This window comes from Bradyrhizobium sp. 21 (assembly GCF_023073335.1).
In the GTDB taxonomy this organism is placed as follows: Bacteria; Pseudomonadota; Alphaproteobacteria; order Rhizobiales; family Xanthobacteraceae; genus Bradyrhizobium.
Genome location: NZ_JADPJG010000002.1, coordinates 529,714 through 731,484 on the forward strand (window position 1 = coordinate 529,714; position 201,771 = coordinate 731,484).

184 protein-coding genes, 1 pseudogene and 3 riboswitches (1 of these 188 only partly in view) are annotated in these 201,771 nt (G+C 64.9%); of the genes and pseudogenes, 113 read left to right on the top strand and 72 right to left on the bottom strand.

Translation table 11 applies throughout. The annotated features are described in order from the left end of the window. The 9 genes from IVB31_RS02405 to IVB31_RS02445 all read left to right on the top strand — a co-directional run. Positions 1 to 144 carry the final stretch of an HAD family hydrolase gene (locus IVB31_RS02405; RefSeq protein WP_247318081.1) on the top strand. Its footprint begins 516 nt before the window's first position, so the window shows 144 of its 660 coding nt (coding positions 517–660); its start codon lies beyond the left edge, outside the window; its stop codon occupies positions 142 to 144. 8 nt (positions 145 to 152) lie between these two features. Beyond that, positions 153 to 1,103 carry a sugar-binding domain-containing protein gene (locus IVB31_RS02410; RefSeq protein WP_247319377.1) on the top strand — a complete coding sequence of 317 codons (951 nt, stop codon included), beginning with the start codon at positions 153 to 155 and terminating at the stop codon, positions 1,101 to 1,103. 278 nt (positions 1,104 to 1,381) lie between these two features. Further along, positions 1,382 to 2,695: a sugar ABC transporter substrate-binding protein gene (locus IVB31_RS02415; RefSeq protein ID WP_247318083.1), complete on the top strand. Its 1,314-nt coding sequence runs from the start codon at positions 1,382 to 1,384 to the stop codon at positions 2,693 to 2,695. 89 nt (positions 2,696 to 2,784) lie between these two features. Then, positions 2,785 to 3,657 carry a sugar ABC transporter permease gene (locus tag IVB31_RS02420; protein WP_247318087.1) on the top strand — a complete coding sequence of 291 codons (873 nt, stop codon included), beginning with the start codon at positions 2,785 to 2,787 and terminating at the stop codon, positions 3,655 to 3,657. Between the two features lie 3 nt (positions 3,658 to 3,660). Continuing rightward, entirely contained in the window at positions 3,661 to 4,491 is an 831-nt protein-coding gene (locus tag IVB31_RS02425) for a carbohydrate ABC transporter permease (protein WP_247318089.1), read from the top strand. A gap of 15 nt (positions 4,492 to 4,506) precedes the next feature. Continuing rightward, entirely contained in the window at positions 4,507 to 5,514 is a 1,008-nt protein-coding gene (locus IVB31_RS02430) for an ABC transporter ATP-binding protein (RefSeq protein WP_247318092.1), read from the top strand. Positions 5,515 to 5,554: 40 nt separating this feature from the next. Further along, complete coding sequence (locus IVB31_RS02435) at positions 5,555 to 6,328, top strand: SDR family oxidoreductase (protein WP_247318095.1); 774 nt, start codon at positions 5,555 to 5,557, stop codon at positions 6,326 to 6,328. Positions 6,329 to 6,366: 38 nt separating this feature from the next. Continuing rightward, entirely contained in the window at positions 6,367 to 8,007 is a 1,641-nt protein-coding gene (locus tag IVB31_RS02440; RefSeq protein ID WP_247318098.1) for an FGGY-family carbohydrate kinase, read from the top strand. 5 nt (positions 8,008 to 8,012) lie between these two features. Further along, positions 8,013 to 8,948: a carbohydrate kinase gene (locus IVB31_RS02445; RefSeq protein WP_247318101.1), complete on the top strand. Its 936-nt coding sequence runs from the start codon at positions 8,013 to 8,015 to the stop codon at positions 8,946 to 8,948. A gap of 13 nt (positions 8,949 to 8,961) precedes the next feature. Here the strand turns inward: IVB31_RS02445 and IVB31_RS02450 are convergent, their stop codons facing one another. Then, positions 8,962 to 9,849, bottom strand: a complete 888-nt coding sequence (locus tag IVB31_RS02450; RefSeq protein ID WP_247318104.1) for a LysR substrate-binding domain-containing protein — start codon at positions 9,847 to 9,849, stop codon at positions 8,962 to 8,964. Between the two features lie 135 nt (positions 9,850 to 9,984). Here IVB31_RS02450 and IVB31_RS02455 point away from each other — a divergent pair, with 135 nt between their 5' ends. The 7 genes from IVB31_RS02455 (at position 9,985) to IVB31_RS02485 (ending at position 18,479) form a co-directional block, all read left to right on the top strand. Then, a complete protein-coding gene (locus IVB31_RS02455; protein ID WP_247319380.1) occupies positions 9,985 to 11,406 on the top strand; it encodes an amidase family protein in 1,422 nt (473 codons plus the stop codon). Between the two features lie 323 nt (positions 11,407 to 11,729). After that, complete coding sequence (locus IVB31_RS02460) at positions 11,730 to 12,680, top strand: ABC transporter permease (protein WP_247318108.1); 951 nt, start codon at positions 11,730 to 11,732, stop codon at positions 12,678 to 12,680. Further along, positions 12,677 to 13,570, top strand: a complete 894-nt coding sequence (locus IVB31_RS02465) for an ABC transporter permease (protein WP_247318111.1) — start codon at positions 12,677 to 12,679, stop codon at positions 13,568 to 13,570. The genes IVB31_RS02460 and IVB31_RS02465 overlap by 4 nt, the downstream gene beginning before the upstream one ends. 2 nt (positions 13,571 to 13,572) lie before the next feature. Beyond that, positions 13,573 to 14,586: an ABC transporter ATP-binding protein gene (locus IVB31_RS02470; protein WP_247318114.1), complete on the top strand. Its 1,014-nt coding sequence runs from the start codon at positions 13,573 to 13,575 to the stop codon at positions 14,584 to 14,586. Continuing rightward, the gene (locus IVB31_RS02475) at positions 14,583 to 15,587 is read left to right on the top strand and encodes an oligopeptide/dipeptide ABC transporter ATP-binding protein (protein WP_247318117.1); all 1,005 of its coding nucleotides are present in this window, start codon (positions 14,583 to 14,585) and stop codon (positions 15,585 to 15,587) included. Before IVB31_RS02470 ends, IVB31_RS02475 begins: the two co-directional genes overlap by 4 nt. 54 nt (positions 15,588 to 15,641) lie before the next feature. Further along, positions 15,642 to 17,135 (top strand): ABC transporter substrate-binding protein, encoded by a 1,494-nt coding sequence (locus tag IVB31_RS02480; protein WP_247318120.1) that lies wholly within the window; start codon positions 15,642 to 15,644, stop codon positions 17,133 to 17,135. A 369-nt stretch (positions 17,136 to 17,504) separates the two neighbouring features. Continuing rightward, positions 17,505 to 18,479, top strand: a complete 975-nt coding sequence (locus tag IVB31_RS02485) for a magnesium transporter CorA family protein (RefSeq protein WP_247318123.1) — start codon at positions 17,505 to 17,507, stop codon at positions 18,477 to 18,479. A 136-nt stretch (positions 18,480 to 18,615) separates the two neighbouring features. Here IVB31_RS02485 and IVB31_RS02490 read toward each other — a convergent pair whose 3' ends face one another. The 10 genes from IVB31_RS02490 to IVB31_RS02535 form a co-directional block, all read right to left on the bottom strand. Beyond that, positions 18,616 to 20,169, bottom strand: coding sequence for a hydantoinase/oxoprolinase family protein (locus tag IVB31_RS02490; protein WP_247318127.1), 1,554 nt, complete (start codon positions 20,167 to 20,169; stop codon positions 18,616 to 18,618). 9 nt (positions 20,170 to 20,178) lie between these two features. Next, entirely contained in the window at positions 20,179 to 21,285 is a 1,107-nt protein-coding gene (locus tag IVB31_RS02495; protein WP_247318128.1) for a DUF917 domain-containing protein, read from the bottom strand. Then, complete coding sequence (locus tag IVB31_RS02500; protein ID WP_247318131.1) at positions 21,282 to 21,968, bottom strand: AroM family protein; 687 nt, start codon at positions 21,966 to 21,968, stop codon at positions 21,282 to 21,284. The genes IVB31_RS02495 and IVB31_RS02500 overlap by 4 nt, the downstream gene beginning before the upstream one ends. A 7-nt stretch (positions 21,969 to 21,975) precedes the next feature. After that, positions 21,976 to 23,076: an ABC transporter ATP-binding protein gene (locus IVB31_RS02505; protein ID WP_247318134.1), complete on the bottom strand. Its 1,101-nt coding sequence runs from the start codon at positions 23,074 to 23,076 to the stop codon at positions 21,976 to 21,978. Beyond that, positions 23,073 to 24,131, bottom strand: coding sequence for an extracellular solute-binding protein (locus IVB31_RS02510; protein ID WP_247318137.1), 1,059 nt, complete (start codon positions 24,129 to 24,131; stop codon positions 23,073 to 23,075). The genes IVB31_RS02505 and IVB31_RS02510 overlap by 4 nt, the downstream gene beginning before the upstream one ends. Before the next feature lie 29 nt (positions 24,132 to 24,160). Further along, a complete protein-coding gene (locus IVB31_RS02515) occupies positions 24,161 to 25,030 on the bottom strand; it encodes an ABC transporter permease (protein WP_247318140.1) in 870 nt (289 codons plus the stop codon). 5 nt (positions 25,031 to 25,035) lie between these two features. Continuing rightward, positions 25,036 to 25,911, bottom strand: a complete 876-nt coding sequence (locus IVB31_RS02520) for an ABC transporter permease (RefSeq protein WP_247318142.1) — start codon at positions 25,909 to 25,911, stop codon at positions 25,036 to 25,038. After that, the gene (locus IVB31_RS02525; RefSeq protein ID WP_247318144.1) at positions 25,908 to 26,690 is read right to left on the bottom strand and encodes an IclR family transcriptional regulator; all 783 of its coding nucleotides are present in this window, start codon (positions 26,688 to 26,690) and stop codon (positions 25,908 to 25,910) included. Before IVB31_RS02525 ends, IVB31_RS02520 begins: the two co-directional genes overlap by 4 nt. Before the next feature lie 195 nt (positions 26,691 to 26,885). Further along, positions 26,886 to 27,512, bottom strand: coding sequence for an alpha/beta hydrolase (locus IVB31_RS02530; protein ID WP_247318146.1), 627 nt, complete (start codon positions 27,510 to 27,512; stop codon positions 26,886 to 26,888). Further along, positions 27,509 to 28,447, bottom strand: coding sequence for a ring-cleaving dioxygenase (locus IVB31_RS02535; protein WP_247318148.1), 939 nt, complete (start codon positions 28,445 to 28,447; stop codon positions 27,509 to 27,511). Before IVB31_RS02535 ends, IVB31_RS02530 begins: the two co-directional genes overlap by 4 nt. A 129-nt stretch (positions 28,448 to 28,576) precedes the next feature. On the opposite strand from IVB31_RS02535, the gene IVB31_RS02540 reads away from it, so the two are divergent. Continuing rightward, complete coding sequence (locus tag IVB31_RS02540; RefSeq protein ID WP_247318151.1) at positions 28,577 to 29,458, top strand: LysR family transcriptional regulator; 882 nt, start codon at positions 28,577 to 28,579, stop codon at positions 29,456 to 29,458. 398 nt (positions 29,459 to 29,856) lie between these two features. Here IVB31_RS02540 and IVB31_RS02545 read toward each other — a convergent pair whose 3' ends face one another. Both IVB31_RS02545 and IVB31_RS02550 read right to left on the bottom strand, forming a co-directional pair. Beyond that, positions 29,857 to 32,553, bottom strand: coding sequence for a hybrid sensor histidine kinase/response regulator (locus IVB31_RS02545; protein WP_247318153.1), 2,697 nt, complete (start codon positions 32,551 to 32,553; stop codon positions 29,857 to 29,859). Beyond that, a complete protein-coding gene (locus IVB31_RS02550; RefSeq protein WP_247318155.1) occupies positions 32,550 to 33,581 on the bottom strand; it encodes an ABC transporter substrate-binding protein in 1,032 nt (343 codons plus the stop codon). Before IVB31_RS02550 ends, IVB31_RS02545 begins: the two co-directional genes overlap by 4 nt. Before the next feature lie 62 nt (positions 33,582 to 33,643). Here IVB31_RS02550 and IVB31_RS02555 point away from each other — a divergent pair, with 62 nt between their 5' ends. Beyond that, positions 33,644 to 33,841 carry a hypothetical protein gene (locus tag IVB31_RS02555; protein ID WP_247318157.1) on the top strand — a complete coding sequence of 66 codons (198 nt, stop codon included), beginning with the start codon at positions 33,644 to 33,646 and terminating at the stop codon, positions 33,839 to 33,841. Between the two features lie 58 nt (positions 33,842 to 33,899). Further along, the gene (locus tag IVB31_RS02560; RefSeq protein ID WP_247318160.1) at positions 33,900 to 35,033 is read left to right on the top strand and encodes a hypothetical protein; all 1,134 of its coding nucleotides are present in this window, start codon (positions 33,900 to 33,902) and stop codon (positions 35,031 to 35,033) included. Between the two features lie 23 nt (positions 35,034 to 35,056). Here the strand turns inward: IVB31_RS02560 and bluB are convergent, their stop codons facing one another. From bluB to cobU, 3 genes are read right to left on the bottom strand one after another with little or no spacing between them, the layout of a single operon-like run. Further along, positions 35,057 to 35,689, bottom strand: coding sequence for a 5,6-dimethylbenzimidazole synthase (bluB, locus tag IVB31_RS02565; protein WP_247318162.1), 633 nt, complete (start codon positions 35,687 to 35,689; stop codon positions 35,057 to 35,059). 4 nt (positions 35,690 to 35,693) lie between these two features. Then, complete coding sequence (cobS, locus tag IVB31_RS02570; RefSeq protein ID WP_247318165.1) at positions 35,694 to 36,476, bottom strand: adenosylcobinamide-GDP ribazoletransferase; 783 nt, start codon at positions 36,474 to 36,476, stop codon at positions 35,694 to 35,696. Next, positions 36,473 to 36,976 (bottom strand): bifunctional adenosylcobinamide kinase/adenosylcobinamide-phosphate guanylyltransferase, encoded by a 504-nt coding sequence (gene cobU / locus IVB31_RS02575; RefSeq protein ID WP_247318168.1) that lies wholly within the window; start codon positions 36,974 to 36,976, stop codon positions 36,473 to 36,475. Before cobU ends, cobS begins: the two co-directional genes overlap by 4 nt. A gap of 121 nt (positions 36,977 to 37,097) precedes the next feature. On the opposite strand from cobU, the gene cbiB reads away from it, so the two are divergent. Together cbiB and cobD are read left to right on the top strand one after the other, a co-directional pair. Next, positions 37,098 to 38,039: an adenosylcobinamide-phosphate synthase CbiB gene (cbiB, locus tag IVB31_RS02580; RefSeq protein ID WP_247318170.1), complete on the top strand. Its 942-nt coding sequence runs from the start codon at positions 37,098 to 37,100 to the stop codon at positions 38,037 to 38,039. Between the two features lie 11 nt (positions 38,040 to 38,050). Then, on the top strand, positions 38,051 to 39,016 hold the full coding sequence (gene cobD, locus IVB31_RS02585) for a threonine-phosphate decarboxylase CobD (RefSeq protein WP_247318172.1): 966 nt from the start codon (positions 38,051 to 38,053) through the stop codon (positions 39,014 to 39,016). Here the strand turns inward: cobD and IVB31_RS02590 are convergent. Both IVB31_RS02590 and cobO read right to left on the bottom strand, forming a co-directional pair. Next, complete coding sequence (locus IVB31_RS02590; RefSeq protein WP_247318174.1) at positions 39,005 to 40,453, bottom strand: cobyric acid synthase; 1,449 nt, start codon at positions 40,451 to 40,453, stop codon at positions 39,005 to 39,007. The genes cobD and IVB31_RS02590 overlap by 12 nt on opposite strands. Before the next feature lie 11 nt (positions 40,454 to 40,464). Then, complete coding sequence (gene cobO / locus IVB31_RS02595; protein WP_247318176.1) at positions 40,465 to 41,100, bottom strand: cob(I)yrinic acid a,c-diamide adenosyltransferase; 636 nt, start codon at positions 41,098 to 41,100, stop codon at positions 40,465 to 40,467. Between the two features lie 40 nt (positions 41,101 to 41,140). Next, a riboswitch (cobalamin riboswitch) is annotated at positions 41,141 to 41,360 on the top strand. Between the two features lie 95 nt (positions 41,361 to 41,455). Between cobO and IVB31_RS02600 the strand changes: the two genes are divergently transcribed. The 7 genes from IVB31_RS02600 to cobJ are packed head-to-tail and all read left to right on the top strand — an operon-like array spanning position 41,456 to position 49,375. Continuing rightward, positions 41,456 to 41,842: a DUF1636 domain-containing protein gene (locus tag IVB31_RS02600; protein ID WP_247318178.1), complete on the top strand. Its 387-nt coding sequence runs from the start codon at positions 41,456 to 41,458 to the stop codon at positions 41,840 to 41,842. Beyond that, positions 41,839 to 42,873: a cobalamin biosynthesis protein CobW gene (cobW, locus tag IVB31_RS02605; protein ID WP_247318180.1), complete on the top strand. Its 1,035-nt coding sequence runs from the start codon at positions 41,839 to 41,841 to the stop codon at positions 42,871 to 42,873. Before IVB31_RS02600 ends, cobW begins: the two co-directional genes overlap by 4 nt. Beyond that, positions 42,873 to 46,121 (top strand): cobaltochelatase subunit CobN, encoded by a 3,249-nt coding sequence (gene cobN / locus IVB31_RS02610; RefSeq protein WP_247318184.1) that lies wholly within the window; start codon positions 42,873 to 42,875, stop codon positions 46,119 to 46,121. Before cobW ends, cobN begins: the two co-directional genes overlap by 1 nt. Beyond that, positions 46,118 to 47,281, top strand: coding sequence for a precorrin-3B synthase (gene cobG, locus IVB31_RS02615; protein WP_247318187.1), 1,164 nt, complete (start codon positions 46,118 to 46,120; stop codon positions 47,279 to 47,281). The genes cobN and cobG overlap by 4 nt, the downstream gene beginning before the upstream one ends. Further along, positions 47,281 to 47,910: a precorrin-8X methylmutase gene (locus tag IVB31_RS02620; RefSeq protein ID WP_247318191.1), complete on the top strand. Its 630-nt coding sequence runs from the start codon at positions 47,281 to 47,283 to the stop codon at positions 47,908 to 47,910. The genes cobG and IVB31_RS02620 overlap by 1 nt, the downstream gene beginning before the upstream one ends. Before the next feature lie 2 nt (positions 47,911 to 47,912). After that, the gene (locus IVB31_RS02625) at positions 47,913 to 48,644 is read left to right on the top strand and encodes a precorrin-2 C(20)-methyltransferase (RefSeq protein WP_247318193.1); all 732 of its coding nucleotides are present in this window, start codon (positions 47,913 to 47,915) and stop codon (positions 48,642 to 48,644) included. Next, positions 48,641 to 49,375 carry a precorrin-3B C(17)-methyltransferase gene (cobJ, locus tag IVB31_RS02630; RefSeq protein WP_247318195.1) on the top strand — a complete coding sequence of 245 codons (735 nt, stop codon included), beginning with the start codon at positions 48,641 to 48,643 and terminating at the stop codon, positions 49,373 to 49,375. The genes IVB31_RS02625 and cobJ overlap by 4 nt, the downstream gene beginning before the upstream one ends. On the opposite strand, the gene IVB31_RS02635 is transcribed toward cobJ, so the two are convergent. Next, positions 49,351 to 50,097, bottom strand: coding sequence for a cobalt-precorrin-6A reductase (locus IVB31_RS02635; RefSeq protein ID WP_247319383.1), 747 nt, complete (start codon positions 50,095 to 50,097; stop codon positions 49,351 to 49,353). The genes cobJ and IVB31_RS02635 overlap by 25 nt on opposite strands. On the opposite strand from IVB31_RS02635, the gene cbiE reads away from it, so the two are divergent. The 8 genes from cbiE to cobT all read left to right on the top strand — a co-directional run bounded on the left by cbiE (position 50,096) and on the right by cobT (position 57,303). Beyond that, complete coding sequence (gene cbiE, locus IVB31_RS02640) at positions 50,096 to 51,277, top strand: precorrin-6y C5,15-methyltransferase (decarboxylating) subunit CbiE (protein WP_247318197.1); 1,182 nt, start codon at positions 50,096 to 50,098, stop codon at positions 51,275 to 51,277. The two genes, IVB31_RS02635 and cbiE, sit on opposite strands and share 2 nt — an antisense overlap. After that, positions 51,274 to 51,642: a cobalamin biosynthesis protein gene (locus IVB31_RS02645; RefSeq protein ID WP_247318199.1), complete on the top strand. Its 369-nt coding sequence runs from the start codon at positions 51,274 to 51,276 to the stop codon at positions 51,640 to 51,642. Before cbiE ends, IVB31_RS02645 begins: the two co-directional genes overlap by 4 nt. Further along, positions 51,639 to 52,421 carry a precorrin-4 C(11)-methyltransferase gene (cobM, locus tag IVB31_RS02650; protein WP_247318201.1) on the top strand — a complete coding sequence of 261 codons (783 nt, stop codon included), beginning with the start codon at positions 51,639 to 51,641 and terminating at the stop codon, positions 52,419 to 52,421. The genes IVB31_RS02645 and cobM overlap by 4 nt, the downstream gene beginning before the upstream one ends. Further along, positions 52,421 to 53,731, top strand: a complete 1,311-nt coding sequence (locus IVB31_RS02655; RefSeq protein ID WP_247318204.1) for a cobyrinate a,c-diamide synthase — start codon at positions 52,421 to 52,423, stop codon at positions 53,729 to 53,731. The genes cobM and IVB31_RS02655 overlap by 1 nt, the downstream gene beginning before the upstream one ends. Further along, positions 53,728 to 54,459 (top strand): uroporphyrinogen-III C-methyltransferase, encoded by a 732-nt coding sequence (gene cobA / locus IVB31_RS02660; protein ID WP_247318207.1) that lies wholly within the window; start codon positions 53,728 to 53,730, stop codon positions 54,457 to 54,459. The genes IVB31_RS02655 and cobA overlap by 4 nt, the downstream gene beginning before the upstream one ends. A gap of 57 nt (positions 54,460 to 54,516) precedes the next feature. Further along, positions 54,517 to 54,725: riboswitch (cobalamin riboswitch) on the top strand. 36 nt (positions 54,726 to 54,761) lie between these two features. Beyond that, the gene (locus tag IVB31_RS02665) at positions 54,762 to 55,439 is read left to right on the top strand and encodes an energy-coupling factor ABC transporter permease (RefSeq protein WP_247318209.1); all 678 of its coding nucleotides are present in this window, start codon (positions 54,762 to 54,764) and stop codon (positions 55,437 to 55,439) included. Positions 55,440 to 55,485: 46 nt separating this feature from the next. After that, positions 55,486 to 56,235 (top strand): precorrin-6A synthase (deacetylating), encoded by a 750-nt coding sequence (gene cobF, locus IVB31_RS02670; RefSeq protein ID WP_247318211.1) that lies wholly within the window; start codon positions 55,486 to 55,488, stop codon positions 56,233 to 56,235. Positions 56,236 to 56,250: 15 nt separating this feature from the next. Continuing rightward, positions 56,251 to 57,303, top strand: coding sequence for a nicotinate-nucleotide--dimethylbenzimidazole phosphoribosyltransferase (gene cobT, locus IVB31_RS02675; RefSeq protein ID WP_247318214.1), 1,053 nt, complete (start codon positions 56,251 to 56,253; stop codon positions 57,301 to 57,303). On the opposite strand, the gene IVB31_RS02680 is transcribed toward cobT, so the two are convergent. Then, a complete protein-coding gene (locus tag IVB31_RS02680; protein WP_247318216.1) occupies positions 57,296 to 57,868 on the bottom strand; it encodes a histidine phosphatase family protein in 573 nt (190 codons plus the stop codon). The genes cobT and IVB31_RS02680 overlap by 8 nt on opposite strands. Before the next feature lie 72 nt (positions 57,869 to 57,940). After that, a riboswitch (cobalamin riboswitch) is annotated at positions 57,941 to 58,143 on the top strand. A gap of 116 nt (positions 58,144 to 58,259) precedes the next feature. On the opposite strand from IVB31_RS02680, the gene IVB31_RS02685 reads away from it, so the two are divergent. The 7 genes from IVB31_RS02685 (at position 58,260) to IVB31_RS02715 (ending at position 69,188) form a co-directional block, all read left to right on the top strand. Continuing rightward, positions 58,260 to 60,617: a TonB-dependent receptor gene (locus IVB31_RS02685; protein WP_247318218.1), complete on the top strand. Its 2,358-nt coding sequence runs from the start codon at positions 58,260 to 58,262 to the stop codon at positions 60,615 to 60,617. 11 nt (positions 60,618 to 60,628) lie between these two features. Continuing rightward, positions 60,629 to 62,062 (top strand): PepSY domain-containing protein, encoded by a 1,434-nt coding sequence (locus tag IVB31_RS02690; protein ID WP_247318220.1) that lies wholly within the window; start codon positions 60,629 to 60,631, stop codon positions 62,060 to 62,062. A gap of 490 nt (positions 62,063 to 62,552) precedes the next feature. After that, positions 62,553 to 64,562, top strand: coding sequence for a hydantoinase/oxoprolinase family protein (locus tag IVB31_RS02695; RefSeq protein WP_247318222.1), 2,010 nt, complete (start codon positions 62,553 to 62,555; stop codon positions 64,560 to 64,562). Then, complete coding sequence (locus tag IVB31_RS02700) at positions 64,559 to 66,139, top strand: hydantoinase B/oxoprolinase family protein (protein ID WP_247318224.1); 1,581 nt, start codon at positions 64,559 to 64,561, stop codon at positions 66,137 to 66,139. Before IVB31_RS02695 ends, IVB31_RS02700 begins: the two co-directional genes overlap by 4 nt. A 10-nt stretch (positions 66,140 to 66,149) precedes the next feature. Further along, positions 66,150 to 67,445, top strand: coding sequence for an aspartate aminotransferase family protein (locus tag IVB31_RS02705; protein WP_247318226.1), 1,296 nt, complete (start codon positions 66,150 to 66,152; stop codon positions 67,443 to 67,445). A gap of 136 nt (positions 67,446 to 67,581) precedes the next feature. Then, the gene (locus IVB31_RS02710) at positions 67,582 to 68,514 is read left to right on the top strand and encodes an N-carbamoyl-D-amino-acid hydrolase (protein ID WP_247318229.1); all 933 of its coding nucleotides are present in this window, start codon (positions 67,582 to 67,584) and stop codon (positions 68,512 to 68,514) included. Between the two features lie 5 nt (positions 68,515 to 68,519). After that, entirely contained in the window at positions 68,520 to 69,188 is a 669-nt protein-coding gene (locus IVB31_RS02715) for a flavin reductase family protein (RefSeq protein ID WP_247318230.1), read from the top strand. On the opposite strand, the gene IVB31_RS02720 is transcribed toward IVB31_RS02715, so the two are convergent. Further along, positions 69,185 to 69,847 carry an aspartate/glutamate racemase family protein gene (locus IVB31_RS02720; RefSeq protein WP_247318232.1) on the bottom strand — a complete coding sequence of 221 codons (663 nt, stop codon included), beginning with the start codon at positions 69,845 to 69,847 and terminating at the stop codon, positions 69,185 to 69,187. The two genes, IVB31_RS02715 and IVB31_RS02720, sit on opposite strands and share 4 nt — an antisense overlap. A 56-nt stretch (positions 69,848 to 69,903) precedes the next feature. Here IVB31_RS02720 and hydA (IVB31_RS02725) point away from each other — a divergent pair, with 56 nt between their 5' ends. From hydA (IVB31_RS02725) to IVB31_RS02785, 13 genes are all read left to right on the top strand, one after another. Then, positions 69,904 to 71,373 carry a dihydropyrimidinase gene (hydA, locus tag IVB31_RS02725; RefSeq protein WP_247318234.1) on the top strand — a complete coding sequence of 490 codons (1,470 nt, stop codon included), beginning with the start codon at positions 69,904 to 69,906 and terminating at the stop codon, positions 71,371 to 71,373. Positions 71,374 to 71,389: 16 nt separating this feature from the next. Then, positions 71,390 to 72,364, top strand: a complete 975-nt coding sequence (locus tag IVB31_RS02730) for an NAD(P)-dependent oxidoreductase (RefSeq protein WP_247318236.1) — start codon at positions 71,390 to 71,392, stop codon at positions 72,362 to 72,364. Between the two features lies 1 nt (position 72,365). Next, the gene (locus tag IVB31_RS02735; RefSeq protein ID WP_247318238.1) at positions 72,366 to 73,115 is read left to right on the top strand and encodes an SDR family oxidoreductase; all 750 of its coding nucleotides are present in this window, start codon (positions 72,366 to 72,368) and stop codon (positions 73,113 to 73,115) included. Further along, on the top strand, positions 73,112 to 74,548 hold the full coding sequence (locus IVB31_RS02740; RefSeq protein ID WP_247318240.1) for an NAD(P)/FAD-dependent oxidoreductase: 1,437 nt from the start codon (positions 73,112 to 73,114) through the stop codon (positions 74,546 to 74,548). The genes IVB31_RS02735 and IVB31_RS02740 overlap by 4 nt, the downstream gene beginning before the upstream one ends. Before the next feature lie 119 nt (positions 74,549 to 74,667). Continuing rightward, positions 74,668 to 76,287, top strand: coding sequence for an ABC transporter substrate-binding protein (locus tag IVB31_RS02745; protein ID WP_247318243.1), 1,620 nt, complete (start codon positions 74,668 to 74,670; stop codon positions 76,285 to 76,287). Positions 76,288 to 76,318: 31 nt separating this feature from the next. Then, positions 76,319 to 77,350 carry an ABC transporter permease gene (locus IVB31_RS02750; RefSeq protein WP_247318244.1) on the top strand — a complete coding sequence of 344 codons (1,032 nt, stop codon included), beginning with the start codon at positions 76,319 to 76,321 and terminating at the stop codon, positions 77,348 to 77,350. Beyond that, positions 77,347 to 78,195, top strand: coding sequence for an ABC transporter permease (locus tag IVB31_RS02755; protein WP_247318246.1), 849 nt, complete (start codon positions 77,347 to 77,349; stop codon positions 78,193 to 78,195). Before IVB31_RS02750 ends, IVB31_RS02755 begins: the two co-directional genes overlap by 4 nt. Further along, positions 78,192 to 79,862, top strand: coding sequence for an ABC transporter ATP-binding protein (locus tag IVB31_RS02760; protein ID WP_247318248.1), 1,671 nt, complete (start codon positions 78,192 to 78,194; stop codon positions 79,860 to 79,862). The genes IVB31_RS02755 and IVB31_RS02760 overlap by 4 nt, the downstream gene beginning before the upstream one ends. Positions 79,863 to 80,003: 141 nt before the next feature. Next, positions 80,004 to 81,605 (top strand): ABC transporter substrate-binding protein, encoded by a 1,602-nt coding sequence (locus IVB31_RS02765; protein WP_247318250.1) that lies wholly within the window; start codon positions 80,004 to 80,006, stop codon positions 81,603 to 81,605. Between the two features lie 17 nt (positions 81,606 to 81,622). Next, a complete protein-coding gene (locus tag IVB31_RS02770; protein WP_247318252.1) occupies positions 81,623 to 82,564 on the top strand; it encodes an ABC transporter permease in 942 nt (313 codons plus the stop codon). Then, on the top strand, positions 82,561 to 83,484 hold the full coding sequence (locus IVB31_RS02775; protein ID WP_247318254.1) for an ABC transporter permease: 924 nt from the start codon (positions 82,561 to 82,563) through the stop codon (positions 83,482 to 83,484). The genes IVB31_RS02770 and IVB31_RS02775 overlap by 4 nt, the downstream gene beginning before the upstream one ends. Before the next feature lie 22 nt (positions 83,485 to 83,506). Then, positions 83,507 to 84,496 (top strand): ABC transporter ATP-binding protein, encoded by a 990-nt coding sequence (locus IVB31_RS02780; protein WP_247318256.1) that lies wholly within the window; start codon positions 83,507 to 83,509, stop codon positions 84,494 to 84,496. Then, the gene (locus IVB31_RS02785; protein WP_247318258.1) at positions 84,493 to 85,485 is read left to right on the top strand and encodes an oligopeptide/dipeptide ABC transporter ATP-binding protein; all 993 of its coding nucleotides are present in this window, start codon (positions 84,493 to 84,495) and stop codon (positions 85,483 to 85,485) included. The genes IVB31_RS02780 and IVB31_RS02785 overlap by 4 nt, the downstream gene beginning before the upstream one ends. A gap of 174 nt (positions 85,486 to 85,659) precedes the next feature. Here the strand turns inward: IVB31_RS02785 and IVB31_RS02790 are convergent, their stop codons facing one another. The 11 genes and pseudogenes from IVB31_RS02790 to IVB31_RS02840 all read right to left on the bottom strand — a co-directional run bounded on the left by IVB31_RS02790 (position 85,660) and on the right by IVB31_RS02840 (position 96,529). Then, complete coding sequence (locus tag IVB31_RS02790) at positions 85,660 to 85,947, bottom strand: YciI family protein (protein WP_247318260.1); 288 nt, start codon at positions 85,945 to 85,947, stop codon at positions 85,660 to 85,662. Between the two features lie 71 nt (positions 85,948 to 86,018). Next, the gene (locus tag IVB31_RS02795) at positions 86,019 to 86,993 is read right to left on the bottom strand and encodes a sugar ABC transporter substrate-binding protein (RefSeq protein ID WP_247318262.1); all 975 of its coding nucleotides are present in this window, start codon (positions 86,991 to 86,993) and stop codon (positions 86,019 to 86,021) included. A gap of 41 nt (positions 86,994 to 87,034) precedes the next feature. After that, positions 87,035 to 88,012 (bottom strand): ABC transporter permease, encoded by a 978-nt coding sequence (locus tag IVB31_RS02800; protein WP_247318263.1) that lies wholly within the window; start codon positions 88,010 to 88,012, stop codon positions 87,035 to 87,037. Then, the gene (locus IVB31_RS02805) at positions 88,009 to 88,959 is read right to left on the bottom strand and encodes an ABC transporter permease (protein WP_247318266.1); all 951 of its coding nucleotides are present in this window, start codon (positions 88,957 to 88,959) and stop codon (positions 88,009 to 88,011) included. The genes IVB31_RS02800 and IVB31_RS02805 overlap by 4 nt, the downstream gene beginning before the upstream one ends. Then, on the bottom strand, positions 88,952 to 90,478 hold the full coding sequence (locus IVB31_RS02810) for a sugar ABC transporter ATP-binding protein (protein ID WP_247318268.1): 1,527 nt from the start codon (positions 90,476 to 90,478) through the stop codon (positions 88,952 to 88,954). The genes IVB31_RS02805 and IVB31_RS02810 overlap by 8 nt, the downstream gene beginning before the upstream one ends. Next, positions 90,475 to 91,869, bottom strand: coding sequence for an FAD-linked oxidase C-terminal domain-containing protein (locus IVB31_RS02815; RefSeq protein ID WP_247318270.1), 1,395 nt, complete (start codon positions 91,867 to 91,869; stop codon positions 90,475 to 90,477). Before IVB31_RS02815 ends, IVB31_RS02810 begins: the two co-directional genes overlap by 4 nt. A gap of 60 nt (positions 91,870 to 91,929) precedes the next feature. Next, entirely contained in the window at positions 91,930 to 92,814 is an 885-nt protein-coding gene (locus IVB31_RS02820; protein ID WP_247318272.1) for an intradiol ring-cleavage dioxygenase, read from the bottom strand. 15 nt (positions 92,815 to 92,829) lie between these two features. Then, on the bottom strand, positions 92,830 to 93,732 hold the full coding sequence (locus tag IVB31_RS02825; RefSeq protein ID WP_247318274.1) for an NAD(P)-dependent oxidoreductase: 903 nt from the start codon (positions 93,730 to 93,732) through the stop codon (positions 92,830 to 92,832). Continuing rightward, a pseudogene (locus IVB31_RS02830) lies at positions 93,732 to 95,125 on the bottom strand (amidohydrolase family protein). Before IVB31_RS02830 ends, IVB31_RS02825 begins: the two are co-directional and overlap by 1 nt. A 4-nt stretch (positions 95,126 to 95,129) precedes the next feature. Continuing rightward, positions 95,130 to 96,209 (bottom strand): maleylacetate reductase, encoded by a 1,080-nt coding sequence (locus IVB31_RS02835; RefSeq protein WP_247318276.1) that lies wholly within the window; start codon positions 96,207 to 96,209, stop codon positions 95,130 to 95,132. After that, entirely contained in the window at positions 96,206 to 96,529 is a 324-nt protein-coding gene (locus IVB31_RS02840) for a Dabb family protein (RefSeq protein WP_247318278.1), read from the bottom strand. The genes IVB31_RS02835 and IVB31_RS02840 overlap by 4 nt, the downstream gene beginning before the upstream one ends. A gap of 108 nt (positions 96,530 to 96,637) precedes the next feature. On the opposite strand from IVB31_RS02840, the gene IVB31_RS02845 reads away from it, so the two are divergent. Then, the gene (locus IVB31_RS02845; protein ID WP_247318280.1) at positions 96,638 to 97,561 is read left to right on the top strand and encodes a LysR family transcriptional regulator; all 924 of its coding nucleotides are present in this window, start codon (positions 96,638 to 96,640) and stop codon (positions 97,559 to 97,561) included. 20 nt (positions 97,562 to 97,581) lie between these two features. On the opposite strand, the gene IVB31_RS02850 is transcribed toward IVB31_RS02845, so the two are convergent. Together IVB31_RS02850 and IVB31_RS02855 are read right to left on the bottom strand one after the other, a co-directional pair. Further along, on the bottom strand, positions 97,582 to 99,117 hold the full coding sequence (locus tag IVB31_RS02850) for a hypothetical protein (RefSeq protein ID WP_247318282.1): 1,536 nt from the start codon (positions 99,115 to 99,117) through the stop codon (positions 97,582 to 97,584). A 30-nt stretch (positions 99,118 to 99,147) separates the two neighbouring features. Next, positions 99,148 to 100,323: a glycosyltransferase family 4 protein gene (locus IVB31_RS02855; protein WP_247319386.1), complete on the bottom strand. Its 1,176-nt coding sequence runs from the start codon at positions 100,321 to 100,323 to the stop codon at positions 99,148 to 99,150. Positions 100,324 to 100,606: 283 nt separating this feature from the next. On the opposite strand from IVB31_RS02855, the gene IVB31_RS02860 reads away from it, so the two are divergent. Continuing rightward, entirely contained in the window at positions 100,607 to 102,694 is a 2,088-nt protein-coding gene (locus tag IVB31_RS02860) for an exopolysaccharide transport family protein (protein ID WP_247318284.1), read from the top strand. A gap of 15 nt (positions 102,695 to 102,709) precedes the next feature. Here the strand turns inward: IVB31_RS02860 and IVB31_RS02865 are convergent, their stop codons facing one another. Further along, complete coding sequence (locus tag IVB31_RS02865; RefSeq protein ID WP_247318288.1) at positions 102,710 to 104,056, bottom strand: lipopolysaccharide biosynthesis protein; 1,347 nt, start codon at positions 104,054 to 104,056, stop codon at positions 102,710 to 102,712. 391 nt (positions 104,057 to 104,447) lie between these two features. Between IVB31_RS02865 and IVB31_RS02870 the strand changes: the two genes are divergently transcribed. Further along, the gene (locus IVB31_RS02870; RefSeq protein WP_247318290.1) at positions 104,448 to 105,671 is read left to right on the top strand and encodes an NAD(P)/FAD-dependent oxidoreductase; all 1,224 of its coding nucleotides are present in this window, start codon (positions 104,448 to 104,450) and stop codon (positions 105,669 to 105,671) included. A gap of 29 nt (positions 105,672 to 105,700) precedes the next feature. Here IVB31_RS02870 and IVB31_RS02875 read toward each other — a convergent pair whose 3' ends face one another. Further along, positions 105,701 to 106,837, bottom strand: a complete 1,137-nt coding sequence (locus tag IVB31_RS02875; protein ID WP_247318292.1) for a GNAT family N-acetyltransferase — start codon at positions 106,835 to 106,837, stop codon at positions 105,701 to 105,703. 241 nt (positions 106,838 to 107,078) lie between these two features. Between IVB31_RS02875 and IVB31_RS02880 the strand changes: the two genes are divergently transcribed. The 4 genes from IVB31_RS02880 to IVB31_RS02895 all read left to right on the top strand — a co-directional run bounded on the left by IVB31_RS02880 (position 107,079) and on the right by IVB31_RS02895 (position 111,077). Further along, complete coding sequence (locus IVB31_RS02880) at positions 107,079 to 108,389, top strand: O-antigen ligase family protein (RefSeq protein WP_247318294.1); 1,311 nt, start codon at positions 107,079 to 107,081, stop codon at positions 108,387 to 108,389. Continuing rightward, entirely contained in the window at positions 108,386 to 109,411 is a 1,026-nt protein-coding gene (locus IVB31_RS02885; RefSeq protein WP_247319389.1) for a cellulase family glycosylhydrolase, read from the top strand. Before IVB31_RS02880 ends, IVB31_RS02885 begins: the two co-directional genes overlap by 4 nt. 98 nt (positions 109,412 to 109,509) lie before the next feature. After that, complete coding sequence (locus IVB31_RS02890; RefSeq protein WP_247319392.1) at positions 109,510 to 110,616, top strand: AI-2E family transporter; 1,107 nt, start codon at positions 109,510 to 109,512, stop codon at positions 110,614 to 110,616. 5 nt (positions 110,617 to 110,621) lie between these two features. Beyond that, the gene (locus tag IVB31_RS02895; protein WP_247319395.1) at positions 110,622 to 111,077 is read left to right on the top strand and encodes a potassium channel family protein; all 456 of its coding nucleotides are present in this window, start codon (positions 110,622 to 110,624) and stop codon (positions 111,075 to 111,077) included. A 47-nt stretch (positions 111,078 to 111,124) separates the two neighbouring features. On the opposite strand, the gene IVB31_RS02900 is transcribed toward IVB31_RS02895, so the two are convergent. Beyond that, the gene (locus tag IVB31_RS02900) at positions 111,125 to 111,808 is read right to left on the bottom strand and encodes a helix-turn-helix domain-containing protein (RefSeq protein ID WP_247318296.1); all 684 of its coding nucleotides are present in this window, start codon (positions 111,806 to 111,808) and stop codon (positions 111,125 to 111,127) included. A gap of 304 nt (positions 111,809 to 112,112) precedes the next feature. On the opposite strand from IVB31_RS02900, the gene IVB31_RS02905 reads away from it, so the two are divergent. Both IVB31_RS02905 and IVB31_RS02910 read left to right on the top strand, forming a co-directional pair. Continuing rightward, positions 112,113 to 112,736 carry a response regulator gene (locus tag IVB31_RS02905; RefSeq protein ID WP_247318299.1) on the top strand — a complete coding sequence of 208 codons (624 nt, stop codon included), beginning with the start codon at positions 112,113 to 112,115 and terminating at the stop codon, positions 112,734 to 112,736. Positions 112,737 to 112,923: 187 nt separating this feature from the next. Further along, positions 112,924 to 113,292, top strand: a complete 369-nt coding sequence (locus IVB31_RS02910) for a response regulator (RefSeq protein WP_346730845.1) — start codon at positions 112,924 to 112,926, stop codon at positions 113,290 to 113,292. Between the two features lie 6 nt (positions 113,293 to 113,298). Here IVB31_RS02910 and IVB31_RS02915 read toward each other — a convergent pair whose 3' ends face one another. The 3 genes from IVB31_RS02915 to IVB31_RS02925 are packed head-to-tail and all read right to left on the bottom strand — an operon-like array spanning position 113,299 to position 116,496. Further along, on the bottom strand, positions 113,299 to 113,883 hold the full coding sequence (locus IVB31_RS02915; RefSeq protein ID WP_247318305.1) for an invasion associated locus B family protein: 585 nt from the start codon (positions 113,881 to 113,883) through the stop codon (positions 113,299 to 113,301). Between the two features lie 24 nt (positions 113,884 to 113,907). Continuing rightward, positions 113,908 to 114,795, bottom strand: coding sequence for a dienelactone hydrolase family protein (locus IVB31_RS02920; protein ID WP_247318307.1), 888 nt, complete (start codon positions 114,793 to 114,795; stop codon positions 113,908 to 113,910). Positions 114,796 to 114,807: 12 nt separating this feature from the next. Next, on the bottom strand, positions 114,808 to 116,496 hold the full coding sequence (locus tag IVB31_RS02925) for a transporter (RefSeq protein ID WP_247318310.1): 1,689 nt from the start codon (positions 116,494 to 116,496) through the stop codon (positions 114,808 to 114,810). A gap of 138 nt (positions 116,497 to 116,634) precedes the next feature. On the opposite strand from IVB31_RS02925, the gene IVB31_RS02930 reads away from it, so the two are divergent. The 5 genes from IVB31_RS02930 (at position 116,635) to IVB31_RS02950 (ending at position 124,111) form a co-directional block, all read left to right on the top strand. Further along, a complete protein-coding gene (locus IVB31_RS02930) occupies positions 116,635 to 117,315 on the top strand; it encodes a YoaK family protein (protein WP_247318313.1) in 681 nt (226 codons plus the stop codon). Continuing rightward, the gene (locus IVB31_RS02935; protein WP_247318315.1) at positions 117,312 to 119,015 is read left to right on the top strand and encodes a SulP family inorganic anion transporter; all 1,704 of its coding nucleotides are present in this window, start codon (positions 117,312 to 117,314) and stop codon (positions 119,013 to 119,015) included. Before IVB31_RS02930 ends, IVB31_RS02935 begins: the two co-directional genes overlap by 4 nt. A 165-nt stretch (positions 119,016 to 119,180) precedes the next feature. Then, positions 119,181 to 121,931, top strand: coding sequence for a decarboxylase (locus IVB31_RS02940; protein WP_247318316.1), 2,751 nt, complete (start codon positions 119,181 to 119,183; stop codon positions 121,929 to 121,931). Between the two features lie 13 nt (positions 121,932 to 121,944). Beyond that, positions 121,945 to 123,645 (top strand): transporter, encoded by a 1,701-nt coding sequence (locus IVB31_RS02945; protein ID WP_247318319.1) that lies wholly within the window; start codon positions 121,945 to 121,947, stop codon positions 123,643 to 123,645. 31 nt (positions 123,646 to 123,676) lie between these two features. Next, positions 123,677 to 124,111: a hypothetical protein gene (locus IVB31_RS02950; protein ID WP_247318321.1), complete on the top strand. Its 435-nt coding sequence runs from the start codon at positions 123,677 to 123,679 to the stop codon at positions 124,109 to 124,111. Positions 124,112 to 124,155: 44 nt separating this feature from the next. Here the strand turns inward: IVB31_RS02950 and ppk2 are convergent, their stop codons facing one another. Together ppk2 and IVB31_RS02960 are read right to left on the bottom strand one after the other, a co-directional pair. Further along, on the bottom strand, positions 124,156 to 124,956 hold the full coding sequence (ppk2, locus tag IVB31_RS02955) for a polyphosphate kinase 2 (protein WP_247318323.1): 801 nt from the start codon (positions 124,954 to 124,956) through the stop codon (positions 124,156 to 124,158). Between the two features lie 56 nt (positions 124,957 to 125,012). Further along, the gene (locus tag IVB31_RS02960) at positions 125,013 to 125,468 is read right to left on the bottom strand and encodes a hypothetical protein (RefSeq protein ID WP_247318325.1); all 456 of its coding nucleotides are present in this window, start codon (positions 125,466 to 125,468) and stop codon (positions 125,013 to 125,015) included. A 156-nt stretch (positions 125,469 to 125,624) separates the two neighbouring features. Between IVB31_RS02960 and IVB31_RS02965 the strand changes: the two genes are divergently transcribed. The 7 genes from IVB31_RS02965 (at position 125,625) to IVB31_RS02995 (ending at position 133,596) form a co-directional block, all read left to right on the top strand. Further along, on the top strand, positions 125,625 to 126,068 hold the full coding sequence (locus IVB31_RS02965; protein ID WP_247318327.1) for a hypothetical protein: 444 nt from the start codon (positions 125,625 to 125,627) through the stop codon (positions 126,066 to 126,068). Further along, positions 126,061 to 127,296 carry a biotin/lipoyl-binding protein gene (locus tag IVB31_RS02970; protein WP_247318330.1) on the top strand — a complete coding sequence of 412 codons (1,236 nt, stop codon included), beginning with the start codon at positions 126,061 to 126,063 and terminating at the stop codon, positions 127,294 to 127,296. The genes IVB31_RS02965 and IVB31_RS02970 overlap by 8 nt, the downstream gene beginning before the upstream one ends. Before the next feature lie 107 nt (positions 127,297 to 127,403). Further along, positions 127,404 to 129,293: a HAMP domain-containing sensor histidine kinase gene (locus tag IVB31_RS02975; RefSeq protein WP_247318333.1), complete on the top strand. Its 1,890-nt coding sequence runs from the start codon at positions 127,404 to 127,406 to the stop codon at positions 129,291 to 129,293. A 104-nt stretch (positions 129,294 to 129,397) separates the two neighbouring features. After that, on the top strand, positions 129,398 to 130,378 hold the full coding sequence (locus IVB31_RS02980; RefSeq protein ID WP_247319398.1) for an ABC transporter substrate-binding protein: 981 nt from the start codon (positions 129,398 to 129,400) through the stop codon (positions 130,376 to 130,378). A gap of 113 nt (positions 130,379 to 130,491) precedes the next feature. Further along, complete coding sequence (locus tag IVB31_RS02985; protein ID WP_247318335.1) at positions 130,492 to 132,207, top strand: DUF3300 domain-containing protein; 1,716 nt, start codon at positions 130,492 to 130,494, stop codon at positions 132,205 to 132,207. Next, entirely contained in the window at positions 132,204 to 133,121 is a 918-nt protein-coding gene (locus tag IVB31_RS02990) for a DUF2950 domain-containing protein (protein ID WP_247318338.1), read from the top strand. Before IVB31_RS02985 ends, IVB31_RS02990 begins: the two co-directional genes overlap by 4 nt. A 7-nt stretch (positions 133,122 to 133,128) precedes the next feature. After that, positions 133,129 to 133,596: a hypothetical protein gene (locus tag IVB31_RS02995; RefSeq protein ID WP_247318340.1), complete on the top strand. Its 468-nt coding sequence runs from the start codon at positions 133,129 to 133,131 to the stop codon at positions 133,594 to 133,596. A gap of 44 nt (positions 133,597 to 133,640) precedes the next feature. Here IVB31_RS02995 and IVB31_RS33510 read toward each other — a convergent pair whose 3' ends face one another. Further along, positions 133,641 to 133,772, bottom strand: a complete 132-nt coding sequence (locus tag IVB31_RS33510) for a hypothetical protein (RefSeq protein ID WP_256464291.1) — start codon at positions 133,770 to 133,772, stop codon at positions 133,641 to 133,643. Between the two features lie 14 nt (positions 133,773 to 133,786). Next, positions 133,787 to 134,974, bottom strand: coding sequence for an MFS transporter (locus tag IVB31_RS03000; protein WP_247318343.1), 1,188 nt, complete (start codon positions 134,972 to 134,974; stop codon positions 133,787 to 133,789). A gap of 26 nt (positions 134,975 to 135,000) precedes the next feature. Here IVB31_RS03000 and IVB31_RS03005 point away from each other — a divergent pair, with 26 nt between their 5' ends. Then, complete coding sequence (locus IVB31_RS03005) at positions 135,001 to 135,336, top strand: hydroxyisourate hydrolase (RefSeq protein WP_247318344.1); 336 nt, start codon at positions 135,001 to 135,003, stop codon at positions 135,334 to 135,336. On the opposite strand, the gene IVB31_RS03010 is transcribed toward IVB31_RS03005, so the two are convergent. The 6 genes from IVB31_RS03010 to IVB31_RS03035 all read right to left on the bottom strand — a co-directional run bounded on the left by IVB31_RS03010 (position 135,337) and on the right by IVB31_RS03035 (position 140,778). Further along, on the bottom strand, positions 135,337 to 136,152 hold the full coding sequence (locus tag IVB31_RS03010) for an ABC transporter permease (RefSeq protein WP_247318346.1): 816 nt from the start codon (positions 136,150 to 136,152) through the stop codon (positions 135,337 to 135,339). It lies immediately after the preceding gene. Next, complete coding sequence (locus IVB31_RS03015) at positions 136,152 to 137,015, bottom strand: ABC transporter permease (protein WP_247318348.1); 864 nt, start codon at positions 137,013 to 137,015, stop codon at positions 136,152 to 136,154. Before IVB31_RS03015 ends, IVB31_RS03010 begins: the two co-directional genes overlap by 1 nt. Positions 137,016 to 137,034: 19 nt before the next feature. Next, entirely contained in the window at positions 137,035 to 138,081 is a 1,047-nt protein-coding gene (locus tag IVB31_RS03020; protein ID WP_247318350.1) for an ABC transporter substrate-binding protein, read from the bottom strand. A 28-nt stretch (positions 138,082 to 138,109) separates the two neighbouring features. Further along, positions 138,110 to 139,204 (bottom strand): ABC transporter ATP-binding protein, encoded by a 1,095-nt coding sequence (locus IVB31_RS03025; RefSeq protein WP_247318351.1) that lies wholly within the window; start codon positions 139,202 to 139,204, stop codon positions 138,110 to 138,112. A gap of 111 nt (positions 139,205 to 139,315) precedes the next feature. Further along, positions 139,316 to 140,065 carry an aspartate/glutamate racemase family protein gene (locus IVB31_RS03030; protein WP_247319401.1) on the bottom strand — a complete coding sequence of 250 codons (750 nt, stop codon included), beginning with the start codon at positions 140,063 to 140,065 and terminating at the stop codon, positions 139,316 to 139,318. A 2-nt stretch (positions 140,066 to 140,067) separates the two neighbouring features. After that, complete coding sequence (locus IVB31_RS03035) at positions 140,068 to 140,778, bottom strand: GntR family transcriptional regulator (protein WP_247318354.1); 711 nt, start codon at positions 140,776 to 140,778, stop codon at positions 140,068 to 140,070. Between the two features lie 198 nt (positions 140,779 to 140,976). Here IVB31_RS03035 and IVB31_RS03040 point away from each other — a divergent pair, with 198 nt between their 5' ends. The 5 genes from IVB31_RS03040 to hydA (IVB31_RS03060) are packed head-to-tail and all read left to right on the top strand — an operon-like array spanning position 140,977 to position 145,754. After that, entirely contained in the window at positions 140,977 to 141,981 is a 1,005-nt protein-coding gene (locus IVB31_RS03040) for an ABC transporter substrate-binding protein (protein ID WP_247318357.1), read from the top strand. Then, positions 141,965 to 142,816: an ABC transporter permease gene (locus IVB31_RS03045; protein ID WP_247318361.1), complete on the top strand. Its 852-nt coding sequence runs from the start codon at positions 141,965 to 141,967 to the stop codon at positions 142,814 to 142,816. The genes IVB31_RS03040 and IVB31_RS03045 overlap by 17 nt, the downstream gene beginning before the upstream one ends. Next, positions 142,816 to 143,592 (top strand): ABC transporter ATP-binding protein, encoded by a 777-nt coding sequence (locus IVB31_RS03050; RefSeq protein ID WP_247318364.1) that lies wholly within the window; start codon positions 142,816 to 142,818, stop codon positions 143,590 to 143,592. Before IVB31_RS03045 ends, IVB31_RS03050 begins: the two co-directional genes overlap by 1 nt. Positions 143,593 to 143,601: 9 nt before the next feature. Beyond that, positions 143,602 to 144,333, top strand: a complete 732-nt coding sequence (locus IVB31_RS03055) for an aspartate/glutamate racemase family protein (RefSeq protein ID WP_247318367.1) — start codon at positions 143,602 to 143,604, stop codon at positions 144,331 to 144,333. Between the two features lie 11 nt (positions 144,334 to 144,344). Further along, a complete protein-coding gene (hydA, locus tag IVB31_RS03060; RefSeq protein WP_247318370.1) occupies positions 144,345 to 145,754 on the top strand; it encodes a dihydropyrimidinase in 1,410 nt (469 codons plus the stop codon). A gap of 48 nt (positions 145,755 to 145,802) precedes the next feature. On the opposite strand, the gene IVB31_RS03065 is transcribed toward hydA (IVB31_RS03060), so the two are convergent. The 6 genes from IVB31_RS03065 to IVB31_RS03090 form a co-directional block, all read right to left on the bottom strand. Then, entirely contained in the window at positions 145,803 to 146,639 is an 837-nt protein-coding gene (locus tag IVB31_RS03065) for an ABC transporter substrate-binding protein (RefSeq protein ID WP_247318372.1), read from the bottom strand. 71 nt (positions 146,640 to 146,710) lie between these two features. Further along, positions 146,711 to 147,199 carry a MaoC family dehydratase gene (locus IVB31_RS03070; RefSeq protein WP_247318374.1) on the bottom strand — a complete coding sequence of 163 codons (489 nt, stop codon included), beginning with the start codon at positions 147,197 to 147,199 and terminating at the stop codon, positions 146,711 to 146,713. A 9-nt stretch (positions 147,200 to 147,208) separates the two neighbouring features. Next, positions 147,209 to 148,792 (bottom strand): CoA-transferase, encoded by a 1,584-nt coding sequence (locus IVB31_RS03075; RefSeq protein ID WP_247318376.1) that lies wholly within the window; start codon positions 148,790 to 148,792, stop codon positions 147,209 to 147,211. A gap of 16 nt (positions 148,793 to 148,808) precedes the next feature. After that, the gene (locus IVB31_RS03080; protein WP_247318378.1) at positions 148,809 to 149,951 is read right to left on the bottom strand and encodes an acyl-CoA dehydrogenase family protein; all 1,143 of its coding nucleotides are present in this window, start codon (positions 149,949 to 149,951) and stop codon (positions 148,809 to 148,811) included. A gap of 15 nt (positions 149,952 to 149,966) precedes the next feature. Continuing rightward, a complete protein-coding gene (locus IVB31_RS03085; RefSeq protein ID WP_247318380.1) occupies positions 149,967 to 150,335 on the bottom strand; it encodes a hypothetical protein in 369 nt (122 codons plus the stop codon). Between the two features lie 3 nt (positions 150,336 to 150,338). Next, positions 150,339 to 151,421, bottom strand: coding sequence for a LacI family DNA-binding transcriptional regulator (locus tag IVB31_RS03090; RefSeq protein WP_249802916.1), 1,083 nt, complete (start codon positions 151,419 to 151,421; stop codon positions 150,339 to 150,341). A 185-nt stretch (positions 151,422 to 151,606) separates the two neighbouring features. Here IVB31_RS03090 and dapA point away from each other — a divergent pair, with 185 nt between their 5' ends. The 19 genes from dapA to IVB31_RS03185 all read left to right on the top strand — a co-directional run bounded on the left by dapA (position 151,607) and on the right by IVB31_RS03185 (position 170,272). After that, positions 151,607 to 152,512 carry a 4-hydroxy-tetrahydrodipicolinate synthase gene (dapA, locus tag IVB31_RS03095; protein ID WP_247318383.1) on the top strand — a complete coding sequence of 302 codons (906 nt, stop codon included), beginning with the start codon at positions 151,607 to 151,609 and terminating at the stop codon, positions 152,510 to 152,512. A gap of 15 nt (positions 152,513 to 152,527) precedes the next feature. Beyond that, a complete protein-coding gene (locus IVB31_RS03100) occupies positions 152,528 to 153,718 on the top strand; it encodes a CoA transferase (protein ID WP_247318385.1) in 1,191 nt (396 codons plus the stop codon). Continuing rightward, positions 153,715 to 154,878 carry an acyl-CoA dehydrogenase family protein gene (locus IVB31_RS03105; protein WP_247318386.1) on the top strand — a complete coding sequence of 388 codons (1,164 nt, stop codon included), beginning with the start codon at positions 153,715 to 153,717 and terminating at the stop codon, positions 154,876 to 154,878. Before IVB31_RS03100 ends, IVB31_RS03105 begins: the two co-directional genes overlap by 4 nt. A gap of 10 nt (positions 154,879 to 154,888) precedes the next feature. After that, positions 154,889 to 155,296 carry a MaoC/PaaZ C-terminal domain-containing protein gene (locus tag IVB31_RS03110; RefSeq protein WP_247318389.1) on the top strand — a complete coding sequence of 136 codons (408 nt, stop codon included), beginning with the start codon at positions 154,889 to 154,891 and terminating at the stop codon, positions 155,294 to 155,296. 3 nt (positions 155,297 to 155,299) lie between these two features. Then, positions 155,300 to 155,731 carry a MaoC/PaaZ C-terminal domain-containing protein gene (locus IVB31_RS03115; RefSeq protein ID WP_211383233.1) on the top strand — a complete coding sequence of 144 codons (432 nt, stop codon included), beginning with the start codon at positions 155,300 to 155,302 and terminating at the stop codon, positions 155,729 to 155,731. Then, on the top strand, positions 155,728 to 156,678 hold the full coding sequence (locus IVB31_RS03120; protein WP_247318391.1) for a dihydrodipicolinate synthase family protein: 951 nt from the start codon (positions 155,728 to 155,730) through the stop codon (positions 156,676 to 156,678). The genes IVB31_RS03115 and IVB31_RS03120 overlap by 4 nt, the downstream gene beginning before the upstream one ends. A 15-nt stretch (positions 156,679 to 156,693) precedes the next feature. Next, positions 156,694 to 157,011: a DUF4286 family protein gene (locus tag IVB31_RS03125; RefSeq protein WP_247318394.1), complete on the top strand. Its 318-nt coding sequence runs from the start codon at positions 156,694 to 156,696 to the stop codon at positions 157,009 to 157,011. A 106-nt stretch (positions 157,012 to 157,117) separates the two neighbouring features. Beyond that, a complete protein-coding gene (locus IVB31_RS03130) occupies positions 157,118 to 157,954 on the top strand; it encodes an ABC transporter substrate-binding protein (RefSeq protein WP_247318397.1) in 837 nt (278 codons plus the stop codon). 17 nt (positions 157,955 to 157,971) lie between these two features. Next, a complete protein-coding gene (locus tag IVB31_RS03135) occupies positions 157,972 to 158,703 on the top strand; it encodes an amino acid ABC transporter permease (protein ID WP_247318398.1) in 732 nt (243 codons plus the stop codon). After that, the gene (locus IVB31_RS03140) at positions 158,700 to 159,506 is read left to right on the top strand and encodes an amino acid ABC transporter ATP-binding protein (protein WP_276576601.1); all 807 of its coding nucleotides are present in this window, start codon (positions 158,700 to 158,702) and stop codon (positions 159,504 to 159,506) included. The genes IVB31_RS03135 and IVB31_RS03140 overlap by 4 nt, the downstream gene beginning before the upstream one ends. Positions 159,507 to 159,512: 6 nt before the next feature. Continuing rightward, a complete protein-coding gene (locus IVB31_RS03145) occupies positions 159,513 to 160,463 on the top strand; it encodes a dihydrodipicolinate synthase family protein (RefSeq protein ID WP_247318400.1) in 951 nt (316 codons plus the stop codon). Between the two features lie 249 nt (positions 160,464 to 160,712). Next, positions 160,713 to 162,074 (top strand): extracellular solute-binding protein, encoded by a 1,362-nt coding sequence (locus tag IVB31_RS03150; RefSeq protein WP_247318402.1) that lies wholly within the window; start codon positions 160,713 to 160,715, stop codon positions 162,072 to 162,074. Positions 162,075 to 162,156: 82 nt separating this feature from the next. Beyond that, positions 162,157 to 163,035: an ABC transporter permease gene (locus tag IVB31_RS03155; protein ID WP_247318404.1), complete on the top strand. Its 879-nt coding sequence runs from the start codon at positions 162,157 to 162,159 to the stop codon at positions 163,033 to 163,035. Next, the gene (locus IVB31_RS03160; RefSeq protein WP_247318406.1) at positions 163,032 to 163,937 is read left to right on the top strand and encodes an ABC transporter permease; all 906 of its coding nucleotides are present in this window, start codon (positions 163,032 to 163,034) and stop codon (positions 163,935 to 163,937) included. Before IVB31_RS03155 ends, IVB31_RS03160 begins: the two co-directional genes overlap by 4 nt. A 7-nt stretch (positions 163,938 to 163,944) precedes the next feature. Next, entirely contained in the window at positions 163,945 to 165,078 is a 1,134-nt protein-coding gene (locus IVB31_RS03165; RefSeq protein WP_247318408.1) for an ABC transporter ATP-binding protein, read from the top strand. Positions 165,079 to 165,080: 2 nt separating this feature from the next. Beyond that, positions 165,081 to 165,566, top strand: a complete 486-nt coding sequence (locus tag IVB31_RS03170) for a (2Fe-2S)-binding protein (protein ID WP_247318410.1) — start codon at positions 165,081 to 165,083, stop codon at positions 165,564 to 165,566. Positions 165,567 to 165,568: 2 nt separating this feature from the next. After that, positions 165,569 to 167,956 carry a xanthine dehydrogenase family protein molybdopterin-binding subunit gene (locus tag IVB31_RS03175; RefSeq protein ID WP_247318411.1) on the top strand — a complete coding sequence of 796 codons (2,388 nt, stop codon included), beginning with the start codon at positions 165,569 to 165,571 and terminating at the stop codon, positions 167,954 to 167,956. An 11-nt stretch (positions 167,957 to 167,967) separates the two neighbouring features. After that, positions 167,968 to 168,765, top strand: a complete 798-nt coding sequence (locus IVB31_RS03180; RefSeq protein ID WP_247318414.1) for a xanthine dehydrogenase family protein subunit M — start codon at positions 167,968 to 167,970, stop codon at positions 168,763 to 168,765. Positions 168,766 to 168,781: 16 nt separating this feature from the next. Then, positions 168,782 to 170,272, top strand: a complete 1,491-nt coding sequence (locus IVB31_RS03185; RefSeq protein ID WP_247318418.1) for an amidase — start codon at positions 168,782 to 168,784, stop codon at positions 170,270 to 170,272. A gap of 55 nt (positions 170,273 to 170,327) precedes the next feature. Here IVB31_RS03185 and IVB31_RS03190 read toward each other — a convergent pair whose 3' ends face one another. From IVB31_RS03190 to IVB31_RS03210, 5 genes are all read right to left on the bottom strand, one after another. After that, positions 170,328 to 171,227 carry a LysR substrate-binding domain-containing protein gene (locus IVB31_RS03190; protein WP_247318420.1) on the bottom strand — a complete coding sequence of 300 codons (900 nt, stop codon included), beginning with the start codon at positions 171,225 to 171,227 and terminating at the stop codon, positions 170,328 to 170,330. Between the two features lie 877 nt (positions 171,228 to 172,104). After that, a complete protein-coding gene (locus IVB31_RS03195) occupies positions 172,105 to 172,722 on the bottom strand; it encodes a HupE/UreJ family protein (protein ID WP_247318423.1) in 618 nt (205 codons plus the stop codon). Next, positions 172,719 to 173,324: a HupE/UreJ family protein gene (locus IVB31_RS03200; RefSeq protein ID WP_247318426.1), complete on the bottom strand. Its 606-nt coding sequence runs from the start codon at positions 173,322 to 173,324 to the stop codon at positions 172,719 to 172,721. Before IVB31_RS03200 ends, IVB31_RS03195 begins: the two co-directional genes overlap by 4 nt. 15 nt (positions 173,325 to 173,339) lie before the next feature. Continuing rightward, complete coding sequence (locus tag IVB31_RS03205; protein WP_247318429.1) at positions 173,340 to 174,320, bottom strand: HupE/UreJ family protein; 981 nt, start codon at positions 174,318 to 174,320, stop codon at positions 173,340 to 173,342. Continuing rightward, positions 174,317 to 175,198: a peptidylprolyl isomerase gene (locus IVB31_RS03210; protein WP_247318432.1), complete on the bottom strand. Its 882-nt coding sequence runs from the start codon at positions 175,196 to 175,198 to the stop codon at positions 174,317 to 174,319. The genes IVB31_RS03205 and IVB31_RS03210 overlap by 4 nt, the downstream gene beginning before the upstream one ends. A gap of 298 nt (positions 175,199 to 175,496) precedes the next feature. Here IVB31_RS03210 and IVB31_RS03215 point away from each other — a divergent pair, with 298 nt between their 5' ends. The 3 genes from IVB31_RS03215 to IVB31_RS03225 all read left to right on the top strand — a co-directional run bounded on the left by IVB31_RS03215 (position 175,497) and on the right by IVB31_RS03225 (position 178,652). Beyond that, positions 175,497 to 177,503 carry a hypothetical protein gene (locus IVB31_RS03215; RefSeq protein WP_247318435.1) on the top strand — a complete coding sequence of 669 codons (2,007 nt, stop codon included), beginning with the start codon at positions 175,497 to 175,499 and terminating at the stop codon, positions 177,501 to 177,503. 120 nt (positions 177,504 to 177,623) lie between these two features. Continuing rightward, on the top strand, positions 177,624 to 177,923 hold the full coding sequence (locus tag IVB31_RS03220) for a hypothetical protein (RefSeq protein WP_247318437.1): 300 nt from the start codon (positions 177,624 to 177,626) through the stop codon (positions 177,921 to 177,923). 105 nt (positions 177,924 to 178,028) lie between these two features. Beyond that, complete coding sequence (locus IVB31_RS03225) at positions 178,029 to 178,652, top strand: 2OG-Fe(II) oxygenase family protein (protein WP_247318440.1); 624 nt, start codon at positions 178,029 to 178,031, stop codon at positions 178,650 to 178,652. Positions 178,653 to 178,666: 14 nt separating this feature from the next. On the opposite strand, the gene IVB31_RS03230 is transcribed toward IVB31_RS03225, so the two are convergent. Both IVB31_RS03230 and IVB31_RS03235 read right to left on the bottom strand, forming a co-directional pair. Then, a complete protein-coding gene (locus tag IVB31_RS03230) occupies positions 178,667 to 181,303 on the bottom strand; it encodes a spermidine synthase (RefSeq protein ID WP_247318443.1) in 2,637 nt (878 codons plus the stop codon). A 183-nt stretch (positions 181,304 to 181,486) separates the two neighbouring features. Further along, positions 181,487 to 183,499, bottom strand: coding sequence for a TonB-dependent receptor (locus IVB31_RS03235; RefSeq protein WP_247318446.1), 2,013 nt, complete (start codon positions 183,497 to 183,499; stop codon positions 181,487 to 181,489). Between the two features lie 755 nt (positions 183,500 to 184,254). Here IVB31_RS03235 and IVB31_RS03240 point away from each other — a divergent pair. Further along, entirely contained in the window at positions 184,255 to 184,689 is a 435-nt protein-coding gene (locus tag IVB31_RS03240) for a hypothetical protein (RefSeq protein WP_247318449.1), read from the top strand. A gap of 68 nt (positions 184,690 to 184,757) precedes the next feature. Here IVB31_RS03240 and IVB31_RS03245 read toward each other — a convergent pair whose 3' ends face one another. The 6 genes from IVB31_RS03245 to IVB31_RS03270 are packed head-to-tail and all read right to left on the bottom strand — an operon-like array spanning position 184,758 to position 190,336. Continuing rightward, positions 184,758 to 186,062, bottom strand: coding sequence for an LLM class flavin-dependent oxidoreductase (locus IVB31_RS03245; RefSeq protein WP_247318451.1), 1,305 nt, complete (start codon positions 186,060 to 186,062; stop codon positions 184,758 to 184,760). Positions 186,063 to 186,078: 16 nt separating this feature from the next. Next, a complete protein-coding gene (locus IVB31_RS03250; protein WP_247318454.1) occupies positions 186,079 to 186,837 on the bottom strand; it encodes an ABC transporter permease in 759 nt (252 codons plus the stop codon). After that, positions 186,834 to 187,649, bottom strand: a complete 816-nt coding sequence (locus tag IVB31_RS03255) for an ABC transporter permease subunit (protein WP_247318457.1) — start codon at positions 187,647 to 187,649, stop codon at positions 186,834 to 186,836. Before IVB31_RS03255 ends, IVB31_RS03250 begins: the two co-directional genes overlap by 4 nt. After that, positions 187,646 to 188,662: an ABC transporter substrate-binding protein gene (locus IVB31_RS03260; RefSeq protein ID WP_247318459.1), complete on the bottom strand. Its 1,017-nt coding sequence runs from the start codon at positions 188,660 to 188,662 to the stop codon at positions 187,646 to 187,648. Before IVB31_RS03260 ends, IVB31_RS03255 begins: the two co-directional genes overlap by 4 nt. Positions 188,663 to 188,684: 22 nt before the next feature. Continuing rightward, positions 188,685 to 189,476: a class II aldolase/adducin family protein gene (locus tag IVB31_RS03265; RefSeq protein WP_247318462.1), complete on the bottom strand. Its 792-nt coding sequence runs from the start codon at positions 189,474 to 189,476 to the stop codon at positions 188,685 to 188,687. After that, positions 189,473 to 190,336 (bottom strand): ABC transporter ATP-binding protein, encoded by an 864-nt coding sequence (locus tag IVB31_RS03270; RefSeq protein ID WP_247318464.1) that lies wholly within the window; start codon positions 190,334 to 190,336, stop codon positions 189,473 to 189,475. The genes IVB31_RS03265 and IVB31_RS03270 overlap by 4 nt, the downstream gene beginning before the upstream one ends. Positions 190,337 to 190,561: 225 nt before the next feature. On the opposite strand from IVB31_RS03270, the gene IVB31_RS03275 reads away from it, so the two are divergent. The 5 genes from IVB31_RS03275 to IVB31_RS03295 all read left to right on the top strand — a co-directional run bounded on the left by IVB31_RS03275 (position 190,562) and on the right by IVB31_RS03295 (position 195,436). Further along, the gene (locus IVB31_RS03275; RefSeq protein ID WP_247318466.1) at positions 190,562 to 191,278 is read left to right on the top strand and encodes a GntR family transcriptional regulator; all 717 of its coding nucleotides are present in this window, start codon (positions 190,562 to 190,564) and stop codon (positions 191,276 to 191,278) included. A 65-nt stretch (positions 191,279 to 191,343) separates the two neighbouring features. Beyond that, the gene (locus tag IVB31_RS03280) at positions 191,344 to 192,123 is read left to right on the top strand and encodes an SDR family oxidoreductase (protein ID WP_247318468.1); all 780 of its coding nucleotides are present in this window, start codon (positions 191,344 to 191,346) and stop codon (positions 192,121 to 192,123) included. Positions 192,124 to 192,130: 7 nt separating this feature from the next. Beyond that, positions 192,131 to 193,276, top strand: a complete 1,146-nt coding sequence (locus IVB31_RS03285) for a pyridoxal phosphate-dependent aminotransferase (RefSeq protein WP_247318469.1) — start codon at positions 192,131 to 192,133, stop codon at positions 193,274 to 193,276. A gap of 11 nt (positions 193,277 to 193,287) precedes the next feature. Next, entirely contained in the window at positions 193,288 to 194,169 is an 882-nt protein-coding gene (locus IVB31_RS03290; RefSeq protein WP_247318473.1) for an alpha/beta hydrolase, read from the top strand. Between the two features lie 4 nt (positions 194,170 to 194,173). After that, positions 194,174 to 195,436: a Zn-dependent hydrolase gene (locus tag IVB31_RS03295; protein WP_247318475.1), complete on the top strand. Its 1,263-nt coding sequence runs from the start codon at positions 194,174 to 194,176 to the stop codon at positions 195,434 to 195,436. 43 nt (positions 195,437 to 195,479) lie between these two features. On the opposite strand, the gene IVB31_RS03300 is transcribed toward IVB31_RS03295, so the two are convergent. The 3 genes from IVB31_RS03300 to IVB31_RS03310 all read right to left on the bottom strand — a co-directional run bounded on the left by IVB31_RS03300 (position 195,480) and on the right by IVB31_RS03310 (position 198,621). Beyond that, the gene (locus IVB31_RS03300; RefSeq protein WP_247318478.1) at positions 195,480 to 196,418 is read right to left on the bottom strand and encodes an acetamidase/formamidase family protein; all 939 of its coding nucleotides are present in this window, start codon (positions 196,416 to 196,418) and stop codon (positions 195,480 to 195,482) included. A gap of 9 nt (positions 196,419 to 196,427) precedes the next feature. Continuing rightward, positions 196,428 to 197,846: a cytosine permease gene (locus IVB31_RS03305; protein ID WP_247318480.1), complete on the bottom strand. Its 1,419-nt coding sequence runs from the start codon at positions 197,844 to 197,846 to the stop codon at positions 196,428 to 196,430. Between the two features lie 280 nt (positions 197,847 to 198,126). After that, a complete protein-coding gene (locus tag IVB31_RS03310; RefSeq protein ID WP_247318482.1) occupies positions 198,127 to 198,621 on the bottom strand; it encodes a MarR family transcriptional regulator in 495 nt (164 codons plus the stop codon). A 155-nt stretch (positions 198,622 to 198,776) separates the two neighbouring features. Here IVB31_RS03310 and IVB31_RS03315 point away from each other — a divergent pair, with 155 nt between their 5' ends. Both IVB31_RS03315 and IVB31_RS03320 read left to right on the top strand, forming a co-directional pair. Continuing rightward, positions 198,777 to 200,054: an amidohydrolase/deacetylase family metallohydrolase gene (locus IVB31_RS03315; protein WP_247318483.1), complete on the top strand. Its 1,278-nt coding sequence runs from the start codon at positions 198,777 to 198,779 to the stop codon at positions 200,052 to 200,054. 9 nt (positions 200,055 to 200,063) lie between these two features. Further along, positions 200,064 to 201,771, top strand: a 1,708-nt coding sequence (locus IVB31_RS03320; protein ID WP_247318485.1) for a xanthine dehydrogenase family protein molybdopterin-binding subunit, incomplete at its 3' end; no start/stop codon positions are given.

The window sequence follows — 201,771 nt, forward strand, 5'->3', positions numbered from 1 at the left end:
CAGGCCGCGAAGGCCGCCGGCATGACCGTCTGGGGATTTGTCGGCGGCAGCCATTATCGCGGGCGCGACGGCCGGGCTATATTGTCCGCCGCCGGGGCCGATCGGGTCTTCGCGCATATGGACGATTTCTGGAAGGAGGCGTGAAGCCTGCCATGGCCGCCGAGAACGAAAAGTCCAGGCTCGATGACGCCGCCCGCGCCGGCTGGCTCTATTTCATTGCCGGCCATACCCAGGACGAGATCGCAAAGATGCTCCAGGTCTCGCGCGCATCGGCGCAGCGGCTGGTCTCGCTGTGTCTCGCCGAACGGCTCATCACCTTCCGGCTCGAACATCCCATCGCCGCCTGCATGGAGTTGGCGGCACGCCTGAAGGAGCGTTTCGATCTCGCCCATTGCGAGGTGGTGCCGGCCGATCCTGCGGCGCCGCAGGCCACAGCGGGGATTGCCGAACGCTGCGCCAATCTGCTGGATGCGACGCTGCGCTCGGAGACGCCCGTGATCGTCGCGCTTGGCACGGGCCGGGCAGTGCGCGCCGCGGTCGAGCGCGTCACGCCGATCGACCGGCCCAATCACCAGATCGTCTCGCTGGTCGGCAACATCTCCGCCGACGGCTCGGCGAGCTTCTACGACACCGTGGGCCGACTCGCCGACCGGACCGGCGCGCGGCACTATCCGATGCCGCTGCCGTTCCTGATGTCGTCTGAGGACGAGCGCAACAAGATGGTGCGGATCGAGCCGATTGCGAAGGTGAAGGCCGTTGCCGCCAAGGCTGACTTACGCCTCGTCGGCATCGGCCAGATGGACCAGAAGGCGCAGGTCCATGTCGACGGCTTCGTCACCCGCGACGAACTGTTCGAGATGATGCGGCAGGGCGCCATCGGCGAGATCACCGGCTGGGCCTATGATGCCAAGGGCCGCCTGCTCAAGGCCGGCACCAACAAACGCCTCACCAGCATCCCGCCGGAAGTGCCTGCGAAGACCACGACCATCGGCGCCGCAATCGGCGCGGCCAAGGTGTCGGCGATTGCCGCGGCGCTGAATGGGCGGCTGATCAACGGGCTGATCACGGATGAGACGACGGCAAGGGCGATTCTGGAGCGGTAGGCGCTGGTGAGATGACCGATCTCGCCTCGCACAACACTGTCATCGTGCGCGAAGGCGGACGATCCAGGACGCCCCGGCCCAACTTAGAGCAAACCAACTCACGGTAGGGAGTACTGGATGCACCGCCTTCGCGGGGCATGATGGGGACGGTTGTCGCACCGCAACACTCATAAGTTGCGTGAACACCCTCCCGCCTGCTTGACAATCCTTCGCCGCCAGTCGAACATACGCCCAACGCGTGGGCATATGCTCAAAAACGCGATCCTAGGGAGGTCACCGTGAAACAATTCCTCGGCGCCGTCTGCGGCGCGTCTTGCCTGCTGCTGGTCGTCCCTGCGATGGCCGAAACGACCCTGACGATCGCCACCGTGAACAATGGCGACATGATCCGCATGCAGGGTCTGACAGCTGAATTCACCAAGAAGAACCCTGATATCGCCGTGAAATGGGTGACGCTTGAGGAGAATGTGCTGCGCCAGCGCGTCACCACCGACATTGCCACCAAGGGCGGCCAGTTCGACGTTCTCACCATCGGCACCTACGAGGTGCCGATCTGGGCCAAGAAGGGCTGGCTGGTGCCGCTCGCCAATCTCGGCGCCGACTACGATGTGGCCGACCTCCTGCCCAGGATCAAGGATGCAGTCTCCGTCGACGGCAAGCTCTACGCCGCGCCGTTCTACGGCGAGAGCTCGATGGTGATGTACCGGACCGACCTGTTCGACAAGGCCGGCCTCAAGATGCCGGAGAAGCCGGCTTGGGATTTCGTCGTCGATGCGGCCAAGAAGCTCACCGACAAAAGCGCCGGCGTTTACGGCATTTGCCTGCGCGGCAAGGCCGGCTGGGGCGAGAACATGGCGTTTCTCTCGGCCATGGCCAATTCCTACGGCGCGCGCTGGTTCGACGAGAATTGGCAGCCGCAGTTCAACACGCCGGAATGGAAGGCGACGCTGTCGACCTATGTCGACCTGATGAAGCAGGCCGGCCCTCCCGGTGCGAGCTCCAACGGCTTCAACGAGAACCTCGCGCTGTTCAACGCCGGCAAGTGCGCGATGTGGATCGACGCGACGGTGGCGGCATCGTTCGTCACCAACCCGAAGGACTCCAAGGTCGCCGACAAGGTCGGCTTCGCGCTTGCGCCCAACACGGGCCTGGGCAAGAACGCCAACTGGCTATGGGCCTGGAATCTGGCGATCCCAGCCGGCTCCAAGAAGGCCGAAGCGGCCGAGAAGTTCATCGCCTGGGCCACCAGCAAGGACTACACCAAAGTCGTGGCGGCGAAGGACGGCTGGGCCAACGTGCCGCCGGGCACGCGGACCTCGCTCTACCAAAACCCTGAATATCTGAAGGTCGCCCCGTTCGCCAAGCTGACGCTGGCCTCGATCGATGCCGCCGACCCGAACAAGCCGACGGTGAAGCCGGTTCCTTACGTCGGCGTGCAATATGCCGCGATTCCCGAATTCCAGGGCATCGGCACGCAGGTCGGCCAGCAATTCTCGGCCGCGCTCGCTGGCTCGATGACGGTCGATGCCGCGCTCACCGCCGCGCAATCCGCGACCGAGCGCGAGATGAAGCGCGCCGGCTACATCAAGTGAACCCGAGCTCTCCTTCCTGAGCTCAAACTTGCGGCCATCCACCACACCGGATGGATGGCCGCCTTCTTGCCGCAAGCGGAGAAGCGTGAATGGCAACCCGGCAGACGCAGATCCTCGCGCGCGCGCTCCTCACGCCCGCGGTGGGGCTGCTGTTCATCTGGATGATCGTCCCGCTCGCGCTTACGATCTATTTCTCGACGCTGCATTACAGCCTGCTCGATCCCGGCTCGGAATCGTTCGTCGGGCTGGAAAACTTCCGCTACTTCCTCACCGATCCAGCGTTCCTTGCCTCGCTCCAGAACACGCTGGTGCTGGTCGGCTCGGTGCTGGCGCTGACCATCCTGCTCGGCATTCCCCTGGCGCTGCTGATGGACCAGCCCGTGATCGGACGCAATTTCGTCCGGCTGATGGTGATCGCACCGTTCTTCGTGATGCCGACCGTGAGCGCGCTGGTCTGGAAGAACCTGCTGATGCATCCGGTGTCCGGGCTGTTCGCCTGGATCGCCTCGGTGTTCGGGCTGACGCCGATCGACTGGTTCAACGACATGCCGCTGTTTGCGGTGATCCTGATCGTGACGTGGCAATGGCTGCCATTCGCGACGCTGATCTTGTTGACCGCGCTGCAGTCGCTCGACGAGGAGCAGAAGGAGGCAGCCGAGATGGACGGCGCCAGCGCGGTCTCGACCTTCATCTACATCACGCTGCCGCACCTCGCGCGGCCCATCACCGTGGTGATCCTGATCGAGACCATCTTCCTGCTGACGGTGTTCGCCGAGATCTTCGTCACGACCGGAGGCGGGCCCGGCCTGCAGACCACCAACATCGCCTTCCTGATCTATTCGCAGGCGCTGATCCAGTTTGATGTCGGCAGCGCCTCCGCAGGTGGTCTCGTCGCGGTGGTGATCGCCAATGTCGTCGCCTTCTTCCTGGTCCGCATCGTCGGCCGCAATCTGGAGGCGTGAGACATGGCGCGGATGGCGACGACGAAGCAGGTGGTGGTCTCGACGATCGGGGCGTGGTTCTTCGGCTTCCTGATCTTCTTCCCCATCCTCTGGATGGTGCTGGCGAGCTTCAAGACCGAGCTCGAGGCCTTCGCCATCCCGCCGTCCTTCCTGTTCTTCCACTGGACCACCGAGAACTACGCGACCGTGCAGGAGCGCAGTGACTATTTCCAACACGCGCTGAACTCGGTCATCATCGCCGGCGGCTCGACGCTGATTGCGCTTCTGATCGCGATCCCTGCGGCCTGGTCGATGGCGTTCTCGCCGACCAAGCGCACCAAGGACATCCTGCTCTGGATGCTCTCGACCAAGATGATGCCGCCGGTCGGCGTGCTGGTGCCGATCTACCTGATCTACAAGACGTTTGGCCTGCTCGATTCCCGCATCGGCCTGATCTTCATCCTGTGCCTCGGAAACCTGCCGATCGTCATCTGGATGCTCTTCACCTATTTCAAGGAGATCCCACGCGACATCCTCGAAGCCGCGCGCATGGACGGCGCTACCATCGGCCGCGAGCTCATCTATGTCCTGACGCCGATGGCGATCCCGGGGCTGGCGTCGACCATGCTGCTCAATTTGATCCTGGCCTGGAACGAGGCGTTCTGGACGCTCAATCTGTCGACCTCGAACGCCGCGCCGCTCACCACGTTCATCGCGTCTTATTCGAGCCCGGAAGGGCTGTTCTGGGCAAAGCTGTCGGCGGCCTCGACGCTGGCGATTGCCCCCATTCTCGTCCTCGGTTGGTTCAGCCAGAAGCAGCTCGTGCGCGGGCTCACCTTCGGCGCTGTGAAGTAAAGGGGCTGCCGGATCATGGGTCAGATCACACTTCAGGACGTGCAGAAATCCTTCGGCCCCGTGCACATCATCAAGGGCGCCGACCTGGAGATCGCCGACGGCTCCTTCGTGGTGTTCGTCGGCCCCTCGGGCTGCGGCAAAACCACGCTGTTGCGGTTGATCGCCGGGCTCGAGGACGTCTCAGGGGGCAAGATCCTGATCGACGGCAAGAACGTCGTCGACACGCCGCCCGCCAAGCGCGGGCTCTCCATGGTGTTCCAGTCCTACGCGCTCTATCCGCATATGAGCGTGCGCGGCAATATCGGCTTCGGGCTGAAGATGGCGGGCCTCTCCAAGGACGAAACCAACCGCAAGGTCGAGGCTGCCGCTGCAACGCTGAACCTCACGCCCTATCTCGATCGCAAGCCGCGCGAGCTCTCCGGCGGCCAGCGCCAGCGCGTCGCGATCGGGCGGGCCATCGTCCGCGAACCCAAGGCGTTCCTGTTCGACGAGCCGCTCTCCAATCTCGACGCGGCATTGCGCGTGCAGATGCGCATCGAGGTGACGCGGCTCCAGAAGCAGCTCGGCACCACCGCGATCTACGTCACCCACGACCAGGTCGAGGCCATGACCATGGCCGACAAGATCGTCGTGCTCAACGGCGGCAAGATCGAGCAATATGGCTCGCCGCTGGATCTCTACGAGAAACCGGCCAACCTCTTCGTCGCCGGCTTCATCGGCTCGCCCAAGATGAATCTGGTGACCGGCGAGCACGCTTTGCAGAAGGGCGCAGCAACGATCGGCGTACGCCCGGAGCATCTCAAGATCGAGCGCGACGGCACTGGCGGCTGGCAGGGCACGATCGCGGTCGCCGAGCATCTCGGCAGCGACACCTTCCTCTATGTCGACGCCGGTCCGCTCGGGATGCTGACGGCGCGCTACATCGGCGAGTTGAGCCTGCATGCCGGCGACCACGTGTCGTTGGTGCCGGACCCCGCGCGCATCCATCGCTTCGATGCGAGCGGCAACGCGCTTCGAGGCTGACAAGAAACGGCACAAATCGACAAGAAACGGAAAGACCAAAATGTATCTGGAGAAATTCAAGCTGACCGGCAAGACCGCGTTCATCACCGGTGGCGGGCAGGGCATTGGCCTCGGCTGTGCCGAGGCGTTGGCCGAAGCCGGCGCCAAGGTGATCATCGGCGACCGGGACAGCAAGGTCGCCGACAGCGCGAAAGCCGAGCTGAAGGCCAAGGGCTACGACATCGAAACCGCGATCATGGACGTCACCGACACAAGACGCGTGGCGGAGGTCGCCAACGACCTCGTGGCCCGCCACGGCAAAGTCGATATCCTCGTCAACAATGCCGGCATTGCCCGCAGCGAGACGCCGGCGGAGACCGTGACGGATGAGCACTGGCTCAACGTCATCGACGTCAATCTCAACGGCACCTTCTGGTGCTGCCGCGAATTCGGCAAGCACATGCTCAACGCCAAGAGCGGCGCCATCGTCAATGTCGGCTCGATGTCGGGTTTCATCGTCAACAAGCCGCAGGAGCAGTGCTTTTACAACGCTTCCAAGGCTGCCGTGCACCATCTCACAAAATCGCTGGCCGCCGAGTGGGGCGCACGCGGCATCCGCGTCAACGCGGTGGCACCGACCTATATCGAGACGCCGCTCAACGCCTTCGTCAAGAGCAATCCAAAAATGTACGACGCCTGGATCGGTGGAACCCCGATGGCGCGGATGGGGCAGATCGATGAGATCGCCTCCGTCGTGCTGTTCCTCTCCTCGGAGGCCGCGAGCCTGATGACCGGCAGCATCGTGCTGGTGGATGGCGGTTACACTTGCTGGTAGGCTTGCGTCAAAACTGACGAGAGCTTCCGGGAGCGACAATGCCGCGAGCGTATATCGGCGTCGATGTAGGGACCACGAGCACGCGGGCAGGGGTGTTTGACGAGGCCGGCACCCTTCTGGCGGCGGCCCGGCATCCGTTCAGGACCTGGCACGAGGCCGGTGACATCGTCGAGCAGTCGTCCCAGGACATCTGGGAGGCCTGCGTCAAGTCGGTTCGTGCCGCGGTGGCGGAAGCCGACATCGCGCCGGACAGCGTCGGCGGTATCGGTTTCGACGCGACCTGTTCCCTCGTGGTGCTCGACCGCCAGGGCGAGCCGGTCACCGTCAGTGCGTCCGGCGACAGGCAACGCAACGTCATCGTCTGGATGGACCATCGCGCCACCGCCGAGGCGCGGCTGATCAACGAGACCGGGGACGCGGTGCTGCGCTATGTCGGCGGCTCGATCTCGCCCGAGATGGAGATGCCGAAGCTGCTGTGGCTGAAGCGGCATCTTCGCGCCAGCTTCGACGCCGCCGGTCACTTCTTCGATCTGGCGGATTATCTGACCTGGCGTGCAACCGGCTCGCTTCAACGCTCCACCTGCACGGTCACCTGCAAGTGGAACTATCTCGCGCATGACGGCGGCGGCTGGAGCGCGCCGTTCTTCCAGCGCATCGGCCTGTCGGATTTCGTCGCAGAGAAATACGCCCGCATCGGCACCGAGATCGTCGCCCCCGGTACGCGGCTCGGCGCGGGTCTTACCCGTACGGCCGCCGCCGATCTCGGCCTGTCGGCGGGCATACCGGTCGGTGCGTCCCTGATCGACGCGCATGCCGGCGGCATCGGCGCGATCGGCGGCCGCGATGAAACGGACGGCGCGACAGATGTCTGCGACCGCCTTGCCTACATCATGGGAACGTCGGCCTGCATCATGGCGACGACGAAAGAGCCGTGCTTCGTGCCGGGCGTGTGGGGGCCTTATTACTCCGGCATGGTGCCGAATTTCTGGCTCAACGAGGGCGGGCAGTCGGCCGCGGGCGCCGCGATCGACCATCTGCTCAAGTCGCATCCCGGCTTTGGCGAGGCGAGCGCAGCGGCGCGCAGCGAGGGCCTCGACCTCATCGAGTTCCTCGAGCGCCGCATCATCGCCCGCGCCGGCGATGCCAGCCGTGCCGCGCTGCTGGCGCGCGACGTCCATGTCCTCCCTGAGTTCATCGGCAACCGTTCGCCTTACGCCGACCCTGACACGCGCGCGGTGATCGCGGGACTCGATCTCGACACCGATGTCGCTTCGATGGAGCGGCTGTTCGTTGCCGGCCTGTGCGGGCTCGCTTATGGTCTTGCCGAGGTGATCGGGGCCTTTGCCGCGCATGGCGTCCATTCCAGCATCATGATCATGGGCGGCGGCGCCAGCCGCAGCCCGCTGGTGCGGCAGATCATGGCTGATACCACCGGCCTCACGGTCGCGCTGCCGCAGACGAAAGAGCCGGTGCTGCTCGGCGCCGCGATGTTAGGTGCGGTCGCAGGCGGCGCCTATGCCTCGATCGGCGAGACCATGGCAAAAATGTCGGCGCTGGGACGGAAGAGCGAGCCGACCGCGCCCGACATCGCCGCCTTTCACGCCCGCAAACGCGGGGTCTACAAGCTGCTGCGCGAGGTCGATCGCGGCAGCCGCGCGGCGATGCGAATGGGAGTCTGAAACGGATGCTGATTGCCTGCGGCGATGCGCTGATCGATTTCGTCCCGACGCGAAACACCGAGGGGCGCGAGGCGGTGATGCCGGCCGTCGGCGGCTCCTGCCTCAACGTCGCGATCGGCATGGCGCGGCTGGGCGCGCCGACCGGCTTTGTCGGCGGCATCTCGACCGACCTGTTCGGGCGCATGATCGCCGATCACGCCGCTGCCTCCAACGTCGAACTCGATCTCGCCACCAGTAGCGATCATCAGACCACACTCGCCTTCGTGCGCATCGTCGCGGGCGAATCGCATTATGCCTTCTACGACGCCGAGACCGCGACGCGAAACTGGACGTATCGGCGCGGGATCATTCCATTCGCGACCGTCGAGGCCCTCCACGTCGGCTCGACCACGCTGGTCAACGACCAGGGCGCCGCCGAGACCAAAGCCCTGATCGCGGACGCACGGTCCTCATCGACGATCTCCTTCGATCCGAACTGCCGGCCCAACCTCGTCAAGGACAAGCCGGCCTATCTCGCGCGCATGGCTGAGTTCGCTGACAGCGCCGATCTCATCAAGATGTCGGACGTCGACTTCGCCTATCTCTTTGGCGACGAGCCGTATCAGCAGCGCGCGCGCGCACTGCTCGCACGGGGCACGAGCCTCGTCGTGATCACCCGCGGCAACAACGGCGCCGTCGCATGGCATGCCGGGGCGGGGCAGATCGAGGTCGCCGCACCCGAGGTCGAGGTCGCCGACACCATCGGCGCCGGCGACAGTTTTCAGGCGGCACTGTTGTTTGCCCTGCACAAGCAGGGGCGCCTCGCCCGGGAGAAACTGACGAGCATCGGCGCGGACGAGCTTCGCCGCGCGCTATCCTTCGCCGCCAATTGCGCTGGGCTGACCTGCACCCGTCCCGGTGCCGATCCGCCCTGGAGTCATGAGATCGCGTGGAGCCCTTAAGCCCAGCGCCGCGTCACAGCCGCGCCACGACCTTCTCGGCGCATTTGAGGAAGGTGCGGATCAGCGGGCTGTGCGAGTCCCGCCGCCAGCAGACCGCAACGTCGATGGAGTCGGTCGCATCCCGCAGCCGCCGGAACACGATGCCGCGCGGCGCCCCGAGCTGGGCGCAGGCGGGCAGGATGGCCAGGCCTTCACCGGCCAGCACCAGGCTCATCGCCGAATGCACGGTCTCGACCCGGCCGGCGACCGGCATCACGATCTGGTGCCGCCGCAGCAAGGCCGTGACCGCGGAGGAGGCGGGGTCCTGGTCCGGACGGGGCAGCGCGATCAGCGGGCGGCCCTGCAACCGCGCCATCGGCACCGAGCCCAGGCGAGCGAGCGGCGAGCGGATCGGCATCGCCAGCATGAACAGTTGCGCGCCGATCCGCGCCACCTGGATCTCGGGATGGTGGATCGCCGGCATGCACAGCGCAACCGTGACGCTGCGGTCGAGCAGCCGCGCCTCGCGCGTCGAGGCGCTGAGCTCGGCGAAATCGAGATCGACGCCGGGAATGGACCGCCGCAGTTCGGGGATCAGGCGCGGCAGCACCGCATTCGCCAGCACGAACATGTAGCCGACCGAGATCCGCCCGCGACGACCGGCTGCGACCGCGCGCGCGGCTTCGGCGCCGTCGGCCGCCAGCGCCAGCGCCTCGCCGGCGCGCGCGAACAGCGCCTGGCCCGCCTCGGTCAGGTCCATGCCGCGCGTGCCGCGCCGGAACAGCGGCGCGCCGATTTCGGCCTCCAGCTTGCGGATCTGGACCGAGAGGGGCGGTTGCGCCATGCGAAGCCGCTCGGCGGCCTTGCCGACGCTGCGCGCCTCGGCGACGGCGACGAAATAGCGGAGCCGGCGAAGATCCATTGGCATACCGAAAGAATATGGGTTGGCGACCAAAATCGTATTGGACGGCGAGTTAACAAAACTGTCATTCTCGCTGTCAATGCCTTGTCAATGTCTTTGGGCCAACGGCGGCCCGCTTCGGAGCGTCATGTGACGATGAACGGCGATCCCTGCCTGCTGTCCGCAACCGAACTGCGCGGCCTGATTGCGACAAAGCAGATATCCCCCGTCGAGCTCACCCGCGCCGTGCTCGCCCGCGCCGATGCGCTCCAGCCCGAGCTGAACTGCTTCATTACCCTGTGCGGCGACGAGGCGCTTGCCGAGGCCCGCGCCGCCGAGCGCAGCATGATGGCCGGCGAGCCGCTCGGCCTGCTCCATGGCATCCCCGTCACCGTCAAGGACATCGTCAACACCAGGGGCGTCAAGACCACCTTCGGCGCCGTTCCCTACAAGGACAACGTGCCCACCGAGGACGCGGTGGCGGTGGCGCGGCTGCGCAGCGCGGGCGCAATCCTGATCGGCAAGACCACGACGCCGGAATTCGGCAGCAAGTGCCTGACGGATTCGCCCCTGTTCGGCCGCACTCGCAATGCGTGGGACGCCTGCCGCTCCTCCGGCGGCTCCAGCGGCGGCGCGGCGGTGGCGGTGGCGAGCGGCATCGCACCGCTGGCGATCGCGACCGACGGCGGCGGTTCGACCAGAATTCCCGCCGCCTGCAACGGCGTGGTCGGCCTCAAGCAGAGCAACGGAATCATCCCGCATAGTCAGGCTCTCGACGTGTTCGGCAACCAGACCTATGTCACGCCGATGACGCGCACCGTCGCCGACACCGCGCTGATGATGCAGGCCATGGCAGGCGAGGACCCTGTCGATCCGTGGTCGATCGGCTTTCCCGTGCCCGATTTCATCGGCACCGCCGCCCCGCGAGGCGATCTGCGCGGGCAGCGGATCCTGTACTGCCTGACGCCGCCCGGACGTCCGGTGTCCGCGGAAGTCGAAGCCAGCTTCAAGGCGAGCCTCGACCGGCTGGCGGGCCTTGGCGCCGAGCTCGAGGAATTCTCCGGCGAGGGCTTTGACATCGAGCCGATCTGGCGCGCCATCAACCACACGGTCTGGCGCACGCGCTTTGCCAAGCTCGCGGCCGAGCACGGGGAGGCGCTGAGCGAGGCCTTCCTGAAGCAGCTTGCGCTCGCCACCGACGTCAGCGGCGTCGCCTATCAGGAGGCGATGTTCGCGCGCACCGCGCTGTTCCGCCGGGTGCAATCCTTGCTTGCGCGCGGGCACTTCCTGGCGATGCCGACCCTCACCCGCACCGCGCTGCCGATCAAGCAGGATCTGTTCGGCACCATCGAGATCGACGGCCAGCATTTCGACAGCGTCCGGCCGCACTGGTTCCCCTGGACCATGCCGTTCAACATGACCGGGCATCCCGCGATCAGCCTGCCCTGCGGCTTCGGCCGCGACGGCCTGCCGATCGGCCTGCAGCTCGTCGGCCGCTTCCGCGCTGATGCGGATTTGCTGCGCGTGAGTGCGCTGTTCGAGGCCTCGCACGACCTTCTGTCCCGCTGGCCGGCCTGAGCAGATGGGCATGCAGCAAAGGACTTGTTTGCAAAGGACTTGTCTGCACAGGGCTTGCCTGCAAAGGACTTGCCTCCGGCGCCCGGACATGTTGATCGTGCCGCGGATGAGCCCTGAAGCCGAGCACGCATGAGCGTATTTGTCCTGATGCGGCATGGCGCCCGCAATCTCCTCGGTGTCGTCCTGGCGAAAGCCAGGACCCATACCGCGGAATTTATCGATGCCGAGCGGTGCCAGTACCGAACGAACAGTCTTCGCCAAACCGCTCCCTGGGGTTATGGGTCTTGGCCTTCGCCAGGACGACGTCGAGAGCTCGTGAGCGCATGAGCGTATTTGTCCTCCGACGTCTGCTTACCTTGCTGGCGACGCTGGTCGGCGCCTCCGTGATCATCTTCCTGGTGCTGGACGCGCTTCCCGGCAACGCCGCGCAGATGCTGATGGGTGCCGATGCGTCAGTGGATGCGGTGCGGGCGCTCACCGTCAAGCTCGGGCTCGACCAGCCGCTGGCGGTTCGCTATTTGCAGTGGATCAAAGGGCTCCTGATCGGCGATCTCGGCAACTCCTATGTCTACGGTACGCCGGTCGGCAGCCTGATCGCGGAGCGGCTGGTGCTGACCATTCCGCTCGCGATCATGTCCATGCTGATCACGGTCACGCTGGCGCTCTCGGCCGGCATCTACACCGCCGCCAACCACAACAAGCTCGGCGATGTCGGCGTGATGTCGTTGACGCAGGTGGGCATCGCGCTGCCGAATTTCTGGTTCGCGATCCTCCTGGTGCTGTTGTTCTCGGTGCGGCTGCAATGGCTTTCTGCCGGCGGCTTTCCGGGCTGGGAAGACGGCATCTGGCTGGGGATCAAGTCGCTGCTGCTGCCGGCGGTCTCGCTCGCGGTGGTGCAAGCCGCGATCCTCGCGCGTGTCACGCGCTCGGCGGTGCTGGAAGTGCTGCGCGAAGACTTCGTCCGCACCGCGCGCGCGAAGGGCCTCGGCAAGCGCGAGGTGCTGTGGAGCCACGTGCTGCGCAACGCCATGATCCCGGTGATGACGGTGATGGGGCTGCAATTCGCCAATCTGCTCGCCGGCACCATCGTGATCGAGAATGTGTTCTACCTGCCGGGCCTGGGACGGCTGATCTTCCAGTCGATCGCCAACCGCGATTTGATCGTGGTGCGCAACTGCGTGATGCTGCTCGCGACCATGGTCGTCATCGTCAATTTCGTGGTCGACGTGCTCTATGCCTTCATCGATCCCCGCATCAAGGTCCACGATCTGTGAGCGCGCCCTTGACCAGTTCGATTGACGCGCCGGTCGCAACGCGTCCGCTGCCGGCCCGGACATTCTGGCGCCGCGCCCTGCGCCACCGCAGCTTCGTGCTCGGCGGTGCGCTGAGCCTCGTGGTGATCGCTTCGGCGCTGTTGTCGCTGGTGTGGACGCCCTGGTCGCCCTACGAGATCGACATCGCCGCAAAGCTCCGGCCACCCTCGGCGGCGCACTGGCTCGGCACCGACTCCTTCGGCCGCGACATTGTCTCGCTGCTGCTTGCGGGCGCCCGCTCCACCATCATGGTCGGCATCATCGCGGTGAGCATCGGCCTCACCTTCGGCGTCTGCCTCGGCCTGATCGCTTCCGCCAGGCGCGGCTGGACCGAAGAGATCATCATGCGCTTCTCCGATTTCACGTTTGCCTTCCCGGCCGTGCTCTCCGCGATCATGCTCTCTGCGGTCGTCGGGCCCGGCATGGTGACCTCGATCGTCGCGATCGGCATTTTCCAGATCCCGACGCTGACCCGGCTGACGCGCGGCTCCGCCAACGCGATCTGGGCGCGCGAGTTCGTGCTGGCCGCGCGTGCTTCGGGGAAGGGGCGCTTCCGCATCACCATCGAGCATGTGCTTCCCAACATCCTGTCGATCCTGATCGTGCAGGCGACCATCCAGTTCGCCCTCGCGATCCTTGCGGAGGCCGCATTGTCCTATCTCGGGCTCGGCACGCAGCCGCCGCAGCCTTCCTGGGGACGGATGCTGAACGACGCGCAGACATTGCTATTCCAGTCGCCGATGCTCGCGGTGTATCCCGGTGCCGCGATCGCAATCGCGGTGCTCGGCCTCAATCTTCTCGGCGACGGGCTGCGCGACCTGCTCGATCCACGCCTGGCGCGGGAGCGGTGACGATGGGTGAGCGCTCAACCATGCCGCTGATCGAGGTTGCCAATCTCGGCGTGCGCCTCAACACCAGTCGCGGGCCGGCACAGGCCGTGCGCGGCGTCAGTTTTGCGCTGAAGCGCGGCGAGACGCTTGGGCTTGTCGGCGAATCCGGTTGCGGCAAGTCAGTCACCGCATTGTCGCTGATGGGGCTGCTGCCGGACAGCGCTGTCGTCACCGGCAGCATCAAGCTTGATGGCAGCGAGCTCTCTGGGCTTTCGGACGCCGATTATTGCAGGCTCCGCGGCAATCGCATCAGCATGATCTTCCAGGAGCCGATGACCGCGCTCAACCCGATGCACACGATCGGCCATCAGGTCGCCGAGCCGCTGCGTCGCCACAGGAAATTGTCGGCATCGCAGGCGCGCAAGGAGACGATCGCCTTGCTCGATCGTGTCGGGCTGCCAGATCCGGCGAGGCGCGTCGATGCCTATCCGCACCAGTTTTCCGGCGGCCAGCGCCAGCGCGTCACGATTGCGATGGCCCTCGCCTGCGAGCCGGACCTCCTGATTGCCGACGAGCCGACCACGGCGCTCGACGTCACCATCCAGGGCCAGATCCTCGACCTCATCGCCGATCTCGTCGAGGAGCGGGGCATGTCGATGATCCTGATCTCGCACGATCTCGGCGTCATCGCCGAGAACGTGCAACGCATGATGGTGATGTATGGCGGCACGGTCGTCGAGAGCGGGCCGACCGACGAGGTGTTCCGGCGGATGGGGCATCCCTACACGCAGGGCCTGTTCCGCGCCCGGCCGAAGCTCGGCGCACGCAAGGGGACGCGGCTGACGACGATCTCGGGCACGGTGCCGGAGCTCGCCGATCTGCCCTCCGGCTGTGCCTTCGCCGATCGGTGCCCGCTCGTGATCGAGCCGTGTCGGGTCGCGCTTCCGCCGATGGTGGACGTCGGACCCGGCCACTTCGTGCGCTGCATCCGGACGGACGTCTCCATGGCCGCGAATGTCGGAGCGCTGTCCGCATGAGCACCGCGCCTCTTCTCGACGTCAAGGATCTCGAGCAACGCTACACGCTGCCGCGCGAAAGCCTGTTCCGCCCGCCGGGGCAAGTTCGCGCGCTCAATGGCGTCAGCGTGCGGGTCGAAGCCGGCAAGAGCCTCGGCATCGTCGGCGAGTCCGGTTCGGGCAAGTCGACCTTCGCGCGGGTGGTGATGGCGCTGGAGCGGCCCACATCGGGGCAGGTCGCGCTGCTCGGCCGCGATCTCAACCGCATCTCGGCGGACGAGCTGCGCCGTGCCCGCCGCGATTTCCAGATGGTGTTCCAGGATCCTTACGGCTCGCTCGACCCGCGTCAGACCATCGCCCGCATCGTCGCCGAACCGCTCACCGTGCTGGAAGAAGCCGATCGCACCACGTTCCGCGCGCGCGTCTCCGCGGTGCTGCGACAGGTCGGCCTGCGCGATGCCGACATGGACAAATATCCGCACGAGTTCTCAGGCGGCCAGCGCCAACGCATTGCCATCGCGCGCGCCCTGATCACGCAGCCGAAGCTGATCGTCGCCGACGAGCCGGTCTCGGCACTCGACGTCTCCGTGCAGGCGCAGGTCTTGAACCTGATGCAGGACCTCCAGGAACAGTTCGGCCTCAGCTACGTCCTGATCAGCCACGATCTCGCGGTCGTCGACTATCTCTGCGACGAGGTCGCGGTGATGTATCTCGGCCGGATCGTCGAGCAGGGGCGGCCGGAGGATCTGTTCGAGCGCTGTGCCCATCCCTATACGCGGGCGTTATTGGACGCCGTGCCACGGGCACGTGCTGGAGGCGGCCGGCGGCGACGCGGCGCCCAGGCGATCGCCTCGCAATCGGCGGCTGCGACCGGATGCCCCTATGTCGCGCGCTGCCCGCTCGCCGACCAGCATTGCCGCGAGGTTTTGCCTGAGCTACGCAAGGTCGGGGAAACGCATCTCGCCGCCTGTCACAAGGCCGAGGCCGTGATGGCGTTGCCGCAAGCGGCCTTGGAAGGTTAGTGTCCAGGGCGGAATTGGCGTAGTCTGGGAAGACAGAAGGCCGGAGAGTTACGCATGTTCAGGACACTATCGATCGTCGCATTCGCCGCCGCGCTGGTCGCGGCGCCGTTGCCGGTGTTGGCGCAGAGCAAGAAGGACAGCGTCGTCATGGGCATGACGCTGGAGCCGCCGGGCCTCGATCCAACCACCGCGGCCGCCGCCGCGGTCGCGGAGGTCACGCTCTACAACATCTACGAGACGCTGACCAAGATCAACGAGGATGGCTCCGTCTCGCCCCTGCTGGCTGAGAGCTGGACCGCCTCGCCGGACCTGAAGTCCTATCATTTCAAGCTGCGCAAGGGCGTCAAATTCCACAACGGCGAGCCGTTCGATTCCGCGGCGGTGAAGTTCTCGTTCGAGCGTAACGCTGTCGCCACCAGCACCAACAAGGACAAGAGCCTGTACCAGGCCTTCGAGAAGGTCGATGCGCCCGACGCCGACTCGGTCGTGATCACCCTGAAATACGGCGAGCCGAACCTTCCGTTCCTGCTGGGGCAGGCGAGCGGCTCGATCGTCGAGCCGAAGAGCGCGGCGACGAACGTCACGCAGCCGGTCGGGACCGGGCCTTACCAGCTCGGCGCCTGGGCCAAGGGCTCATCGATCACCCTGAACAAATGGGCGGACTATCGCAACGCATCGGCGATCAAGCTCTCGAAGGTCACGATCCGCTTCATCTCCGATCCGGCCGCGCAAGCCGCGGCGCTGCTCTCGGGGGACGTGGACGCGTTTCCGCGCATCGCGACCCGCGTCGTTGCTCAATTCAAGGCTGATCCGCGCTTCACGGTCCTGATTGGCGGTTCCAAGGCGAAGACCATCGTCGCGATCAATGAGCGGAAGAAGCCGCTGGATGACGTCCGCGTTCGCCGCGCCATCCTCGCTGCGATCGACCGCAAGGCATTGATCGACGGTGCCGTCGAAGGTTTCGGCACGCCGATCGGAAGCTTCTACACGCCCGGATCGCTCGGCTATGTCGATACCACCGGCATCAACCCCTATGATCCCGAGAAGGCCAAGAAGCTGCTTGCAGAGGCCGGCGTCACCACGCCGCTCGAGCTGTCGCTGAAGCTGCCGCCGCCGCCCTATGCCCGGCAGGGCGGCGAAATCGTCGCGGCCCAGCTCGCCAAGGTCGGCATCGTCGCCAAGATTGAGAACGTCGAATGGGCGCAGTGGCTGTCGCAGGTGTTCGGGCCCACTGGTCCGCACAATTTCGATCTCACCATCGTCAGCCATGTCGAGCCGTTCGATCTCGTCAAGATCACCGAGCCCGACTACTATCTCGGCTACAACAACGAGACCTACAACGCGCTCTACAAGCAGATCGTGTCGACGCCCGACGAGGCCTCCCGCGCAAAACTTCTCGGCGACGCCCAGCGCATGCTGGCCACCGATGCCGTCTCCGCCTATCTGTTCCAGCCGCAATGGCCCACCGTCATCAGCAAGAAGCTGAAGGGCGTCTGGAAGGAAGTCCCGCAGTTCGAGAACGATTTCTCGGCGTGGGCGTGGGAGTAGCCGCTCGGTCAGGTCGAACCTGTCGCCTCAACGTTGACCTCTCCCCATCAGGGAGGGGATTTTTATCTGGCGGGACCAAAACAAAAACCTGAAAAACAACCCCATGCACAGTAGCCGGGGATAATCATTTCAATGGTTTGCGCGTTGCGCCATTTAACGGCTTGCGCGCTGCGCATTCCGCGATGCCATTGACCCGTCGGGCAAAACACCGGCATGATGGCATCATCGAAGGAGGCCGCATCCGCTCGGTTGGATTTCGCCGCCTCTGGTGCTCCCCTGCATCGAACGTTTGGAACCCTCATGCGTTGGCTCAGCGCAGGATGGCCGCATGCCGTGCGATCCGGCGCGAGGGTATGCGGAGTCCGGTCATTGCTCAAACTGTACAGATGGCCGTCCGATGACTGGCGAGGCATCGGGGCGAAAATGCCCTCCGAGATCATTTGGGCCGATCTCGTCAACGCGACGGCGGAGGAAAAGCAGTTTGTCGAACGACTGCTCGGGATCCGCATCCCTTCGGAGGAGTCCCTCAACGAGATCGAAGCGTCGAGCCGCCTGATCCTCGACCACGGCACGCTCTATCTCAGCTCGCCGGCGGTTCGGCTCAACGAGGACAACGAGGCCGAGATCACGCCGGTGGGCTTCGTTATTGGCCCGCACGTCCTGGTGACGGTGCGCTTCGCGCAGCTGCCGATCTTCGACGACATCGGCAAGCGCATCGGTTCCGACGACAGCCTGGAGAACGGCATGTGCGTGTTTACCAGCCTGATCGAGGCCATGGTCGACCGCGGGGCCGATGTTTTGGAGCATCTCGGCGCGAAGGTCGACAGGCTTTCGCGGGGGGTCTTCAAGGGCGGGCTCGTTCGCACCAAGCGGCCGGTCCGCTCCAGCCGCAGAATGCGCGAGGCGCTGGAGAACATCGGGGAGTTGGCCGATCGGCTGGCCAAGGCGCGCGATGTCCTGCTTGGCGTCGGCCGCATCGCGTCATTTGCCGGCGATGTCGGGAGTGAATGGATCACCGCCGCGTCGAAAAAGCGCCTCGAGGCCGTCTCGAAGGACGTCGTTTCGCTGGGCGATTACGAGACGCGATTGTCGGACAAGATCCAGCTTCTGCTCGATGCCGTGCTCGGCTTCATCAACATTCAGCAGAACGAGCTGTTCAAGATCCTGACGATCGTCTCGATCGTCGGCGTGCCGCCGACGATCCTGGTCGGCATCTGGGGCATGAACTTCAAGCACATGCCGGAGCTGGACTGGACGTTCGGTTATCCGCTGGCGTGGCTCGCCATCATTGCCAGCGGCGTGCTGCCGCTGATCTGGTTCAAGCGGCGCGGCTGGTTCGATTGAAGCAAGCAGTCCAGCCAGCGGCGCCCAGCTCTTGAGCGACGCGTCGCTTGCCGGATCATGCCGCCTCCGCGGTAAGATAGCCGATCCAGTCGCAGGTCGTTCTCGTCGCGGCCCGACCGGGATGGTCAGGCGCCGGCTACGCGGCCGCCGGAAAATCCGGATCGGCAATCGCGCCGGCGACGCGGACGCGGACGCGCAGCGCGTTGCCGGGCAGATAGGCGATCGGCATGTCCTCGACATCGACGGTCTTCAGGCTGTCGCGCGCTGCCCCGGCCTGGACGGCACGGTCGGCCGCGATGTCGCGCGCCGCCGCGATCGCATCCTCGCGACTGAGGTCGCGGAACACTTGGTCGGCTTCGCCGCTGACCTGGGCGATCGCAGCACCCACCGCATTGGCGCAGTCGCCATGCGGCACGCGCACGATCTCGGAAATGCCGGGCAGGCGATCCGGCACCAGGAAGGCGCCGCCGCCGACTGCGAGCAGCGGCACCTCGCCGGCTTCGGTCTTCATGCGATCGATGTCCTCTTCGAGCTTGCGCCAGGCATCGCGCAGCGCGGCGTCGATCAGACGCTTGGGCAATTTGGCGACGCGAGAGCTGTCGCCGATGTCGGTGAGACCCGCGGCGACCGCGATGTCGGTGGCGGTGAGGCGCGAGCCGCCGAACACCAGCGCGTCCGTTGTCAACCGGTAGCCGACGCTGAGCGGACCGACGCGAACCGGATCTTCGTCGACATGGCTGCCGCCGCCGAGCCCGATCGACAACAGATCTGGCATGCGGAACAGCGTGCGGACGCCGCCGACCTCGACCACGGCATTGGCCTCGCGCGGAAAGCCGTGACGAAGCTGGCCGATGTCGCTTGTCGTGCCGCCGACATCGACGACCATGGCGTCGTCGAGACCGGAGAGGTGCGCGGCGCCGCGCATGGAATTGGTGGCGCCGGAGGCGAAGCTCATCACCGGGAAGGCGGTAGCGATCTCGGCCTGCATCACCGTGCCGTCGTTCTGGGTCAGGAACAGCGGCGCATCGATGCCGCTGTCGGAAATTGCCTTGCGGAAGGCCGCGACCGTGGTGATGGCGAGATCGTGCAGGGAGGCGTTGAGCAGCGCGGCATTCTCGCGTTCGAGCAGGCCGATGCGGCCGAGATCGTGCGACAGCGTCACCGCGACGTCAGGGCAGATGTCTCCGAGAATCTCGCGCGCGGTCGTCTCGCAGGAGGAATCGAGCGGGGAGAAACTCGAGCACACCGCGACCGAGTGCAGGCCCTTGTCTCTGATTTTTCGCGCGGCGTCCTTCAGGCCGGCGACGTCGAGCGGCATGAACGGGCGGCCGTCGTAGTCGTGACCGCCCTCCAGCATGAAGATCTCGCCGTTGACGAGCGCGGCGAGGTCCGCGGGCCAGTCGCAGAACGGCGGCAACGAGGCGCTCGCGGGCATGCCGATGCGGATCGCGGCGATCTTCTGGACGTGGCGGCGCTGCACCACCGCGTTGATGAAATGCGTGGTGCCGATCACGACCGCATCGACCTTCACCGCGGCGGCCGGCTCGGCGCGCAACGCCCTCAGCGCGTCCAGGATGCCCGAGGTCACGTCGGCCGTGGTCGGGCGCTTGACGGAATGGACGACCTTCTCGTCGACGATCAGCACGGCGTCCGTGTTGGTGCCGCCGACATCGATGCCAATGCGTTTCATGGGGGGATCTTAAGCTCCAGCCGCAGCGGGCGCGAAGAGGGAACGGAAGTCGAGGTCGTAGCCGAAGGCGCGGGGGCCGACGAATTCGAGGCCGCGCGGGCTGGTCAGCACCGGCGGCGCGGGTAGCGCCACCACGGTGACGCGCTGGCCATAGCGTACGGTCTCGGTGCCGACGCCGTGGCCGTTGACGCTGTCGAGCACGCAGATCAGGTCGGGCGACGTCGCGATCGCCTCCTCGCCCCGCCAGGCCACGATCCATTCGTTCTGGAACGAGAGCTTGAGCCGATTGCCGCGATCGGCGTCGCTGCCTTCGATCATCGCCGAGCCGCGCAAAAATCCTTCCGTCGTGCGCCGGGCCACGTCGACGATCTTGCCGGTAAACAGCTTCTTGCCACCTTCGGTCGAAAGCAGTGCGGCGATCGGATCCTCGTGACGACGATTGGCCTCCTGCACGGCGCGTCCGATGCAGATGGCTTTTGTGGTGGTGAAGTGTATGCCCCAGTCCTTTACCTCGCGTCCTGTGCGCGGCGCCTTGCTGGTGGAGGCGATCGAGCCCATCTCGACGCAGATCTTGCGGCTCGCCCGCTCCATCCACTTCCAGCTCGGCACCTTCGTCACCACCGCCTCGATGCCGCGGGGATCGTACAGCGTGCAGGGATAGGGCCGCAGGTCCCCGATCGCGACCGACGTCATCTGCGCCTCGGGGAAGGCGCGGCCCATACAGTCCGCGTCGACAACGGGGATGCCGAGATGAGCGGCCGCCATCAGCGCCTGAACGCCGTTGCCGCCGCCGATCTCTACCGACATCACGGCGCGAAACTTGATCCCGTTGATCTCCTCCTGCATGCGAACTGCGCGCGCGATGTTACGGCTGTCGGCGAGACGTTCCTGTCCGACCAGCGGCGCGCCCATGTTGGAGACCACCGCGACCCAGTCGTCGTCGTCGAGGTCGAGCGGCGACATCAAGTGCACGCGGTGGCCCTCGGCATAGAGCCGGCGCAGATTGAGCAGGCCGAGATAGGGACTGCCGCCGCCGCCGGTGCCGAGGATCCAGGCGCCGACCGCGAGCGCTTCGATCTCCTCGAGGCTGATCGTCTTCAATTCCGCCTTGCTCACGACACCAACTCCTCGACGATGCGGGCCGCGGCGGCAATGCCGAGGATCACCGGGCCGGGAAAGGCCGTGCGCACGCGCGCCTTGTTGGCGCTGGTGTAGCTGATGCAATCCATCACCACGAGATCGGGTTCGAGGTCGGCCATCGTGCGCGCGGCCTCGTCGACCGCGGCCTCGTTCGAGCCGGGTCGGAGCGTGATGCCGACCACCTCGACGCCCTCGCGCTGCCACTTCTTGTCGATCAGCGCGGTCTGCTCGGCGAGGGGCGAGAACACGCCGAGCCGGCCCCTCGGCAGCACGGCCTCTACGAGATTGTGCAGGATGGCGGAAGGCAGGATGACGAGGCCATCGGCGGCGAGATTGGGAAATCTGCCCGTGCAGGCCATCAGCGTCACGCCGACGCCCTCGTGCTTGAAGCGAATGATCTGCTGGCTCGCCCGGCGCTCCACTTCCTTCTTGCTGATGGTGACGCCGTCGCCGTTCGGCAGCAGCGTGAACAGCGTGTCGTATCCGTCCATCGGGGGAATGGCGTCGATCTCGGCGCGGCTCATGCCGTCGAGCGCGCCGCGCAGCTCGATCTGGATGCCCGGCGACAACACGGTCGCGATCTCGGTCACAACGCCGGGGCGCGGGCTCTGGCCGATCACGACGACCCCGATGCGCTGGTGCTTCAATGGCATGTTCATGTCTGGTCTAGTCCTTCAAGACGACGAGGTCGGCCGGCGTCCAGTCGAGCGTGACATCGTTGCCGGGAACGAACAGGCGGCTCGTGCCTGCATTGGGCTGTTGCACGAGGACGCGATGGCCCCCCTCGAGGGTGATGCGGTAGAGCACCGCGCCGCCGAGGAAGTTGGTGTTCTCGACGATGCCGTGCGCGCAGCTGCCGGTTGCGGTGGCGGTTGCCGTGGCGGCATCGGCGCGCGGCGAGAGGCAGATCTTTTCGGGTCGCAGCGCCACCGAGAGAATGCCGGTGCCTTGGATGTCCGGGGAGCGCGGCAGCGCCAGGATCAGATCTTTGCCGACGTCGATAGCGGAAGCCATCGTGTTCGTCGTCGTGCGCTCGCCGCGAAAGATGTTGGTGTCGCCGATGAAGTCGGCGACGAAGCGCGTCGTCGGCTGGTTGTAGATCTCGGCGGGCGTTCCGATCTGCTCGACGCGACCGCCGTTCATCACGGCGATGCGGTCGGACATCGCGAGCGCCTCTTCCTGGTCGTGGGTGACGAACACCAGGGTCAGGCCGAGCTTCTTCTGGAGCTGCTTGAGCTCGAACTGCATCTGCTGGCGCAGCTTCTTGTCCAGTGCGCCGAGCGGCTCGTCGCAGAGCAGGACGCGCGGGGCGATGACGATGGCCCGCGCGAGCGCCACGCGCTGCTGCTGGCCGCCGGAGAGGTGGGCGGGGCGGCGCTCTTCGAGGCCGGACAGCTCGACCATCGCCAGCGCCGCCTTCACCTTCGTCGCTATGGTGGCCTTGTCCAATCCGCGCATGCGCAGGCCGAAGGCGACGTTCTCGGCGACGGTCCGATGCGGGAACAGCGCGTAGTTCTGGAACACCATGCCCATGTCGCGCTTGTGCGCGGGAACATGGGTGATGTCGGCGCCGTCGACGCGGATCGCCCCCGCGCTCGGAATCTCGAAGCCGGCGATCATGCGCAGCGTCGTTGTCTTGCCGCAGCCGGACGGGCCGAGCAGGGAGAAGAATTCGCCCTGCCTGATGTCCATGGCGACCGCGTCGACCGCGCGCACGCCCCCGTCATAGACCTTGCTGACGCCGGCGATCTCGATCGATGCGCTCATGCGCGGAAGATCCGATTGACGCGCTGGTCGATCTCGTCCTTGCGCTCGTTGTACCACTTCCAGTCGACCTGGATCAGCTTCGAGACCTTCTCGGGCGTGGTGAGCAGCTTGGCGTCATACTTGGCGTCGAGCTTCACCTTTTTGTTGGCCGGCGAGTACCACACGGTTTCGGCAAGGCGCTTCTGCACGTCCGGCCGCAGCATGTAGTTCACATAGGCGTTGGCGAGCTCCTTCATCTTGCTGCCGGGCGTGATGGTCAGGACCTGCTCCAGCGACAGCACGCCTTCGCTCGGCGAGACGAAGTCGGTCGGCTGGTTCTGGCCGTCATAGCGGTAGATGCCGGAATCGTGGATGACGCAGAGGCCGACTTCGCCCGACAGCAGCATCTTCTCCATCGCGCCGGTGAAATCGACGATCTTGATCGGCTTCAGCTTCTCCAGCGCCATATAGGCTGCATCGAGATCGGTCTGGCCCTTGCCGAACAGCGTGCCGCACATCATCAGGAACGCCTGGCCGAGGCTGTTGACCGGGATGACATAGCCACCGCGGACACCGTTGTATTTCGCGTCCCACAGCTCCTTCCAGGAACTGATGCCGCCATAGCCCTTGTCGGTGCGCATGCCGAGGCCGATGGCGCTGGTGAAGATCGAGACGCCGACGATCTTGTCGCTGATGGCGTAGGGATAGACGTCGGCGAGGTTGGGCACCAGCTTTGGATCGATCTTGGGCTCGATCAGGCCCATTTCGGCCGCGGCCCACTGCTCGTTGGAGTTGGTGTGCATCACGTCGTAGATCGGTGCGGAGCGCGAGCTCGCCTGGAGCTTCGGCAGATAAGGGAAGGCGGAATCAATCTGGAGCTTGCACTTGAACTCACTCTCGAAGGCGGGGCCGATCTCGGCCTTCATGATCTCGCCCCACTTGCCGCCCCAGCCGGTGATGCGCAGCGTCGGATCGTCGGCGCGGGCGACGTAGGGCGCGGCGATCGTGCCGATGCCGAGCGAGGCGCTCGCGGTCAGAAAGCGGCGGCGGCTGAGCGATCCCAGAGCTTTCATCATGTCTCGAATCCTTAGGTTACAATGAGCGTTTACAATTTGACGTAGGAGCGTAAGCCCACCGTGCGGTCGAGCCCGATGACCACGACAAAGGCGAGCACGATCGAGACGACGGACGCAGCACCGATGGTGCCGTCCAGATCGAACTTGAGATAGTTGAACAGCGTGACCGGCAGCGTCTCGTTGCCCGGGCTGACCAGGAACAGCGAGACGGGGAACTGGTCGAAGGAGACGATGAAGGCAAAGATCGCGCCCGCGAGCACGCCGGGCTTGATCAGCGGCAGCGTCACCTCGAAGAAGGTGCGCAACGGGCTGGCGCCGAGATTCTGTGCGGCTTCTTCCAGCCGCGTGTCGAAATTATGCAGCACCGCGAGCGTCGTGCGCACCACATAAGGCAGCGTCACCAGCGTGTGGCCGGCAACCAGGCCCCAGGTCGGCCGTCCCACGTCGAGCAGCACATAGGTCTGGAACAGTGCAAGCCCGGTCAGGATCGCCGGCAGCATCAAAGGCGAAAGCATGGTCGCCACGATCAGGCGTGTACCCGGCAGGTTGCCGCGCGCCAGCGCCAGCGCCGCGGAGGCACCGAGCAGCGTTGCCGACACCGTGGTGAGCACCGCGACCTCCAGGCTGAACCAGAGCGCCTGCATGAAGTCGCGCGAGGCGAAGAACTTTTCGAACCAGCGCAAGGACACGCCGACCGGCGGAAACTGGATGAAGGGCGTCGGATTGAGGGCGAACACGACGACGACCGCGATCGGCGCCAGCAGGAAGACAAGGATGGCGATGTTGATCGCGAGATAGAGGTAACGGCCGTAGTGCCTGACGCGTCCGCTGGTGCGCGCGGGCGCCGCCTGCCGGACCGTGGCGTGCAATGGGCTGTGCGAGGCGGTGGTTTGCATCATCGGCCTCACTGCAAATCGTGCTGGCCGGAGACGAGGCCGAGCGCGCGGTTGTAGGCGACGACGAGCAGAAGCGAGATCATCAGCAGGACGATGCCGAGCGCGGCCGCGAAGCCGACATTGAAGTTCGCCGAGATCTGCTGATAGATCAGGATCGGCAGCGTCATGATCTGGAAGCCGCCGAGCAGGATCGGCGTGACATAGGCGCTGATCGCGAGCGCAAACACCAGAAGCGAGCCGGCGAGGATGCCGGGCAGGCTGAGCGGCAGCGTCACCTCGAGGAAGGCGCGCAAGGGGCTGGCGCCGAGATTTTCCGCAGCCTGCTCCAGCCGCTCGTCGATGCGGCCGATCACGCCTGTCAGCGTCAGCACCATGAAGGGAACGTAGATGTGCACGAGCCCGACCACGATGCCGGTCTCGGTGTACATCAGCTTCAGGGGCTGGCTGATGAGGCCGAGTGAGATCAGCGTCTGATTGATCACGCCCCTGTCGGAGAGCAACGTCATCCACGCGAAGGTACGTACCACGATGCCGGTCAGCATCGGCGCCAGCACCGCCATCAGCAGCAGCGCGTGCCCGGCGCGGCTTTTGATGCGCGCCATCCAATGCGCCAGCGGATAGCCGATCGCGAGCGCAACCAGTGTGGTGACGAGCCCGATCCGGATCGTGGTCCAGATCACCTCGAGATAAAAGGGATCGCCGATCATGCGGGCGTAGTGACGCGTGGTGAACGCGACCTTCGGCGCCACCACCGGATTGCCGGTGAGAATGCTCATCAGCGCCATCAGCCCGATCGGCAGGAAGAAGAACAAGGCAAACAGCAGCGCGCCCGGCAGAATGAACAGCGCAAGGCCATTGGGACGCTGGGCGGCTGCGCTGCTCATCGCGTCCCGGTCTGAACGCGGGTTGCGGGCTGGTCGATCGGATCGCCGGTCATCCGCCTGAGCTTTGTGGCCATCGCCACCAACTCGCGGCGGACATTGGCGCGCTCGGCTGCGGTGGTTGCCTGCACCGAATAGGATACCGCGATCCCGATCATCTCACCGGTTTCGCCGCTCTTCAGTGCAAAGCCTTGCGAGCCCACGCCCTCGATCGATTCGTCGGCCGCCTCGGACACGCCGGTGCGGCGAATCTCGTCGAGGCGCGCCATCAGCTGCTTGAAGCTTTGCGGCGAGTTGCGCGGCAACTTTGGATAGGTCGCGGGTAGCCGCGCGCGAACGTCCTCGTCGGACAGGCGCGCGAGCATGGCGCGGCCGTTCGAGGTGGCGGGCGCCGGCGTCCGCTGGCCCGGCGGATTGACGACGCGCAAGGGATTCGAGCCCGGAACGATCCTGAGCACGACCTGCTCGTAGCCGTCGAGCACGGCGATGTAGCCGGTGTGACCGGTGCGCGCGCAGACCTCGCGCAGCTCGCGCTCGGCCGTGCTGATGAGATCGTCATGGGCGCGGTGCAGGCGGCCGAGCTCGAAGGTGAGGAGACCCGGCCGGTAGCGGCGGGTGTGCGGATCCTGCTCAAGCAGGCCGCAATCGCGCAAAGAGCGCAGCAGGCGCGAGGTCGAGCTCTTCGGCTTGCCCGTCAGCGCCATCACGTCCGCGAACGACAGGTCGGGCCGCGCGCTGGAAAAGCAGTGCAGGATCTCGATGGCGTTGGTGAGTGCACTCATGAAGGCCGCTCTGGGCGTTGGTCCAAGGAAGTTCCAAATTTCGGAACCTTGTCCCAAATTCTAAGCCTGGCGCGGAAACGGGCAAGCGGAAATTTCGCGCAGGCTGGCGCCCGATTGCGCAGCTGCGACGGAAGGTCGCTTGCCATGTTTTTTAAGAACGGCGCACCGCGGTTGGGCGGTGCGCCGCTTCAGGGATCAGGCCGCCTCGGCGGCGACGTTGCCAATCCAGTCGCGGGCGAGCGTCACATCGGCTTGCGACAATTGATGGCCCGCCGGCAGGACCTTGTGGTCGACACGTGCACCCGCTTTGGACAGCAGCGCCGCAAGTTGCGACGAGTTGCTTGCCGGCACGATCGGGTCGGCTTGCCCGGACAGCAGCAGAACCGGTTTGCCGCCAAGCTCCGCCTTGGGAGGATCCGACAGCGGCACCATTGCGCGCAGCAGGATTGCGCCTGCAAGTACGTCTGGCCTAAGCAGCAACAGCGCGGCTGCAATGTTGGCGCCGTTGGAAAAGCCGACCGCAACGGGCGCGGCGATGCCGTATCGCTGCCGCGCCTCCGCGACGAAGTCGCCGAGCTCGAGCGCGCGGCGGCGAACGTCCTCCTCGTCGAACACGCCCTCGGCGAGACGGCGGAAGAAACGCGGCATGCCGTGTTCGAGCACGCGTCCGCGCGGCGAGAGCAGGGCGGAGCCCGGCGAGATCATCTTGCCGAGCCCGAGCAGGTCGTTCTCGTCGCCGCCGGTGCCGTGCAGCAAAAGCAGTGGAGCCGAGCCCGCATCGCGCGCGGGCTCGAAACGATGGATGAATGCGCTCTCGGTCACGACACCCTCTCTTCCAAATTAGGCAAAACGCCCTCGATCTGCTTGCGCTGTGCTTCGAGAAAGCTCGGCAGCTTCAGGTCACGCCCCAGCGTCGCAACGGGCTCGTCGACGGCGAAGCCGGGAATATCGGTCGCGATTTCGAACAGCACACCGCCGGGCTCGCGGAAGTAGATCGAGCGGAAGTAATTGCGGTCGCGCTGCTCGGTCGGGTGCAGACCGTGATTGCTCACGAGCTTTTGCGCCATCTTGCCCTGCTCGGCATCGTCGGCCGCGCGGAAGGCGATGTGATGGACCGAGCCTCCGCCCTGATGTCCGCGCAAAAAGCCCTTGGCTTCGTAGATGTCGACGACGCTGCCCTCGGCATCGCCCGGTGCCTTGAAGCGGATCACTGATCCCTCGCGTCCGGTCTCCTCGAAGCCGAACACGTCGGTGAGGACGGCCGCCGTCTTCGCTGCGCTGTCGAGCAGGAGCGTCACGCCATGGAAACCGCGGATCGCGTGCTCGGCGGGCACGTCGCCATTGCTCCAGCCGGGCTCGTTCTCGGCGCCGGATATCCCAACCAGCGCCAGCGCCATGCCATCAGGATCGGTGAACGGCAGCACCGACTCGCCGAAGCGCTTTTCCAGCGCCTCGTAGGCGATCCCCTTCTCGGTAAAGCGCTGGGTCCAGTAGCCGAGCGAGCGCTGCGGCACGCGGAACGCGGTCTGATGGGTCTCGCCGACGCCGCGGCGCCCGGCCGGCACACCGGCCCACGGGAAGAAGGTCAGGATGGTGCCTGGGCGGCCGGTCTCGTCGCCATAATAGAAGTGGTAGGTGCCCGGATCGTCGAAATTGACCGTCTTCTTGACGAAGCGCAGGCCGAGATCGCGGGTGTAGAAGCCGAAATTGCGGATGGGGTCGCCGGCGATCGCGGTGACATGGTGCAGTCCAGACATTGTCGTCCTCCAAAATTCGGGGAGCGGTCTTGCTCTGGACGGAAATATCGTTCCGCTTTGGATTGGAGACAATCCATGCAAATATGACGTCTATGTCTACGATTTGGAAACAATCGCCGGGAACTGGCCTTGGATAAGGTCGCCAGCCTCCGGGCCTTCGTGAAGGTGGTCGAGAGCGGCAGCTTTGCGGAAGCCGGCCGCCAGCTGCGGCTGTCGCGCTCGGCGATCAGCAAATACATCGCCGATCTCGAGGAGAGCCTCGGCGTCCAGCTCCTGAACCGGACCACCCGCCACGCGAGCCCGACCGAGAACGGCCAGCGCTATTTTGAGCGCACGGTGGTGATCCTCTCGGAGATCGAGGCCGCCGACCAGGCGGTGACGCAAGCCCAGTCGGCGCCGCGGGGACTGCTGCGCGTCAACGCGCCGATGTCGTTCGGCACGATGCGACTCGGGCCGGTGCTGGCCGACTTCATGGCGCGATATCCCGAGCTGCAGCTCCAGCTCGTACTCAGCGACGATCTGCTCGATCCGGTGCAGGATGGTTTTGACGTGACGTTGCGGATCGCGGAGCTGGAGTCCTCGAGCCTGATCGCGCGAAAAATCATGCCGGTAGCGCGCATGATCTGCGCTTCGCCCGATTATCTCGCACGTCACGGCACGCCAAAACATCCGCAGGATCTTCGCGAGCACACTTCGCTGACCTACGGCTTCCTGCTCACCGGCAACCAGTGGAAGCTCACCGGCGCGGACGGCGATCACTGGATCCAGCCGGCCTGGTCGCTCTGCGTCAACAATGCCGAAGTGCTGCGCGACGTCGCGATCAAGGGCAGGGGGCTCGCGCTGCTGCCGGAGTTCATCGCAGCCGACGCTTTAAGGAACGGCGAGCTGCGGACGGTGCTGAATGATTATTCCGCACCACCGCTCGCCCTCTACGCGGTCTATCCGCCGACGCGGCATCTGTCGGTGAAGGTGCGGCTGTTTATCGATTTTCTTGTCGAACGGTTTGGCTAGGGTATGAAAAAGGCCGCAACCGAGGAAGGCTGCAGACTGTATGGCAACGCTGATTCATGAGGTTTGGATAGACGCGAACGGTTTGTCGAGTGTGTGCTTGGCAGGGCCGCACGGCGCGAACTGTCGCAATCTGCTGGATCAACCGGCGCGGCTGATTCATACGTTCGAGGCCGGAAGTCACTATGAGGCTATGACAACTTATTTTCGTTTTCAGGGCTGGGATGTCTATACGACTGACTTTGCGATAGATCACGAGCCGTATCCGGACAAATTGTCAGACTCTTAATTGGCCGAATACGGGCTTAATTCCACGAGCGTAGGATGGGTAGAGCCCTTGCGAAACCCATCATGCTTCCGAGCGCACGAAAGCGATGGGTTTCGCTGACGCTCTACCCATCCTACGAACCGATCAACCGCTGCTCGGCCGGCCGAAGCAATTCGTCCAGCGCGCTCATCGAGGCCTCTCGAAGCGCGGTGAGATCGCGCGCGGCATTCTGGCATTCAGGCGGGGACATCGAGGCCGCTGCCAGCTCGATCTCGCGGCAGCGCTCGAACAGGCGGACGAGGCCGAGCGCGCTCGCGGCGCTGCCGAGTTGATGCGCAAGCCGCGCGAGCTGTGTGGGATCGCCAAGCTCCGCGGCCTTGGCGATGTCCGCGATCAGCCTTTCGCTGGTCTCCTCCAGCAGATGTTGGAGTTTTGCGATCTGCATGGTGCCCAGCAATTCCTTCTGGTCGTCGAGAAAATGCCTGTCGATCAGCGCGCCTTCGGCGAGTTGCACTGCTGCCGGCTCGTGCTGCGGATCGTCCTCGATCGCCTCGCGCAGCGCATTGATCAGGATCGGCTTGCTGACGATCTTGGCGATGCCGGCGCCTGCGAGCCGTTCGCGGGCGCTGGTGGACACATCGGCGGTCACGGCGATGATGCGCGGCATCCGCGGTAAATCGAGCTTGCCGATCCGCGACGCCGCCTCCACCCCGTCCATGTCGGGCATGTGCAGATCCATCAGGATGATGTCGAACGCCTGGTCGCGGGCGAGCTCTACGGCCGGCGCGCCGCTCGTGGCGATCGTGACGTCGTGGCCGAGCCTCTTCAGGATTGCTTCGCCGACCTCGCAATTGACGGGGTCGTCGTCGACCAGCAGCACGCGGAGTCGCCGTGACGGCGGCGGAAGCGCGCTTTGCGCGATGCCGCCCGTGGCGAGGCCGAGCGGCACTTCGAGCATGAACGAGCTGCCCGCACCCGGCGTGCTCTCGACCGTCAGCTCGCCCCGCATCAGGCGGGTGAGGCGGCGCGCGATCGCCAGCCCCAGGCCGGTGCCGCCAAATCTCCTGGCGATGCTGTCGTCGGCCTGGACGAAATCCTCAAAGATCCGCTCGTGCATGTCGGGCGCGATGCCGATGCCGGTATCGCGAACGGTGATGCGCAGCACGACATGATCGTCATGTCGCTCCGCGGCCGCGTTCAAGGCGATGCCGCCGCGTGGAGTGAACTTGATCGCGTTGCCGATCAAATTGAGCAGGATGCGATTGAGCCTGACAGGGTCGCCGTGCACGGAGATGCCAACCGTCGCATCGCAGGCGAGGTCGAAGGTCAGTCCCTTGCGGGAGGCCTGCGGCCGCATCAGATCGGCGGCGGTCTCGATCAGCTGGTCGAGGCGGAAATCGCGGGTCTCCAGAGTCTCGGCGCTGGCCTCCAGGCGCGCATATTCCAGGATGGCGTCGACCAGCGCGATCAGCGTTTCACCCGACGCGGCCGCGGTCGCGAGGCGGCGCCGCTGCGCTTCGCCGAGGCTGCCGTCGTCGAGCAATTGCAGCACGCCCATGACGCCGTTGAGCGGCGTGCGTAGCTCGTGGCTGACGACCGCGAGGAAGCGTGATTTTGTTTCGTTGGCCGCTACCGCCGCACTGCGCGCGCGCTCGGCGGCGTCGTGCTCGGCAAGGGCCTGGTCGCGGGCCTTCTCCAGCTCGGAGGTGCGCTCGATCACCTTGCGCTCGAGCGTGGCATACGACTCGCGCAAGTGAGCGGCCATCCGGTTGAACTGGTCGCCGAGCGCTTCCAGCTCGTCACCGGTCTTGATCGCGAGCCGCAGGCCGAGGTCGCCGCTCCCGATCCGCCGCGCGCCCTGCGTCAGGATCTGGATCGGCACGGCCATGCGCCGGCTGAGAAACAAGGAGACCAGCACCGCACAGGCCAGCAGAATGACCAGGAGAAACGTCGAGCGGCCGATCGATGCATAGATCGGCGCGTAGGCTTCGCTGAGCGGCAGCTCGACGAACACCAGCCAGCCCAGCGAGGGGACCGTGGCATAGGTCGACAGCACGCGTTGTCCGGACAGGTCTTCCTTGACCAGGCCACCCGAAGGCGGGCCCACGCCATCGAGCGCGGCGCGGACGTCCGCATGGCCGGAGAGATCGCTGCGGCGTAGCGCCCGCCACAAATCGGGATGCGCGATCAGGATTCCCATGCGGTCGACCACATAGGCTTTGCCGGTGTTGCCGACCCTGATCCCGGCGACCAGGTCCCAGATGAAGCGAAGATTGACCTCGGCAATGATCACATCCGGCGTGCGGCCAGTTCCGCGCGTGGCAAGCGTCATGAATGGCTCAGTGTCGCCGAAGAAGTAGACCGGCCCGTAATAGGCCCGGCTTTCATTGGCGCCGCGAAAGGCCGGCGAGGCGGAGAGGTCGGCCTTGCTGCCGATCCTGTCCGCGACACGGCGCGACACGCGCACGTGCTCGCGGCCCTGCGCGTCGAGCTCGGCGATTTCCGCGATCGCGGGCGAGAGGCGCAAGAGGCGAATGGCATTCAGTCGCTCGTCCTCGTTCGTGGACAGTTCGGGGGGCAGGCGCGAGAGCCATCGGATCTGGTTTTCGATCTGGCCAATGAACTGGCCGATCTGAATGGCGGCGCTTGCTGCCTGCTCGCGCTGGGTTGCCGCCAGCAACTGCTTCTGCTCGCGATAGGAGAACCAGACGTCGAAGCCGGTGTTGATCGCAAGCGCCGCAAAGGCGAGGGCGACGATCGAGTAGAGATATTTGCGGAACAGCCGGCCGGGAGGCGTACGCAAAGATCCCTGGTCCACCGTCTCGTTCACTCGCGGATCTCGTCGGCGCGTGCGAGCAGCGTGAATGGAATGGTCAATCCGAGCGAGCGGGCGACCGTACGGTTGATCAAGAGCTCGTATTTCCGCGGCGATTGCACCGGCAGATCGCCGGCCTTGGTGCCGCGCAGGATGAGATCGACATAATCGGCCGAGCGCACTTCAAGTGTTGGCCCGTAGCTCATCAGCCCGCCCGCATCCATGAAATAATGGAACGGATAAATCGTGGGCACGCGATATTTGGCCGCCGCCGCCACGACCGCCTGCCGATTGACCACGAGGAAGCTGTCGACCAGCGCGATCATCGCCGCCTTGGGCGGTTCGGAGAAGCGCCTGACGGCTTCGTCGATGTCCGTTGGTGCGTTGACGGGCGCGGCGACCACGGGCACGCCGGACATAGCGGCCTCCTGCTCGATGGAGTCGAGGAAGAAGCGGCCGGCGCGCGGTGTGGTCGCCGGATTGAACAGGATACCGACGCGCGCAAGATCAGGCACGGCTTCCCGGATCAGTTGAAGCCATTTGCCGCCCATCTCGGCGGTGCTGTTGGTAAAGCCGGTGACGTTGCCGCCGGGATGCGCGAGGCTCTGAACGAAGCCATTGCCGACGGGATCGTTGGCGGTCGCGAACACGATCGGGATGGTTTTGGTCGCCTCCAGGACGGCTGCGGTTTCGACCGTCGAGCCGGTCAGGATCACGTCCGGCTTGAGCTCCAGCAATTCCTTGACCGCGGTCTTCAGTCGGTCCGATGCGCCGAAAGTCGAACGGAGTTCGAAGCGGTAGTTGACGCCTTCGACCCAGCCTCGCTGCCTCAAGCCGACGATGAGGCCACCGAGGCGCGAGGTCGGGCTGTCGATCATGCTCCTTCTGGTCAATTCGTCGTCGAGCGGTAACGCCGTCAGCGATGCCACGACCCGCATGCGATCGGATGTTGCGCCGAGCGCCAACCATCCCGCAGCGGTTGTGCCCGCAAGGCGAATGAACCCACGGCGATCGACCGCGAGCGCGGAAGGCCGTTCGGTCATGATTCTTTGCATGATGGTTTGCCCTGGAACGGATGCTTAGCGCGAACGGCCGGCATCCACAATTGACGAAAAAACGCACTTATGAACGTTCATTCGCAGCGTTGCAGCCCGATACCGCAGGTTTCGGCACCTACGGCTTCGCCGATTGGGGCGCGGTGTATTCGACGTTCCCCGGGATCATCGAGCTTGGCGAGGTCGACGCCGCTCAAGGCGAGCGGTCCGGCAGCACCTCGCCGCCCCGTCGGCATTCCGGGGGTTGATTAAATCGACGCCTTGCGGTTGCATGCGCCAGTTGCGCTACTGGACGGGCGAACGCAGATGGCTGCCACAGATCCGAATGCCGAGCCGGTCGTGCAGAGCCTCGAGCGCTATCGCCTGCGCCTCGGCTTCTGGCAGGCCATATGGGGCACGCTGATCAGCGGAGGCGTGGCGGTCGCGATCCCGGCTGCGGTCGAAGCCTATAAAGCACAGCTCGATCTCAGGAAGGCGGAGCAGGAGGTCGCTCTCAAGCAAAAGGAAATCGAGAGCAAGGCCCAGGACCTGCACCAGACCTACATTTCGAAGTTCATCGACACGGCCCTGAATCAGGACATCGAGCTGCGTCTGCGCTTCTCGGAATACTTCTCCTATGTCTCGGACAAGGAAAGCAGGGATCAATGGAGACTGTATCACGACGGGCTGGAGAAGCGGCGCGATATCACCAAGCAAGACATCAACGACAAGGAGACACGTGTCGCACACCTCAGTGCGCTTCCCAAGCAAACCGAAGCAGAGCAAATCGAGCTTCAGAAACTGAAACGAGAGCTCGAGTGGAACTATGCAGAGGTCGGATACGCAAGACAGGACAGCAACATCACCGTGCCGAGCTCAGCGGCTCCTGGTTCGCGGTTTGATTCCAAGGCCATCCAATCGGAGGCTGAGCAACTCTTTGACCAGGCGATCATCGATCCGAAGCGCCTATCCGATTTGGAGAAGGTCGTTGAGCGCATAAAAGCGAACCAGGAACGATACCGGGTCATCGAGACCAAGACGGGGGTGCCATGGTACGTCGTGGCGTTGGTTCACGGGGATGCCAATTTTGACTTTTCTCGTCATCTGAATGGCGATCCATTGTCTGCCAGAACCGTGACCGTACCGAAGGGGCGACCCGTGCAGGGCGATCCGCCGTTCTCGTGGGAGGATAGCACGATCGACTTCATAACCCTCCTTCGCTGGCAGAGCGTTGACTGGTCCGGCGTCGGAGCGGTGTTGTACAGGCTGGAAACTTTCAACGGCCTAGGCTACCGCAGTCGCAACGTCAGATCGCCGTATGTCTGGGGCTGCACCAATTTGTACGTTTCCGGGAAGTTCGGACCTGACGCCACGTTCGATCCGAATTTGAAGGATCCGCGATGTGGAACGGGAGCGCTGCTGAAAGTGCTCGTGCAGAGCAAGATCGTTGAGCTGCCGTAGCGGGTAAAGGCGGGCGAGGCGCTTCAGCGCCGCAGCGTGAACTCATCCGCGCCGCGTCGCTGCTCCCATTTCGCCTGCTCCAGCTCAGGCTGGTCACATTCGGCCTCCGGATAGCCGATGCAGAGATAGGCGATGAACTTCCAGGTATCCGGCACGTCGAGAACGGCGTGAATGCGCGCAGGGCTCAGGATCGACACCCAGCCAAGTCCGATGCCTTCGGCGCGCGCGGCGAGCCACATCGCGGTGATCGCCGCGACCACGGAGTATTCCGTTGTCTCCGGCATGGTGGCGCGGCCGAGGCCGTGGCCGATGTCGCTGGCCTTGTCCGCGAACACGGCGAGGTGGGCGGGCGCCTGTTCGAGGCCCGACAGTTTCAGCGTCGCATAGCGCGCGGCGCGCTCACCGGCGTAGGCATTCAGCGCGTCGGCGTTGCACGCTTTGAAGTCGTCGATCACGGCGCGGCGCCTTGCGGCTTCATCGACGATGACGAAGCGCCAGGGCTGGCTGAGGCCGACCGAGGGCGAGAGGCAGGCGGTCTCGATCAGACGATCGATGGCGCCGTCCGGCAGCGGGTCGCTGCGAAAGCGACGCACGTCGCGGCGCCACACGAACAGCTCGCGCAGATGTTGGCGGAAAATATCGTCGAACTCGACCACGATTTCAGCCTCCCATCTGGAAAGCTGCCGCAACCAGGAGGATCAGGATCTCGCCGCTCTGTTCGAACGCGCCGAGGATATCGCCGGTCTGCCCGCCGATCTGGCGGATCGCGAGCCGCGCCAAGATTAGGCCGGCGAGGGACAGCAGGATCAGGCCAACGAGCGCCTTGCCCGGCCCGAGGGCTAGGGCGAGGGCGAGGGTTCCAAGAGCGAAGGCGATGGCGATGCTGCGGCCGGGCGGCGCTCCCGCGCTCGCCGACAATCCATCAGGCCGCGCCGGCGGCACCAGCGACATGAAGGCGGGCAGGCCGGCGCGAGCAGCAATGTGCGCCGCGCACAGCGCGAGCATGACCGCCCATGGATTGGCGATGGCGGCGATTGCGCTCCAGCGCAGGCCGAACGACAGGATCAGCGCGCAGACGCCATAGGTCCCGATCCGGCTGTCACGCATGATCTCGAGCTTGCGCGCGCGCGTTTGGCCGCCGCCGAGCCCGTCGGCGGTATCGGCAAGGCCGTCCTCGTGCAGCGCGCCGGTGAGGAGGGCGGTGGCAGCGAGTGCGAGCAGCGCGGCAAGGTTCGGTGGCAGTCCGAACCGGCTGGCGATCTTGTAGACCAAGGCGCCGGCGAGGCCGACCAGCAGACCGGCGACGGGCAGCGCCCAGGTGGCCCGCGCGATGGCGTCGTCAGCGGCGGGCTTCGACGATGCCACCGGGAGGATCGTCACGAACGATGCAGCCAACGTGAGATCGGCAATGACGTCTTTCAAAAGTTCCGCGCGCGGCCTCATTTCAATTTCATCGGCAAGCCGGCGACCACAAACTCGACCTCGTCGGCAATAGCAGCGATGATCTGGTTCATGATCCCGGCGGCGTCGCGAAAGCTGCGCGCGAGCGCGTTGTCGGGCACGATACCGAGGCCGACTTCGTTGGTGACGAAAATGACCGGGCTCTTCTGGGCGCGCAGGAAGACAGCGAGCTTCATGACATCGTGCTCCCAATCGCGCTGCGCATGCATCATGTTGGAGAGCCACAGGGTCAGGCAGTCCACCAGCCTTGGGCCGCCGCCATCGGTTTCGATCAGCGCCTGCAGGAGATCGAGTGGTACCTCCCGCTCGATCCAATCTGTTGAGCGCCGTCTGCGATGCTTTGCGATGCGTGCTTCCATTTCTGCATCGAGCGCCTCGGCTGTCGCGATGTAGATGGGCTGGCCCGGAAGGCTGCGCGCGCGCTTTTCCGCATGGGCGCTCTTGCCCGATCGCGTTCCGCCCGTGATCAAGATGACGGCCATGAAGGTCTCCTGTTGGCCTGACTAATCACCAAACGCGGCCAAAGACAAAGCCGAAATCCGCCAGCCGGGGGCTTGCGCTCACCCCTCGCTTTGCGCAACAGGGGCGGGACAGGAGGCGTGCGTGGGTTTTGCGGGTGCGATGGCGGTAGCGATGGCGGTGGATGCCCTGTTGGGTTGGCCGTCGTGGTTGTTCGCGCGGATCGGTCATCCCGTGACCTGGCTCGGCCGGCTGATCAGCGCCATCGACACCGCCTGGAATCGGCCGTCCGATCCGCCGGCGTTTCGCCGCGCGGCGGGCATCGCCGGCGCGCTCGTGGTGATCGCGCTCTCTGTCGCGCTCGGCTGGGCGGTTCAGTCCTTGCTTCCCTTGGGCTGGATCCAGATCGTGCTGGTCGGCGTCCTGGCCTGGCCGCTGGTCGCCTTGCGCTCGTTGCACGACCACGTTGCTGCCGTTGCAAATCCCTTGCGGGCCGGTGACATCGCCGCCGCACGCGACGCGGTGTCCCGCATCGTCGGGCGCGATCCCGCGGCGCTCGACGAGGCCGGCATCGCGCGTGCGACGATCGAGAGCCTCGCCGAAAATGCCTCCGATGGCATCGTGGCGCCGGTGTTCTGGGGTGCGCTGTTCGGCTTGCCGGGTATCCTTGGCTACAAGGCGATCAACACGCTGGACTCCATGATCGGCCATCGCAGCGAACGCCACGAGGCCTTCGGCTGGGCCGCGGCGCGCATCGACGATGTCGCCAATTTCATTCCGGCGCGCCTGACCGGATTCTTGTTCGTACTGCTCGCGCCGCAGCGAACGGAGGCGCTGTCGTGCACGACGCGGGACGCGCGCCGTCACCGTTCGCCCAACGCCGGCTGGCCGGAAGCGGCCATGGCAGGGGCGCTCGGTGTGCGGCTCAGCGGCCCCCGCATCTATCACGGCAGCACCACGAACGAGCCCTGGCTCAACGAAGGTGCGCGCGATCCGCTTGCCGCCGACATCGGCGAGGGGCTGACGATCTATCGCCGCGCCATGCTGCTGCTGGCCGGCATCCTTGCGATCCTGGCCTTCGCGTGAAAGAACGAGGCATGCGCGAGCACGGTGGAAATCTCGATCTGGCCCAGCAGCGCTTTGGCGGGCGCGCGGAGGACTGGATCGATCTGTCCACCGGAATCAACCGGCTGCCGTATCCCGTGGAGGAGGTGGGCGAGCGCGCGTGGACCGCGCTGCCGTCGCGCGCCGAGATCGAGACCCTGCATCAGGCGGCGCAGCACGCCTATCGCACAAGCGCGGCGGTCGTCGCGCTTGGCGGCGCGCAAGCCGCAATTCAACTGCTGCCGCAACTGGCGCCGCGTGGTCACGCGCGCATCCTCGCGCCGACCTACAATGAATATGCAGGAGTCTTGTCGGCCGCGGGCTGGGATGTCCAGGAGGTTGGGGAACTCGACTCGCTGACAGGCGCGGACCTCGCCATCGTCGTCAATCCCAACAATCCCGATGGCGGATGCCATGCGCCAAAGGATTTGTTGGCGCTGCTTCCGCGTGTTGGTCGCCTCGTCATCGACGAAAGCTTTGCCGATGCCGTTCCGAACTTGTCGCTCGCGCCGGAAGCAGATCGGCCGGGACTGCTGATCCTGCGCTCCTTCGGAAAGTTTTATGGTCTTGCCGGCCTGCGTCTCGGCTTTGCGCTCGGCAATTCGTCCGACATCGGCAAGCTCGCGGCGATGTCAGGACCTTGGCCGGTCTCGGGCGCGGCGATCGCAATCGGCTGCCGCGCGTTGCGCGACGATGTCTGGGCCGCGGCGACCTCAGCGCGGCTTGCGCGCGACTGTGTTCGACTTGATGACATGGTGGAAGCGCAAGGCTGGCGGCTCGTTGGCGGGACGCCACTGTTTCGTCTCTATGAGACGCCTGACGGGCTTGCCGCGCAGGAGAAGCTCGCGCGTAGCCAAATCTGGTCTCGCGTGTTTGCACAGAAACCGACGTGGTTGCGCCTCGGACTTCCGGGCAGCGAGTCCGAATGGACGCGCCTCGCCAAAATCCTAGCGCGCTAGCGCGAGCAGGCCTGCGACGTCGAGATGTTTTTCGATGTGATCGGCGAGCGCGTCGAGCGCGCTCTCGACCCTGGCGTGATACGGCTCGTCACCCGCGGGAATATCGAGCTTTGCGAGATACGCCCTGCGAAATTCATCCGACGTGAACAGGCCGTGCAAATAACTACCCTGCACGCGGCCATCGCGCGAGATCGCGCCTTCCGGCTCGCCGTTCAGTTTCGCAAATGGCCGCGCGCGGTCAGGCCCGTCAGTGCGGCCGATGTGGATTTCGTAGGCCTCGATCAGCTGATCCGTCGCGGCATGCACGGCCGCAACACGCGTCAGCGTCTTCTGCGGGCTCATCACCGTTTCCACGTCCAGAAGCCCAAGGCCGGGCGTGTCGCCCGCGGGGCCTTCGATGCCATCGGGATCAGTGACGCTACGTCCGAGCATCTGATAGCCGCCGCAGAGGCCGAGGACGTGGCCACCGCGGCGATGATGCGCGAGCAGATCGATGTCCCAGCCCTGCGCGCGCAAAAATGCGAGGTCGCCGCGGGTGGATTTGGAGCCGGGGAGGATCACGAGGCGCACGTCGCCGGGGATGGCTTCGCCCGGACGCACCATCACGAGATCGATGCCAGGCTCGAGCTTGAGCGGATCGAGATCGTCGAAATTGGCGATCCGCGACAGCGCGAGGCAAGCGATCTTGCATTGCCCGGGTTTTCGCGCATCACTCAGGCCCAGCGCGTCCTCGGCCGGCAGCTCGCCGGCGCGCGCAAACCAGGGCAGCACGCCAAAGCCGCGCCATCCCGTTCTCTGCTCGATAAGCTCGTAGCCGTCATCGAACAGCGTGGGATCGCCGCGGAACTTGTTGATGACAAAGCCCTGGATCATCGCGGCATCATCAAGGTCGATCACCGTCTTGATGCCGACGAGCTGGGCGATGACGCCGCCACGATCGATGTCGCCGACCAGCACGACCGGCACGCCGGCCTTGCGTGCAAAACCCATATTGGCGATGTCGGCCTTGCGCAAATTGACCTCGGCCGGACTGCCGGCGCCCTCGACCAGCACGAGATCGGCGCGCGTCTTCAGCCGCTCGAAGCTTTCCAGCACGGCGCGCATCAGCGAGGGCTTCATCGCCGCGTATTCACGCGCACGCACGGTCGCGATCCGCTTTCCCTGCACGATGACCTGTGCGCCGACATCGGTCTCGGGCTTCAGCAGCACCGGGTTCATGTCGGTGTGCGGCTCGGCGCCGGCGGCGAGCGCCTGCAGCGCCTGGGCGCGGCCGATCTCGCCACCGTCGACGGTGACGGCCGCATTGTTCGACATGTTCTGCGGCTTGAACGGGAGCACGCGCAGGCCGCGCCGCGTGAAGGCGCGTGCAAGGCCGGCGACGATGAGCGACTTGCCCACGTCAGATCCGGCCCCCTGGATCATCAATGCGCGTGTCATCGCGATTGTCTCTAAAACTCGACGCCGGCTTGCGCCTTGATGCCGGAGCGGAAGGGATGCTTGACCAGCGTCATCTCGGTGACGAGATCGGCGATCTCGATCAGTTCGTCCTTGGCGTTGCGTCCGGTGAGCACGACATGCGTCATTGGCGGCTTGTGCGTCGTCAGGAATTCGACGACCTCCGCGATGTCGAGATAGTCGTAGCGCAGTGCGATGTTGATCTCGTCGAGCACGATCATGCGGAGGTTCGAATCGAGGATCAGCTCCTTGGCCTTCTCCCAGCCGGCGCGAGCGGCGGCGATGTCGCGGGCGCGGTCCTGCGTCTCCCAGGTAAAGCCTTCGCCCATGGCGTGGAACTGGCAGAGGTCGCCGAAATGGCCGGTGAGCAGGCGCCGTTCGCCGGTGTCCCAGGCGCCCTTGATGAACTGCACGACAGCGCAGGGATAGCCATGGGCGACACAGCGGACGATCATGCCGAAGGCCGAGGAGGACTTGCCCTTGCCGGCGCCGGTGTGGACGATGATGAGACCCTTTTCGCCGCTCTTGGTCGCCATGATCTTGTCGCGGGCGGCCTTCTTCTTTGCCATTTTTTGGGCATGCCGGGCGTCGTTCTGCTCGCCCGTTTGGGTATCCGGTTCAGGCGTCATCGGTCCCGGTCCTTCGGCTTGACAAGAGGCGGCCGGGGGCAAATGGTGGCCCGGCGTTGGTTCCTGTCCTATGACAGGCGAAGAGGGAATGCGATAGGGTCCGAATCTGCAAGATTTGGATCCAAACTGCAGCCGCCCCCGCGACCGTGACCGGAGAGATGCCCGAAGCCACTGATCCCTTGGGGAATCGGGAAGGCGGGGATCGAAGGGGAAACCCTGCTCCGCAAGCCGGGAGACCTGCCAGCGCGGACGATTTTTGGACCGGCGGACGGGGTGTTCCGCGACGGGGAAAACGGGCCTCTCAAGTCAGGGTCCGTGTGCCTCATCGCTTCCCGCATTTATCCTGGAAGAGGCGATGACCGTCACACTTCACGTCTGTATCACCTGCCGTGCCGGCGAAACGCCTGGCGAGGGCGAGACGACGCCCGGCAAGCGCTTGCACGGCGCGATCCTCAAGGCCGGCGTGCCCGCGGGCGTCAGTGTGGTTCCCGTCGAATGCCTGTCTGCATGCAGCCAGGGCTGCTCGGTCGCGCTCAGCGCGCCCGGCCGCTGGTCCTATGTCTATGGCCGCCTGTCGGATGCGAATGCGCAGGACGTGGTCGCGGGCGCCGCGGCCTATGCGGCCGCGCCCGACGGCCTCGTGCCCTGGCGCAGCCGTCCGGAGATTTTCCGCAAGCAATCGCTTGCCCGTATTCCCCCCATGATTTCCACAACGGCCGTCGCGCCGGAGGCCGCCGAATGAACTCGCTCGCAAAAGTCCCGGTCACGGTGGTCACGGGCTTTCTCGGCTCCGGCAAGACGACGCTGATCCAGCATCTGCTCGCCAACCCCAACGGCATGAAGCTCGCCGTGCTCGTCAACGAGTTCGGCAGCGAAGGCGTCGACGGTGAGATCCTGAAGTCCTGCGCCGATGCCAATTGCCCGGAAGAGAACATCATCGAGCTCGCCAATGGCTGCATCTGCTGCACCGTCGCCGACGATTTCATTCCGACCATGGAGAAGTTGCTGTCGCGGCCCGTAAGGCCCGATCACATCCTGATCGAGACCTCGGGCCTGGCGCTGCCCAAGCCGCTGCTCAAGGCATTCGACTGGCCGGAGATCCGATCGCGCATCACGGTCGACGGCGTGATCGCGCTGGCCGACGCCGAAGCCGTCGCCGCCGGTCGCTTTGCACCGGACCCGGCTGCCGTCGAAGCGCAGCGCGCGGCGGACGAAAATCTCGATCACGAGACGCCACTGTCGGAGGTGTTCGAGGACCAGATCGCCTGCGCGGACATCGTGCTGCTGACCAAGGCGGACCTTGCGGGGGCGGCAGGCCTCGAAGCCGCCAAGGCGGCGATCACCGCCGAGATGCCGCGCCGCGTGCCGATGCTGCCGGTCACGGACGGCGCGATCGACGCGCGCCTCATCCTTGGTCTCGGCGCCGCCGCCGAGAACGATCTCGCCGCGCGTCCCTCGCATCATGACGGCGAGGAAGAGCACGAGCATGATGATTTCGCCTCGGTGGTGATCGATCTTCCTGAAGTCACCGATGTCGATGCGCTGGTCGCATCGGTCCAGCGCCTGGCGCGCGAGCAGAACGTACTGCGCGCAAAGGGTTACATCGCGGTTGCCGGCAAGCCGATGCGGCTGCTGCTGCAGGCGGTCGGTGAACGCGTGCGCCACCAGTTCGACAAGCCCTGGGGCGCAGATATCAGGCACTCGAAGCTCGTCGTGATCGGTGAGCACGGCGATATCGACGAGGCAGCCATCAAGGCAGGACTCGGTATCTGATGCACGTCGTCTTCCGCGAGAGCCGCGGTCTCGAAGAGACTGCGACGCCAAGGGACATCGGCCAGGACCCGGCCGATCTCGTGGTGCTCTCGTATTCGGATTCCGATCTTGCCGCGTTCGCGGCTGGCTGGCGCCGCGGCCGCGACAGCCTGCCGTCGCTGCGGCTCGCCAATCTCGCGGAGCTGCGTCATCCGCTTTCGGTCGATACCTATGTCGAGCGCACGCTGTCGCAAGCACGCGGCATTCTGGTGCGCCTGATCGGCGGCGAGTCCTACTGGCCGTATGGCCTCGCGGCCCTGCAACAGCTCGCGCAGGATCGCAACATCGTGCTGGCCGTGCTGCCGGCCGATGGCCGCGACGACACGCGGCTCGACGCATACTCGACCCTGCCGGTCTCGACGCTGCGGCGGCTCAAGGTGCTCTGCGACACGGGCGGGCCGGTCGCGGCACAGGCGGCGATCGCGCAGCTTGCGCTGGCCTCTGGCCTCTACGCCGGGCCTGTTCTCGGTGAGATGACCGTTCCCGAGATGGGTTTTTACGATCCCGCACGCGGCGTCATTGCAGTGCCGACGGCGGGCGAGGGGAAGCCACGCGCACTCGTGACGTTCTATCGCTCCTATCTCACCGCCGCGGACACCGGGCCGGTCGATGCCCTGATTGCCGCGCTGCGCGAGATGGGGTTTGACGCGTATGGCGTGTTCGTCACCTCGCTGAAGGCGCCGGGCGTTGCGGCTTGGCTACGGGAGCATCTCGCGAAATATCTTCCGACCGCGATTATCAATGCGACGGCCTTCTCTGCGATGGGCGATGACGGCACGACGCCATTCGATGCGGCTCCATGTCCGGTGTTTCAGGTCGCGCTCTCCACCGCGCGTCGCGAGGACTGGGCGGAAGCGCTGCGCGGCCTGTCACCCGGCGACCTCGCGATGCATGTGGTGCTGCCTGAGGTCGATGGTCGCCTGTTCGCGGGCGTGGTGAGCTTCAAATCGGCCGCCATACGCGATTCCGATCTGCAATTTTCGCATCTGGCACACAGGCCCGACGAGGAGCGCGTGAAGGCCGTCGCCGCGCGCGTTACGGCGTGGCGGCGCCTTGCGGCGAAGCCGGCCGCCGAGAAGCGGCTGGCACTCGTGCTCTCGAACTATCCGGGTCGTCCGCACCAGATCGCGCATGCGGTTGGTCTCGATGCGCTGGCTTCGGTCGAGGCTCTGGTCTCCGACCTCGCGGAGGCCAGCTTCGATGTTGTGCCGGTCCACGCGCTCGGCAAGACGCTGCTAACGCGGAATTTGACCTGGAGTGTCGCCGATTACCGCGCCGCACTCGCGCGCTTTCCGCAAGGCTTGCAGGAGGATCTCGCGCAAGCCTGGGGCGCGCCGGAGAACGATCCGAGCTGCCGCGACGGCGCGTTTCACTTCGCGGCGATCCAGTGCGGCCGGTCGATTGTCGCAGTCCAACCCGAGCGCGGCGATGCGGCCGCGCGTGATTCCGACTATCACGATCTCGCCCGCACGCCGCGTCACGCCTATGTCGCGTTCTATCTCTGGCTCCGCAAGCAGGAGATTGATGCCGTCGTGCACATGGGCGCGCACGGCACGCTGGAATGGTTGCCCGGAAAATCCGTGGCGCTGTCTGCCGGCTGCTGGCCGGAGGCCTTGATCGGCGATCTGCCCATCATCTATCCCTTCATCGTCAACGATCCCGGCGAGGCCGCGCAGGCCAAGCGGCGCATCGGCGCCGTCACCATCGGCCATCTGCCGCCGCCGCTCGCGGCATCAGTGGTGCCCGAAGGGCTGCGCAGGCTCGAACAGCTCCTCGACGAGTACTCGACCGCCGATGGTCTCGATCCCGCACGACGTCAGCGCCTGATCGCAGCGATCCGTGACGAGGCGCGTACGGCAGGCCTCGAAGACGATCTCGGCCTCGATGCAGCGGCCGCGCCGGCGGAAGCGATCCCGCGGATTGATCGCTTCGTCTGCGATCTCAAGGAAAGCCAGTTCGGCGATGGCTTGCACATATTCGGCCGCGGCGACTGTGGTGAGGCGGAGCGGGACGGGCTGCGTGCCGCACTTGGGGGCAAGCGTGTCGCGCCTGGACCATCCGGCTCGCCTTATCGCGGGCGCCAGGACGTTCTGCCGACCGGTCGCAATCTCTTTGCCGTCGATCCGCGCGCGGTGCCGACGCCGTCGGCGCATGCGCAAGGCGTCAAGCTCGCGGAGGAACTGCTGCGTCGTCATCTGCAGGATCACGGTGACTGGCCGAAGGGTCTCGTCGTCGATCTCTGGGGCTCGGCGACGATGCGTACCGCAGGCGAGGAGTTTGCGATGGCGCTGCATCTGGCCGGCCTTGCGCCGCGCTGGGATCATGCCTCCGGCCGCGTCACCGGTTATGACATCATCGCCCCGGCCGAGCTCGGCCGTCCCCGCATCGACGTCACGCTGCGCGTGTCGGGCCTGTTCCGCGATGTCTTCGCCGGCCTCGCGCAATTGTTCGAAGCGGCCGCCGAGGCGCTCGCGGGTCGCGAGGACGAGGGCGAGGAAAATCCATACCGCCAGCGCGCCTCCCGCGTATTTGCGCCGCGCCCCGGACACTACGGCGTCGGCCTCTCGGCGATCCCGGATGCCTTCACGCCCGAGACGCGCGAAGCCGCCGGCGAAGCCTGGCTGTCGGCCTCGTCCTGGGCGTTCTCGGCGGACGGCGGGATCAAGCCGGATCGCGCCGGCATCGAACAGCGGCTGGCATCCGCCGATGCTTTCGTGCACGTCCAGGACCTGCCGGAAACCGACCTTCTGCTTGCGGCTGACTATGCGGCCCATGAAGCCGGCGTTGCGGCGGCCGCAGCGCATCTCGGCGCGGCAGCACCGTCGCTCTATCATCTCGACACGACCCGTCCCGATCAGCCGCATGCGCGCACGCTGACCGAGGAAATTTCGCGCGTGGTCCGCGCGCGCGCGGCCAATCCGGGCTGGATCGCCGGCATGATGCGCCACGGTTTTCGCGGCGCCGCCGAGATCACCGCGACATTGGAGCACATGGCCGCCTTCGCGCATCTGGCGGGCGCCGTGCCGCCGCATCTGTTCGACCTCTACTACGATGCGACGCTCGGCCATGACGACGTTCGCGCCTTCATGGCCCGGGAAAATCCGGCGGCACTCACTGCGATGGAGGCCTGCTTCACGCGCCTGCATGAGGCATCGCTCTGGCGAACGCGCCGCAATTCGATTGCGGCTGCGCTGCGGGAGGCATCATGAGCGCTTCCGTGGTCAAGGGCTGGTGTCCCGGCGCGCTGCGCCCGATGCAATCGGGCGACGGGCTCGTGGTGCGCGTGCGTCCGTTCGGCGGACGGCTCGACGCGGCACAAATCTCCGGACTGGCTCATCTCGCCGAGCGCCATGGCAATGGCCTGATCGACGTGACCAGCCGCGCCAATCTCCAGATCAGGGGCGTCAACAACACCAGCCACAGGCTGCTGCTCGACGGCCTATCGCAACTGGCGCTGCTCGACCCGGACGCTGACACCGAATCCCGTCGCAACATCCTGGTGACGCCGTTCTGGCGTACCGGGGACGAGAGCCAATCGCTCGCCGGCGAGCTCGAGGAGGCGCTCGCAGACAGCAAGCTCGAGCTTCCAACCAAGTTCGGCTTCGCCATCGATGACGGCACCTCACGCGTGCTTGCGGGCGATTCCGCGGATGTGCGGATCGAGCGCGATCGATCCGGCGGACTGCTGGTGCGGGCTGATGGTGACAGGTTCGGCCGCTCCGTCGCGCGTGGCGAGGCCGTGACCACCGCGCTCGCGCTGGCCGGCTGGTTCGTGATCTCAGGCGGCGCCAGGGGCGGGCGAGGGCGGATGGCTGCGCATCTTGCGGGCGGTGCAGCCTTGCCGGACGCATTGCGCAGCGAGGCAGAGCCGGCCCCGATCATGGCCGCGGCGCGTCCCGGCCTCTATTCACAAGGTGCGATGGTCGGCGTCGCCTTCGGACAGATGGCGCATGAGACTCTCAACGAGTTCGCCGGTTGCGGACATGCATTGCGCATGACTCCATGGCGGATGGTCTTGAGCGAAGACAAGCGGGTGATGCCGAGCGCGACCGGCCTGATCACCGAGGCCTACGATCCTGCGCTGCGCGTCATCGCCTGTAGCGGTGCGCCTCGCTGTCGCGAGGCGCATGCCGATACCCGCGGCCTTGCCGCCGCCCTGGCCCCGAACATCGGCGCGGCCGCGCGGCTTCACGTCTCCGGCTGTGCCAAGGGCTGCGCCCATTCCGGTGCGGCCGCCATCACTCTGGTCGCGACCGGTGCGGGCTTCGATCTCGTGCGCGGCGGGACGACACGCGACGAGCCGATCCTGCGCGGGCTGACCCGCGACGACATCGTCAGGGATCCCTCCATCCTGATGGGAGGGCACTGATGCCGTACACTTACGAGACCGACGGCGCGGCGATCTATCGGCAGTCCTTTGCGACCATCAGGGCCGAAGCTGATCTTGCGCGTTTCACGCCGGACGAGGAGCAGGTGGTGGTGCGGATGATCCATGCCGCCGGCATGGTCGGCCTGGAGGCGCACATCCGCTTCACATCAGGCATGGCGAGCGCTGCGCGCGCGGCCTTGCAGAAGGGCGCGCCGATCCTGTGCGACGCCCGCATGGTCTCGGAAGGAATTACCCGCGCACGCCTTCCCGCGGCCAACGCTGTCATCTGCACGCTCGGCGACGAATCCGTTCCCGCGCTGGCGCAATCCATGCGCAACACGCGCTCGGCCGCAGCGCTCGAATTGTGGCGCCCGCATCTGGATGGCGCAATCGTCGCGATCGGCAACGCACCGACCGCGCTGTTTCATCTGCTCAACATGCTGGAGGATCGCGATTGCCCGCGGCCCGCGGCGATCATCGGCTGTCCCGTTGGCTTCGTCGGCGCGGCCGAATCCAAGGCTGCGTTGATGGCCAATCCCCCGGTGCCGGCGCTGACGGTCGAGGGCCGCCTCGGCGGTTCGGCGATCACGGTCGCCGCCGTGAACGCGCTGGCGAGCCGGAGCGAATAGCGATGGGACGCATCATCTGCTGCGGTCTCGGCCCCGGCGATCCCGATATGATGAGCGTGCGCGCGGACCGCACGGTGCGCGGTGCGAAGCACGTCGCTTTTTTCCGCAAGAAGGGGAGGCCGGGCCAGGCGCGCCAGATCGTCGAGGGCATGTTGGCTACCGACGTCAGCGAATACCCCATCGAATATCCGGTTACGACCGAGATCGCCTTCGACAGTCCTGAATACGTCCAGTTGCTGGCCGGCTTCTACGACGAATGGGCGGAGCGCCTGGCGCGGCTTTCGCGCGCGGTCGACGTCGTCGTGCTCTGCGAGGGCGATCCTTATTTCTACGGCTCCTTCATGCATCTGCACATGCGCCTGCAAGGCCGCGTCGAGATCGAGGTGATCGCCGGCATTCCCGGCATGGTGGGCTGTTGGAACGGAGTCGGCCAGCCGATCGCGCTCGGCGACGACGTGACGACGGTGCTGATGGGTACGCTCGCTGAGGACGAGCTCGAACGGCGCATGCGCGATTCCGATGCGCTGGTGATCATGAAGACCGGGCGCAATCTCGCAAAGGTGCGCCGCGCGCTCGCTGCTGCCGGACGGCTGGACAATGCCTGGCTGGTCGAGCGCGGCACCATGCCCGGCGAGCGCGTGGTACGGCTTGCCGAGATCGATGTCGCGGACTGCCCCTATTTCGCGATCGTGCTGGTGCACGGCAAGGGCCGGCATCTGGACGCGGCCGAATGACGGGCACGCTGACCATCGCGGGCCTCGGGCCGGGCAGCGATGCGCTGGTGACGCCCGAGGTTTTTGCCGCACTTGCCGCCGCGACCGACATTCTGGGCTATGCGCCCTATGTCGCGCGGGTGCCGCCGCGGCCGGGGCTCACCTTGCATCCCTCCGACAATCGCGAAGAGTTGCAGCGCGCAGGCGAGGCCCTGCGGCTGGCCGCCGAAGGCGGACAGGTCGTCGTCGTATCTTCCGGCGATCCCGGCGTCTTCGCGATGGCGTCGGCCGTGTTCGAGGCGCTCGAACAGGCGCCGCATTGGCAGGAATTGCCGATCCGCGTGCTGCCCGGCATTACCGCGATGCTGGCGGCGGCCGCGCGCGCGGGCGCGCCGCTCGGCCATGATTTCTGTGCGATCAATCTCTCCGACAATCTCAAGCCATGGGCGGTGATCGAGAAGCGCCTGCGGCTCGCCGCGGACGCCGATTTCGCAATTGCGATGTACAATCCCCGTTCGGCGAGCCGGCCGGACGGATTTGGCCGCGCGCTCGCGGTGTTGAAAGAAGCCGGCTGCGGCGAGCGCCTCGTGATTTTTGCGCGCGCGATCAGCGCTGCCGACGAGGAGATCGAGACCGTCACGTTGAACGAGGCGACGCCTGAAATGGCCGACATGCGCACGCTGGTGATCGTCGGCAATTCGCAGACGCGCCGGGTAGGCCGCTGGGTCTATGCGCCGAGGCAGGTCCGATGACCGAGCCACTGCATGATCTCGGCCACGCTTTCAACCCGCTGACGCTCGGGCATTTGCGGCCGCGAGATCATGATTACGGGCAGTCCGAACCTGCGCGCGGCGTCGATCTTGGCGCGCGCGCCGTCGCCGCCGGAATTGCGGGCGACGATGCACATGATGCCGCGCGTGCGCATCATCTCCAGCTCGCCGTCAAGCGTGAACGGCCCACGCGACACGATGACGTCTGCGGCGAAGGGCAGCGGCGCGTCGGGCGGATCGACGAAGCGCAGCGTGTAGGCGTGTTGCGGCTTGCTTGCGAATGGCGCGATGTGCTGGCGGCCGATGGCGAGGAACACTCGCGCCTTCGACTCCGGAAGCTCGGTGACCGCAGCGTTGACATCAGCGACCTCGATCCAGTTGTCGCCGGGTGCTTTCGTCCAGGGCGCGCGCTCGAGCGCGATCAGCGGCATGCCGGTTTGCGCGCACGCTTCAACCGCATTGCGGCTCATCTCGGCCGCGAAAGGATGCGTCGCGTCGATCACATGCGTGATGGCTTCGCCGCGGATGTAATGGGCCAACCCGCTCACGCCACCAAAACCGCCGGTGCGAGTGGGCAGCGGTTGGTCGGCGGGCGCACGGGTGCGGCCGCCGTAGGAATACACGGCGTCAATGCCGGCACGCACGATCTCCGCCGCGAGCAGGCTCGCATCGGCGGTTCCGCCCAGAATGAGGGCGCGTGTCATGGTTGATCCCTGGCTGACCATCATCGGTATCGGCGAAGATGGCCTTGCGGGGTTGTCGGAAGCAAGCCGAAAGGCGCTCAGCGAGGCCGAAACCGTCTTCGGTGGTGAACGGCATCTCGCGCTTGCCGGCGTGGGTAGCCGCGGTCGCCCGTGGCCGGTGCCGTTCGACGCAGAGGTCGTGCTGAGCCGCCGCGGTGAGCCAACGTTAGTGCTCGCTTCCGGCGATCCGTTCTGGCACGGCGCCGGCGCAAGCCTGGCCGAGAAGCTCGATGCGGGCGAATGGATCGCGCATCCGGCGCCGTCGACCTTCTCGCTCGCCGCGGCGCGGTTGGGTTGGCGCCTTGAGTCCGTGAGGTGCCTTGGCCTCCATGCTGCGCCATTCGAGCGTCTCGTGCCGCATTTGGTGCGAGGTGCACGCATCATCTGCCTGGTGCGCGACGCGAAGGCGGTCGGTGATCTCGCAAGATGGCTGACGGAGCGCGGATGGGGCGCTTCACTGTTGTGGACTCTCGCCGCGCTTGGCGGCCCATCCGAAGAGATCGACCAGCATCGCGCTGATCGTTTTGCTGAGGATGTTTCTGGAAATCTGGTTGCAGTGGCCGTGCAGGCGCGGGGAACGCAGGGTATTCCCCGCAGCTCCGGCCTATCAGACGATCTTTTCGCTCATGACGGCCAGATCACCAAGCGGCCGGTGCGCGCGCTCGCCCTCTCGGCGCTGGCGCCGCGTCAGGGTGAGCGGCTGTGGGACATCGGCGCTGGCTCCGGCTCGATCTCAGTCGAGTGGGCACTGTGCGGCGGCGCGGCGACCGCCATCGAGGTGCGCAAGGACCGTGCCGCGAATATCCGCAGCAATGCGGCGGCGTTCGGATTGGCGCATCGGATCACCGTCATGACGGGGACTGCGCCCGAAGCTCTCGCTGCGCTGGATCCGCCAGATGCTGTCTTCATTGGCGGCGGTCTCGACGTCGCGATGTTCGATGTCATCTGGTCGCGTCTGTCAATGGGCGCGAGGCTCGTCGCGCACTCGGTGACGCTGGAAACGGAAGCGCTGCTGGGCGAGCTGCACCAGCGCCACGGCGGCGAGTTGATGCGGGTCGATATCTCCCATGCCGCTCCGCTCGGCCGCTACCGGTCTTGGGAAGCGTCGCGGCCGGTGGTGCAATGGAGTGCGGTCCGATGAAGGTCGCCGGACTCGGATTCAAGAAGGATGTGACGCTGGCTTCGCTGCGTGAGGCGCTGCTGGCGGCCGGCGGTCCCGAGGGACTTGAGGCGGTCGCGACGGTCAGCGACAAGGCCGACGCCGAGGTGCTCAAGCAGCTCGCGCGAGAATGCGGCGTGCCGATTAAGGCCGTTTCGCGGGATGTGCTGGCGGGCATTGACACGCCGACGCAGTCGAACGTCGTTGCGGAAAAGTTCGGCACTGGATCCGTCGCCGAGGCGGCGGCGCTTGCTGCCGCTGGCCCGCGCGCGCGATTGATTGCAACGCGCACGGTCTCGCAGGATCGCACCGCGACCGCCGCGATCGCCGAGGGAGACGGCGCATGACGGTGCATTTCATCGGCGCCGGGCCGGGCGCTCCCGATTTGCTGACGCTGCGCGGACGCGATCTGATCGCAGCCTGTCCGGTCTGCCTCTATGCGGGCTCGCTGGTGCCGGAGGGCGTGCTGGCGCATTGCCCGCCGGGCGCGCGCATCGTCAACACCGCGCCGCTGTCGCTTGACGAGATCATCGCGGAGATCGCCACAGCGCATGCCGAGGGCAAGGATGTCGCGCGGCTGCATTCCGGCGATCTCTCGATCTGGTCGGCGATGGGCGAGCAGCTCCGTCGCCTGCGCGCGCTCGGCATTCCCTATTCGGTGACGCCTGGCGTTCCCTCATTCTCCGCCGCTGCGGCTGCGCTGGAGGCCGAGCTGACGCTGCCCGGCCTGGCACAAACCGTGGTGCTGACGCGCACGCCCGGTCGCGCCAGCACTATGCCCGAGGGTGAAAGGCTCGCCGCCTTCGCCGCCACCGGCGCGGTGCTCGCGATCCATCTGTCGATCCATCTGCTCGACAAGGTCGTCGCCGAGCTGACGCCGCATTACGGCGCGGACTGCCCGGTCGCGATCGTCTGGCGCGCGAGTTGGCCGGACCAGCGCATCGTCCGCGCCACGCTGGCGACGCTCGATGCCGCCGTGGGCACCGAGATGGAGCGCACCGCGCTGATCCTGGTCGGCAGAACGCTCGGCTCGGCGGATTTTGACGAGAGCCGCCTCTATGCCGGCGACTACGATCGCCGCTATCGGCCCGTCGGTGCCGAGCCACGATTTCCGGAGGCGTCTTGATGGCGGCTGGTCTTATCATCTCCGCACCGGCGTCCGGCGTCGGCAAGACCACGCTGACGCTGGCGCTCGCGCGGGCCTGGCGCAATCGCGGATTGAACGTGCAGTGCTTCAAGAGTGGGCCCGACTATATCGATCCCGCCTTTCATGCCGCCGCGACGGGGCGCGCCTCCGTCAACGTCGATAGCTGGGCGATGGACCGCGGGACGATCTCGCATCTCGTCAGCCGCGGTGCGGACGCCGATGTGGTGATCGCCGAGGGCTCGATGGGCCTGTTCGACGGCGTCGCCGCGCGCGGTGTCTCCGGCACCGGCGCCACAGCCGACATTGCGGAGATGCTGAGCTGGCCGGTGGTTCTCGTGATCGATCCCTCCGGACAGGCGCAGACCGCAGCGGCGATCGCCGCAGGCCTTCGCGACTACCGGCCCGGCGTGCGCCTTGCGGGCGTCGTGCTCAATCGCGTCGCCAGCCCGCGCCACGAGGACCTCGTGCGGCGTGCGCTGACCGATGTCGGCATCGCCGTGTTCGGCGCGCTGCCGCGCCATGCCGAGATCAGCCTGCCGAAGCGGCATCTCGGCCTGGTGCAGGCGGAGGAGCAAGCCGAGATCGGGAAGCTGATCGATGAGGCCGCCCGCTTCGTCGCCGAACATGTCGACATAGACGCGGTGCTGCGATCGGCAGCCATCTGGTTGCCGCAACCCGCCGCCAATGGCCTGAACGTGACGCCGCCCGGCCAGCGCATTGCGCTTGCGCGCGATGCTGCGTTCTCCTTCGTCTATCCGCACATGCTGGAAGCGTGGCGCGCGGCAGGCGCCGAGATCTCGGCATTTTCGCCGCTTGCCGATGAAGCGCCTGACGCGAGCGCCGACGTATGCTGGCTGCCCGGCGGCTATCCCGAGCTTCACGCCGGGACGATCGCGGCCAATGCGCGCTTCCGCAGCGGTCTGCGTGCCTTCGCCGGGACACGACCCGTGCACGGCGAATGCGGGGGCTATATGGTGCTGGGAACCGTCTTGACCGACGCTGACGGCGTCAGCCACGAGATGACGGGCCTGCTCGGCCTGGAGACAAGCTTTGCCAAGCGCCGCATGCATCTGGGCTATCGTCTTGCCACGCTCGCAGCGCCAATGCCGGGGCATCAGGCGGGCGCGCGCCTGCGCGGCCATGAGTTCCACTATTCAACCATCCTCGCGCAACCCGACTCGCCACTGGCGGTCGTGCATGATGCGACAGGCGCGGTCATCGCCGAGACCGGCTCGCGGCGGGGACAAGCCACCGGTACGTTCTTCCATCTGATCGCGGAGGACAGGTGAGCGCGTTTGTCACGTTCATCTCCGCCGGCCCCGGCGACCCCGAGCTCCTCACGCTCAAGGGTGCCGCGCGACTGCGCGAGGCCGATGTCGTGCTCTATGACGATCTTGCCTCCGGCGCGATCCTCGATCTGGCCCGGCCCGGCGCCAATCTCGTCGCGGTGGGAAAGCGGGCGGGACGGCCCTCGACCAAGCAGCACCACGTCAACCGCCTCTTGGTCGACTACGCCGTAACAGGCGCGCGCGTGGTGCGATTGAAGTCGGGCGATGCCGGCATCTTTGGCCGGCTCGAGGAGGAGCTCGAGACGCTGCGTGAAGCGGGCATCGGCTACGAGATTATCCCCGGCGTCACCTCGGCCTGTGTCGCGGCCGCGCAAGCCGGCATTCCGCTGACCCGGCGTCATACCTCCCGCCGCGTGCAGTTCGTGACCGGGGCCGACGTCACCGGGGAGCTGCCGCCAGACCTGAATTGGGCGGCGCTGGCCGATCCCGAGGCGACGACCGTGGTCTATATGGGCCGGCGGACGTTTCCGGCGCTTGTCGTCAAATTGATCGAGCACGGCCTCTCCCCAATCACTCCGGCCTTGCTCGCCGAATCCCTTGGCCGTCCCGATGAGCGGCTCGTGCGCACAACAATTGCCGAGCTTGCCGAGCAGGTTGCGCGTGGAGGGGCGGCTTCCACAGCCGCCGTCATCCTGTTCGGGGCGTTGGCGGGGGATTATCCGCCATGACGGCCCCGGCCGCCCATCGGCCCTTGACGCCCGGCTTGCGAAAGAGGCACACAGGAGAGGCATGGTGCTCGACGCGGCGCAAAGCGCTTAGAGCATAATCGGGAATGGGGATGGGCGGACCCAGTTGCGGCGCCCAAAACCCCAGCCGCCCCCGCGACTGTAAGCGGTGAGGGACTCCGAACCGCCACTGGGCCGCAAGGTCCGGGAAGGCAGGAGAACCCAGTGAACCGCGAGCCAGGAGACCGGCCGTGCACGTTTTGAGGCCAAGGCCGTCGGGTGTGACGGCAAGAAGGATCTGAGCCATGCATATCGAACCCGGACTAGTCTCGGACGCCAAGCTCGTATTGAGTTACGCAACCGGCATCGCCGTTGGCGGCGTTGCCTTGAAGCTCGCGGTCGAGACCGTGCGCGAGCAGGGCATCACGTCGTTTGCGGCGCGGACGCTGGCCACCACAGGACTTGTGTTCGTCTTCTTCGAGATCCTGCCGCACTTTCCGGTCGGCGTCTCCGAAGTCCACTTCATCCTCGGCTCGACCTTGTTCCTGCTGTTCGGTGCAGCGCCCGCCGCCTTCGGCCTCGCGTTCGGCCTGCTGTTCCAGGGCGTCTTCTTCGAGCCGCCCGACCTGCCGCAATATGGCATGAACGTCACCACGCTGCTGGTGCCGCTGTTCGCGATCCAGGCGATCGCGACGCGGATCATTCCGCGCAGCACCGCGTATGTTGACCTGAAATATCGACAAGCGTTGGCGCTTTCGACGACCTATCAGGCGGGTGTCATCGCCTGGGTGGCGTTCTGGGCGCTCTACGGCTCCGGCTTTGCGATGAGCAACCTCGCGAGCATCGCGACGTTTGCGGCCTCCTATGCGCTGGTCATCGTGATCGAGCCCCTCGCCGATCTCGGTGTGCTGGCACTGGCGAAGTCGCTGCGCGGTATCACCGCGCCCGGCTTCGTCACCCCGCGCCTGCACAACGCAGCTTAAGAGACAAGCGAACGGGCGGCCGTCATGGCCGCCCTTCGCAGGTAAGATGCTCACGCTCTCCCTGATAGGTATCGGTTGCGGCGATCCCGAGCAGCTCACGCGCGCCGCGATCGGTGCGATGAATGCGGCCGATCTCGTCCTGATCCCGCGCAAGGGGACTGCGAAATCCGATCTCGCCGATCTCAGGCGGACGATCTGTGCAGATGTGCTCACCAACCAAACGACGCGCATCGCCGAGTTCGATCTTCCCGTGCGCGATGCAGGCGAGGCGGACTACCGCAAGGGCGTGGACGATTGGCACGATGCCGTGGCCGCGGCCTGGTCGCAAACGATCGCCAGCCATCTCGAAGGCGATTGCAAGGTTGCGCTGCTGATCTGGGGCGATCCCTCGCTTTATGACTCTTCGCTGCGCATTGCACGGCGGCTCAATCCCTTGCCTGAGATCAAGGTCGTGCCGGGCATCACCTCGATCCAGGCGCTGTGCGCGGCGCATGCGTTGCCGCTCAACGACATCGGCGATCCTTTTCTGGTCACCACGGGGCGTCGCTTGCGCGAAGGCGGCTGGCCGCAGGGTGTCGATACCGTGGTGGTGATGCTCGACGGCGGCACGGCGTTCGAGTCGCTCGATCCGTCCGGTCTGCACATCTGGTGGGGCGCCTATCTCGGCATGCCCGACCAGATCATCCTGTCCGGCGCGCTGGCCCAGGTGGGGCCGCGCATCGTCGCTTTACGGCAGGAGGCGCGCGAGCGGCACGGCTGGATCATGGACAGCTATATTCTCAAGCGCAGGCCATGAGGCAAGCGAGGCAGCATGCTCCCCGAATGGGTCACCCAACAATGCCCCGACATCTCCACTGTCCATCGCGAGGCCGCGATTGCGCGGCAGGCGCAACTGACGAAGCCGACCGGCGCGCTCGGTCGGCTGGAACAGGTCGCGATCGAGCTTGCGGGCTTGCAAGCGACCGGGCAGCCACGTGCTGCGCGGGTGCCGATCGTCATCTTCGCCGGCGATCACGGCATCGTCGCGCAGGGGGTCTCGGCCTATCCGCAAGCGGTGACCATCGCGATGATGGCGAATTTTGCCTCCGGCGGTGCTGCGATCTCGGTGCTGGCGCGTGAGCTTGGGTCAAGCCTGGAAGTCGTCGACGCCGGCACGCTGGCGCAGGAGGCGATGGCAGGAATCATTGCCGACAAGCCGCGCAATGGCACGCGCGATTTCAGCGTCGAAGCTGCGCTCACGCCGACAGAGCTGGCGTTCGCGTTCGAGGCAGGCCAGCGCGCAATCGCGCGCGCGGAGGCCAATCAGCCCGACCTCCTGATCGTCGGCGAGATGGGTATCGGCAACACCACGACATCGGCGGCGATTGCGGCGAGCCTGCTCGGCGTGAGCGCGGAGGAGATCGCGGGCAACGGCACCGGCGTCGATGCGGCCGGCCGCGCGCACAAGGCGCGCGTGATCGATGCCGCGATCGTGCATCACGGTATCGCCGGCGCTTCGCCCGAAAAGATACTGTGCGCCGTCGGCGGTCTCGAGATCGCGGCGATCTGCGGCGCGATCATCGCGGCTGCGCAGCGCCGCATTCCCGTGTTGATCGACGGCTTCATCGTCTCGGTCGCAGCTTTGGCGGCGGCGCGCCTCAATCCGTCGTGTCAGCCCTTCCTGCTGGCTTCCCATCAATCGGCTGAGCAGGGGCACCGGCTGGTGCTGCGCGCGCTGAGCGTGCAGCCGCTGATCAGCCTCGATCTGAGACTCGGCGAGGGATCGGGCGCCGCCATCGCCCTGCCGCTGGTGCGGTTCGCATGCGCGCTCCACAACGGCATGGCGACCTTCGCGCAGGCCAATGTGCCGGATCGGCCTAGCTGATCCGCTGATTGACGGAGACGACGCGCCAGCCGGTCGCGAGCCGGTCGATCCGGGTCAGCGACAGCGGATCGATCACGAAGCGCAGGGCCGCCTGAGGCGTCAGATCCAGCGCGATGCACAGCGCCGCGCGGATCGTGCCGGAATGCACGACGAGCGTTGCGGATCCAGGGCCGATCTGTGACAGACCGAGCCGCACACGCGCGACCTGGTCTTCAAAGCTCTCACCGCCCGGCGGCCTTGCGCGCGCCGGATCACTCCAGAACTGCGCGTAGGCTTCGCCGCCGGTTGCTGCGAGCTCGTCGTGCCGCCGGCCCGTCCAGTCACCAAAATCCTGCTCACTGAATTCGCCCATTTGCGCCGGTTCGAGCCCCAGCGCCCGCGCCGTCTCGACAGTGCGCCGCGCCGGGCTGGCATAGCTTGCAGCGTCCAGCGGCAGGCGCTGCCGTAGCGCCTGCAACGTCGCCCGATCGCCGAGATCGGCTGGCGCGTCGGCTGCATGGATTGTCCCTTTGACGCCGTCGACGGGCGCGTGCCGTATCAGCCAGAGGAAGGTCTCGCCTTCCATGCCTATCTCCGAGGAAGTTGGTCGCTGTGGTCATAACGCCGCAGCTTGCACATTGACTCTGTCTTGATCGTAATCCTAGATGCTCGCGACGGTTTCCCCGAGAGGGGATGAAAAGGGAATGCGGTGCGGGGACTTTGTCCCCAATGCCGTGGCTGCCCCCGCAACTGTAAGCGGCGAATCTTGCGTCACGAGCCACTGGGTAACTCGGTCCCGGGAAGGCGACGCAAGGTACTGACCCGCGAGCCAGGAGACCTGCCGTCAGCCGTGGTCACACGCGAAGATGTCGGTCGGGGAGTACAGACATTCGGCTTCATCGGAAGGCTGACAAGCCGGACGATGAGACCTTGGTTCGCTGTGACGTGCCACTGACGTCATACCGAGGTCCAAAACCGTGTCTTCCATCCGTTTAGTACGATTGCGCCGGCTTCTGCTCGGCTCTGCTGCGCTCACGTCCTTTGCCGCTTGTGATCTGCCTGCCGCGCTGGCGCAGCAGGTTCGCGAACCTCTGCCACCGGTCGAGGTGTCGCCGGCCCCATCCCGCAAGCAGGCCAGGCCTGCCGGCCGGGAAGCGCAGAGCGCACGCCGCGCAGCTGCGCGCCGGCCCGCGGCAGTGTCCGCAGCGCCCAAGCCGGTCGTGCCCACCGCAGCGACGCAAACGCCGCTCAACAGCAATGCTGTCGCTGGAAGCGCCTCGCGTCTCGGCCTCACGGTGCGGGAGACGCCCGCCACCGTCGAGGTGATCTCGGCCGAGACCATGCGCGAGCAGGGCTATCGCACCGTCTCCGAGGTGGCCCAAGGCGCCGTCGGCGTCACCTCCGGCGACAATCCGGCCGAGCCTGCGGCGTTCTCCATGCGCGGCTTCACCAACAGCCAGATCAACACGCTCTACAACGGCATCAAGATCGGCCCGCAGAACATGACCTCGCGGATCACCGACACGGCCAATCTGGAAGCCGTGGAATTCCTCAAAGGTCCGGCCTCGCTGATGTCGGGCGAGGGCGCCGCCGGTGGCGCGATCAACTTCGTCACCAGGCAGCCGCATACCGGGCCGATCCGGAACGAGGCGGACTTTTCCTGGGATTCCCTGAACTCGTTCCGCGCACACTACGGCTCCGGTGGCAGCACCAATGTGCAGGGGCTGGACTACCGCTTCGACATCAGCCGCTCCTCGCTCAACGGCTTTGCCGACGACACCAACACCAGGACGCTCGATGTGTCAGGCCAGCTCGATTACCGCATCTCGGACAGCCTCAAGATCTGGGGTGCGATCGAGTACCGGGAAGACCGCTCGAAGGCCTATTGGGGCGCGCCGCTGGTGCCGATTGCCTTCAGCGGCTCCCACGCGACGACGGGGATCGTGTCCGGCAATTACGTCTCGAACTACAACAAAACCAATCTCGGTGCCGTCACCATCGACGACCGCACCTTCAACACCAACTACAACGTCCTCGACAATCGCAACGTCGCGCAGGAAGTGTGGCTGCGTGGCGGTTTCGAGTTGAAGCTCGCGCCTGACCTGACACTGAAGAGCCAAGCCTATGGCTACGGCGCCGAGCGCAGCTGGTTCAACAACGAAGTTGAGGCATTCAATTCCGGTTCGAACCTTGTCGATCGCGAGCGCTTCTATGTGGCGCACAGCCAGCGGCTGGTCGGCAACATCACCGACCTGATCTGGGATACGAATATCGCCGGCTTTGACAACCGGATGGTCACGACGATTTCGTCGAGCTACCTCGATTTCGTCAGGCCGGGCGCCGCAAACTTCCCCGGCGATTCCGTTCCGTTGGTCGATCCCCCGCGCGGCTATTACGGCCTGCTCACCATCCAGCAGCAGACCGCGCGCATCGACAACGAGGCACTGTCGTTCGAGGACCGGCTGAAGCTGACGCGGACCTTCGCGCTGGTCGGCGGCGTTCGCGTCGAGCACATCGGGCTGGACCGCAATTCGACCGACAAGTTCGGGCTGGAGAAGGCGAACTTCCCGTTCTCGCAATCCTGGGTCCCGACCACGGGGCGTATCGGTTACACGTGGGAAGCCGTTCCGGGCCTGACCTTCTTCAGCCAGTACGCCACGGGCGCCGACATCTCGGCCAACAACATCTTCCTGCTCAATCCGACCGATCCGCTCAACCTGACCACCGCGCGCACCTACGAGACCGGCGTCAAGCACCTGTTCTGGGACAACCGGGCGGAGTGGTCGTTCTCGGCCTACGACATCCTGCGCAAGAACGTCTATGCCGCCGCCGGCGGCATGCAGCTCAACCTCGCCGGACGGCAGGAGTCGAAGGGCGTCGAGCTTGCCGCCTCGGTCCGCCCGATCGATCCCCTGCGCCTCTGGGGCAACATCGCCTATGTCGATGCGCGCTACGCCGACTACAATTTTGTCGGCGGCACGTTCTCCGGCAACACGCCGCCGAACGTGCCGCGCGTCGTCGCCAATGCCGGCGCGTCGTATCGGTTCTTCACGCCCTGGGCAGTCGAACTCGGCATCACCGGCCGTCATGTCGGCGACCGCTACAACACCGATGCCAACACCGTGACGCTGAAGGCCTACACTGTCGCGGACGTCTATGCTTTCGTCGACATCCCCAAGACCGTGTTCAACGCGGTCGACCAGGCCCGCCTGACCTTCCGGGTGCGCAACATCGCCGACAAGCGTTACGCGATCTGGGGCGATCCGTTCTATCCAGACCAGATCCTGCTGGGCGCGCCGCGGACCTATGAGATCTCGGCCGCGTTCAAATGGTAGGACGCTGATCGATGATGCGCGCGATCGTCCTGCTGCATCGATGGCTCGGGATCGCCTTCTGCCTGCTGTTCGCGATGTGGTTCGCGACGGGAATCGTGATGCACTTCGTTCCGTTTCCGTCGCTGACGGAAGCGGAGCGTTTTGCCGGACTATCGCCGGTAGATCCCGCGCAGGTGAGGATCACGGCCGCCGATGCCGTGACGGCGAGCGGGATATCGGATGCCACGCGCGTGCGGCTGATCCAGCGCAGCGACGGACCGGTCTATGTCGTCTCGGGGCGCTCGCGCGCAGGCGCGGTCCGCGCCTCCGACGGGGCCGGCGCGTCGGTCGGGTCGCTTTATGTCGCACTGGCCATTGCGCGAGATCACGCACGCAGCCGCGGGCTCGATTCCGCGCGTGTCGCGATCGTTAGGCGCGCGGACCATGACCAATGGAGCGTGCCGAACGGCTTCGACCGCCATCGCCCCTTGTTCCGGATTGCCCTTGGCGACGCCGCCGGAACGGAGATCTATGTCTCCTCGCTCACCGGTGAGATCGTCCTGGATACGACGCGCAGCGAACGCGGCTGGAATCTCGCCGGCAGCGTGCTGCACTGGATCTATCCCACGGTTCTGCGAAGCAACTGGTCGCTGTGGGATCGCGTGGTCTGGACCTTGTCGCTGCTGGCCCTGATCGCAGCTTTGCTTGGCGCCGCCCTCGGCGTGACGCGGATCAGGCTTCGTGGAGGTCTGATCGGCTCCCCCTATCGAGGCTGGCATGCCCTGCATCATCTCATCGGCCTTGCGGCGACGGTCTTCGTGCTGACATGGATTTTCAGTGGCTGGCTCTCCATGGATCACGGGCGGTTGTTCTCGCGCGGGCAATTGACCTCGGCGGAAGCAGCGGTCGCAAACGCCTCGCCGGATTGGACGGTGGCGGCGGCCCTTGATCGGCAGTCGATTTCTCCATCGGCCCGTGAAATCGAATGGTTCGCCTTCAACGGCAATGTCTATCGGCGCGATCGGATTGGCCATGCCGGCCAGACATTGATCAGGGAAGGCGATGCGCCCCGCAATGGGCTAACGGGGTTTCTGGATGTGCACGAGGTTCAGGCGCTGACCTCGCATCTCGCGACCGGCTGCGGCGCACCGTCCGTGCTGGCCGATAACGACGACTACCCCGCGCACTCCGCCGTCCCGGGTACTCCGGTCTACCGCTCGTACTGCGGGGATCTCTGGTTCGACATCGACAGTGCCGACGGCAATGTGCTGCAAAGGCTGGATCCGTCGCGGCGGGTCTATCGCTGGCTCTACGGCGCGCTGCATACGCTCGACTTTCCGGTCCTGCTGACGCATCCGCGTCTGCGTGATGTCCTCATTGTCGGGCTATGTGCGCTCGGGTTCGTGTTCTCGTTGACCGGCGTCGTCATCGGCTGGCGGCGCTTGCGGCCTTCTCTGACAGTCTGACCGATTGAACGCACCATCGGACCGGGAATCTCCTCCCTTACTGTTCGTACAATAAAGGGAGGCTGAGCCGACTTCAGTGCATGGCTCGTAGGCACCCTAAATCCCGACCCGCCATTCGATCGCCTGCAAATTGGACAGACGATCCGGCGCGCTCGGATTGCACTGCAGCGCACTTCACGATTCGCGCGGGAAAATGCGTGGTGCGCTGCACGTTTCTCACGTGGAACGTTCCGCGTCCGCCTGCACTCCGCATGGGCAGCGCTGCACCAAAACGTGCAGGGGATGCCGCGGCATATGGTATCGGCTGCGTGCCGGTCCCGTGCTTTGCGGCAACTCTGGCCCTATCCCGACCCTGGCGCTCTGTCGCACGCCCGCAGACGGTGGCATGAGAAGGGATGCATGATGAGCGCTCCCGGATTGGCATTGGACGTTGCGATGGACGGAAGGACCCGGCGTCGGTTCAGATGTCGTCCGTAACTGACCCCACATCATGAGCACTCCCGAAAATCACTGGGAAGTCGGCACCGATATCGGCGGCACCTTCACCGACATCATCGCGATCCGGCACTCCCCCGCGGAGGCCCGGATCGCGAAAGTACCATCGCGCCCTCAGGCTCCGGTTCAGGCCATGCTCGAGGCCATCGAAGCGGTGGGCCTGCGCAAGAGCGAGGTCAAGCGCTTCGTCCACGGCACCACGCGTGTGACCAACGCCATCGTCGAAGGACGGTTGCCGAAAGTGGCGCTGGTCGCGACCGAAGGATTTGCCGACGTGCTGGAAATCGCGCGCTACCGCCGCCGCGATCTCTATCGTCTCGACATTCCACCGAAGTCGCCGCCGCTGGTGCCGCCGGAACGATGCTTTGGGCTTGCCGAGCGCCTCGATCACGAGGGGCAGGTGCTGAAGGCACTGGACGAAGCGGAGATCGAGCGACTTGTAGCGTGGCTGAAGGAGACCGGCGTTCAGAGCGTCGCAGTCGCGCTCCTTCACGCCTATGCCAATCCTGTCCACGAAAAAATGCTCGGCGAGCGCCTCAACGGCGTCGTTGCCCATGTTTCGCTGTCGCACGAGGTCAATCCGGAGGCGCGCGAATACGAGCGGACCTCGGCGACCGTGTTCAACGCAGCCGCCATGCCGATCGCGGTGGAATATCTCAGCGAGCTGGAGCAGCGGCTGCCGATCGGCCCCGGCTTGCAGGTGTTTCATTCGGCGGGTGCCATGGTCCCCATTTCGGCCGTGAAGCGGCGGCCGCTGGTGATGGCGATGTCGGGCCCCGCGGCCGGCGTTTCGGCCTCCGTCAGCATCGCGCGCCAGCTTGGCACGTCGCGGATGCTGACGTTCGACATGGGCGGCACCACGACCGACGTGTGCCTGATCATCGACGGCAAGGCCGAGATGACCGACGGCCGCATGCTCGGCGACAAGCCACTGCGCCAGCCGATGCTCGCGGTTCACTCGATCGGGGCGGGCGGCGGATCGATCGTGCGCAACGATCCCGGGGGCCTCACGGTCGGGCCGGAGAGCGCCGGCTCCGAGCCTGGGCCTGCCTGCTATGGCCGCGGCGGGACCGAGCCGACTATCACCGACGCCAACGCCGTGCTCGGCTATCTCAATCCGGAGACCAAGCTCGGTGACCGGATCGGAATCGACATCGAGGCAGCCGCTGATGTCATCGCGCCGATCGCGCGGACCCTGGGGCTAAGCCTGACCGAAACCGCGCTCGGCATCATCAAGGTCGCGAATGCGACAATGGCCCGCGCGCTCCGTCGGGTCACCGTCGAGCGCGGCATCGACGGGCGCGACTGCACGTTGCTCGCCTTCGGCGGTGGCGGCCCGATGCATGCCGCGGGCCTTGCGGTTCTCTACGGGATTGCAGAAGTCGTCGTCCCCAGTGCATCAAGTGCGTTTTCGGCGCTGGGCTGTCTCACCGCCGACTTCAGCTTCCTCCAGCAGCAGACCCTGCGCACGGCGCTTGACGGCATCGACCTCGTCCGCGTGTCGGAGCGGATCGGGGTGCTGATTGACGATGCGTCGGCGCCGCTCATCGCCAATGGCGTTGCCGAGACCGAGATTCAGGTCGAGCTGGTGGCCTTGATGCGCTACGCAGCGCAAAACGACGCTATTCCGGTGCCGTTTGCGCGACCGCTCGATGTCACGCGACTGAAGAAAGATTTCCTGGCGCGGCATCACGAGCTGTTCGGCTATGCGACCAACGAGAGCTGCGTCATCGAATCCGTGCGGGTGCAGGCGCGGCGGCCGTCGACAACGGTGGCAAGCCGGGCGGCGACTGCGGTGAGGGCGGTGTCCACCGGCAAGCGCGTCTGCTCTTTCGACGGCTTCCACGGGATCGAGACCGCGATCGTCGACCGTGCCGCGCTAACTGACATGGTGAGCGGTCCCGCCATCATCGAAGACGCGTGGTCGACCGTGGTGGTCCCTCCCGGCTGGCAGGCACAGCCCGATGTCTCAGGCAATCTGTTCCTGACGCGGAGGCGGGCATGAAGCTCGATCCGTTCGTCGTTGAAGTCATCCGGCACGGGCTCTCGGCCGCGGCCGAGGAGATGAGCCTGGTAATGACGCGCTCGGCGCGCTCGCCGCTGTTGCGCGAGGCCGGCGATCTGTCGTCCGCGATCACGGATGGCCGCGGCGGCCTGATCGGGCAGGGTCGCGACATCCCGATCCATCTCGGCGCGATGGCCTACACCATCCCCGAACTGCTGAAGGTGGTGCCGGTCGAGAGCCTGAATGACGGCGACGTGCTGATCTACAATGTCGGCGCACTCGGCGGCAATCATCTCAATGACGTCAAGGTCGTGCGGCCCGTCTTCGTCGATGGCGAGATCGTGGCCTTCGCGGTCAGCCTCGCGCACTGGCCCGACATTGGCGGCACCTGGCCCGGAAGTTATTTTGCCAAGGCCATCGACACCTTTCAGGAGGCGATGCGCATCCCGCCGGTGCTGATCGCGACCGCGGCCGGCGTCCACACGCCGATCGTCCAATTGCTCAAGGCCAACGTCCGCGATCCCGAATCCTGCGAGGGCGATCTGCTCGCCCAGATCGCAGCCACGAAAGCCGGCGAGCGGCGCATCGGCGAGCTCTGCCGCGAGCACGGCAAGCCGGTGTTCACGGCGGCCCAATCGCGCCTGCACGATCTCTCTGAAATCGAGATGCGCGAGGCCATCCGTGCGCTGCCCGATGGCGTCTACGAGGGCGAGGATTATTTGGACGACGGCGGCGTCAACAACGCGCCGGCGCGTATTCATGTCAAGATCACCATCGCGGGCGATGAGGCGATCTTCGACCTTTCAGGGAGCTGCGATCGCGTCTCGAATTTCTGCAACACGACGCCGTTCATGGCGCGCTCGGCTGTCGCCTATGCCGCGCGCATCATGAGCGGGCGCGACATGCACCAGAACGCGGGCGCGCTGCGGCCTCTGACCATCATCACGCGTCCGGGCTCGATCCTGGAGCCGGGCTGGAACGCGTCTGTCGCTGCCGGCAATCACGAGACCTCGATGCGTATCGTCGATGCGATCTTCCGCGCGATGCAGGATACCATTCCCGAACGCTTGTCGGCGGGCGGGGCGACCACCGCGGGCGTCCTGTTCTTTGCCGAGCCTCGGCAGAACGGGTCGTGGAAAATGCTCTACGAGGTCCATGGTGGCGGCGAGGGCGCGCGACACGATCGGGCCGGCATGTCGGCGACGCGAGTGCATCTGTCCAACACCTCGAACACGCCGGTCGAGGTGATCGAGGCGAACTACGCGATCCGCCTTGAGCAGCAGGCCATTCGCTGGAGTTCCGGCGGTGCCGGTGCTCACCGCGGCGGTGACGGCTCCGTTCGCACCTATCGCATTCTCGCACCGTCGATGTATCTGACCACCTGCATCGAGCGCATGGTGATCGCGCCGTTCGGCATGCAGGGCGGCCAATCGGGCAAGGCCTGCCGCATCTCGCTGATCCGGCAGGGCGCGAATGTCGCGATCGACGGCAAATCCAACCTGGTGCTGGAGCAAGACGATCTCGTCACGATCGAGATGTGCGGTGGCGGCGGCTACGGCGTCGCGGCCGCGGAGTGAGGGAATTGCGATGAGCAGATTGTTGCGAACCGGGCTGAATGCCGGCGACAGCGCGCCCATGGCGGTGGTCGGCGGCGAGGGCGTCTATTTTCACCTTTCAGATGGCCGCAAGCTCATCGACGGCAGCAACACCGGCGGCGGTCTCGGCCATCGCCATCCCGCGATGGTGGAGGCGATCCGCCGTGCCGCGGATACGCCCGTTGTGAACGAAGGCTGGACCTGGGTCGGCCGCGAGCAGGCCGCCGACGATTTGATGACCACCGCGTTCAAGGGCGAAGAGGCTTGGGTCGGCGCGGTGCGCTTCTGCATCAGCGGCAGCGAGGCCAACGACATGGCGCTGTCGCTCTGCCAGGCGCTGACGCAGCGCTCTGCATTGGCGACGCGCGAGCGCGCCTATCACGGCATCACGGGCCTGTCGCGCAGCATGACTGTGCAACCGCAATGGCATGGCGGTCTCGCAGTGCATGCCGGCGGCTCGCAGCTGCCGGCGCCGATGGCGCCGGTGCGGATATTGCCGGCTCCCAATGGTGCGATCTATGGCGCGCCGGCCAACAACACCCCGCCCAGCGAATATCTGGCGGATGCCACGCGCATGCTATCGGATACCGCAGCCACGATCATCGACTACACGCAGGGCGGCATCTATTACGACGGCGCCTATCAGGACGAGGTGGCGCGCTGCGCGCGGCAGGCGGGCTCTTACTGGATCGCGGACGAGGTCGTCACCGGCGCGGGCCGCGCGGGGCGCTGGTTTGCGTTCCAGGGTGCCGAGAGCCGGCCTGATATCGTGACGCTTGGAAAATCGCTCGGCGGCGGCGCGGCTGCGGTTGCCGCGGTCGTGGTGTCGAAGGACATCGTCGAGCGGCTCAAGGGCACGAGCTGGCAGAACTACGGCACGCTGCGCGGCCATCCGATCAGCATGGCCGCGGTCAGTGCCTATCTCAAGGTCGTCAGCGAAGAGAAGATCCTGGATCACGTGAAGAGCCTCGAAAAGCTGTTCACCCGCCGTCTGCTCGCGATCGCGCAAAAACATCCGAGCGTGCGGCGTGTGGCGGGGCAGGGGCTGCACTGGACGGTGGAGCTGCACGGCCCGGACTGGCGCTCCTGGCATGCCGACACCACGGAAATGCCGATTGCCTCGCGCGTCGCGGAGCGCGCCCTGGAGGCCGGCGCGGTGATCGGGACCAGTGGCGAGCAGACATCGCTATTCCTTGCACCACCACTCGTGATCTCCGAGCGTGAGGCCGAGCAGCTTCTGGATGCGCTCGACCACGGCCTCGATGTTGCCGACGAGGAGCAGAATTGAGCGCGGATCGCGCAATGCACATCATGCCGATGCGAACGCGCCGGCTGGAAAAGCGGGGCGAGGCTGCGTTATGCTGCGCGTCCCGGCAAATCGTTGAGACTGTGGCTTCACCCAAGGGATCACCAGGAATTCGCTGATGCGTATCGTCAATGTTGCCGCCGCCCAGATGGGCCCGATCCAGAAAGCCGACAGCCGCGAGGTCGTGGTCAAGCGCATGATCGCGCTGATGGACGAAGCCAAGGCCAAAGGCGCCGACCTGATTGTCTATCCGGAACTGGCGCTGACGACGTTCTTCCCGCGCTGGTATTCGGAGGATCGGGCTGAGGCCGACATCTGGTTCGAGCGCGAGATGCCGGGCCCAGCGACCAAGCCGCTGTTCGAGCGCGCCGCGCAGCACCAGATGGCGATGAACTTCGGCTATGCCGAGTTGACGCCCGACGGCCATCATTTCAACACGGCGATCCTGACCGACAAATCCGGCAAGATCGTCGGCAAATATCGCAAGATCCATTTGCCCGGCCATGTGGAATACGACACCAAGCGCTCGCACCAGCATCTGGAAAAACGCTATTTCGAGCCGGGCGACCTCGGCTTCAACGTCTGGCGTGAGCTCGGCGGAATCATCGGCATGGCGATCTGCAACGACCGGCGCTGGCCCGAGACCTATCGCGTCATGGGCTTGCAGGGCGTCGAGCTGGTGCTGATCGGCTACAACACGCCGTCCGTGAATGCGGAGAGAAGCGATGAGGGCGTCGAGAAGCGCCTGTTTCACAACCGCCTCTCGGTGCAGGCCGGCGCCTACCAGAATGCGACCTGGGTGGTCGCGGTGGCCAAGGCCGGTAACGAGGACGGACACCCGCTTTTCGGCGGCAGCCTGATCGTCGATCCCAATGGCGAAATCGTCGCGGAAGCGAAGACGGAGGAGGACGAACTGCTGGTCCACGCTTGCGACCTCGATGCCACCACCTTCGGCAAGACCACGATCTTCAATTTCGCGCAGCACCGCCGCATCGAGCATTACGGTCTGATCACCAGCCAGACGGGCGCTGTGCCGCCGCCGGAGAAGTGACGTCGATGACCGGCCAGAGCACATCCGGCATATCCTTGCGCGAACTCGATCCGCGCGACCGCTACAAGCTGCTTTGCGGCGTGGTGGTGCCGCGGCCGATTGCGCTGGTGACGACGCTCGATGCGAACGGGGCGATCAACGCCGCGCCCTTCAGCTTCTTCAACGTGTTCTCGGAGAGCCCGGCGCTGATCGTGCTCGGGCTTCAGCACAAACCGGATCACAGCCCGAAGGACACCACCCGCAACATCCATCGCGACGGCGAGTTCGTCGTTCACATGGTGGATGAGGCGCTGTCGGGGGCGATGAACGACTGCGCGGTCGATTTTCCGTCCGGTGACAGCGAGGTCGCTGCGGCAGGGCTCGCGACCCTTCCCTCGATCGACGTGAAGGTGCCGCGGCTCGCCGCGGCGCCCTTTGCGCTCGAATGCCGGCGCCATGTCGCGCTGACCTTCTCGCCCGATCGCGAACTGCTGGTTGGCGAAGTGCTCCGGGTTCACGCCCGCGAGGGCCTCGTCGACGAGACCAATATGTATGTCGATCTCGACGCCTACCGGCCGATCGGCCGCATGTTCGGCAATCTCTACACGACGCAGCGGGATACGTTCGCGCTTGTCCGCGAAAGCCACGCGCAATGGCTCGCGCGGCAAGATGCCAAAGAGCTGAAGGACGCCTAGTGATACGAGAACTGCACCGTACCGAGCGCCATGGTGACGGCCGCCTGCGTCGGATCGATCACGGCAATGCCGAGCGCGTCTTCGAGCGGGCGGCGGTGACGCGCCATGCCGGCGCAGCCCATCACGATGGCGCGGGCGCCATCCTCGTCGCGCAGCGCGCGGCCGATGTCGATCATCTTGGCCAGCGTGCCTTCGCCCGAGGCGGTTTCCGCGACGCTCATGTTCAGCGGGCGCTCGCCGGCGAGACGATCGGTCAATCCCAACTGCCTGAGATAGCGCATGTGACGCGGGATCGAGCGCTGGGCGATCGCGATGACGCCAAAGCTCTCCGCGCGGGCCAGCGCGGTCAGCACGCCGCACTCGGCGATGCCGAACACGGGCCGGTCGGTGCCTTCGCGACAGACCTGAAGACCGGGGTCGCTGTAGCAGGCGATGACGAAGGCGGCAAAACTGTTGTCGCCTTCGACCAGCTTTCGCAGCGGCATCGCGACGCCATCGACGTCGGCCTGGCTTTCAATACCGAACGGCCCCTCGGCCAGCGTCTGGCAGACCAGTTCGGGGCCGCCCTCGAAAACGAGCGGCTTCAGCGCCTCCTCCAGCCCTTGCGTGACCGCAGGGTTGGAGTTCGGGTTGATGACGAGAATGCGCGGCCGGGACATGCTGGTCTTCCTGCGAATTGGCGGTTACTTGCCTTGAGCCTATCACGGAGTTCCTCATGACTGAACCCACCTACGACCTGATCATCCGCGGCGGCCGCGTCGCCACCGCGACCGATGTGTTCGAGGCCGATGTCGCCATCTCCGGTGAGACCATCGTCGCCATCGGCCGCGGCCTTCCGGCAGCCAAGCGCGAGATCGACGCGCGTGGCAAGCTGGTGCTGCCCGGCGGGGTCGACAGCCACGCCCATATCGAGCAACTGTCCGCGGCCGGCATCATGAACGCCGATACCTTCGAGAGCGCGACGGTCTCCGCGGCGTTCGGCGGTACCACCACGGTGATCCCGTTTGCCGCCCAGCATGTCGGCATGAAGCTGCCGCAAGTGGTGGAGGACTATCACGCGCTGGCGAAGAAGGGCGCCGTGATCGACTACGCGTTCCATATGATCATTGCGGACGCCACCAAGGAGACGGTCGAGGAGCATATTCCAGCGCTGGTGAAGCAGGGACATGCCTCGATCAAGATCTTCATGACCTACGACCGGCTCAAGGTCGATGACGAGCCGTTGCTCGACATTCTGCTCGCCGCGCGTCAATCCGGTGCGATGCTGTGTGCGCACGCCGAAAACCACGGCATCATCGCCTGGATGGTGAAGCGGCTGCTGGCGCGCGGCTACACGATGCCGAAATACCATGCCGTCAGCCACGCCCGCGTGTCGGAGGCGGAAGCTTTTACCCGGCTGATCGGCATGGCGGCGCTGATCGACCAGCCGATCATGATCTTCCACGTCTCGACCGCCGAAGGCGCCAAGGTCATCCGCGATTCGCGTGGGCAGGGGTTGAAGGTGTTTGCCGAGACCTGTCCGCAATACCTGTTCCTGACCGCAGCCGATCTCGACAAGCCCGGCGCCGAAGGCGCCAAATGGATGTGCAGCCCGCCGCCGCGGACGCATGCCGACCAGGAGGCGCTGTGGCAGGCGCTGTCCCTCGGCGATCTCCAGACCATCTCGTCGGACCACGCGCCCTATCGCTACGACGAGACCGGCAAGCTGCGCGCCGGGCCCAATCCGAACTTCAAGCAGGTCGCCAACGGCCTGCCGGGGCTAGAGCTGCGGCTGCCGCTGCTGTTCGATGCGATGGTGTCGAAGGGGCGGCTGGGTCTTGAAAAATTCGTCGAGCTGACGTCGACAGCGCCGGCAAAGATCTACAATCTGCATCCGCGCAAGGGCTCGATCGCGGTCGGTGCCGATGCCGATATCGCGATCTGGGATCCCAATCGCGAGACCGTGATTGCCGACGAGATGATGCACGATCTCACCGGCTACACGCCGTTTGCGGGCCGCGAGCTGAAGGGCTGGCCGGTATCGGTGCTCTCGCGCGGCCGCGTCATCATCGACGGTGACAAATGTCTCGCGAGTGCAGGCAGCGGAAAATTCCTGGCGCGCAGCGGCGGCGAGGCGGCGAAGCCGACCGGCCGGCTCGTCGCGGACATGGATCCCGAACGGAACTTTGGAGCAAAATTGCTGTGAAGGTGGAGTGCGCGCGATGAAGATCGTCATCTTCGGCGGCACCGGCTTTGTCGGCCTCAATGTTGCGGAGGCGCTGCTCGCGCGTCGCCATGACGTGACGCTGTATGATCGCGCAGAGCTGCCGCCAGCCGCACAACGATCGCTGGCCGGCTACGAAGCGCGGCTGAAGGTCATTCAAGGCGATATCAATGACGAGGAAGCCATCGACGCCCTAATCGCCGAAGGCTGCGATGCCATCGTGCTCGGCGCGGCGATCACGGCTGGCGACGAGCTCGAGCGTGCCTCGACCGCGCGCGTCCTCGAGATCAACGTGATGGCGCAGATCCCGATCCTGCTCGCGGCGATCCGTCATGGCGTGCGCCGCGTCGTCAATCTCTCGTCAGCATCGGCCTACGGGGCCGCCGGCGCGCGGGTCGAGATTCTGGACGAGGACACGCCCTGCGATCCCGTCTCGTTCTATGCGATCAGCAAATTCACTTCGGAACGATCTGTCGCGCGCCATGCCGAACTCTTCGGCGGCGATTTCCTGAGCGTGCGGCTGAGCGCGGTGTTCGGTCCGTGGGAGCGGCCCGGCTCGGTGCGCGATACGCCGAGCCTCCAGTATCAAATATTGGCCGCGTTCGCCCGCGGTGAGCCGGCGGTGATGCCTGAAGCCGGCATGAGGGACTGGATCTACGCGCCGGACGCGGCCGAAGCCATCGCACTGCTGATCGAAGCCGAGCGGCCGCGCCATCGGCTCTACAACATCTCCCGCGGCGGGTTATGGCCTGCGCTGGAATGGGGTGAGGCGTTTGCGGCGTTAAATCCCGGTCTGCATTGCCGGCTCGGGGCGCCCGGCGAGAAGACTGCCATCAAGCTGCATGGGCCTTATCGGGCGCCGCTGTCGGTGACGCGGATGGCCGATGAGTTCGGCTGGCGCGCGCGCTTCGGCTGCGCCGAGTCCGCCGCCGCGATGAACGCCTGGTTGACTGAGCACAAGGAGTGGATCTGAGATGCGGCTGCAGGGGCGCACAGCCATCATCACCGGCGCGGGCTCGGGCATCGGCCGTGCCAGCGCAAAGCTGTTCGCAGAGGAGGGCGCGCATCTTGCCTTGGTCGATCGCGATCCCGCGGGCCTTCAGGAAACGCTAGGCCTGGTAGGCGGGGCAACGATTCACGTCGGCGACGTCGGCGATGCCGGTTTCGCCGAGACTGTCGTCGGCGATGTCGTGGCTCGGCAGGGGCAACTCGACGTTCTCATGACCGCCGCCGGCTTCTCTTGTGGCGGCACAGTGCTGACGACGAGCCCCGAAGACTGGGACGCCGTGTTTCGCACCAATGTCGGCGGCACCTGGCTGTGGGCGCGCGCCGCCGTACCGCAGATGCAGCGGCAGAAGAGCGGTTCGATCATCACGCTTGCCTCGCAGCTCGCCATCGCCGGCGGCAAGGGCAACAGCGCCTATATCGCCGCCAAGGGTGCGATCATCAGCCTGACCCGCACGATGGCGGTGGATTTCGCGACCGACGGCATTCGCGTCAACGCGATCGCGCCGGGCGCGATCGATACGCCGATGCTCCGCCGCAGCTTTGCCCGTCACGCCAATCCGGACGAGGTTCGCGAAACCTCGCGCAACCGTCACGCCATGAAGCGGTTCGGTGAGGCCGAGGAGATCGCGCAGACCGCGCTGCATCTCGCCAGCGATGCGTCGTCCTTCACGACTGGCACCGTGATGGTGGTCGACGGTGGTTGGCTCGCCGCATGAGTGACGCGCTGACCAAACTCGAAGCGGACGTTCGCGCCGATCTTTCGCGGATCGCCCATCCCGGCGCCGCGTGGCTTCCGCCAAAGCCGGGACCGGACGGCAAGCCGGCGCTGGATGTGCTGATCGTCGGCGCCGGACAATCCGGCATCGCCATCGGCTTCGGGCTGATGCGCTCGCGCGTCAGCAACATCCTGCTCCTGGACAAGGCCGAGGAAGGGATGGAAGGCCCGTGGCTCACCTATGCCCGCATGCCGACGCTGCGCAGCCCGAAGGATTGTACCGGTCCGGACCTCGATATCCCGAGCCTGACTTATCAGTCCTGGCACGAAGCCCGCTTCGGCCGGGAGAGCTGGCAGACGTTGGATCTGATCCCGCGCGGCCATTGGGCCGATTATCTGCTCTGGCTGCGGCGCACGATCGGCTTGCCCGTGCGCAACGAAAGTGAGCTCCTCGAGATTGCGCCCGCGGACAATGGTCTGCTCGCCGCGCATGTCAAACGTGCCGATGGCGCCGAGACGCTCTATGCGCGTAAGATCGTGCTGGCGACCGGGCAGGAGGGGATGGGCAGCTGGATGATCCCGGAGCCGCTCCGCGACCTGCCGGCCGGCTCAGTGGCAACCGTCGCAGACGACATCGATTTCGAAAACCTTCGCGGCAAACGCGTGGCGGTGATCGGCGCCGGCGCATCCGCCTTCGATAACGCAGCAACGGCGCTAGAGGCGGGCGCGTCCGACGTGCATCTGCTGTGCCGCAGGGCGCAGATCCAGCTGATCCAGCCTTATCGTTGGTTGACCTTTCGTGGCTTCCTCCGGCATCTGAGCGATCTCGATGATGCCTGGCGTTGGCGCTTCATGCGCACCATCCTGGAAATGCGCGAAGGATTTCCGCAAGCGACTTATGATCGCTGCGCGCGTCACGCCAATTTCACGCTGCATGAGGCTGCGCCGGTCGAGGCTGTCAGGCAGACCGACGGTGGCATCGAATTGCAAACGCCGCGCGGCCTCGTCACGGCGGATTTTGTCATCTGCGGCACCGGCATCGACATGAACTTCGCCGAGCGGGGCGAGTTGCGCCGATTTGCCAGCAATATCGCGACATGGGCCGATCGCTATCAGCCGCCTGAGGACGAGCGCAACGCGCGGCTCGGCCGCTTTCCCTATCTCGCCGATGATTACGCCTTCACTGAGCGCGCGCCGGGCGAGACGCCGTGGATCTCCGAGATCCATCTCTTCGCCATCGCCTCCACCATGAGTTTTGGTCCCTCCGGATCGTCGATCAACGCGATGACGACCGCTGTCCCCAAGCTGGTGCACGGCCTGACGCGCGGCCTGTTCCGTGCCGATGTGGCCCGGCATTGGGCTTCGCTCGGCGCCTATGACGTGCCGCAGGCGGTGGTCACACGGCCAGCGCGAGACTTGGGGGAATCGCGATGATTATCCATGCGCCGCCGCGACGAAACCTCCACAAGCGCGCCTGATGAGACTGGCGCGCAACTTGCTTCTTTCTTAAGCTGTCCTGCTGGCGTTGTTGTCGAAATTCTTGGGGAAAACGAATGCGTTTTGTGTCTTTCAGGCCGGCATCCTCGGTGCTCGCCATCACCGCGTTGCTGCTCATCGCCGCCGCGCCTTCGCAAGCGCAAACCCGGGCGGAGACATTGCGCTATGTGACCGGCGCATCCGTCAACACGCTCGATCCAAACATTCCGGGTTCGACGCGCGAGTCCTTTGCGCTGAGCATGAGCACCTACGACCGGCTGGTGGCATTCGGCCGCAAGCAGCTCAACGGCAAATGGGTGTTCGATCTCGACAAGATCACCGGCGAGCTCGCCGAATCCTACGACGTCAGTCCCGACGGGCTGAAGCTGACGTTTCGCCTGCGCAAGGATGCCAAGTTCCAGGACGGCACGCCGGTGACCGCCGAGGACGTCAAATGGTCGCTCGACCGCTGCGTCACCGCGCCGATCCTCGGCAAGGCGCAATTGCTGACGGGATCGTTGACGTCCGCCGACCAGTTCAAGGTCATCGACCCCCTCACGATCGAGGTGACGCTGCCCAAGCCCGACAAGCTCGCGCTGCCGAATCTCGCCACGGTCTACCCGATGATCATCAACTCGAAATTGGCCAAGGAGCATGCGACCGCGGAGGATCCCTGGGCGACCGCCTGGCTGAAGGAGCACACCGCAGGCAGCGGCGCTTATGTGATCGAGACGTTCAAGCCCGGCGAGCAGGTGATCATCAAGCGCAACGAGGACTGGAATCGCGGCACGCCCGACAAGCCGGCGTTCTTCAAGCGCGTGATCGTGCAGTCCGTGCCGGAACCGGCGACCCGCGCCAATCTGGTCGAGCGCGGTGATGCCGATATCGTCGTCGATCTCCAGGCCAGCGACGTGCAGTCGCTCGAGGCCAAAGGCAAGCTCAAGGTGGTCTCGACGCCGCAATACAATTCGATCACCTTCGTCTCGATGAACAACCAGATCCCGCCCTTCGACAACGTCAACGTCCGCCGCGCCATTGCCTTCGCGCTGCCCTATGACGACATGTTCAAGGCCGCCTTGTTCGGCCGCGGTGCGCCGCTGTTCGGCGCGACCTGGCCGGACGGCAAGCCGCTGAACGGCATCTATCCGTTCCAGGCGCCGGTGAAGACCGATCTCGACAAGGCGAGGGAATATCTCAAGGCCGCCGGGCTTCCCGAAGGCTTCTCGACCACCTTCAGCTTCAATGTCGGCCAGGCCTCGACCGCGGAGCCGATGGCGGCTCTGGTGAAGGAATCGCTTGCCAAGATCGGGATCAAGGTCGACATCCAGAAGCTGCCGGACGCGCAGATGTCGACGCAGATCAACGAGAAGAAGCTGCCCTTCTTCACCGAGGGCATCGTCGCCTGGCTGCCCTCGACCGACTACTTCTACCGCAACTTCTACACCGGCAATCAGCGCTGGAACTACAGCTCGATCAGCAATCCCGAACTGGTCGCGATCGCGCAGGAAGCCCGCTTCGAGCCGGACAAGGCCAAATACGAGGAGGATGGCCGCAAGCTCAACGCCATCCATTTCAGCGAGATGCCGCAGATCCCGCTGTGGCAGCCGAACCAGGACGCGGTGATGGCGTCGTCGATCGAGGGTTATACCTACGAGTTCCATCGTCAGGTCGACTACCGCGACGTCAGCCGCAAATGATGCCCGCAAATAAGTGGAGCTTCGAAAGGTGATGACCGGACTTGGCGCAACGATGGTGCGGGCGGGCAGGCGGCTTCTGTCCTCGCTGCCGGCATTGTTCGGTGTGCTGGTCTTCACCTTTCTGCTGATGCGCGTCCTTCCCGGAGACCCCGCGGTGTTCTTCGCCTCGGGGCCGAACGCCGGCAAGGAGGAGATCGAGCAGATCCGCAAGCAGATGGGGCTCGACAAGTCGGTGCCGGAGCAGCTCGTGTTCTATCTGTCCGACATCGGCCACGGCAATCTCGGCCGCTCCATGATGACCGGGCAGCCGGTGCTGAAGGATCTGCGCGAGCGGCTGCCGGCCTCGCTGGAGCTCACCTTCACGGCGCTGCTGATCGCGTTGATCGCGGCGGTACCGCTCGGCGTGGTCGCGGCGCTGCGGCCGGGGTCGGCCATCGACCACGGCGTACGGCTGTTCTGCGCGCTCGGCGTCTGCGTGCCGACCTTCGTGTCGGGCCTGCTGTTGATCTATGTCTTCTACTATCTGCTCGGTCTTTCGCCTGACCCGACCGGGCGGATCGATGTCTTCACCTCGCTGCCGCCGCAGCGCACCGGTTTCCTGTCGATCGATTTCCTGCTCGCGGGAGATATCGAGGGCTGGTGGGCGGCCTGCAGGCAGTTGATCCTGCCGGCGGTGAGCATGGCGCTGTTCGTCATCGCGCCGCTGGCGCGGATCACGCGTGCCTCGATGCTGGTCTCGCTCGGCAGCGACTTCGTGCGCACCGCGCGTTCGGTCGGGTTGTCCTGGCATAAGGTGGTCGTCACCTATGCGCTGCGCAACGCGATCCTGCCCGTCATCACCATCGCCGGCATCGTGTTCTCGACCATGCTGGGCGCCAATGTGCTGGTGGAGAAGGTGTTCTCCTGGCCTGGCGTTGCCTCCTACGCGCTCGATGCGCTGCTGTCCTCGGACTATGCGCCGGTGCAGGGTTTCGTGCTGCTGATGGCGAGCATCTTCGTGCTGGTCAACCTGGTCGTCGATATCTGCTACGGCATCGCCGATCCCAGGGTGTCGATCGGATGACCAGCGCAACCCTCCGCCATTCGGTCTGGATTTTGCGCGGCAACCCGCTCACCGCCGTCGCCGCGACGGGCGTCCTGCTGTTCGTCCTGGTCGCGATCTTCGGGCCGTGGATCGTGCCGTATGATCCCGTGGTCTCCAATGTCTCGGAGGCGCTGCTGCCGCCGAGCGCTGCGCACATCGCCGGCACGGACCAGCTCGGGCGCGACGTGTTCAGTCGTCTCGTCATCGCAGCAAGGCTTGACCTGGCGATTGCGGTCTCCGCGGTCGGCATCTCCTTCCTGATCGGCGCCGTCGTCGGCTCTTTCTGCGGCTATGCCGGCGGCAAGCTCGATCGCGCGGTCGGCCGCTTCGTCGATGTCATGATGGCCTTTCCACTGTTCGTGCTGGCGATGGCGATGGTCGCGGCTCTCGGCAACCGGATCGAGAACATCGTGATCGCAACCGCGATCATCAATCTTCCGTTCTACATCCGCTTCGCGCGTGCCGAGGTCAACGTCCGGCGCAATGTCGGCTGGGTGGAGGCGGCGCGGGCCTGCGGCGAGAGCCATTTCTCGGTGGTGCTGCGCTTCCTGCTGCCGAACATCCTGCCGGCGATGGCGGTGCAGATCTCGCTCAATCTCGGCTGGGCGATCCTGAACGCCGCCGGCCTGTCCTTCATCGGCCTCGGCGTCAAGCCGCCGACGCCGGAATGGGGCATCATGGTCGCGGAAGGCGCGCGCTTCATCTCGACCGGCAGGTGGTGGTTGGTGGCCTTTCCGGGCCTTGCATTGATGATGGCGGTGCTGTGCTTCAACCTGCTCGGTGACGGGATGCGGGACATTCTCGATCCGCGTATGCGGACATGAGCCAGTCTCTGCTCAGCATCGAGGACCTCCACGTCTCGTTCTCGACACGGCGTGGCATGGTCGAGGCCGTACGCGGGGTCACGCTCGCGGTCGAGGCAGGCGAGATGCTCGGCCTCGTCGGCGAGAGTGGCTCGGGCAAGTCCGTCACCGGCTTTGCAACGACGCGGCTCCTGGATACGGCTGGCCGTGTCACCGCCGGAAAGATTCTCTTTCGCGGGCAGGACGTCACCAAGCTCAGGGGCGACGACCTGCGTCAGCTCCAGGGCGCTGCGATGTCGATGATCTTCCAGAACCCGCGGGCGGCGCTCAATCCGATCCGGGCGATCGGCCTGCAGATCGCGGACGCGATCCTCACCCACAAGCGGATATCGAAGGACGCCGCCCGCGCCGAGGCGCTCGACCTGTTGCGCGCGGTCCAGATCCGCGATCCCGAGCAGCGGATGAACGCCTATCCGCACGAGCTCTCCGGCGGCATGTGCCAGCGCGTCATGATCGCGATCGCGATCTCCTGCAATCCCGCGCTTCTGATCGCGGACGAGCCGACCACCGGCCTCGACGTCACCACGCAGAAGGTGGTGATGGACCTGCTGGCGGACATTGCCGCCGCGCGCGGCATGGCCACGATCCTGATCACGCACGATCTCGGGCTCGCGGCGCGATACTGCCGCCGCATTGCCGTCATGGAGCACGGCCGCATCGTCGAGGAGGCAAGCCCGAAAACCCTCTTTGGCGCCCCGCGGCACGCCTACACGAAGCGCCTGGTTGCGGCATCCCCCACCGCGACCTCGCGCATCGAGGATCTCGTGACGGCGGAGGAGTGGGAACGCCACGCAGCCGTCGTGAGCAACGCCAGGCCGCCGGCCGCGCACGGCACTCCGCCTTTGCTCGAGGTGCGGAAACTCGCAAAACGTTTCGACCAGGGGTCCGCGGCGGTTGCGGACTTCTCTATGACGATGGCCGGCGGTGAGAGCGTCGGGCTCGTCGGCGAATCCGGGTCCGGCAAGAGCACGACGTCGCGCATGATCTGCCGTCTGATTGATCCGAGCGAAGGCGATATCGTGTTCGAGGGACAGTCGATCGGTCATGTGGCATCGCGCGACTTTCACCGCTCGCGCTTTCGCAAAGACATCCAGATGGTATTCCAGGACCCGAACGAGAGCCTTAACCCGCGCTTCACCGCTTTCGACTGCATCGCCCATCCCCTGATGCGGCTCGCCGGTCTCCGAGCGGGCAAAGAATTGTGGCAGCGGGTGGAGGAATGCGCCGAGCGCGTGGGACTGCCGCTGGATCTTTTGCCGCGCTTTCCGCATCAGCTCTCCGGCGGCCAGAAGGCCCGCGTCGGCATCGCGCGCGCCATCGCCTGCCGGCCGCGGCTCCTGGTGCTGGACGAGCCCACGGCCGCGCTCGATGTCTCCGTGCAGGCGGTGGTGCTGCAACTGCTCGACCGCTTGCGGCGCGAGAACGATATCGCGTTGCTGTTCGTCAGCCACGATCTCAACGTGGTGCGCATGCTCTGCGACCGCACCATCGTGCTGCGCAATGGCGGCATCGTCGAGCAGGGGGAGAGCCGGGCGCTGTTCGACAATCCGAAAACGGACTACACGCGCAAGCTGGTCGAGGCGATCCCCCATTTCGAGAGCGGACCGGCAATGGCGACCGCTCTTTGATCTCCGGTCGAGCCAAAAAGCGGTGATATCCCGCTGGCGAGGGCCGGGTTACTGGCATACCATTTGCAAGCTAACGGACTTCGGTTTCACCTGCCCTTGGCCAACGAATGGCTGGCATCACGACATTACTGGGAGGATTTCATGGATCGCAGGACCGTATTGAAGGGACTGGCCGGCGCGGGCGGTCTGGCCTTGACCGGCATCTCGGCTCCGGCGCTTTCGCAAGGCGCTTCGGCCCGCACCCTGCGTTTCGTGCCACAGGCCAACCTCGCCAATTTCGACCCGATCTGGGGCACGCAATACGTGGTGCGCAATGCGGCGGCGCTGGTCTGGGACACGCTCTATGGCATCGATTCAACACTGACGCCACAACGGCAGATGGTCGAATCCGAGCAAGTGAGCGACGACGGCACGATCTGGACGTTCAAGCTTCGGCCAGGACTCAAGTTTCATGACGGCGAGCCGGTTCTGAGCAAGGACGTCGTTGCGAGCCTGACGCGCTGGGCCGCGCGTGATCCGATGGGCCTGATGCTCAAGGGGCTGCAGCAGGAGCTCACGGCCGTCGACGACCGCACCTTCAAATGGGTATTGAAGCAGCCTTTCCCGAAGATGCTCTACGCGCTCGGCAAGAACAATTCGCCTTGCGCCTTCATCATGCCGGAGCGCATCGCGCAGACCGACCCATTCAAGCAGATCGGCGAGTATGTCGGCTCCGGGCCGATGAAGTTCGCGAAGGGCGAGTGGGTGCCCGGTGCGAAAGCCGTGTTCGAGAAATTCGCCGACTATGTGCCGCGGCAGGAGAAGGCGTCATGGCTTGCCGGCGGCAAGCAGATCCTGGTCGATCGCGTCGAATGGATTGTGATGCCGGATGCGGCGACCGCTGCGGCTGCGCTGCAAAACGGCGAGGTTGACTGGTGGGAGAGCCCGATCGCGGATCTCGTGCCTGTCCTGAAGAAGAACAAGAACATCAGCGTCGATATCGGCGATCCCCTCGGCAATATCGGCTCGTTCCGAATGAACTTCCTGTATCCGCCCTTCAACGACGTGCGGGCGCGTCGCGCGGTGTTGATGGCGATGAACCAGGAAGACTATATGCGCGCGATCGTCGGCGACGACAATTCGCTCTGGAAACCGCTGCCTGGCTTCTTCACGCCGGATACACCGCTCTATAGCGAAATGGGCGGTGATATCCTGAAGGGTAAGCGCAATCTTGACGCGGCCAAGAAGCTGCTCGCGGAGAGCGGCTATTCCGGTCAGCCGGTCACCTGCCTCGTGGCGCAGGACCAGCCGATCACCAAGGCGCAGGGCGACGTCACCGCGGACCTCCTGAAGCAGCTCGGCATGAATGTCGACTTCGTCGCGACCGATTGGGGCACGGTCGGCTCCCGCCGCGCCGCGAAGACCCCGCCGGGACAGGGTGGCTGGAATATGTTCCACACCTGGCATGCGGGCGCGGACTGCACCAATCCGGCGCCCTACACCGCCATTCGCGCCAATGGCGACAAGGCGTGGTTCGGCTGGCCCAACAGCCCCGCCACCGAAAAAGAGGTCACGTCCTGGTTCGAGGCCAAGAACATCGACGAGGAGAAGGCCGCCATCGGTCGCCTCAACAAGGCGGCGATGGATGATGTCGTCTATGCGCCGACCGGCTTCTTCCTGAGCTACACCGCCTGGCGCAAGAACATCTCCGGCATTGCCAAGGGACCATTGCCCTTCTTCTGGGGTGTATCGAAGTCCGCATGATCGTGCGATAAGACCAGATGCTCTCCTACATCCTCCGGCGCATCGTCGCCACCCTCCCGGTGATGGCGATCGTCGCATTGTTCGTATTCAGCCTGCTCTACATCGCGCCGGGCGATCCCGCCGTGGTGATCGCGGGCGATCAGGCAAGCCCGGAGGATGTGGAGCGCATCCGTCAGGGCCTCGGCCTCGATCGGCCCTTCCTGATCCAGTTCGGAAGCTGGGTCTGGCGCATCCTGCACGGCGATCTCGGGACCTCGATCTTCACCAATCTGCCGGTCTCGACGATGATCGGGCAGCGTTTGGGGCCGACGCTGTCGCTCATGATCATCACGCTCCTGCTTACGATCGTGATCGCAGTGCCGCTCGGCGTGGTCGCGGCGTGGAAGGCCGGCAGCCTGATCGACCGCGCCATCATGGGTTTCGCCGTGTTCGGCTTCTCCCTGCCGGTCTTCGTCGTCGGCTATGTCCTCGCCTACGTCTTCGCGCTGGAGCTCGAATGGCTTCCGGTACAGGGCTATACGCCGCTCACCGAGGGTCTCTGGCCCTGGCTGCAGAACCTGATCCTGCCGTCAATCGCGCTCGGCTGCGTCTATATCGCGCTGATCGCGCGCATCACCCGGGCCACCATGCTCGAAGTGTTGCAGCAGGATTATATCCGCACCGCGCGCGCCAAGGGTCTGGGGCAGGGCGGCATCCTGTTCATCCACGCATTGAAGAACGCGGCGGTCCCGATCGTGACCGTGATCGGGATCGGGATCGCGCTCCTGATCGGCGGCGCGGTCGTCACCGAAAGCGTGTTCGCGATCCCCGGTCTCGGCCGGCTCACGATCGACGCGATCCTGCGCCGCGATTATCCCGTGATCCAGGGCATCGTGCTGCTGTTCAGCTTCGTCTACGTCCTCGTCAATTTGATGATCGACGTCATCTACACGCTCGTTGACCCGAGGATCCGCTATTGACCGACACGACCGTCAATCCGCAAGCGCTGCCGGCAGGCTTCGTCGTCGCGCCGCTACTGCCGGAGATCCTTCGGCCTGTCGTGATCCGGCGCGGCTTCGTCGGCTTCCTGCGCGGCCATCCCACCATTGCGCTCGGCGGCGCGCTGTTGCTGACGCTCGTTTTGATCGCGGTCTTCGCGCCCTATCTCGGAACCGTCGATCCGACCGCGCTCGCGCCGGCCAAGCGCACGCGGGCGCCCTCGGCTCTCTACTGGTTCGGCACCGACGTGCTCGGCCGCGACATCTATTCCCGCGTGCTCTTTGGCGCGCGGGTCTCGCTCACGGTCGGGCTGTCAGTTGCGATATGCGCGTCCGCCGTCGGCCTCGCCATCGGCATCGTCTCCGGCTTCATCCGCTGGGCCGACGGCATTCTGATGCGCTTCATGGACGGCCTGATGTCGATCCCGCCGATCCTGCTCGCGATCGCGTTGATGGCGCTCACGCGCGCCAGTGTCGGCAACGTCATCCTGGCGATTACCGTTGCCGAAATTCCGCGCGTCTCGCGCCTCGTGCGCAGCGTCGTGCTGTCGCTGCGCGAGCAGCCTTATGTGGATGCGGCGGTGGCTTGCGGCACGCGGACGCCGATGATCATCCTGCGCCATATCCTGCCCAACACGCTGGCGCCGATGCTGGTGCAGGCGACTTATATTTGCGCCAGCGCCATGATCACGGAGGCGATCCTGTCCTTCATCGGCGCGGGCACGCCGCCCACCATTCCGTCCTGGGGCAACATCATGGCCGAGGGACGCGCGCTGTGGCAGGTCAAGCCCTACATCGTGTTCTTTCCGGCGGCCTTCCTGTCCGTCACCGTGCTCGCCGTGAACCTGCTCGGCGACGGCCTTCGCGATGCGCTCGACCCGCGCATGGCCAAAAGCCTCTGATGATGTCAAGGGGCTGATCGCGATGGCTTTGCTCGAAGTCGACAATCTGCAAACCCACTTTCGGACACCCAGCGGCATCAACCGCGCGGTGGACGGCGTGTCCTTTCATGTCAACGAGGGAGAAACGCTCGCCATCGTCGGCGAGTCCGGCTGCGGCAAGTCGGTGACCTCGATGTCGCTGATGCGGCTGATCCCGGAGCCGCCGGGCAAAATCGCGGGCGCCATCCGCTTCGCCGGCCGGGACCTGCTGCAGCTGTCCGATCGCGAGATGCGCGCGATCCGCGGCAACGACATCTCGATGATCTTCCAGGAGCCGATGACGAGCCTCAACCCGGTGCTGACGGTCGGCCGGCAGATCCGCGAGACGCTGATGATCCATCAGGGCCTGGACAAGCAGGCCGCCGAGGCCCACGCCGTGGAGATGCTGACGCTGGTCGGCATTCCCGAACCGAAGCGGCGCGTGACCGAATATCCGCATCAGCTCTCCGGCGGCATGCGCCAGCGCGTCATGATCGCCATCGCGCTCGCCTGCAATCCAAAACTCCTGATCGCGGACGAGCCGACCACCGCGCTCGACGTGACGATCCAGGCGCAGATCCTGAAGCTGATGCTGGACCTGAAGCACCGGGTTGGTGCTGCGATCATCCTGATCACCCACGATCTCGGCGTGGTCGCCGAGATCGCCGAGCGCGTCATGGTCATGTATGCCGGCCGCAAGGTCGAGGAGGCGCCGGTGGCCGAGCTGTTCCGCTCGCCGCGGCACCCCTATACGCAAGGCCTGCTCGGTGCGGTGCCGCGGCTCGGCTCATCGCTGACCGGCACCGCGAGGCGGCTGGCAGAGATCCCCGGGCAGGTGCCTGATCTGCGCAAGCCCATCGTCGGCTGCGTCTTCGCCGGCCGCTGCGCGCTCGCGACCGATCTCTGCCGGCAGTACGCGCCGGGGCTCGAAGAGAAGGGGCCCCGTCACGTCGCCGCCTGCCACTACGCTGCCAAAGGAGCCGTCGCGGCATGAGTCCTCCGCTGCTCCAGGTCAACGACCTCAAGAAGCATTTTCCGGTCAAGAAAGGCCTGTTCGGCCGCAAGTCCGAATGGGTCTATGCGGTGGACGGCGTCTCCTTCGAAATCGCGAAGGGCGAGACGCTGTCGCTGGTCGGTGAATCCGGCTGCGGCAAGTCGACGGTCGGCCGCGCCGTTTTGCGCCTGTTCGACATCACCGCGGGGCAAGTCATCCTCGACGGCCAGCGGATCGACGACGCCCATCCGAGCACGATGCGCCAGATGCGCCGCCGCGTGCAGGTGGTGTTCCAGGACCCGTTCTCGAGCCTCAACCCGCGCATGCGCGTGCGCGACATCCTGGCCGAGCCGATCCGCAATTTCGGCCTGGCCAAATCCGCGATCGATCTCGAAACCCGCGTGACGGCGCTGATGGACACGGTCCGCCTGCCGCGCGAGGCGTTGAACCGCAGGCCGCACGAATTCTCCGGCGGCCAGCGTCAGCGCATCGGCATTGCGCGGGCGCTCGCGGCCGAGCCCGAGCTGATCGTCTGCGACGAGGCGGTCTCGGCGCTCGACGTCTCCGTGAAGGCGCAGATCGTTAATCTCTTGCAGGATCTCCAGCGCGAGTTCGGCCTGGCGCTGCTGTTCATCAGCCATGATCTCGCGATCGTCGAGCATATGACCCATCGCGTCGCCGTGATGTATCTGGGCAAGATCGTCGAAGTGGCCCCGCGCTACGAGATCTTCGCCGCGCCAAGGCATCCTTACACCAAGGCGCTGCTCTCGGCCGTGCCGCTGCCGGAGCCGGGAGCCCAGCGCAATCCCATCATCCTCAAGGGCGACGTGCCGAGCCCGATCAACCCACCGAGCGGATGCCGCTTCCACACCCGTTGCCCGTTGGTGTTCGACCGCTGCCGCACGGAGGAGCCGGCGCTACGCGCCGCCGGACCGGAGCAGTGGGTGGCGTGCCATCTCGAGGACGGTGCGACAGCGATGAGCGGCTAGCTGTCTGCGCTTGCGTCAAGTCCGGGTGGGGCAGGGAGCGGCAATCCCGCGATGATGGCATCATGCCCCTGTTTTGCCCGACGCGTCAAAGCCGTTTGCGTCGAAAATTCGTAAGCTAAAACAACGCCGTTCTACTGTGCATGGGGTTGTTTTCGAGATTTTTGTTTTGGCCGGTCAGCCCTGGCGGCGCAGAAAACCCGTGATCGTGACCTTGTCCCAGATGCCGGCCGCGGCAAAGGGATCTGCGTGGTTGAAGGCTTCGACCTCGCTACGGCCCGGTGCCTCGATCAGGAACAGGCTGCCGATCATGGTCGCGCCGTCGTTGGAAACGAGGGGCCCTGACATCACGATCTTGACGCCGAAGCGCGAGGTGTCGCTCAGGAAAGCCTTATGGGCATCGTAATTGGCGAGCCGGGTCGGCAGCGCGCCCGCGCGGTCGAGGGCGTGAATGGCGAACAGCATGGTGGTCTCCGTTTGTTGCGGATTCTTGGGACGGCCGCGAGCGCGGCCGTCCGTGCTCCTGATCAACTGGTCTACTTGCCGCCGAGCTTGCTGGCTTCCTCGAAAGTCGGGCAGTTCCGTTGCTCCAGCGGCACGTCGAACGGCTGGTAATTGTCCTTGGTGATGACGGTCGGCTTCAGCACGATCTCGGCGATGACCGGCTGGCTGCGCAAGCTCCGGATCGCCATCATGGTGCCAAGGCAGCCTTGCGCGAATCCGTTGTAATCGCCGCTTGCGAGCAGTTTTCCGGACTTGATCGCATCGATCGCCTCCTTGGTGCCGTTGATGCCGATCACCTGGGCTTTCCGGTTGGCGCCGTCGAGCGCCTCGATCGCGCCGACCGCCATGGCGTCGTTGGCGGCGAGCACGCCGTCGATCTGGGCATTCGACTGCATCAGATTTTCCATCACCTGGAGCGCCTGCAGGCGCTGGTAGTTGCCGGGCTGCGAGGCCAGCAGTTTTGCGCCGGCGTTCTCCTTCAACGCGTCGTTGAAGCCGCGGACCCGATCGACATTGGTCAGCGAGCCCTTGACGCCCTCGATGATGACGATGTTGCCCTTGCCGCCCAGCGTCTTGAGCATGAAGCGTGCGGTCTCCAGTCCAAGGCTGTAATCATCGGCGCCGACAAAGGAGACGAACTTGCCGCCGGCGGAGCGGTCGGTGATGTTGACCACCGGGATCTTGGCGTCGTTGATCTTCTCGACGCCGGGGACCATCGCCTTGTAGTCGACCGGCGTGAAGACGATGGCGCTGGGCTTCTTCACCACGACGTCCTCGATCTGGCTGAGCTGCTCGGGGATCGAATCCGGCTTGGTCGGGATGTATTGCAGCGTCTTGGCGTTCAGCGTCTTCGCCATGTTGTCGGCGCCGACCCGCACCGTCTGGAAGAACGGATTGGTCTGGTTCTTGGTGAAGACGGCGATGGTCTCGCCGTCGGCCCGGACTTCGGTGGTGAACGCCGCAGCCACCAATAGCGGTAGTGCCAGGTAACCCAGTTTCTGTTTCATGTTGCCTCCATCCCTCATTTTGCTTGTTGGATTTCTAAGACTCATTGCGCACGGCGGCGGGTCTTCATGTCGAGCCAGACCGCGAGGATGACGATGATGCCGGTGACGAGCGGCTGCCAGTTGGCGCTGACCGACAACAGGTTCATGCCGTTCAGCACCAGCGTCAGGATCAGCGCCCCGATGAAGGTGCCGAACACAGTGCCGACGCCGCCGAACAGTGAGGTGCCGCCGATCAGCACCGCCGCGATCGCCGGCAGCGTCAGGCTTTCGCCGATATCGGCCTCCGCCGAGTTGAGCCGCGACAGGAAGATGATCGAGGCAAGGCCCGCCATGGTGCCGGAGACGGCGTAGACCAGCAGCAGGCGCCGCGCGACCGGGATGCCGGAGAGCCGTGCCGCGACCGGATTGGCGCCGATGGCATAGATCTCCTGGCCCCAGATCGTGCGCTGCGCAAACAGCGTTCCGATCCCCAGAAACACCAGCAACAGGTAGACCGGGATCGGCAGGCCGAACAGATAGCCGCTACCGATCTGGCGGAAGCCTGCCGGAAAGCCGTGAAGGGTTTCGCCCGCCATGTACCAATAGGTGAGGCCGTTCAGCACCCAAAGCATGCCATAGGTGGCGATGAAGGAGGGGATACGCAGCGCTGTGACCATCACGCCGTTGAGCAGCCCGACGATGCCGCCGCAGGCCAGCCCGGTGAGGACGCCAAGCGCCGGCGAGCCGGTCTTGTGAATCACGGTCCCCGCGATGCAGGCCGACAGCGCGACATTGGCGCCGACGGAGAGATCGAGGCCTGCGGTCAGGACCACCAGCGTCAGGCCCGAAGCGATGAAGAAGGTCAGGCTTGCCTGCCTGAGCACGTTGAGGATGTTGCCGAGGCTCAGGAAGGAATCGCTGAGAACGGCGAGCACCGCGCAGATCAGCAGCGCCGCGAGCAGGCGATAGAACGCCTGCATCGCATCCTGCGACAGGAAGGAACGGGGCGGGGCGATGGCGTCCTTGGTGATGTCGCTCATGCGCGGCTCCTGAGGCCATCGAGGAACAGCGCGACGATGACGAGGACGCCGACGCTCGCGACCTGAACGGAGGACGGCAGCGAGATCAGGTTCAGTCCGTTGCGCAAGACGCCAACGGAGATCACGCCGAGCAATGTGCCGAGCAGCCAGCCATTGCCGCGCTCGAACGAGGTGCCGCCGACGGCGACGGCCGCGATGGCATCGAATTCGAGACCGAGGCCGGCAGTGGGATGGCCCGAGTTCATCCGCGCGGTCATCAGCAGGCCGGCGATCCCGGCCATCGCGCCTCCGATCGCATAGACCGCGATCAGCAGCCGGTTGGGCGAGAGGCCGGCGTAGCGCAGCGCCTCCCGATTGCCACCGAGCGCGAAGATGTAGGTGCCGAAGCGGGTGTGATAGAGCAGGCCGTGAAAGGCGGCATAGGTCACGAGCGCCATCACGATCGGCACGGGCACTCCCAGAAGGGTCGCCGAATAGATGTCACGCACGCTGTGGGGGATGCCGACCACGCTCTGGCCGTCACTAACGATCAGCGACAGGCCCTGCGCCATGCCGAGCGTGCCGAGCGTCGCAACGAAGGGCGGAATGCCGAGGATCGCCACCAGCCAGCCGTTGGCGATGCCGAAGGCCATGCCGACGAGAAGCCCGGCACCGAGGCCCAGCAGCATCGACTGGGTCGCCAGCGACACGATCGCGACGCAGAGCGAGGTGAGCGTCAGCACCGCGCCCATCGACAGGTCCAGCCCTTCGGTCATGATGATCAGCGTCATCGGCAGCGCGAGCATGGTCAGGATTGTCGATTGCACCAGCACGTTGGAGAGGTTGGCGACCGAGAGGAAGCCGGGTGCAATCGTGCTGAACAGCGTAACCAGCAGCACCAGCACGATGGCTACGCCCGGAATGCGTTGCAGCGGATTGGGTTGGGAAACGACCGCCGCTTCACGCATGATGCATCCCCAGTCGCACGATGTTCTCCTCGGTCAATTCGCTGCGCGTCAGGTGCCCGGCGATGCGCCCCTCGCGCATCACATAGGCGCGGTCGCAGACGTGGCAGATCTCGACTTGCTCGGACGAGATCATCAGCGCCGCCGCGCCTTCGGCGACAAGCCGGTCGATCAAGGCGAAGATCTCGGACTTGGCGCCGATGTCGATGCCCCGCGTCGGTTCGTCGAAGATGAAGAGTTTTGAGCCGGCGGCGAGCCATTTGCCAATCACGACCTTTTGCTGATTGCCGCCGGAAAGCAGGCCGACGGTCTGGCGCGCACTGGGCGTCGCGATGCGAAGCTGCCGGATCAGGCCGTCGGACGTGCGCTGTGCACTGCCCTGATCGAACAGGCCGTTCGGAAACAGTTTTCGCAACGCCGACACCACCAGATTGTCGCTCACCGACCGCAGCAGCGCGAGGCCTTCGCTCTTGCGGCTCTCGGGGATCAGCGCGATGCCGCGGCGGGCGGCGAGATCAGGCTCGCCCGACATGGACTTGCCGTCGAAGACGATCTCGCCGGAGCTTGCAGGATCGGCGCCGAAGATGGCGCGCGCGACCTCGCTGCGGCCGGAGCCGACCAGGCCGCAGAGGCCGACGATCTCGCCCCGGCGGACCTCGATGTTGATGTCGGAGATGCCGGTGATTGAACTGAGGCCCTTGACCTCCAGCAGCAGCTCGCCGGGCTTGTCGGCAAAGTTGCGCGGATAGGTCATGTCGACGTTGCGGCCGACCATCATGCGGACGAGCTGGTCCGGCGTGACATCGGCGGGGCGAACGCCGTCGATGCGGCGGCCGTCGCGCAGCACGGTGATGCGGTCGCCGAGCGCGAACACCTCCGCCATGCGGTGCGAGATATAGACGATGGCGACGCCGTCGGCCTTCAGCCGCGCGATCAGCGCGAACAGCAGTTCGGTCTCGCGGTCGGACAGCGCCGCCGTCGGCTCGTCCATGACGAGGATGCGCGCGTTCTGGCTGATCGCCTTGGCGATCTCGACCATCTGCTGCTGCGCCACCCCCAGCTTGTTGACAATGGTGGAGGGATCGATCTCGAACCCGATCGTGCCAAGCACGCGCCTGGCGTCGGCCAGAATCTTGCGGCGGTCGATGGTGCCGGGGATGCGCCCCCGCGGTTCGCGGCCGAGGAAGATATTCTGGGCGATATCGAGATGGGGGACGAGCGAGAATTCCTGGAAGATCACGGCGATGCCGAGCTTCCGCGCATCCGCCGTCGAATTGATCGCGACCTGCTCGCCCTGATAGTAGAACTCACCGGCATCGGCGCGGTAGGCGCCGCACAGCACCTTCATGAGGCTCGACTTGCCGGCGCCGTTCTCGCCGAGCAGCATGTGGACTTCGCCGGGGAAGACGGCAAAGGACACGTCGTCGAGCGCCTTGACGCCAGGAAACTCCTTGCTGATGCTGCGCAGCTCGAGCAGCGGGACGGGTGGGGAAGACTTGATGGCCAATGCGGCGTTGCTCATGCGCGCGCTCCGCCCGCAAAAATCTTTCCGGGGTTCATCAGGCCGTTTGGATCGAGCGCGGTCTTGATCGACCGCATCACGTCGACGGCCTCGCCGAGCTCGTCGGTGAGATAGTCGATCTTGCCAAGCCCGATACCGTGCTCGCCGGTGCAGGTGCCGTCCATAGCAATGGCGCGGGCAACCATGCGGGCCTGAAGCGCCTTGGCGCCTTCGGTCTCCTCCGGCTTCGCAGGGTCGATCAGGATCAGCATGTGGAAATTGCCATCGCCGACATGGCCGACGATCGGGGCGATAAAACCTTGCTCGTCCGCGTCGCGGCGGGTCTCGGTCAGGCACTCCGCCAGCCGCGAGATCGGCACGCAGACATCGGTGATCACCGCGCGTGCGCCCGGCCGCAGGCCCAGGCCCGCATAGAGCGTGTTGTCGCGGGCGTGCCAGAGCCGGCTGCGGTCTTCCGGCGCCTTCGCCCAGGCAAAGCCGTGACCGCCATGGTCGGCGGCAACCGCCTGCGCGGCCTCGGCCTGCTCAGCGACTGATGTCTCCGAGCCATGGAATTCGAAGAACAGCGTCGGGGCTTCGCGATAGCCGAGCTTGGCGTAGGCATTGATGCCGCGCATCATGACGTCGTCGAGCAGCTCGATGCGGGCCACGGGGATCGCGGACTGGATCACCGACATCGCGGTGTTCACGGCATCCTGCAGGGTCTCAAAGCTGCAAACCGCGGCCGAGATCGCCTGCGGCACGGGATGCACCTTCAGCGTGATCTCGGTGATGATGCCGAGTGTGCCTTCCGCGCCCACGAACAGACGCGTCAAATCGTAGCCGGCGGCCGATTTGCGGGCGCGCCTGGCGGTGCGGATGACGCGGCCGTCCGCCAGCACCACCTCGAGCGCGATGACATTGTCCTTCATGGTGCCGTAGCGGACTGCCATGGTGCCGGACGCGCGCGTCGACGTCATGCCGCCGATCGAAGCGTCGGCGCCGGGATCGATCGGGAAGAAAAGTCCGGTGCCGCGCAGCTCTGTATTGAGCTGCTTTCGCGTGATGCCGGGTTGCACGACGACGTCCATGTCGCTCTCGTGCACCGTCAGCACCTTGTTCATGCGCGCGAAATCGAAGCAGACGCCGCCGGCGATGGATGCCGCATTGCCTTCGAGCGAGGTCCCGGCGCCGAACGGCACGATGGGCATGTTCGCGCCGGCGCATAGCTTGACGATCTCCGCGACCTCCTGCGTGGTTTCAGGGAAGACGACGATATCGGGCGGCAGGTTGCGATAATGCGATTCGCTCAGCCCGTGCTGATCGAGCACGCCGCGCGCGACGCTAGCGCGCGGGCCGATCATGCCTATGAGGCGATCGGCCAATATGCTCGCGCTGACCCGCGGTCCCATCCTTGCTCCCTGTCTGCCCCGATGACGGACTCTTGTCGGTCCATTGCTTTGTCGTTCGGCTTAGGCGGCTCTTGCGCTGCTCGCAACCTGCTTCAGGCCGAAATCGTAGTTGAGATGAAAATACTCGCTGTCCACCATGCGACCATCCGGCGCACGGCCGGGCGGGCAGCGCACAAATTCGCGGATCAGGCTGTCCTTCACGCCGAACACCACGTCGCTGTCGAGATATTGGTCGCCCGCGACGAACACATGCGTCACCAGTTGCTCGAAGCCGGGCGCCGAGATCATGAAATGCACATGCGCGGGGCGCCAGGGATGGCGGCCCTGCACCTCCAGCATGTCGCCGACCGGGCCGTCATGCGGAATCGGATAGGCGGCCGGCTTGATCGACCAGAAATTGAAGCGGCCATTGGCGTCCGTGTGGAAGCGCGCGCGCATCGCAAGATCGCCGATCTTGTCGAGCTGCTGCACGTCGTAATAGCCATCGTCGTCGGAATGCCAGACGTCCACGACGGCGCCGGCGAGCGGACGTCCGTCGACGGTCGAGACCGAGCCGGTGACCAGCATCGGATCGCCCTCCATCGGGCCGGAGATGTCCTCACCATTGTTCTTCTCTGGTGACGCCTGCACGAAGAACGGTCCCAGCACCGTGGTCTCGGTCGCCCCTTCCGGCACCGGATGGTTGATGGCGTCGACCAGCATGGAGACGCCGAGCGTGTCCGACAGCAGGATGAACTCCTGGCGTTTGTCGTCGCACATGTGGCCGGTGCGGGTCAGGAAGTCGATGCCGTAGTCCCATTCCTTCTGGGTGGGCCGCACCTCGCGGACGAAGGCGTGAAGGTGGCGCACCAGCGCTTCACTGACCTCTTTGATTCGCGGATCGGTTGCGCCTGCGATCCGCTCCAGCACCGCGTCGGTGATCGTGTTCTCGTTGAAGTTACGCATGTGTGTCTCCGCCGATCAGAGTTTCGGTTCGCCAAGCCCGGACAGCCGTTCCAGGTGCTTGACGGTCGCGATGAAGTCGGTGTCGCCGTCGCCCTGCGCGACCAGCGAGCCATAGGTCTCGCGTACCTGCGCGGCGAGTTGAAGCGGCACGCCGACGGCGTGACCGGCGCCAAGGATGAGATCGAGATCCTTGGCCATTTGCTTGCAAGAGAAGGTCGACTCGAAGTCGCGGTTGCGCAGCGGCGCCGTCTTGTATTTCACCATGGGCGAGGCCACTGCGCTGTCGTCGAGAACTTTCAAGATGTCCTGCCAGGCGATCCCGCCCTTGCGCGCCAGCGCCAGGCTTTCCGCCATCATCGCCGCCGACACCGCGATCATCAGATTGACAGCGAGTTTTGCGTAGCGCGCTTCCTCGGCGGACCCGAGATAGGTCTGGGCCCGGGTAAAGGTGGCAAACAGCGGCCTTGCGTTGTCGAAGGCGTCTTTCGGCCCCGAGACGAAGCAGGTCAGCGCGCCGGTGTGGACGATGCTGGCATTGCCGGAGACCGGTGAACGAAGATAGGCAATGCCGCGTGCCTGCGCAGCGGCTGCAACTTCAGTGGAGACCTCGACGCTCACAGTGCTGGTCTCGATCAGAACGGCGCCCGCTGCCATCGCCGCGATGAGACCGGTGGGGCCGAGCAACGCGCCACGCAAGGCGGCGTCGTCGGGCAGGGACGTGACGATTGCGGTCTTGCCGCTCACGGCCTCGGCTGGCGAAGTGGCAATCGAGATACCTTGCGCGCGTGCTTCGCTGATCCGTGCCGCGCTCTGATCGAATGCGGTGACCGCGTAGCCGGCCTTGGCGACGAGCACCGACATCGGCAGGCCCATTTTGCCGATTCCGATGAAAGCGACATTCTCTAGAGTGTTTGTCATTATTGTTGTCCTTGGGACGCCTGGGCGGCGCGTCCCTGTCGTTCGATGTCCTGCACCAGCCGCCGGCCGGATTGCGCCAGAAGTTCCTTCTTCGTCTCCAGCCTCTCGACCAGCAGCCGGCCATTCCGCTTCTTCCAGGCGCCGCCGATCATCACGGCCTCGATATTGGCGAGGCTCGTCTGCATCACGACAGTCGCGACGGGATCGTGCACGGGGACGAGGTTGAGATCGGAGGCATTGATGATGACGAGGTCGGCAAGCTTGCCGGGTGTCAGCGAGCCGATCTGGTTTTCGCGGCCGAGCATGCGCGCGCCCTCGACGGTGATCCAGCGCAGCGCCTCGCGGACAGGAATGGTGGTCGTCGGCGGAATGGTGCCGCTGACCTTGCGCGCCTCGGCGTTGTCGAGCGACCGTTGCATCGACAGCGCGACGCGGGCGGCGGAGAGGAGATCGCCGGCGAGCACGGATTCCAGATCGATGCCGATGGTCGGCCGCACGCCGCGCTTGAGCAGCCGGCCGGTGATCGGAAAGCCGTGGCCCTGGATCATCTCGTTCTCTGGCGTGACCGAGAAGGACGCGCCGAGGTCGACCATCCGGTCCAGAAGATCGTCCGGCAGATCGTTGCCATGGACGATGTTGATGCCGGCGCCGACGAGACCCGCCTCGATCAGCTCCTCCCAGCCGCCAGGTGTCTTTGCGGGACCACCGCCCTGATGCATCGATGCGATCAGCTTGAGCTCCCGCGCCAAACGGAAATCGTGCATGGCGACGTCGAGCGTCGAATAATGCGGTCCGAGGATCGCGAGCCCGAGCGTGACGAGGCCATCTCGGTCGGCGAGGGGGCCAGCCAACAGCCGCTCGACCTCGCGGCGCGGATGCGGAATCTCGGAGAAATGCGGCTCGCCCGGTTTCGGCTCAGGCTTTGGCGAGCCATGGAAGAAGGCGGCGCGGATGCCGCTCTCGATCAGGCCGCGCACGGCGGCGTCGGTGTGATCGGGCGTTGGATTGTTGTGGCACCAGTCCACCAGCGTGGTGTGCCGCAATTGATCTGGTTCAGCGCGCCGACGAGGGTGGCGATGTAGATGTCGTCCGGCCGGAACACGGTCGCGAGCCCGGCATGCATGCGGCGGAAATATTCCAGCAGTGTCCAGTTCGCGGCATAGCCGCGCAAGCCCGTTTGCCAGGTGTGCATATGCGCGTTGATCAGGCCGGGGATGACGATGCGGCCGGCACCGTCGACGATCTCGGTCTCGGCCGCGCCGCTGCCGAGGTCGATCGACGGGCGCACATCGAGGATGCGGTGGCCCTCGACCAGCACGTCGCCGTTGCTGAGGTCGCCGATGGCGTCATCCATGCTGATGATGACAGCGGATTTGATCAGCGTGCGCCGCATCGAATTAGGCCGCCGCTTTGATGGCGGCCGGCGGATCGCCGGCCCAGGCGCGCGCGATCAGGTCGCGGATGGCATTGCGTTCGAGCGGCCGCGGGTTCCAGTAGGCGTTGGTGACGGCGAGGTCGGCCGCCTTGTCGATGCCGCTCTCGGGCATGCCGACATCGCGCAGTGCAAGCTTTGCACCCAGCCGCTTTGCGAGATCATAGAGCCCGCGTGATGCGTCGGCAGCACCGATCGCACGCGAGATGCGCGCCATCGCCTCTGGCACCGCTGGCGCGTTGTAGGCCAGCGCATGCGGCAGCACGATGGTGTGGGTCTCGGCATGCGGCAGATCGAAGGTGCCGCCAAGCGTGTGGCAGAGCTTGTGATGCAGCGCCATGCCGACGGTGCCGAGGCAGACGCCGCACAGCCAGGCGCCGTAGAGCGCTTCGGTACGGGCCTCGCGATCGTCGCTTTTGGCGGTGATGGCGGGCAGGGCGCGGGCCAGTGCGCGGATGCCTTCTTCCGCCATCAGCGATGTCACGGGATTGGTGTCGCGCGCGTAAAGCGCTTCGACCGCATGCGCGATCGCATTGATGCCTGATGTCACGGCCAGGCTCGCCGGCAACGTCAGAGTGAGATCAACATCGTAGATCACGGTCTCCGGCAGGATGGCCGCGTCGCGCACCGTGGTCTTTAGCCCGTTCTCGGTCTGGCCGACGATCGGCGTCAGCTCCGAGCCGGCATAGGTGGTGGGAATGCAGAGCTGGTTGATTCCGGTGCGCAAGGCCAGCGCCTTGCCGAGGCCGGTGGTGGAGCCGCCGCCGAGCGAGACGACGCAGTCGGCTTGGCATGCCTTCATCGCCGCGAGCGCCCGCTCCGTGACCTCGACCGGCGTATGCATGGTCGCGCCCGGAAAGATGCCGGCATAGAGCGGGCCGAGCGCCGTTCCCAGGCTTTTGCCTTGCGCCTCCTGCTGCGGCGTCGTCAGCACCAGCGCGCGCTTGCCGCCGAGCCGCTCGACTTCGGCCTTGGCTTCGGCCAACGTTCCGCTGCCGAACACGACGCGGCAGGGCAGGTTTTCGAAGGTGAAAGTACCGATCATGCGCCGGTCTCTTTGATGGGATAATCGACCTGGAAGCGCCCGATCCGCAAGTCGCCCAGCGCCTCGCGCACGCGCAAATGTTCCGGGTGGGTGGCGTAGGCCGCAAGCGCGGCGTGGTCGGTGAATTCGGAGAACAGGACGACGTCGCAGGCGTAATCGACATCGCTGACATCGAGGCCGACCTCGATATGGGTGAGGCCGTCGATCCGTCCGCGCAGCCCCTCGAACAGGCTTTTGACCTTGACCCGGGCGGCTGAGCGCTCCGCAGGCGTCTCCCCGCGCAGCCGCCACATCACGATGTGCCTGATCGGGCCCGACATTTCCCCGTTTCCTCGCCTGCTGTCTTGCTTGTGTTGGAGCCATTTTGACTTGCGGGATGCGGAAATAAAGGCCAATAATCGCAAGTCTCTTTTTCTATTTGCGAAAAAATGGACCGTCTACTCCAACTGGAAGTGTTTTCCAAGACGGCCGAGCTCGGCAGCCTGTCCAAAGCTGCTGAAGCCCTGCGGATGTCGAATGCTGCCGCCAGCCGCCATCTCAGCGCGCTCGAGGAGCGGCTTGCGGTCCGGCTGATCGAGCGCAACACCCGCCGGCTGTGGTTGACGGAGGCGGGGCAGGAGCTGCTGGAGCGCTCCAGCCGGGTCTTGAGCGAACTGGCGGAGGCCGAAGACATCGTCAGCGATCGTGCGCTGTCGCCGCAGGGCACGCTGCGGGTCACGAGCTCGCTGTCCTTTGCGGTGATCTATCTGGCGCCGATGCTGCCGGCCTTCCGCGCGCGCTATCCGAAGCTCAACATGCAGATCACCACCGCCAACCGGTACTCCGATTTCATCGAGGCCGGCATCGATGTGGCGATCCGGACGCGCGAGCAGGAGCCGGATTCGAACATCATCGTCCGCCGCATCGGCCAGATGCGGCGTGTGCTCGCGGCCGCACCCTCATATCTTGCAAGCTGCGGGGAGCCGGAACAGCCCGCCGATCTCGCGCGCCACAACATGCTGGTCTACAATCTCGCCAACGATCCGTTTTCCCTGCGTCTGCGCAAAGGCAATGGCGCGCAAGCCGTCCGCATCACGCCGACGCTCGACAGCAATGACGGCCAGGTCATCCGCGGAGCGGCGCTCGCAGGGCTCGGCATTCTCATCCAGCCGCTCTACATCGTGCAAAGCGACATTGCCGCGGGCCGTCTCGTCCCGGTCCTGATGGATTGGGAGCTGCCGCTGCTGACGATGAACATCGCCTATCAGAACCGCGCCGGACTGCCCGCCAAGATCAGGGTTTTTTCCGACTTCCTGGTCAACCACATCCGCGAGCATTCGGAGCCGGGGATATGGATCGACGCGGCGAAGTGAGCGAGATTTTCGAATCCGCGCTAACTGGCGGTAGAGGGACTTGTCCGGGCAGGCAGAGCAACCGACGGAAATTTGCTCCCGAAGGCGCGGGTCTTGGGTTGAACGCGGGATCCGTCGATCAGCTCGAGCCGACCGCAGCGGTTCAGCGTATGCAACTTCCTGCCGGGCCACGCCGGTCCGGGCCTCAGAGAGTGGCGGACGATCTGCCTGAACGTCGTCGGCGACAGCTCGACGACTTCGGCAAGGGCCAGCGCTGCGCCATATCCGCCCGCACAATCCTGCACCGGCCGCCACAATTTGTCATTGATGGTGACGAAATTCCCCGCCGGTCGCGTGCTCGCGCGGTCGATCAGCACCGGGTTGCTGGCATGCGGCAACCAGGGGCCGCTGAGGTGCTTGGCGTAATAGATCGCGAGTGAGTCCGAATAGCCGGCGGTGCCGTCGCGCCAGGCTCCGAACAGATAGTTGAGCCCATTGTGCCGCGTGATCGTCGCATCGGCGAGTTCAAGTCCTGAAAGCAGCGTCGCGTGCCGCTCCCATTTGTCCGGGAATCGAACGCATTTGTAGAGAGCAACGTCCCCGTTGAGCGAGCTCTCCGGGATCATCCACAACGCACCATCATCCTCGATCAGGAACGGATAGGACAGGTGCCAGGGCTCCTCCAGCACGGGGACGACGTCTCCGATCGGGCCGGCGTCGTCGAACTCGATCGCCGAAACGATGCCTTTTCCAACCCGGTGATCGAGATCTTCAAAGAAGACGAATGTTCGCCCCTGCCATGTGATGGGAAAGGGATCGGCGTAGAAGTGGTTTCCGGGATCGCCGAGGACGTTCCAGCCAGGTCCGGAGAGATCTCCTGTCTGCCAGACGCCCGCGCCATCGTTGAAGCGCCATCCGACATGCCAATGCGGGGCGTAGCAGCAGAGGCGGTAGATCTCCTTGGCGATCGATACGGCGAGGCCGCGCGCGACATATTCGGCTGGCTGCCGGACGCTATTGGCTTGGGCGGGGCGTGCAAGCTCCGGCACGATGCGCGGCCGTCCCGACAGGATTGCGGCCACCATGGTCAGGGTTCGCGCCATGACCGTTTCGAGCGCGCCGCTCAAGCCGGCTGCCATTTCTCCAGAGGGGTGGCCGCGATCGAGCACCGCGCCGTCGACCTCGTCGACGATCTCGATCACCGGCAGGTCGCCGGCGAGAATGGCGGCGAGGGCTGCGTTCTCGCCTGCGGCTCCATTGAACAGCGGACGGAGATATTGCCGGGCGGAGCAGCTCGGCTCCCGCGCGGCGCCGGTGAAATCGACGATCAATTCCGGCGTGCCGGCGCGAGCCTGCATCCGTTCCGGACTGATCTTCAGCCTGTCGGCGCCGCTGTGTCTGCCTTTGTGCAATACCAGGCGTTCGAGCTCGAACAGCATGTCGAGACCGGTCGGTCGTGACTCTGCCGTTGCGGTCCATGCGATCTGAACCGGTACATCCCGGCCGTCGATCGACAGCGTCTCACGGCCCATCCACCGCCGCGCATGCTCAGTTTCACAGCGAAACTCGATGATCATGTCCAGCCAATCCGTTTCAACGCGTCCCGATCAAATGACCTGGCCGATAATTCGAACGTATTCCTCCACCATGGCATCCACTGAATAGCGCAGCTTCAGGCCTTTGGCGTTGTGGCGCAGCTCGTCGTTCAGTTCTTGGTCCGTCAAAAGCTTCGAGACGGCGGCCGACAGCTTCGCAGGATCGGAGGCGTCGACGAAGAGGGCTGTCGGTTTTCCTTCAAAGGACAACACCTCGCGCAAGACGGGCAGATCGGTGACCACCGAGGGAACGCCCGCGTTCGCGGCCTCGACAGCGGCGAGACCGAAGGTCTCGGCCTGTGTTGGAAATACGAACACGTCGAGAGCGGCGAGAAACGCCGCCATCTGCCGCGGTGTGATTTCGCCGAGCAGGTGCAGCCGGTCCGATACCTTCAAATCGTCCGCCAACTGCCTCAGTCGGGCCTCGTCGGCTCCCTGGCCCGCCAGTGCGAGGTGCCAGGACGGTTGATCCGGCAACAGACGTATCGCCGCATCCAGCCGCTTGTGCGGGTGCAACCTTGCGGCGCAGCCGAGCAGGATGCGATCCGGCGGCAGATTGAATCGCTGTCGCGCGGCGTCCTTCGGCAGGGTGAGGGCCTTGTCGTCGAAGCCGTGCGGGACATGCACCATGCGCGACCGGTAGGCCTTCGGGTAGCGCGAATACTCGCGCTGCATGTCCAGCGAGTTGAGCGTGATGCGGTCGAAGAAGCCGAGGCTGCCCATGACGATGTCGGCCGCTCGGACCGGCCAGCTCATCGACAGCGCCGATGAAACCTGATTGGCGACAACAGGCGCGCGGCAGACGAGGCGCGCCACGCCGGCGCCGATGACGTTGCCGAAGTGCTGAAACGTCAGAACGGCGTCGGGCCTGGTGGCCCTGATATGGCGGCCGAGCGTCCACAGCATCTGTAGGAGCGCCAGCGGATTTCCGGGCCGGCTTGAGGCGCAATAGATCGTATTGGGCGGCTCATCGAACGAATCCGACTTGCGGAAGAAGAACAGATTGGTGACGCGGTAGCCACGAGCGGTCAGCCCGGCGCCAAGCAGCCGCGAGATCTCCTGCGCGCCGGCGTTCTCGGCCTGGGTTTGTACGAGAAGGACGTGCAGCTTTCGGTCGCCGCCGGTGGTCTGCGTGAGCGCTGTCGCGGCGGGCGCGCCCAACTCCTTGTTTGGCTGGTAATGGAGCACGGATCCCGACCCACTGGAGAAACGAAATTTACGTCTTCTTAACTCCGTAACTACCATGCGGGCATCTCGTGGACACCGACTAGCAGTAAACGGAGTTAATGCGCGGCCTGTCGGAAGGGCACTGTTCGCGAGAGAATTCCGCTGGTTCCCGAACGAAGTGAACGAGCGCTTTAACCAATTGGTCATGGTCGCGCGAGGGGCGGGTAACCGCGGATTAACCATAGATATTTACGGTGGAGTAGGCCACTGAACAGTGTTCGCCAGTTGAATCCGAGTAACATCCATGACGTTCGGTCGCCGCGCAGACCCGACAAGTTCCGGATCGACCGGTGTCGCCGCGTCGTGGCAGACTCAAAATGCGTCGACCGGTGATGCCCGCGAAGCGGCCGCACGCTCTGGCGGTGCGCTCACCGCGGCGGGCGCGCTCTCCTTCCTGCGGGACAACGCTCGCCGCATCCTGACGCTCGCTCTCACGATCTTCGCCCTTGGCGTCGTCGTTCTCCTGGTGATCCCGGTTCGATTTGCCGCGACTGCGCTGGTTGTGGTCGATCCCCGCGAGCAACGCGTGACCACGGAGCAGGACGTTCTTCCGGGCATCGGGCAGGATAGTGCCGCGCTGCAAGGCCTGGTCGAAGTGGCGAAGTCCGACGGCTTTCTGAAGCCGCTGATCGAGCAGCTCAAGATTCGCGACGACGAAGACGTTTCCGGGGGCCACACCGACCCTGCGCGGCTGCTCGAGAGATTCCGCAACCGTCTCGACATCTCCCGTCGCGGGCTGACCTATGTCATCGCCATCCGGTTCACGTCGAACCGGCCGGAGCGGGCGGCTTACTATGCCAATGCGATCGCGGAGGCGTTCGTCGCCAGCCAGAGCCGCATCCGCACCGATGCGACGGATGAGGCCGCCGACTGGCTCGGCGGCCGGCTCAAGACATTGAACGAGCGGTTGAAGGTGTCGGAAGACGCCGTTGCGGCGTTCAAGCTCGAGCACCGGATCGTCAACGCCGGCAAGGACTCGACGACCCAGCAATTGCGCGTGACCGAACTGTCGCAGCAGGTTGCCGCGGCGCGCGCCCGGACCGAAGAGGCGAAAGCCCGTTTCGAGCAGGCGCAGCGCGACCAGAAAGCGAATGTCGAGAGCCCTGCCAAGCAGGATCTCCTGAGCGCCCTGCGCGCCCAGCGATCGGCGCTCAATGATCAGATCGCGCAGAAGCGGGCGGTGTTCGGCGATCGCCATCCCGATCTCGTCATGTCGTACAGCCAGTTGAACGATCTCAACAGGCAGATCGAGGTCGAACGCACCAAGGGCATCGACACCGCAAAATCTGAATACGAGGCCCAGCGCGAGCAGCAGAAGGCGCTGGAAGGCCAGATGAAGGCGGCGGAATCGCAGCTGCTTGTCGACGGTCAGGCTCTGGTCCGGCTCCAGGAGCTGCAGCGCGACGCCGAGGCCAACAGAAACATCTACGAGCAGTTCCTCTCGCGCTCCAAGACGACGAACGAGCAGCGCCTGTTGCAGAGCTCGCAGACCAAGATTGCGTCGCCCGCGATTCCGCCGCTGCGCTCGACCCTTCCGCCGCTGTCTCTGCTGCTCGCCGCTCTCGCGATCGGCTCGCTGCTGACATCGACGGCGGTGGTTGCCGCCACGGCAGGAGGATCGGTCAAATCCATTGCTGACGTCCGCGACCCCGAACCGGCTCCGCGCCAGCCCGCGGCGTGGCCGCGTCCGCCCGTGTGGACCCGCATTCCCGATTTGGTGGCTGGCGACGTCCCTCGCAACATCTGGCAAGGCCCGGTGTCCGCGACGAGCGAACTCGATGTCAGTCCTCATCTGCGTCCGCTGCTGGAGCGGCTGGAGAAGGTGCCGGGACCTCGCGGCAAGGTCGTCCTCGTGATGTCAGTTGGGAAGCGGGCCGGCGGCAACACCGTCGCGCGGTCGCTGAACCGATGGGCGGTGAATACCGGGAAGCTGAGCGTCCTGATCCGGGTCGAGCCGGACCTCGGTGGTGCCAGCCTCGCCAAGGGGCAGGCGGATGGCACGACGACGGCGAATTTTATCGGCGTCGACGCGCTTCTGAATGCCGGCAAGGGGCCCGAGGCGTCGCCTGCGGACGACATCCGTTCGGAGTTCGATCTGATCGTAGTCCACGCCACCTCTCTGGCCTTGCAGCCGGAGGCCGCGGCGCTGGCTGGCCACGCCGATCTCGTCGTCCTGGTCGCGCGCGAAGACGCCGTCGATTCTGCCGCCATGCGCAGGGCGATTGCCGGGCTCTCCCGCTTTGTCGGGGTGCCGACCGGCATCGTCGTCAATCGCGTGCGGGCCGACCCGTCGGCGCCTCGTCGCGGCGAAGTGCTGGGCTTGGCCGGTTGAGGCCCCAATCGAGGTCTATTCGCCGGAGTCCGCGCTGCGGATCGCGTAGGCGCCGCGCTTCGATGCAGAGAAGCGCAAAAGTCCGAGAACCGAAGGATCGACCCCGGTTCGCCGGCGACAGAGGATGTTGAGGGCGACGGTCGCGAGTGCCAGCGACACGGTGGCCGAGATCGCCGCGCCGAGCACGCCGAGCCAGGGAATGAGGACGAGAAATCCCACCAGCCGCAGCGCCACGTTCGCGGCAACGACAGGGACATACTCGCGCTCATAGCCCGTCAGCTGCAGGATCGCCGCGGACGGACCGCCCGCGGCCTGGAAGGCCGTTCCGATCGCGAGCACGATCAGAACCCAGTGCTGCGCGGCGAAATGCGGCCCGAACAGGTTGAGAAGATGGGGACCGCCAACCCAGATCAGGAGAAGTCCGCTGACCACGCACAACGCGGTCACCTCGGCCATGAGCCGCAACGTTCGCTCGAATTCCTGGTGGTTCTTGCTGAAGTACAGCGAGGGCAGCCGCCGCGCGCCAAAGCTGTACAGTGCGGCCGACAGCATGGCGAAGATGTTGGCCAAGCGCGAAGCGGCAAAATAAATTCCTGCCGTGGCCGGATCCAGCATCCAGTAAACCAGAATGACGTCGAAATACTGGTTCGCGGCTTCGAGGATGGAGGCGACCCAGAAATGAAATGAACTCGATCTCCAGCGCGACGTCTCGGAACGCACCGCCGTGCCGCGGAAATCCGGCAGAGCCTGTGCAATCGCAATGATCTGCGCGGCCAGTCCAACGGACATGGCAATCGTCATCACGGCGATCAATTCGCCGGGATCGAGCTGCCGATGGCCTGACATGATGGCGAGCAGAAACAGCACGACGCTGACGCGCCAGAAGAATTCCCTGTTTCCTTCTCCCATGAGAATGCTGACCAGCGAGCGTGCGATCTGGCTGCCGAGCATCAGCCCCGCATTCACGGCGGTGTAGGCCGATACCGCGATGATCAGCAGCCACCCGTCGCCTCTGATGTTCGCCCCGATCGCGATTGCGCCGATCGCAATCAGCATTGCGACGCAGGAGATCTTCAAGCTCGATAGCAGTACGCCCTTGGTGAGATCGGGCTGATCTCCCGCCCGATACTCGTTCAGGAATCGCACCAGCAGCGATTCCTGGCCGACCAGTCCTACGACCGCAGCCATCTGGGCCACCGAAAGCCAGGTCGCAAAGACGCCGAACCCGTCGGGCGACATCGTTCGTGCCGCCAGCGAGAACAACGCAAACGCAAGCGCGCCGCTACCAACCTTGAGAAGGATGGTTCCGGCAACACCGCGCGTCACGTCGCGCCGCATGAACTGGACGATGGACTCGATCATGGAAATTTAAGGGGCAACTCCCCGCTGGTACCGGCGACAGCCTAGCATGTTGAAAAACCGCGAGTGTTAATGGACGGCCTCCAGGTCCTTACCGGCCGCGACGACGGCGCGGCCATGCCGGTTGCTTCACTATGGAACATCGCCGACCCCGTTGTCCCAGAGAGGGCAAAGCCCAGCCCGATCGCGTGGCGGCATAGCGCCGCACCGGCGGCCAATGAAGGCGAGATGGGCCGTTTGAGTGCGGACGAGGCGCGTGCCTGACGTCGTCGAGATGGTCAGGACTCGGCTTCATTAACCGAGATATCGAGAAATGATCGCGTTTAATCCTGCGATGCGACATCAGGCGAGAGAATTGCACGTGCGACCATCGTTGAGCGTGGGAGCCTGGACCATGACGGCGGATAGAAGCCTGACCGAGCCGATGGCCGCAGCCGGCACTTCGACGATTGTTGCGGACATCGCCATCGTCGGCGGCGGCCTTGCGGGATCGCTCGCGGCGGCCGTGCTCGCGCGGGCAGGGCACCGCGTCGCCCTGATCGACAAGCGCGCGATCTATCCGGACGAGTTTCGCGTCGAGAAAATCGGCGGCCATCAGCTGGAGCTGTTCCGCAGGCTGGGCTTCATCCGCGGCCTCGAGAGCGTCGCCTGTCCATACGACCGCGTGCTCAATATCAGGGAGGGCAAGGTGGTCGATGTCAGCGTCGGCCAGGCTTACGGACTTCCTTATGCCGATCTCGTGGCCATGGCGCGCGGTCAGCTGCCCGATCCGTCCAGCCTGATCGTCGACGAGGTCACGGCAGTCAAGTGCAGCGACGACATCCAGCAAATCGAGATCGCGTCCGGGCGGCGCGTAAGTGCACGCCTCGTCGTTCTGGCCACGGGCATGGCGGGCGGTCTCGGCTACAAGCTCGGCATCAAGCGGCGCGTGCTGGCCGAGCGCCATTCGGTTTCGTTCGGCTTCACGATCGCCCGCCGGGACGGCGCGCCGTTCGATTTCGAGGCGCTGACCTGTTACGGCGAGCATACGGCGGACGGCGTCGACTATCTCAGCCTGTTTCCCGTGCCTGCCGGCATGCGCGCAAATCTCTTCATGTTCCGCGACCCGACCGATCCGATCATGCGCGAGCTGCGTCGTGAACCGGAAGCGACGGTTCTGCGACTGCTGCCGGGGCTGCAGCCCTATCTCGGCGATTTTCGCGTGACCGACCGGGTGCAGAATTGGGTGATGGACCTGTCCGTCGTGGAAGGACATCTGCAGCCCGGCGTCGTTCTCATCGGCGATGCCTTCCAGACCAATTGCCCCGCCGCCGGCACGGGCGTCGCCCGCCTGCTGGTAGACGTTGAGCGCCTTTGCACCGAATACGCGCCGCGTTGGCTCGCGACCGAAGGCATGAGCCGCGCCAAGATTTCGGAATTCTATTCCGATGCCGACAAGGTCGCGGCAGACCAGCAGTCGTTGAAAATGGCGCGCTTCCGCCAGGCCCTGACGTCCCGCAACGATATCGGCTGGGACGTCCGGCGCCGGCTGCACTTCCTGCGGCGCAGCATCACCCACCGGGTCGATCAAATGCGGCCGGGCTGGCTCGCGCATGTTCGAAGTGCGCTACGCGCCTGAGGGCCGCACCCGTCAGCGGCTCGCGCGGGTCAGCGCGTGGGAGTCGAGGTGCGGGTCGGCAGGAGCCTGACCTCCGACATGCGCTTGGCGGCCAGTTTAAGCCAAGGCGCCTGTTTCAGCGCGAACAAGGATATGGCGCCTGCGGTGCTGCCGGCCTGTGTGACCGCCCACATCGGCGAAGGCTGCGCGCCGAACAGTTTTTTGTAGGGCTCGTCGCCGATGGTGAAATCGAGCATCCGATCTCCGCGCTCGATGCAATCTCTCGCCACTTGCTCGAACATCAGCGCGCCGAGGGACTGGCTCTTGTATCCGGCAATGTCGAAGGCGCTCATGATGACGAGGAAGCTGCCTTGATGGCGGAGTCCGAGCACCGCGGCGATCACGTCACCGTCCATCTTCATGGCATAGAGCCGGACGAAGGAACCTAGACCGCGGAGCGCCACGTTTGAATAGAAATCGCAATATTCGGGGCGCTGGAGCAGGTCTCCGTCGCCTTGCGCCTGAAAACGCGGACCGCGAAATTTCCTCATCACGTCCAGCGCATCGAGGACGGAGGCACTGTCGCTGCAGCATGAAAAACTTAAATCGCCCTTCTTCTGGAGCTGCCTGTATTTCTTTGCGAGCTCCTTCTGGTAGGAGCGGTCCATCGCACTGGCGCGCCATTGCTCGAACGGCGCGACGAGAACGGTCGCGTAGGCATTGGTGTCCATCGCGACGCGGCGGGGCGCAGCCAGGAGGTTCTCGATCGGAAGCCGTCCGTCGGGCAGCTTGGTCATTCGGAGCAGATCGAACGGGCGGACGAGGCACCGGAGCTCTTCGCACGCGCTCTCGTCCCTGAGCAGCTCGGAAAATATCTGTGGACTGCACACCGGCGCCAGATAGTCGGAGACGCGGAGGTCGGCGAATTCGACCGTCCGTATCGGACCGCGGCGGACCCGCAGCAAGGGCAGCACCATCGCGAGGGTACCCGTTGGTCGATGGCGAACCACGACAATCAGAGGAGTCGCCCCTGCGTGAGACGCGAGCCTGGTGTAGAGGCTATCCAGCCAGAGCGGATGCTGGAACGCGGTGGCGGCCGAGTTGTCGAACAGTTGCGCGTAGTCGGGCGACAGAAAGTCGAACCGCTGCTCGATGGCGATGTCGAACGTGTTGCTAGGTCTGTTCATGCGCAACCAGGGAAACCAGATAGGCCGGAAGGTCGATCGAGCCGGATCTGCGCTTTATAGCAGGATCGTTGCGGGCGAGACACCGGCGGCGTGCAATTTGCATTAATGTGTCGAGCTGAGAATGCATCGAGCCGGATTCGTATCGTTACCAAACCGTTAAATTTCGCGCCCGAGCGGATTCGCAGCGTCGAGATCGACCCGCGCTAGCAAATTATTAACCGCGCTTAAGGAAGGTCGTTTCATGGCCAGCCTGCAGACCGAGGTGGATTCCGGGGCACCCGGCAGCGAGATCTGGACGACGCGCGGCGTTGGCGTCGAGACGATTGCCAGGGCCGCGATCAGTTGTTCGATCACCGTCAACGTGGTCGCATCGATGGGCATCTTCAACCCCGAGCTGCTGCCGACCGAGCTGAGCTTTCTGCAACAGGCCGTCGCGCTTCTGATGTGGGGTGTCCTGATCTACGCGAGTGCGTTCGTGCGGCCACGCCTGCGGTTACAGGTCAATCCCGATCTGGTGGCGCTGGTCGCGTTCTACGCCTTTGCCGTGGTCTCGGTGTTGTGGTCCAGCCTGGACGTCGCAGCGATCATGAAGAGCGCGGCGCTTGCGATGACGACGTTCGGCGCATTCTGCCTCGTCACGCGCGTCGACCTCGACGAGGTCGTGAGGGCCACGGCCAACGGGCTTTTCATATTGGTCGCCGCATCGGCCTTCTGTGCGATTGCCGTGCCCGACATCGGGATAGACCACAGCTGGATGCACAACGGTCAGTGGCAGGGCGTCTACGAGTCCAAGCAGACACTTGGTTTCGTGGGTGCGTATCTGATGTTCTTTGCCTGCTACCGAAAGATGACAGGGCAGGGGTGGCTGGCCTTCCTCGTTGTTTTCCTGTTGGCGTCGACATGCGTGTTCGCGTCGGAATCGCGCGGCGCCGGTGCTGTCGCCCTGGCTGCCTGCGCAATGCTTGTAACTTCGATGTGGTCGGTCGCCTGCATGAGGCTTTATGCGCTCCTGCCGTTCGTCATGTGCATTCTGGCCGGCCTCCTGATCCTGTATTTTTATGCGACGGGATATGATGCTATCCATATCGGCGACACCAGCATCGATTTTACCGAACGGACCTTCATCTGGCACTACGCGATCAGCCATTTTGACGATGCGCCGCTGCTCGGCTTCGGGATCAACGGCTTCTGGACGATCCCGTCGATCTACGATTATTTCGAACAGAACCACGGCTGGGTCCTCGACAATTATCACAGCGGCTACATCGCGATCCTGATGGAAACGGGACTTCTGGGGTACGCGCTCTTTGCCGCGAGCGTCCTGCTGTTCTCGCACAAGATCCTCCATCTGATTTCCGCCCGCACGATCGACCGGTCGCACTGTGCTCTCATCATCGGATTTGTGGTCCTCAGCTTCCAGACCAATTTTACGGAGACCACATTCCTTCGTTCGACGATGTTCATTTCAGTGCTCATGGTGGGGCTTTTCTTCGCGACGTGCAGGCCGGTGCGATCAACGGAATTCCAGTCTTTACAAATGGAAGCAGGATGACAGCGATACGCGCCCTTCGGCCGAGAAGCTTCGATCTTGCAGCAACGGCCTTCTTTCTTGCATCGCTGTTCTCCCACGCTCACGGCGCCGAGCGGGCCGATTCCCGTGACACGCCAAAATTGGGCCGCGGTATCAACGTGCTCGGCTACGATGGAATCTGGGAGGGCGGCCGAAACGCGCCGTTTCGCCTGGATAATCTGACCGCAATCAAGAAGGCCGGCTTCTCCCACGTCAGGATCAATTTCTTCGGCTTCAAGTTCATGGGTCCGGGGAACGTCCTGGACGAGATCGTCCTGAGGCGACTTGATGCCGTCATCGAGGACGTTCTCGCAAGGAAGCTCGTCCCCATCGTCGATGAGCACGACACCCATATTTGCCAACGCGACGTTTCCGAATGCACCGAGAAGCTCAAGGCATTCTGGCGGCAGCTCGCCGAGCGTTATGCCGGCAAATATCCGGCGCTCGTCTTCGAGGTCCTGAACGAGCCTGGTGGAGAGATGACATCCGCCGGATGGAATTCGCTCCTCAATGATTGTCTCGGTATCATCCGCCGCACCAATCCCGAGCGGCCGGTCATTGCCGCCGTTCTCAATACGGATGAGATCCCCGTCAACGAGCTGGTTCTGCCGGCCGGCGACAGGCACCTCATCGTCACGTTTCATTATTACGCGCCGATACGGTTTACCCATCAGGGCGCGCCCTGGTCCCCGATGTTTTCGCGGATCGGGCCGCTGGATTGGGGCAGTCCGGACGACGAGGCGAAGGCCGCCGCCGATTTCAAGAAAATGAGTGTCTGGGCGGAGAAAGAGCAGCGCCCGGTCTATCTCGGCGAGTTCGGCGTATATGAGCGTGCGCCATCCGACAGTCGCCAGCGATATTTGTCGTTCGTGGCGAGAAGCGCCGACAGACTTGGCTGGGCATGGGCCTACTGGCAGTTCGATCATGACTTCGCGGCGTTCGATAGCGCGCGGCAGGCCTGGAAGCCGGAGATCCTGCGCGCCTTGATTCCGCCGACGCGTTGAAGTCCCGCCGCAGCTGATCAGGCGGTCGGCTTGATCTGGATCAAGCCAGCGGCGCGGGACGGGTGGCCAGACTCTACGAGCGCGCATCGCTGTTTGAGATGGGGCACCATGCCTTGAGGACACTTCGCCAGCTTCTGTCCGCCGACGAGATTGTCCAGCTCGCAATCCGTCTGGGATTGTTGGGACTGCTGATCCTGTGGACGTTCCTCATCATTCGACCGTTCGTCCCGGTCCTGACCTGGAGCGCCGTGCTGGCGGTGGCCTTCTACCCCGTCTTTGCCTGGCTCGCGAAACGCCTCGGCGGCCGCCCACGAACAGCCTCGACCGTGCTCACACTGGTCACGCTTGGCATCGTCATCGGTCCCGCCGCCTGGCTCGGCCTGAGCGCGGTCGAAGGGATCAAAGACCTCGCCGGCCAGATCGGCACCGGCGATCTCGTGCTTCAGGCCGCGCCGGAACGGATCAGGAGCTGGCCGCTGGTCGGTCCCCAGCTCTACGAGCTCTGGAATCAGGCCTACACCAACATCCGTGCGGTACTGCGCGAGGTGGCGCCGTATCTGAAGCCGCTCGCCGGCATGATGCTGTCGTTTGCGGGGAATACCGGCATCGGAATGCTACAGTTCCTGCTCTCGGTGTTCGTCGCCGGTTTCCTGCTTCCATACGGGCCGCAGCTGGTCGCCGCGCTCCGCGGCTTTCTGGCGCGGATCGTGCCCGGCCAGAGCGAGCATTTCCTGGAGCTCGCCGGCGCGACCATCCGCGCGGTGTCGCAGGGCGTGATCGGCGTCGCGATCGTGCAGGCGCTTCTGGCCGGAATCGGCTTCAAGCTGGCGGCAATCCCGGGCGCGGGTCTGCTCGCGATCATCGTGTTGTTGCTGTCGATCGTGCAGATTGGTGCGGCCATCGTCCTTTTTCCTGTGACGATCTGGATCTGGATGGACAAGGACGTGACCGTGGCTTTGCTCCTGACTATTTATCTCGTCGTCGTTGGCTTGCTCGACAACGTCTTGAAGCCGCTGGTCATGGGGCGCGGGCTGACGACGCCTACTCTCGTGATCCTGGTCGGGGTAATCGGCGGGACGCTCGCGCACGGCATCATCGGCCTGTTCATCGGGCCGATCATCCTGTCGGTCGCGTGGGAATTGGCGGCAGCGTGGATCCGCCTCGACCGGACGGAAGACCCCGGCGTCGAATTGAAGTTGGGTTGATGGCCATGATACTGCAATTCCTTGTCGGCACGCTGGCCAGCGTGATCAATATCGGGCTCCACGCACTTGTCACGGTGGTCGCCGTCGGCATCGCCCGCAGCGCGGGCTTGCGCCATACCGAGTGGCCAAGATTGCATCTGATGGGCGTGATGATCGTGACCGCCGTGGTGTTGAAGGTGGCACACACGGTGGAAATCCTGGTGTGGGCCGCGACCTACGGCATCGTTCAAGCCGCCTCTGCCGACAGTGATCTGCTCTATTTTGCTTTCGTCAACTACACCACGCTCGGCTACGGCGATATCACGCCGGTACGCGAATGGCGGCTCATCGGGCCGTTGACGGCGATGAACGGCGTTCTGCTGTTCGGCTGGTCCGCGGCCATTCTGTTCGAGGTTTTGCGCAAGACGCTCGAGCATCTCGGGCTCACTGAAGCCCATGGCTCGAGTTCACACAGGAGCTGACGGAGCCCTGGTGGCGTCTTATCAACGGCGGCCGGTGTTCCGGAAGTTCACGACTGCAGGTCGAGGTTCGCGAGCTGGTTTCGGTCGAGCAATACAATCTGACGCTGGGTGTTGCCGACGAAGCCGAGAACGCCGAGTTCATGCAGACGCGACAACGCACGGGACACGGTTTCCAGCGTCAGGCCGAGATAGTCGGCGATATCGCGCCGCGACATAGGGAGCGCGATGACGCCCGCCGCCGTCAACCGCTTGTCCATCTCGAGCAGGAACGCCGCGACCCGCTCCAGCGAGGTCTTGCGTCCGAGCAGCAACATATGGTCTTCCGCGTGCTGGAGGTTGCTCGTGGTCATGCTGAGCAGGTTCCTCGCCACCATGGCATCGCTCTCGGCCACCGTTTCGAGGCTTTGTCGTTTGATCAGGCGCACGGCGGTGTCGACGATCGCTTCCGTCGTGAATCGGTGCTCGCTGCCGTTCTCGAGTCCGAAAATGTCGCCGGTCAGGTGAAATGCGCCGATCTGCCTGCGGCCATCCGACAACAGCTTGTAACTTCGGACAGCACCGGACTTGACCTGGTAAACGTACTCGGCCGGCTCTTTCTCGCCGTAGATCTCTGTTCCCTTTCGATAGGAAAACTCGCTTAAACTAACCAGCGTATTTGAATCGCTGGTCATGCCGAGGTCACGGAGGGAATTTGGGCGCGGCGCGGAATCCGCTGTGACGCGAACGAACATAGGCCAACCCCTTAGCTCAACCGCCGAATTGGTCCGTCAGACGAAATATATCGGCAGGAAATGCGCCGCGCCGTCCCAGTCCCGCCGAGATTGGTTTACGACTAAGGCCGTATTCTTATCCATTGTCCCAAGGTTCATTGTACCAAGGGACACCACCCGCGGTTGCTGCGCGGAATGAGAAGGCAGGCCGCGGCGGTGATGCGGCCTGTTGCGAAGCAGATATTTCCAACATCGAAATGTTGAATGCGACTCTGAGAGTGAGAGGACCTCGACAGTCCTCATTGAATCGGGCGAGAAATAGAAGGTGCCAAGCCTCATTCACGTGGTTGACGACGACGAGTCTTTTCGGACGGCGATCGAACGCCGGCTGAAGCTCGCGGGCTATGACGTTGCGACCTATGCGTCGGCGCAGGAGCTGCTGGACTCCGCGCCGAATGACGAGCAGGTGGGATGCATTCTGCTCGACGTCCGGATCCCGGGACTGAGCGGTCCGGAGCTGCAGTCCCGGTTGGTCGCGTCCGGTTCGATGCTGCCGATCGTCTTCCTCACCGGACATGCCGACACGCCGACCACCGTGCGCGCGATCAAGGCAGGTGCGGAAGACTTCCTGACCAAGCCGATATCCTCGGAGCAGTTGATCGATGCGATCGAGCGCGCGCTGGCGCATCAGCGGACGGCGAGCGTCCAGCGCGGCAAGCTGGATATTTTTCGCACACATCTTGCCACGCTGACGCAACGGGAGCGGCAGGTGTTCGATCTCATCGTGCGCGGTCGGATCAACAAGCAGATTGCCCATGAACTCGGAACCACCGAGCGAACCGTGAAGGCGCATCGCCACCAGGTGATGGGGAAGATGCAGGTCCATTCGCTTGCGGAACTCGTTTCGATCGCGGAGCGGCTCGGAATGCTGGATACGAACGAGCCTTAGCTGATCCGTTGTCAATTCGCACGGTTCCTTCGGTGTGACTTCCCGAAGGGACAATAGAAAATCTGCTTTCGCGGTGCTGCCATGCAGGCGTGGGAATGTGGATTTGGCGGAGGCGCGATTGGCCCCGATGCATATGGATTCAGCTCTTAGCGCCATCAGCGTTGATGCCTCCTGAAAGGTCAAGGCCGTGCCGACGCGCCGTTCCGTTTTCATCGTCGATGATGATTCGTCCGTCAGGACGAGCATGTTCAGGCTGCTGCGGGAGCACGGCTTTGGCGCAACGCTGTTCGAGTCCGGGGGCGCCTTGCACGATTATGGCAACTTTGACAGGGCGATCTGCGTCGTGCTCGACATCAATCTCGACGGAAAGTCCGGCATCGACCTGCGCCGGGAGCTGATGGAGAAAGGCATGACCGCGCCGGTGATTTACATCACAGGCAACGACTGCACGGCGAACCGCGCCGCGGCCCTTGCGTCGGGCTGCGTCGCTTACCTGACGAAACCGTTTTCCGCGCAGTCCCTGATCGAGTCGGTGATGCGCGCCCATGCGGCCTAGGGTTTCTCACTCGTCGACATACTGCTCCAGCGTCTTCGCCGGTGCGCCCTTGTGGACAGACGCGAACTGCGCCATTGGAATCGAGGTCGTCAGGGCCAGCAGGTTCGAATCGACGAGTTCGAGCGTCAGCGTCTTGCCGGATTCCATGTCCTTGACGACCCTCGGCGCGGCCGCATCGGCCGCGATGCAGAGATTGGTGGCGCACCAGGTGTAGGGCACGCGGACGGGAGTGGCCTGGTCAATCGTCAATTTGGGCGCCTGTTGCAGGTACATGCCGACGGGCACGAACAGCTGCAGTCGGGCTGTGGGTGCGTCCTCGCGCTCGATCAGGTCGATGCGCACGGCGGTCTGCCCGGTTACGAATTTGCCCGTTATCGACGTCCGGCACAGCGTCGGCGCGCCACCGGCCTTGAAGCAGAGCTTTTGCCAGTCACCATAGGTGATGTCCTTGGCTTCGCGCTGGCCGCGCGTTGCGACCTCCGCGGGCTTGTCTGCTTGCGCCGCCTTCGGAGCGGCAATTGCTGGAGAAGTCGCAGCCCCGATGGCTGCGACGGTCAAGAGGCCAGAGAGGCAATCGAGAGGGCGAGGCATCGTCCAGTCTCCGGAGTTCAGGGCTCACTTCTGCGCGTCGAGGAATTTCGTCACCAGCGGGGACCACAGTGGGATCGCGTCCGGCGAGCCGATAAAGAAATGGCCCTCATTGCCGAATGGCGGCATCAGGTGATATTCGGCCCGGCCGCCGGCGGCCGTGAAAGCCGTATGCATGCGCTTGGATAGATCGGGACCGAAGAAGGTGTCGTTCTCGATGTAGATCCAGAGCATCGGCACGCGCGAGGTTCGGCCGAAATCCGCAGTTGCTTTCACCAGCCTGTCGGGCGCGCAATTGTTGTTGGGCTTGCCGCCGACGCGTCCGCCACGGCCCGCGGCGAAGGTGATGATGGCCTTCACCGGCGGCGGATTCACGCTCGACAGGGCGATCGAGGCCCAGCCGCCGGCGGACTGGCCGACCACGATCACATCCTTCGGGATGATGCGTTTCTCCGCGGCGAGGTAGTCGATGATCGCAAGGTCGACTTGGGCGACAGCGAGCCCGGCATCGTGGAAGTTGGGATTGGTGCATTTGCCGACCTTGGAGAAGAACGGGCCGTAGATGGCGCGTTCGGGAATGTCGATGGCGGCTGCGCCATAGCCGCTGCCGACCGGCGCCACCACGAGGTAGCCGTGCTTTGCGAACCATTTGGCGGCGTCGCGGAATTCGACCAGCGGAAAGAAGCTGCGGTCGGTCGGGTTGAGCGAGACGCCATGGTTCATGATGACCAGCGGGAAGGGGCCGTCGCCGACCGGCCGCACCAGATAGGCGAACATTGGCAGCGGCAGTGGCAGCGCCCAGATCTCTTCCTGGATGCGGACGTCATCCTGGGCGCGCGCGGGCGCGGTGAAAGCAGCCAGCACCAGCAACATGGCTGCGAAGCATCCCAACGCCGTGCTGATCGGCTGCCGCATCGCAGGTCTCCTTCATCCGGTGTAGGTGGCAGCCACGATGATCGGGCCGAGCACGGTCAGCACCACGTTTCCGACCGCGTAGGGGACCGCGACGCCGAGCACCGGCGTCTGGCTCTCGGCGACCTCGCAGGCGCCGGTCACGGCGGCATCGACGGTCATGGCGCCGGCCAGCGCTCCGCAGATGATGACCGGGTTCATGTGCAGCACATGGCGCGCAAACAGCGTTGCGACGATCAGCGGCACGATGGTGATGACGAGGCCCATGCCGACCAGCAACAGCCCGTGCGCCTGGATCGCAGTCCAGGCTGCGGCGCCGTTGCCAAGCCCGATCGCCGCGATAAAGCCGCCGAGCCCGAAATCGCTGAGCGTCTGCTGCGCGGCGGGCGGGAACGCGCCCATGGTCGGCTGGCGCGTCCGCAGCCAGCCGCAGACCAGGCCCGCGATCAGCGCGCCGCCGCCACCGCCCAGCGTCAGGGCGACGCCGCCAACCTTGAGACTGGCAAGACCGGCGAGCAGGCCGACGGCGATGCCGGCGGTGAGGAAGGCAATATCGGCGCGCTCACCGGAGCGCAGAATCTGGCCGACATTGGCGGCCGCGCGCTCGACGTTGCGGGTATTGCCGACCAGCGTCATGACGTCACCGACATAGACCCGCGTGTCCGCTCCCAGCGGCACGTCGCGACCCATGCGCTTCAGCGCGCGCAGGAAAACGCCGCGCGCGTCGCCGCCGACGCGTTCGGCGATCTCCTTGATGGACCGGCCATGGAGGTTGCGGGCATCCACGACCACGTCGATCACATTGCCGGGAATCGCCTTCAGCATTTCATCCGCATCGATCTCGGGGCCGACGATCGGCTCGGCGGCCACGATGACGGCGGTGCGCCCGGAGATGACGATGTCGTCGCCGGCTTCCAGCACGGTGTCCGGATGGGGCGCGACGTCCGCTCCCCGGCGGACGATGCGCTCGATGACGGTACGGCTGCCGATTTCGTCCTCGATCGCCTTGACGGTGCGGCTCGCGCCTGGCGAGACGCGGTAGGCGCGTGCCTGGAACTTGCGATAGGAGAGATTTTCACTTTTTGGCGGATCGCCGCCCGCCAACTCGGCCTCGAGTTTCTTGGCTTCCGCCTTAAGGTCGATCCGCATCAGCTTTGGCGCGACGAAGGGGACGTAGATCAGTGTCAGGATATAACCGAGCACGTAAGTGACCGCGTAGCCGGCCGCGATGTTGGCTTCCTGCTGGGCAAGGACGGTCTTGGGCAGGTCCAGTTGCGCCAGCGCGCCCGACGCGGTGCCGATGATGGAGGATTGTGTCATAGCTCCGGCGGCAACGCCGGAGGCCGTGCCGGGGTCGAGCCCGAAACTGTGGGCAAATGTCAGCACGATGATGAGGCCGGTGCCGCCCAGGACCAGCGCCATGAGGACCTGGGCAAGCGTGCGGAAGCTCAAGGAGGCGAAGAACTCGGGCCCCGACCGGTAGCCGATGGTGAACACGAACAGGCTGAACAGGACGATGCGAAGCAGCGACGGAAAAGCGAACGTTCCGAGCTGTCCCATCAGCACTGCGACGATGAGGATGCAGGCGGTGGTGCCGATCGAGAAGCCGCGAACCTTGATGCGGCCAAGGATCGTGCCGATCGCAACTGCCAGCAGCAGGAATATCTCCGGTGCGGTGGTGATGATCCACCTGACGGTGTCCATGGTCGTAATTTCCCCCGAGCGCTTTGCGGCGATTTGATTGGCTGCCCAGGAAGATTGCTTGATCCAGATCAAACCTGGTTGGGACAAGGCGACCTCAATCACCAGGATGAAGGACTTGCGACAGCCCGCGTTGCCGACATGAGTACTCTGGAGGTCGCAGCCGATGCGATCCGCCGCGACGAAACGGTCGAGATCGTACTTCTGCTCGCCTTCGCCGGCGGCTATATCGACGCGTATACCTGGATCATCCACGGCGTCATGGCGAATGCCCAGACCGCCAATTTGATCTTCCTCTGGGTCTATGCGACTGCCGGCAATTGGGTGAAGGCGTCTCACTTCGTGCCGCCAATGCTCGCCTTTGCGTGCGGTATCGTGGTTGCCGCATGGCTCCGGCGTGTCTGCGGCGAGCGGGCCAGCACGATCAGCATTTTGGTTGAGATAGTGCTGCTGATCGCGATCGGCATCCTGCACAACCGGCTGCCGGATATCGCCGGGACGCTCGGCATTTCGTTTGTCGCCGCCATGCAGGTCGAGATGTTCACCAAGGTCGAAGGCGCGCTTTGCAGCACGGTGATGATAACCGGCAACATGCGCCAGGCGGTCGAGACAATCTTTGCGGTCGCATACGGCGGTGCGCCGGCCGGAACGCTGCGCCGGTCGGGTATCCTCTTCGCGCTTTGCGCCATGTTCGGCTCTGGCGCCGCCGCCGGTGCCTTCGTCACCAAGAACATCCCCAATCTAGCGCTCGGCATTCCCGTAGTCGCGCTGCTGATCGTGTTGCTGCGCTGCGAAGTGACACCGCGTGAGGTGGTCCGATGAATGCGCCTCCTGAACCGAATTGGTCGCGGTTCTTTCCGCCAGCTGACTGGCTTGCGTGCTATCGGCGCGAATGGCTGCCGTCCGACGCCGTGGCCGGCATCACGCTCGCGGCCTATGCCATTCCGGTCTCGCTCGCCTATGCGGCGCTCGCAGGCCTGCCGCCGCAGATCGGCGTCTACGGCTACATGCTCGGCGGCCTCGGTTATGCGTTGCTTGGCGCATCGCGGCAGCTCGCGATCGGTCCGACCTCGGCAATCTCCCTGATGATCGCAGCGACCGTCGGCGTGCTGGCCGGAGGCGATGCGGTGCGCTATGCGCAGATCGCAAGCCTTGCGGCCTTCGCGGTGGCGGTGCTGTGCTTCATCGCCTGGCTGTTCAAGCTGAGCGTGCTGGTCCGCTTGGTCAGCGACAGCATATTGGTCGGCTTCAAGGCCGGTGCCGGGCTCACCATCATCATGAGCCAGTTGCCGAGCCTGCTAGGGGTTGCCGGCGGCGGCCACAATTTCTTCGACCGGGCCATCAAGCTGGTCGGGCAGCTCGGCGGCATCGACCCGCTGGTGCTCGCCATCGGCGCGATCGCGCTGCTGCTCCTCTTGCTCGGCGAACGGCTTCTGCCGGGCAAACCGGTCGGCATCACCATCGTCGCACTCGCGATCGTGACGGCGACGCTCCTTGGGCTTCCGGCGCTCGGTGTGCCCGTCACCGGGAAGATACCGGAAGGCCTGCCGGCGCTGGGGCTGCCGACTTTCGGCCTGTTGGCGTTCGACGATCTCTTTCCGCTCGCCGCAGGCTGCGTGCTGCTGGCCTATATCGAGGGTGTGTCGGCGGCTCGGAGTTTTGCCGCCAAGCACGGCTATCCGCTCGACGTCCGCCAGGAGTTTCTGGGGCTGGGCGCGGCGAACCTCGCGGCGGCGTTCGGCCATGGCTATCCCGTCGCCGGCGGCCTGTCGCAGTCTGCGGTCAACGATAATGCTGGCGCGCGGACGCCGCTGGCGCTGGTGATCTGTTCCGTGACGCTCGGGCTATGTCTTCTGTTTTTCACGGGGCTGCTCACCAATTTGCCCAAGGCGGTGCTCGCAGCCATCGTCTTCGCAGCCGTCTACAAGCTGGTCGATGTCCGCGCACTGCTGAAGATGTGGCAGGTCAGCCGGATTGACTTTTACGCCGCGGCGATTGCCCTCGTCTCGGTGCTCTTGCTCGGTATCCTCCAGGGAGTCCTGCTGGCGTCGATTGCGTCGATTTTCCTGCTGCTGGCGCGCGCCTCGCGGCCGAACGTAGCGTTCCTCGGCCGACTGCCCGGCACCGGCCGCTATTCGGATAGCGCCAGGCATCAGGATGTCGAGCCGCTGGTCGGTATCATCGCCTTCAGGCCCGAAGCTTCGCTGCTCTACATCAATGCCGAGACGATCCTCGATACGGTCCTGATTGCGCTGCGCAGATCCGCGGACGTCCGGCTCGTGGCCTGCGATCTCTCGGCGTCGCCCTATATCGATCTGGCGGGTGCACGCATGCTGCACGATCTTCATGACGAGCTTGCGTCACGGCGGGTCACCCTCTGCATCGTCGGTGCGCATGCGCAGCTCCGCGATCTCCTGCGCGCCGAAGGGCTCGCGGAGAAGACCGACAGCGGCCAGTGGTTGCGCTCGCTCGACAGCGTTCTCGGTGACGACAAGGGCGATCCGCCTCAACGACCGGCCTGATCACGCCCCTGTTGCAACGCGAAGGCATCGCTGCGGCCGATCGTCCCTTCAGAATGTACGCGACCGTTGACTTGGATCAATGGAGCGATCGGCGCCGCACTCACGATCCCGATCATCTTTGTCCCAAGGGGTTGCCATGGGACCGTGAAGGATCGGGAGAGACATATGCACAAGGACGCCAAGCCCGCACAGACGCACATCGACCAGTTCTTTTCCGGGCCGGGAGCGCGGGCAGACCATTGGCGCGATCTGGTGGAGGCGGCAAAGGCGTGGGCGAGGGGCGGCAATCGCGCAACATATGACGCGGCGCTCGCCGAACTCTCGGTGACGGAGGAATTTCACGGCTATCCGGGCATGCGATTGATGGGCGCCCTGCGGGAAGCTGCTTCTACCGGAGATGCAGCCGCCTCGCTGGCTCTGTCGACCCGGCTCACGCAGGCCCTTCAGACCAAGTCGTTCCGCCAGCATGGCGGCGATTCCGGCGACGCGGATGAGGGCAATGGCGACGCCACGGAGCTGGTCTCGACATTCACCCCGCAATCGGGGCGCCGTCCTTATTTTGAAACGCTGATCGTCACCGGCGTCTCCTCCAACAACTGGCCGGCACTGACATCCGAATGGCGCAAGCTGAGGCGGCCGGTCGATCAGTTCGTCTATGAGCCAGTGATCGTGGGAAGTCTCGAAGACGCTTTCTGCGCTACGCTCCTGAACCCAGATATCGCGGCGGTCGTGATCAACGAAGGTTTTGCGCTGCGCTCCCGTCATGATGCGCCGGTGCTGCGCACGATGACGTCTTCGGCCGGCCTGCATGATGAAGCCGACGCTTCCGCGCTCCGGCTCGCCCATATCATCAAACGCGTCCGCCCCGAGCTCGACATCTATCTGATGTCCAATCGCGACGTGGAGGAGATGGCCGGCAATCCGGAGGCCAACGTGGCCCGCCGCATCTTTTATTCGATCGAAGAGCTGCTTGAGCTGCATCTGTCCATCCTCGAAGGCGTGCAGGATCGCTTCGAGACGCCGTTCTTCGACAATCTGAAGAAGTACGCGCAGCGGCCAATCGGGACGTTCCATGCACTACCGATCGCGCGCGGGAAGTCCGTCTTCAAGTCGGACTGGATCCGCGACATGGGCGAGTTCTACGGCCTGAACCTGTTCCTGGCCGAAAGTAGCGCCACTACGGGCGGCCTGGACAGCCTGCTCGAGCCGACCGGCACCATCAAGAGGGCGCAAGACAAGGCGGCACGCGCGCTCGGCGCCGACCGCGTCTTCTTTGTCACCAACGGGACCTCGACCTCGAACAAGATGGCGGTGCAGGCGCTGCTGGCGCCAGGCGACATCGCGATCGTCGATCGCAACTGTCACAAGTCGCACCATTACGGCATGGTGCTGGCCGGGGCGCAGCCGCTCTATGTCGAAGCCTTCCCGATGACGGAATATTCGATGTATGGCGCGGTGCCGCTGAAGACGATCAAGCAGGCACTGCTGGGGGCGAAGGCCGACGGCCGTCTCGACCGCGTCAAGCTGCTTGATCTGACCAACTGCACCTTCGATGGCCACATCTACAACACCCGCCGGGTGATGGAGGAATGCCTCGCCATCAAGCCGGACCTGATCTTCCTGTGGGACGAAGCCTGGTTCGGCTTTGCGCGCTTCTCGCCGTTCCTGCGACGGCGCACCGGATTGGGCGCGGCCAACGAGATCGAGGCCTGGATGCACGATCCGAAGTCGGTCGCGGCTTATGAGAAGCAGCAGGCCGAGCTCGGCAAAAACCCCTCGGAGGAGGTGCTGCTCAAGACCAGGCTCATTCCCGATCCGCGTCAGATCCGGCTGCGCGTCTACCAGACCAACTCGACCCACAAGTCGATGTCCGCCATCCGGCAAGGCTCGATGCTCTCCGTCAAGGACGTCGAATTTCATACTGTCGAGCAGCAGTTCAAAGAGGCGGTCTTCACCCATGCCTCGACCAGTCCGAACCAGCAGCTCATCGCCAGCCTCGACGTCTCGCGGCGCCAGATGGAGCTCGAAGGTTACGGTCTCGTCGCCAATGCGATCGAGATCGCGATCGCCATCCGCAAGGCGGTCACCAACAATCCTCTGATCTCGAAATATTTCCGCATTGTCGGTGCGGACGGCATGGTGCCCGCACAATACCGCGAGAGCGGCTTTACGGACTATCTGGCGCCCGGCGTGAACTGGGCAAATACCCTGAAGAGCCTGGATGACGACGAATTCTGCCTTGATCCAACCCGCATGACTCTGGTGTGCGGCACCGCGGGCTTCGACGGCACCCAGTTCAAGGGCATGCTGGCCAACGAGTACAGCATTCAGGTCAACAAGACCTCGCGCAACTCGGTTCTGCTCCAGTCCAATATCAACAACACGCGCAGCGACGTCGCGCAGCTGATCCGGGTGCTGGCCGAGATCGCCGGTGAGGTCGATCGCGGTCTGAAGCAGGGCGGCGCCAATGCGAAAAAAACGTTCGAGGCGCGGGTCAAGAGCCTGATGAAAGATGTCCCCGACCTGCCGAACTTCTCGCATTTCCACCCGAGCTTCCGTGGCGATGCCGGCGCCAAGACCAACGAGGGCGACATTCGCAGCGGCTTCTACGCGGCCTATGACGCGGCAGGCTGCGAATATATCCCGCTCGGCGATGCCGAGATCGACCGCCGCCTGAAGGCCGGCCCTGAGCTGGTGTCCGCCAGTTTCGTGATCCCGTATCCACCGGGCTTCCCGATCATGGTGCCCGGTCAGGTCATCACCCAGGAAACCATCGACTTCATGCGCAAGCTCGATGTGAAGGAGATCCACGGCTACGACGCCAAGGAAGGGTTGAAGCTCGTGCGCAGCGAAGCCCTGGCGAAGATCGGACGGCCGAAGCCCGGCACTTCGGCGAAGCTCAAGGCCGCGTCATAAAGGGGAACGAACAATGTTGGGGTTTTTCACGTTTCTGCAGCAGAATCCGTTTCTGCTGCTGTTCTTCGTGGTCGGACTCGCCGTCTGGATCGGACGCGCTAACATCAAGGGCTACGGTCTCGGCATGGTGGCCGGCGCCATCGTGGTCGGCGCGGGACTGTCAGTCTGGGCCTCGACGTACGGCGTTAAGCTCGAGCTGAACACGTTCGCCAAGAGCCTGTTCTACTATCTCTTCATGTACGGCGTCGGCTTGCGCGTCGGCCCGTCGTTCATCAACAGCCTGAGCGGTGACGGGCTCAAGTTCCTGGTCCTGGCGGTGGTGTCGAGTGTGCTTGGTCTGGCGCTTGTCGTCATCTGCGCAAAGCTGTTCGCTCTGCCGCCGGGTGCGGCCGGCGGCATGCTGGCGGGCTCGCAGACCATGTCGGCTGCGATCGGCTCGGCTGAGCAGGCGATAACCTCTGGCGTCGTCAAGCTGCCTGAGGGGATGAAGCCCGAGGATGCGTCGGGCATGATCGCGCTATCCTACGGCATCACGTATATCTGGGGTACCGTCGGCATCATCCTGATCTGCAAATATCTCCCGCGTTGGTGGGGCGTCGACGCCAAGGCGGCGGCGAAGAAGTATGAGGAAGAGTTCGGCGTCAAGGATCTCGAAGGCGCCGGCCTCACCGGTTATCGCCAGTTTGGGCTGCGGGCCTATCGGCTGGAAAATCCCGCCCAGGCCGGGATGAGCATCGCCGGCTTCCGCAAGGCCAATCCCGAATACCGCATCGCCAACGTGTTGCGTGGCGGCGAGTCGGTGGGGGCCGACCCCGACCTCGTCCTCCTGAAGGGCGACATCATCGCGCTGGGCGGCGCGACCGAGCATCTCACCGACAAGATGGGCCTGATCGGTCCCGAGGTTGCCGACGCCAAGGCGCTCGGCATTCCCCTGGATCAGGCTGACATTCTCGTCACCAACAAGGAGATGGTCGGACGGACCTTCGAGTCCTTCCGGGAGCAGGCGATTGCCGGTCAGTTGCAGATCGGCAAGGTTGAACGCGGTGGCGTGCAGATTCCGGCCGGTCTCAAGACCGAACTGCAGCGGATGGACATCATCACGGTCGTCGGCCTGAAGTCTGCCGTCAATGACCTCGGCGAGATGTGGGGCCGCATCGCGCGCACGAATACCTCTACCGATCTGCTGACACTGGCCGCGGGCATGATCCTCGGCTTCCTGATCGGCATGATCGAATTCCCGGCCTTCGGCGCCAAGATCGGTCTCGGCAATGCCGGCGGCCTGTTGCTGTCCGGCGTGATCGTGTCCTCGGCCGTGTCGCGGCTGCGGTTCTTCGGCAACACGCCGAACGCGGCGCGTAACGTACTGGAGGATCTCGGCCTCGTCGTCTTCGTCGCCATCGTCGGCGTCAACGCCGGCGCCGGATTGCTCTCGCAGCTAACGGGTGCCATTGCCTTGAAGATTTTCATCGCCGGCTTCATCGCCTGCACGGTTCCGCCGTTCATCGTCTGGGCGATTGGCTACCACATCTTCAAGATCAACCCGGCCGTGCTGATGGGCGGCGTTGCCGGAGCGCGGTCGCACTCCGGTCCGTGCCGTGAGGCCGCGGTCGAAATCCAGAGCTCAGTGCCGTGGATCGGGTTCCCCGTCGCCTATGCCGTGTCCGGCATCCTGCTCACCATCTTCGGCTACTTCGCAATGCTCCTGGCACAATAGGTCGATGTCACAACTCAAGGGGAAACTGGTTATGAGAAGAATTGCCAAATGCGTCGCTGTTGCAGCCACGCTTGCAGTCGCCGTCGGCTTCAGTACCGCCTCGCGTGCCGAGACGGGTCAGGTCGCCGTCGTCTTCACCAAGGGCGGCTTCATTGTCGGTGTCGGCGGCGGGGAGGGAGTGCTGGTCTACCGTGGTCATAAATATCCCTTCACCGTCTCCGGCATGAGCGTCGGCTTCACGATCGGGGCGTCCACCACAAAGTTCGTCGGTCGCGCCCTCAATCTGAAAGGGCCGCAGTCGATTGAAGGCTCCTATGCCGCAGGTGGCGCAGGCGGCGCCGTTGCGGCCGGCGCCGGTGCCGTGCAATTGCAGAACGGCAATGGCGTGATCCTTCAGCTCAGCGGACCGAGGGTCGGGGCGGAAGTGTCGGCTGCGGTGGGCGGCGTCACGATCCGGCTGAAATGACCGCCAAGAAATCAGGCCGCGCTCCTGGCGCGGCCTGATTTCCTTTAGTATCTTTCCTCGACGAATTTCAGCCCGCGCAGGCTCGCTTGATCGTTGTAGCGGCCCTTGAGGGATCGCTTCGGCAGCTTGACCTTTTTCGGCGCAATATTCTTGTAGGGGATCGCTCTCAGGATGTGGGAGATGACGTTGAGCCGTGCCCGCCTCTTGTCGTCGGAGCGGATCAGTCGCCAGGGCGCGTGTTTGGTGTCGGTCGCCTCGAACATCTTGTCGCGGGCTCGAGAATAATCGTACCAGCGCCCGAAGGATTCGGTGTCCATCGGACTGAGCTTCCATTGCCGCAGCGGATCTTCGATACGTGCCTTGAAGCGAAGTTCCTGCTCTTCCATCCCGACCTCCAGCCACAGCTTGATCAGGATGATGCCGGCATCCACGGCGAATTTCTCGACCTGCGGGCACAATTCCAGGAAGCGCTTGTGCTCGGCCGGCGAGCAGAAACCCATGACATATTCGACGCCGGCGCGGTTGTACCAGCTGCGGTCGAAGATCACGATTTCGCCGCCGGCGGGGAATTGTTCGATATAGCGTTGCAGGAACAGCTGGGATTTTTGCCGATCGGATGGTGCGGGCAGGGCGCAGACCCGGAACACGCGCGGGCTCACCTTCTCGGTCAGCGCCTTGATGGTACCGCCCTTGCCGGCGGCGTCGCGCCCTTCGAAGATGATGATCACCTTCAACTTCTCCGCTTTCACCCATTCCTGAAGGTGACACAGCTCGACCTGGAGCTTTTCAAGCTCCGCCTCGTAGTCCTTCCGCTTCATCCGCTCCGCGGTCGCGTCCTTGGCCATGCCGGTTCCTTCGCTGCCGAATTCGTCAATCGTCCCAAAATCAATCGGCCCAAAAATCAATCGTCCCAGGAAATGGTCACGCCGATATCGCCGGGCACGCCACCGGGGAAATCGATGATCTGGTAGGCGATCCGATAGCCGCGCGGTTTCAGATAATCGGTCCAGAGCTGGAAGACCTCCTTGGGGATGCCCGTCAGCGTGTTCTCCCAACCCTTTTCCATCTGATTGATGGCGCGTCCCTTGTCGGTGCAGAGCGAGTTGGGGAAACGATAAACCAGTACCTCCGTGAGGCCGTTTCGCACCGCACGCTGGATCACGGTCGAGGCGAGCTTGAGCTTCTCCTCCTCGCTCTTGCCGGAGGGTTTGCTCAATCGCTCGATCAGCGCGCGTTTCTCGGCCTCGGCGGCGGCTGCGAGGCGGACATATTCATCGGCCTTCTCGGCCTCCTTGAGGGCGGCTTCCTTGCGAATTTGCGTGGCATTCGGGATGAGATCGTCGATGTTACCGGTCATGGCTTGCGTCTCCTGCTCGCTTGTTCTGGGTCCGCATTCGTGAAACGCTAGGGTCGGCACCGCTCGCACCTTTGATCCAGATCAACCAATGCGTACCGGGATAGCGCTTCCTGCCTGCTGATCAATTCCGAACCCAATCCATTTGGAGAGTGAACGTTGAGTGAGCAGCTTCATCCCGCGGCCCCGCATCATCTGCCGTTCTATCTCGCGCCGGGGAGCGGGACCGATACGCTCATGGTGGTGATGGGCCTGTTTTTGATCGGCACCATCCCGTGGGTCGGCACGCTCTACTGGAAGCTGCACAGCATGCCGGAGCGGATGGCGCACAAGTCGCAGAAGCTGCAGTTTGAATTCGTCGCCGTGCTCGGCCTGATCTCGCTGTTCACGCACATGCATGTCTTCTGGGTCGCCGGCCTGCTGCTCGCGCTCATCGACATTCCGGATTTCGGCACGCCCCTGCGCAGCATTGCCGATTCCGTCGAAAAGATCGCGGACGCTACGCCGATCACCGACGACCAAATCCTGTCAGGGGCTGCGGCTGCGACGCCTCCAAAAGACAAGCCCGGTCCGGCCAAGGAGAAGGAGCACAGCCATGTTTGAGCTGATGTTCTGCTCGCTGCTGACGATCCTGCCCGACTATCTCTACCGCCGCTATGCCCAGGGCAAGCGCTTCGGCAAGGAGATCACCTTCTTCTCGATCTGGTACGAGCTGCGCTGGGGCATTACCGGCTGCCTGATGCTGACGGTGTCACTGATCACCATGATCTTCTATTTTCACCCCTCCGCAGAGTCGGCGACGCTCTATTACCGCACCGTGCCGATCGTGCCCGTAGGCGTCGCCGGCCGCGTCGCCGAAGTCAATGTCGGCTTCAGCGCGGCGGTGAAGCAGGGTGACGTTCTGTTCCGATTGGACAGTGCGAAGCAGGACGCTGCACTGGAGACCGCCAAGCGAAAGAGCGCCGAGGTGGACGCATCGCTGATCTCGGCACGGGCCGACGTCGTGAAGGCGGAGGCTCAGGTCGGGGAGGCGCAAGCGTCCTTGCAGCAGGCCAAGGACGAACTGGACGTGAAGAGCGAATTGCAGAAACGCAATCCCGGCATCGTACCGCAGCGTGACATCGAGAAGCTCCAGGTGCTGGTCGATCAGCGGCAGTCCGGCGTCGACTCCGCGAATGCGTCCAAGGAATCGGCACTACTGCGTGTCTCCACGCTGCTGCCGGCCCAGAAGGCGAGCGCCGAGGCCGCGCTGGCGGAGGCGCAAGTGGAGGTCGACAGGACCACCATCCGTGCCGGTTTCGACGGCCGCGTCGAGCAATTCCTCCTTCGCACCGGCGACGTCGTCAACCAGCTCCTACGGCCGGCGGGAGTCCTGATACCCGAAGGCGCTGGCCGGCGCAGCTTGCAGGCCGGTTTTGGCCAGATCGAGTCGGGGGTGATCAAGGAAGGGATGGTGGCGGAAGCGAGCTGCATTTCCAAACCCTGGGTGATCATCCCGATGGTGGTCACGTCCGTTCAGGACTACATCGCCGCCGGACAGTTCCAGGCGGGACAGCAACTGATCGAAGTACAGAATGCCGTCAAACCCGGCACGATTCTCGCGTTCCTGGAGCCGCTCTACAAGGGTGGGCTCGAAGGCGTCACGCCGGGCAGCAGCTGCATTGTCAATGCCTATACCAGCAATCACGAGGAGATCTCTGCCAAGGACACCTCGACCAGCCGTGCCATCGGGCTGCACGTCGTCGACGGTGTCGGCCTCGTGCACGCGCTGCTGCTGCGGATCCAGGCGCTGCTGCTGCCGATCAAGACGTTGGTGCTGAGTGGTCACTAAGCTCCGATGATTGCCTGTTCAGGGGCTGTCGCAACGGCCCGGTTAGAGTTAGAACTACGGCCAAGATCGGCCGGAAAGGCCGTCGAGGAAGCCGGATGAGCGGGCGCATGCCCATGGTTTCGGTCAGGCTGTGGCCGATGGCGGCCGCGTGGCTTGGTCTTGGCCTGGTGCTGGCCGCGTGCATCCTGCCGGGGCCGGCCGGCGCCGTCGAGCTTGGCGAAGCCCGCTATCGCGAGCTCAAGCGCGTGTTGGTGCTGCATTCCTTCGGGCGGGAGTTCCTCCCCTGGAGCGAATTTGCGCGGAGCATCAAGGCCGATCTCGAGACGCAATCGCCATGGCCACTCGACATCCAGGAGCACACGCTGCTGTCCGCCCGGTTCAATAACCCCGGACCGGAAGAACCGTTTGTCGCGTATTTGCGCTCTCTGTACGAGAACCGCCCGCCCGACATCGTGATAAGCATCGGCGCTCCGGCCGGCAAGTTTGCGCAGAAATACCGCGAGCAACTGTTCCCGAACGCGCCCATGGTGATGACCGCCGTCGAGCAGCGCTTGGTCGATCATGCGGGGCTGACCGACAACGACACCGTGGTCTCCATCCGCAACGATTTCCAAGCATCGTTTCGCAGCATCCTGCAGGTCCTGCCTGATACCAACACGATCGTCGTGGTTCTCGGCGCTTCTCCGCTGGAGAAGTTCTGGCTCGATGAGGTCAAGAGGAATGCGAAGGTCCTCGAGAGCAAGGTCTCCTTCGAATGGTACGCGGGGCTTGCGTTCGAGGAGATCCTCAAGCGTGCGTCCAGGCTTCCCCCGCATTCGGTCCTGTTCTGGGGGCTGATGTCGGTCGACGGTACGGGCGTCACTCATGAAGGCGATACCGCTCTGCGCCGACTTCGGGCGGTCGCAAACGCGCCCATCTTTTCGTACCAGGACGCCTTCTTCGGAGGCGAAACCGTCGGTGGTCCCATGCATTCGACGGCCGAAACAAGCCGCAAGACCGTCAGTGCGGTCATTCGGCTTCTTGCTGGTGAAAAGCCCGTCGATGTCAGGACTGAACCCATCCCGCTTGCATCTCCACGTTATGATTGGCGGGAGATGCAGCGTTGGGGCATCAGCGCGAGCAATTTGCCCCCGGATAGCGAGATCCTTTTTCGCGAGCCGAGCGTCTGGGAACGCTATCGCTGGCAGATGTTGATGATCACGTCCGTATTCCTGGTGCAGGCGGGTCTCATCAGCGGGCTGCTGCACGAGCGCCGGCGCCGCCGGGTTGCCGAGGTGGAATCGCGCCAGCGCCTTGCCGAACTCGCCCATGCCAACCGCTATTCGGCCGTCGGCGAGTTGACGACGTCGATCGCGCATGAACTGAACCAGCCGCTCGGCGCCATTCTCACCAACGCCGAGACGGCGGAGCTGATGCTCAAGGCCGACTTTCCCGACATCGGCGAGGTACGCCAGATTCTCGCAGATATCAGGCGCGACGATCATCGTGCGAGCGAGGTCATCCGCAGGTTGCGCAGTGTTCTCAAGAAGACGCCGTTCGAAATCAAGGGCATCGAACTCAACGACACGGTGCGGGAAGCGATCGATCTGGTGAAGGCCATTGCCCTGGGGCGGCGGATCACACTGACCTACCTGCCGACCCTTGCTAATCTGCACGTCAAGGGCGATCCGGTCCAGCTTCAACAGGTCGTTCTCAACGTCATCATCAATGCCATGGACGCGATCTCGGATACGGACGCCGGAAAACGCGAGGTCAACGTCGCGAGCGTGCGTGCCGGCGATCACGCCGAGATCAGGGTGACCGACACAGGCGCCGGAATCTTAGCCTCCGATCTCGCCAACGTCTTCAACCCGTTCTTTACGACCAAGCCGCAAGGCATGGGCATGGGGCTCGCGATCGCGAGGACCATCGTCGAAGCCCATCACGGCACGATTGCCGCGGCGAGCCAGGCCGCGGGCGGCGCGCTGTTCACGATCCGGCTTCCGATCGCCCGTTGACGGTATCTTGATCTCGATCAAACCTTGGGGTCGGCGAAGCCGTTTCCTTTTCGCGGTCGCGTGATGACCGGGACCGGCGCGCGTTTTGGGGAGTGTGGGTGAGCATGAGACGCCGTGAGTTCATGTTGCTGGCCGGCGCGGCGGCTGCGTTCCCGGCCGCGACGAAGGCCCAGGACAGAATGCCGTTCGTCGGCGTGCTGACTGGCAATGTCGCCGGTGATCCCGGCGCGCAGATGCGGGTCGACGCCTTTCAGCAAGGGCTCGCCGATCGTGGCTGGATCGCCAACCAGAACTGCCGGTTCGAGGTGCGCTGGCCTGGGCCCAACCCGGCACGGCAGCAATTGGAGGCGCTCGAGCTCGTCGCCGCGGCACCTGACGTACTGCTTTCCACCAGCACGGGGACGACGCGCGCGCTGCGCGACGCGACGCAGCGGATCCCAATCGTCTTCGTGGGTCTCTCCGATCCGGTCGGGACCGGCCTCGTCGCCAATCTGGCGCGGCCGACCGGGAATCTCACCGGCTTCTCGCTCTACGAGCACTCGATGAGCGGGAAGTGGCTGAGCCTTCTGAAGGACATGGCGCCTGCGATGAGCAACGCCGCACTGCTGTTCAATCCGGACTCCTCGCCCTATGCGCCGTTCTACCTTCAGGCTGCGCATCAGATGGAAAACCGTCTGGGCCTCAAGGTCACCGGCGCCAGCGTCCGCAGTGGCGCCGAGATCGCGGGCGCGATCGAGACGGCGGCGCGCACCGGCGGCGGCCTCGTCGTCCTGCCGGATGGCGGCTTCTTCGGGACGCAGAGTGCGATGACGATCGCCCTTCTGGCGCAGCGGCACGTGCCCGCGATTTTCGCCGTCCGCTTCTACGCGGCGAACGGCGGGCTGATGTCCTATGGCGCCGATCTCACCCAGCAGTTTCGTGACGGCGCGGGCTATGTCGATCGCCTCCTGCGCGGCGCCGAGGTCCGGACCCTGCCGGTCCAGTTCGCCACCATGTTCGAGCTCGTCATCAACATGAAGGCGGTCAATGCCCTCGGACTGACGGTACCGGGGCGGCTGCTGATGGAAGCCGAGCTGATCGAATGAAGCCCTGCTCTCGCGCTGCGGCGGTCGCGACGGCCGCGTTTCGTTGATCTCGATCAACAAACGCGCGCGCTCGGGCCTGATCTTTCCATACTCGAAGTTCAAGGGAGGATGCGATGTTCCGCTGCGGCAAGATCCTGATGTCGCTTGCGCTGGTGGTGGCGGTTCCTGCCGCTGCGATGGCTCAGGCCACCGCGCCGGCGGCGCCGGCCACACAGGCGCCCCCAAGCACGCAAGCACAGCCCGCAAGCCCGCCTGCGCCGACGGCCGAGCTTCTCAAGCCGGAACAGCTCGAGGCCCTGGTCGCGCCGATCGCGCTTTATCCCGACGAGCTCCTCGCCAACGTGCTGGCGGCGTCGACCTATCCGCTCGAAGTGGTGCAGGCCGACCGCTGGCTGAAAGAGCGCAAGACCCTGAAAGGCGATGCGCTGAGGACCGAGGTGGACAAGCAGGGGTGGGACGACAGCGTCAAGGCGCTCGCCAGCACCGCCGAGGTCCTGACCATGATGAGCGACCAGCTCGAATGGACCAAGAAGCTCGGCGACGCCTTTCTCGCGCAGCAGCCCGACGTGATGGACGCCATCCAACGCCTGCGCAACAAGGCCTTCGACAACAAGAAGCTCGTCACCACCAAGCAGCAGAAGGTCAGCGTCCAGTCGCAGGAGGGCAAGCAGGTCGTCGTGATCCAGCAGGCCAATCCCTCCGAGATGTACGTGCCCTATTACGATCCCGCGACGGTTTACGGCAGCTGGCCCTATGCCGAGTATCCGCCGTCTTACTGGGGCTATCCGTCCTATATCGGCGCCGGCGTGGTGGCGGCCGGCCTTGCCTTCGGCACTGCCTGGGCGATCGGGCGCTGGGGCAATTACTGGGGCGGCGGCTGCAACTGGGGCAACCGCAACGTCTACGTCAATCATCGCAATACCAACATCAACACCGGCTGGCAGCACAACGCGGCGCATCGGGGGGGCGTGCGTTACAACAACGCCAACGTCCAGCAGCGTTTCGGCAACAACAATCTGAAGGCCGGCGCGTCCGACCGGATGGATTTCCGCGGCCGTGATGGCAACCAGGTGCTGCGCCCGGATCAGGGAGCGCGCGACCGGGCGGGCGATCGCGCGGGAGACCGTGCCGGCGATCGTGCGGGAGATCGTGCGGGTGATCGCGCCGGCAATCGTGGCGATCGGCCTGGCGGTGGCGACCGCGCTGGCGCGGGCGATCGTGCCAAGGGCGGCGGTGACCGGGCCAAGGGCGCTAACAAGGGCGCCGGCGATCGCGCCAAGGCTGCAAACCGAGCCGGTGGCAGTGGCAATCGGGCGGCTAACGCCAATCGTGGTGGTGGCGGCAATCGCGGCGGCGCGATGAACGTCTCCTCCGGCCGCTCGGCGGCCGCGGCATCCGCACGGGGACGCTCCAGCATGGCCAGCATGCCTCGCGGTGGCGGCGGTGGTGGACCGAGCATGGCCGGCCGTGGCGGCGGTGGCGGAATGTCGATGGGTGGCGGCGGTGGCTTCCGTGGTGGAGGCGGCGGCGGAGGCGGGCGTGGCGGTGGCGGTGGCGGCCGTCGTTCCGATATCGCGCTGAAGCACGACATCGTTCTGCTCGGCCATCTCGGCAGCGGCCTCGGCTATTACCGCTTCAGCTACATCGGCAGCGACAAGGCCTATGTCGGCGTCATGGCGCAGGAGGTCGAGCAGGTGATGCCGAATGCCGTCACGCGCGGCAGCGACGGATATCTGCGCGTCTATTACGAGAAGCTCGGACTGACATTCCGCACCTACCGCGACTGGCTCGCCGGCGGCGCGAAGATCCCTGCGGAGGTGACGCCATGATCGGCTTGACATCGTTCCGCCGCGCGGTGATGCCTTGCATCATGGCGCTGGCGCTGCTTGGCTCCGCGGCACAGGCGCAGCAATCCTACAAGACACCGGAAGACGCCGCGGCAGCCCTCGCGGCAGCCGTCAAGAGCGGACCGGGCGACATTCTGAAAGTGCTCGGCAGGGCTGCCGAGGACATCGTCTCCTCCGGCGACGAGATCGCCGACAACGACATCCGCCAGCGCTTCACGTCGATGTACGATGCCAAGCACGGTATCAAGGCCGAGGGCAACAAGACCGCCACCATGATCCTGGGACCGGACGATTTTCCGTTCCCGATCCCGCTGATCAATACCAAGGCGGGCTGGGAGTTCGACACCGACGAAGGACGCATCGAGGTGCTGCGCCGGCGCATCGGCCGCAACGAGCTTGATGCAATCCAGACCGCGCTCGCCTATGTCGATGCGCAGAACGACTATGCCGACAAGGACCGCGGCGAGGGCGCCGGCGTCTATGCACAGCATATCGTCTCCTCGCCCGGCAAAAAGGACGGCCTGTTCTGGCGCGACGACAGCGATCCGAGCCCGCTCGGCGCGCTGGCGGCCGAGGCCGCGAAGGAGGGCTATCGCGCCGGCGATGTCGGGCCGGCGCCGTATCACGGCTACTACTTCCACATCCTCAAGGGGCAGGGTCCGGATGCGCCGGGCGGCGCGCTCAACTATGTCGTCAAGGGCAAGATGATCGGTGGCTTCGCGCTGATCGCCTGGCCGGCGGAATACGGCAATTCCGGCGTGATGACTTTCCTGGTCAATCATGCCGGCAATGTCTACCAGAAGGATCTCGGCAAGCGCACGGAGTTCGTCGCCGAACGGACCACCCTGTTCGATCCCGATCAGACCTGGAAGAAGGTCGATGCTGCAAAACCGTGAACGGGGAATGGCGTCACGTCTGCATGTCTCGCGTCTGCATATATCGCGTCTGATCGCCATCGCACTCCTGGTGCTCGGGCTGGCTGCGCCGGGCACGCCGTCATTCGCGCAGGCCACTGGGCAGGTGCACGCCAGAATTGTCAAGGCCGGCCTCCTGATCGGCGGCGGTGTCGGCAGGGGCGTGCTGGCCTACCGCGGCAAGAGCTACGCCTTCAAAATCACCGGTTTGAGCTTCGGCATCACGGTCGGCGCCACCGTCGGCCGGCTCGATGGCTGGGCGTCGGGGATCGGCGAGGTCGAGGATTTTGCAGGAACATACAGCTCGGTCGGCGGCGGCTTTGCGCTGGTCGGCGGCGTCAACGGCGTTCAACTGCGCAACGAGAAGGGCGTCACCATCCTGCTTCAGGGGCCGAAGGCGGGACTCGAGCTTGCCGCAAATATCAGCCAGATCACGATTGCTTTCAGGCGACAGTGACAGAGTTGGCTCGGCGAGGTGCCGTCGCGTCAAGCGGAGCCGGTTCACCTCCCGAATGGATTGTCGCGCCGAGACCCGAGGCCGACCACGACCGTGCCGGCGTCGCGCAGCCAGCCGATCGCGATCGCATCCTGGGGCGCGAAAAAATCGGCGAACAGGCGCGAGCCCTGGGTCACGACGCGCTATTGACTCATTTGTCATCGCCTCCCCACATCAGTGCCAATGTGCCTGCGAGCGCGAGGCACGCCAAGGCGACGAAGGCCGCGCCGAGGCGCGCGGCACCATCCAGGATCGATACCAGCGCCGGCGCCGCCAGCAGGCCGGCATAGGACGCTGTCAGCACCGCGCCCGTGGTCTCGCCGATCCTGTCCTGCGGCGCGAGGCGCGCGATCTCGGCGATGAAGACGCCGTTCCACCCCGATGCCGTCAGGCCGAACAGCGCCGCAATCGCGAACTGGCTGGTGTGGCTGAGCGAGGCGCCAATAATGCCAAGCAAGGCGGCGCAGAACGCCATGCCCAATCCGATGACGATGAGCACCATGCGCGAGGCATCGAGACGCATCGCGACCAGGCCCCAGCCGAGCCGGCCGACCAGACCGCCGCCTTGCGCGCAGGCGAGCGCCACGCCGGCCTCGACGTGGCTCAATCCGAGCTCGCGCGTGCCGAGCGTGACGAACACCGTGTTGAGCGACACTTGCATCGCGCTGAACGGCATCGAGGCCAGCGCCAGCATCGCGATCTGCCGGTCCGCCGTCACCAGCGCCAGTCGCGCGCGCAGATTGAGTTCAGGCGGAGGGGCGGCCTTGCCGGCATAGGCAGGCCGCAGCCGTTCAAACAGCAGGGCCGCGAGCAATGCGCAGGCGCCGACCGCCGCATAGCACCAGGCCGGTCCGAACCATATTGCGATCGCGGGCAGGGCCAGCGAGCAGCAGACCGCGCCGATCTGGTTGCCGGTCTGTCGCACCGAGAACACGAAGGCGCGGCGCTCGGCGGTCACGAGCCGCCCCAGCAAGGCTGCGCTTGCCGGCGTCTCGGGTCCAAAGGCGAGGCCGAGGCAGAGGCCCGCGGCGAGCAGGGCAACCGTCGAGCCGAGCGAGGCCAGCGCCATGCTGACGACGATGGCCGCCGCGCACAGGCTGGCGATCCGGAGCGAGCCCATGCGTGCGATAATGCCGCCGCCCCAGAATGAGGCTGGAATTCCGACTGCAAAGACCGCGCACGAGAACATCGAGAGCTGCCAGACCTCGATATGGGCACGGGGTGCGACGACGCCCGGCGCGAACAAGGCGAGCGCCACCAGCGCCTGGAGCGAGGTCATCGCCCCCAGGGCCGGCAGCAGCGCGGGCGCTGGCCGAACGGCCGTGTTTGCGTCTACCATGGCGCAGCGCTCACGGGAGGAACATTGTGGCAGGCGGCATCTCCATTCACGCGGTCGATGTGGCGAGCGGACGCCCGGCACAGGGGCTGCGCGTCGAGATCTGGCGGATCGATCCGGACTCGTTGCGTATTGCTGACGGGCGGCTCGGCGCCAACGGCGTGCTCGATCACCCAGTCGCGCGCGGCGAGGGCGTCTTGGCAGGCGAATATGAGGTCCTGTTTCATCTCGGCGAGTTCTTTGCGGACAGCGACGGCTTTCTCACGGTGACGCCGTTCCGCTTCCGCATCAAGATGATCGACGAGCATTTTCATCTGCCGCTGAAATTCACGCGCTGGGGTTACTCGCTGTTCCGGGGCGCCTGATCAGTTCGTCAGCCGCCGCGACAGGCCCGTGACGCGCTCCATCACCGCGACCAGCGCGACGGTGGCGATGATCAGCACGCCCGATAGCGCGGCGATCGTGACATCGAGCTTGCCCTCGAGGTCCTGCCACATCCGGATCGGCAGCATGTCGGTTGCGGCATCGCGCAGGAACAGCGAGACCGGCACGTTGTCGAAGGACGACATGAAGGCGATGAAAGCGCCCGCGATGATGCCTGGCCGGATCAGCGGCAACACGATGCGACGGAACGTGTAGAGGCGGCTGGCGCCGAGCACCGCCGAGCTTTCGAGCAGGGTCGGCTCGAGCTGGGCGAGCGCGGCAACCGTGTTGCGCACGACATAGGGGACGCAGACCACGGTGTGGCCGATCACCAGCGTCAAGGGCGATACCGGCAGTCCGACCAGCGAGAACAGCATCAGGGCGGCAAGGCCGAAGGCCAGCGCCGGCAGCACCAGCGGCGACATGAAGAGGGAGTCCAGCAGTCGCGCCGAGAGCCTCTGCGACCGCGAGATCGCCAGCGCGGCCGCGACGCCGAGCACGACGGACAGGCCTGTCGCCCACAGCGCGACGATGAGGCTGTTCTTCGCCGCGAAGTGCAGCTGCCAGGCATCCCACAGCTCAGCGTACCAGCGCAGCGAATAGCCGGGCGGCGGGAATTTCAGCGAGAAGCCGCTGGTGAAGGAGACGATCAGCACGACAAGCGATGGCGCGATGATGATGATCAAGGCGATCACCGCGACCACGGTCATGACGAACTCGAAGCTGATGGCTTCCAGGGTGCGCTTGCGCCCGCTCATCACGCGCCACCGTAGCCGCGTGACATGCGGCCGAGCGTGGTAAAGACGGAGACGACCGCGAGCACGGCGAGCAGGAAGATGATCGAGATCGCGGATGCGAAGGGCCAGTTCTGGAGGGTCGAGGCCTGCTGGTAGAGATACATCGGCATGAAAAGCATCTGCCCGCCGCCGATCAGCGACTGGGTGATGAAGGCCGTGATCGCAGCGGCATAGGTCAGCGTGCATCCGGCGATCACGCCGGGCAGCGACAGCGGCAGCACGATCTTGAAGAAGGTCCGCCAGCTTCCGGCGCCGAGCGAGCAGGAAGCGTCGTCGAGATTGGGATCGATGCGGCCGAGCGCGGTGATCAATGGCAACGTCATCAGCGGCATCTGCACCTGGGCGAGCGCGATCACCACGCCGAACTGGGTGTAGAGCAGCCGCAGCGGCGTATCGATGATGCCAAGCGATTGCAACGTCGCATTGATGATGCCCTGGCGGCCCAGGATGACGATCCAGGCGAAAGTGCGCACCACGACGCTGGTCAGCAGCGGCAGCAAAACGATCAGGATGATGATGGTCTGCGACCGCGGCCCGACCCGCTGATAGAGCCAGGCGATGGGAAAGCCGAGCACGAGGCAGACCGCCGTCACCTCGGCGCCGAGCAGCAGCGTCGAGCCGAGAACGCTGAGGCTGAAGGGATCGGTGAGGAAATGGAGGTATTGGCCGAGCCCCCAATGGAGCGCGGCCGTGTCATTGTGCAAGGAGAGCCAGAGCAATTGCAGCAGCGGTGCGACGAAGAAGACCAGGAAGAACAGCGCCAGCGGCGCTGCCAATCCCATGCCGTAGGACGTCACGTCGCGTGATGCCGGTGCTGTGCCCATCGCCAAGCCCCTTGTGGTTTTAGATCTTGATCTCGCGATTAAAACGCTCGATCCAGGCCGAGCGCTGCTCGTTGATCTTCTTCCAGTCCTGGAACACGAATTTCTGCTTCAGTTCAGTGGTGTCCTTGGCCAGCACGCGTGCGATCTCGCCGCCCATGGTCACCTTGGAATTGGTCGGTACGATCAGATAGGGCGGGTTCATCAGCGTGGTCTGGACTTCCGGCGTGAGCGCGGCCTCGATCAGCTTGAAGGCCAGCTCGCGGTTCGGCGAATTCTTGACGATGTGGATCGTGGTCTTGAAGGCGATGGCGCCTTCCTTCGGCGCCACGAACTCGACCGGCACGCCGCGCGCTTTCAGGATCTGGATGGCGTTGAAATTGCCGGGCGAGATGTCGATCTGGCCCTGCTGGAACAGCGTCGCTAGCGCGCCGGGATTGGCGGCCACCGCCGCTAGATTGGGCTTCAGCTCTTCGATTGCCTTGAAAGCGGGATCGACGTTGGCCTCCGAGCCGCCGCGCATCTTGGCGATTTCGACCAGCCAGCCGGTGCCGAGGGTCGAGTTGAGGTTGGTGATGCCGACGCGGCCCTTGAACTCCGGCTTCCAGAGATCGGCCCAGGAGGTCGGCGGCGTCTTGATCGCCTCGGGGTTATAGGTGAGACCGACGACCTGGAAGAACGGGGCGGGACCCATCGGCTCCTGCGCCTCGCTGATCAGGTCCTTGTAGTAGGCGCTCTTCTCGACCGGATAGGGTTCGACCAGATCCTGGCCGATCGCGACGAGGGCCGGACCGGGATCATGCAGCATGACGTCGATCGGCGGATTGGCCTTGGCGGCATTCACCTTGGCGATCTGGTCGACCGAGAGCATGGGGTCGAGCACCATCGCCGCATCGGCGTTCGCTTTGCGGAAGGCCGGCACCAGCACGGCCTTGTGCGCTTCCTCCCAGCTTCCGGTGAAGGTCGCAAACACCAGCGGGCGCGCCTGGGCAAAGCTCAGTCCGGGAAACGCCTTCATGGCGCCGAGGGTGAGTGCGGTCGTCATCAGGCTTCGGCGATTCAGGATCATGTCGAACTCCCTATGGCAAAAACTGGATCTAAAGCGTTGCGGGAAAGGCGTTGGCGAGCGAAGGGGCGAGCGGTGCGAGGCGCACCGCAGCGCCGCTTTCCAGTGCGCGCGTCGCACCGATGCGCGCCTGGGAAACCTTGACGCCGGAGCCATCGGCGGTCGTGACCTCGTGGACGACGGTCGCCCCGAGCGGCAGCGACATACCGACCACGCCGGCAAAGCCGGTCTCGTCGCCGACGAATTGCAGATGTTCAGGCCGGATGCACACGGTGACGCGGCCACCTTCGCTGAGAGCGCCTCCGGCGGGCCGTGCAATGATCTCCGCGCCGGCATCGAGGCGTACTTTTGCAGCGGTACGGTCCGCCGACACCACGACACCGGGCATGCGGTTGCTGGAGCCGACAAAAGTGTTCACGAACAGGGTCTGCGGGCGGTCGTAGACGTCGGATGGCGATCCGAATTGTTCGAGCTTGCCGTGGCTCAGCACGGCGACGCGGTCGGCCATCGACAGCGCCTCTTCCTGGTCGTGCGTCACGATCAGCGTAGTGATGCCCGCGACGCGTTGCAGCCGTTTGATCTCGATCTGCATGTCGAGCCGCAGATTCTTGTCCAGCGCCGCAAAAGGCTCGTCGAGCAGCAGGATCGACGGCTTGATCGCAAGCGCGCGGGCGAGCGCGACGCGCTGCTGCTGGCCGCCGGAGAGTTGCCGCGGCAGCCGCTCAGCCATCGACGGCAGCTGCACCAGCTCGAGCAGGCGCTGCGCCTCGCGTTGCCGCGTCGTCTTGTCGACGCCGCGGGCGGCGAGGCCGTAGCCGACATTCTCGCTGACGGTCAGATGGGGGAACAACGCGTAGTTCTGGAACACGATGCCGACGGCGCGGCGGTTCGGCGGCAGCGCGTCGACGATGTCGTCGCCGATGATGATCCGCCCCTGGCTCTGTGCGATGAAGCCGGCGATGATCCGCAACAGCGTTGTCTTGCCGCAGCCGGACGGGCCGAGCAGCGCAATGATCTCGCCGCCCTTGACATCGAGATTGATGTTCTCGACCGCAAGCGCGCCGCTGGGATAGCGGTGGGTGACGGCGTCGACGACGAGCGAACGCCCGCTTTGTACATCAGCCATGGTGTTGCCTCCCGTTCCCCTGAGAAAGAAAGCAAGTCTCGTGCCCGGGTCTGCCGCTGGCCGTGCGATCGAACATCGATTGAAGCTCTCTCATCACCGGCCTCAGCTCCTTCAGCTGTCGCGATGCTCGAGCCGGGCGGTAAGCGCCCCGGCGAGACCAATGGTGGGCTTGGCCGCGGGCCGGCGGAACGTGCCCGCCGCCGCCTTGCGCAGGCGCAGCGCCAACAGCGCCTCGGCCTGTTTCACGGCGGCGACGACCTGATCGATGACGGGGACAGGAATCCGGTCGGCGACGCGTTCGGCAAGGCCGGAGAGCGGCGCGCCCGCAAAGATCAGGACATCGGCCTCGTTCTCGACGATGGCGCGCTGCGCGAGCGCGACGAGTACGTCCTCCTTCTCGGTGCCGACTTCGGAGATCGCCTGGAACGGCGTATCCAGCATGCGGATGCCGGCGCAGCGCTGCCACAGCCCGTGGGCGCGGACGCATTCCTCGTACCAGGGCCCCAGTGCCTGAGCGAACGTGACGATGGCGAAGCGGCGTCCGGCCATGCAGGCGGTCAGCATCGCCGCCTCCGCCATGCCGACCACGGGAATGTCGAACGTCTCGCGCGCGGCGAACAGGCCGGGGTCGCCAAAGGCTGCAATGATTGCGGCGTCGACCTTTTCGTGCTGCTCGGCGAGCATTTCCAGCGCGATGGCGCCGCCGATCTGCGCTTCGGTGCGCGTCGAGATGTAGGGTACGCCGCGGGTCGCGGTGCAGGGGATCAACTCCGTGCCGGGTGAGGCCGCGCGCTGCCCGACGTCCATCATCAGCCGGGTAACTTCGGTGCTGGTGTTCGGGTTGAGCAGGAGCAGCTTCATGGTCATGCCGCCGTCCGGTCGGACTTGGAGGTGGTGAGGACTTCGAGCAAGGCGGTGCCGGTACGCCGGACGTGCGCGCCGAGCAGGCGTCCGGCCGCTTCGCCATCGCGCGCCTCGAGCGCCGCAAGAATATCGGCATGCTCGTCGACCGAATTGCTCCAGCGACGGTCGGCGCCAAGCGCGAGATACCGCGCGCGTTCGGCGCGGGAGATCAGTGTCTCGTGCGCCTCGCGCAGCGGCGTGTTGCGCGCCATGCGGACGATCGTGTTGTGGATCTCGCCGTTGATGGCGAAGTAATCGTCGAGTTTGCCGTTGCGATGATGACCCTCCATGCGGGTCTGAAGCGTGTGCAAGCGCGCAAGGTCGCGCTCCGTCGCGCGCACTGCCGCAAGCTCGGCGGCAAGCCGTTCGATGCCGGCCAGCGCCTCGAACAGCTCCGAGATTCCGGCGACCGCGATGTCGGCAATGCGCGGGCTGCGGTTGGGCCGCAGCTCGATCAGCCCCTCGGCAGCGAGCACCTTCATCGCCTCGCGCAGCGGGGTGCGCGACACGCCGAGCGATTTCGACAGCTTGGTTTCCTGCGTCTGCGATCCCGGCGGCAGTTCGCCGCGAATGATCATCGTCCGCATGCGCGCGGCGGCGCGCTCATGCAGGCCCATGCGCTTGAGTTTGGGCGGTTTTCGTCCCTTCGGGGTTTCCGACTTCTGCTGCACGCGCGCCTCATTGCTTCAATTCATCCTAGCCGTTTCCGGCCCTTTGGCCTGCTCAAAATACCGACGCATGTAGCTGAAAACCATGGCACAACGCGCAAATTGTATGCAGCATGCAAAAACCGGATTGCGCGGCGGCGAAGGGCGACCGATGATCTTGCAAGACGCGCGAGATCTCGCGCCTTCGAAGCGGAGTAAGCGATGCGGACGAGTTTGCGAATGGGCCTCGTGGTGATGGCGGCGATGTTCGGCGGAAGCGATCTCGCCTCCGCTCAGGCCGCTAAAATCAAGCTCGGTTACGCCAAATGCGCGCACTGCTTGCCGATGTCGCTGATCTCAGGCATGGCGAAAGGCGTCGAGGTCGAGGCGACCGGCTTCAACTCTGGCAATGACGTCCTCACTGCGCTGATATCGAAAAGCATTGACGTCGCGCAGGTCACCTACCTCCACTACATCACCGCGCTCGACAAGGGCTTTGACGTCATCGCCGTGTCCGGCCAGATCAACGGCGGCTCGGAATGTCTGTCGTCGGCGAAGCTGAATCTGTCACCTGAGGACTGGGCTGCCTTCAAGGCGACCGTTGCGAAGGCGAAGAGCGATGGTCAACCGCTGAAGGTCGCGGCGTCCCGCGGCAATGCGCAGGACATTCACATGCGCGGCGCGTTCCTGAAGCAGGGCGTCGATCCCAACAAGGACATCCAGTTCATCAACATCCCCAATCCGTCCGACCATCTCGCGGCGTTGCAGCGTGGCGAGGTCGACATGATCTGCACGGTCGAGCCCTTTGCCTCGCAGATCAGGCTTGCGGGGGCCGGCAAGCACTTCGTGCTTCCCTACGACCAGGCCGCCGGAAATCTGACGAATTTGATCGTCACCCGTTCGGACGTGATCGCGAGCCAGCGCGCTGGCGTTCAGGGCGTCGTCAGCGCCGTGGTCGAGCTCGACAACAAGCTGCTCGCCGACAAGGGCCCGTGGATCGACGTCATCAACAAGCTCACCGGCCTCGACAAGACGGTGGCGACCGAGGCGCTGAAAAATGCCTCGCCCGATCCGGCGATCCATCGTTCGCAGACCCTCGCGATCGCCGCGATGATGCGCGACCTCAAATACATCTCGAAGGACGTCTCTGCGGAGGCGGAGAAAAACATCGACTATTCGTTCCTGGAGCAGGCGACGGGAAAAGCCAAGAATGACCTCGGCTATTGAAGTCTCGCCGGCCAAGCCGGCGTTTAGGCTGACGCGGGCGCTGCAGGGGCTGGAACGCGTCGTCGTCCCTGCGTTGCTGATCGCGGGCTGGGAAGCCTTTGCCCGCAGCGGCGTGCTGCCGCCGGCACTGCTGCCGGCGCCGAGTGCGGTGCTGCATGCACTCGGCGACTGGGTGTTCGGCTTGGACGAGACCACGCAGACCTATTCGGGCCATTGGCTGCGCGACGCGCTTGCCAGCGCCTTGCGCGTGTTTGCCGGCTTCGCGCTGGCGAGCCTGCTCGGAATCCTCGCCGGGGTCGCCATCGGCTGGTCGCGCCTGTTCGAGAAGACGCTGGAGCCGACGCTGCAGATGCTGCGTCCGATCCCGCCGGTGTCCTGGATTCCGCTCGCGATCATCTGGTTCGGCATTGCCGACAAGCCGGCGATCTTCCTCGTTTTCCTCGGCGCCTTCTTCCCCGTGCTGATGAACGCGATCCACGGCGTGAAGACCGTGGACCACAATCTGGTGCGCGCCGGCGCGATGATGGGCGCAAGCCAGCGGCAGATGCTGACCGACATCGTGCTGCCGGCCGCGCTGCCCTCGATCTTCGCAGGGTTACGCATTGCGGTCGGATCGGCCTGGATGCTGACGGTCACCGCCGAGATGGTCGCGGTCAAGAGCGGCCTCGGCTACGTGCTGTGGGATTCTTACTATTTCCTGCGCTACGACATCGTGCTCGCGGCGATGATCTCGATTGGGCTGCTCGGCTACCTCTCCGACCTCAGCCTCAAGGCCATCATGGCGCGCGCACTGCGCTGGCAGACGACGACCACCGTGCAGGGCAGGGCCGGCTGATGGCGGCAATCGAGCTCCGCAACATCGTCAAGGTGTTTTCCGACAAGCGGCGCGGCCGCGATCTCTTGACCCTCGACAACATCAATCTCGACATCGAAGCCAATGATTTCGTCTGCCTGCTCGGCCCGTCTGGTTGCGGCAAGTCGACCCTGCTCAACATCATCGCCGGCTTCGAGCCAGCGACCTCGGGCCGTACGCTGGTTGATGGCAAGCAGGTGGAGCGGCCGGGGTCGGACCGCGGCGTGGTGTTCCAGCAGCCGACCCTGATGCCGTGGCTGACCGCCATCGACAACGTCGCTTTCCATCTCAAGCTCAAGGGCGTCGCCAAGGCCGAGCGCCACGACCGCGCCATGGAGTTCATCGATCTCGTGGGCCTGCGCGGCTTCGAGCACCATCATCCCTCCGAGCTGTCCGGCGGCATGAACCAGCGGGTCGGCATTGCCCGCGCGCTGCTGATGAATCCAAGCGTCATCCTGATGGACGAGCCGTTCGCGGCGCTGGACGCCCAGACCAAGCTCGAAATGCAGGAGGAACTGGTCGCGATCTGGCAGAAGCGCCGCTGCACCATCGTGTTCGTCACCCACAGCGTCGACGAGGCGCTGGTGCTCGGCAACAGGATCGTGGTGATGACCAAGCGGCCGGGCCGGATCCGCGAGGCCGTCGATTTCGACCTGCCGCGCCCGCGGGACATCACCAGCCCCGAATTCAATGACGCAAAGCGCCGCATCCTGGCCCTGATCCGGGAGGAGTCGACGCGCCTTGCGCGGGCGTCGTAAGGTATCGCCATGCGCAAGCGTCTCGGCATGATCACGCCGTCCTCCAATTCGGTGCTCGAGCCCGTCACCAGCGGCATGCTGGCCGGCGTGGCAGATGTCACCGCGCATTTTTCGCGCTTCCGCGTCACCGAGATCGCGCTCGATGCCGCGGCGTTGAACCAGTTCGATGCCTCGGTAATGCTTCCGGCGGCAGATCTGCTCGCGGATGCCAGGGTGGACGCCATCGCCTGGAACGGGACATCGGCGAGCTGGCTCGGCATCGGTCGCGACAGGAGCCTTTGCGAGGCAATGACAGCGCGCACGGGTGTGCCCGCGACGACGTCCACGCTCGCCTGCATCGATGCCGCCCGTGCGCTCGGTGCCAGGCGAGTCGGTCTGGTCTCCCCCTACACCGACGACGTGCAGAGACGGATCGTGGGCGTCTGGACCGAGGAAGGGATCGCCCCGCATGCCGAGCGGCATTTGGGCTTGCGCGACAATTTCTCCTTCGGCGAGGTCGCCCCTGCAACGATCGCGGACATGATCCGCGCGGTGGCAGCGGAGGGCGCCGATGCCGCCGTCATCCTCTGCACCAATCTCGACGGTGCTGCGCTTGCGGCCTCGCTCGAACGGGAATTGAATATTGCCGTGCTCGACTCGGTCGCAGTGACGCTGTGGCGAACCCTGGATCTCGCGAGAGGCGATATCGGGGCTCTTGCCGATTGGGGCCGAATATTCCAGACCTCAGCGGTCATCAAGTGACGGAGACTTCTGTGACGCAGTTTGATCTCGCCATTCGCGGCGGCACCATCGTGACGGCCAGCGACGAGTTTCGCGCCGATATCGGCATTCGCGACGGCCGCATCGTCAGCATTGCCGATAGCATCGAGGGCGCGGCCCGTGAGATCGACGCGACGGGGCTGCTCGCCTTGCCGGGCGGCATCGACAGCCATGTCCACATTTCGCAAGCCTCCGGCCCCGACGTGGTGATGGCCGACGACTTTGCCTCGGCGACCCGCTCTGCTGCTGCCGGCGGCAACACCATGGTGCTGCCCTTCGCGCTTCAGGAGAAGGGCACTTCGCTGCGAACCTGCGTCGAGAACTACCGCAAGCTCGCCGAGGGCGAGTGCTACATCGACACCGCCTTCCACCTCATTATCTCTGATCCGACCGCGGTCGTGCTCGGGCAGGAGCTGCCGGCGCTGGTGAAAGACGGCTACACCTCCTTCAAGGTGTTCATGACCTATGACGACCTCGTGCTCAGCGACCAGCAGCTGCTCGAGGTCTTCGACGTGGCGCGCCGCGAGGAGGCGCTCGTCATGGTCCATTGCGAGGGCTACGACGCCATCCGATTCCTCACCACCAAGCTCGAACGCGAAGGCCACATCGCGCCCTATTATCACGGGGTCTCGCGCCCCCAGGCGGTCGAGCGCGAGGCCACGCATCGTGCCATCAGCCACGCCGAGATCGTCGGCGTCCCCATCATGATCGTGCACGTCTCCGGGCGCGAGGCGATGGAGCAGGTGCGCTGGGCCCAGCAGCGCGGGCTGCCGGTGCATGCGGAGACCTGCCCGCAATACATCACGCTGACGGCCGACGACATGAAGGGCCTCAATATGGACATCAGCGGCGCGAAATATGTCTGCTCGCCGCCGCCGCGCGATGCCGAAAGCCAGCAGGCGATCTGGGAGGGGATCACGACCGGCGTGTTCCAGACCTTCTCATCGGATCATTGCCCGTTCCGCTACGACGATCCCAAAGGCAAGCTGACGCCGAACTCCCGCACCTCGTTCCGCTGGGTGCCGAACGGCATTCCCGGCGTCGAGACGCGGCTGCCGATCCTGTTCTCCGAAGGCGTATCGAAGGGGCGGATCACGCTGCAAAAGTTCGTCGAGCTGACCTCGACCAACCATGCGCGCATCTATGGCCTCTATCCGCGCAAGGGCTCGATCGGTGTCGGCTTTGACGCGGACATCGTTCTCTGGGACCCCAAATTGAAGAAGCCCATTCGGCAGGCCGATCTGCATCACGGCTCAGACTACACGCCGTGGGAAGGGTTCGAGGCCACGGGATGGCCGGTGACGACAATCGCCCGAGGCCGGGTGGTCTATGACCAGGGTCGGATCGTCGGCGCCAAGGGCGCCGGCGAAGTGCTGAGCCGGGGTCGGTCGAGCCTGATCTGATCCGTTACGACACGCCGCCGGATGGCGCGTCGTAGCAGTTGCGTTCCGTCAATTTGTCGGACCGTCGCCGCGAATTGCGAACGTGCTGGCTTTCAGCTTGGTCATGCCAAACTTGTCGAACAGCTTGTCATAGGTTCCGTCGGCCCGAATCGCTGTCAGTGCATCGGCAACCGCCTGTGCCAGCAGCTTGTCGCGGAAGGCGAAGGTGATGTCGGTGCCGGCGATGTCGCGGACCCAGATCTTTGCGATACCCTTCTGCTCGAGCGAGTTCGCGGTCTCGTTGATGTTGAGCGCGGCCTCGAGCTGGCCGGCGCGCAGCGCCGCCGAGGTCGCTGTCACCGTGGTGAAGGTGCGCAGTTCGATCGGCTTGAGGCCCTTGGCTTCCATCGCCGTGCTGAACTCGCGCGCCTTGCGTTCGGTATAGGTCGCCGACTCCACGCCGACGACGCGGCCGGCGAGATCCTCGAACTTCTCCAGCTTCAGGCTGGAGGAGGGATCGGTGTAGATGCTGATCGCCTGCTGTGCGTAGGGCACGAGGTACAGCATCTTGGAGCGCTCCTCCGTCCAGAACAGCCCGGTGTTGATCGCATCGAAGCGCCCGGAGCGGAGCGCGGGGATCATCGGCGGGAAGTCCATGCGCAGAAACACCGCTTCGACGCAGACGCGCCTGGCGATCTCCCGTGCGAGCTCGACATTGAGCCCCTGCAACTCGCCCTTGTCGTCGACGAATTGCTGCGGCGGCAGCGTCGGGTTGATCGACATCTGCCATTTCGGCGCCTCGACCAGGCTCGATGCCGGCACCTTCGGCGTGCAAGTCTGGGCACCCGCCGCCTGGGACAGGCCGATCACCAGGGCGAGGGCGGAGAAGGTCTCGAGAAATCGCATGCAAATACTCCTGTCAAATCGTGGGTGGCAGAGGAGCCGTTTTACGGTCCGAGGTGTTCTTCATTGTCGCGTCATGGGGCGGCCGTCGCATCGCGACCGGCCTGCCGGGTCAGGATCAGCGAAATGTGGCGGGCGGCGGTCACGACCTCATCGCGCTGGTTGATGAGATCGAGGGCCTCGATGACGATGCCGCGCCCGGGATTCTTGGTCGGCCGCTTCTCGACGAAGCGGAAGCGGACGCGCAGGCGGTCGCCGGCGATGATGGGCGCCTTGAACCGCACCTCGTCCCAGCCGAGCGAGGCGACGGAAGTCTCCTCGTACAGCTTCAGCTCCGATTTGAGCCCCTCCATCAGCGACAGGCCGAATAGCCCATGGCCGATCACCGCGGGAAAGCCTTGCGAGCGCGCATAGGCGGCATCGATATGAAGCGGATGGTGGTCGCGCGTGACCTCGGCGAAGGCTGCGATGTCGGCCTGGGTCACAATGTGCGCGGCGGTCTCGAACTCCGCGCCAAGCGCGATGTCCTCGTAATGGAAGTTGATCGCTGCGGCGGGGTCCATGCGCATCTCTCAGGCGACCTTGCGTGGCCGTCCCGGCAGCGCCATGAAGCTTTGCGCAATCCCCATCGGGCCGGAGCGGAAGATCCGCGCATCCATGTCCTTCAACTGAGGGCTGATGCGCGGCCGGAACCCCATATGCGCGAGGATGTCCTCCTCCAGCCGCGCGCCCGGCGCGATCTCGGTCAGGGTCAACCTGCCGTTCTCCAGCTCGAACACCGCGCGCTCGGTGACGTAGCTCACCTGTTGGCCGCGCTGCGCAGCGAGAGAAGCGCTGAAGCTGATCTGGCCGACCTCGGCCACGAATTTGCGGAAGGCGCCGTCGCGCCGGATCACGAGACGGCCATTCTCGACGCCGATGTCGAACTTGCCGCCGGTCATGGTGCCGCTGAAGATCAGTCGCCTGGCGTTCTGCGTGATGTCGATGAAGCCACCGGAGCCGTCGCGGCGTTCGCCGAAGCGGGTGACGTTGACATTGCCGGCCTCGTCCACCTCCGCGAAAGAGAGGAACGCGCAGGACAGCCCGCCGCCGTCGTAGAAGTCGAATTGATAGGCCTGGTCGAGAATGACGCGCGGATTGATGGCGGTGCCGAATTCGCGCGCGTGGCCGGGTACGCCGCCGACCACGCCGGACTCGACCGTCAGCGTGATCAGGTCGGAAATGCCTTCCTCGGCCGCGACATTGGGGATCATTGCGGAGATGCCGACGCCGAGATTGACGACGTCGCGCGGGCGCAGCTCGAAGGCGGCGCGGCGGGCGATCACCCGCCGTTCGGTGAGCGGATCGGGCGTGATCATCGCCACCGGCACGCGGCTCTCGCCGCAGCGCGCCGGATCGTAGGCGGTGCCGTAGGTCTGCATCTGCTCGGGCTCGAGCACGACGTGGTCGATCAGGAAACCCGGAATCTTCACCATCTGCGGATGGATCGAGCCGCGCTTCACGATGCGCTTGACCTGGCAGATCACGGTGCCACCGGCATTGTGCACGGCCTGCGCGATCGAGAGATCCTCGCGCGTGGTGCCCTCATGCTCCATGCTGATGTAACCGTCCTCATCCGCCGAGGTGCCGCGGATGATGGCGACATCGGGCGGGGCGGGGACGCGGTAGAGCAGCCACGACTGGCCGTGCAGCTCGAGCAGGTCGACCAGCGGCGCGGTGGTGCGCTTGTTCATGCGGCCGCCGTCCTGGCGCGGGTCCATGTAGGTGTTGAGGCCGACATGGGTGAGCACACCGGGATGTTTCGCCGCCATGGCGCGGCAGAGCTGGCTCATCACGCCTTGCGGGAAATTATAGGCGTCGATCAGCTCGTCGCGGACGAGACGCATGAACGGCACTTGAAGCCCGAAATTGCCGCCGATCACGCGCGCGACCATGCCTTCATGGGCAAGATGGCACAGGCCCTTCTCGGTCACGGCGCCGACGCCGGTGATGTTGATCAAGGTCAGATTGTGCGGGCCGTGGCCGCCGAGGAAGCGCTGCTCCAGCGCGTCGAGGATGGCTTCGGCGGCTCCGGTGCCGCCATTGCCGCCGACGATCAGCGTGTCGGCGTCGCGGATCAGATCTGCGGCCTGTGCCGCGGTGATGATGCTCAGCATGTCCGCAGGCTCCGCATCATGCGGCCTCCTTCTCGACCTGACGGGCGATGATCAGCCGCTGGATCTGGTTGGTGCCCTCGTAGATCTGGGCAAGGCGGACATCGCGAAAAATGCGCTCGATGCGGTATTCGCGCGAATAGCCGTTGCCGCCATGGATCTGGAGCGCGTTGGAGACGTGCTTCATCGCCATGTCGGTCGTGAACAGTTTTGCCTGCGCCGCCTCCTTGGCGATCGGCTCGCCGGCATCGTGCAGGCGCGCGGCGTGATGGATCAGAAGACGCGCCGCGGCAATGTCGGTCGACATGTCGGCGAGCATGAACTGCACCGCCTGGAAGCCGATGATCGCCTGGCCGAACTGCTTGCGCTCGCGGGCGTAGGCGGTGGCATCCTCGAACGCGGCCTGCGCCATGCCGAGCGCCATGGACGCCATCATCAGCCGGCTGAAGTTGAAATTGCTCATCGCCATCTTGAAGGCCTGGTTCTCCGGTCCCATCACGCTGTCGGCCGGCAGCAGCACGTCGGAGAAGGTGACCTGGCAGTCGTCGAGGCCGTGCATGCCGAGCAGCTCTTCATTCTTGCCGCGGGCGATGCCGGGCAGGGCGCCGTCGACCAGCAGGCAGGAGATGGCGCGATGGCCGGCGTCGGAACCGGTGCGGGCAAACACCATGATGCGATCGGCGACGCCGCCGAGCGTTACCCAGGCCTTGGTGCCGTTGAGGCGCCAGCCATTGCCCTCACGCATCGCATGGGTGCGGATGCCCGCGACGTCGGAGCCGTGGTCGGGCTCGGAGACGGCGGTGGCGGGGATGATGTCGCCGCTCAGAATTTTTGGGATCAGCGCCTTGTGCGCGTCGCTGCCGTGATGGTCGAAGAACAGCACCGCCTCGACGGGAATCGCGAAAGCATTGGCGACCGCGCCTGAGCAGCGCGCCAGCTCTTCCATCGCGATGCAGGCGGCGGCCGCATCGAGGCCGGCACCACCGGCGCCTTCGCGCAGGCAGATGCCGAACAGGCCGAGATCGGCCATGCCCTTGTAGAGCGCGCGGTCGAAGCGGTCCTCGCGATCGATGGCGGCGGCGCGGGGCAGAATCTCCGCTTCCGCGAAACGTCGAGCCGTCTCGCGCAGGGCTTTCTGGTCTTGGGAGTAGAAGCGGTCCATGGCGTATGGTCCTCGTCAGTCGCTGGCGAGCTTGGAATCGTGGGAGACTTCACTCTTGTCGCGATCGAGGAAATAGACGGCGACGTCATCGCCAGGCACGCCGTAGGCGCTGCAGACGCTACGGGTGAGCGCGATGGCGGCAGCGCGGCGCTCGGCCTCGCTGCGGCGGAATGCATGCACCTTGAGCAGGATGCGCTGGCCGGTGGCCTGGGCGCCGAACGTGCCGGCATGGGCGTAGTCGTCCGCCGCAACAGGAAGAAAATAGAGCGTGACCGTGTCAGCGGTCACGCCGAATGCCGACATCAGGCCGTCGGTCACGGACCTCGCCAGCGCGGCCTTGCGCTGGGACGGGACTTGCGGAGCGAGAACTTCGACATAGGGCATTGATCAGACCTTCGCGGACTTGGCCGCAGATGATTTCGATTTCGAGGCGGAGGGCTTTATTTTGGCAGAGCCTGTGGATTCGATGCGGCGACAGGAATCGCGCTGCACCAGCCGTGCGCCGACGCGATACTCGCGGACGCCGTCATTGCCGTTGCCCTTCGCCTCCATGCGTTGGAGCAGCCGATCGACGGCGAGATTGGCGAGATCGCGCGCACCGTTATCAACGATGCTGATGGCGGGGCGATGCCATTCGAACCACGGCATGTCCTCGTAGCAGAGCAGCGAGAGATCATCGGGGATCGCGATGTTCCGCTCTGCCGTCACGCGCAACACGCCGAGCGTCGCTTCGTGATTGGCGACGAAGATCGCGCTCGGCGGGCGGGACAGGTCGAGCAGCTTGCGGCAGCATGTCGCGCCGGTCTCGGGCTCGAAATGACCGGCATGAACCAATGTGTCATCGATGGGGATGCCGGCTTCGCCCAGCGCGCGGATATAGCCGGACAATCGCTCGCGGCCGGACGTAGTGTCCTGGCGGCCGACGATCAGCCCGATGCGCTTGTGGCCGAGCTCGATGAGATGGCGCGTGCCGAGATAGGCGCCTTGCGGATCGTCGGCGAGCACCGTCTCCAGATCGGTGGCGTCGTCGCGACGTACCAGGCAGACGATCGGGACGTCCTTCGCCAACGCCTTGAGCTGTGGGCCGTTCTTGCCCGTGGGCACGACGATCAGTCCGTCGATGCGATGGTCGACCAGCGTGGTGAGGGTGTCGCTCTCCTGCTGCGGATCGTCGCCGCCGATGCACAGAAGCATCTGGTAACTCAAAGCCTTCAGCCGCGCCTGGACCACTTCGGCCATGACCTGGAACGAGGCGTTGGTGAGGTTGTGGACCAGCAGTGCCACCAGTCGCGATTGTCCGGTCTTCAAGCCGCGCGCGATCGGGTTCGGCCGATAGCCGAGCTCGCGCGCAATGCGCGTCAGGCGCTGCTGCGTGCGCTCACTCGTCAACCCCGTACCGGTCAGTGCGCGCGAGGCGGTGCTGACTGAAACGCGGGCCACCTGTGCTACATCTTTGAGCGTGACGCTCATCAATCCCGCCGATAGACTGCAATCGATTGCAAAACGCTATGAGCTTAATCCGCGCCGATCAAGCCTAAAGATTGGATCAGCGTGCCCAATGCAGAGCCAGTCTTGCAATCGTTTGCAGTAATCCTGCGGTTATTCCGCAGGACGGCGTCGTCAGTTGCGTTGCCCAATCGCCTGGTGGTTTCCCGATGAAGATGTTTCGTGGCACCTACACCGTCATGATCACGCCGTTCACGCCGGACGGTCGTGTCGATGTCGCGGCCTTGCGGGCCTTCGTCGATTGGCAGATCGCCGAGGGCATTCATGGATTGATCCCGCTCGGCTCGACCGGCGAATTCCTATCCATGGACGATGACGAGAAGGCGCTGGTTGCCGAGGTCGTCATCGGTCAGGCGGCGGGGCGCGTGCCCGTGTTGATCGGCACCGGCGCGGAAGATACGCGCGAGGTGGTGCGTCTCAGCCGTCGTGCCGAAAATTTGGGCGCGGACGGCGTCATGATCATTCCGCCGTTCTATTCGACCCCGACGGACGAGGAGCTCGTCCACCACTACAAGACGGTGGCCGATGCGATCTCGCTGCCGATCATGGTCTACAACAATCCGGCAACCGCCAATGTCGATCTCAAGCCGCCGCTCGTGGCGCGCCTCGCCGAGATCGACAATTGCCTCTACATCAAGGAATCGACGCTGGAGGTGACGCGGGTGCGCGACATCATCCGTCTGTGCGGCGACAAGATGACGGTGTTCGGCGGCATCCTCGGCTTCGAATCCTTCGTCGAGGGCGCGCAGGGCTGGGTGGCCGTCGCCTCCAATGTGGTGCCGTCGGCGATGGCGCGCATCTTCAGCCTCGTCGCCGATCAAGGCGCGATCAACGAGGCGCGCGAGCTCTACCTGAAATATCTGCCGGTGATCGAATTCGTCGGCGGCCAAGCCTACGTCGCCGGCAGCAAGGCGCTGCTCGGCCATATGGGCTTTGCCGTCGGCAATCCGCGCCCGCCGCGGCTGCCTTTGCCGGCAGCACAGGACGCTGTGGCCCGCGCGCTGGTCGAGACGTTCGATTTGACGTGGCGGGGTGCGTCCAATGCGGCTGCTTAGGTCAGGAGCGACCCGATGAATCTGCTCGAAGGCGTCAAGATCCTCAGCTTCAATCATTATCTCGCAGGTCCGCTGGCCGCGCAGACGCTCGCCGATCTCGGCGCTGACGTCATCGCGATCGAGCCGATCGAGGGTGCGTTTCAGCGCAACTGGGCCGTCGCCAATCATTTCGTCGCGGGCGACAGCGTCAATCATCTGGCCACCGGGCGCAACAAGCGCAGCCTTGCCGTCGACCTCAAGCATCCCGACGGCATTGCCGCCGTGAAGAAGCTGGTGACGACTGCTGATGTCGTGATGGAGAATTTTCGGCCGGGCACTATGGCCAAGCTCGGGCTCGGCTACGATACGCTCAAGGCGATCAATCCCGGCCTGATCTATGCGGTCGCCACCGGTTTCGGATCGGATGGACCCTACAAGGATCGTCCGGGTCAGGATCTCCTGCTCCAGGCGATGTCGGGTCTTGCGATGCGGACCGGGCGGGCCGACGGCGAGCCGACTGCGGTCGGCGCTGTCATCGTCGATCAGCACGCCGCCTCGCTCTATGCCATGAGCATCCTCGCGGCGCTGTTCGCCAGGACGAAGACGGGCAAGGGGCAGCTCGTCGAGGTCAATCTCTATCAGGCCGCCATCGATCTTCAGGTCGAGCCGTTGACTGCCTGGCTGAACGGTGCGCCATCGCCGACGTCGCGCGGTCCGGCCGGCATCGCCGCCTGGTTCAGCCCGGGGCCTTACGGCGTTCACGCCACGGCCGACGGCCATATGGCGATCTCGATGGCCGCGCCCAAGGCGCTGGCGGTCGCGCTCGACAGCGAGGAGCTGAAGCAGTTCGGAGAGGGCGACAGTTTTTCGAAGCGTGAGGAGATCACCCGGATCGTCGCGGCCAAGCTGAAGCAGAAGTCGACGGCGGATTGGTTGCCCTCGCTCGAAGCCGCGAAGATCTGGCACGCGCCGGTGCAGGACTATGGCGACCTCGTGTCCGATCCGCAGCTCCATCATCTCGGCGTGTTCAGGACGGCCGAGAGTGCAGGGGGCGCACCTATCCGGATGGTTGCGCATCCCGCGCGCTATGACGGCCAGACGCCGGAGGTGCGGCTGGTGCCGCAGCGGCTTGGCGCGCAGACCCGCGAGGTGCTCGGCGAGATCGGCTACGGCGCGGCCGACATCGACACCATGGTCGCAGGTAAGGCTGTGGGAGTGGCGCCATGATCGATTTCTCGATCCCTGAGGATACCCGCCTCCTGGTCGATACCGTCCGCCGCTTCGTCGAAGCGGAGGTGCAGCCGCTCGAGGACGAAGTGGAGCGGACGGCCACGGTGCCGGCCGGTGCGCTGGCGGTGACCAAGGCCAAGGCGCAGAAGCTGGGCCTCTACGCGATGAACATGCCGTCGGATGTCGGTGGCGGTGGGTTGTCCTGCGTCGAGCATTGCCTCGTCGAAGAAGAGTTCGGCAAGACCTCCGATGCGCTGATCCGTCGCGTGTTCGGCCAGGTCTATCCGATGCTGATGGCCTGCATGGGCGACCAGGTCGAGCGCTATCTCAAGCCGACCGTGAAAGGTGACAAGATCTGCGCGATGGCCATCACCGAGCCGGGCGCCGGCTCCGATGCGGCGTCGATCAGCACGACGGCTCATCTCGATGGTGACGAATGGGTGCTCAACGGCACCAAGCATTTCATCAGCGACGGCGACATTGCCGACTACGTAATCCTGATGGCGCTGACCGACAAGGACAAGCGCGCGAGGGGCGGTATTACGCTGTTCCTGGTCGATCGCGGTACGCCCGGCTTCAAGGTGGCGCGCATCCAGCCGATGATGGGTCATCGCGGCTACGGCCATGCCGAGCTGAGCTTCGAGGACTGCCGCATCCCCAGGGATGCCGTGCTCGGCGAGGTCGGTGGCGGCTTCAAGCTGATCATGCAGAGCGTGCTCCAGATCCGCCTCGCCCATATCGGCGCGCGTGCCGTCGGCATGGCGCAACGCGCGCTGGAGATGATGCGCAAGCATGCCGGCGAGCGGCGCCAGTTCGGCCAGGCCATCGGCGACTTCCAGATGGTGCAGAAGCTGATTGCCGATTCCGCCACCGAGATTTTCGGCATCAAGATGATGGTGATGAACGCGGCCTGGGATATCGATCAGGGGCGCGACGCGCGCGACAAGGTCTCGATGATCAAAGTCGCGGCATCCGAGATGCAAGGCCGCGTGGTCGACCGCGCCATCCAGGTGTTCGGCGGCATGGGCTTCAGCAAGGATTTGCCGCTGGAACGCATGTACCGCGATGCGCGCGTTACCCGCATCTACGACGGCACCTCCGAAATCCATCGCATGCTGGTCGCGCGCAGCACGATCAAGAACGGCTTGCAGCTCTAGGGAACGATCGATGTCTCACGCTCCTCTCAAGCCCGGCGCCGCCTTCGCCTTCCGTAAGACCATGACGGTCGCAGAACAGGCGATGTTCACCGGCATCAGCGGTAATCTCGGCGGCCTCTATGTCGATGCCGTCCGCGCCAGGAAGGCGGGCGCATCGAACATGGTCGCTTTCGAGCTCGCGGTCGGCGGCCTCGCCACCACCTGCCTCAGCCAGCTCGGCGGACCGACCCGGCGGATCGGCAGCATAGCGCTGAATTTTTCCGCGCCCGTGATCGTCGGCGATTCCGTCGAGGCCAGGGCCGAGATCGTCTCGGTTGCCGGCGACGAAGCGGTGTGCCGCATCACCTGCACGCTGTCGCCGTCCGGCCCGACCGTGGTCGACGGCACCGCGACGCTCGTTCCTTTCACCAAGGGCTGAGCCATGTACGAGCCGAAGTCCTTCGACGATCTCAAGGTCAATGACAGGGTCAGCTTGAGCAAGACCATCACCGAAGCAGATGGCGCACTCTACATTGCGGCCACTGGCGATTTCGGCCCGGTGCATGTCGACGAGGTCTATGCGGGCGCGACGCGCTTCGGCCGCAGGCTCGCGCCGGGGATCATGGTCGCGGGTCTCTGCACCAGCGTTCTCACCAGCGAGCTGGTCGGCACCATCGGGGTGTCGGTAGAGGATCGCTTCTGGTTCACTGGCCCTGTGTTCTATGGCGACACGCTCACCTTCGACGTCTGGATCGCCGAGCAGCACGACGAGACCCGCACCATCATCTGGGAGGCGAGCGCCCGCAACGAGGGCGGCCTCGAAGTTCTGAAGGCGCGGGCGAGCCTGAAATTCCCGCGACGGAAACCGTCATGAGCCAGCCGATGAAGATACCGGATTTGCGCGGCGTCACGGTCGCGACCGTGCTGCCCTTCAAGGACGATAGCTCGATCGACTGGGCGGGCTATGCCCGCGTGCTCGACTATTGCGCCTGTCCCGACGGAATTGCGGCCGTGTTCGTCAACGGCCATGCGGGCGAGGGCGGTTCGCTCTCGGACGACGAGCGCCAGGCGGTGATCGAGCGGACGCGCAGGCAGATCGGGCAAAAGCCGCTGCTGGCCGGCATCATCGCGCATTCCACCGCCGAGGCGATCCATCAGGCGCAGCTTGCGGAGGCTGCCGGCGCCGGCTGCGCTGTGTTGTTTCCGCCGGCGCCGCTCGGCGGCGGAGCGTCGGCGACGTCGCACGCGCCGGTCGCCTTCGTACGGGCGGTCAGCTCGGCGATCGGAATTCCGGTGTCGATCTTCCAGTATCCGCTGGCGTCCGGATTCGGCTACTCGCCGGAGACGCTGGCGAAGATCGCAGCACTCGATGGTGTCATCGCCATCAAGGAGGGCAGCGATACCATCTTGGCCTATGACGAGAACCGGCGGGCGGTGAAGCGGGCCGATCCATCGGTTGCGATCTTGCCGTCGAACTTCAACTGGTTCCTGCCGCAGCTTGCCGTCGGCGGCGACGGCATTCTGTCGGGTCTCGTCAGCCTCGCGCCGGATCTGTTCGTCGGGCTGTGGCAGGCTTCGCTTGCCGACGATCTCAAGGCGATGCGCGCCGTCAACGATCGGCTCTATCCAATCGTCCGGGCGATCTACGGCCCGGCGCCGATCATGGACATGCACACGCGCATGAAGGTCGGTCTCAAGGCACTTGGCTTGATCGATAACGCCGATCCGCGACCGCCGCTGCTGCCGGTCGTGCCTGCGCTGTGCGATGCCATTGCAACGACCGTCGGTGCGGCACGCGCGGCCGGCGATATTCGTACTTAGTGTGAGGACGCGCTCATGCCGGACGAAGCCTTCATCCACATCGTGCGGGTCGACATCGATCCCGAGCACGAGGCCGCGTTCAACGCCTGGTACGAGCACACGCATTTTCCTGATCTGCTCAGCTGTCCCGGCTGGCGGTCGGCAAAGCGCTTAGTCTCGATCGGCGACGGCCCGAAATACGCCGCCATGTACGAGGTCGCGGGGCGGTGGGCCTTCGAGACGCCGGAGTTTCTGAAGGTGAAGGGCTTTGGTCCGTTCGAGGCTCTGGTGAAGAATTTCATGCGTATCCAGCTCAAGCCGTTGTCGGGACCGGCTCGAGGGGATGGACGATGATGCAGCCTGCCGTGTCGCGAGACCCGGCCGGCCGCATCCAAGAACGTGAAGAGGAAAGCCGGGCGAGGAATTGCATCTGTCATTGGCGTCTTACTGGAGGTATCACATGCTCTCGACCCTGTTTCGCCTGAGTGCTGCTGCCGCACTCGTTCTCGCATCTGCGGCGGCGCACGCCGCATGCACGCCCGCGATTACCGACAGCGATCTGATCGCACCCGGGAAGTTGCAGCTCTCGATCAACCCGACCAATCCGCCGCAGCAATTCGTCGACAAGGATGGCCAGTTGCAGGGCCTCAACGTGGAACTCGCCGCCGAGCTCGGCAAGCGGTTGTGTGTTCCGGTCGAGCTTATCCGGATGGACTTTCCGGCGATGATCCCGGCCATGGACGCGGGCCGCATCGACGGCATCGACACAGGGATGTTCTGGACCGAGGAACGCTCGAAGCTGATGTACATGGTGCCCTACGCCATTCAGGCCATTTCGGTCGTGGTTGCGCCCGACAGCGGCATAAAAATTGCTACCGAGAATGACCTGATCGGAAAAACATCCGCGGTCGAGGTCTCTACCTACCAGATGAACTGGCTCAAGAAGCTCAGCGATACGAATGTGGCGAAGGGCGGCCCCGCCATCGAGATGCGCACGTTCCCGACGGCGACCAACGTGGTCAGCGCGTTGCTCGCGGGGCAAGTGGACAACGCGCTGCTGGTCGACAGCGTGGCGCGCGATCTCGTCGGCCGCGGCCGCGTCAAGGAAATGCTGAGCGGGCTCGGCACGGCGCGGACCACGCTCGGTTTCCGTAACAAGACGGTGGCCGATACCGTCGTCAAGGCGCTCAACGCGATGCGTGCCGATGGCTTTTATCAGGCGCTGTTCGACAAGTTCGGCCTGACCACAATGCCCGCCGATCAGCCGCTCGCGATCGTCGGCCCCGGTCCGGCCTGACATATGGAGACCAGCTGATGAGCCATTTCAGTCCGACGGCCGCCGTCAACTACTTCTTCAACTACTTTCTGATGAAGGGTGTTCTCGTCACCATCGGCCTGACGGTGGCGGCCGTCATCGGCGGATTGATCCTAGGCATGGGCATCGCGTTGTTGCGCATGTCGTCCAATCCGGCGCTCTCGGGTGCGGCGCGCATCTACATCTGGTTCTTCCGCGGCACACCGCTGTTGATCCAGCTGGTGGTGATCTATAGCGGATTGCCGCAACTGGGGATCAAGTTCAGCGTGATCACCTGCGCGCTCGTCGGCCTGATCCTAAACGAGGCCGCCTATCTCGCCGAGATCGTGCGCAGCGGTTTCATGGCCGTCTCGGCGGGGCAGCGCGAGGCTGCCTGGGCGCTGAGCCTGTCGCCTTGGACGACGTTCCGGCGCGTGACGTTGCCGCAGGCGTTTCAGCTGATGATCCCGCCGCTCGGCAACTCCATCAACTCGCTGTTGAAGGCCACCTCGCTCGCCTCCGTCATTTCGGTCGAGGAGCTCATGCGCCGCAGCGACATGCTGATGCAGGAGCATTTCCAGATCCTCGAGGTCTATGCGGCCGCGACCGCCTATTACCTGATCCTGACCTCGGTCTGGGATGCGGTCCAGCGCCGGCTGGAGAAGCATTTTGGGCGATCGAGCGCCGCGAAATCCAGGCGGGCTGGAGCGAGGGTACCGGTCGCACAGACGAGCGTCGAGGCCAGCGCATGAGCGAGATATCGATGAATACAGCGACGAATGGCGGCATCGAAGGTGTAAATGCGCAACCGCAGCTCCGCGAGGTGCCTGCGGTTCGCATGGAGGCCGTCTACAAACACTATGGCGACTTCACCGCGTTGAACGAGGTCGATCTCAAGGTCGCCAAGGGCGAGAAGATCGTGGTCTGCGGTCCCTCCGGCTCGGGCAAGTCGACGCTCATTCGCTGCATCAACCACATCGAGAAGCACGACGAGGGCCTGATCTACGTCAACGGCATCGAGCTCGACCATCAGCGCAAGAACATCGATGCGGTCAGGCGCGACACCGGCATGGTGTTTCAGAGCTTTAATCTGTTTCCGCACATGACCGTGCTGGAGAACTGCACTCTGGCGCCGATGACCGCGAACGGCATGACCAAGGCGGAGGCAAAGGACCTCGCCATGCACTTCCTCGCCAAGGTCCGGATTCCGGAGCAGGCGGACAAGTTTCCCGGGCAGCTATCGGGCGGCCAGCAGCAGCGCGTGGCCATCGCGCGTGCGCTGTGCATGCGACCGAAGATCATGCTGTTCGATGAACCGACCTCGGCGCTCGACCCCGAGATGGTCAAGGAGGTGCTCGAGACCATGAAGAAACTCGCAGAGGACGGAATGACCATGCTGTGCGTGACGCATGAGATGGGCTTTGCCCGCGAGGTGGCCGACCGCATCGTGTTCATGAACGATGGCAAGGTCGTCGAGCAGGCGGCGCCGGAGGCGTTCTTCAAGCAGCCGAAGTCCGAGCGGGCGAGGACGTTCCTCGACCAGATCATTCATTAGTCGGCCATGTCCGGCGAGATGACAACGCCGCCGTCGTTCGCGGATCGCCTGCGCGGCATTCACGCCGCCACGATCGTGCCGATGACGCCGGATTTCGCGGTTGACGAGGCCTGTCTGGCGGCACATCTCGCCTCGGTCGCATCCGTGCCGGGCATCAAAGGGCTGCTGGTCAACGGCCATGCCGGCGAGAACTTCGTGCTGTCGCTCGCCGAGAAGCGGCGCGTGGTTGAGCTTGCGCGTGAGCACGCGCCGAAGGACTGCCTGATCGTCTCCGGGGTCAATCATGAATCCAGCCTGGAAGCCGCGCGGGAGGCGGCTGCGCTGGAGCAGGCGGGCGCGGACGGGCTCCTGGTGTTTCCACCCAACAGCTGGGCGCTGGCTCACGCCGACGACTGTGTCATCGAGCATCACCGCCGCGTCCGCGACGCGACGACGGGTCCTTTGATGCTGTACGCGGCTCCCGTTGGCGCAGGCGCCATGGCTTATGCGCCGTCGCTGCTCGAGCGGCTCGTCGCCGACCGCCGCTTCGTCGCGATCAAGGAGGGCAGTTGGGAGGTCGCAGCCTACGAGCAAAATCTCAGGCTGATCCGGACACTGCGTTCGGAGTTCGTCGTGCTCGGTTCAGGCGACGAGCACTTGCTGACGAGCTATCTCGTTGGCTCGGACGGCAGCCAGGTCAGTCTCGCCTGTGTCGTGCCGGAGCTCGTGGTCGAACTCTGGAACGCGGCGGAAGCCGGCGATTGGAAATTGGCCCGGGCCATTCACGACAGGCTGTATCCGCTCGCCGCCGCAATCTATCGCGATGCGCCCGGAGGACGGGCGACAGCGCGGCTCAAGGCCTGCCTGAAGCTGCTCGGGCGGCTTTCATGCGACGCGGCGCGGCCGCCGCAGCCGCCGGTGACGTCGAACGAGTTGCATGCGCTCGATCTGGCTCTGCGCAAGGCCGGACAAGGATGAGGCCGGCTCCTGAAACGATCCAGGCCTGGAAGAACGGATTCGTGGCCGTAGACATGCCCTGCTGCGTTCCTGACCCGGATGCTGAAAGGAAATGCAGAAACCGGAGTCATTAGTCGCGCTTATGTCGTAAATTTTTACTTCCAATTTTACTTCGCAAAACCCCGCCCATAGCCTCAAGCGCAATCGATCACATCGCATCCGGTCAATGGCGACCGGCGCGAGCGCTCATCGTAACCAATGAGGGTTGCCATGCTTGACAGGGATAAGGGGACGTCCGCTTCCGATCCGGCGGGAACGGAAGCCAAAGCGGACGGCGGGTCGACGAAAAAGCTGAGCCGGCGCACGCTGTTGAAGGGAGCAGCCGCCGTTACCGGTGCGGCCGCAGGGTCGGACGCGATCCGCGGTTTCCCGACCATCTGGGCGCAGGAGATCAAGGACATCGAGCTGCGCCATGTCGGCGTCTCCTACTCGGTGGTGAAGGCGATCGGCGACCAGGCTGCCAAGGATCTCGGTTTCAAGGTGACGATGCAGAACCTCGACACCTCGGCCGCCATCAACCGCTTCATAAGCCAGCCAAATACGGTCGACATCGCCGATCTCGAGGGTTGGCAGGCCAAGCTCGCTGCCAAGCGCAGCGTCATCCAGGGCATCGAGGTCAAGAAGATCAAGGAGTTCGACAACATCCTTCCGATCTTCACCAAGGGTGAGATCGACGGCCACAAGATCCCGCGCCAGGGCATCTCGCCCTACGAAGCGATGTATATCGCGAAGCCCGATTCCACCGATCTGAACGACGGCGTCACCGAATGGGCGACCTTCCTGCCGCAAGTCTACAACGCGGACTCTATCGGCTATCGGCCCGATCTCGTCGGCCATGAGGTGACCGAGTGGAAGGATCTGATCGATCCCAAGTTCAAGGGCAAGGCCGCGATCCTCGACGTTCCCGCGATCGGCATCATGGATGCTGCCCTCTGCTTCGAGAGCGCCGGGCTGATCAAGTACGGCAACAAGGGCAACATGACCAAGGGGGAGATCGACTTCACCTGCAACAAGCTGATCGAGCTGAAGAAGCAGGGCCAGTTCCGCGCGACCTGGACCACCTTCGACCAGTCGGTGCAGCTGATGGCGGCGGGCGAGGTGGTCATCCAGTCGATGTGGTCGCCGGCGGTCGCCGCCGTCCGCGTCAAGGAGATTCCCTGCGTCTACGCGCCGGTCAACGTCAAGAACGGCAAGGAGGGCTATCGCGGCTGGTGCAACGGCATGGGTCTGATGAAGCATCTTTCCGGCAAGAAGCTCGACGCGGCTTATGAATATCTCAACTGGTATCTGTCGGGCTGGCAGGGCGGCTTCGTCGCACGCTACGGCTATTACAGCCCGGTGCCGTCGACCGCGAAGAAATTCCTCACGCCGGCCGAATGGGCATTCTGGTACGAGGGCCAGCCGGCGCCGGAAGTGGTCAACGATCCCTATGGCGTGCCGATGGAGAAGACCGGCACCAAGCGCGACGGCGGCTCGTTCCTCGACCGCGTCAAGAACATCTCGTGCTGGAACACGCTGATGGACGAGGCGGCCTACATGAACAAGCGCTGGAACGACTTCAAGGTGGCCTGAAACCTGCTTTCCCTGACGTAAACGACGCACCGGTGCGTGAACGCGCCGGTGCGAGAAGACCTCCTTCGAGGCGTCCGCCGCTATGCAGCCCCATCAGACCCTACCACGCGCAAATCTTGCCGGCTGGCTCTATGTCTCGCCGCTGGTCCTGGTGCTCGTGCCTTTCTTCGTGGCGCCGATCCTGGTGGTGCTGGCCGCAAGCTTCTTTGCCACCGATGGCTTTGGTGGGCTGACGCCGGGCTTCACATTGGCGAGCTATGTCGAGGTGCTGCATTCGGCGCTGACGCTGAAGCTGTATCTGGCGACCATCAAGTTCACGGTGCTGACTTGGGTCTTCACGCTGATCATCGGCTTCTTCGTCGCCTATTTCCTGGTGTTTCACGTCCGCAACCAGTTGCTGGCGATCGGCCTCTTCCTGCTGTGCACGGTGCCGTTCTGGACCTCGAACATCATCCGCATGATCTCGTGGATCCCGCTGCTCGGCAAGGAAGGACTGATCAATCAGGCGCTGCTCGCAACCGGCGTGATCCGCCAGCCGCTGGAGGTGCTGCTGTTCTCCGATCTCGCGGTGGTCATCGCCTATGTCCACCAGCTCACGATCTTCATGATCGTGCCGATCTTCAATTCCATGGCGCGAATCGACAAGAAGCTGATCGAGGCCGCGATCGACGCCGGCGCCAGCCGTTTCGACATCATGCGCCTGATCGTGGTGCCGATGTCCAAGAGCGGCATCGCGCTCGGCACCATCTTCGTGGTCTCGATCGTGATGGGTGATTTCTTCGTGGTCAAGGTGATGTCCGGCGGCGGCTCGGCCTCGGTCGTCAGCGCCTTCTACGAGGACGTCGGCGTGCTGCAATATCCGACCGCGGCGGCAAGCGCCGTGCTGCTGACGCTGGTTCTGGTCGCGATCGTCTCGCTGATCCTGCGCACCGTCGATATCAGGCAGGAGATCACGCGATGAGCGCGGTTGTGGCCGATATGCCCAAGAGCGACATGTCCAAGCCGGTCGCGCCCGCGACGACCAAGGCGATCGCGCCGAGCAAGGGCGGACGACCCTGGACCTTCTACGTGCTGTCGGCACTGTTTTCGCTCTATGTGATCGCGCTCTACGGCCCGATGTTCTGCATCTACATCCTGTCCTTCCAGGACATCCGCGGCGGCCTCGTGTTCCCGATGAAGGGCCATTCGCTGCACTGGTTCGTCGACCTCTTCACCCAGGTGCGGACCGGCGACGTCAAGGGCTCGTTCGATCGCTCGATCAAGCTCGCGGTCATCGTCACACTGATCACGGTGGTGGTGTCGTTCCTCGCCGGGCTCGGCTTTCGCAAGCGCTTTCGCGGCGATACCTTCGTCTTCTACATGATGATCGGCAGCCTGGTCGCGCCGGGCCTCGTGCTCGGCCTCGGCACGGGACTCCTGTTCCAGGCGCTCGGGCTGAATGCGAGCTGGTACACCTCCGCGCTCGGCGCGCAGCTGTCCTGGACGCTGCCGTTCGGCGTGCTGGTGATGTTTGCGGTGATGTCGCGCTTCGACCTCGTCTGGGAGGAGGCGGCCTACGATCTCGGCGCCAGCCGCTGGCAATCGATCCGGCTGGTGATGATCCCGGTGCTCGCGCCCGGCCTGGTCGCGGTGGCACTGTTCGGATTCACGCTGTCTTACGATGAGTTCGCCCGCAGCCTCCAGACGGCGGGCTCCCTCAACACGCTGCCGCTGGAGATCTGGAGCATGACGCTGAACGTCACGTCGCCCTCGCTCTACGCGCTTGGCACAGTGACGACCATCGTCTCCTTCATCGTCATCGGCGCGAGCCTGGGCAGCATCGTGCTGATCCAGAAGAAGCGCGGCAGCAGCGCAAAGGGTTGAGTTGGGAATGAAGAGCGATCACGGCGATATCGAACTGGCGGGCGTCTGCAAGAGCTTTGACGGGATCACAAACGTGGTCGACGGCGTCAATTTGAAGATCGCCGACGGCGCCTATTGCTGCTTCATCGGTCCCTCCGGCTGCGGCAAGACCACGATTCTGCGCATGATCGCCGGCCATGAGGATCCGACGGCGGGCGAGATCGTGATCGGCGGGCAGAATGTCGTAGGCCTGGCGCCGGTGCAGCGGCGCACCGCTATGATGTTCCAGTCCTACGCCTTGTTCCCGCATTTGACCGTGCGCGAGAACATCGCCTTCGCTTTGCGTGTCCGCGGCCAGTCGAAGGCTGATCGGCTTCGCGCTGCGGACGCCATGATCGAGAAGGTCCGGCTGACGCAATTTGCCGATCGCCTGCCGGCCCAGCTCTCCGGCGGGCAGCAGCAGCGTGTGGCGCTGGCGCGCGCCGCGATCACCGAGCCGCGCGTGCTATTGCTCGACGAGCCGTTGTCGGCACTCGATGAGAAGCTCCGCGTGCAGATGCGCCAGGAACTGCGGCGGATGCAGCAGGAGCTCGGCATCACGTTCATCCACGTCACCCACACCCAGCTCGAGGCAATCGCGCTCGCCGATCTCGTCGTGGTGATGGAGCAGGGCAGGATCAAGCAGGCGGGCGCTGCGCGCGACGTCTACGCCCATCCCCACGATCGCTATGTCGCCGAATTCATGGGCGGTCAGAACGTGCTGTCGGGGCGCGTGGAGAAGGTCAACGGTACGAGCTTTACGCTGGCGCAGGCCGCACCCGCGGGTATCGAGGTGCCGCTTCAGGCCCGCTCGACCGTCAGCGTCGGCGACACGGTCGATATCGCCGTGCGCCGCGACGATGTCGCGCTGGTCAGGCCGGGGAGAGAGCTTCCGCCCGGCTGCAGCAATTCGCTGCCGAGCCGCGTGCTCGCGATCGAATACCAGGGCTATTTCGTCAAGGTCATGCTCGACACCGTGCCTGACGATGAGTTCGTCGCCTACGTGCCCGAAAAGACCTTCTTCGCGGATCCCTTCACCGTCGGCGATGTCGTGATGGCCACCTGGGCCACCGGCAGCGCCTTGCCACTCGCCCACGAAAGCCGTCGCGCACAGGGAGTTTGATCGTGCAGATATCCTTCACACTCAACGGACGGCCGACCATTGTCGATGTCCAGCCTGCGACGCTCGTCGCCGAGCTGCTGCGCGAGCAGCTCAATCTGACGGGCACCCATATCGGCTGCGACACCAGCCAGTGCGGCGCCTGCGTGGTGCATCTCGATGGCTTGCCGGTGAAAAGCTGCACGCTGCTGGCGCCCGCGCTCGATGGCGCGAATTTGCTCACCATTGAAGGTCTTCAGGGCGCACCCGGTTCGAACCGGATGCATCCGATGCAGGAGGCGTTTCGCGAGCATCACGGCCTGCAATGCGGCTTCTGTACGCCCGGCATGCTGATGACGGCGGTGGCGCTTGCAGCGGAGAAGCCTGATCTGACGGAGGCCGATGTCCGTCACGGCCTCGAAGGCAACATCTGCCGCTGCACCGGCTACCAGAACATCGTCGTCTCGGTCATGGCAGGCGCCGCCGCCATGAACGCCGCCAAGGGAGAGTGACCATGGGCAATGTGATCGGGATCGGCGCGTCACCGAAACGGAAGGAAGACCAGCGTTTCCTCACCGGGCGCGGCAATTACGTCTCCGATATCAAGCGTCCCGGCATGACGGCCGGCGCCTTCGTCCGCTCGCCTCATGGGCACGCGATCCTGCGCGGCATCGACAAGGCTGCGGCGCTCGCCGCGCCGGGCGTTATCGCGGTTCTGACCGGAGACGATGTCAAAGCCGACGGCCTCGGTTCGCTGCCCTGCGGCTGGGGCATCTCTGATGCCAAGGGCGTGCCGATGAAGGAGCCGCCGTTCCCGATGCTGGCGCAGGGCAAGGTGCGCTTCGTCGGCGACATGGTCGCCTTCGTGATCGCGGAGACACCGGAACAGGCCAATGCGGCGGCTGAGCTGTTGACGGTCGAGTACGAGGTGCTGCCCTCCGTGGTTGGCGTGCTCGAAGCTGTCAGGCCCGGTGCGCCGCAATTGTTCGACGACGTACCGAACAACATCTGCTGCGACTGGGAGCTCGGCGACAAGGCTGCGGTCGAGGCCGCGTTCCGCAAAGCCGCGCACGTCGCAAAGCTCAGCCTGGTCAACAACCGCCTGATCGGCAATCCGATGGAGCCGCGCGCGGCGATCGCCGAATATGAGCCGGGCACCGATCGCTTCACATTGTGGACCACCAGCCAGTTCCCGCATGTCGTGCGCTTCCTGATGGGCGCGCTTGTGCTGAACATTCCGCAGCACAAGCTGCGCGTGGTCGCGCCAGATGTCGGCGGAGGGTTCGGCGTCAAGCAGTTCCATTACGGCGAGGAAGCCGTGATCACTTGGGCCGCCAAGCGGGTGATGCGGCCGATCAAATGGGTTGCGAGCCGCTCCGAAGGTTACGTCTCCGATCGCCACGGCCGCGATCACGTCACCGAGGCCGAGCTCGCGCTCGACGAGACCGGAAAATTTCTCGCCTTCCGCGTCAACACGCTCGCCAATATGGGCGGCTATCTCTCGACCTTCGGGCCGAACATCCCGACCAATCTCTACGGTCCGCTGCTCGGCGGCGTCTACACCACGCCTGCGATCTATTGCAACGTGAAGGTAGTGTTCACCAACACCGTGCCGGTTGACGCCTATCGCGGCGCCGGCCGACCCGAGGCGACCTTCGTGCTCGAGCGCATCGTCGATGTCGCGGCCAGCGAAATGGGCATCGACCGCGTCGAGATCCGCCGCCGCAACATGATCCCGAAGGAAGCCTATCCGTACCAGACGCCGGTGCTCGTGCAGTACGATTCCGGCGACCCGATGGGGTGCCTCGACGGCGCGCTGGTCGCGGCCGACGTGAAGAATTTCGGCATCCGCAAGTCGGAATCGGCGCGCATCGGCAAATTCCGCGGGCTCGGCTACTCGACCTATGTCGAGGCCTGCGGTCTCGCGCCGTCGCGCTTCGCAGGCAGGCTTGGCGCCCGCGGCGGCCTCTATGAGAGCGCCACGGTGCGGGTGCATCCGACCGGCCAGGTGACGGTCATGATCGGCACCCACAATCACGGCCAGGGCCATGAGACGACGTTCGCGCAGATCGTCTCGGAAAAGCTCGGCGTGTCCTTCGAGAACGTCGACATCGTGTACGGCGATACTGATCGCGTCCAGTTCGGCATGGGCACTTACGGTTCGCGTTCGCTGGTAGTCGGCGGCGCCGCGTTGTCGAAGGCAACCGACAAAGTGGTCGCGAAGGGCAAGAAGATCGCGGCCCATCTGCTCGAGGCCGCCGAGATGGATATCCAGTTCGAGGCCGGAAAATTCTCGGTCGCAGGCACGGACCGCATGAAGACATTCGAGGAGATCGCGGGCGCCGCCTACGTGCCGCATGACTATCCGCTCGAAGTGCTGGAGCCGGGGCTGGAGGAGCAGGCCTATTACGATCCCGTCAACTTCACCTATCCCGGCGGCTGCCATATCGCCGAGGTCGAGGTCGATCCGGAGACCGGCACGGTGACGCTGGTCAATTACACGGCGGTGGACGACGTCGGTACCGTGATCAACCCGATGATCGTCGAGGGTCAGTTGCACGGCGGCATCGTGCAGGGTGTCGGCCAGGCGCTGTTCGAGAACGCGGTCTATGACGAGGGCTCGGGCCAGCTCCTGTCGGGTTCGTTGATGGATTATTGCATGCCGCGCGCCGATCACATGCCGATGATGACGGTCGCGACCCATTCGACGCTGTGCACGCACACGCCGATGGGCGTCAAGGGCTGCGGCGAGGTCGGCACCATCGGCTCGCCCGCTGCCGTCATCAACGCGGTCGTCGATGCGCTGTCGCATCTCGGCGTCACCCATGTCGATATGCCGGCGACGCCAAACCGGATCTGGCGCCTGCTGCAAAACGCGTCGCTGCCGGTTGCCGCGGAATAGGGAGGACAACAATGAAGCCGTTTGCCTATCACCAGCCGGACCAGATTCCCGATGCGGCCAAGCTCCTGGCCTCGATCGAGGACAGCAAGCTCGTCGCCGGCGGCATGACGCTGATCCCTACGCTGAAGCAGCGGCTGGCCAGTCCGGTCGCGCTGGTCGACCTTTCTAAGCTCGGAAATCTCAAGGGCATCACCGACGACGGCGCCACCATCACCATCGGCGCGATGACGCCGCACGCCGTGGTCGCGGCCTCGAAGCTGGTGCAAGCAAAAATCCCCGGGCTCGCGGCGCTGGCCTCGATGATCGGCGATCCCGCGGTCCGCAGCCGCGGCACCATCGGCGGCTCGGTCGCGAACAATGACCCGGCGGCCGATTATCCGGCCGGCGTGCTCGGTCTCGGCGCCACCATCGTCACCAGCACGCGCGAGATCGCGGCCGACAAGTTCTTCCGCGGCCTGTTCGAGACCTCGCTCGAAACGAGCGAGATCATCACCGCGATCCGCTTTCCCGTGCCGCTCAAGGCCGGCTACGCCAAATTCAAGGCGCCGGCGTCGCGCTATGCGCTGGTCGGCGTGTTCGTCGCGAAATTCGCCGATGGCGTCCGCGTCGCCGTCACCGGTGCCGGGTCGGGTGTGTTCCGCGTGCCGCCGATGGAGGCGGCGCTCTCGCAAAACTTCCATCCATCCGCGATCGCGGCGATCAAGATCGACACCGACGGTCTCACCTCAGATATCCACGCCGAAGCCGACTACCGTGCGCATCTCGTCACGGTGATGGCCAAGCGCGCCGTCGACGCGGCGCTCAGCTAGCTCTTTAGGGTTGATGATGACTGATGGTTCCGGCCGAACGGCCTTCCCGCCGGCGCCGACTGGCCTTGGCGCGCTCTCTGTCACCGAGATCGTGGCCGGCTACCGGCGCAAGACGTTCACCCCGCGCGATGTCGTCGACGACACCATCGCAGCGCTCGAGGCGACGAACGACGTCTGCAACGCGGTGGTGACGCCGATGTACGAGCAGGCGAGGGCGGAGGCCGACCGTCTCACCAGGGAGATGCGCGCGGGAGAAGCCAAGGGAGCGCTCGCCGGCGTGCCCGTCACGATCAAGGATCTGGTCTTCGTCGCGGGCGTGCCGGCCTATGGCGGATCGCCGATGAACAAGAGCTTTGTGCCCGAGGCCGATGCGGCCGTGGTGTCGGCGCTGAGGGCATCAGGCGCGATCATCACCTGCAAGACCACGACCTGCGAATCCGGCTACAAGCTGACGGCGGACAGTCCGGTCACGGGTACGACGAGAAACCCCTGGAATCCGGCCCGAACCAGCGGCGGATCGAGCGGCGGTGCTGCGGCGGGCGTTGCCGCCGGCTGCGGCCCAATCGCGATCGGCACTGACGGCGTCGGCTCGATCCGCGTGCCGTCGTCGTTTTGTGGCGTGTTCGGTCTCAAGCCGACTTTCGGCCTGGTGCCGCGTTCGCCCGGCTTCTCGCCGCCGTCCTGGGGTTCGCTCGCGCATACCGGGCCGATCACGCGCACAGTCGCCGATGCCGCGCTGACGCTGGAGATCATCGCCGGTTACGATCTGCGCGATCCCGCCAGCCTGCCGGTATCGCCGCGCCGCTTCGATGCCAGTGCTGCGCCCTTGAACGGCCTTCGCATCGGCGCCAGCGTCGATCTCGGCTATGCCGCCGTCAGCCCGGACGTCCGTGCCGCTTTCAACAAGGCGTTGGCCATTCTCGATTCCTGCGGCGCGCAGGTCACCATGGATGGTCCGGGCCTCGACCCGGAGATTCTCGAGCACACGTTGAAGCCGATCGCCTTCACCGAGCAGGCGGCGGCGGTGGCGACCAAGACCACGGCAGATCTGGCCAGCTCGGAATCCGACTACCGCGATATCGTCAGCGTCGGCCGCCATTACAGCGGCACCGACTATATTGAAGCCGGCTACCGCCGCGGCCAGGCGCGCAACGCCTTCGTGAAACTGTTCGAGCGCGTCGATGTGCTGGTGACGCCGACAGTGGCGGTGACCGCGTTCGAGGCCGGCCAACTCGGTGTCGACAAGATCGACGGCAGCAAGGTCGATCCGCATCTCGGCTGGTCGCCCTTCACCTGGCCGATCAATCTCGCCGGCCTTCCGGCAGCTACGCTGCCCTGCGGGTTCGATCGCGACGGCATGCCGATCGGCCTTCAGATCGTCGCGCCCTGGCTCGACGAACCGGCTATCTTCCGCGTCGCTGCCGCCTTCGAGCAGGCACAGCCCTGGTCGAAATTCTGGCCGCCATTAACGTTGCGGGATCTGGATGGCGCCCGGGTCAAAGCGTGAGCGCAGCGCACTCCCGCTCCCCGCAGCGAGGAAGCTCGGACTCCCGCGAGTTTGCCTAGGACAATTCGATCGGATCGCCGCGCCCGCTGAGTTCTTCATCCAGTCGCAGATAATGTGCGAGATAGTCGTGCAACGCGGTCGCGGCCTTCGAGGTGGCGCCGCTCGACTTGTAGAGCAAAAGCTCGACCTGCGGCAGCGGCGGCAGTCCTTCATTGGGATTGATCTCCCGCATCGCCGGCACTAGCGCGCTGCGGCCAAGCACGGTCACGGCCATGCCGGCGAAGGCGGCCGCCTGCAAGCCGCCGACGCTTTCGCTGACGCAAGCAACGCGCCAGCGCAGATTGGCGCGTTCGAGCGTATCGATCGCGTAGTCGCGGTAGATGTTGCCGGGCGGCAAAAGCGCGAGCGGGATCGGACGTTCCTGATGCGCTGAGGATTGTTCGCCGGTCATCCAGACCAGCTGCTCGCGCCGCACCACCTGGCCGCCGGTGAAATCGTTCATGCGGGTCACCAGCGCGATATCGACGTCGCCGCGCTTGACCAGGCCGACGAGCGGCGTGGACAGTGCGCAGTTGAGCTCGACCTGGATGCGCGGAAAGGATTTGCGGAACACACTGAGGATCGAGGGCAGCATGAACGCAGCATAGAGGTCCGGCGTGCCGAGCACGACTTGGCCTTCGATCTCCTGCGATGCCAGTTGCGAAATCAACTCGTCATGCAACCGGAGGATGGATTTGGCATAGGTGAGGACCGTCGTACCGTCGTCGGTCAGAGTCAGGCGGCGCCCGGCATGCAGGAAAAGTTGCTTGCCGGTCAATTCCTCCAGCCGCTGCAATTGCAGGGTTATCGCCGGCTGAGTCCGGCCAAGGCGGCGTGCCGTCTCGGTGATGCTGCCGGTCTCGACGACCGAGATCAGCGACCGAAGCATGCGGATATCGAGACTGATGAGGTTCATGAGCCGTCCCTTCGCCCAGAATTTATGCAATTTACGTGCTACGCGAGGCGTAGTGCAGGTCGTCGGTCGGTTGGCTCATGGAGTCCCGGCACGCGTATTGAATCAATGACTTGGCGGGGTCGGTGAGGCGCGGGCGTCGAGCGGGGTCAATCCATCTCGCGGAAGGATTGCCGCACGGCTGCCCGTCGGGCAAAACACCCGTAACCGTCAACCCCTCTCCATAAAAATATTCCCCTTTACCGAAATTCGGAAACGGCGTATGTGTTGCTCATCCCGGCTCATCCTTGAGGGGCGATCATGTGGTCGTCATTTTCGTGAGCCGGGCTTGCGGTGGACGTGGCAGCGTCGGGCGCGAGGCTAAGGGCAGGGCGGATTGCTCTCCGTGAGCCCTGAGGCTTCGTGCGGACGGACGGCGCTGTTAGTTCGTCTCGCCAGTTATTTCGATGGCATCGTGCACGATGTCATCGAACCCTGTGGCGGTCAGCGAGCGTGCGTACGGCAAAACCGTGTGGTCCTGGCCGTCGTTGCTACGGTCAAGCTCTTGCGGAGCGGCACTCGCGTCAACCGGCGCGGCGTCCGTGACTTCTGCGAGGGCGAGGGAGGCCAAAAGGAACTCGGCTCCCAGGAGAGCACGGCATAAGCCGTAAAGCCACTGCGCAGGGAAGGCCGAGTGATTGGCACCACCTGTATGCTGCTGTGCGGTTTTCCTGCGTGTGCTTTTCGCGCAGCGGACCGCGGGTGCGAGGTCAGCACCCGGCCTTCCCTGCGCCCTCTTGGATCAAGAGGGTGGCAAGAGAGTAGAGATCAAGCAAGGCTCGGGCGAAACGCGCCGCGAGAACGCGGCTCTGCGTCCATCGCAGAGTCCCGCGCGGTCTCTTCATGAAGCGAGGGCAAGGCCCGCCATCATGAGACCGATAGAAGCGATCCAGCCCCCAAGTGCACGAACGGCGATGGTTCGCCAGGATGCCGAACTGTCCGACTTCGTTCGCTTGAATGCGGTGGTCAGAGCCATCGTCAGCGTGATGGCTCCGTAGCCCGCGCAGGCCAATCCTGCCGCAAACAGCAGCCGATCGGTGTCGGGCCCGAGGTCGGCGCCGTTCGCGGCGCCCCGCATCACGGCGATCGCAAATGCAATCGCGCACAGCAGGAAGGTGGGAATTCGCGCCGCGGCCGCAAGCAGCATGCCTAGTGCCAGCATCATTGTCGCGTCCGCGAGTTGTGTGGAAGCCGCGCCGAAAATGCGCCCAAGAGATAACCCGACCAGCAGTCCGAGTGGAAACACCGGGATAAGCCAACGGCCCTTGGGGGCGCCAAGCGCGCCGGCCAGCACGCCCGTCGCAGTCCAGAGAACGATATCCCGGAGATCGGTGAGGGGGTGCAATGCACCCGCGTAGAAATCGCCAAGGCGGGCCGCGACGATGTGTGCCTCGGCGGCGCTCGTCTGCACGAACAGCGCTGCGGCCAGAATCCACAAATGTCCGAATTTCGATGTCATGCGATGGCTCCGAGGCCCTGCGCGAGGAAGTAGCAGCCAAGTCCCGCGATGCCGGCCCCGAGTGCCTGAATGACGCGCTCTCCGGCGGGCCAGCGGGTCAAACTGCCGATGCCGATGCCGCACAGATGCAGCAGGCCGGTGGCGGTGACGAAGCCGACCCCGTAAGCCAGTGGATTCGCCGAGCCGGGAAGCTCGGCTCCGTGTGCATGACCGTGGAAGACCGCGAAGACGCCAACGATGGCGGCGGCAGCGGAAAATGGCAGGCGCAGCCGGCTGGCGACTGCCAAACCGAGGACCAGAGCGGACATCGCAATGACCATTTCGGGCATCGGCAGCGGAATTCGCAGGACGCCCAAAACTCCGCCGATCGCCATGACGATCGGGAAGGTGATGGGGAGCACCCAGATCGCGGGCGGCCCGAGCTGCGCCCCCCAGATCCCGACTGCGACCATCGCGATCAGATGATCGACGCCGGTGACGGGATGGAGCAGGCCGCTCAGGAGACCGCCGGGCACGCCGGCCTGGTCGTGCGCGAGTGCCGGTTGCGTCAGCAGGAAAATGGCCGTCGCGGTCGAAAGGGCCCGGAGAATGCGCCAAGACATGCGAGCCTCTCTCATTCAGATCGCGGCGAACACGCGCGCAAGACGGCCAAAGAACCAGAACATCGAGACCGACCCGATGGCGTAGGCGGGGAGAGCCGCGCCCCAGCGCGGCACGACAGCATCGAGCCGCCGATGCGCCCAGATCAATGCCAGCACGAGCAGCACGAAGGCGAGTTGCCCGATTTCCACGCCGACATTGAAGAAAAGCAGCGCCGCGGGCAGCAGGCGGCGTTCCAGTCCGAGGCCGGCCAGCGCGCCTGCGAAACCGATGCCGTGAACGAGGCCGAAGGTAAAGGCCACAGCCCAGGGATAGCGAGCCGTGATGCCGATCTCCCCGCGTTGTTGCTTGACGATCTCAACGCCGACGAATGCGATGCTCAATGCGATGCAGGCGTTGAGCGGACGTTCCGGCACACCGATCAGGCCGAATGCGGCGGCGGCAAGTGAGGCGCTGTGTCCGATCGTGAACGCTGTGATCGTCTTCACCAAACGCCAGCCGCCGCCGACGATCCAGATCAGGCCCAGCACGAACAGCAGATGATCGGCGCCGAGAAGGATGTGATCGATCCCGTAGTTGACATAGGTCTTGGCCAGTTCGAGCCAGGTTTCGAGGGTCGGGGCGCCGGCACCGAGAATGGAGACGACGGGATTGGCCGTCGAGATCGTGTAACTGCGCGCCTCGCCCGTGATCGGAATGACCTTGAGCAGGACAACCGACATGTTGGAGCCGAGGTTGGTGATGGTGATCGGGCCGACCAGCCCTTTCTGGCCGCAGTTCATCTCGGGCAGCCTGAGGAGACAGTGGGATGGCACCCGCAGATCGACCCGCTCAGGGCCGATCGTCGGCTCCATGGTCCAGCGTCCGATGAACGCGCCGGGCCGCACCTCGCGAAATTCGAGCACGCCCATCGCCGCCTCATGCGCGCGGAGCAGGGACGGCTGGATGAGCGCGGCGAGCAGGATCAGCGCCAACCGCAAATATCGTATCGCTGTCACTGCTCGTCCCGCACCTGGTAGGAGATCTTCAGGCGCTTGACCGCTTCCCAAGCCAGCTTGCGCGTCTCGTCCGTGCGCCAGAGCCTGATGGCCTCATCACGAACGTCCTCGAGATGGGCGAGCTTTCCCTGGTGCCGGGAATCGATGCGAGCAACATGCCAGCCGTCCCTGGAGCGCAGGAGCTTCCATTGCTCCGGCGCCATCGCCAGCAGCGCATCACGGAAATCCTCACCGAAGGATGCGGCAAGACTTGCGACGGGCCGGCCGAGGATGGCGCGGGTCTGCTGCTGCAATTCCTCCGATTCGTGCTGCTGGACAATGTCGTCGAGCTGGCGTTGCGCCGTGGCCTGATCCGTCGGCGGGGTGATGTAGAACGAGACGCGCTCCGGCTCGTCGAAGCGGGCGTGGTTTTCCGCAAACCAACCCGTCAGCTGCTCCTCCGTCGGTTGCTCAACCCGGATCTGGTCGAAGATCATCAACTGCATCTTGAAGGCGATGCGATCGCGGATCATGTCGTCGCCGCGGTCCACCCCGAGCGCCTTGCCCTCGCGGTAGAGAATTTCGCTCGCGACCCAGCTGTCGATCATCTTCTGAAGTTGGTCGGCGGAAGGGGTGCGCACCTTGTCCTCATCGAAGTGTTCGATGAAGGACTGGCGCATCGCCTTGGTGACGGTGATCACCTTCTCGTCCCTGGCGGGCGGGTGCAGAACGGTGTCGACGCCGAAGATGATCGCACCAAGCAGTGCGAAGTGCAGCAAAGGTTCACGCGCCAAGCGCATGGCTGCGGAAAAGAGGGATCGCGATGGCTGCGCCTCGCCGGCGACGGCATCGCCGCTCTGGTCCGGGCGTCCGCTGCGCATTGTCGGGAAGGACTGCACTTCGGTTGATGGAGCTGGCATTGACATCTGAGTGTCACAAATCTCACGGGCACGTTTGGCCGAACGCGTTATGCGTCACAGCTCTTGTTCTGCCATCTCCAATCGCCCATGCAACGCGGAAAATTGCAAGGCAGAAGTGCCGCGCGAAATTTTCGCGAGCTGCGGATCAACACAAAACGTTCACGAACCTGTATCCGAATTCTGGTCTCTATCGGAACCGTCAAGAGTCCGCTCGACGCGGCTTGGATCAGTTCACTCTGCTGAAGATTGCGAAATTAAATCCGAGAAGGGGCGATAGATGTTTCCGACAAGCAAAGCCATCCTGTTGACCGCAGCATCGGCGTCTCTGGCGCTCACTCAGGGCGCCACCGCCGAGGAGTGGGGCAAGGACCGGCGTAAAGACAATCCTTATGTCGCCGGTGACATGCACAATCACAACACCTGCACGGACGGCTCGGTTGCCGCCGGCTATTCGATCGACCGCGCGGTCGCGCGCGGCACCGCCAGCGCGGGCGGCAACAATTTCGACCTCGACTGGTTCACCCTCGGAAATCACGGCGGTTCGGGCAACCGCGACTGCCGCTTCAGCGATAGCAGCGCCAATATTCCCGGCCAGACGACCACGACCTGGAACCAGACCCTCGGCAAGACCATCGATGGCATCACCATCAGCAGCCTGAAGGGCACGCCGAACGGCACCGACAGCAACGCCAAAATGTGGCGCTGGCAGTCGATCCAGGAGATCGAATACCCGACCATCGTCAATCGCGCGCCGATTTACAACAAGGTGCTGATCGAAGGTCTCGAGTGGATCGCGCCCGGCCACGAGCACGCCGATGTCGCGGTGATCACCGGGCAGCACCCGCGCAGGGGCGGCAATGCGGACAAGATGGCGGAGTTCGAATATCGCTTCGACCGCGCCGACACCGATGCGATCGGCCCCGTCATGGAGGGCAGCGAAAATCAGCTGTGGACGGGCAAGGACAACGTCAACAACGCGGGCACGGCCGGTCACCAGAAGGCGCTGGAAGGCATCAAGTGGTTGCAGGGGCACCATCCGCTGCAATCCTATGTCATCCCGACGCACACCGAGCGCCAGGGGCCGTTCGATCCGGCCGGCACCAAAGGCTATAACATCGAGCACTTCCGCGACTTCAACAATGCCGGACCGACGGTTGCTTTCGGCATCGAGTCGCCCGGTCACTTTGCCGAAGGCGGTCTCACTGGGGGCTCCGGTTCCTACGGGACCAATGCGGTCGGCGGCGGCACCTACGGCATGAGCGGCATCTACACCGCGAAAGTGGGCGGCTTGTGGGATGGCATGCTTGGCGAAGGCCGGAACTTCTTCATCTTCGTCAGCTCCGACTGGCACAGCCGCGGCGCGGGCGGGGCGCGCGACTCGTTCACGACGGCCGATTTCATTCCCGGCGAGTACACCAAGCTGTATGTTCCGAACGAGGGGAGGTTCTCGTCGCAGTCGGTCATCGACGGCATGCGTTCGGGCAACTCCTATTCGGTCAACGCCGACCTTATCGGACCGGATATGGTGTTCCGCGCCAAAGCGCGCGGCGGCGACTGGAAGACGATGGGTGAAACGCTGGTCGTGAGGCCCGGCGACCAGGTGACGGTCGAAATGGAGATGACCGTCCCGGAGAAGAACAACAGCCCCTACGGATTCAACAATCCGCTGCTGGAGCAGGTTGGGATCAAGCAGCCGTTGAACAAGCCGTTTCTCGACCATGTTGATCTGATCACCGGCAAGATCACGGGTGTCATCGCGCCGGGCGCACCCGGCTACGCGGTGCCCAATGCCGGCGGTACCGCGGGCGCGGCGATCGTCTACAATCCCACGGCCACCATCGCTCAGCAGATCCCGGCGACGAAGATGCACCGCGAACACCGGGATGGCCGTTCCGTCCGCTTGCGTCTCACAACGACGTTCACGGCGGGCAACTCGCCGTTCTACATTCGCGCCCGCGGAACCAACATTCCGGTCGGCACCCCCAATGCCTCAGACACCGCGGGCAATCCGCTGCTCGACGCCAACAATGCGCAGGTGAGCTGCACGGATCCGGCATGCCCGGCGCATCTGGAGACGGTCAACGGCGTCAAGAAGGTCACCCACGACGTGCAGTCCTGGTCGAATGCCTGGTTCTACGCCAATCCGATCTTCGTGAGGCCGGAACGTTCGCCGAAGCTGCTGGTGGAAACGAACGCCGAACTGGCGGAACGGCTGGGTCGCCGGGCCGAGAACGACCCCGATCACCACGACCACGATCACCACGGCGACCACGGCCACTGGTAGCATCTAGTCATCCGGCGGGACGCAGGGATTATGCCTCCCGCCGGTACTGTTCGGAAAGTGCTGGCGCTGTCTATGTCCATGTTCCGTGGATGTCCTTGGTTTCGAATTGGCCTCTGCGCAATGACCCTCCTCGTCGGCGCCGCCATGCCAGGCATCGCCGCCGCCGCTACCGACGAGCCGACATTGCATGATTGCGAAGCTGCGGTCGGAGCGGCGCGTGCATTGGCGTTGGATCTGCCGGCAGAGAATCTGTCCCGCTACTTCGCCGAGCGTCACTTGCACCAAGCCATGATGGAAGCCGGCAACGGCGAGTTCGACGAATGTGTGGAGATGGCCGAGCGCGCCGCTCAGTTGGTCCGCGAACGCCGCCATGATTTGTCGCCGGGCGAAAAGCTGAAAGTGCTCAAGCCCGACGAGTAGATGGGGCCGCCGCAGGATGTCGCGGAATCCACCCCCGCTGTCATCGCAGCGTCATCTTTGCGCGCGCATTGTTGGCTCCCACCAGAAACAGGCAGACCTTGCGACATGGATCAGATCGAGCCGCTTTTCCCGATTCCCCTCCTGCGCTCGCCCCAACTGCTCTCACCATCGCTGAACGAAGCCGCTGTAGCGGCCATCCGGAACACCCGCATCGAAGAAAATCTCCGCTCGGGGCAACTCTTCCACACCGAGGTGGCCGATCCGCGCGACAACGCGCTGTTTCGGCAGATCGCCGAACTTGCCGTTCCGAAGCTCGTCGATTTCGGCGTCTTGCTGTTCGGCGAAAGGCTGAGCTGGACCGTCAAGGAGATGTGGACCAACATGCTGGAGACGGGTGGAAACCAGACGCTGCATTCGCATGCCAATAGTTTTGTCTCGGGCATTTTTTATCTCACACCCTCGCATCCGGCCTGCAAGACGGTGTTCGTGCGCCCGCCGGGCGGCTCCGATTTTTCCTTCCGCCACCACACACGAACTGCCGCCCTTGGCCCGTTCAATGCGGGCAAGTACGTGCTACCGGAAGCCGAGCCGGGAGATCTCGTGTTGTTTCCGAGCTACCTCTATCACGAGGTGCCGAGAAACCAGGGCGACCAGAGGATTACGATCGCTTTCAACGCCATTCCCGATCATCTCGATTGCTGGGGCTATCGCATCAACTTTGCGCCCTAAGCGAGACGGCTCGGCTACTCCCTTCGAAGCCCAAACTCATGCAACAGCAGCTCTCGCGCTTCACCGCGGGATGGTGCTGCCTCGTTGATCTGGCGCAGCAAGCGTGCGGCCGCTGGCCGGTCTGAGCTGATCAGCGATCGCGCCATGCCCATCAGCGGTCCATACGCCGGGTCGAATTCGGCGCTCGCGCGAAGCGCCTCGATGAGGCCGGGCGCGGCCGCTTCGATCAGCGCCGTTCCACGCGGATCGCCCCGCAGCGACGCGCCGACCTCGAGAAACCGGTTGCGTGCACGCCAGTAGGCGCTCAGCCGAGCGCCCAGTGGATCGTGGTCCGGTCCATGAGGCAAGAGCTCAGCCGGATCCGGCTGCAGGCTTTGCGTGACGGCAAGCAAGAGCGACCAGGGCGCGGACGTCAGGGCATGGACGTTCCGGCGCGCATCAAAGGTCACGAATGGATAGTCGTCGGTGTTGCGCGGACCCGCGCCGGCGAAGTTGGACAGGGCGCGCGGGCCAGCGAGGTATTGGCCGAGCAGGTCGATCGGAGCCTCGAATCCCAAGGGGTGGATAACCCGCCCGATGGCGGCATCGCGCAACCGCGCAGCGAGCGCGTCAGTATCGAGATGGCCGCCGTCTTTCGTCCCAATGAGGGCGAGCATGGGCGTGCGTACGCTGTAATGGTTCAGCCAGGCCGCGCCGTCAGGATAGACGTCAAGGAAGCCGCGGATGATGGCGCGCAGGGACGGCAGGTCGAGCTGGTACAGGGGAAGCCATTGGCAGAAGATGCCCTGCGGCGCGAGCCTGCGTTTGACGGCGTCGAAATGCTCCACCGTGTAGAGCGCACCGCTGCCGTCCAGCGCTGGATGGAACAGGTCGGCGACGATGACGTCATACTGCTCCCTGTCCGCGGCGATGTATCGGCGCGCATCCGCCACGGTCACCCGCGGCGCTCCAGAAGCCGCCGGATTGACGAACCAGGGAAGCAGGTCCACGACCTCCCGGGAGAGCTCGACGCCGAGCACGCTCACGCCGGGCATCTGCGATCCTCCGACGATGGTTGCACCAGTACCGATGCCGAGGAACAAGGCTTGGCGCGGCGCTTGATGAAGCAGCAGCGGCAGCACGGCCTGGCGGTAGTCGGATCGGCTCGAGCTTGTGCCGCCCATGCGGAAATGGCCGTTGACCTCGAGGTAGCGCGTCCCCGATACGTCGTCGACGACGCTGGCCGTTGCCATGGGCCCTTCGCGCACCGCAAGCAATGCGCCGCCTGGCGGCACCTTCGTCAACGAGGGACCAGGATGCAGCCAAAGCACGAGCGCGACGATCTCCGGCACAGCGGACCACGCCAACGCCAGCCGGCTCGGCGGGAGCAGAACCAGGTAGCCAAGCGCAATCGGAAGAATCGCCTGCCATGTCCCGAACGTCGGAATCAGGAGTTGCGCCGCCACCAGCGGCGCGATGGACGCGCCGAGACTATTGATCCCGACCGCCCATCCGACGGACCCACGCTGGTCCCGCACCCGTTGCGCAAGCAGGCCGAACAGCGCTCCCATCGCCGTTGACGGCGCTAGGAACAGCGCGATCGCCACGGCCAGTTCGCCGAACACGCCCGCGGCGGACGCGATCTCGACCAGACGGCCGACATGAGGCGCGACCGATGCGGTCATCAGGCAGGCGAGCGCCGTTCCGGCGAGCAGACACTGCAGACTTCCATCTTGGGTCTGCCGCCCGGCGCGCTGCCAAAGCAGGCTCCCAGCCGCCGTGCCGAGCAAATAAGCGGCCAACAGCCCTGCGAAGGTGTAGACGGTGTCCTGCATCACCTGCGCTGCCAATCGAACCACGAGAACCTCGAACGCAATTCCGAGCAGACCCGTAGCGAACAGGGTGATCGTGAGCCGCAGCTCTCGAACCGGCTCCGGTCGCGCCGGTGCTGCGCCAGCTCGCGCTTTGCCCGACGCCGATCCGACCGCGAGCGCGCCGAGGGCGCAGAACATGTTCACGCCCGCAAGGCAGACCAGGGTTTTGGAGAATCCAAGCATGGGGATCAGAAGGAATGTGGAAGCCAGCGTTCCAGCCAACGCCCCCGCTGTATTCGCCCCGTATACCCCGGCCGCGACGCGCGCCTCGCCGCGCGATTCTCTTGTCATCCGCTCCAGTGCGGCCAGCGTTCCGCCCATTGCCATCGTTGCGGGAAGCAGCACGAGCGTTGGAAGCGCAAAGCTGCTGGCCCACAGCAAGCTGGCAGACGGATCGGTGCCAAGCAGCGGCGCCAAGGCCCGACCAGCCCAAGGCAGAAGCCGGACGCTGATCAGGCCCCAAACCGCAATGACGGCTTCAAGCATCGCGTAGACGCGCCAGGGCGACCTCGATCGTCGGATCAGCCCATCAAGCGCGAATGCACCCAGTGCCAGACCGCCGAAAAATCCGGCGGTGACGCCGAGCACCGCCATCATCTCGGTCCCGAGCGCAAGGCTCAACTGACGCGTCCACACGATCTCATAGCCGAGGCCTGCGAAGCCGGAGGCAGTCACGATCGGAATCAGCAGCCGATGATAACGAGCGGCTTGAGGGCGCACCGACGCGGTCTGGACCTGGACCTCGCTCGCGACCGGTTCCCCCGAAGCGATCGCGGCGCTGCCCGGATCGGATTGCATTCCCTTCACTCCTGTCTCGCAGTCGCCTGGATGAGCGGGCCGGGCTGGAGTCTCGGCGCAGCGCAGATCCCATGTTCCCCATCGGCCGAACGTGTGGCCTTGGCCGATCAAAGCATCTCTAGGTCAGGTTTTCTCAAGATTTGTGACGGCTCAAGGGCCGGGTCATGATGCAATGGTCGGCAATCAGAAACGTCCCGCCAATGTCAGCCGCAAGGCGCGCGGCTCGGCGGGATGGACGTGACGATCGGCGACACCGCCGACGCGCTCTCCCGGCAATCGCGACAGATAGTAATATTCAATCTGGCTGGTCTGGGCGTCGAAGAGGTTGAGCACGTCGAGCTGCAGCCGCAGGCCATTGTCGAACTTGTATCCGGCACGCGCATTGAAGATCAGCGAGGCCCGCGAGCTGACGCTGTCATCCTCGACCAGGGGACGCGGGCCGAAATAGCGCGCCTTCAGCGCGCCGAACCAGCCGCTGTCACCGCCAAACGTGACCGTACCACTTGCCACCCATGCCGGCGCGCCGGGGATGCGGTTCCCGACGGGATCGGAATCGATGAAGCGCGCCCGCGTATAGGCGACATCGGTATCGAACGTCATCCACGGCAGCGGCTTGTACTGGTTCGTCCACTCCACACCCAGGCGACGGCTGGGCCTGCTCGGCTCGGTGGTGCCGGCATCTCCGACGAACAATAGCTCGGAGTCGAAATCCAGCGAGAACAAGGCGAGCGAGGTCGTGAGACCCTCGATCGCCCTGGTGCGGATTCCGAGTTCGGCGCCGCGAGAGCGGACGAGCAGCGGCACGCGATCAAGCGGGGTCATCCTGTCGTTGGGATCGACCGCAATCGTCGCACCGCGGATATCGTTGCTGTGCAGGCCGTAGCCGGCATTGCCGTAGAACTCAGTCTTGTACCAGGGACCGAGCACGATGCCGGCCTTCGGGCTGGTCATCGACGCTTGCGCGTTGCCGGAATTCTGCGGTGTGTCGCTGAAAACGTGTCCGGCAAAGACATCTTCCCGGATGCCGACTGTGGTGCGCAGCCAGTCGGTCCAGCGCATGGTCGTGTCGGTCCAGACGCCGACATTGCCCTCCTGCACGCGATCATCGCGTACGGTCGAGAGCAGCGCGCGCTGCTCCGTCTTGAACAGGCCAACATGGATGTCGTCGTAGCGGCTCTGCAATCCGGCGCGTGTTTGGATGTCGACGCCGGCAAAGCGCCAATCGAACGCGTGCTGCGCATCGAAGCCGCCGAGAGTCCGACGATCAAGCTGGCTGAACTGGTCGCCATTGACCGGATTGTCGAGGTAATATGTGAAATCGTTGAAGAGCCGGAGGTCGGAGCGCACGACATAGGCGCGGACGCTGGTTTGTCCGTATTCGCTTGACTGCGCCCAATTGCTGGACAGGCTGAAGCGGCTGGAATTGCCGCCATCGGTCGGATCGAGTGTGCCAAAGCGACTGATCAGGCCCTGGTCGATCGCGCGCTGCGCGATCTGGTCTGTCGAATTCCAGCCATTCGAATAGGCCATCGCCGTCAGCGTCAGACCGTCGGTCGCGGTGCCCTGGCTGTAGCGCATGACGCCGTTCAGCTTGCGGATATCGTCCGGCACGCCCCAAGGCCCGTCATATTTGCCCGCCTCGATCGCCGCCAGCAGCGTGCCACCGCCAACGGCGCTTGATCCGGCCGCCAATGCCCGGCGATAGCCGAAGCTGCCGAAGGTCATCTCGGCGATGTTGCTTGGCAACTGATTGACGTAATCGATCGCCACGGCGCCGGCGGACGCGAAGTCGCCCTGATCGGCGAAATACGGTCCCTTGCGGACGTTGACCGATTGGATCAGCTCGGGCACGAGGAAATTGATGTCGGCGTAGCCTTGCCCATGCCCATGGGTCGGCATGTTGACGGGCATGCCGTCGACGGTGATCGCCAGATCGGTGCCGTGATCGAGATTGAAGCCGCGCAGGAAATACTGATTGGCTTTGCCCTCGCCGGAGTGCTGAGTGACGATCAGGCCGGGCACCACCTCCAGCGCCTCGCCGGGTCGCGAGAAGGGGACCGCGTTAACGGCCACGCCGCTGATGCGGGTCGCACTGGCGGCGGTGGGTTGCAAAGTGGACGGGCCATCGGGCGCTGCACGGGCTGCGGCACCGCCCTCGGTCGGACTGTCCGAGCGAGCGGCGGACTGATTGCGCATGCTTCCACTTTTCGACGGTCTTCTCTGGGAAAGCCGATGGGGATGCTGATGAACGGGGGACGCAACCGTGATCGGCGGAAGCTCGGTGGGCGCGCCTGCGCTGAGCTCGTGGGCCGCAGCTGAAAGCGTGCACAGGGGGAACGATGCGGCGGCGGACAATATCCGCAACAGAACCCCACGCACCGCCACGTCTCCGCACGACAATTACTGCAGTCCAACAAACCGATGCTCACGCTAGCAGGTGAGTATGACGATGCAACAACAATGTCATACTGATCGCTGCGGCCGCACCCACGGCGCGTTGCGCGGTCTCGGATACGAATTGCTGCAACCGGAATATGTTGTCGAAACGTCAAAAGCGATGATCGGCGCTTCGTACAGGTGTCACATTGGCGACCGATAAGCCTTTGCTTCCTCGGTGACCTGTGCCTGCCTCGCGCAGGTTGTCTTGTGGACGCAGGCCACCGGCTTTCCTTAACTGAGAAGCTTGCGCCTTTGCTTGCATTTGGCCGATGACAGGGGACATGAGAAGACATCGGGCGATACGGCGAATATCGGTGCGGCTCGCGCTTGTGCTGGCACCATTGCTCGGTGTTCCCACCTCAAGCTTGGCGCTGCCGGCGGATTTCTCCGATGTCGACGTGCCAGGCGCCATCGCGCCGGCGTCCCAGCTCCCGTTTCCGGAGTCTCCCGCAATGACGGCGCCGGCCGTCAACCCCGCCGCGCGATCGCGATCTCCCGTCAGGACGGAGGCGATGAAGGGCAATCCACTCTGGGCAATTCCGCTCGCGACCCTGTCCGACACGCTTCAACGACCGATCTTTTCGCCCTCGCGCCGGCCGCCGCCAGCGATGGTTTCGCTGTCGGACTCCACTGCGCCGGCTGGGCCGCCGAGCCTGCCGCCGGTCGAGCTGCGACTTTTGTTGGTCGGTACCGTTATCGGCGGCGATCAGAGTGTCGGGATCTTTGTCGACCAAGCGAGCAAGGCCACACTGCGTCTGAAACTGGGCGACGATTATCAGGGCTGGAGACTTCGTTCGGTGGACCGCCGCGAGGTGACAATGGCGCGCGGTGAGCTAAGCGAGACGTTGAAATTCCCAACAAGGGGCGAGGGCGCGCCGGCAATCGGGCACGCGGTTACGGAAAGCGCGGTGAGGCGAGGCAGCTCGCACACGGCGGAGTACGACTAAGCGAGCCAATCGCGTCGACGCCCGGCCAAATTCCGGTTTGAGCGAAGCTCCTGAAGACCACACGGGGCCTAGATAGGAAACAATGGATTGGCCGGTCGCGCCAGGCCGAGGTGATCGCGCAATGTCGTTCCCTCATAGTCGGCGCGGAACAGCCCTCGCTCTTGCAGGATCGGCACGACGAGCTCGACGAAATCCTCGAAACCCTCGTGGAAATAGGGCGGCATGACGTTGAAGCCATCGGCGGCATGTTCGTCGAACCAGAGCTGGAGCGTGTCGGCAATGCGTTCGGCCGAGCCGCACAGCACCCAATGGCCGCGGGCGGCGGCGGTGAGATTGTAGAGGTCGCGCAGTGTCATGTTCTCGCGGCGTCCCTTGGCGAGCATGACGCTGGCGAAGCTGTGATAGCTGTCGGACGGGGCGATGTCAGGGATCGGTCCGTCGAGATCATAGGCTGACATATCCTGGCCGAAGCGGTCGGACAGGATCGCGAGCGCATTGCTGCCGCTCACAAAACTCTGGAGCACGTTGAGCTTCTCGAACGCCTCCTTGTCGGTGCGGCCGACGACCGGCATCACGCCCGGCAGCACCGTGACATCCTCCGGCCTGCGGCCGAACGACGGCAGGCGGGTCTTCAACGAGGCGTAGCCGGCCTTTGCTTCCTCGATGTCCTGCACCACCGAGAATACGATATCAGCGGTGCGCGCGGCCAGCGCCTGCCCGGCCTCGGAGCCGCCGGCCTGCAGCACGACGGGGTGGCCTTGCGGGCTGCGGCCGATGTTGAGCGGTCCTTTCACCTTGAAGAATGGACCTTCATGGTCGATCGAGCGCAGCCGCGCCGGATCGACATAGAGGCCACTGGCACGGTCGGCGACGATGGCGTCATCGGCCCAGCCGTCCCAGAGGCCCTTGACGACGTCAAGAAATTCGCCCGCCATCTCGTAGCGGCGGGCGTGGTCGGGATGGGTGGTGCCAAAATTCGCGGCCGTTGTCGGATTCGCCGTCGTCACCGCATTCCACGCGGCGCGGCCCTTCGAGATGTGATCGAGCGAAGAGAAGACGCGCGCGACCGAAAACGGATCGCTGTAGGTAGTGGAGACGGTCGCGCCGAGCCCGATATGGCTCGTGGAGGTCGAAAGCGCCGCCAGCATCGTCAGCGGCTCCAGCCGCAGCGTGTAGGAGGGATGGGCGGCGGCATCGGCGTAGAGGTTGTCGCCCATGAAGATCAGGTCGAACTTGCCGCGCTCGGCGGTGCGGCCGATTTCCTGGATCGCTGCAAAATCCTGGAAGCTGTCGACCGCGCCGGGATAGCGCCAGCCCGCGACATGGCTGCCGGTTCCCAGGATGAACAGGCCGAGATGCATCTGTCGTTTCATGGCGCGTTTCCTGGCGTCATGTCCAGAACAGGATTTTTCGTTCGAGCAAGCCGATCAGGCCGAAGAAGGCGAGGCTCGCGGCGGACGCCACGAAGATCGCCGCCCAGACCTGGACGAAATCGATCTGGAGCACGGCCTGGTAGATCACCCAGCCGAGCCCGCCATGCGCGCCGAGCATCTCGGTGACGATCGCCACGATCACGCTGCGCACTGTCGAGACGCGCATGCCGGCGAGCAGCAGCGGCAACGCGGTCGGCAGACGCAGGCGCCACAACACGCCAAAGCGGTTTGCGCCAAAACTCTTCATGAGATCGACGGCGCGGCGATCGACGCGGTCGAGCCCGGCCAGCATCGACAGCAGGATGGTGAAGCTCACCGCCATCGCCACCATCACGATCTTCGAGCTGACGCCGATGCCGAACCAGAGCAGGATCAGCGGCGAATAGCCGACCACGGGCACCGAATTGATCGCGGTGGCGAGCGGCAGGATGGCGCTGCGTAACGCCGGCACCAGTGCGATGGCGACGGCAAGGCCGATGCCGATCAGGCAGCCGAGCCCGTAGCCCGCGAGCGCTTCCAGCAGCGTGTAGCCGGCGGCGTCGATGAGCGTTACACGCTTGGACCAGAGACCGACGAGGATGTCGCTGACGGCAGGCAGAACATAGGCCGGCAGATGCAATCCGCGCGCAGCACCTTCCCAGCACACGATCAGGAGGACAGCGCCCAGAATGCCGCGCTGGATGGCGAGCGAGGGGGCTGCGACTGCGCGGCTCATTGCTCGGCGCTCCAGAACACCAAATGCCGCTCGAGCGCGGCGACCACCGCATAGAAGCCTGTGCCAAGCAGGGCCGCGGCGAGCAGGGCGGCCCAGATCGCGACGACGTTCTCGGTGAACATGGCCTGGAGCAGCAGCACGCCGAGCCCGGTCGTGTCGCCGAACCATTCGCCGACGATGGCGCCAACCAGGCTCAGCGATGCGGCCAGCCGCAGCGCGACGAAAATCTGAGGCAGCGCGGCCGGGAGCTGCAAGCGCAGCAGGAGCTGGCGGTTGGAGGCGCCAAAGCTGCGCATCAGGTCGATCTGCCTGGGATCGACGGTCTCCAGCCCCAGCAGCGTGTTCACCGTCACCGGAAAGAAGGTGAGGTAGAACGCGATGATCGCCTTGGCGAGCAAGGTGTTACCGAACCACAGGACGACCAGCGCGCCGAACGCGATGACCGGAATGGTCTGCGACACCACGAAGATCGGAAAGATCATCTCGCGCAGGGCGCGGACGCGGAAGAACACGACGCCCATCAGCGCGCCGAACGCGCCACCGGAGGCGAAGCCGATCAGCGTCTCGGCCAGCGTGCGCAGGAAGCCGTCGACATAGGCCCGAGGCGTCGCCGCCATCGCCATCAGGATCGTGCTCAGGCGCGGCAGATAATAAGGCCGGATGCCGAACAGCAGCACCGAGCCTTCCCAGATCACCGCCGCGACGGCGAGGCCGAGCAGAAGCCGGATCAGCTTGCGCAGCCAATCCGGCATTGCCATCGACCGCGCAGCCGCGCGGCCGTCACCAAGCGATGTCGCGGCAGGGCTGCTCACGGCAGCCGGTCCGCCTGCGGGACGCTCTGGATGAAGCTGGCGTCATAGGCGGCAGCGAGATCGACCGGCTTGGAGATCACGCCGTACTTCAGAAAGAAATCGTGGGCAGTCTTGACCGCGTCGGCGTCGATCCAGAACATGCCGTTCTTCGCTGCCCCACCTGCCGTCATCAGGCGCTTCACCTCGGTCAGCATGAACTCCTGCTGCGCGCGGTCGAGCGTCGGAGCCACGGCCATCACGGTGTCGACGGCGCCCTTGGGATCGGTGAAGGCATCCTTCCAGCCCTTCAGCGAGGCGCGCAGGAATGCCTTGACCAGCTCCGGCTTCTCTTTGGCAGTCGCCTCGGCGACGATCAGCGTGTCGCGCGGGAAGGTGATGCCGTAATCCTCGGCGACGAAGGTCTTCAGGCTGTCCTTCGGCATGCGCGACTGGATGGTGTAGAACTCGTTGTAATAGGTCGCGGTGATGACGTCGACGCTGCCGTCGACGAAGGGCGTCACCGAAACCTGCTGCGGCTGGATCTTCAGTTCATCCGGCTTGATGCCTTCCTTGGCCAGCATGCCGTTGAGCACATGATTGGCGCCGGTGAACCAGGTGGTGACGGTCTTGCCCTTGAAATCCTGGATCGTCTTCACCGGCCCGTCCTTGCGGGTGACGAAGATGAAGGGGGTGATCTGATGCGATACGCCGATGCAGACGATCGGCAGCCCCTTGTCGCGCGCCGCGAACACGCTGTCGGTGCCGCCCGACAGGCCGAATGTGTCGGCGCCCGTCGCGACCAGATTTTCGGTGAGCAGATTGGGGCCGCCGGGATTGATGGTGAGGTCGATGCCTTCGGCCTTGTAGTAGCCCTTGGCCGCAGCGACGTAGAAGCCGGCGAATTGCGCCTGCGGCAGCCATTTCAGGCGCAGGCTCGCTTTCTGCGGCTCGGCGGCGGGCGCAGCCGCGACAAGCGAGCCGGTCGCCAGTGCGATGGCGGAGAGGACGGAGAAGGCGTGGCGTCGGCTCAACATGGTCATACTCCAGACGATGAAATCAATTGCGATAGGACGGATCGGCGCGGTCGAGCTGGCGCATCAGCGCCGGCCATTCGCGTTCGCCGGGCACCAGGATGTCGCCCTGCAATTCCCAGAACTGGCGGGCCGCCTTCTCGCAGACCTCGTGCGGCGGCATCACCAGCTTCGCGCCGGCCGCAGCCGCGGCCTGCATCTGAAGCTGGATCCGCGCGGCGCGCTCGAAATAATAGAGCAGCATGAAGGCTTCGCCCGGCGTCCGGCCGACGGTGAGGATGCCGTGGTTGCGCATCAACATGACCTTGTGCGGGCCGAGGTCGCGTACCAGGCGTACCTGCTCGTCGAGATCGATGGCGACGCCCTCGTAGTCGTGAAAGGCCTGCCTGTCGTAGAAGCGCATCGCGAACTGGCTGAGCGGCAACAGGCCTTTCTCCTGTCCGGATACCGCGACGCTCGCGTCGGAATGGGTGTGCAGCACGCAGGCCGCGTCGTGGTTCGAGGTGTGGATCGCGGCATGGATGACGAAGGCTGCGACGTTGACAGCGTGCGGCGTGTCGTCGAGCTTGTTACCCTCAGTGTCGATCTTGACCAGGCTCGACGCCGTGATCTCGTCGAACAGCAACCCGTAGGGATTGATCAGGAATTGATCTTCGTGGCCGGGAACGCGCGAGGAGATGTGATTGTAGATCAAATCGTCCATCCCGAGCTTGGCGACCATGCGATAGCAGGCCGCAAGCTTGATCCGGGCGTCCCATTCGGCCGGTTCGATCCCCCGCGGCACGGCGTGCGGCTGGCTCGCCGACGGCGCGTTCATTGCGACTTCTCCTGCGCGACCGAGGATTGGAACGATTTCATGCTTTCCTCCTCGATCGCATCCAGCAACTTGCGCTTGAGGCGCACGAATTCGGGAGCGGTGACGATCTCAGGCCGGCGCGGGCGGGGCAGATCGACGATTTGTTCGAGCTTCACCGAGCCGGGGCGCGCCGTCATGACGAGCACGCGGTCGCCGAGGAAGATCGCCTCGTCGACGTCATGGGTGATGAAGAGAATGGTGCGGCGGTATTTCTGCCACACGTCGAGCAGCCAGCGCTGCATCATCGCCCGTGTCAGCGCGTCGAGCGCGCCGAACGGCTCGTCCAGCAGCATCAGGCCGCGCTCGAACAGGAAGGTACGCATCAAAGCCACACGCTGGCGCATGCCGCCCGACAATTGATTGGGATATTGCTTCTCGAAGCCGGCAAGGCCGAACTCGGGCAGCATCTTCAGCGCCTTGGCGCGGGCTTGGTCGCGCGGCATGCCCTCGACCTCGAGCGCGAGGATGGCGTTGTCCACCACGTTCCGCCAGGGAAACAGCAAATCGCGTTGCGGCATGAAGGAGACGCGGCCGAGCAAGTCGGACGAGTGGCAGCTCTTGCCCTCGAAACGCAGGATGCCGCCGACATCCGGCTCCTCCAATCCGGCGACGATGTTGAAGAGGGTGCTCTTGCCGCAACCGCTCGGGCCCACGACGGTGACGAACTCGCCGGGGGCAATGCTGGCCTGAAGCCCCGACAGCGCCGCGACGGAACCGAAGGTCTTGCTGATTGCGCGCAGTTCAAGCAGCGGTTCAGGCTTCGGGTGAGTCTGCGGGGCTTCGCCGGTCGGTCCGGGATTGGGTAGGCGAGCAGCCTGCACCGGCATGTCCTTGTATAATGGCGGCGGCCATTCGCATACGAAAGCGGACCGCGTCGAAATCTCTTAGCAACTCGTGTGCCAGTGCGATTTGCAGGCAAATCAGGCATAAGACTTGCGAGACCGACGGGCGAACAGGCCGGTGCTTCGCGCCTCTGTGCGAGAAAATCGGCCATTTCGCAGGAAGATGGGCGCCATCTTGTATACTTGCATCGATATCGGAGAAACATGATGGCGGATATTGGTGCCCATAGCGGCGGCAAGCGCGTGAAAAATGGGCAGGGGACCCTCACGGCAAGCGCCGGCATGACGCTCGCCGAGAGCCTGCGCCAGAAGCTGGAAGGGGCGATCGCGGCCGGCCATCTCGAGCCGGGCAGCCGGCTCGACGAGCAGGAGATCGCGCAGCGCTTCGGCGTCTCGCGCACGCCGGTGCGCGAGGCGTTTCGCCTGATGGCCGCCAATCATCTGGTCGAACTGCGCGGCCGGCAGGGAGCGACTGTCCGCAGCATCAAGGCGCAGGCGCTGATCGAGATGTTTCAGGTCATGGCGGAGCTCGAAGGCCTCTGCGCGCGGCTCGCCGCAAGGCGCGTCTCGCAGGCCTGGGGCGCAGAAATTGGCGAGATTCACCAGCGGCTTGTAACGGCCGGCGAAATCGGAGACATCGACATCTTCTACGACGTCAATCAGGAATTCCACGAAGCGATCTACGAGGCCTCGCGCAACGCCTTCCTCGCCGAGCAGACCCGCAAGCTGCGCAATCAGGTGGCTGCGTATCGCCGTCGGGTGACGCGCATGCCGAACCGGATCGCCGACACCGTCCGCGAGCACGAGGCGATCATGCAGGCGATCCTGGCGCACGATTCGGAGCGGGCGCACAGCGCCATGCGCGACCACGTCAACCTGCTCGGGGATAACCTTTTGGACTTCCTTGCAGCCTTCGAATGACCCGGAGGGCGCTTGGTATGCAAATTGCTTGAGTTTGTATATCGAGCTTGCAAGCGGAGACCGGAGTGGACCTAAAGCTGACAAACAAGACCGCCCTGATCACCGGCGCGTCGAAAGGAATTGGACTTGCGGTGGCCGCGCTTTTTGCCGCCGAGGGGTGCCATCTTCATCTGGCCGCCCGTAACGGCGAGGCGATGCTCCAGGCCAAGCGGGAGCTGGAAGCCAGCCACAACGTGAAGATCACGATCCACGCGCTCGACCTGTCGAGCACGGCTGCGATGGAGAAGCTCGCGGCTGAGGTCGGCGACATCGACATCCTCGTCAACAATGCCGGCGATATCCCGGCCGGCTCGCTGGAAATTCTCGATGATGCAGCGTGGCGGCGCGGCTTCGATCTCAAGGTGTTTGGCTACATCACGCTGTCGCGCCTCTATTATCCGGGCATGAAGGGTAAGGACGGCGTCATCATCAACATCATTGGCAATTCCGGCGAGAACTGGGACGCCAGCTACATTGCAGGCTCCACCGGCAATGCGGCGCTGATGTCCTTCACCAAGGCGCTCGGCGGCCGCAGCCTCGATCACGGCGTGCGTGTCGTCGCGGTCAATCCCGGGCCTGTGGCGACCGATCGCATGCTCAAGATCATGAAGCGCAAGGCGATCGACATGCTCGGCGACGAAAGCCGCTGGGAGGAGCTGTTCGACAAATATCCGGGCAAGCGCCCGGCGACATCGGAAGAAGTAGCCGATCTCGTTGCGTTTCTGTCGTCGCCGAGGTCCGGCTACATCACCGGCACGGTGGTGACGATCGACGGCGGCATCGCCGCGCGCGGCTCAGTCATCTGAGGCGTCGATGTCAGGACCTCAATCCACGGCACTGGTTCGCAACCGCTATTTCGACGAGCTCTCGGCGACGCCCGGACTCTTTTGGCTCGGCCAGAACACCAACCATGTCGAGAGCCACCCCGCCGTGCGCGAGGCGATGCTGCGTTCGATCGAGGCCGGCGAGTTCAACGCTTATGCCCCGCCGCTCGGCTTCGAGGCGCTGCGCGCCGCGATCGTTGCCGATCTTGGCACGCCCGGCGCAGAGGCGCTGGTGACCGAGGGCGGCGTCAACGCGCTCGCCTTGATCTGCCGTGCGCGCTGCAAGCCCGGCACTAGTCTGGTGACGACCGATCCGACCTGGAAATGGCCATGCCTGTTCGCGCGCCAGCAGGGCGCCGAAGTGATCGAGATTCCGATCTACGATCCCGCCTGCAACTACCGCCTGACGCCCGAGGCATTGAAGGCCCATGTCGACGAGCGCACGGCGATCATCTATCTCGTCGATCCCAACAATCCGCTGGGCATCCGCTACACCCGTGATGAGATCGAAAGCTTTGCTGCGATCGCGCGTGATTGTGGCGCGCTGCTGGTGCACGATTGCACTTACCGCGACTTCGCCGATGGACACACGCCCGCGCTTCAAGTCGCGCCGCAAGGCACGGTGGTCTCGACCAGCTTCTCGAAATGGCTCGGGCTTGCGGGCTTGCGGATCGGCGCTCTCGTTGCCGCCCCCGATCTCTTCGAGGAGCTTGCGCAGACATCTACGAGTGTTCTGGGTGCGAGCGTCATTGCCCAGCGCGCGGCGCAGGCCGGACTTTCCGTCAAGGCCGAATGGATGAAGAAGGTCCGCAGCATCGACCGGGCCAACAAGGCAATGATCCAGGAGGCGGCAGTCGCGATCGACGGATTGGCGCTGCCGATCATGCCGTCGCACGGGAACTTCCTGGTGCTGGAGACCATCGCGGCGGGCATCCGCCCCGAGGCGCTGGTCGAATGCTATCGCCGGCAGGGCATCATGATTCGCCAGGGCACCTATCATACGCAGCGTTTCGGCGACCGCTTCGTGAAAATCAGCACCTCCGTGCCGCAGGCCTGGGTCGAGAAGCTCTGCACGCTGTTACCGGATATGGTCGCGCAGGCGCGCACGCTCAACGACCTGCCGCCGCAATTCTAGGGACGATGCCGATGACGATGATCACCACCAGGGATGGCGTGAAGTTGCATGTGGAAGAGGCGGGCGAGGGCACGCCGATCCTTTTCATCCACGAGTTCGGCGGCAATCACGCGAGCTGGGAACCGCAGATTCGCTATTTCAGCCGGCGCCATCGCTGCATCACCTACGCCGCGCGCGGGTATCCACCGTCGGATGTGCCGGAGAGCGCGGAAGCCTATTCGCAGGCGATTGCCGCTGATGATGCGGTTGCCGTCCTGGACGCGTTGAAGATCGAGAAGGCGCACATTGTCGGTCTGTCGATGGGCGGCTTCTGCACGGTGCATTTCGGCCTGCGCACGCCACAGCGCGCTCTGTCGCTCACGGTGGCCGGCGCAGGCTATGGCTGCGAGAAGGAGCATGAGGAGTATTTTCGCGGCGTCTCGCTCGAAGTTGCCGACAATTTCGAGAAGCAGGGCGCGAAGGCGTTCTCGAGGATCTACGTCCTCGGCGCGAGCCGTGTACAGTTCCAGAACAAGGATCCGCGCGGCTGGCAGGAATTCGCCGATCGCCTTGCCACCCATTCCGATCGCGGCGCGGCCAACACCATGCGCGGCGTGCAGGCGCGGCGGCCGTCGTTTTACGATCTCGAAGACGGCCTGAAGACGATGAAGGTGCCGACACTCGTGATTGTGGGCGACGAAGACGATCATTGCCTTCAGCCCGGCATCTTCCTGAAGAAGACGATTCCGGCCTGCGGTCTCTCGGTCTTCCCCAAAACCGGTCACACGCTCAATCTGGAAGAACCGGCGGCGTTCAACGCGCTGCTCGCCGAGTTCATTGCCCAGGTCGAGGCCGGCCGCTGGCTGCCGCGCGATCCCCGCGCGCTGCCGGGCCAGATCATGCGCACGAAGTAGGTCGATGACGAGCCAGACTCTGATCAACGCGGATCGACTCTGGAGCCGCCTGATGGCGCTTGCCGAGATCGGGGGGACGCCGGCCGGCGGGGTCAACCGTCAGGCGCTGAGCGATGGCGAGATCGCCGCCTGGCGCTGCGTGATCGGCTGGGCCCTCGACGCAGGATTGACGCCGTCGACGGATGCCGCGGGAAATCTGTTCCTGACGCTGGCCGGCCGGGATCGGGCCGCGCCGCCGATCCTGCTCGGCAGCCATCTCGACAGCCAGCCGACCGGCGGAAAATTCGACGGCGCGGCCGGCGTTATGGCGGCGCTCGAAGCGACGGTCTCGCTGGCTGAGCAGAGCGGCACGCCGGCGCGCGACGTCATGGTCGTTGCCTGGATGAACGAGGAAGGCTCGCGCTTTGCTCCGGGCATGATGGGCTCGGAGGCCTTTGCCGGCGAGCGCGACATGGCCGCGATCCGCGCCGTACGCGACACGGACGGGACCAGCGTTGGCGAAGCGCTCGACCGTCTCCACCAAGCCTTTCCCGATCTGCCGCACAGGCCACTCGGCTTCAGGCCCGCGGTCTATCTCGAATTGCATATCGAGCAGGGACCGCTGCTGGAGGCGGCCGTCTGCACGATCGGCATCGTCACTGGCATCCAGGGCAAGAAGACGTTTCAGGTGGTCGTCGAGGGCGCCGAGGGACACGCAGGCACGCTGGCGCAGCAGGAGAGGCGAGATGCGCTCGCGTCCTTTGCGCGGATGGCGACCGCACTCCATGACGAGATCGGCACAATCGATGCCGACATCAAGTTCACCATCGGCCGGGTTGCGGTCGTGCCGAACGCGCCCTCGGTGGTGCCATCGCGGGTCAGCTTCAGCATCGATCTGCGTCATCCGGACAATGCGGTGCTTGATGCGGCCGGTGCGCGCATCGCGGCGCTTTGCCGGGAGAATGCATCGCCTTGCACGGTCACGGTGACGCCGCTCGTTGATGCAACCTCGAACGCGTTCGATCCGCACCTGCGGGCGAGCATTGCGGAGGCCTCGCGTAAGCAGAGGCATCCCGCCATGGCTATCCTCTCGGCCGCCGGCCACGACGCCCGCCATCTCGCAAAAATCTGTCCGGCCGCGATGGTCTTCATTCCCTGCCGCGACGGCGCGAGCCATGTGGAACACGAATGGGCCGAGCCTGATCACGTTGCGGCTGGCGCGTCCGTGCTTGCACAGGTGCTGCGCGAGCTTGCGCTTGCCGGGTCACTTTCTTCTGCCAGGGCGTGAGGGCGACGAGGCGGGCCGCCGCCAGGACCGTCCCGGCGAACAATCAGGGCATGCGGGATTTTGCCAGGACGCAGTGGATGCCCTTGTTGCCGTCGACCATCTGCGTGACCCGCAGGTCCGCCGCAATCGAGCAGAGCGTATAGGCATCCTGCGCGCTGAGGCCGCTGTGCCCGCGGATCAGCGCGATCATGTCGCGCAGCGCCGCCTTGGCGGCGTCATCGAGGTCTTCATCGAATCCCATCGTGATCCAGTCGGACGCGGTTTCCGCGCGCGGCGAAGCGAGGCGAAGATCGCGGCGGACGTGGAATTCGAACGTGCCGGTGAGCGCGGCTTCGATCGCGGTCAGGCAGACTTCACCGTCCCCCTGGAGTGCATGGCCGTCGCCGGCTGAGAACAGGGCTCCCGGCACGAAGACCGGAAAATACACCGTGCTGCCGACGCCGAGCTCCTTGTTGTCCATGTTGCCGCCGAAGGCGCGCGGCTCCTTTGACGACAGCCGTCCCCAGGCGAGCGGTGGGGCGACGCCGAAATTCCCGAAGAAGGGAGCGAGTGGCAGCTCCTGTCCCCACGGGAGTCGAGCGATGTTGCGCGCGCGGTCCAGAGGAATGTGGATGCGGCGGAACTCGGGGAAATCCTCAGGGAGCGTGCCGAGCGTCGGGACCTGGAGATTCCAGCCCCAGTTGCAGCGCAGCTCGATGTTCAGAACACGCACTTCGAGGACGTCGCCGGGCTCGGCGCCCTCGATATGGATCGGCCCGGTGAGGAGATGTGGCCCCGGACCACGCGACGTGCTTGCCAGCACGTCGGCATGTCCGGGGACGATGTCGAAGCCGAGCGACGGATCGGGCACATCATCCGGTTCGCCCGAGAGCGTCTCGATGGTGACGCGGTCTCCGGATGCGATCCGCAGCGTCGGTGTCAATCGTCCATCCCAAAGCCCCCACTGCACGTTGCCGGGGACGGATCGCAGAACGAAGTCCATGACCTCTCGCTACCTGCCTGCGCTGCTCGCGACGATCGAGGAGGACGAGGTGACGTGCTTGCCCAGCGCCAGATAGACGCCGCCGGAGACTGCGATGCCGAACAGCCAGCTCAGATCAGCGCCACCCAGCAGGTTGATCGAGACCGGCCCCTGCAGCGCGCCGACCAGACCGTCCTCCACCAGCCATCCGGCCACGAGGCCCGCAAGGAAGGCGATCATGCCGGCCCAGTTGATGTCGCCATAGGCGCTGGTCTCGGGCGAGCGGTAGAGTTCGGCGACGTCGATCTTGCCCTTCCGCTTGATGAAGAAGTCGGCGAGCACGACGCCGGCCCACGGGCTCATCCACAACAGCAGGCTGATCATCCAATTGTCGAACGCCTTGGCGAAGGACGGCGCAAAGATGAAATACAGCGTGACGAGATAACCGGCGATGCCGACGATGACGGTGAGCCAGAAGCGCGAGAACTTGAGGCCTGCGCTGAGCGCCGCCAGCGTCGCCGAATAGACGTTGAGGATGTTGGTGGCGATCGGGCCGTGCAGCACCATCAGCAGGACCAGGATGCTGACCGGTCCGCCGAACACCGCGCTGACCATCTTGGCGGGATCGGTGTCCAGCGTGGTCGAGGCGATCGTCGCGCCGAGAACGGCGAGCCAGACGCTGGGCACCAGCATGCCGACATAGCTGTACCAGAACACGGATTTCGACGGCACGCTTTTCGGCACGAAGCGCGAATAGTCGGACGCCCAGGTGACCCACGAGATACCCCAGCCGACGCCGATCGCGGTCGTCAGCAGCGTCAGCATCGCGAGATGCGCGCCCGGCGGCAGCGAGCTCGTGAGGCCCCAGTTGACGACGCCGGGCCGGGTCCACGCCAAGATGCTCATCAGCACCATGATGGCGATGGTCGGCGGCACCGTGTATTTCTCGAAGGTACGGATGGCGTAGAACCCGTAGACCCCGATCAGCACCTGTACGGCCATCACCAGCGTGATGATGACGATCTCGATCAGCCAGGTGTCGGGGATGCCAAACTGGCCGAGGATGCCGATCGAGATCTTCACCGGGAAGTAGGTGTTGACGCCGATCCAGCCCAGCGTCATCACGAACATCAGGATGCTGGGCAGGTAGGCGCCGCGGACGCCGAACGCCGACCGGCTCAGCACCATCTGGTTGACGCCGGTCTTGTGCCCCATCACGGTGAAGGCGGCGAAGATCGCGCAGCCGACGATGTTGCCGAGCACGATGACCGCGATCGTTTCCATCAGACCCAATTTCAGGATGATGCCGAGGGCGCCGAGCGCCCAATTGACCGGCGCGATGTTGGCTCCCGCCCAGATCCACATCTGCTGCGGCCCGGTCGAGTCCCGGTCCGCGTCGGGAATTGGCTCGATGCTGTGTACGTCAGCGCGAAGTTCGGAATCCGTCATGACATCCCCCAATACGAAGCACGCTTCGTATCGTCGCAGCATAAATCGTGCCATTGCGTGCTGAGCTTCGGGCAGCAGCGCGTCGACCGCCGTTGGATGCAGCGCGCCTCGCGCCGGATGCCACTGAGTCTTCAGGGCGCGGACCTCCTGCGACGTGCTGCCGGAGTACGTGCCGGAGGTCGGGTCGCTGCGCGAGGGCCGTTGCACTGCCGGGCAGCCGCACGATGATAAATTGAGCAGCCCAATTCAAAAGTGCATCAGCCGGCAGCAATGCCGGTGTCTAGTCGAATAGGGCAGTTGCGCTGTCACGACTGGGGTCGCCGGCCACGATGCGCTGCATCATATCAATGAAGAGCGCCTGTTCCCGTTCACTCAAATCGCCCAGCGTTACCCGGTGCGCCCGTCGTGCTGCACCTTCGATTTTGACGAGCAGCGCGGCGCCCGCGGGTGTCAGCCGGCACAATCGCGCCCGGCGATCGTCCTTGTTCACCGCGCGCTCGACCAGGTTTCGTGCCGCGAGCCGCTTCAATGCACCGGTCGTTGTCGTCCGATCGAGGGCGATATCGGCCGCCAAGGTCGTCTGATCGGCCGTTTCGCGCGCCGCCAGCGCAGAGAGCAGGCTGTATTGCAACGGCGTGACCTCGAACGCGCCGCACGCCTCCTGAAACAGGGCGACGTGAATCTGATGCAGCCGGCGGATCAGATATCCGGGACGTTGGGACAGGGGCCAGGGGCGGTGCTTGCCCCCGCTGCGACGTTTCCTTGCCTGCCGCAATGCACACTCTCCCAAGCTGGAACCCTGTCGCGCTTAGCTCGATTCGAGTGCGCCCGCCATCGCCAGATCATGGCATGAAGCTTGCTTTTGTAAATACGAAGCATGCTTCGTATTTCCGGGTGAAGCAATCGCCCGCGTGAGGAGAGGAGAGCGCCATGTCCATCACAGCCAGCTTCGACATACTGCTGCGAGGTGGTCGCGTGATCTGTCCGGCCTCCGGCGTTGACGGCATCAAGGACATCGCCATCCGCAACGGCAAGGTGGCGGCCGTCGCGTCGGACATTCTGCCGACCAGCGCAAAGGAAGTGGTTGATGTCGCCGGCAAGCTCGTGCTGCCCGGGTTGATCGACACCCACGCGCATGTCTATCAATATGTCTCCGGCCGCTTCGGCATGAATGCCGACATGGTCGGCGTGCAGTCCGGCGTGACGACGCTGGTCGACCAGGGCGGTCCGTCCTGCATGACGCTGCCGGGCTTTCGCCATTTCATCGCGGAGCACGCGGTTTCGCGCGTCTATGCTTTCCTTTCTGCCTATCTCGTCGGCGGATTGGAGGGGCACTTTTATCCGAAGCTGTATAGCCCCGACGGCGTCGACATCGATGCGACCGTCAAATCGGCGACGGCCAATCTCGACATCGTGCGCGGCATCAAGGCCCATGCGGAGATCGGCGGCTTCGCGCGCTGGGGCATTCGCGTCATCGAGATGGCAGCGGAGATCGGCAAGCGGGCCGATCTGCCGGTCTATGTGCATTTCGGCCAGCTCTGGGGTTTGCCGGAGAGTGGCGCCAATGGCGAGGATGCCGATACCATCCTCACGCGCGTGATCCCGCTGCTGCGCGAGGGCGACGTTCTCGCTCATCCCTTCACGCGCCATCCGGGCGGCTTCGTCAACCGCGAGGGCGAGGTGCATCCGGTGATCCAGGCTGCGCTCGACCGCGGCCTGAAGGTCGATGTCGGTCACGGCAGCCATTTCTCCTATCGGCTCGCGAAGAAGGCGATCGCCGCCGGCATCGTTCCGACCACGCTCGGGGCCGACATTCACGGCTACAACACGCACGTGCCCGCGCCGGCCGGGACGCCCGACCAGCACGAGGACGAGGAGAACCATCCTTTTGCAGGGCAGGCCAAGTTCAGCCTGGTCCAGGCGATGAGCTCGATGATGGCGCTCGGCCTGTCGCTTGAGCAGGTGGTGCCGATGGTGACCTCCAATGCGGCCAAAATGCTCGGCCGCAGCGACGAGATCGGCGCGCTCAGGGTCGGCATGGACGCCGACGTCTCCATCCTAACGGAGAAGAACGGCCGCTTCGTCCTGCGCGATAACGAGAAGAACGAGGTGATCGCCGAACGTCTGCTGCAGCCGGTGTTCTGCCTGCGCGCCGGGACCCGCTTCGACGCGGTCGCGCCGATCCTGCCGCAGGCTGTCGCGGCGTAAGGCCGCGCGATGAAGGAGAACGTCGGCGTGCGCAACGAGCGGGAATTTCCGTCAGGAAAGTCCGGGCAGGGCGTGGGCGCACGGCTGCCGCGGAAGGAGGACGAGCGGCTGATGCGCGGTCGCGGCCAGTTCGTCGCCGACATTCGCCTGGCGGGTCTTCAGGACGTCGCCTTCGTGCGCAGCCCGCTGGCGCATGCGCGGATCCGCGGCATTCATGTCCCTGAGCGCTATCGAGGACGCGTGTTCACGGCAGCGGACCTCACCGGTGTCAATCCGATCCGCGCGGTATCAGGACTTCCGGGCTTCAAGGTTTCCGAGCAGCCGGTGCTCGCGACCGGCAAGGTGCGCCAGGTCGGTGAGCTCGTCGCGATGTGCGTCGCGCCGACACGCGCCGAGGCCGAGGACATCGCGGCCTCCGTGACGCTTGATCTCGAGCAGCTGCCGGCGGTCTACGACATGCTGAAAGCGCGCCAGCCGGGCTCGGCCCTCGTGCACGAGCACTGGGGCGACAATGTCTTCCTCGAAACCAATTATGAGGTCGACATTTCCGCCGCGCTCGACGCGCCGATCAAGGTGACGCGCGAGATCTCGACCGCGCGGCAATGCATGTCGCCGCTCGAGGGCCGCGGTGTGGTGGCCACCTTCGACCGGCGGCTCGATCAGCTCACGCTGCATTCCGCGGCCCAGATGCCGCACATCACCCGTAGCGGCCTCGCCGAATGCCTCGGCATGGAGGAGGGCCGGATCCGCGTCATCTCGCCCGATGTCGGCGGCGGCTTCGGGCACAAGGGAATCCTGTTGCCCGAAGAGGTCTGCCTGTCCTGGCTGACGATGCGATGCGGCCATCCCGTGCGCTGGACCGAGGACCGCCGCGAGCATCTCGTCGCCAGCGCCAATTGCCGCGAGCATCATTACAGGATCACCGTCTATGCCGATCGCGACGGCACGTTGCGCGGCATCGATTGCGAGGCGACGGTGGATTCGGGCGCCTACTCGTCTTATCCGTTCTCGGCCTGTCTCGAGGCCGCGCAGGTCGCAAGCATCTTGCCCGGTCCCTATCGGATGCCGGCCTATCGCTGCCGCACCTTCTCGGTCGCCACCAACAAATGTCCGATCCTGCCCTACCGCGGCGTGGCACGCACCGGCGTGTGCTTCGCGCTCGAATTGATGCTCGATCTCGTGGCGGTGGAGACCGGCTTGGAGCCCGGCGAAGTGCGGCTGCGCAATCTGGTGAATCCGGAGCAAATGCCGTTCGACAACATCACGAAGAAGCATTTCGACAGCGGGGATTATCCGCAAGCGATGCGGCGTGCGCTGGCCGCGATCGACGTCGATGCCATTCGCGCAAGGCAAGGGCAGGGCGAAGCCGACGGCCGGCGGATCGGCATCGGCGTCTCCATCTATTGCGAGCAGGCCGCCCACGGCACGTCGGTCTATGCCGGCTGGGGCATTCCGATGGTGCCGGGCCATGAGCAGGCCTCGGCGCGGTTGACGCCGGATGGCGGCCTCGAGCTGCGCGTCGGCGTGCATTCGCACGGGCAGGGCATGGAGACCACGCTCGCGCAGGTCGCCCATGAGATGTTGGGGATAGACGTCGCCAAGGTGCGCATCATCCTCGGCGACACCGCCATGACACCCTATTCGACGGGGACCTGGGGTTCGCGCTCGATGGTCATGGCGGGCGGCGCGGTGGCGACCGCCTGCCGCGAGCTCGGCG

What these genes read in the sequence shown, in the direction of transcription:
- IVB31_RS02410 (WP_247319377.1), top strand. Translation starts at nt 153, where the DNA reads ATGGCCGCCGAGAACGAAAAGTCCAGGCTCGATGACGCCGCCCGCGCC.
- IVB31_RS02420 (WP_247318087.1), top strand. Translation starts at nt 2,785, where the DNA reads ATGGCAACCCGGCAGACGCAGATCCTCGCGCGCGCGCTCCTCACGCCC.
- IVB31_RS02425 (WP_247318089.1), top strand. Translation starts at nt 3,661, where the DNA reads ATGGCGCGGATGGCGACGACGAAGCAGGTGGTGGTCTCGACGATCGGG.
- IVB31_RS02430 (WP_247318092.1), top strand. Translation starts at nt 4,507, where the DNA reads ATGGGTCAGATCACACTTCAGGACGTGCAGAAATCCTTCGGCCCCGTG.
- IVB31_RS02435 (WP_247318095.1), top strand. Translation starts at nt 5,555, where the DNA reads ATGTATCTGGAGAAATTCAAGCTGACCGGCAAGACCGCGTTCATCACC.
- IVB31_RS02440 (WP_247318098.1), top strand. Translation starts at nt 6,367, where the DNA reads ATGCCGCGAGCGTATATCGGCGTCGATGTAGGGACCACGAGCACGCGG.
- IVB31_RS02445 (WP_247318101.1), top strand. Translation starts at nt 8,013, where the DNA reads ATGCTGATTGCCTGCGGCGATGCGCTGATCGATTTCGTCCCGACGCGA.
- IVB31_RS02450 (WP_247318104.1), bottom strand. Translation starts at nt 9,849, where the DNA reads ATGGATCTTCGCCGGCTCCGCTATTTCGTCGCCGTCGCCGAGGCGCGC.
- IVB31_RS02455 (WP_247319380.1), top strand. Translation starts at nt 9,985, where the DNA reads ATGAACGGCGATCCCTGCCTGCTGTCCGCAACCGAACTGCGCGGCCTG.
- IVB31_RS02460 (WP_247318108.1), top strand. Translation starts at nt 11,730, where the DNA reads ATGAGCGTATTTGTCCTCCGACGTCTGCTTACCTTGCTGGCGACGCTG.
- IVB31_RS02470 (WP_247318114.1), top strand. Translation starts at nt 13,573, where the DNA reads ATGGGTGAGCGCTCAACCATGCCGCTGATCGAGGTTGCCAATCTCGGC.
- IVB31_RS02475 (WP_247318117.1), top strand. Translation starts at nt 14,583, where the DNA reads ATGAGCACCGCGCCTCTTCTCGACGTCAAGGATCTCGAGCAACGCTAC.
- IVB31_RS02480 (WP_247318120.1), top strand. Translation starts at nt 15,642, where the DNA reads ATGTTCAGGACACTATCGATCGTCGCATTCGCCGCCGCGCTGGTCGCG.
- IVB31_RS02490 (WP_247318127.1), bottom strand. Translation starts at nt 20,169, where the DNA reads ATGAAACGCATTGGCATCGATGTCGGCGGCACCAACACGGACGCCGTG.
- IVB31_RS02500 (WP_247318131.1), bottom strand. Translation starts at nt 21,968, where the DNA reads ATGAACATGCCATTGAAGCACCAGCGCATCGGGGTCGTCGTGATCGGC.
- IVB31_RS02505 (WP_247318134.1), bottom strand. Translation starts at nt 23,076, where the DNA reads ATGAGCGCATCGATCGAGATCGCCGGCGTCAGCAAGGTCTATGACGGG.
- IVB31_RS02510 (WP_247318137.1), bottom strand. Translation starts at nt 24,131, where the DNA reads ATGATGAAAGCTCTGGGATCGCTCAGCCGCCGCCGCTTTCTGACCGCG.
- IVB31_RS02515 (WP_247318140.1), bottom strand. Translation starts at nt 25,030, where the DNA reads ATGATGCAAACCACCGCCTCGCACAGCCCATTGCACGCCACGGTCCGG.
- IVB31_RS02520 (WP_247318142.1), bottom strand. Translation starts at nt 25,911, where the DNA reads ATGAGCAGCGCAGCCGCCCAGCGTCCCAATGGCCTTGCGCTGTTCATT.
- IVB31_RS02525 (WP_247318144.1), bottom strand. Translation starts at nt 26,690, where the DNA reads ATGAGTGCACTCACCAACGCCATCGAGATCCTGCACTGCTTTTCCAGC.
- IVB31_RS02535 (WP_247318148.1), bottom strand. Translation starts at nt 28,447, where the DNA reads ATGTCTGGACTGCACCATGTCACCGCGATCGCCGGCGACCCCATCCGC.
- IVB31_RS02550 (WP_247318155.1), bottom strand. Translation starts at nt 33,581, where the DNA reads ATGACCGAACGGCCTTCCGCGCTCGCGGTCGATCGCCGTGGGTTCATT.
- IVB31_RS02560 (WP_247318160.1), top strand. Translation starts at nt 33,900, where the DNA reads ATGGCTGCCACAGATCCGAATGCCGAGCCGGTCGTGCAGAGCCTCGAG.
- cobS (WP_247318165.1), bottom strand. Translation starts at nt 36,476, where the DNA reads ATGAGGCCGCGCGCGGAACTTTTGAAAGACGTCATTGCCGATCTCACG.
- cobU (WP_247318168.1), bottom strand. Translation starts at nt 36,976, where the DNA reads ATGGCCGTCATCTTGATCACGGGCGGAACGCGATCGGGCAAGAGCGCC.
- cobD (WP_247318172.1), top strand. Translation starts at nt 38,051, where the DNA reads ATGCGCGAGCACGGTGGAAATCTCGATCTGGCCCAGCAGCGCTTTGGC.
- IVB31_RS02590 (WP_247318174.1), bottom strand. Translation starts at nt 40,453, where the DNA reads ATGACACGCGCATTGATGATCCAGGGGGCCGGATCTGACGTGGGCAAG.
- cobO (WP_247318176.1), bottom strand. Translation starts at nt 41,100, where the DNA reads ATGACGCCTGAACCGGATACCCAAACGGGCGAGCAGAACGACGCCCGG.
- IVB31_RS02600 (WP_247318178.1), top strand. Translation starts at nt 41,456, where the DNA reads ATGACCGTCACACTTCACGTCTGTATCACCTGCCGTGCCGGCGAAACG.
- cobW (WP_247318180.1), top strand. Translation starts at nt 41,839, where the DNA reads ATGAACTCGCTCGCAAAAGTCCCGGTCACGGTGGTCACGGGCTTTCTC.
- cobN (WP_247318184.1), top strand. Translation starts at nt 42,873, where the DNA reads ATGCACGTCGTCTTCCGCGAGAGCCGCGGTCTCGAAGAGACTGCGACG.
- cobG (WP_247318187.1), top strand. Translation starts at nt 46,118, where the DNA reads ATGAGCGCTTCCGTGGTCAAGGGCTGGTGTCCCGGCGCGCTGCGCCCG.
- IVB31_RS02620 (WP_247318191.1), top strand. Translation starts at nt 47,281, where the DNA reads ATGCCGTACACTTACGAGACCGACGGCGCGGCGATCTATCGGCAGTCC.
- IVB31_RS02625 (WP_247318193.1), top strand. Translation starts at nt 47,913, where the DNA reads ATGGGACGCATCATCTGCTGCGGTCTCGGCCCCGGCGATCCCGATATG.
- cobJ (WP_247318195.1), top strand. Translation starts at nt 48,641, where the DNA reads ATGACGGGCACGCTGACCATCGCGGGCCTCGGGCCGGGCAGCGATGCG.
- cbiE (WP_247318197.1), top strand. Translation starts at nt 50,096, where the DNA reads ATGGTTGATCCCTGGCTGACCATCATCGGTATCGGCGAAGATGGCCTT.
- IVB31_RS02635 (WP_247319383.1), bottom strand. Translation starts at nt 50,097, where the DNA reads ATGACACGCGCCCTCATTCTGGGCGGAACCGCCGATGCGAGCCTGCTC.
- IVB31_RS02645 (WP_247318199.1), top strand. Translation starts at nt 51,274, where the DNA reads ATGAAGGTCGCCGGACTCGGATTCAAGAAGGATGTGACGCTGGCTTCG.
- cobM (WP_247318201.1), top strand. Translation starts at nt 51,639, where the DNA reads ATGACGGTGCATTTCATCGGCGCCGGGCCGGGCGCTCCCGATTTGCTG.
- IVB31_RS02655 (WP_247318204.1), top strand. Translation starts at nt 52,421, where the DNA reads ATGGCGGCTGGTCTTATCATCTCCGCACCGGCGTCCGGCGTCGGCAAG.
- IVB31_RS02665 (WP_247318209.1), top strand. Translation starts at nt 54,762, where the DNA reads ATGCATATCGAACCCGGACTAGTCTCGGACGCCAAGCTCGTATTGAGT.
- cobF (WP_247318211.1), top strand. Translation starts at nt 55,486, where the DNA reads ATGCTCACGCTCTCCCTGATAGGTATCGGTTGCGGCGATCCCGAGCAG.
- cobT (WP_247318214.1), top strand. Translation starts at nt 56,251, where the DNA reads ATGCTCCCCGAATGGGTCACCCAACAATGCCCCGACATCTCCACTGTC.
- IVB31_RS02680 (WP_247318216.1), bottom strand. Translation starts at nt 57,868, where the DNA reads ATGGAAGGCGAGACCTTCCTCTGGCTGATACGGCACGCGCCCGTCGAC.
- IVB31_RS02690 (WP_247318220.1), top strand. Translation starts at nt 60,629, where the DNA reads ATGATGCGCGCGATCGTCCTGCTGCATCGATGGCTCGGGATCGCCTTC.
- IVB31_RS02695 (WP_247318222.1), top strand. Translation starts at nt 62,553, where the DNA reads ATGAGCACTCCCGAAAATCACTGGGAAGTCGGCACCGATATCGGCGGC.
- IVB31_RS02700 (WP_247318224.1), top strand. Translation starts at nt 64,559, where the DNA reads ATGAAGCTCGATCCGTTCGTCGTTGAAGTCATCCGGCACGGGCTCTCG.
- IVB31_RS02705 (WP_247318226.1), top strand. Translation starts at nt 66,150, where the DNA reads ATGAGCAGATTGTTGCGAACCGGGCTGAATGCCGGCGACAGCGCGCCC.
- IVB31_RS02710 (WP_247318229.1), top strand. Translation starts at nt 67,582, where the DNA reads ATGCGTATCGTCAATGTTGCCGCCGCCCAGATGGGCCCGATCCAGAAA.
- IVB31_RS02715 (WP_247318230.1), top strand. Translation starts at nt 68,520, where the DNA reads ATGACCGGCCAGAGCACATCCGGCATATCCTTGCGCGAACTCGATCCG.
- IVB31_RS02720 (WP_247318232.1), bottom strand. Translation starts at nt 69,847, where the DNA reads ATGTCCCGGCCGCGCATTCTCGTCATCAACCCGAACTCCAACCCTGCG.
- hydA (WP_247318234.1), top strand. Translation starts at nt 69,904, where the DNA reads ATGACTGAACCCACCTACGACCTGATCATCCGCGGCGGCCGCGTCGCC.
- IVB31_RS02730 (WP_247318236.1), top strand. Translation starts at nt 71,390, where the DNA reads ATGAAGATCGTCATCTTCGGCGGCACCGGCTTTGTCGGCCTCAATGTT.
- IVB31_RS02735 (WP_247318238.1), top strand. Translation starts at nt 72,366, where the DNA reads ATGCGGCTGCAGGGGCGCACAGCCATCATCACCGGCGCGGGCTCGGGC.
- IVB31_RS02740 (WP_247318240.1), top strand. Translation starts at nt 73,112, where the DNA reads ATGAGTGACGCGCTGACCAAACTCGAAGCGGACGTTCGCGCCGATCTT.
- IVB31_RS02745 (WP_247318243.1), top strand. Translation starts at nt 74,668, where the DNA reads ATGCGTTTTGTGTCTTTCAGGCCGGCATCCTCGGTGCTCGCCATCACC.
- IVB31_RS02750 (WP_247318244.1), top strand. Translation starts at nt 76,319, where the DNA reads ATGACCGGACTTGGCGCAACGATGGTGCGGGCGGGCAGGCGGCTTCTG.
- IVB31_RS02755 (WP_247318246.1), top strand. Translation starts at nt 77,347, where the DNA reads ATGACCAGCGCAACCCTCCGCCATTCGGTCTGGATTTTGCGCGGCAAC.
- IVB31_RS02760 (WP_247318248.1), top strand. Translation starts at nt 78,192, where the DNA reads ATGAGCCAGTCTCTGCTCAGCATCGAGGACCTCCACGTCTCGTTCTCG.
- IVB31_RS02765 (WP_247318250.1), top strand. Translation starts at nt 80,004, where the DNA reads ATGGATCGCAGGACCGTATTGAAGGGACTGGCCGGCGCGGGCGGTCTG.
- IVB31_RS02770 (WP_247318252.1), top strand. Translation starts at nt 81,623, where the DNA reads ATGCTCTCCTACATCCTCCGGCGCATCGTCGCCACCCTCCCGGTGATG.
- IVB31_RS02780 (WP_247318256.1), top strand. Translation starts at nt 83,507, where the DNA reads ATGGCTTTGCTCGAAGTCGACAATCTGCAAACCCACTTTCGGACACCC.
- IVB31_RS02785 (WP_247318258.1), top strand. Translation starts at nt 84,493, where the DNA reads ATGAGTCCTCCGCTGCTCCAGGTCAACGACCTCAAGAAGCATTTTCCG.
- IVB31_RS02790 (WP_247318260.1), bottom strand. Translation starts at nt 85,947, where the DNA reads ATGCTGTTCGCCATTCACGCCCTCGACCGCGCGGGCGCGCTGCCGACC.
- IVB31_RS02795 (WP_247318262.1), bottom strand. Translation starts at nt 86,993, where the DNA reads ATGAAACAGAAACTGGGTTACCTGGCACTACCGCTATTGGTGGCTGCG.
- IVB31_RS02800 (WP_247318263.1), bottom strand. Translation starts at nt 88,012, where the DNA reads ATGAGCGACATCACCAAGGACGCCATCGCCCCGCCCCGTTCCTTCCTG.
- IVB31_RS02805 (WP_247318266.1), bottom strand. Translation starts at nt 88,959, where the DNA reads ATGCGTGAAGCGGCGGTCGTTTCCCAACCCAATCCGCTGCAACGCATT.
- IVB31_RS02810 (WP_247318268.1), bottom strand. Translation starts at nt 90,478, where the DNA reads ATGAGCAACGCCGCATTGGCCATCAAGTCTTCCCCACCCGTCCCGCTG.
- IVB31_RS02815 (WP_247318270.1), bottom strand. Translation starts at nt 91,869, where the DNA reads ATGGGACCGCGGGTCAGCGCGAGCATATTGGCCGATCGCCTCATAGGC.
- IVB31_RS02820 (WP_247318272.1), bottom strand. Translation starts at nt 92,814, where the DNA reads ATGCGTAACTTCAACGAGAACACGATCACCGACGCGGTGCTGGAGCGG.
- IVB31_RS02825 (WP_247318274.1), bottom strand. Translation starts at nt 93,732, where the DNA reads ATGACAAACACTCTAGAGAATGTCGCTTTCATCGGAATCGGCAAAATG.
- IVB31_RS02835 (WP_247318276.1), bottom strand. Translation starts at nt 96,209, where the DNA reads ATGATCGGTACTTTCACCTTCGAAAACCTGCCCTGCCGCGTCGTGTTC.
- IVB31_RS02840 (WP_247318278.1), bottom strand. Translation starts at nt 96,529, where the DNA reads ATGTCGGGCCCGATCAGGCACATCGTGATGTGGCGGCTGCGCGGGGAG.
- IVB31_RS02845 (WP_247318280.1), top strand. Translation starts at nt 96,638, where the DNA reads ATGGACCGTCTACTCCAACTGGAAGTGTTTTCCAAGACGGCCGAGCTC.
- IVB31_RS02850 (WP_247318282.1), bottom strand. Translation starts at nt 99,117, where the DNA reads ATGATCATCGAGTTTCGCTGTGAAACTGAGCATGCGCGGCGGTGGATG.
- IVB31_RS02860 (WP_247318284.1), top strand. Translation starts at nt 100,607, where the DNA reads ATGACGTTCGGTCGCCGCGCAGACCCGACAAGTTCCGGATCGACCGGT.
- IVB31_RS02865 (WP_247318288.1), bottom strand. Translation starts at nt 104,056, where the DNA reads ATGATCGAGTCCATCGTCCAGTTCATGCGGCGCGACGTGACGCGCGGT.
- IVB31_RS02870 (WP_247318290.1), top strand. Translation starts at nt 104,448, where the DNA reads ATGACGGCGGATAGAAGCCTGACCGAGCCGATGGCCGCAGCCGGCACT.
- IVB31_RS02875 (WP_247318292.1), bottom strand. Translation starts at nt 106,837, where the DNA reads ATGAACAGACCTAGCAACACGTTCGACATCGCCATCGAGCAGCGGTTC.
- IVB31_RS02880 (WP_247318294.1), top strand. Translation starts at nt 107,079, where the DNA reads ATGGCCAGCCTGCAGACCGAGGTGGATTCCGGGGCACCCGGCAGCGAG.
- IVB31_RS02885 (WP_247319389.1), top strand. Translation starts at nt 108,386, where the DNA reads ATGACAGCGATACGCGCCCTTCGGCCGAGAAGCTTCGATCTTGCAGCA.
- IVB31_RS02890 (WP_247319392.1), top strand. Translation starts at nt 109,510, where the DNA reads ATGGGGCACCATGCCTTGAGGACACTTCGCCAGCTTCTGTCCGCCGAC.
- IVB31_RS02895 (WP_247319395.1), top strand. Translation starts at nt 110,622, where the DNA reads ATGATACTGCAATTCCTTGTCGGCACGCTGGCCAGCGTGATCAATATC.
- IVB31_RS02900 (WP_247318296.1), bottom strand. Translation starts at nt 111,808, where the DNA reads ATGTTCGTTCGCGTCACAGCGGATTCCGCGCCGCGCCCAAATTCCCTC.
- IVB31_RS02915 (WP_247318305.1), bottom strand. Translation starts at nt 113,883, where the DNA reads ATGCCTCGCCCTCTCGATTGCCTCTCTGGCCTCTTGACCGTCGCAGCC.
- IVB31_RS02920 (WP_247318307.1), bottom strand. Translation starts at nt 114,795, where the DNA reads ATGCGGCAGCCGATCAGCACGGCGTTGGGATGCTTCGCAGCCATGTTG.
- IVB31_RS02925 (WP_247318310.1), bottom strand. Translation starts at nt 116,496, where the DNA reads ATGGACACCGTCAGGTGGATCATCACCACCGCACCGGAGATATTCCTG.
- IVB31_RS02930 (WP_247318313.1), top strand. Translation starts at nt 116,635, where the DNA reads ATGAGTACTCTGGAGGTCGCAGCCGATGCGATCCGCCGCGACGAAACG.
- IVB31_RS02935 (WP_247318315.1), top strand. Translation starts at nt 117,312, where the DNA reads ATGAATGCGCCTCCTGAACCGAATTGGTCGCGGTTCTTTCCGCCAGCT.
- IVB31_RS02940 (WP_247318316.1), top strand. Translation starts at nt 119,181, where the DNA reads ATGCACAAGGACGCCAAGCCCGCACAGACGCACATCGACCAGTTCTTT.
- IVB31_RS02945 (WP_247318319.1), top strand. Translation starts at nt 121,945, where the DNA reads ATGTTGGGGTTTTTCACGTTTCTGCAGCAGAATCCGTTTCTGCTGCTG.
- IVB31_RS02950 (WP_247318321.1), top strand. Translation starts at nt 123,677, where the DNA reads ATGAGAAGAATTGCCAAATGCGTCGCTGTTGCAGCCACGCTTGCAGTC.
- ppk2 (WP_247318323.1), bottom strand. Translation starts at nt 124,956, where the DNA reads ATGGCCAAGGACGCGACCGCGGAGCGGATGAAGCGGAAGGACTACGAG.
- IVB31_RS02960 (WP_247318325.1), bottom strand. Translation starts at nt 125,468, where the DNA reads ATGACCGGTAACATCGACGATCTCATCCCGAATGCCACGCAAATTCGC.
- IVB31_RS02970 (WP_247318330.1), top strand. Translation starts at nt 126,061, where the DNA reads ATGTTTGAGCTGATGTTCTGCTCGCTGCTGACGATCCTGCCCGACTAT.
- IVB31_RS02975 (WP_247318333.1), top strand. Translation starts at nt 127,404, where the DNA reads ATGCCCATGGTTTCGGTCAGGCTGTGGCCGATGGCGGCCGCGTGGCTT.
- IVB31_RS02980 (WP_247319398.1), top strand. Translation starts at nt 129,398, where the DNA reads ATGAGACGCCGTGAGTTCATGTTGCTGGCCGGCGCGGCGGCTGCGTTC.
- IVB31_RS02985 (WP_247318335.1), top strand. Translation starts at nt 130,492, where the DNA reads ATGTTCCGCTGCGGCAAGATCCTGATGTCGCTTGCGCTGGTGGTGGCG.
- IVB31_RS02990 (WP_247318338.1), top strand. Translation starts at nt 132,204, where the DNA reads ATGATCGGCTTGACATCGTTCCGCCGCGCGGTGATGCCTTGCATCATG.
- IVB31_RS02995 (WP_247318340.1), top strand. Translation starts at nt 133,129, where the DNA reads ATGGCGTCACGTCTGCATGTCTCGCGTCTGCATATATCGCGTCTGATC.
- IVB31_RS03000 (WP_247318343.1), bottom strand. Translation starts at nt 134,974, where the DNA reads ATGGTAGACGCAAACACGGCCGTTCGGCCAGCGCCCGCGCTGCTGCCG.
- IVB31_RS03010 (WP_247318346.1), bottom strand. Translation starts at nt 136,152, where the DNA reads ATGAGCGGGCGCAAGCGCACCCTGGAAGCCATCAGCTTCGAGTTCGTC.
- IVB31_RS03015 (WP_247318348.1), bottom strand. Translation starts at nt 137,015, where the DNA reads ATGGGCACAGCACCGGCATCACGCGACGTGACGTCCTACGGCATGGGA.
- IVB31_RS03020 (WP_247318350.1), bottom strand. Translation starts at nt 138,081, where the DNA reads ATGATCCTGAATCGCCGAAGCCTGATGACGACCGCACTCACCCTCGGC.
- IVB31_RS03025 (WP_247318351.1), bottom strand. Translation starts at nt 139,204, where the DNA reads ATGGCTGATGTACAAAGCGGGCGTTCGCTCGTCGTCGACGCCGTCACC.
- IVB31_RS03030 (WP_247319401.1), bottom strand. Translation starts at nt 140,065, where the DNA reads ATGAAGCTGCTCCTGCTCAACCCGAACACCAGCACCGAAGTTACCCGG.
- IVB31_RS03040 (WP_247318357.1), top strand. Translation starts at nt 140,977, where the DNA reads ATGCGGACGAGTTTGCGAATGGGCCTCGTGGTGATGGCGGCGATGTTC.
- IVB31_RS03045 (WP_247318361.1), top strand. Translation starts at nt 141,965, where the DNA reads ATGACCTCGGCTATTGAAGTCTCGCCGGCCAAGCCGGCGTTTAGGCTG.
- IVB31_RS03050 (WP_247318364.1), top strand. Translation starts at nt 142,816, where the DNA reads ATGGCGGCAATCGAGCTCCGCAACATCGTCAAGGTGTTTTCCGACAAG.
- IVB31_RS03055 (WP_247318367.1), top strand. Translation starts at nt 143,602, where the DNA reads ATGCGCAAGCGTCTCGGCATGATCACGCCGTCCTCCAATTCGGTGCTC.
- IVB31_RS03065 (WP_247318372.1), bottom strand. Translation starts at nt 146,639, where the DNA reads ATGCGATTTCTCGAGACCTTCTCCGCCCTCGCCCTGGTGATCGGCCTG.
- IVB31_RS03070 (WP_247318374.1), bottom strand. Translation starts at nt 147,199, where the DNA reads ATGGACCCCGCCGCAGCGATCAACTTCCATTACGAGGACATCGCGCTT.
- IVB31_RS03075 (WP_247318376.1), bottom strand. Translation starts at nt 148,792, where the DNA reads ATGCTGAGCATCATCACCGCGGCACAGGCCGCAGATCTGATCCGCGAC.
- IVB31_RS03080 (WP_247318378.1), bottom strand. Translation starts at nt 149,951, where the DNA reads ATGGACCGCTTCTACTCCCAAGACCAGAAAGCCCTGCGCGAGACGGCT.
- IVB31_RS03085 (WP_247318380.1), bottom strand. Translation starts at nt 150,335, where the DNA reads ATGCCCTATGTCGAAGTTCTCGCTCCGCAAGTCCCGTCCCAGCGCAAG.
- IVB31_RS03090 (WP_249802916.1), bottom strand. Translation starts at nt 151,421, where the DNA reads ATGAGCGTCACGCTCAAAGATGTAGCACAGGTGGCCCGCGTTTCAGTC.
- dapA (WP_247318383.1), top strand. Translation starts at nt 151,607, where the DNA reads ATGAAGATGTTTCGTGGCACCTACACCGTCATGATCACGCCGTTCACG.
- IVB31_RS03100 (WP_247318385.1), top strand. Translation starts at nt 152,528, where the DNA reads ATGAATCTGCTCGAAGGCGTCAAGATCCTCAGCTTCAATCATTATCTC.
- IVB31_RS03105 (WP_247318386.1), top strand. Translation starts at nt 153,715, where the DNA reads ATGATCGATTTCTCGATCCCTGAGGATACCCGCCTCCTGGTCGATACC.
- IVB31_RS03110 (WP_247318389.1), top strand. Translation starts at nt 154,889, where the DNA reads ATGTCTCACGCTCCTCTCAAGCCCGGCGCCGCCTTCGCCTTCCGTAAG.
- IVB31_RS03115 (WP_211383233.1), top strand. Translation starts at nt 155,300, where the DNA reads ATGTACGAGCCGAAGTCCTTCGACGATCTCAAGGTCAATGACAGGGTC.
- IVB31_RS03120 (WP_247318391.1), top strand. Translation starts at nt 155,728, where the DNA reads ATGAGCCAGCCGATGAAGATACCGGATTTGCGCGGCGTCACGGTCGCG.
- IVB31_RS03125 (WP_247318394.1), top strand. Translation starts at nt 156,694, where the DNA reads ATGCCGGACGAAGCCTTCATCCACATCGTGCGGGTCGACATCGATCCC.
- IVB31_RS03130 (WP_247318397.1), top strand. Translation starts at nt 157,118, where the DNA reads ATGCTCTCGACCCTGTTTCGCCTGAGTGCTGCTGCCGCACTCGTTCTC.
- IVB31_RS03135 (WP_247318398.1), top strand. Translation starts at nt 157,972, where the DNA reads ATGAGCCATTTCAGTCCGACGGCCGCCGTCAACTACTTCTTCAACTAC.
- IVB31_RS03140 (WP_276576601.1), top strand. Translation starts at nt 158,700, where the DNA reads ATGAGCGAGATATCGATGAATACAGCGACGAATGGCGGCATCGAAGGT.
- IVB31_RS03145 (WP_247318400.1), top strand. Translation starts at nt 159,513, where the DNA reads ATGTCCGGCGAGATGACAACGCCGCCGTCGTTCGCGGATCGCCTGCGC.
- IVB31_RS03150 (WP_247318402.1), top strand. Translation starts at nt 160,713, where the DNA reads ATGCTTGACAGGGATAAGGGGACGTCCGCTTCCGATCCGGCGGGAACG.
- IVB31_RS03155 (WP_247318404.1), top strand. Translation starts at nt 162,157, where the DNA reads ATGCAGCCCCATCAGACCCTACCACGCGCAAATCTTGCCGGCTGGCTC.
- IVB31_RS03160 (WP_247318406.1), top strand. Translation starts at nt 163,032, where the DNA reads ATGAGCGCGGTTGTGGCCGATATGCCCAAGAGCGACATGTCCAAGCCG.
- IVB31_RS03165 (WP_247318408.1), top strand. Translation starts at nt 163,945, where the DNA reads ATGAAGAGCGATCACGGCGATATCGAACTGGCGGGCGTCTGCAAGAGC.
- IVB31_RS03175 (WP_247318411.1), top strand. Translation starts at nt 165,569, where the DNA reads ATGGGCAATGTGATCGGGATCGGCGCGTCACCGAAACGGAAGGAAGAC.
- IVB31_RS03180 (WP_247318414.1), top strand. Translation starts at nt 167,968, where the DNA reads ATGAAGCCGTTTGCCTATCACCAGCCGGACCAGATTCCCGATGCGGCC.
- IVB31_RS03185 (WP_247318418.1), top strand. Translation starts at nt 168,782, where the DNA reads ATGACTGATGGTTCCGGCCGAACGGCCTTCCCGCCGGCGCCGACTGGC.
- IVB31_RS03190 (WP_247318420.1), bottom strand. Translation starts at nt 171,227, where the DNA reads ATGAACCTCATCAGTCTCGATATCCGCATGCTTCGGTCGCTGATCTCG.
- IVB31_RS03195 (WP_247318423.1), bottom strand. Translation starts at nt 172,722, where the DNA reads ATGACATCGAAATTCGGACATTTGTGGATTCTGGCCGCAGCGCTGTTC.
- IVB31_RS03200 (WP_247318426.1), bottom strand. Translation starts at nt 173,324, where the DNA reads ATGTCTTGGCGCATTCTCCGGGCCCTTTCGACCGCGACGGCCATTTTC.
- IVB31_RS03215 (WP_247318435.1), top strand. Translation starts at nt 175,497, where the DNA reads ATGTTTCCGACAAGCAAAGCCATCCTGTTGACCGCAGCATCGGCGTCT.
- IVB31_RS03220 (WP_247318437.1), top strand. Translation starts at nt 177,624, where the DNA reads ATGACCCTCCTCGTCGGCGCCGCCATGCCAGGCATCGCCGCCGCCGCT.
- IVB31_RS03225 (WP_247318440.1), top strand. Translation starts at nt 178,029, where the DNA reads ATGGATCAGATCGAGCCGCTTTTCCCGATTCCCCTCCTGCGCTCGCCC.
- IVB31_RS03230 (WP_247318443.1), bottom strand. Translation starts at nt 181,303, where the DNA reads ATGCAATCCGATCCGGGCAGCGCCGCGATCGCTTCGGGGGAACCGGTC.
- IVB31_RS03235 (WP_247318446.1), bottom strand. Translation starts at nt 183,499, where the DNA reads ATGCGCAATCAGTCCGCCGCTCGCTCGGACAGTCCGACCGAGGGCGGT.
- IVB31_RS03240 (WP_247318449.1), top strand. Translation starts at nt 184,255, where the DNA reads ATGAAGGGCAATCCACTCTGGGCAATTCCGCTCGCGACCCTGTCCGAC.
- IVB31_RS03245 (WP_247318451.1), bottom strand. Translation starts at nt 186,062, where the DNA reads ATGAAACGACAGATGCATCTCGGCCTGTTCATCCTGGGAACCGGCAGC.
- IVB31_RS03250 (WP_247318454.1), bottom strand. Translation starts at nt 186,837, where the DNA reads ATGAGCCGCGCAGTCGCAGCCCCCTCGCTCGCCATCCAGCGCGGCATT.
- IVB31_RS03260 (WP_247318459.1), bottom strand. Translation starts at nt 188,662, where the DNA reads ATGTTGAGCCGACGCCACGCCTTCTCCGTCCTCTCCGCCATCGCACTG.
- IVB31_RS03265 (WP_247318462.1), bottom strand. Translation starts at nt 189,476, where the DNA reads ATGAACGCGCCGTCGGCGAGCCAGCCGCACGCCGTGCCGCGGGGGATC.
- IVB31_RS03275 (WP_247318466.1), top strand. Translation starts at nt 190,562, where the DNA reads ATGATGGCGGATATTGGTGCCCATAGCGGCGGCAAGCGCGTGAAAAAT.
- IVB31_RS03285 (WP_247318469.1), top strand. Translation starts at nt 192,131, where the DNA reads ATGTCAGGACCTCAATCCACGGCACTGGTTCGCAACCGCTATTTCGAC.
- IVB31_RS03290 (WP_247318473.1), top strand. Translation starts at nt 193,288, where the DNA reads ATGACGATGATCACCACCAGGGATGGCGTGAAGTTGCATGTGGAAGAG.
- IVB31_RS03295 (WP_247318475.1), top strand. Translation starts at nt 194,174, where the DNA reads ATGACGAGCCAGACTCTGATCAACGCGGATCGACTCTGGAGCCGCCTG.
- IVB31_RS03300 (WP_247318478.1), bottom strand. Translation starts at nt 196,418, where the DNA reads ATGGACTTCGTTCTGCGATCCGTCCCCGGCAACGTGCAGTGGGGGCTT.
- IVB31_RS03305 (WP_247318480.1), bottom strand. Translation starts at nt 197,846, where the DNA reads ATGACGGATTCCGAACTTCGCGCTGACGTACACAGCATCGAGCCAATT.
- IVB31_RS03315 (WP_247318483.1), top strand. Translation starts at nt 198,777, where the DNA reads ATGTCCATCACAGCCAGCTTCGACATACTGCTGCGAGGTGGTCGCGTG.